Annotated in this window: 188 protein-coding genes and 1 riboswitch (2 of these 189 running past the window's edge); of the genes, 100 read left to right on the plus strand and 88 right to left on the minus strand. The window is 69.1% G+C overall.

The annotated features are described in order from the left end of the window. Together mtrB and mtrA are read right to left on the minus strand one after the other, a co-directional pair. Window positions 1–1,348: the 5' portion of an MtrAB system histidine kinase MtrB gene (gene mtrB / locus ABMQ42_RS04820; RefSeq protein ID WP_349721721.1), read on the minus strand. Its footprint begins 356 nt before the window's first position; only the first 1,348 of its 1,704 coding nucleotides appear in the window; it begins with the start codon at window positions 1,346–1,348; its stop codon lies off the left edge, out of view. A gap of 16 nt (window positions 1,349–1,364) precedes the next feature. Next, window positions 1,365–2,045 carry an MtrAB system response regulator MtrA gene (mtrA, locus tag ABMQ42_RS04825; RefSeq protein ID WP_349721722.1) on the minus strand — a complete coding sequence of 227 codons (681 nt, stop codon included), beginning with the start codon at window positions 2,043–2,045 and terminating at the stop codon, window positions 1,365–1,367. Between the two features lie 170 nt (window positions 2,046–2,215). Here mtrA and ABMQ42_RS04830 point away from each other — a divergent pair, with 170 nt between their 5' ends. The 6 genes from ABMQ42_RS04830 (at window position 2,216) to aqpZ (ending at window position 9,086) form a co-directional block, all read left to right on the plus strand. Further along, window positions 2,216–3,598, plus strand: coding sequence for a DUF7847 domain-containing protein (locus tag ABMQ42_RS04830; protein ID WP_349721723.1), 1,383 nt, complete (start codon window positions 2,216–2,218; stop codon window positions 3,596–3,598). Beyond that, window positions 3,595–4,254 (plus strand): DUF4129 domain-containing protein, encoded by a 660-nt coding sequence (locus tag ABMQ42_RS04835; RefSeq protein WP_349721724.1) that lies wholly within the window; start codon window positions 3,595–3,597, stop codon window positions 4,252–4,254. Before ABMQ42_RS04830 ends, ABMQ42_RS04835 begins: the two co-directional genes overlap by 4 nt. Continuing rightward, complete coding sequence (locus tag ABMQ42_RS04840) at window positions 4,251–5,471, plus strand: DUF4350 domain-containing protein (protein WP_349721725.1); 1,221 nt, start codon at window positions 4,251–4,253, stop codon at window positions 5,469–5,471. The genes ABMQ42_RS04835 and ABMQ42_RS04840 overlap by 4 nt, the downstream gene beginning before the upstream one ends. After that, window positions 5,468–6,532 (plus strand): AAA family ATPase, encoded by a 1,065-nt coding sequence (locus tag ABMQ42_RS04845; protein WP_349721726.1) that lies wholly within the window; start codon window positions 5,468–5,470, stop codon window positions 6,530–6,532. The genes ABMQ42_RS04840 and ABMQ42_RS04845 overlap by 4 nt, the downstream gene beginning before the upstream one ends. A gap of 1 nt (window position 6,533) precedes the next feature. Continuing rightward, on the plus strand, window positions 6,534–7,835 hold the full coding sequence (locus ABMQ42_RS04850) for a DUF58 domain-containing protein (RefSeq protein WP_349721727.1): 1,302 nt from the start codon (window positions 6,534–6,536) through the stop codon (window positions 7,833–7,835). A 492-nt stretch (window positions 7,836–8,327) separates the two neighbouring features. Then, window positions 8,328–9,086 carry an aquaporin Z gene (gene aqpZ, locus ABMQ42_RS04855; RefSeq protein WP_349721728.1) on the plus strand — a complete coding sequence of 253 codons (759 nt, stop codon included), beginning with the start codon at window positions 8,328–8,330 and terminating at the stop codon, window positions 9,084–9,086. A 147-nt stretch (window positions 9,087–9,233) separates the two neighbouring features. Here the strand turns inward: aqpZ and ABMQ42_RS04860 are convergent, their stop codons facing one another. The 4 genes from ABMQ42_RS04860 to ABMQ42_RS04875 form a co-directional block, all read right to left on the minus strand. Further along, window positions 9,234–9,890 carry an SDR family oxidoreductase gene (locus ABMQ42_RS04860; protein ID WP_349721729.1) on the minus strand — a complete coding sequence of 219 codons (657 nt, stop codon included), beginning with the start codon at window positions 9,888–9,890 and terminating at the stop codon, window positions 9,234–9,236. 256 nt (window positions 9,891–10,146) lie between these two features. Then, window positions 10,147–12,408 (minus strand): catalase/peroxidase HPI, encoded by a 2,262-nt coding sequence (gene katG, locus ABMQ42_RS04865; RefSeq protein ID WP_502884616.1) that lies wholly within the window; start codon window positions 12,406–12,408, stop codon window positions 10,147–10,149. 32 nt (window positions 12,409–12,440) lie between these two features. After that, on the minus strand, window positions 12,441–12,881 hold the full coding sequence (locus tag ABMQ42_RS04870) for a Fur family transcriptional regulator (protein ID WP_349721731.1): 441 nt from the start codon (window positions 12,879–12,881) through the stop codon (window positions 12,441–12,443). Window positions 12,882–13,012: 131 nt separating this feature from the next. Continuing rightward, window positions 13,013–14,008 carry a stage II sporulation protein M gene (locus ABMQ42_RS04875; protein ID WP_349721732.1) on the minus strand — a complete coding sequence of 332 codons (996 nt, stop codon included), beginning with the start codon at window positions 14,006–14,008 and terminating at the stop codon, window positions 13,013–13,015. 16 nt (window positions 14,009–14,024) lie between these two features. Between ABMQ42_RS04875 and ABMQ42_RS04880 the strand changes: the two genes are divergently transcribed. The 3 genes from ABMQ42_RS04880 (at window position 14,025) to ABMQ42_RS04890 (ending at window position 18,666) form a co-directional block, all read left to right on the plus strand. Further along, the gene (locus ABMQ42_RS04880; protein WP_349721733.1) at window positions 14,025–14,858 is read left to right on the plus strand and encodes an RDD family protein; all 834 of its coding nucleotides are present in this window, start codon (window positions 14,025–14,027) and stop codon (window positions 14,856–14,858) included. 158 nt (window positions 14,859–15,016) lie between these two features. Then, window positions 15,017–16,399 carry an alpha/beta hydrolase gene (locus ABMQ42_RS04885; RefSeq protein WP_349721734.1) on the plus strand — a complete coding sequence of 461 codons (1,383 nt, stop codon included), beginning with the start codon at window positions 15,017–15,019 and terminating at the stop codon, window positions 16,397–16,399. Then, a complete protein-coding gene (locus ABMQ42_RS04890; RefSeq protein ID WP_349721735.1) occupies window positions 16,396–18,666 on the plus strand; it encodes a phosphatidylglycerol lysyltransferase domain-containing protein in 2,271 nt (756 codons plus the stop codon). Before ABMQ42_RS04885 ends, ABMQ42_RS04890 begins: the two co-directional genes overlap by 4 nt. 172 nt (window positions 18,667–18,838) lie before the next feature. Here ABMQ42_RS04890 and ahcY read toward each other — a convergent pair whose 3' ends face one another. Together ahcY and ABMQ42_RS04900 are read right to left on the minus strand one after the other, a co-directional pair. Next, complete coding sequence (gene ahcY, locus ABMQ42_RS04895; protein ID WP_349721736.1) at window positions 18,839–20,311, minus strand: adenosylhomocysteinase; 1,473 nt, start codon at window positions 20,309–20,311, stop codon at window positions 18,839–18,841. Between the two features lie 87 nt (window positions 20,312–20,398). Then, the gene (locus ABMQ42_RS04900; RefSeq protein ID WP_349721737.1) at window positions 20,399–20,605 is read right to left on the minus strand and encodes a DUF3499 family protein; all 207 of its coding nucleotides are present in this window, start codon (window positions 20,603–20,605) and stop codon (window positions 20,399–20,401) included. Between the two features lie 69 nt (window positions 20,606–20,674). On the opposite strand from ABMQ42_RS04900, the gene ABMQ42_RS04905 reads away from it, so the two are divergent. After that, a complete protein-coding gene (locus ABMQ42_RS04905; protein WP_349722080.1) occupies window positions 20,675–21,097 on the plus strand; it encodes a metallopeptidase family protein in 423 nt (140 codons plus the stop codon). 7 nt (window positions 21,098–21,104) lie between these two features. Here the strand turns inward: ABMQ42_RS04905 and ABMQ42_RS04910 are convergent, their stop codons facing one another. From ABMQ42_RS04910 to ABMQ42_RS04920, 3 genes are all read right to left on the minus strand, one after another. After that, window positions 21,105–22,478, minus strand: a complete 1,374-nt coding sequence (locus ABMQ42_RS04910; protein WP_349721738.1) for a DUF5719 family protein — start codon at window positions 22,476–22,478, stop codon at window positions 21,105–21,107. Next, entirely contained in the window at window positions 22,475–25,414 is a 2,940-nt protein-coding gene (locus ABMQ42_RS04915; protein ID WP_349721739.1) for a glycosyltransferase, read from the minus strand. Before ABMQ42_RS04915 ends, ABMQ42_RS04910 begins: the two co-directional genes overlap by 4 nt. Before the next feature lie 102 nt (window positions 25,415–25,516). Beyond that, the gene (locus ABMQ42_RS04920) at window positions 25,517–25,837 is read right to left on the minus strand and encodes a WhiB family transcriptional regulator (protein ID WP_275277224.1); all 321 of its coding nucleotides are present in this window, start codon (window positions 25,835–25,837) and stop codon (window positions 25,517–25,519) included. A gap of 226 nt (window positions 25,838–26,063) precedes the next feature. Here ABMQ42_RS04920 and ABMQ42_RS04925 point away from each other — a divergent pair, with 226 nt between their 5' ends. Together ABMQ42_RS04925 and ABMQ42_RS04930 are read left to right on the plus strand one after the other, a co-directional pair. Then, window positions 26,064–27,497: an O-antigen ligase family protein gene (locus ABMQ42_RS04925; protein WP_349721740.1), complete on the plus strand. Its 1,434-nt coding sequence runs from the start codon at window positions 26,064–26,066 to the stop codon at window positions 27,495–27,497. After that, a complete protein-coding gene (locus ABMQ42_RS04930) occupies window positions 27,494–28,789 on the plus strand; it encodes an O-antigen ligase family protein (RefSeq protein WP_349721741.1) in 1,296 nt (431 codons plus the stop codon). Before ABMQ42_RS04925 ends, ABMQ42_RS04930 begins: the two co-directional genes overlap by 4 nt. 14 nt (window positions 28,790–28,803) lie before the next feature. Here ABMQ42_RS04930 and ABMQ42_RS04935 read toward each other — a convergent pair whose 3' ends face one another. Further along, window positions 28,804–30,636 (minus strand): DUF4012 domain-containing protein, encoded by a 1,833-nt coding sequence (locus ABMQ42_RS04935; protein ID WP_349721742.1) that lies wholly within the window; start codon window positions 30,634–30,636, stop codon window positions 28,804–28,806. Between the two features lie 160 nt (window positions 30,637–30,796). Here ABMQ42_RS04935 and ABMQ42_RS04940 point away from each other — a divergent pair, with 160 nt between their 5' ends. Next, window positions 30,797–33,169, plus strand: a complete 2,373-nt coding sequence (locus ABMQ42_RS04940) for a CDP-glycerol glycerophosphotransferase family protein (RefSeq protein WP_349722081.1) — start codon at window positions 30,797–30,799, stop codon at window positions 33,167–33,169. Window positions 33,170–33,216: 47 nt separating this feature from the next. On the opposite strand, the gene ABMQ42_RS04945 is transcribed toward ABMQ42_RS04940, so the two are convergent. Both ABMQ42_RS04945 and ABMQ42_RS04950 read right to left on the minus strand, forming a co-directional pair. Continuing rightward, window positions 33,217–34,704, minus strand: coding sequence for a sugar transferase (locus ABMQ42_RS04945; protein WP_349721743.1), 1,488 nt, complete (start codon window positions 34,702–34,704; stop codon window positions 33,217–33,219). A gap of 92 nt (window positions 34,705–34,796) precedes the next feature. Then, window positions 34,797–36,587 carry a DUF4012 domain-containing protein gene (locus tag ABMQ42_RS04950; RefSeq protein WP_349721744.1) on the minus strand — a complete coding sequence of 597 codons (1,791 nt, stop codon included), beginning with the start codon at window positions 36,585–36,587 and terminating at the stop codon, window positions 34,797–34,799. 128 nt (window positions 36,588–36,715) lie between these two features. Here ABMQ42_RS04950 and ABMQ42_RS04955 point away from each other — a divergent pair, with 128 nt between their 5' ends. Next, window positions 36,716–38,818 (plus strand): hypothetical protein, encoded by a 2,103-nt coding sequence (locus ABMQ42_RS04955; protein WP_349721745.1) that lies wholly within the window; start codon window positions 36,716–36,718, stop codon window positions 38,816–38,818. A gap of 16 nt (window positions 38,819–38,834) precedes the next feature. On the opposite strand, the gene ABMQ42_RS04960 is transcribed toward ABMQ42_RS04955, so the two are convergent. Then, a complete protein-coding gene (locus tag ABMQ42_RS04960; RefSeq protein ID WP_349721746.1) occupies window positions 38,835–40,151 on the minus strand; it encodes a UDP-glucose dehydrogenase family protein in 1,317 nt (438 codons plus the stop codon). 92 nt (window positions 40,152–40,243) lie between these two features. Here ABMQ42_RS04960 and ABMQ42_RS04965 point away from each other — a divergent pair, with 92 nt between their 5' ends. Further along, on the plus strand, window positions 40,244–42,580 hold the full coding sequence (locus ABMQ42_RS04965) for a glycosyltransferase (protein ID WP_349721747.1): 2,337 nt from the start codon (window positions 40,244–40,246) through the stop codon (window positions 42,578–42,580). A 23-nt stretch (window positions 42,581–42,603) separates the two neighbouring features. Here ABMQ42_RS04965 and ABMQ42_RS04970 read toward each other — a convergent pair whose 3' ends face one another. Both ABMQ42_RS04970 and ABMQ42_RS04975 read right to left on the minus strand, forming a co-directional pair. Further along, window positions 42,604–44,367: an ABC transporter ATP-binding protein gene (locus ABMQ42_RS04970; RefSeq protein ID WP_349721748.1), complete on the minus strand. Its 1,764-nt coding sequence runs from the start codon at window positions 44,365–44,367 to the stop codon at window positions 42,604–42,606. A gap of 52 nt (window positions 44,368–44,419) precedes the next feature. Beyond that, window positions 44,420–45,274 carry an ABC transporter permease gene (locus tag ABMQ42_RS04975; protein ID WP_349721749.1) on the minus strand — a complete coding sequence of 285 codons (855 nt, stop codon included), beginning with the start codon at window positions 45,272–45,274 and terminating at the stop codon, window positions 44,420–44,422. A 223-nt stretch (window positions 45,275–45,497) separates the two neighbouring features. On the opposite strand from ABMQ42_RS04975, the gene ABMQ42_RS04980 reads away from it, so the two are divergent. After that, window positions 45,498–47,885 (plus strand): glycosyltransferase, encoded by a 2,388-nt coding sequence (locus tag ABMQ42_RS04980; RefSeq protein ID WP_349721750.1) that lies wholly within the window; start codon window positions 45,498–45,500, stop codon window positions 47,883–47,885. On the opposite strand, the gene ABMQ42_RS04985 is transcribed toward ABMQ42_RS04980, so the two are convergent. Next, on the minus strand, window positions 47,872–48,990 hold the full coding sequence (locus ABMQ42_RS04985) for a polysaccharide pyruvyl transferase family protein (RefSeq protein WP_349721751.1): 1,119 nt from the start codon (window positions 48,988–48,990) through the stop codon (window positions 47,872–47,874). The two genes, ABMQ42_RS04980 and ABMQ42_RS04985, sit on opposite strands and share 14 nt — an antisense overlap. On the opposite strand from ABMQ42_RS04985, the gene ABMQ42_RS04990 reads away from it, so the two are divergent. Next, window positions 48,984–50,021 carry a hypothetical protein gene (locus tag ABMQ42_RS04990; RefSeq protein ID WP_349721752.1) on the plus strand — a complete coding sequence of 346 codons (1,038 nt, stop codon included), beginning with the start codon at window positions 48,984–48,986 and terminating at the stop codon, window positions 50,019–50,021. The two genes, ABMQ42_RS04985 and ABMQ42_RS04990, sit on opposite strands and share 7 nt — an antisense overlap. A 153-nt stretch (window positions 50,022–50,174) precedes the next feature. Here the strand turns inward: ABMQ42_RS04990 and ABMQ42_RS04995 are convergent, their stop codons facing one another. From ABMQ42_RS04995 to ABMQ42_RS05005, 3 genes are all read right to left on the minus strand, one after another. After that, on the minus strand, window positions 50,175–50,810 hold the full coding sequence (locus ABMQ42_RS04995; RefSeq protein WP_349721753.1) for a sulfotransferase family 2 domain-containing protein: 636 nt from the start codon (window positions 50,808–50,810) through the stop codon (window positions 50,175–50,177). Window positions 50,811–51,026: 216 nt separating this feature from the next. Then, entirely contained in the window at window positions 51,027–53,648 is a 2,622-nt protein-coding gene (locus ABMQ42_RS05000; protein ID WP_349721754.1) for a glycosyltransferase, read from the minus strand. A gap of 415 nt (window positions 53,649–54,063) precedes the next feature. Then, window positions 54,064–55,743: an alginate lyase family protein gene (locus ABMQ42_RS05005; protein ID WP_349721755.1), complete on the minus strand. Its 1,680-nt coding sequence runs from the start codon at window positions 55,741–55,743 to the stop codon at window positions 54,064–54,066. Between the two features lie 459 nt (window positions 55,744–56,202). On the opposite strand from ABMQ42_RS05005, the gene ABMQ42_RS05010 reads away from it, so the two are divergent. The 3 genes from ABMQ42_RS05010 to ABMQ42_RS05020 are packed head-to-tail and all read left to right on the plus strand — an operon-like array spanning window position 56,203 to window position 59,450. Further along, on the plus strand, window positions 56,203–57,252 hold the full coding sequence (locus tag ABMQ42_RS05010; RefSeq protein ID WP_349721756.1) for a hypothetical protein: 1,050 nt from the start codon (window positions 56,203–56,205) through the stop codon (window positions 57,250–57,252). A 27-nt stretch (window positions 57,253–57,279) separates the two neighbouring features. Then, window positions 57,280–58,386 (plus strand): hypothetical protein, encoded by a 1,107-nt coding sequence (locus tag ABMQ42_RS05015; protein WP_349721757.1) that lies wholly within the window; start codon window positions 57,280–57,282, stop codon window positions 58,384–58,386. Beyond that, window positions 58,383–59,450, plus strand: a complete 1,068-nt coding sequence (locus ABMQ42_RS05020; protein ID WP_349721758.1) for a glycosyltransferase — start codon at window positions 58,383–58,385, stop codon at window positions 59,448–59,450. Before ABMQ42_RS05015 ends, ABMQ42_RS05020 begins: the two co-directional genes overlap by 4 nt. A gap of 16 nt (window positions 59,451–59,466) precedes the next feature. On the opposite strand, the gene ABMQ42_RS05025 is transcribed toward ABMQ42_RS05020, so the two are convergent. Both ABMQ42_RS05025 and ABMQ42_RS05030 read right to left on the minus strand, forming a co-directional pair. Next, entirely contained in the window at window positions 59,467–60,435 is a 969-nt protein-coding gene (locus tag ABMQ42_RS05025; protein ID WP_349721759.1) for a glycosyltransferase family 4 protein, read from the minus strand. After that, window positions 60,432–61,565, minus strand: a complete 1,134-nt coding sequence (locus tag ABMQ42_RS05030) for a glycosyltransferase (RefSeq protein WP_349721760.1) — start codon at window positions 61,563–61,565, stop codon at window positions 60,432–60,434. The genes ABMQ42_RS05025 and ABMQ42_RS05030 overlap by 4 nt, the downstream gene beginning before the upstream one ends. 34 nt (window positions 61,566–61,599) lie before the next feature. Between ABMQ42_RS05030 and ABMQ42_RS05035 the strand changes: the two genes are divergently transcribed. Then, the gene (locus ABMQ42_RS05035) at window positions 61,600–63,084 is read left to right on the plus strand and encodes an SDR family NAD(P)-dependent oxidoreductase (RefSeq protein ID WP_349721761.1); all 1,485 of its coding nucleotides are present in this window, start codon (window positions 61,600–61,602) and stop codon (window positions 63,082–63,084) included. A gap of 68 nt (window positions 63,085–63,152) precedes the next feature. On the opposite strand, the gene ABMQ42_RS05040 is transcribed toward ABMQ42_RS05035, so the two are convergent. Next, a complete protein-coding gene (locus ABMQ42_RS05040; protein WP_349721762.1) occupies window positions 63,153–64,877 on the minus strand; it encodes a CDP-glycerol glycerophosphotransferase family protein in 1,725 nt (574 codons plus the stop codon). Window positions 64,878–65,010: 133 nt separating this feature from the next. Between ABMQ42_RS05040 and ABMQ42_RS05045 the strand changes: the two genes are divergently transcribed. Genes ABMQ42_RS05045 through ABMQ42_RS05060 form a run of 4 tightly spaced genes read left to right on the plus strand, consistent with a single transcriptional unit; the run spans window position 65,011 to window position 70,291 of the window. After that, on the plus strand, window positions 65,011–66,972 hold the full coding sequence (locus tag ABMQ42_RS05045; protein ID WP_349721763.1) for a glycosyltransferase family 2 protein: 1,962 nt from the start codon (window positions 65,011–65,013) through the stop codon (window positions 66,970–66,972). 39 nt (window positions 66,973–67,011) lie between these two features. Further along, the gene (rfbA, locus tag ABMQ42_RS05050) at window positions 67,012–67,884 is read left to right on the plus strand and encodes a glucose-1-phosphate thymidylyltransferase RfbA (RefSeq protein ID WP_349721764.1); all 873 of its coding nucleotides are present in this window, start codon (window positions 67,012–67,014) and stop codon (window positions 67,882–67,884) included. After that, a complete protein-coding gene (gene rfbB / locus ABMQ42_RS05055; protein ID WP_349721765.1) occupies window positions 67,881–68,879 on the plus strand; it encodes a dTDP-glucose 4,6-dehydratase in 999 nt (332 codons plus the stop codon). The genes rfbA and rfbB overlap by 4 nt, the downstream gene beginning before the upstream one ends. A gap of 2 nt (window positions 68,880–68,881) precedes the next feature. Further along, a complete protein-coding gene (locus ABMQ42_RS05060) occupies window positions 68,882–70,291 on the plus strand; it encodes a sugar nucleotide-binding protein (protein ID WP_349721766.1) in 1,410 nt (469 codons plus the stop codon). A gap of 9 nt (window positions 70,292–70,300) precedes the next feature. Here ABMQ42_RS05060 and ABMQ42_RS05065 read toward each other — a convergent pair whose 3' ends face one another. Further along, complete coding sequence (locus ABMQ42_RS05065; protein ID WP_349721767.1) at window positions 70,301–71,041, minus strand: sulfotransferase family 2 domain-containing protein; 741 nt, start codon at window positions 71,039–71,041, stop codon at window positions 70,301–70,303. A 391-nt stretch (window positions 71,042–71,432) separates the two neighbouring features. Between ABMQ42_RS05065 and ABMQ42_RS05070 the strand changes: the two genes are divergently transcribed. Beyond that, window positions 71,433–72,464: a hypothetical protein gene (locus ABMQ42_RS05070; protein ID WP_349721768.1), complete on the plus strand. Its 1,032-nt coding sequence runs from the start codon at window positions 71,433–71,435 to the stop codon at window positions 72,462–72,464. A 9-nt stretch (window positions 72,465–72,473) separates the two neighbouring features. Here ABMQ42_RS05070 and cysC read toward each other — a convergent pair whose 3' ends face one another. Next, window positions 72,474–73,712 (minus strand): adenylyl-sulfate kinase, encoded by a 1,239-nt coding sequence (cysC, locus tag ABMQ42_RS05075; protein WP_349721769.1) that lies wholly within the window; start codon window positions 73,710–73,712, stop codon window positions 72,474–72,476. Next, the gene (locus tag ABMQ42_RS05080) at window positions 73,709–74,704 is read right to left on the minus strand and encodes a sulfite exporter TauE/SafE family protein (RefSeq protein ID WP_349721770.1); all 996 of its coding nucleotides are present in this window, start codon (window positions 74,702–74,704) and stop codon (window positions 73,709–73,711) included. The genes cysC and ABMQ42_RS05080 overlap by 4 nt, the downstream gene beginning before the upstream one ends. A gap of 88 nt (window positions 74,705–74,792) precedes the next feature. Here ABMQ42_RS05080 and ABMQ42_RS05085 point away from each other — a divergent pair, with 88 nt between their 5' ends. From ABMQ42_RS05085 to ABMQ42_RS05100, 4 genes are all read left to right on the plus strand, one after another. Beyond that, the gene (locus ABMQ42_RS05085) at window positions 74,793–75,689 is read left to right on the plus strand and encodes a 3'(2'),5'-bisphosphate nucleotidase CysQ (RefSeq protein WP_349721771.1); all 897 of its coding nucleotides are present in this window, start codon (window positions 74,793–74,795) and stop codon (window positions 75,687–75,689) included. Then, on the plus strand, window positions 75,686–76,588 hold the full coding sequence (gene cysD / locus ABMQ42_RS05090) for a sulfate adenylyltransferase subunit CysD (protein ID WP_349721772.1): 903 nt from the start codon (window positions 75,686–75,688) through the stop codon (window positions 76,586–76,588). The genes ABMQ42_RS05085 and cysD overlap by 4 nt, the downstream gene beginning before the upstream one ends. Then, window positions 76,588–77,856, plus strand: a complete 1,269-nt coding sequence (cysN, locus tag ABMQ42_RS05095; RefSeq protein WP_349721773.1) for a sulfate adenylyltransferase subunit CysN — start codon at window positions 76,588–76,590, stop codon at window positions 77,854–77,856. Before cysD ends, cysN begins: the two co-directional genes overlap by 1 nt. 178 nt (window positions 77,857–78,034) lie before the next feature. Further along, complete coding sequence (locus ABMQ42_RS05100) at window positions 78,035–79,813, plus strand: subtype B tannase (RefSeq protein WP_349721774.1); 1,779 nt, start codon at window positions 78,035–78,037, stop codon at window positions 79,811–79,813. 236 nt (window positions 79,814–80,049) lie between these two features. On the opposite strand, the gene ABMQ42_RS05105 is transcribed toward ABMQ42_RS05100, so the two are convergent. From ABMQ42_RS05105 to purE, 6 genes are all read right to left on the minus strand, one after another. Next, on the minus strand, window positions 80,050–80,829 hold the full coding sequence (locus ABMQ42_RS05105) for an ABC transporter ATP-binding protein (RefSeq protein WP_349721775.1): 780 nt from the start codon (window positions 80,827–80,829) through the stop codon (window positions 80,050–80,052). Then, window positions 80,829–81,704, minus strand: coding sequence for an ABC transporter permease (locus ABMQ42_RS05110; RefSeq protein ID WP_349721776.1), 876 nt, complete (start codon window positions 81,702–81,704; stop codon window positions 80,829–80,831). Before ABMQ42_RS05110 ends, ABMQ42_RS05105 begins: the two co-directional genes overlap by 1 nt. Before the next feature lie 116 nt (window positions 81,705–81,820). Beyond that, window positions 81,821–83,815: an SH3 domain-containing protein gene (locus ABMQ42_RS05115; protein ID WP_349721777.1), complete on the minus strand. Its 1,995-nt coding sequence runs from the start codon at window positions 83,813–83,815 to the stop codon at window positions 81,821–81,823. Between the two features lie 214 nt (window positions 83,816–84,029). Further along, window positions 84,030–85,148 (minus strand): glycosyltransferase, encoded by a 1,119-nt coding sequence (locus ABMQ42_RS05120; RefSeq protein ID WP_349721778.1) that lies wholly within the window; start codon window positions 85,146–85,148, stop codon window positions 84,030–84,032. A 1-nt stretch (window position 85,149) separates the two neighbouring features. Next, complete coding sequence (locus ABMQ42_RS05125; RefSeq protein ID WP_349722082.1) at window positions 85,150–86,529, minus strand: LCP family protein; 1,380 nt, start codon at window positions 86,527–86,529, stop codon at window positions 85,150–85,152. 71 nt (window positions 86,530–86,600) lie between these two features. Next, a complete protein-coding gene (gene purE / locus ABMQ42_RS05130; RefSeq protein WP_349721779.1) occupies window positions 86,601–87,068 on the minus strand; it encodes a 5-(carboxyamino)imidazole ribonucleotide mutase in 468 nt (155 codons plus the stop codon). A gap of 245 nt (window positions 87,069–87,313) precedes the next feature. On the opposite strand from purE, the gene ABMQ42_RS05135 reads away from it, so the two are divergent. Continuing rightward, on the plus strand, window positions 87,314–87,769 hold the full coding sequence (locus tag ABMQ42_RS05135) for a hypothetical protein (RefSeq protein WP_349721780.1): 456 nt from the start codon (window positions 87,314–87,316) through the stop codon (window positions 87,767–87,769). Window positions 87,770–87,775: 6 nt separating this feature from the next. On the opposite strand, the gene ABMQ42_RS05140 is transcribed toward ABMQ42_RS05135, so the two are convergent. The 3 genes from ABMQ42_RS05140 to ABMQ42_RS05150 all read right to left on the minus strand — a co-directional run bounded on the left by ABMQ42_RS05140 (window position 87,776) and on the right by ABMQ42_RS05150 (window position 90,604). Then, window positions 87,776–88,912 carry a 5-(carboxyamino)imidazole ribonucleotide synthase gene (locus ABMQ42_RS05140; RefSeq protein WP_349721781.1) on the minus strand — a complete coding sequence of 379 codons (1,137 nt, stop codon included), beginning with the start codon at window positions 88,910–88,912 and terminating at the stop codon, window positions 87,776–87,778. A 47-nt stretch (window positions 88,913–88,959) separates the two neighbouring features. Next, window positions 88,960–89,496 (minus strand): PH domain-containing protein, encoded by a 537-nt coding sequence (locus tag ABMQ42_RS05145; protein WP_349721782.1) that lies wholly within the window; start codon window positions 89,494–89,496, stop codon window positions 88,960–88,962. Between the two features lie 304 nt (window positions 89,497–89,800). Then, window positions 89,801–90,604: a biotin--[acetyl-CoA-carboxylase] ligase gene (locus tag ABMQ42_RS05150; RefSeq protein WP_349721783.1), complete on the minus strand. Its 804-nt coding sequence runs from the start codon at window positions 90,602–90,604 to the stop codon at window positions 89,801–89,803. Window positions 90,605–90,903: 299 nt separating this feature from the next. Here ABMQ42_RS05150 and ABMQ42_RS05155 point away from each other — a divergent pair, with 299 nt between their 5' ends. Next, a complete protein-coding gene (locus ABMQ42_RS05155; RefSeq protein ID WP_349722083.1) occupies window positions 90,904–92,445 on the plus strand; it encodes an acyl-CoA carboxylase subunit beta in 1,542 nt (513 codons plus the stop codon). Continuing rightward, window positions 92,442–92,672 carry an acyl-CoA carboxylase subunit epsilon gene (locus tag ABMQ42_RS05160; protein WP_349721784.1) on the plus strand — a complete coding sequence of 77 codons (231 nt, stop codon included), beginning with the start codon at window positions 92,442–92,444 and terminating at the stop codon, window positions 92,670–92,672. Before ABMQ42_RS05155 ends, ABMQ42_RS05160 begins: the two co-directional genes overlap by 4 nt. A gap of 238 nt (window positions 92,673–92,910) precedes the next feature. On the opposite strand, the gene ABMQ42_RS05165 is transcribed toward ABMQ42_RS05160, so the two are convergent. Genes ABMQ42_RS05165 through ABMQ42_RS05180 form a run of 4 tightly spaced genes read right to left on the minus strand, consistent with a single transcriptional unit; the run spans window position 92,911 to window position 97,197 of the window. Continuing rightward, window positions 92,911–93,975 (minus strand): hypothetical protein, encoded by a 1,065-nt coding sequence (locus tag ABMQ42_RS05165; RefSeq protein ID WP_349721785.1) that lies wholly within the window; start codon window positions 93,973–93,975, stop codon window positions 92,911–92,913. Next, window positions 93,972–95,219 (minus strand): sensor histidine kinase, encoded by a 1,248-nt coding sequence (locus ABMQ42_RS05170; RefSeq protein ID WP_349721786.1) that lies wholly within the window; start codon window positions 95,217–95,219, stop codon window positions 93,972–93,974. The genes ABMQ42_RS05165 and ABMQ42_RS05170 overlap by 4 nt, the downstream gene beginning before the upstream one ends. Further along, the gene (locus tag ABMQ42_RS05175) at window positions 95,209–95,871 is read right to left on the minus strand and encodes a response regulator (protein ID WP_349721787.1); all 663 of its coding nucleotides are present in this window, start codon (window positions 95,869–95,871) and stop codon (window positions 95,209–95,211) included. The genes ABMQ42_RS05170 and ABMQ42_RS05175 overlap by 11 nt, the downstream gene beginning before the upstream one ends. Before the next feature lie 36 nt (window positions 95,872–95,907). Further along, the gene (locus tag ABMQ42_RS05180; protein ID WP_349721788.1) at window positions 95,908–97,197 is read right to left on the minus strand and encodes a class I SAM-dependent RNA methyltransferase; all 1,290 of its coding nucleotides are present in this window, start codon (window positions 97,195–97,197) and stop codon (window positions 95,908–95,910) included. A 75-nt stretch (window positions 97,198–97,272) separates the two neighbouring features. On the opposite strand from ABMQ42_RS05180, the gene ABMQ42_RS05185 reads away from it, so the two are divergent. The 3 genes from ABMQ42_RS05185 to ABMQ42_RS05195 all read left to right on the plus strand — a co-directional run bounded on the left by ABMQ42_RS05185 (window position 97,273) and on the right by ABMQ42_RS05195 (window position 100,436). Further along, window positions 97,273–97,920: a Maf family protein gene (locus tag ABMQ42_RS05185; RefSeq protein WP_349722084.1), complete on the plus strand. Its 648-nt coding sequence runs from the start codon at window positions 97,273–97,275 to the stop codon at window positions 97,918–97,920. A 78-nt stretch (window positions 97,921–97,998) separates the two neighbouring features. Then, the gene (locus ABMQ42_RS05190) at window positions 97,999–99,765 is read left to right on the plus strand and encodes an acetyl/propionyl/methylcrotonyl-CoA carboxylase subunit alpha (protein ID WP_349721789.1); all 1,767 of its coding nucleotides are present in this window, start codon (window positions 97,999–98,001) and stop codon (window positions 99,763–99,765) included. 101 nt (window positions 99,766–99,866) lie between these two features. Then, a complete protein-coding gene (locus ABMQ42_RS05195) occupies window positions 99,867–100,436 on the plus strand; it encodes a hypothetical protein (protein WP_349721790.1) in 570 nt (189 codons plus the stop codon). A gap of 138 nt (window positions 100,437–100,574) precedes the next feature. Here the strand turns inward: ABMQ42_RS05195 and ABMQ42_RS05200 are convergent, their stop codons facing one another. The 4 genes from ABMQ42_RS05200 to ABMQ42_RS05215 form a co-directional block, all read right to left on the minus strand. After that, window positions 100,575–101,624 (minus strand): COG1361 family protein, encoded by a 1,050-nt coding sequence (locus ABMQ42_RS05200; protein WP_349721791.1) that lies wholly within the window; start codon window positions 101,622–101,624, stop codon window positions 100,575–100,577. A gap of 20 nt (window positions 101,625–101,644) precedes the next feature. Further along, complete coding sequence (locus ABMQ42_RS05205; protein WP_349721792.1) at window positions 101,645–102,253, minus strand: hypothetical protein; 609 nt, start codon at window positions 102,251–102,253, stop codon at window positions 101,645–101,647. Between the two features lie 68 nt (window positions 102,254–102,321). Then, window positions 102,322–106,206, minus strand: coding sequence for an exo-alpha-sialidase (locus tag ABMQ42_RS05210; RefSeq protein ID WP_349721793.1), 3,885 nt, complete (start codon window positions 106,204–106,206; stop codon window positions 102,322–102,324). A gap of 503 nt (window positions 106,207–106,709) precedes the next feature. Continuing rightward, entirely contained in the window at window positions 106,710–108,155 is a 1,446-nt protein-coding gene (locus ABMQ42_RS05215) for an NAD(P)H-quinone dehydrogenase (RefSeq protein ID WP_502884620.1), read from the minus strand. Between the two features lie 135 nt (window positions 108,156–108,290). On the opposite strand from ABMQ42_RS05215, the gene ABMQ42_RS05220 reads away from it, so the two are divergent. The 3 genes from ABMQ42_RS05220 to ABMQ42_RS05230 all read left to right on the plus strand — a co-directional run bounded on the left by ABMQ42_RS05220 (window position 108,291) and on the right by ABMQ42_RS05230 (window position 111,639). Further along, a complete protein-coding gene (locus tag ABMQ42_RS05220; RefSeq protein WP_349721794.1) occupies window positions 108,291–109,115 on the plus strand; it encodes a purine-nucleoside phosphorylase in 825 nt (274 codons plus the stop codon). Next, complete coding sequence (locus ABMQ42_RS05225; RefSeq protein WP_349721795.1) at window positions 109,115–110,800, plus strand: phospho-sugar mutase; 1,686 nt, start codon at window positions 109,115–109,117, stop codon at window positions 110,798–110,800. Before ABMQ42_RS05220 ends, ABMQ42_RS05225 begins: the two co-directional genes overlap by 1 nt. Before the next feature lie 254 nt (window positions 110,801–111,054). Continuing rightward, on the plus strand, window positions 111,055–111,639 hold the full coding sequence (locus ABMQ42_RS05230; protein ID WP_349721796.1) for a GNAT family N-acetyltransferase: 585 nt from the start codon (window positions 111,055–111,057) through the stop codon (window positions 111,637–111,639). 228 nt (window positions 111,640–111,867) lie between these two features. On the opposite strand, the gene ABMQ42_RS05235 is transcribed toward ABMQ42_RS05230, so the two are convergent. After that, complete coding sequence (locus tag ABMQ42_RS05235) at window positions 111,868–113,781, minus strand: BglG family transcription antiterminator (protein WP_349721797.1); 1,914 nt, start codon at window positions 113,779–113,781, stop codon at window positions 111,868–111,870. A gap of 140 nt (window positions 113,782–113,921) precedes the next feature. Between ABMQ42_RS05235 and ABMQ42_RS05240 the strand changes: the two genes are divergently transcribed. The 10 genes from ABMQ42_RS05240 (at window position 113,922) to ABMQ42_RS05285 (ending at window position 124,031) form a co-directional block, all read left to right on the plus strand. Continuing rightward, window positions 113,922–114,257, plus strand: coding sequence for a PTS sugar transporter subunit IIB (locus ABMQ42_RS05240; protein ID WP_349721798.1), 336 nt, complete (start codon window positions 113,922–113,924; stop codon window positions 114,255–114,257). Continuing rightward, entirely contained in the window at window positions 114,254–114,529 is a 276-nt protein-coding gene (locus ABMQ42_RS05245) for an HPr family phosphocarrier protein (RefSeq protein ID WP_349721799.1), read from the plus strand. The genes ABMQ42_RS05240 and ABMQ42_RS05245 overlap by 4 nt, the downstream gene beginning before the upstream one ends. A gap of 2 nt (window positions 114,530–114,531) precedes the next feature. Continuing rightward, entirely contained in the window at window positions 114,532–116,214 is a 1,683-nt protein-coding gene (ptsP, locus tag ABMQ42_RS05250) for a phosphoenolpyruvate--protein phosphotransferase (protein WP_349721800.1), read from the plus strand. Window positions 116,215–116,244: 30 nt separating this feature from the next. After that, window positions 116,245–117,810, plus strand: coding sequence for a PTS mannitol transporter subunit IIBC (locus ABMQ42_RS05255; protein ID WP_349721801.1), 1,566 nt, complete (start codon window positions 116,245–116,247; stop codon window positions 117,808–117,810). 90 nt (window positions 117,811–117,900) lie between these two features. Further along, window positions 117,901–118,341, plus strand: a complete 441-nt coding sequence (locus ABMQ42_RS05260; protein ID WP_349721802.1) for a PTS mannitol transporter subunit IIA — start codon at window positions 117,901–117,903, stop codon at window positions 118,339–118,341. Continuing rightward, window positions 118,338–119,486, plus strand: a complete 1,149-nt coding sequence (locus ABMQ42_RS05265) for a mannitol-1-phosphate 5-dehydrogenase (RefSeq protein WP_349721803.1) — start codon at window positions 118,338–118,340, stop codon at window positions 119,484–119,486. Before ABMQ42_RS05260 ends, ABMQ42_RS05265 begins: the two co-directional genes overlap by 4 nt. A gap of 306 nt (window positions 119,487–119,792) precedes the next feature. Next, window positions 119,793–120,734 (plus strand): DUF559 domain-containing protein, encoded by a 942-nt coding sequence (locus tag ABMQ42_RS05270; RefSeq protein WP_349721804.1) that lies wholly within the window; start codon window positions 119,793–119,795, stop codon window positions 120,732–120,734. Between the two features lie 98 nt (window positions 120,735–120,832). Continuing rightward, a complete protein-coding gene (locus ABMQ42_RS05275; protein ID WP_349721805.1) occupies window positions 120,833–122,134 on the plus strand; it encodes a flavin-containing monooxygenase in 1,302 nt (433 codons plus the stop codon). After that, window positions 122,131–123,081 carry a bile acid:sodium symporter family protein gene (locus ABMQ42_RS05280; RefSeq protein ID WP_349721806.1) on the plus strand — a complete coding sequence of 317 codons (951 nt, stop codon included), beginning with the start codon at window positions 122,131–122,133 and terminating at the stop codon, window positions 123,079–123,081. Before ABMQ42_RS05275 ends, ABMQ42_RS05280 begins: the two co-directional genes overlap by 4 nt. Continuing rightward, entirely contained in the window at window positions 123,078–124,031 is a 954-nt protein-coding gene (locus ABMQ42_RS05285; protein WP_349721807.1) for an SDR family oxidoreductase, read from the plus strand. The genes ABMQ42_RS05280 and ABMQ42_RS05285 overlap by 4 nt, the downstream gene beginning before the upstream one ends. Before the next feature lie 28 nt (window positions 124,032–124,059). Here ABMQ42_RS05285 and ABMQ42_RS05290 read toward each other — a convergent pair whose 3' ends face one another. The 12 genes from ABMQ42_RS05290 to ABMQ42_RS05345 all read right to left on the minus strand — a co-directional run bounded on the left by ABMQ42_RS05290 (window position 124,060) and on the right by ABMQ42_RS05345 (window position 139,306). Beyond that, the gene (locus ABMQ42_RS05290; RefSeq protein ID WP_349721808.1) at window positions 124,060–125,052 is read right to left on the minus strand and encodes an ABC transporter permease; all 993 of its coding nucleotides are present in this window, start codon (window positions 125,050–125,052) and stop codon (window positions 124,060–124,062) included. Further along, a complete protein-coding gene (locus ABMQ42_RS05295; RefSeq protein WP_349721809.1) occupies window positions 125,049–125,984 on the minus strand; it encodes an ABC transporter permease in 936 nt (311 codons plus the stop codon). The genes ABMQ42_RS05290 and ABMQ42_RS05295 overlap by 4 nt, the downstream gene beginning before the upstream one ends. Beyond that, window positions 125,981–127,663: a dipeptide ABC transporter ATP-binding protein gene (locus ABMQ42_RS05300; RefSeq protein ID WP_349721810.1), complete on the minus strand. Its 1,683-nt coding sequence runs from the start codon at window positions 127,661–127,663 to the stop codon at window positions 125,981–125,983. Before ABMQ42_RS05300 ends, ABMQ42_RS05295 begins: the two co-directional genes overlap by 4 nt. Beyond that, complete coding sequence (locus ABMQ42_RS05305; protein ID WP_349721811.1) at window positions 127,660–129,321, minus strand: ABC transporter substrate-binding protein; 1,662 nt, start codon at window positions 129,319–129,321, stop codon at window positions 127,660–127,662. The genes ABMQ42_RS05300 and ABMQ42_RS05305 overlap by 4 nt, the downstream gene beginning before the upstream one ends. Window positions 129,322–129,823: 502 nt before the next feature. Then, entirely contained in the window at window positions 129,824–130,939 is a 1,116-nt protein-coding gene (locus tag ABMQ42_RS05310) for an adenosine deaminase (RefSeq protein WP_349721812.1), read from the minus strand. Window positions 130,940–130,969: 30 nt separating this feature from the next. Beyond that, window positions 130,970–132,253, minus strand: a complete 1,284-nt coding sequence (locus ABMQ42_RS05315) for a thymidine phosphorylase (RefSeq protein ID WP_349721813.1) — start codon at window positions 132,251–132,253, stop codon at window positions 130,970–130,972. Between the two features lie 34 nt (window positions 132,254–132,287). Continuing rightward, window positions 132,288–132,689: a cytidine deaminase gene (locus ABMQ42_RS05320; protein ID WP_349722087.1), complete on the minus strand. Its 402-nt coding sequence runs from the start codon at window positions 132,687–132,689 to the stop codon at window positions 132,288–132,290. A 32-nt stretch (window positions 132,690–132,721) separates the two neighbouring features. After that, window positions 132,722–133,990: an ABC transporter permease gene (locus tag ABMQ42_RS05325; protein ID WP_349721814.1), complete on the minus strand. Its 1,269-nt coding sequence runs from the start codon at window positions 133,988–133,990 to the stop codon at window positions 132,722–132,724. Continuing rightward, a complete protein-coding gene (locus tag ABMQ42_RS05330) occupies window positions 133,987–135,333 on the minus strand; it encodes an ABC transporter permease (protein WP_349721815.1) in 1,347 nt (448 codons plus the stop codon). Before ABMQ42_RS05330 ends, ABMQ42_RS05325 begins: the two co-directional genes overlap by 4 nt. Continuing rightward, window positions 135,330–136,844, minus strand: a complete 1,515-nt coding sequence (locus ABMQ42_RS05335) for an ABC transporter ATP-binding protein (RefSeq protein WP_349721816.1) — start codon at window positions 136,842–136,844, stop codon at window positions 135,330–135,332. The genes ABMQ42_RS05330 and ABMQ42_RS05335 overlap by 4 nt, the downstream gene beginning before the upstream one ends. Before the next feature lie 78 nt (window positions 136,845–136,922). After that, a complete protein-coding gene (locus ABMQ42_RS05340; RefSeq protein WP_349721817.1) occupies window positions 136,923–138,041 on the minus strand; it encodes a BMP family lipoprotein in 1,119 nt (372 codons plus the stop codon). 149 nt (window positions 138,042–138,190) lie between these two features. Continuing rightward, window positions 138,191–139,306 carry a mannose-1-phosphate guanylyltransferase gene (locus ABMQ42_RS05345; RefSeq protein ID WP_349721818.1) on the minus strand — a complete coding sequence of 372 codons (1,116 nt, stop codon included), beginning with the start codon at window positions 139,304–139,306 and terminating at the stop codon, window positions 138,191–138,193. A 211-nt stretch (window positions 139,307–139,517) separates the two neighbouring features. Here ABMQ42_RS05345 and sdhC point away from each other — a divergent pair, with 211 nt between their 5' ends. The 10 genes from sdhC (at window position 139,518) to ABMQ42_RS05395 (ending at window position 148,740) form a co-directional block, all read left to right on the plus strand. Further along, window positions 139,518–139,952, plus strand: a complete 435-nt coding sequence (gene sdhC, locus ABMQ42_RS05350; protein ID WP_349721819.1) for a succinate dehydrogenase, cytochrome b556 subunit — start codon at window positions 139,518–139,520, stop codon at window positions 139,950–139,952. Between the two features lies 1 nt (window position 139,953). Further along, window positions 139,954–140,406, plus strand: coding sequence for a succinate dehydrogenase hydrophobic membrane anchor subunit (locus tag ABMQ42_RS05355; RefSeq protein ID WP_349721820.1), 453 nt, complete (start codon window positions 139,954–139,956; stop codon window positions 140,404–140,406). Between the two features lie 40 nt (window positions 140,407–140,446). After that, window positions 140,447–142,273 (plus strand): succinate dehydrogenase flavoprotein subunit, encoded by a 1,827-nt coding sequence (gene sdhA / locus ABMQ42_RS05360; RefSeq protein ID WP_349721821.1) that lies wholly within the window; start codon window positions 140,447–140,449, stop codon window positions 142,271–142,273. Beyond that, the gene (locus ABMQ42_RS05365; RefSeq protein ID WP_349721822.1) at window positions 142,273–143,040 is read left to right on the plus strand and encodes a succinate dehydrogenase iron-sulfur subunit; all 768 of its coding nucleotides are present in this window, start codon (window positions 142,273–142,275) and stop codon (window positions 143,038–143,040) included. The genes sdhA and ABMQ42_RS05365 overlap by 1 nt, the downstream gene beginning before the upstream one ends. 62 nt (window positions 143,041–143,102) lie before the next feature. Next, window positions 143,103–144,332: a YihY/virulence factor BrkB family protein gene (locus tag ABMQ42_RS05370; protein ID WP_349721823.1), complete on the plus strand. Its 1,230-nt coding sequence runs from the start codon at window positions 143,103–143,105 to the stop codon at window positions 144,330–144,332. Window positions 144,333–144,401: 69 nt separating this feature from the next. After that, window positions 144,402–145,244 (plus strand): exodeoxyribonuclease III, encoded by an 843-nt coding sequence (locus tag ABMQ42_RS05375; protein WP_349722088.1) that lies wholly within the window; start codon window positions 144,402–144,404, stop codon window positions 145,242–145,244. Window positions 145,245–145,477: 233 nt separating this feature from the next. Beyond that, window positions 145,478–146,188, plus strand: a complete 711-nt coding sequence (locus ABMQ42_RS05380; RefSeq protein WP_349721824.1) for a hypothetical protein — start codon at window positions 145,478–145,480, stop codon at window positions 146,186–146,188. 43 nt (window positions 146,189–146,231) lie between these two features. Next, complete coding sequence (trpS, locus tag ABMQ42_RS05385) at window positions 146,232–147,242, plus strand: tryptophan--tRNA ligase (RefSeq protein ID WP_349721825.1); 1,011 nt, start codon at window positions 146,232–146,234, stop codon at window positions 147,240–147,242. 25 nt (window positions 147,243–147,267) lie between these two features. Then, on the plus strand, window positions 147,268–147,822 hold the full coding sequence (locus ABMQ42_RS05390) for a GNAT family N-acetyltransferase (RefSeq protein ID WP_349721826.1): 555 nt from the start codon (window positions 147,268–147,270) through the stop codon (window positions 147,820–147,822). A 57-nt stretch (window positions 147,823–147,879) separates the two neighbouring features. After that, complete coding sequence (locus ABMQ42_RS05395; RefSeq protein ID WP_349721827.1) at window positions 147,880–148,740, plus strand: Fpg/Nei family DNA glycosylase; 861 nt, start codon at window positions 147,880–147,882, stop codon at window positions 148,738–148,740. 169 nt (window positions 148,741–148,909) lie between these two features. On the opposite strand, the gene glpK is transcribed toward ABMQ42_RS05395, so the two are convergent. Together glpK and ABMQ42_RS05405 are read right to left on the minus strand one after the other, a co-directional pair. Then, a complete protein-coding gene (gene glpK / locus ABMQ42_RS05400) occupies window positions 148,910–150,454 on the minus strand; it encodes a glycerol kinase GlpK (RefSeq protein ID WP_349721828.1) in 1,545 nt (514 codons plus the stop codon). 38 nt (window positions 150,455–150,492) lie between these two features. Beyond that, on the minus strand, window positions 150,493–152,280 hold the full coding sequence (locus ABMQ42_RS05405; RefSeq protein ID WP_349721829.1) for a glycerol-3-phosphate dehydrogenase/oxidase: 1,788 nt from the start codon (window positions 152,278–152,280) through the stop codon (window positions 150,493–150,495). A gap of 243 nt (window positions 152,281–152,523) precedes the next feature. Further along, window positions 152,524–152,677, plus strand: a riboswitch (FMN riboswitch). Between the two features lie 60 nt (window positions 152,678–152,737). On the opposite strand from ABMQ42_RS05405, the gene ribD reads away from it, so the two are divergent. The 4 genes from ribD to ribH are packed head-to-tail and all read left to right on the plus strand — an operon-like array spanning window position 152,738 to window position 156,253. Next, window positions 152,738–153,829 carry a bifunctional diaminohydroxyphosphoribosylaminopyrimidine deaminase/5-amino-6-(5-phosphoribosylamino)uracil reductase RibD gene (gene ribD, locus ABMQ42_RS05410; RefSeq protein WP_349721830.1) on the plus strand — a complete coding sequence of 364 codons (1,092 nt, stop codon included), beginning with the start codon at window positions 152,738–152,740 and terminating at the stop codon, window positions 153,827–153,829. Then, on the plus strand, window positions 153,829–154,479 hold the full coding sequence (locus ABMQ42_RS05415; RefSeq protein ID WP_349722089.1) for a riboflavin synthase: 651 nt from the start codon (window positions 153,829–153,831) through the stop codon (window positions 154,477–154,479). Before ribD ends, ABMQ42_RS05415 begins: the two co-directional genes overlap by 1 nt. Next, window positions 154,476–155,774, plus strand: coding sequence for a GTP cyclohydrolase II (gene ribA / locus ABMQ42_RS05420; protein ID WP_349721831.1), 1,299 nt, complete (start codon window positions 154,476–154,478; stop codon window positions 155,772–155,774). The genes ABMQ42_RS05415 and ribA overlap by 4 nt, the downstream gene beginning before the upstream one ends. After that, a complete protein-coding gene (gene ribH, locus ABMQ42_RS05425) occupies window positions 155,771–156,253 on the plus strand; it encodes a 6,7-dimethyl-8-ribityllumazine synthase (RefSeq protein WP_349721832.1) in 483 nt (160 codons plus the stop codon). The genes ribA and ribH overlap by 4 nt, the downstream gene beginning before the upstream one ends. Before the next feature lie 219 nt (window positions 156,254–156,472). On the opposite strand, the gene ABMQ42_RS05430 is transcribed toward ribH, so the two are convergent. Further along, window positions 156,473–156,910, minus strand: coding sequence for a DUF2269 family protein (locus ABMQ42_RS05430; protein ID WP_349721833.1), 438 nt, complete (start codon window positions 156,908–156,910; stop codon window positions 156,473–156,475). 196 nt (window positions 156,911–157,106) lie between these two features. Here ABMQ42_RS05430 and ABMQ42_RS05435 point away from each other — a divergent pair, with 196 nt between their 5' ends. Continuing rightward, entirely contained in the window at window positions 157,107–158,552 is a 1,446-nt protein-coding gene (locus ABMQ42_RS05435) for an MFS transporter (RefSeq protein WP_349721834.1), read from the plus strand. A 359-nt stretch (window positions 158,553–158,911) separates the two neighbouring features. Here ABMQ42_RS05435 and ABMQ42_RS05440 read toward each other — a convergent pair whose 3' ends face one another. The 3 genes from ABMQ42_RS05440 to ABMQ42_RS05450 are packed head-to-tail and all read right to left on the minus strand — an operon-like array spanning window position 158,912 to window position 161,564. Continuing rightward, the gene (locus tag ABMQ42_RS05440) at window positions 158,912–159,739 is read right to left on the minus strand and encodes an ABC transporter permease (RefSeq protein ID WP_349721835.1); all 828 of its coding nucleotides are present in this window, start codon (window positions 159,737–159,739) and stop codon (window positions 158,912–158,914) included. Then, on the minus strand, window positions 159,736–160,626 hold the full coding sequence (locus ABMQ42_RS05445; protein ID WP_349721836.1) for an ABC transporter permease: 891 nt from the start codon (window positions 160,624–160,626) through the stop codon (window positions 159,736–159,738). The genes ABMQ42_RS05440 and ABMQ42_RS05445 overlap by 4 nt, the downstream gene beginning before the upstream one ends. Then, the gene (locus ABMQ42_RS05450; protein WP_349721837.1) at window positions 160,623–161,564 is read right to left on the minus strand and encodes an ABC transporter ATP-binding protein; all 942 of its coding nucleotides are present in this window, start codon (window positions 161,562–161,564) and stop codon (window positions 160,623–160,625) included. The genes ABMQ42_RS05445 and ABMQ42_RS05450 overlap by 4 nt, the downstream gene beginning before the upstream one ends. A gap of 92 nt (window positions 161,565–161,656) precedes the next feature. On the opposite strand from ABMQ42_RS05450, the gene ABMQ42_RS05455 reads away from it, so the two are divergent. Beyond that, complete coding sequence (locus ABMQ42_RS05455; RefSeq protein ID WP_349721838.1) at window positions 161,657–162,763, plus strand: 5-methyltetrahydropteroyltriglutamate--homocysteine S-methyltransferase; 1,107 nt, start codon at window positions 161,657–161,659, stop codon at window positions 162,761–162,763. Here the strand turns inward: ABMQ42_RS05455 and ABMQ42_RS05460 are convergent, their stop codons facing one another. Continuing rightward, window positions 162,764–163,339 (minus strand): TetR/AcrR family transcriptional regulator, encoded by a 576-nt coding sequence (locus tag ABMQ42_RS05460; RefSeq protein ID WP_349721839.1) that lies wholly within the window; start codon window positions 163,337–163,339, stop codon window positions 162,764–162,766. A 110-nt stretch (window positions 163,340–163,449) separates the two neighbouring features. Here ABMQ42_RS05460 and ABMQ42_RS05465 point away from each other — a divergent pair, with 110 nt between their 5' ends. Both ABMQ42_RS05465 and ABMQ42_RS05470 read left to right on the plus strand, forming a co-directional pair. After that, window positions 163,450–164,472, plus strand: a complete 1,023-nt coding sequence (locus ABMQ42_RS05465) for an aldo/keto reductase (RefSeq protein ID WP_349721840.1) — start codon at window positions 163,450–163,452, stop codon at window positions 164,470–164,472. Between the two features lie 115 nt (window positions 164,473–164,587). Beyond that, entirely contained in the window at window positions 164,588–166,255 is a 1,668-nt protein-coding gene (locus ABMQ42_RS05470) for a class I adenylate-forming enzyme family protein (RefSeq protein WP_349721841.1), read from the plus strand. Window positions 166,256–166,510: 255 nt separating this feature from the next. Here the strand turns inward: ABMQ42_RS05470 and ABMQ42_RS05475 are convergent, their stop codons facing one another. From ABMQ42_RS05475 to ABMQ42_RS05490, 4 genes are read right to left on the minus strand one after another with little or no spacing between them, the layout of a single operon-like run. Then, entirely contained in the window at window positions 166,511–167,503 is a 993-nt protein-coding gene (locus ABMQ42_RS05475) for a VOC family protein (protein ID WP_349721842.1), read from the minus strand. Window positions 167,504–167,529: 26 nt separating this feature from the next. Further along, the gene (locus ABMQ42_RS05480; protein ID WP_349721843.1) at window positions 167,530–168,600 is read right to left on the minus strand and encodes a PrpF domain-containing protein; all 1,071 of its coding nucleotides are present in this window, start codon (window positions 168,598–168,600) and stop codon (window positions 167,530–167,532) included. Further along, the gene (locus ABMQ42_RS05485) at window positions 168,590–169,294 is read right to left on the minus strand and encodes a 4-carboxy-4-hydroxy-2-oxoadipate aldolase/oxaloacetate decarboxylase (protein WP_349721844.1); all 705 of its coding nucleotides are present in this window, start codon (window positions 169,292–169,294) and stop codon (window positions 168,590–168,592) included. Before ABMQ42_RS05485 ends, ABMQ42_RS05480 begins: the two co-directional genes overlap by 11 nt. After that, window positions 169,291–170,046, minus strand: coding sequence for a PIG-L deacetylase family protein (locus tag ABMQ42_RS05490; protein WP_349721845.1), 756 nt, complete (start codon window positions 170,044–170,046; stop codon window positions 169,291–169,293). The genes ABMQ42_RS05485 and ABMQ42_RS05490 overlap by 4 nt, the downstream gene beginning before the upstream one ends. A gap of 196 nt (window positions 170,047–170,242) precedes the next feature. Between ABMQ42_RS05490 and ligM the strand changes: the two genes are divergently transcribed. Together ligM and ABMQ42_RS05500 are read left to right on the plus strand one after the other, a co-directional pair. Further along, the gene (gene ligM, locus ABMQ42_RS05495; RefSeq protein ID WP_349721846.1) at window positions 170,243–171,649 is read left to right on the plus strand and encodes a vanillate/3-O-methylgallate O-demethylase; all 1,407 of its coding nucleotides are present in this window, start codon (window positions 170,243–170,245) and stop codon (window positions 171,647–171,649) included. A 15-nt stretch (window positions 171,650–171,664) separates the two neighbouring features. Next, window positions 171,665–173,233, plus strand: coding sequence for an AMP-binding protein (locus tag ABMQ42_RS05500; RefSeq protein WP_349721847.1), 1,569 nt, complete (start codon window positions 171,665–171,667; stop codon window positions 173,231–173,233). 20 nt (window positions 173,234–173,253) lie between these two features. Here the strand turns inward: ABMQ42_RS05500 and ABMQ42_RS05505 are convergent, their stop codons facing one another. The 3 genes from ABMQ42_RS05505 to ABMQ42_RS05515 are packed head-to-tail and all read right to left on the minus strand — an operon-like array spanning window position 173,254 to window position 176,353. Continuing rightward, on the minus strand, window positions 173,254–174,048 hold the full coding sequence (locus ABMQ42_RS05505; protein WP_349721848.1) for an NAD(P)-dependent oxidoreductase: 795 nt from the start codon (window positions 174,046–174,048) through the stop codon (window positions 173,254–173,256). Window positions 174,049–174,060: 12 nt separating this feature from the next. Continuing rightward, window positions 174,061–174,924, minus strand: a complete 864-nt coding sequence (locus ABMQ42_RS05510) for an IclR family transcriptional regulator (RefSeq protein WP_349721849.1) — start codon at window positions 174,922–174,924, stop codon at window positions 174,061–174,063. A 58-nt stretch (window positions 174,925–174,982) separates the two neighbouring features. Next, window positions 174,983–176,353, minus strand: a complete 1,371-nt coding sequence (locus tag ABMQ42_RS05515; protein ID WP_349721850.1) for an aminomethyl transferase family protein — start codon at window positions 176,351–176,353, stop codon at window positions 174,983–174,985. Between the two features lie 279 nt (window positions 176,354–176,632). On the opposite strand from ABMQ42_RS05515, the gene ABMQ42_RS05520 reads away from it, so the two are divergent. The 5 genes from ABMQ42_RS05520 to ABMQ42_RS05540 are packed head-to-tail and all read left to right on the plus strand — an operon-like array spanning window position 176,633 to window position 181,290. After that, window positions 176,633–177,385: an ABC transporter ATP-binding protein gene (locus ABMQ42_RS05520; protein ID WP_349721851.1), complete on the plus strand. Its 753-nt coding sequence runs from the start codon at window positions 176,633–176,635 to the stop codon at window positions 177,383–177,385. Continuing rightward, window positions 177,375–178,082 (plus strand): ABC transporter ATP-binding protein, encoded by a 708-nt coding sequence (locus tag ABMQ42_RS05525; RefSeq protein ID WP_349721852.1) that lies wholly within the window; start codon window positions 177,375–177,377, stop codon window positions 178,080–178,082. The genes ABMQ42_RS05520 and ABMQ42_RS05525 overlap by 11 nt, the downstream gene beginning before the upstream one ends. Window positions 178,083–178,085: 3 nt before the next feature. Then, window positions 178,086–178,967 (plus strand): branched-chain amino acid ABC transporter permease, encoded by an 882-nt coding sequence (locus ABMQ42_RS05530; protein WP_349721853.1) that lies wholly within the window; start codon window positions 178,086–178,088, stop codon window positions 178,965–178,967. Further along, window positions 178,967–180,031, plus strand: a complete 1,065-nt coding sequence (locus ABMQ42_RS05535) for a branched-chain amino acid ABC transporter permease (RefSeq protein ID WP_349721854.1) — start codon at window positions 178,967–178,969, stop codon at window positions 180,029–180,031. The genes ABMQ42_RS05530 and ABMQ42_RS05535 overlap by 1 nt, the downstream gene beginning before the upstream one ends. A gap of 2 nt (window positions 180,032–180,033) precedes the next feature. Next, window positions 180,034–181,290 (plus strand): ABC transporter substrate-binding protein, encoded by a 1,257-nt coding sequence (locus tag ABMQ42_RS05540; RefSeq protein WP_349721855.1) that lies wholly within the window; start codon window positions 180,034–180,036, stop codon window positions 181,288–181,290. A gap of 268 nt (window positions 181,291–181,558) precedes the next feature. Here ABMQ42_RS05540 and ABMQ42_RS05545 read toward each other — a convergent pair whose 3' ends face one another. Then, on the minus strand, window positions 181,559–182,209 hold the full coding sequence (locus ABMQ42_RS05545; protein WP_349721856.1) for a GntR family transcriptional regulator: 651 nt from the start codon (window positions 182,207–182,209) through the stop codon (window positions 181,559–181,561). A gap of 248 nt (window positions 182,210–182,457) precedes the next feature. Here ABMQ42_RS05545 and ABMQ42_RS05550 point away from each other — a divergent pair, with 248 nt between their 5' ends. The 3 genes from ABMQ42_RS05550 to ABMQ42_RS05560 all read left to right on the plus strand — a co-directional run bounded on the left by ABMQ42_RS05550 (window position 182,458) and on the right by ABMQ42_RS05560 (window position 186,300). Continuing rightward, complete coding sequence (locus ABMQ42_RS05550) at window positions 182,458–183,954, plus strand: aldehyde dehydrogenase family protein (RefSeq protein ID WP_349721857.1); 1,497 nt, start codon at window positions 182,458–182,460, stop codon at window positions 183,952–183,954. A gap of 169 nt (window positions 183,955–184,123) precedes the next feature. Continuing rightward, window positions 184,124–184,336 (plus strand): AsnC family protein, encoded by a 213-nt coding sequence (locus ABMQ42_RS05555; protein WP_349721858.1) that lies wholly within the window; start codon window positions 184,124–184,126, stop codon window positions 184,334–184,336. Window positions 184,337–184,389: 53 nt separating this feature from the next. Then, a complete protein-coding gene (locus tag ABMQ42_RS05560) occupies window positions 184,390–186,300 on the plus strand; it encodes an ABC transporter ATP-binding protein (RefSeq protein WP_349721859.1) in 1,911 nt (636 codons plus the stop codon). Window positions 186,301–186,588: 288 nt separating this feature from the next. Here the strand turns inward: ABMQ42_RS05560 and ABMQ42_RS05565 are convergent, their stop codons facing one another. Continuing rightward, entirely contained in the window at window positions 186,589–188,472 is a 1,884-nt protein-coding gene (locus ABMQ42_RS05565) for a phosphoenolpyruvate carboxykinase (GTP) (protein WP_349721860.1), read from the minus strand. Between the two features lie 158 nt (window positions 188,473–188,630). Between ABMQ42_RS05565 and ABMQ42_RS05570 the strand changes: the two genes are divergently transcribed. Further along, window positions 188,631–190,070 carry a helix-turn-helix domain-containing protein gene (locus tag ABMQ42_RS05570; RefSeq protein WP_349721861.1) on the plus strand — a complete coding sequence of 480 codons (1,440 nt, stop codon included), beginning with the start codon at window positions 188,631–188,633 and terminating at the stop codon, window positions 190,068–190,070. Window positions 190,071–190,090: 20 nt separating this feature from the next. On the opposite strand, the gene ABMQ42_RS05575 is transcribed toward ABMQ42_RS05570, so the two are convergent. From ABMQ42_RS05575 to ABMQ42_RS05585, 3 genes are read right to left on the minus strand one after another with little or no spacing between them, the layout of a single operon-like run. Then, window positions 190,091–190,498, minus strand: a complete 408-nt coding sequence (locus tag ABMQ42_RS05575) for a PIN domain-containing protein (protein ID WP_349721862.1) — start codon at window positions 190,496–190,498, stop codon at window positions 190,091–190,093. Beyond that, the gene (locus ABMQ42_RS05580) at window positions 190,495–190,761 is read right to left on the minus strand and encodes a type II toxin-antitoxin system Phd/YefM family antitoxin (RefSeq protein ID WP_349721863.1); all 267 of its coding nucleotides are present in this window, start codon (window positions 190,759–190,761) and stop codon (window positions 190,495–190,497) included. Before ABMQ42_RS05580 ends, ABMQ42_RS05575 begins: the two co-directional genes overlap by 4 nt. A gap of 38 nt (window positions 190,762–190,799) precedes the next feature. Continuing rightward, window positions 190,800–191,867, minus strand: coding sequence for a winged helix DNA-binding domain-containing protein (locus ABMQ42_RS05585; protein WP_349721864.1), 1,068 nt, complete (start codon window positions 191,865–191,867; stop codon window positions 190,800–190,802). Between the two features lie 141 nt (window positions 191,868–192,008). Between ABMQ42_RS05585 and ABMQ42_RS05590 the strand changes: the two genes are divergently transcribed. Continuing rightward, window positions 192,009–192,998, plus strand: coding sequence for an alpha/beta hydrolase (locus ABMQ42_RS05590; RefSeq protein ID WP_349721865.1), 990 nt, complete (start codon window positions 192,009–192,011; stop codon window positions 192,996–192,998). Next, window positions 192,995–194,239 carry a multidrug effflux MFS transporter gene (locus ABMQ42_RS05595; RefSeq protein ID WP_349721866.1) on the plus strand — a complete coding sequence of 415 codons (1,245 nt, stop codon included), beginning with the start codon at window positions 192,995–192,997 and terminating at the stop codon, window positions 194,237–194,239. The genes ABMQ42_RS05590 and ABMQ42_RS05595 overlap by 4 nt, the downstream gene beginning before the upstream one ends. Before the next feature lie 69 nt (window positions 194,240–194,308). Here the strand turns inward: ABMQ42_RS05595 and zapE are convergent, their stop codons facing one another. Together zapE and ABMQ42_RS05605 are read right to left on the minus strand one after the other, a co-directional pair. Then, complete coding sequence (gene zapE, locus ABMQ42_RS05600; RefSeq protein ID WP_349721867.1) at window positions 194,309–195,331, minus strand: cell division protein ZapE; 1,023 nt, start codon at window positions 195,329–195,331, stop codon at window positions 194,309–194,311. 4 nt (window positions 195,332–195,335) lie between these two features. Next, on the minus strand, window positions 195,336–195,932 hold the full coding sequence (locus tag ABMQ42_RS05605; RefSeq protein WP_349721868.1) for a TetR family transcriptional regulator C-terminal domain-containing protein: 597 nt from the start codon (window positions 195,930–195,932) through the stop codon (window positions 195,336–195,338). A 169-nt stretch (window positions 195,933–196,101) separates the two neighbouring features. Here ABMQ42_RS05605 and ABMQ42_RS05610 point away from each other — a divergent pair, with 169 nt between their 5' ends. Further along, the gene (locus tag ABMQ42_RS05610) at window positions 196,102–198,072 is read left to right on the plus strand and encodes a primary-amine oxidase (protein WP_349721869.1); all 1,971 of its coding nucleotides are present in this window, start codon (window positions 196,102–196,104) and stop codon (window positions 198,070–198,072) included. Between the two features lie 218 nt (window positions 198,073–198,290). Then, entirely contained in the window at window positions 198,291–198,905 is a 615-nt protein-coding gene (locus ABMQ42_RS05615) for a TetR/AcrR family transcriptional regulator (RefSeq protein WP_349721870.1), read from the plus strand. Window positions 198,906–198,933: 28 nt separating this feature from the next. On the opposite strand, the gene ABMQ42_RS05620 is transcribed toward ABMQ42_RS05615, so the two are convergent. The 3 genes from ABMQ42_RS05620 to ABMQ42_RS05630 all read right to left on the minus strand — a co-directional run bounded on the left by ABMQ42_RS05620 (window position 198,934) and on the right by ABMQ42_RS05630 (window position 202,142). After that, window positions 198,934–199,920: an alpha/beta hydrolase gene (locus tag ABMQ42_RS05620; protein WP_349721871.1), complete on the minus strand. Its 987-nt coding sequence runs from the start codon at window positions 199,918–199,920 to the stop codon at window positions 198,934–198,936. A 130-nt stretch (window positions 199,921–200,050) separates the two neighbouring features. Further along, entirely contained in the window at window positions 200,051–201,010 is a 960-nt protein-coding gene (locus tag ABMQ42_RS05625; RefSeq protein ID WP_349721872.1) for an aldo/keto reductase, read from the minus strand. 22 nt (window positions 201,011–201,032) lie between these two features. Then, window positions 201,033–202,142 (minus strand): zinc-binding dehydrogenase, encoded by a 1,110-nt coding sequence (locus tag ABMQ42_RS05630; protein WP_349721873.1) that lies wholly within the window; start codon window positions 202,140–202,142, stop codon window positions 201,033–201,035. Between the two features lie 114 nt (window positions 202,143–202,256). Between ABMQ42_RS05630 and ABMQ42_RS05635 the strand changes: the two genes are divergently transcribed. Continuing rightward, complete coding sequence (locus ABMQ42_RS05635; protein ID WP_349721874.1) at window positions 202,257–203,630, plus strand: amidohydrolase; 1,374 nt, start codon at window positions 202,257–202,259, stop codon at window positions 203,628–203,630. Window positions 203,631–203,943: 313 nt separating this feature from the next. Here ABMQ42_RS05635 and ABMQ42_RS05640 read toward each other — a convergent pair whose 3' ends face one another. Further along, window positions 203,944–204,681 (minus strand): SDR family NAD(P)-dependent oxidoreductase, encoded by a 738-nt coding sequence (locus ABMQ42_RS05640; protein WP_349721875.1) that lies wholly within the window; start codon window positions 204,679–204,681, stop codon window positions 203,944–203,946. Window positions 204,682–204,770: 89 nt separating this feature from the next. Between ABMQ42_RS05640 and ABMQ42_RS05645 the strand changes: the two genes are divergently transcribed. Both ABMQ42_RS05645 and ABMQ42_RS05650 read left to right on the plus strand, forming a co-directional pair. After that, entirely contained in the window at window positions 204,771–205,796 is a 1,026-nt protein-coding gene (locus ABMQ42_RS05645) for an aldo/keto reductase (protein WP_349721876.1), read from the plus strand. 136 nt (window positions 205,797–205,932) lie between these two features. Beyond that, a complete protein-coding gene (locus tag ABMQ42_RS05650; protein ID WP_349721877.1) occupies window positions 205,933–206,433 on the plus strand; it encodes a GNAT family N-acetyltransferase in 501 nt (166 codons plus the stop codon). Window positions 206,434–206,577: 144 nt separating this feature from the next. On the opposite strand, the gene ABMQ42_RS05655 is transcribed toward ABMQ42_RS05650, so the two are convergent. Next, window positions 206,578–207,291 carry an alpha/beta fold hydrolase gene (locus ABMQ42_RS05655; protein WP_349721878.1) on the minus strand — a complete coding sequence of 238 codons (714 nt, stop codon included), beginning with the start codon at window positions 207,289–207,291 and terminating at the stop codon, window positions 206,578–206,580. A gap of 126 nt (window positions 207,292–207,417) precedes the next feature. On the opposite strand from ABMQ42_RS05655, the gene ABMQ42_RS05660 reads away from it, so the two are divergent. The 5 genes from ABMQ42_RS05660 (at window position 207,418) to ABMQ42_RS05680 (ending at window position 213,725) form a co-directional block, all read left to right on the plus strand. Continuing rightward, complete coding sequence (locus ABMQ42_RS05660; RefSeq protein WP_349721879.1) at window positions 207,418–208,389, plus strand: methyltransferase family protein; 972 nt, start codon at window positions 207,418–207,420, stop codon at window positions 208,387–208,389. A 161-nt stretch (window positions 208,390–208,550) separates the two neighbouring features. Then, window positions 208,551–210,098 carry an ABC transporter substrate-binding protein gene (locus tag ABMQ42_RS05665; RefSeq protein WP_349721880.1) on the plus strand — a complete coding sequence of 516 codons (1,548 nt, stop codon included), beginning with the start codon at window positions 208,551–208,553 and terminating at the stop codon, window positions 210,096–210,098. A gap of 65 nt (window positions 210,099–210,163) precedes the next feature. Continuing rightward, window positions 210,164–211,105, plus strand: coding sequence for an ABC transporter permease (locus ABMQ42_RS05670; RefSeq protein WP_349721881.1), 942 nt, complete (start codon window positions 210,164–210,166; stop codon window positions 211,103–211,105). Then, the gene (locus tag ABMQ42_RS05675) at window positions 211,102–212,913 is read left to right on the plus strand and encodes a dipeptide/oligopeptide/nickel ABC transporter permease/ATP-binding protein (RefSeq protein WP_349721882.1); all 1,812 of its coding nucleotides are present in this window, start codon (window positions 211,102–211,104) and stop codon (window positions 212,911–212,913) included. The genes ABMQ42_RS05670 and ABMQ42_RS05675 overlap by 4 nt, the downstream gene beginning before the upstream one ends. Beyond that, window positions 212,910–213,725, plus strand: a complete 816-nt coding sequence (locus tag ABMQ42_RS05680) for an ATP-binding cassette domain-containing protein (RefSeq protein ID WP_349721883.1) — start codon at window positions 212,910–212,912, stop codon at window positions 213,723–213,725. Before ABMQ42_RS05675 ends, ABMQ42_RS05680 begins: the two co-directional genes overlap by 4 nt. A 58-nt stretch (window positions 213,726–213,783) precedes the next feature. Here the strand turns inward: ABMQ42_RS05680 and ABMQ42_RS05685 are convergent, their stop codons facing one another. Next, window positions 213,784–215,283, minus strand: coding sequence for an APC family permease (locus tag ABMQ42_RS05685; protein WP_349721884.1), 1,500 nt, complete (start codon window positions 215,281–215,283; stop codon window positions 213,784–213,786). A 180-nt stretch (window positions 215,284–215,463) separates the two neighbouring features. On the opposite strand from ABMQ42_RS05685, the gene ABMQ42_RS05690 reads away from it, so the two are divergent. From ABMQ42_RS05690 to ABMQ42_RS05725, 8 genes are all read left to right on the plus strand, one after another. Further along, window positions 215,464–216,420: an AraC-like ligand-binding domain-containing protein gene (locus tag ABMQ42_RS05690; RefSeq protein WP_349721885.1), complete on the plus strand. Its 957-nt coding sequence runs from the start codon at window positions 215,464–215,466 to the stop codon at window positions 216,418–216,420. A 145-nt stretch (window positions 216,421–216,565) separates the two neighbouring features. Further along, window positions 216,566–217,684 (plus strand): zinc-dependent alcohol dehydrogenase, encoded by a 1,119-nt coding sequence (locus ABMQ42_RS05695; RefSeq protein ID WP_349721886.1) that lies wholly within the window; start codon window positions 216,566–216,568, stop codon window positions 217,682–217,684. 45 nt (window positions 217,685–217,729) lie between these two features. After that, a complete protein-coding gene (locus ABMQ42_RS05700) occupies window positions 217,730–218,533 on the plus strand; it encodes a MoaF C-terminal domain-containing protein (protein WP_349721887.1) in 804 nt (267 codons plus the stop codon). Window positions 218,534–218,545: 12 nt separating this feature from the next. Continuing rightward, window positions 218,546–218,935 (plus strand): nuclear transport factor 2 family protein, encoded by a 390-nt coding sequence (locus ABMQ42_RS05705; RefSeq protein ID WP_349721888.1) that lies wholly within the window; start codon window positions 218,546–218,548, stop codon window positions 218,933–218,935. Window positions 218,936–218,998: 63 nt separating this feature from the next. Continuing rightward, window positions 218,999–220,162, plus strand: coding sequence for an ABC transporter substrate-binding protein (locus ABMQ42_RS05710; protein ID WP_349721889.1), 1,164 nt, complete (start codon window positions 218,999–219,001; stop codon window positions 220,160–220,162). Between the two features lie 51 nt (window positions 220,163–220,213). Beyond that, entirely contained in the window at window positions 220,214–221,074 is an 861-nt protein-coding gene (locus tag ABMQ42_RS05715) for a branched-chain amino acid ABC transporter permease (RefSeq protein WP_349721890.1), read from the plus strand. Then, window positions 221,061–222,833 carry a branched-chain amino acid ABC transporter ATP-binding protein/permease gene (locus ABMQ42_RS05720; RefSeq protein ID WP_349721891.1) on the plus strand — a complete coding sequence of 591 codons (1,773 nt, stop codon included), beginning with the start codon at window positions 221,061–221,063 and terminating at the stop codon, window positions 222,831–222,833. Before ABMQ42_RS05715 ends, ABMQ42_RS05720 begins: the two co-directional genes overlap by 14 nt. Further along, complete coding sequence (locus ABMQ42_RS05725; RefSeq protein ID WP_349721892.1) at window positions 222,833–223,534, plus strand: ABC transporter ATP-binding protein; 702 nt, start codon at window positions 222,833–222,835, stop codon at window positions 223,532–223,534. Before ABMQ42_RS05720 ends, ABMQ42_RS05725 begins: the two co-directional genes overlap by 1 nt. A gap of 49 nt (window positions 223,535–223,583) precedes the next feature. Here ABMQ42_RS05725 and ABMQ42_RS05730 read toward each other — a convergent pair whose 3' ends face one another. Together ABMQ42_RS05730 and ABMQ42_RS05735 are read right to left on the minus strand one after the other, a co-directional pair. Further along, window positions 223,584–224,396, minus strand: a complete 813-nt coding sequence (locus ABMQ42_RS05730) for an SDR family NAD(P)-dependent oxidoreductase (protein WP_349721893.1) — start codon at window positions 224,394–224,396, stop codon at window positions 223,584–223,586. A 14-nt stretch (window positions 224,397–224,410) separates the two neighbouring features. After that, entirely contained in the window at window positions 224,411–225,157 is a 747-nt protein-coding gene (locus ABMQ42_RS05735; RefSeq protein ID WP_349721894.1) for an SDR family NAD(P)-dependent oxidoreductase, read from the minus strand. A 154-nt stretch (window positions 225,158–225,311) separates the two neighbouring features. On the opposite strand from ABMQ42_RS05735, the gene ABMQ42_RS05740 reads away from it, so the two are divergent. Together ABMQ42_RS05740 and ABMQ42_RS05745 are read left to right on the plus strand one after the other, a co-directional pair. Next, window positions 225,312–226,223 (plus strand): molybdenum cofactor biosynthesis F family protein, encoded by a 912-nt coding sequence (locus ABMQ42_RS05740; RefSeq protein WP_349721895.1) that lies wholly within the window; start codon window positions 225,312–225,314, stop codon window positions 226,221–226,223. Window position 226,224: 1 nt separating this feature from the next. After that, entirely contained in the window at window positions 226,225–227,868 is a 1,644-nt protein-coding gene (locus ABMQ42_RS05745) for an amidohydrolase (RefSeq protein ID WP_349721896.1), read from the plus strand. Window positions 227,869–228,197: 329 nt separating this feature from the next. Here ABMQ42_RS05745 and ABMQ42_RS05750 read toward each other — a convergent pair whose 3' ends face one another. Together ABMQ42_RS05750 and ABMQ42_RS05755 are read right to left on the minus strand one after the other, a co-directional pair. Then, entirely contained in the window at window positions 228,198–229,721 is a 1,524-nt protein-coding gene (locus tag ABMQ42_RS05750; protein ID WP_349721897.1) for a GMC family oxidoreductase, read from the minus strand. Window positions 229,722–229,730: 9 nt separating this feature from the next. Further along, window positions 229,731–230,686: the 3' portion of an aldehyde dehydrogenase family protein gene (locus ABMQ42_RS05755; protein WP_349721898.1), read on the minus strand. Its footprint extends 469 nt past the window's final position; only the last 956 of its 1,425 coding nucleotides appear in the window; its start codon lies off the right edge, out of view — the gene reads right to left on this strand; it ends in the stop codon at window positions 229,731–229,733.

Genomic DNA, 230,686 nt, shown 5'->3' on the forward strand with positions numbered 1-230,686 from the left:
CCACCGCCTGCTGATTGCTGTCGACGGTGACCACGATGGGCTTGCCCTCGCCGTGCTCGATCGCGTTGCCGAGTAGATTGCGCACGATGCGGCGGATGCGGCGCGGGTCCATGTCGACCGGGGAATATCCGCCCGGCGCCACCAGCCGCACGTCGCTGCCGTGCTGCTCGGCCAGCTGCTGCATCGAGGCGATGACGTCCTCGGCGAGCCGCGCGAGACTCGTCGGCTCGAGCTCGAGCTGCACCGATCCGGCGTCGTAGCGACTGATCTCGAGCAGGTCGGTCAGCAGCACCTCGAAGCGCTCCACCTGGGCGTGCAGCAGCTCGGCGGCGCGCGCCGTGGTCGGGTCGAACTCCTCGCGGTGGTCGTTGAGCATGTCGGTCGCCAGCCGGATCGTCGTGAGCGGCGTGCGCAGCTCGTGCGAGACGTCCGAGACGAAGCGCTGCTGCACGAGCGAGAGCTCGGCCAGCTGATTGATCTGCGATTGGATGCTGTCGGCCATGGCGTTGAACGATCGCCCGAGCGTCGCCAGCTCGTCCTCGCCGCGCACGCGCAGCCGCACGCCGAGGTCGCCCGCGGCCAGCTGCGCACTGGTGTCGGCTGCGTCGCGGATCGGGATCGTCACCGCGCGCAGCGTGAACCAGGCGATGGCCCCGATGAGTACCACCAGGGCCGACCCGACGATCCACAGTGTCGCCTGCACGAAGCTCAGGGTCGAGGCCGCGTCGTCGAGGTCGTAGGCGAGGTACAGCTCGTACGGCCCGATGTCGGGCACGACGATCTGCTGACCCACCACGATGCCCGGGCGCACGGTGTCGCCCGAGCCGGGCAGTGCGATCGACTGCGCCCACTGCTTGTCGGCCGAGCTGTCGTCGCGCACGTGCTTGCGCAGCTCGGCCGAGATCATGCTCTCGGTCAGTCCGCCGGAGCGGAACCCCGGGGGCGCGAGTTGCGACGGCGTGGCATCCACCCGGATCGCGAGGGTCATGTCGGTCGCCGACTGCTGCGAGAGAGGACCCTGGATGCTGGTGAGCAGGTTCTGCACCTGCACCGGGTCGTCCTGCACCACCGCGTTGTCGAGCGTCGTCTGCGCACTGTCGACCGCACGGCGCGCGTCGGTGAGCGCCTGCGTCTTGCGCGATTCGAACAGGTCGCTCTGGATCGCCAGGGCCATCCACACGCACGCCACGATGATCGTCACCGCGGTCAGCACGAGCGTGATCACGACGGTGCGGAACCGCAGCGAGCGCCGCCACAGCGTGGCAACACGTTCCGCACGTGCCCGCCACCAGGCTCCGTCCCGCCAGGTGACGGGACGGCCGGCGACGCTCACCGAGCCCGTGGGCACGCGCGCACCCCGTGCCTCAGACGACGGCGCCGGCGCGGTAGCCCACGCCGCGCACCGTGGTGACGATCTTCGGGTTGTCGGGGTCGAGCTCGACCTTGGCCCGCAGCCGCTGCACGTGCACGTTGACCAGGCGCGTGTCGGCCTTGTAGTGGTAGCCCCACACCTGCTCGAGCAGCATCTCGCGTGAGAACACCTGCTGCGGCTTGGATGCGAGGGCGACGAGCAGCTCGAACTCCAGGGGCGTCAGGGCGATCGCGGTCTCTCCGCGGCGCACCTCGTGGGCCGCGACATCCACGGCCAGATCCCCGATGCGCAGCATCTCGGACTCGGGCTGCGACCCCGGGCGCAGCCGGGTGCGGATGCGCGCGACGAGCTCCTTGGGGTTGAATGGCTTGACGATGTAGTCGTCGGCGCCCGACTCGAGCCCGCGCACCACGTCGGCGGTGTCGGCGCGGGCGGTGAGCATGATGATCGGCACGCCCGACTCGGCGCGGATGCGCGTGCAGATCTCGATGCCGTCCATGCCGGGCAGCATGAGGTCGAGCAGGATCAGGTCGGGCCGGTGCGCCCGCCACTCCTGGACCGCCGAGGCGCCGTCGGCGCAGAAGAAGGTCTCGAACCCCTCCGTGCGCAAAACGATGCCGATCATCTCCGCGAGTGCGGTGTCGTCGTCGACCACCAGGATCCGAGAAGTCATATGAACGCGTTTCGTCCTTCATCCGACGCGGCCATACCGCGGCACGTACCGGCGGCGCAGTCCCCGTCCGCCTGCACCCAGCGTAGCCGAGCACGCGCGCAGATTGTCCGTGCCCGCGCGGGGGTGTGACACGATGGGTTCTCGGGCCCGTCCCAGCACGAGGAGACTCTGTGACCGCCTATCCCACCTGGACCCCGGCATCGCGCCCGGGGATCATCCCGCTGCAGCCTCTGGGCTTCGGGACGGTGCTGGGCCGATCGTTCAGCGCCCTGCGGCACAACCCGCGCGTGCTGCTCGGGTTCGCGCTGGTCGTCCAGGTGCTGGCCACACTGCTGGTGGTCGCGGTGGTCGCCGGCACCTCGTTCTGGGCGTTCAGCCGCCTGCAGAACATCCCGACGACCTCCCCCGACTACGACACCATCACGGCCGGCTCCATCGCCATCGTCCTCGTCGTCTCGGGCATCGCCGGCCTGGTGGCGGCGGGCCTGCAGACCCTCGTGCAGGCGGTGGTGGTGCAGGATGTCGCGCGCGGCGCCGTCGCCGAGCGCGCGCCGCTGCGCGAACTGTGGCAGAACGTCAAGCCGGTGCTGTGGCGCCTGATCGGGTACACCCTGCTGGTCACCGCCGCCCTCATCCTGGGCATCGCGATCGTGGTCGGGATCGTCATCGGGGTGAGCATGCTCTCACCGGTCGCCGGCATCCTGTTCACCGTGCTCGCGGTGCTGGGGGCGATCCCCCTGCTGCTGTGGCTGTCGACGAAGCTGATGCTCACCGCCCCGGTCATCGTGATCGAGCACGCCACGATCCGCGGCGGCATCGCCCGGTCGTGGCGGCTGAGCCGCCGCCGGTTCTGGCCGATGCTCGGAGTGCTCGTCATCGTCCAGGCGATCTTCAGCGCCGTCTCGTACGCGATCTCGATGCCGTTCAGCCTGCTCGGGAGCCTCGCCGGCGCCGTCATCGCCCCCACCGGCGACGCCGACACGCAGACGGTCATCACTCTGGTGGTCGCCCTCGCGCTGCCCGAGATGGTGTCGCTGGTCATCGGCTCGGTCGCGGCGGTCGTGCAGGCCACGGCCGCATCGCTCCTCTACATCGACGCGCGCATGCGCAAGGAGGGGCTCGACCTCGACCTGCTCGCGTACGTCGAGCAGCGCGACGCCGGCGGCACGGGGCTTCCCGACCCGTATCGCCTCCACGTCGGACGCGAGATGATGCGCGCGCCCGTGGGATACATGCCCGGCGCCTACCCGTCGGCGTATGGCCAGCCGCAGTACGGCCAGCCCGCGTACGGGCAACCGCCGCAGTACGGCCAGCCCGCGTACGGGCAGCCGCCGCAGTACGGCCAGCCCGCGTACGGGCAGCCGGCGTACGGCCAGCCGCAATACGGCCAGCCCGCCGCCTATCCCCCGCCGCCGTACCCGCCTCAGGTCCCTGAGCGAGCGCAGCGAGACGAAGGGCCGGTCCCCCCGTACGCCCCGCCCGCGCCGCCCGCGCAGAACCCGCCCGACCCGACGCAGTGGACCGCGCCCGGAGGGCCCACTCCCCCCGAATGATCCGCTTTCCGTTCGACTCCGACCAGCCGCCGCTGACGCCCGACGGCGATCAGGCGCGCCGGTGGGCCGAGCACGAGCTCAGCGACCCGGCGTACGCCGCCGCGCACCCCACGCCGATCGACCGCATCGCCCGCGGCGTGCAGGAGTTCTTCCAGCGCCTCTTCGACTCCGACGTCGACGCGACGCTCGGCCTCTGGCTGGCCGTCGCCATCGCCGTCGTGCTGCTGGCGCTCATCGTCGCAGCGATCATCTTCTCGGGGCGATCCCGGCTCTCGCGCCGGGCCGCCCCCACCGCGCACGACCTGTTCGGCGACACCGAGACGCGCACCGCCGCGCAGCTGCGACGCGCCGCGGCATCCGCCGCCTCGTCCGGCGATTTCGACGAGGCCGTGATCCTGCGCTTCCGCGCCCTCGCGCTCGGACTCGTCGAGCGCGAGCTGCTCGAGCTCGTGCCCGGCGCGACCGTGCATGCGTTCGCGCGGCGGGCCGGCGCGCTGTTCCCCGATGAGGCGGAGCGGTTGGATGCCGCAGCCTCCGTCTTCGACGACGTGCGGTACCTGCGCCGCGGCGGCACCGCCGACGGCTACGCGCTGGTGGCCGCGGCCGACGACGCCGTGCGCGGCCGGTCGGTGCCGTCACCGGAGCCCGTCCGGTGACCGCGGTCACGACAGCTCCCCCGCCGACCCGCCGCCGACGCGTCGCGGTGTGGGTGTCGATCGGCGTGGTCGTGGTCATCGTCGGCGTCATCGCGACGATCCTGTCGGGTCTCGGCCAGTGGAGCCGCCGCGACGTGCTCGACCCCGAGTCGACCGGCGCCGACGGGGCGCGCGCCCTGGCCCGGGTGCTCGATCAGCACGGCGTCGCCGTGCACGTCGTGCGCGACCGGCACGCCCTCGACGAGGCGCTGGATGCCGCGGGCCGCACCGACCGGCTGCCGGCCATGGCCACGCTCGTGCTCCCCGACAGCCCGCTGCTGTCGGACACGACGTTCCAGCAGATGGCCGACGGGGCCGACGACGTCGTGATCCCCGACCCGCAGGCCCGTTCGGCCCGCGTGCTGTTCGACGCCGAGCTGTCGGGCTACGGCACCGACCAGCCGATCGGTCCGGGGTGCGCGCTGACCGCGGCGCAGCGTGCCGGGTCGATCTCGCCGGGGACCCTGTTCGCTCCCCCGAAGGATCCCGACGTCACCGCCTGCTACACCGTCGACGGCGATGCAGCCCTGCTGCGGGCCACACGCGGGGGCCGCACCGTCACCCTGATCGATGCGACCGAGCTCTTCACAAACGCGACGCTGGCCGACGACGGCAACGCCGCCCTGGGCGTGAACCTGCTCGGCGCGCACTCCGACCTCATCTGGTACGTGCCCTCCGCCGGCGATGCCGACACCGGAGAGGTGCCGCCCGATCTCGGCGCGCTCACGCCGGGATGGGTCTCGCCCGTCATCGTGCTCCTCCTGCTGGTCGGCGTGGCCGCCGCGGTGTGGCGCGGGCGCCGCTTCGGCCCGCTCGTCGCCGAGAACCTGCCGGTGACCGTGCGCGCCGCCGAGACGACCGACGGCCGCGCGCGCCTGTACGCGCGCTCGGGCGACCGCCTGCACGTCGCCGACCGCCTGCGCATCGGCACGCTCAACCGACTCGCCCGACTGCTGGGGCTGGGCCGCTCCACGCCGGCGAACGAGATCTCCGACGCGGTCGCCGACAGGCTCGGGATGCCCCGGGCACAGGTCCGCGGCATCCTCCTCGACGACCGCCCCGACTCCGATCGCGCGCTGCTCGCGCTCAGCGACAGCCTGCGCGAGCTCGAACGCCGGGCGCACCAGGCGGTGCGCCCCGACACGAACCCGCCCACCGATTCCGGGAGGACCCCATGAGCGATTCGACCCCGAGCACGCCCGGCCCCGCGGCGCAGCCCGGCCCCGCGGTGCAGCCCACCCCCGGCGCGCAGCCCGGCCCCGCGGCGCAGCCCGCGCCCGCGGCATCCCCCACCGATGCCGCCCTGCGCGACGACCTCCATGCCGTGCGCGTGCAGGTCGGCCGCGCCGTCATCGGGCAGGACGGCGCCGTGACCGGACTCCTCATCGCCCTGCTCTCGGGCGGGCACGTGCTGCTCGAGGGCGTCCCCGGCGTCGCGAAGACGCTGCTCGTGCGCGCGTTCAGTTGGGCCCTGGGCCTGGACACCAAGCGCGTCCAGTTCACGCCCGACCTGATGCCGGGCGACGTGTCGGGCTCGCTCGTCTACGACGCGCGCACGGCCGAGTTCGAGTTCCGCGAGGGGCCGATCTTCACCAACATCGTGCTCGCCGACGAGATCAACCGCACGCCGCCCAAGACCCAGGCGGCGCTCCTGGAGGCCATGGAAGAGCACCAGGTCACCGCCGACGGTGTGACCCGCGAGCTGCCCGACCCGTTCCTGGTCGCGGCGACCCAGAACCCGATCGAGCACGAGGGCACCTATCCGCTGCCCGAGGCGCAGCTCGACCGGTTCCTGCTCAAGCTCATCGTGACCGTCCCCGAGCGCGACGCCGAGCTGCGGGTGCTGCGCCAGCACGCCGACGGCTTCGACCCGCACACGCTCGCCGGGATCGAACCCGTGGTCGATGCCGAGCGGCTGCGCGCAGCGCGCCGGGCCGCGGCATCCACCGCCGTCACCGACGATGTGCTCGCCTACCTCGTCGATCTCGCCCGTGCGACCCGCCAGAGCCCGTCGGTGCAGCTGGGCGTGAGCCCGCGCGCCGCGACCGCGCTGCTGGCCGCGGCGAAGGCGTGGGCGTGGCTGAGCGGATACCCGGCCGTCACCCCCGACCACATCCAGACGATGCTCGTGCCGACGTGGCGGCACCGCATCCGGCTGCGTCCCGACGCGGCCCTCGAGGGCGTGTCGGTCGACGCGGTGCTCACGTCGGTGCTGCAGCAGACCCGGGTGCCCATCTGACATGTATCTGACCGGCCGCTTCCCCCTCCTCCTCGCCGCGGGCGTGGTGCCCGTGATCGGGCTGTCGATCGCGGGCGTCGACCCGTGGCTGACGCTGGGCGGGTGGCTGGTGCTCTGCGTGCTGGCGGCGGGGGTGGATGCCGCGGTCGCGGCCGATCCGCGTCGGGTGCAGGTCGAGCGGGCCGTTCCCCGGCGCGCGCTGCGCGACAGCCGCGTGCACACGACGCTGACACTGCGCGGCCCGCAGCGCCTGCGCGGGCAGCTGCGCGACGCCTGGCAACCGACGGCCGGGGCGCCGTACGCACGCGCCGCCGTGCACCTCGACCCCGAGGTGCCGCAGCGCATCGACGTCCCGCTGCTGCCGCGGCGGCGCGGCGAGCTCGTCTCGGAGTTCGTCGTGCTGCGCAGCGTCGGCCCGCTGGGGCTTTCCGGACGCCAGGCGCGCCGGAACGTACGCGGCGCGCTCCGCGTGCTGCCGCCGTTCACCGCCCGGCGGCATCTGCCCTCGCGACTCGCGCGCCTGCGCGAGCTCGATGGAGCCACGAGCGTGCTCGTGCGCGGGCAGGGCAGCGAGTTCGACAGCCTGCGGCCCTACGTGCGCGGCGACGACGTGCGCTCGATCGACTGGCGTGCCACCGCGCGCGCGGGCACCACGATGCTGCGCACCTGGCGCCCCGAGCGCGACCGGCACATCGTGATCGTCATCGACACCGGGCGCACCTCCGCCGCGCGCGTCGGCGACGGCGTGCGGCTGGATGCCGAGATGGAGGCCACGCTGCTCCTCTCCGCGCTGGCCGAGCAGGCCGGCGACCACGTGCACCTGATCATGGCCGACCGCGCCGTGCGCGCCCGGGTCAGCGGGGTCGAGGGCGAGCAGCTGCTGCCCGCGCTCGTGGATGCCATGGCGCCCGTCGAGCCGACGCTCATCGACACCGACTGGGATGCCGTGACCGCCCTCGTCCGCTCGCTCGCGGTGCGGCCGTCGCTGGTCGTGCTGCTGACCGCGCAGGACGAGGCCACGGCCGCGCGGGGATTCCTCGGCACGCTGGCCGGGTTCACCGCCCGCGCGCACGTGCTCGTGGGGACGGTCACCGACACCGGGCTCGCCGACCGCGCGCGCACGCGCGGCACCGTGGGCGAGATCTTCCGCGCCGCGGCGGCCGAGCAGACGCTCGCCGATGCCGACCGGGTCATCCAGGCCGTGGTCGCCGCGGGCGCCGACGCGCTCACCGACGGCCCCGAAGAGCTCCCTCCGCGCATCGCGGACCGGTACCTGCAGCTGAAGGCGGCCGGCCGGCTGTGACGCCGGGGCGGCCGCCGCGCGTTCGGTCGTCGCGACTTACCGATCTCTCGCGAGAAAACGGTCATCTGCGACCACCGAGCGACCCGGGTGGATGCCGCGGGCCGCGGCATCCACTCTGTTCGACAGTCACCTTCTGCAACCGCCCCGGCCTGACACTCACAGATACCGACTGCTGAAGCATCGCGGCCCGTTTCAGCAGGCGCTTTCGACCACCGCACCGGTCTGACGCCTGCAGATACCGACTGCTGAACCGACACGGCGCCCGCCGCGGGCGCACCAGTCCACCCGCGCACCAGCCCACCCGCGCGCGCACCAGCCCGCCCACGCCCCACCCCGCCTGCGCCCGACCCCACCAACGCGCGAGCGCACCCACCCACCGCCCGCGCGCCGAAACCCCGCAAACGCGTGTCGCACCGCCGCACGCACCCGCAGCTGCCGATACTCTCGCGACATCGATGTGTCCATCAGCACCATCGAACAAAGGAGACACCCATGTCGGATGCAACACCTGCAGCGCCCCCGCTCGTGACCCGCATGGTCGCCGAGGGCATCGGAACGCTCGTGCTGGTCTTCGGCGGCGTCGGCACCGCGCTGTATGCGGCCGACTTCGCGGTCGGCGGCGAGGGCACGCCGCTCGGCGTCGGACACCTCGGCGTCGCTCTGGCCTTCGGCCTGACCGTGCTCGTCGGCGTGTACGCGTGGGGCCCGATCTCGGGCGGACACTTCAACCCCGCGATCACCCTCGGCATGGCCACCGCCGGACGCTTCGCCTGGAAGGACGTCACCGGCTACATCGTCGCGCAGGTCGTCGGCGGCGCCGTCGGCTCGACGCTGCTCGTGTTGATCGGCCTGTTCGGGCCCGACAAGTGGCTGAGCACGGCGCAGTCGGGCGGATTCGCGAGCAACGGCTTCGGCGAGCACTCCCCCGGCGGATGGGGCCTGGGTGCCGCGATCCTCGTCGAGATCATCCTCACGTGCGTGTTCGTGCTCGTGGTGGCGGGCTCGACCAGCAAGCGCGCTCCCGTCGGCTTCGCGGGGATCGCGATCGGCCTGACGCTGACGCTCATCCACCTGATCTCGATCCCGATCGACAACACCTCGGTAAACCCGGCCCGCTCGATCGCCGCGGCGATCTATGGCGGCGTCGGCCCGCTCGCCCAGCTGTGGGTGTTCATCGTCTTCCCGCTCGTCGGCGGCGTGCTCGCGGGCCTCATCCACCGCGCGCTGTTCCCCGAGCCGAAGGCGGCCTGACCGCAGCAGACCCGGCGGCCTCCGCCGCCTCCTACCCGTGAGAGTGCAGCGGGTGGACGAGGAGTAGGGAACCACCCGCTTCTTCGTCCACCAGCTGCACTCTCACCGTTTCGGGGGTGCGGCTGGGGCGGGGACTGAGTGCCGCGCTCAGCGCTCGGGCGCCTCCGCGACGGCCTCGGCGATCGGCGTCGAGCCCGTGTTGAAGCGGAGCGTCTTGTGCACGCTCGTCGCGTCGGCGAGGACGGCGGCGATGGTGGATGCCACGTCCGCCCGTGGCACGGATCCCGACGTCTCCGCGGACACATCGATCCGACCGGTCGGTTCGTCGAGGGTGAGCGTGCTGGGGGCGACGATCGTCCAGTCCAGCCCGCTGGCGCGCAGGTGCGCGTCGGCGTCGGCCTTCGCCTCGGCATACGCGTGGAACGGATCGCCCTCGGGCACCCCGTGGTCCAGGCGCGCGCCGAAGTACGAGACCATCACGTAGCGCCGCACGTCGGCGGCGGCCGCGGCATCCATCGACCGGATCGCCGCGTCACGGTCGACCGCATACGTGCGCTCAGGGTCGCCACCGCCGGCTCCCGCCGACCAGACGACCGCATCGTTGCCGGCGATGATGTTCGTGAGCTGGTCCTCATCGAGATGCTCGATGTCGGCGACCAGCGGAGCGGCGCCGGTGGCGGCCACCTCGTCCTCGTGTGCGGGATTGCGGATGACGCCGGTCACGGTGTCGCCGCGGGCGACCAGTTCCGGGGCCAGTCGCAGGGCGACCTTGCCGTGGGCGCCGATGATCAGAATGCGTGCCATGGTGCTCCCTTCGTGTGGTCCGAGCCTACGCGGGGCGCATCGCGCCCGCGGCGGCCCGGTATCTGTCGCTCCTGCGCGCCGAGCGCCGCAGAAACGCGCAACGCCGACAGATCTGCGACACGGATGAGACGAGTGGATGCTGCGGCGCGGCACGCCCGCACGGCGAGGGGCCGGTGCTCCCCGCGGCGGGAAGTACCGGCCCTTCGTCTCGCTGCGCTCGCTCAGGCGCCTGAGGCCCTCAGCGGCGCCGAGCGCATCACTCCAGGTCGAAGCGGTCCAGCTCGGTGACCTTGCCCCACGCGGAGACGAAGTCGTTCACGAACTTCTCGCCCGCGTCGTCGGCGGCGTACACCTCGGCGAGCGCGCGCAGCTCGGAGTTCGAGCCGAACACGAGGTCGGCACGGGTGCCGATCCACTTGCGCTCACCGGTGCCGAAGTCGCTGCCCGCGAAGGCGTGCGAGCCCGGGTCGACCGGCTTCCACTCGGTGCCCATGTCGAGCACGTTCACGAAGAAGTCGTTCGTGAGCACGCCCGGGCGGTCGGTGAACACGCCGTACTTCGAGCCGTCCCAGTTGGCGTCCAGCGCCCGCAGGCCGCCGACCAGCACCGTCATCTCGGGAGCGGTCAGCTGCAGCAGGCTTGCCTTGTCGACCAGCAGGAACTCCGCCGGCAGGTCCGCGGCCGAGGCCATCGGGCCGACGTAGTTGCGGAATCCGTCGGCGACCGGCTCGAGGTAGGCGAACGAGTCGACGTCGGTCTGCTCCTGCGTGGCGTCGGTCCGGCCCGGACGGAACGGCACGACGACGTCGAAGCCGGCATCCTTCGCCGCCTTCTCGACGCCCGCGTTGCCGGCGAGCACGATCAGGTCGGCCAGTGAGACCTCCTTGCCGAAGCCCGCCTTGATGCCGCGCAGCACGTCGAGCACCTTGGCGGTGCGCTCGGGGTTGTTGGCCTCCCAGTCCTTCTGCGGGGCCAGCGCGATGCGTGCGCCGTTGGCGCCGCCACGACGGTCGCTGCCACGGAACGATGACGCAGAGGCCCAGGCCGTGGCCACGAGCTCGGACACGGTCAGGCCCGACGCGAGGATCTGCTGCTTCAGCCCCGCGGCGTCGGCCTCGTCGATCAGCTCGGCGGGGGCGGCCGGGGTCGGGTCCTGCCAGATGAGCGCCTCGGTGGGCGCGAGCTTGCCGAGGTAGCGGGTCGACGGACCCAGGTCACGGTGCGTCAGCTTGAACCAGGCACGGGCGAACGCGTCGGCGAAGGCCTCGGGGTCGTCCTTGAACTTCTTCGAGATCGGTCCGTAGATCGGGTCGAAGCGCAGCGACAGGTCGCTGGTGAGCATGCGCGGCTCGCGGCGCTTGGTCGCGTCGTGCGCCATCGGCACCATGTCGGCGCCGCCGCCGTTCTTCGGCCGCCACTGCTTGGCACCGGCCGGGCTCTCCATGAGCTCCCAGTCGTACGCGTACAGGATGTGGAAGAACTCGTTGTCCCAGCGCGTCGGGTGGTAGGTCCAGGTGACCTCGATGCCGCTCGCGGTCTGGTCGTCACCCTTGCCGGTGCCGTAGGAGTTCTTCCAGCCGATGCCCATCTGCTCCATCGGGGCGTCCTCCGGGGCGGGGCCGACGAGGTCGGCGGGGCCGGCACCGTGGGTCTTGCCGAAGGTGTGGCCGCCCGCGATGAGCGCGACGGTCTCCTCGTCGTTCATCGCCATGCGCCCGAAGGTCTCGCGGATGTCGCCGGCGAGCTCGAGCGGGTCGGGGTTGCCGCCCACGCCCTCGGGGTTGACGTAGATGAGGCCCATCTGGGTGGCCGCAAGCGGGTTCTCCAGGTCGCGCTTCTTGCCCGACTCGTAGCGCTCACCGTCGCCGAGCCAGGTGTTCTCCGAGCCCCAGTACACGTCGTCGTCGGGCTCCCACGCGTCCACGCGGCCGCCCGCGAAGCCGAAGGTCTTGAAGCCCATCTGCTCGAGCGCGACGTTGCCCGCGAAGATCATGAGGTCGGCCCACGAGATCTGCTTGCCCCACTTCTTCTTGACGGGCCACAGGATGCGCCGCGGCTTGTCGAGGCCGGCGTTGTCGGGCCAGCTGTTCAGCGGAGCGAACCGCTGCTGCCCGGTGCTGCCGCCGCCACGGCCGTCGGTCACGCGGTAGGTGCCGGCGCTGTGCCAGGCCATGCGGATGACGGCCGGGCCGTAGTTGCCGAAGTCGGCGGGCCACCAGTCCTGGCGGGTGGTCAGCACCTCTTCGATGTCGCGGCGCAGCTCGTCGAGGTCGACGTTCTCGAAGTTGGCACGGTAGTCGAAGTCCTCGTCGAGCGGGTTGGTCTCGGCGGGGTTCTTGGCGAGCACGTGCAGGTTGAGCCGGTTCGGCCACCAGTTGTGGGCGCTGGATCCACCGGCGGGGCTGGCGCCGTGGATGACCGGGCAGGTGGCCTCCTCGGCGGCGACCGCCTTCTCCTCGGCCGTGGGCGTGGGGATGACGCCCTCGGTTTCTTCGGTGACGTTGTCGGTCATGTTCATCCCTTCTTCGATGTCGTTGTGTGGTTGTGGTGTCAGGCGGCGGATGCGGCGCAGTCGGCGCACATCCCCCAGAAGGTGACCTCGGCCTCATGCACGACGAAGCCCGCGGAGTCGGACGGCGTCAGGCACGGCGCCTCGCCGACCACGCAGTCGACGTCGACGACGGCACCGCAGACGGTGCACACGAGGTGGTGGTGGTTGTCGCCGACGCGCAGCTCGAACAGCTGCGGACACCCGGCGGGCTCGATGCGGCGCACGAGGCCCGCGTCGGCGAAGTCGTTGAGCGCGTTGTACACGGACTGCAGGCTGGGGTGCTCGAGCACCGGCGCGACCTGCGCGTACACGGCCTCGGCGCTGGCGTGCGGCCTGGCGCGCAGCGCGTCGAACACGGCCGACCGCGAGTCGGTCACACGCAGGCCCGCAGCGCGGATGGCGGTCGCGGCATCCTGCCCCTCGATCTCGTGCGCGTGCATGACACCCACTCTAGTCTTGATTTGATCAAAACAAAAGTGGATGCCGCGACCCGGCGCATCGGCATCGCGTCGCTCAGACGGTCCGTGGCACCGCGCCGTGGGCCCAAGCCGTCGACCCGAGCCGTCGACCCCTACCCGGCGACGAGCCGCGGGGTCCCCGCCTCCGACTCGGCGAGGTCGCCGGTCTCGCCCGCCCGCGCCGCGCGTCGCCCGATGACGAGCATGTAGAAGAGGAAGACGGCGAGCGCGAGCGCCCCGATCGCGATCTTGATCGACCAGTGCCAGTGCTGCGGGGTGACGAATCCCTCGACCGCGCCCGAGAGAGCGAGGCTGAACACGAGCCCGACTGCGACGGTGACCAGGGACCGGCCGGCCGCGGCCAGCGACTCGCCGCGCGAGCGGCGTCCGGGCGCGACCCACGCCCAGAACACCTGCAGCCCCGCGGCCGCGGCGACGAAGACGCTGGTGAGCTCCAGCATCCCGTGCGGAACGATGAACTGCCAGAGGATGTCGCCGTGGCCCGTCGCGATCATCACCGCACCCGACGAGCCCACGCCGATCGCGTTCTGCATGATCGCGTACAGCGGCCAGATGCCGGTGATGCCGAACATGACGCATTGCAGGGCGATCCAGGCGTTGTTCGTCCAGACGGTGCCGGCGAACACGGCGGCGGGGTTCTCCCGGTAGTAGTCGACGAACGAGTGCTCGGCGTAGTAGTCGAGGTCGGCCTTGCTGCCGAGGGCTGCGAGTGCCTGCGGGTCGCCGATCAGCCACAGCGCGACCAGCGAGCCGATCACGAAGAACGCCCCGGCAACGGCGAGGGTCGTCCACCGCAGGCGGTAGAGGGCCGCCGGCAGGTGCGACCCGAAGAAACGGGGTAGGGCACTGCGGGCGTCCGTTCCGCTGCCGGTCAGCCGCAGCCGCGCCCGCGCGAGGATCGTCGAGACGTGGTCGCCCAGCGCGGTGCGGCCCGACGAGGTCTTGATGTCGGCGAGATCGGCCGACGCCGACCGGTAGCGGGTGACGAGCTCGTCGACCTCGGCGCCGTCGAGGCGCCGAGCGCGGCTGAGCGCGTCCAGGCGCTCCCATTCCGGGCTTCGGGCGGCGGCGAGCGCGTCGAGGTCCATGTGTTTCACTGTAGTCATGGCCGAGCAGATCACGATCGTGCCCGATGAGGTCCTCACCGGCGAGGCGGTCGCGCTCGATGTGCAGCCGCTCGGCTTCTTCCTGCGCGCGCTGGGCGCGATCATCGATGTGCTCGTCGCGATCGTGTTCACCCTGCTGCTGGCGTGGGCACTGGGGTGGATGCTGGGCCAGAACGTCGTGGACACCTCGGCCTCCGGCATCCTGTCCATCGTCATGATCGTGCTCGTCACCGTCGTGCTGCCCACGACCGTCGAGACGCTGACGCACGGGCGCAGCCTCGGCAAGCTGGCCGTCGGCGGGCGCATCGTGCGATTCGACGGCGGGGCCGCCGGCTTTCGCCACGCGTTGATCCGGGCGCTCGTCGGGGTGCTCGAGGTGTGGTTCACGCTCGGCGCCATCGCGCTGCTGGTCGGCGCGTTCACGCCCCGGTCGCAGCGGCTCGGCGATCTGCTGGCCGGAACCTACAGCCAGCGCACGCGCACGCCGGCGCTGCCGCCGAACGCTCCGCTGCTGCCGCCGGTGCTCGGCGAGTGGTCGCAGGTCGCCGACGTCACGCGCCTGCCCGACCGGCTCGCGCGCCGCTGCGCGCAGTTCGTGCGTCAGGCCGACCGCATGGAGCCGGGCTCACGCGTGCGCCAGGCCGCGCTGCTGGGCGCCGAGGTGCGCGCGTACGTCTCACCGCTGCCGCAGGTCGACGCCGAGACGCTCGTGCGGGCCGTGGTCGCGGTGCGGCGCGATCGCGAGTACCGGGCGATCCTGCTCGAAGACGAGCGCGTGGGCACTCTGCTGAAGCGCACGTCGACGGTGCCGCGCGGCTTTCCGGAGCGGTGACTCCTCTCCGTTCACCCCTCGGATCGGACTCCAAGCAACAACATAGGTGTGTCACATCCGACGGGGCTCGCGTGGGAGGAGGATGAATCCCGCCAGACCGAGGCACGACGACGCCCCCGGACGATACCCGGGACACGCCGGTGTCGGCCGAGGGCCCGATGAAGGGGCGTCCGATGGGGTCGTGGTTGTTGCATGTGCCGGTAGAGACGCCGGGGGTCTTCGTTCCCGTCTACGTGCTCGCCGCCCTGACCGGGGTCTACCTCCTGTGGCGCACACCTCGCGCCCGGCGTCACGACAACGCGGCCGTGCCCTCCGCGGGTGACCGGCGCGCCACGCGCGCACAGGCCCCGCACCGCGCAGGTCGGCCGCTGATGTATACGCTCGGCGCCGTCATCCTCGGCGCCGCACTCGGTCTTCTCGCCTGCTGGCTCGTCGATGATGTCTGGAACCTGCTGGGCATCGAACTGACGCCGATCACACGGATGTGGGTGGCCCTCGGCTTTGCGGGCATCACCCTGGCGGTGGTGAATCTGTGGGGAACGCGCTGGTGGCGCACCGTGATCGCCGCGGCCTCCATGCCCGTGTTCGTGCTGATGGCGGCCCTGGGTGTCAACATCGACTTCGGTGCCTTCGCAACGCCGGCTGAAGCGCTCGGGCTGACCGAGTATCCCGTCTTCGTGCCAAGCGCATCCGCGGCATCCCCTGACACCCCCACCGACCTGGCGACGTGGCGCGCCGACGGCACCCTGCCACTGCACGGTCGTGTGGCCGAGGTGACGATCCCGGCGACGACCTCGCACTTCGCCGCACGCAGCGCGCTGCTCTACCTGCCGCCGGCGGCTCTCGTGCGCAACGCGCCCGCGCTGCCGGTGATCATCGCCCTGTCGGGGCAGCCCGGGATGCCGGCAAACATGGTGCAATCGGCGCGCATGCCCCAAGTGCTCGACGCGTACGCTGCGGCGCACCACGGGCTCGCCCCCATCGTGGTGATTCCCGACCAGCTCGGGGCCGCCGCGCACAATCCGATGTGCGTGGACTCACCGCTGGGCGACTCGGCGACGTATCTGAGCGTCGACGTGCCGCAGTGGATCACGACCCATCTGCACGTCGAGCAGCCGGGGCGCGACTGGGCGATCGCGGGCTTCTCGCAGGGCGGCACCTGCTCGATCCAGCTCGGCGCAGCCGACCCCTCCTTGTTCGGCACGATCCTCGACATCTCCGGCGAGACGATTCCCACGATCGGCGCCGATACGGTCCAGGTGGCCTTCGGCGGATCGGAGGCCGCCTACCGGGCGGCATGGCCGGTGAACATCCTGGCCGCACACGCGCCCTACGCCGACACCACCGCGTACTTCGGCGTCGGGCAGAACGACCACGTCTACGCCGCACGCATGCGCATCATCGAGCAGGCCGCGGCCCGCGCCGGCATGCACACGTCGAGCATCGTCTCACCGGGCAGCGCACATGACTGGAACACCGTCCGCTACGTGATGTCGCACGAGCTCCCCCGTGTCTCGGCACGGCTCCTGGGGGACGTATGAGCACCCCGGTCGCCTCCACCGAGACCAGAGCGACGCGCCCGGACACCAGCATCCGCGCCACCGCTCCCCTTCTGCGCGGAGCGGCACGGATGCCGTTCACGCTCGCACTGCTGGCGGTGGTGATCGCCGGCGGTGTCGTCACCGCCGTCGCCGGCGGGCACCACTCGACCCTGCTCGCGCACATCGCGCTGGGGCCATCCGCGCTCGCGCACGGCCTGTGGTGGACTCCCGTGACCTCGGCGCTGTTCACCCGTGACGGCGCGGACCTGATCGTGTCTCTCGTGCTCACCGGAATCCTCGTCGGAGCAGCCGAACACGCCATGGGCACCGCCCGCACAGTGCTCGCTTACCTCGTCACCGCGTTCGTCGGGGCTGCCGCCGGGGCCGGCCTGCAGATGCTCGCGGGGTGGGGCGACGGAGAGTGGATGCTGCGGGTCGCCCGGCTCGGCTCGCTCGACCCCACCCGCCCGGCGTTGGGTGTGGCGGTAGCGGCGAGCGCATTCATGGGAGTGCTCTGGCGTCGACGTGTGCGGGTGATCGTGCTGTTGGTGACGGCGATGTTCATCCTGTATGCGGGTGATCCCTCCGGGCTGTATCGGCTGATGACAGTGGCCACCGGGTTCGCGCTGGGACGGATGCTGCGCCCGCACACACCGGCGCTGAGCTGGGTGCGCAGCTCGCATCATGAGATCCGGGTGCTGGCCGCCTCGGCGGTGGCCATCAGCGCCCTCGGCCCGTGGGCAGCGACGTTCGCTCCCGGCCGCTACGGGCTGCTCTCCCCGATGGCCGCACTCGGCGACGGCGAGTTCGTGCCATCCGTGCGCGGCGCACGCTGCGACGTATGGATCTCGGGCGCAGGCTGCACCCGCGCCCTCGCCGTGCACTCAGCGACCGGGGCGCACCTGTTGACGCTCGTGCTCCCGATCATCGTGCTGCTGCTGATCGCCTGGCAGATGCTGCGCGGGCGCCGCGCGGCACTCTGGGCCGCCGTCGTGGCCAATGTGGCGTTGGCGGCCTGGGCCGCCGTGTTCTATGGCCTGCTCCCCTCGCCGGCATTCCCGGCGACCTCGCCGCGTCTGAGCCTGCATTACTGGCGTACGACGACCTCGCTCATCGCCTCGATCGCCGTGCCCCTGCTGCTCGCACTGGTGCTGATCGCTCTGCGCCGCCATTTCGCCGTCGGTGCGCGCCGTGCCCGTGCGCTGCCCGATCTGGCCTCCCTGCCGGAGGCCCGCGCTCTCCCGGAGGTGCGTGCGCGTGAGCTGACGACGCTCGGCGGCGGTCCGCTCGCCCACATAGCGACGTGGCCCGGCAACCGGTACTGGTTCGACGAGGGTGGGCGCACGGGGATCGCGTACCGCGTGATCGCGCAGATCGCCCTGACCGCAGGCGGCCCGTTCGGCGTAGACGACCCGGGCACGCTCCCCCGCTTCGCGCGCTTCTGCGACGACAACGGCTGGACGCCCGTGTTCTACAGCGCCGAGGCCCGGCTCGAGCCGGCGTTCGCGGCGATCGGATGGCGCACGATCACGGTTGCAGAAGAGGCCGTGATCGACCTCGCCGACTGGTCGCTGGCCGGCAATCGCAACAAGGACGTGCGCACGGCCGTCAATCGCGCTCGTCGCGCCGGACTCCGTGCCGTGTGGACAGACTACCGCTCGCTCGGCCTGAAGGAACGCTCGCAGCTCGCAGAGATCTCCGAGTCGTGGGTCGCGGGCAAGAACCTGCCCGAGATGTCGTTCACCCTCGGCGGCCTCGACGAGCTCGACGACCCCGACGTGAAGCTCATGCTCGCCGTCGCCGAAGACGAGCGCATCGAGGCGGCCACGAGTTGGATGCCGCATCGCCACGACGGGCACCTGATCGGCTGGACACTCGACTTCATGCGTCGACGCCCCGATGCAACCCCCGGGGTGATGGAATTCCTCATTGCATCGGCCGCGGCGCAGGCGCGCGCCGACGGCGCGCGCGAGCTCAGTCTGTCGGGGCTGCCGCTGGCGCATTCGCAGCAGACGCCGGTGCCGTCGGCACTGCAGTCGGCGCTGGATGCCATCGGCCGCATGCTCGAACCTCACTACGGGTTCGCCTCGCTCATGCGCTTCAAGGGCAAGTTCCACCCGCACCTGCGGCGGCTGGTGATGGCCTACCCCGATCCGGCCGTGCTGGGCGCGGTCGGCGTAGCCCTCACGCGCGCATATCTGCCCACGCTGTCGGCCCGTCAGATCATGCAGCTGCTGCGGGCACCGGCATCCGCCGTAGCCCGCTGAGTAACACAGCGCCCCCTCAGCTGCTTTGCCACTGCTGGACGGTTCAGCCGAGTTCTGGGCCAGGGCCTCACGGTTCAGAACTCAGCACATCTGCGCGATTCGGGTGCCGCGCGGCGCCGATTCGCTCCCCCACGACGGGAACTTGCGGAGTTCTGAACGCCCCGGCCCCGCCTCAGTACCGGTAGTGGTCGAGCTTGTACGGCCCCTCGACCGGCACGCCCAGGTACGCCGCCTGCTCGTCGGTGAGCGTGGTCAGCTTCACGCCGAGCGCGTCGAGGTGCAGCCGCGCGACCTTCTCGTCGAGGATCTTCGGCAGCGTGTACACGCCGGTCGGGTACTGGTCGTGCCGCGTGTACAGCTCGATCTGGCCGAGCACCTGGTTGGTGAAGGAGGCGCTCATCACGAACGAGGGGTGTCCGGTGGCGTTGCCGAGGTTCAGCAGCCGGCCTTCGGAGAGGACCAGGATGCTGCGCCCGGTCGGCAGGCGCCACTCGTGCACCTGCGGCTTGATCTCGACCTTGACGGCTCCCGGCAGCGCCTCGAGGGCCGCCATGTCGATCTCGTCGTCGAAGTGGCCGACGTTGCCGACGATGGCGAGGTGCTTGAGCGCCAGCAGGTGGTCGACGGTGACCACGCGGGTGTCTCCCGTGCACGTGATGAGGATGTCGATCTGGTCGGCGACGTCTTCGAGTCGTGCGACCTGGAAGCCGTCCATCGCCGCCTGCAGCGCGCAGATGGGGTCGACCTCGCTGACGATCACACGGGCGCCCTGACCGCGCAGCGCCTCGGCTGCGCCCTTGCCCACGTCGCCGTAGCCGACGACGAAAGCGACCTTGCCGCCGATGAGCACGTCGGTCGCGCGGTTGATGCCGTCGGGCAGCGAGTGGCGGATGCCGTAAGTGTTGTCGAACTTCGACTTCGTGACCGAGTCGTTGACGTTGATCGCGGGGAACAGCAGGGTTCCGGATGCCGCGAGCTCGTACAGCCGGTGCACCCCGGTGGTGGTCTCTTCGGTGGTTCCGAGCAGGCCGTCGGCGATGCGCGTGAACCGCTGCGGGTCGCGCGCCAGGCTGCGACGCAGCAGGTCGAGGATCACCCGGTACTCGGCCGAGTCGGTCTCCGCGGCATCCGGCACCGCCCCCGCCTTCTCGAATTCGACGCCCTTGTGCACGAGCAGGGTCGCATCGCCCCCGTCGTCGAGGATGAGGTTCGGGCCGTCGAAGCCCTCGGCCGACCAGTCGAAGATGCGCTCGGCGGCGGCCCAGTACTCGGGGATCGTCTCGCCCTTCCACGCGAACACCGGCACACCGCGCGGCTCACTGACCGTGCCGTCGGGGCCTACGACGACCGCGGCGGCCGCCTCGTCCTGCGTGGAGAAGATGTTGCAGCTGGCCCAGCGCACCTGCGCGCCGAGGGCCACGAGCGTCTCGATCAGCACCGCGGTCTGCACGGTCATGTGCAGCGAGCCGGCGATGCGGGCGCCCGCGAGGGGCTGTGAGGGTCCGAACTCCTCGCGCAGCGCCATCAGGCCCGGCATCTCGTTCTCGGCGAGCCGCAGCTGGTGACGTCCCGCCTCGGCGAGGGAGAGATCGGCGACCTTGTAGTCGAGGGCGCGCGCGGGTGCGGAGGTGGTGGATGCTGGCATCCAGCCATTCTCCCACGCCACGTATGTGCCCCCTGTGTCAGGGCCGTGAGCGAGCGCAGTAAGACGAAGGTGGGAAGGATGCCGCGGCTACGCCTGCAGCGTCTCGTGCCGCACGACCATCCACCCGCGGGGCACCGACAGCCGCTCGGTGTGGATCGCGCACAGATCGTGCGCGTGCGGGTCGCCCTCGCGCCCGAGCGGGCCGATCGCGGCCATCTGGTCGGTGTAGTCGTACGTCAAGGTCGAGACCGCTTCACGCGAGCAGCCCACCTTTGAACACAGTCTCTGGCGCATGTCCTCTCCACGGTAGCGCCGACACTGCGCCCGCTGCGCCACCGGCGCGCCGCATAGGATGGACGCATGATGCGGCGCCGTCCTCCCCAGGTCGTACGCCCGACCCGCCACGGCCGTCACGGTCGAATGGGGCGCAGTCCGGTGGTCCGCCCGCCGCTGCCGCCGCTCGAGAACCGCTATGAGAAGTTCGATCTCACCGTCGGCACCGCGGCCGAGTTCCTGCGCGACGCGTGGGAAGAGCTGCGCGACGTGCGGTTCGAGATCGCCGATATGCCCGCGGCATCCGACCCCGAAGGGATCCCGCGTTGGCTCGCCGACCGCGAGGGACATCGCATCGTGATGTTCCGCATCCCGATCGAGCGGCTCACCCACGTGCCGGCGGTCGACGATCTGCATCGGCGCATGGAGGTCGAAGCGTGCGTGTTCCGCGCCGCCGCCGAGTACCTCAACCGCGACCCGTGGGATCTCGGGCCAGAACGTTTCCGGTTCTGACCGCCCGTCACCGGTAAACGGTGACGGGGGCGGATGCCGCAGCCGGCGGCGACACCGGGTAGGTGGCCAGCTGCTTGTCGCCCACGAATGCAACCGACGCGTGCACGGCGCGATCGGTGACGATGCGGTACGACGTTCCCTCGGCGAGCGTCAGGGACGCGACCTGTCCGGGCGTCGCCGTCGCCGACAGCGCGTCGCCGCCGCCCACCGGGGTAGCGGTGACCTTGGCGGCCTTGTCTCCGTCGACGAGCAGGTCGAGTCGCGGCGAGGGGCCCTTCGGCACGCTGACCAGCGCGCCGTCGCCGCCCGCCTCGAGCGTCTCGGCCGGTTCCGCCCAGGTGAAGTCGTCTCCCCCGCTGATGCCGGTGGCCTGCCAGACGGCGGCGACCACCGGCGTGTCGGCCGACACGACCACGGCGTATGACCCGACGGCGAGCGGCAGCTGCAGCTCTGCGGGCGTGCCGCCGGTGAGGTCGACCTCCTGCCCCGGGCCGGTGCTGCCGTGCTCGCCGATGACGGTGACCTGCGCCGTGGTGTCGTCTTCGGGAGAGAGCAGGCGCACGACGGTCAGCGGGTTGTCCTGCTGCTCGGTGGTGACGTGCACGCCGGTGATCACCTGGCGTTTCGCGGCCGACGGCAGCGCGGTCGTCTGGTCGACGCCCGTCACGTCGAGCGCGACGCTGTTGCTCGACTGCAGCATTGCCCGCACCGGCGCGCCGGTGGCGGTCACGCGGACCACGGGGGCGTTCTCCCCCACGCCGAGCCCGGCCAGCGGGATGACCCGCTCGGTTCCGGCCGCCACGACGACGTCGTTGCCGCCGGCCGGCTGCGTCTCCCCGCCTTTGCCGTAGAGCGTCAGGTCGACGGTGGCCGGCACCTCGCCGGGGTTGGCGATCGTGATGAGATCGGCGGCGCCCGTGGTCGTCCAGCCGGCGACCAGCCACGAGTCCATCAGAGCGGGGCCGCACGGGCTGGCGACGAAGCCGCCGAGGTCGTCGGCCTTGACGGTGGTGGATGCCGCGGCCGCCGCCTGCGGCGTGTTCCGGCCGCTCGCCGAGGTGATCAGGCGCAGCGGGCCGCCGTCGCCGTCGACGTCGGGCGCCTTCAGCGTGCTCTTCTTCGTGCCGTCGCCCGTCGACACCTGCGATTGGGTCGCCGCGACGGTGATCGACGAGGCGTCGGTGGCGTTGCGCCCGATCGCGAGCAGGGGCCCGGCGCACGTGAGCACGGAGTCGGCGGCGACCGGCGCGACCTTCTGCGAGACGGGAACGACGTTCTGCGGCATCCCGTCGAAGGCGATGCCCCCTGCCACGACGACGCCGGCGCCCGCGGCGATCACGGCGCCCGCGATGAGGCGGGCGGTCACTCCGACGCGCGTCATGGCAGCTCTCCTTCCGCCGCTTCGTCGCCGACGACGACCCGCGTCACGCGCCGGGGCGCGCGGCGCCCGACGACACGCGGCGTCGACCGTGCACGCCGACGTGACGCCGCCGTCGGCACCGCCAGCAGCAGCGCCACGGCGACGGCGACCAGCTGCGCCAGTGCGATACCGCCGCGCAGCGGAGCGACCGACGCGGGCGCGGCGGCGCGCGGCGCGACATCCCCCGTCACCCGCCACAGCGACCCTTTCGAGGTCGTGCCGACGGCATCGAGTCCGTCGCGCTGGTCGAGCGCGGTTCCGGCGGTCAGCACGAGCTCGCGCGCGGTCTCATCGGTGGCGGTCCGCAGCAGCACGAAGCGGATGCCGTCCGCCCGCAGCCGGTCGACGACATCGGTCGAGGTCGGGGTGACGAGGTCGGCCGCCAGCTCGGCGATCTTCGTGTCGGCGGGTGTGGCGGCGGTACGAGTCGCGAGCACCGTCGACGCACCGCCGATCGTCTCGCTCTCACCCCACACGACCGTCGCCGAGACGGCGCCGTCGGCGAGCGGCTGCAGCACGACGGTGCCCGTGTTCGCGTCGCCCCGGCCGACGGCCGCGACGTAGGCGGGCAGGGTCGAGGTCGGCCCCTCCGCGATCGTCGTCGTGCCGCGCAGCTGCGCCGACAGCGACGGCAGCGCGAACACCACGAGGGCGAGCATGACGACGGTGGCGCCGAGGGCGCGCGTGCGCCCGGCCGTCAGTGCGCGATCGGCATCGGGCGAGGCCTGCGGAGCGAAGCCGGTGTCGAGCGTCACGAGCGCGGCGCCGACGACGCCCACCCAGACGAGGCTCAGCGCGCTGCCCGGCCAGATCGCGACGGCGTCGGCATCCGTGACCGAGACCGCGATGCCCACTGCCGCGAACGCGGTGCACAGACCGGCGAGTGCGATGAGCACGAGTGTGGTGCCGGCGACCCATCGCCGGGTGAACAATGCCAGCACGGCGACCACGCCGAGCGGAGCGAGCAGCACGAGCAGCCAGACGGCCGGCACCGTCGCCGCCCACGGCCCGAAGGCGCCGGACTGCAGCAGCGCGGCCCAGCCGCCGGGGTCGGTCGTCGGCGAGCCCGCCGCGAGCAGGGCGCGACCCGCGGCATCCGCCCCCACCTGAGGCCCCGCCCACACGATGCCCGGGTCTGCCAGCAGTGCCCACAGGTTGCCCTCGGCCAGCTGACGGAAGACGACCGGCGCGGCCATCACGAGCGCCGGCACGATGGTCCATGCGACTCGTGCAGCGCCGCGACCGCGATGCACGGTCGAGAGCATGATCAGCAGAATGAGCCAGATCACCACGAGCGCCGGAGCGAGCGAGGGCGCGCACGCGACGACGGCGGCGAAGAGGAGGGATGCTGCGCCCGCGGCCCCCCACGAGCGATGCGCGACCGCACCGGCGTAGAACAGCCAGGGCAGCAGCAGGTGCACGAGCACCGCCGCCGGGCGTCCCTGCACGAGCGCGATGAGGAATGTGGGGGCGAGCGCCCACGCGACGGCTCCCGTGATGCGCAGCACGGGGCGGTCGGTGACGCGGGTGGCGGCGAACCAGCCGCCCAGCACCGCGAGCGGCAGGGCGAAGACCCAGAGCAGCACGAGGGCGCGCGACGGGTCGCCGGGCCACAGGCTGCCGAGCACCGCGATCACGGCCGAGAACGGGTCGGCCGGGCCCACCTCCCCGAGCCCGGTGGGCCACCGGCCGAACGCGGCGTCCGACCAGAGACGCGCCACGGTCGAGCGCAGCGGGGCGAGCGCGCCGCCGCCGAGCGCGGGCCAGACCAGCAGCGACGGGAACATGACGATCGAGACCACGATCGCGCCGAGCACCGCCCACGCGCCGCCACCGGTGAAGAAGCGCAGCTCGCCGCGCTGCGACAGGGCCTCGCGCACGTCTTGATCGGGGTGCAGCGAGTGCCGCAGCTTGTGGCGGGTCATGCGCAGCGGCGCCAGCTGGCTCCAGGGCACGGTGTGCGCGCGACGGATCCGCCCGCGCGCCCGTATGAGGGCACCGAGCCGCACGATGCTCACGCCGGTGGCGCCCCACTCGGGCAGGATGCGTCCGGGCGTCTTGGCGACCAGTTGCAAGGCCGCGCGCCACAGCGCCACGGGGATGAGCGACAGCCAGAGCAACGGCGCCGCCCACGCCTTCGCGTAGGCGAGACGGCGGTGCAGCTGCGCACGGCGGGTCGCGTAGGTGCGGTGGATGCTGCGCTCAGGCGGAAGTCCCGCGAGCCCTGCGACGCCGTCGCCGTACACTGCGACCCGCGCCGACGGCACGACGATCGCGCGGCCGCCGGCTAGGCGGATGCGCACGCCGAGGTCGAGGCCCTCATCGGCGCCGGCCAGCGCCGGGTCGACGCCCTGCACGGTGTTCCAGGCCTCGGTGCGCACGAGCGCGGCCCGCACGTCGACGCCGAGCACGTCTTCGGTCGCGTCGTGCTGCCCCTGGTCGAATTCGTCGTCGGCCAGGCCGATGGTGCGACCGAGCCGCGTCATCGTCACGCCGAGCGAGACGATGCGCTCGCGCTCGTCCCAGCGCACCAGCTTGGGCGCGACCAGACCGACCGAGGGCGCGATCTCGAGCGCATCGCTCAGCTGCGCGAGCGCATCGGGTTCGGGCACGGTGTCTTGCGCGAGCAGCCAGACCGCATCGCCCTGCAGGTCGCGTGCGGCCAGCCCGAGCGCCTCGGCGAAGCTCGTCGCGTGCGGCGCGTCGATGACCGCGTGGGCGTGGGATGCCGCGGCGAACGCGGCCGCATCGGGATCGTCGCCGCACAGCACGATGGTCAACGCCGAGATCGGCTGCGTCTGCGCGGCGAGCGCGGCCAGCGTCCGCTCCAGCCGGTGTGCGGCGGGCACGTGCGCGTCGGGGCGCACGACGAGAAGGGCGTGGACTCGGGCGGGCATGACCTGGCAAGCCTAGGCCGAGCGCCTTCGGATTCCGGCCCCGACTCGCCGCTGACTCAGGTCCCTGAGCGAGCGAAACGAGACGAAGGGCCGGAAGCCGACTCAGCTCGCCTGCCGCTTGAGGCGGCGGCGCTCGCGCTCGCTGAGGCCGCCCCAGATGCCGAAGCGCTCATCGTTCTGCAGCGCGTACTCCAGGCACTGGGCCCGGACTTCGCACGACGTGCAGATGCGCTTGGCATCGCGGGTCGAGCCGCCCTTCTCCGGAAAAAACGCCTCCGGATCGGTCTGCGCGCACAGGGCGTCAGCCTGCCATGCGAGCGGATTGTCCTCTTCGACCGGTTGCCGAACACCCGGCACACCGAGGTCTACCGGGTCGACGAACCAATCTGCGGGAACGCCTGAGCGGTACTGTGCGCCCGTCATCTCGTTCTCCTACCTGCTTTCCCCCCACGCGAAACGCGCTTGCAGATAATTACACCTGTGTGATTCGAGATGGTCAAGTCGCAGATACTAAAGGCTCATCTTCGGGTTGAACCTTCACGACGCGCCGTCGGCGTGTCGCCGTCCGATAACGAATCGCCCCGACGGAATATCGGGCGGCTCTCGCGCCCGGTCACACAGAGGTCGGCACGGTACCCTGAATCCCACCATGGCCGTCCGCTCGAAGCATCCTGTCGCCGCCGCCCCGACGGCGCCCGTCCGCGAGAAGACGAAGCACCTGCTGCTGCGCGCGTGGTGCATCTTCATCCTGTTCCTCGCCCTGTCGGGCGTCGCCTGGATCAACGCCATCGGCTCGGTCGCCACCGGCGTGCTCACCGTCGCCACCGGCGTCGTCTCGGTGATCCTGTGGTTCGTCGTGCGCCCGCCCGTGCAGTGGCGCCGCCTGCCCTGGTTCCCCGTCGCCTACGCGGTCTGGGCGGGGCTGTCGATCGCATGGTCGCAGTGGCCGGGCACGTCGGCCCTCACCTGGGTGCTGATGCTCATCACGGCCCTGCAGGGGCTGTTCGTGGCCGCCGTCCTCACCTGGCGTGAGTTGGTGCGGGCCATCGCGTCTGCGCTCAAATGGTGCCTCGGGCTCTCGCTGCTCTTCGAGTTCATCGTGGCCGCCTTCATCCGCCGACCGGTGCTGCCGGGCTTCGTCATCCCCGACTCCCCCGCCGCCGATCCGATCGTCTACTGGTGCCGCGGCAATCTCTTCAACGACGGGCGCATCCAGGGCATCTACGGCAGCGCGAATCCACTCGCGGCCGTGTGCCTCCTGGCGATCATCGTCTTCGCGATCCGGATCGCTTCGCGCGCCCCGCGACGCACGTTCCTCATCATCTGGATCGTCGTCGCCGGCTTCCTCATGTATCGCGCCTCGTCGGCCACGATCTACCTCGCCACGGTCGGCGTCGCCGTCGTGCTGGCCACCGTCCTGCTCATGCGCACCGCTCAGCGGCCAGGTGCCCGCACCAAGTGGTACGTCATCTTCGCCGTGGTGGGCCTCGGCGGCGCCCTGTCGATCTGGCTGCTGCGCGAACGCATCTTCAGCGCGCTCGGCCGCTCGTCCGACCTCACCGGTCGCGAGAGGATCTGGCAGTCCGTGCTCGCACGCACCGCGCAGCATCCCGTCATCGGCAACGGCTTCGCGACCCCGTGGATCCCCACCGACCCGCACTTCGACGGCTGGATCATCGACCACGGCCAGACCGTCATGCAGGCGCACAACATGTGGATCGACGTCTCCATGCAGCTGGGCATCGTCGGAGTGATTCTGTTCGGCTTGTTGTATCTGGCATATATCTGGCGGGCGTGGTTCTTCGCCGTCGACCGTCCGCGGTGGGATCTGCGCGGCGACCGCCCGTACTCCGCGATCACGCTGCTGCCGACCCTGGTCGGTGCGCTGCTGCTCGTGCAGGGCCTGGCCGAATCCGAGCCGCTGCTGCTGTGGGGCTGGATGTTCGTGGTCATGCTCGCGTTCAAGATCAAGCAGTCGCCGCACGTCGGCATGGGCCGCATCGAGCAGCGCGTGGCCATCGAGCGCGGCGAGCTCGTCCCCGATGCCGACGACCCCCACCTCGACAACAGGTCGCACTGGTGAGGGTTCCTCCACAGCTGCGCTGGCTGCCCGAGCTGCTGCGCTCGGCCGGCATGGCACGGGCATTCACGCTCGTCACGTTCGGCGCGGTCTTCTCGTCGCACGCCGTGCAGTGGATGGCCGGGCAGGTCACGTATGTCGCCATGATCGCGGGTCTGTGCGTGATCGGGCTCGGGATGCTGGTGGCCCGGCGCCGAGAGCTCTCGTTCCTGCGTCTGGTGCCGATCACCCTGATCGTGTTCGTGATCTGGCTGGGCATCAGCGTGTTCTGGAGCTACTCCCCCTCCGACACCGTCTACGGCTGGGTCTCCTTCGTCGGCATCGCGTTCCTCGCCCTCGTGGTCGGGCACGTGCGCGACACCCTGCAGACGGCGCGGGCGCTGGGCGATGTCATGCGCTGGCTGCTGTCGATCTCGCTCGCGCTCGAGGTCATCATCGGCATCCTTCTCCCTGAGCCCCTGCACCTGCTCGGCATCGACGGCAACATCATCGACCTCGGGCCGATCGAGGGCATCTTCGGCTCACGCAACATGCTCGGCTTCGTCGCCGTGCTGGCGCTCATCACGTTCGTGGTGGAGTGGCGCACGGCGTCGGTGCGTCCGGGCGTGGCGGTCTACTCCGTGGCTGTGGGCGGCCTGCTGGCCGCGCTGTCGCGCTCCCCCACCGTTCTGGTGCTGGCGGCGTGCGTGGGCATCGCCACGGCCATTCTGGCGATCGTGCGCCGCATGCAGCCACACAACCGCAACACGTTCCAGTGGAGCCTGGGAGCGGCCGTCGTCGTCGGGCTCGCCGTTGCCTATCTGTTCCGCCATCAGATCATCGCCGCGGCCGGCGAAGACTTCTCGATCCGCGCGAACCTCTGGCGCATGATGTCGATCTTCGTGCGGTTCTACCCGATTCAGGGCTTCGGCTGGTTCGGGCCGTGGCCCTACGAGCAGTATCCGTTCATCACGATCAACTACGCGCTCGACAAGAGCTACTCGACCGGCCTCAACGCCTACGCCGACCTCGTGCTGCAGGTGGGCTGGGTCGGCGCGTTCCTGTTCGTCGCGATGGTCGGGATCGCACTCATCCGCTCATGGTTGGTCGCCGGCGAGCGCCGGTCGATCGTCTACGCGTGGACGCCGCTGATCCTGGTCACGCTCGTGATCAACTCGCTGTTCGAGAGCTTCACGCTGTTCGGGGCCGGGCTCCTGCTGCTGGTCGTCTGTCTCGTGCGCGCCGGCCAGTCACGCTCGTGGCGCGAGCGCATGGAGTCCGTAGCGCGCGACGATCCGGGGTTGCCCGTGGAGTGACGAGCTACGCCCTCTCACTTCGTGTTGACGACTCCGTTGCACGTCTTCGAGATCGTGATCGGGGTGGTGGTGACCGTCGGCGAGGTGTCGACCGAAACCGGGCCGCGCTCCCCCGTGGGGATCGTGCTCGTGTACGACACTGTGCGCGTCTCGTTCTGACCGACGAAGATGCGCATGACCTTACCCTCATGACCGTCTTCGCTGCCGCTGCGGGCACCGTCCCAAGCATCGCCGTACGCGGGGTCCGAACCGGTGATCTTCGATCCCGGCGGCGCGAAGTACATCACGTCGAGCACGAAGTCCTGCCGCGGAATCTCGTACCGCTTGTTGCGGATGCCGAGCTGATAGTTGACCAGCCCCTCGCTCGGGACGCTGTTGGCGAGGGTGATCGAGGTCGTGATGGTTCCGGCATCGACGTCACATGTCACGTTGACCCGCGTCTTCAAGAAGTACTCGAGCTTGCTGTACGCCGAGTCGTTCAGGTAGATGCCCACCTGCGTGGTGGTCTTGTTGTCGGCGGTGATCTTGCCGTCCATACCGAGCTCGGTCGACATCGCTTCTTCAGACTTGTCGGCGAACCATGCCTTGAGCCGGTCTTCCTTGATGGAGAGCTGCAACTGATCGAGCATATCCATGACGTCCCAGTCACCCGACGAGAGCTTCTCGAAGACGCGTGCGGCCACGCTGGAGAAGAAGGCATCCTGCGCGGCGTTGCCCTTGTATCGGGTGTATGCGTCGTACAGGAGCGCCTCGACGACGTTGTCTGAAGTGAGCGTTCGGTTGTCCGCCGTCTTGATCGGGCCGGTGACCTTGAGCATGTGCGAAAGCACGACGGGATCGAGCATGATGACGCCATCGAGGTGCCCCCCGGTGGTCATGTTCCACAGCGAGTCGAAGGCAGCTGCCGTCGTCGGAAAGTTCGGAGTGCGTGTGAAGTTGCCGAATCCTTTGAACGTATCGGCTTCATACAGCGCCTGGGTCTCCTCCGGCGGGAAGATGACCTGGAGGTCGCGGCGGAACGTCCAGGTGCTCGTCTGCTCCTGCAACTTGATGTGGCCGTCGTCAACGCTGACGATCGCCGTCGCCGCGGGAAGGCCACCGGCGGCACGGATCTCGGCGTTGTTCTGGAAGACAAGCATGTAGGTGCGCTTCTCGTCGGCCCCCGCGACAGAGAGGAAGGTAGGGAGGTAATGCTCCACCTGCTCGAGCGCGGGGCCCGCCTCATCCATGATGTCGAAAAGAGAGCCGATCGCGTTGTCTACGACCGGGAGGATATTGGCGCGATCCACACCATCGAGCTTCGCTTTCGCCTCGGCGAAGGTCTTCTTGATCTCGGGCAGGGACTTCGCGGCCTCTTCGATCGGAGCGAGATCGACGCCGCCGCCCGACACCGACATGTCATCGATCTCCAGGGCGCTGAGCATCTTGACGCCCGCGGGGAGTGCGCCCTCGACCACGATGCTCGTCGCCTCCGTCGCCTTGCGCACCGCATCGACGTTCTGCCCCACCAACGGGATGCCGGCGGCGATCTCCCACAGCGGCCCCTGGACAGTGTCCCTCGCGTCACGGGTGAGGGCTGTGATCTTGTCGCCGGCCGCAGTGATCTTGGCCGACTGCCCATTCTTCACGTAGGTCATGATCGACGAGATCTGCGACTTCGCGCCGAGCAGATCGTTCTTCACGGTGATCGCCTGGATCGCGAAGACACCGACGACCACGGCGAACACGCCGAAGACGCCGACGACGACAGATGCGGTGATCCACGGCCAGCGGCGACGAAGCGCCGGGGTCGCGTGATGGCCGGTGCGGCCGACGCGATGGCGTCCGGAGGGGATGGTCTTGGGCACCACCCGAGGATACCGGGGCCACTCTGTGACAGAGCCGAACGGGTGCTATCAGTTCGCATCGTCATCGCGGACGCGGGCACGTCGGCGTTCTCATCGAGTGCTGAGTGTTCTCCTCTAGACTCGTTCTTCGCCCCCGACTCCGAAAGAAGGCCACGTGCGCATGATCACCCTGCGCCGCGTATTGCGAAGAATTGGGTTTCTCCAGCGGTGGCGGTTCGGGCCCTATGCGATGGCTTATGCGGTCTTCGCGCGTCTCACGCGTGTGCGGCCCCACCGCACGGTGTTCCTATCCGACTCGCGGACGGGGTTCACGGGGAACTTCCGCTTCCTGCGCGACGAAATCATCCGCCAGGCACCCGATGCCGAGATCCTCGGCGTGTTCAAACCGAGCCTCAAAGCCATCCGACCGTGGCGTGACGTGTTTCGCCTGCCCTGGCTCGCAGCCACCGCCCAGACCATTGTGCTCGACGACTACTACCCGGTCATCTACTCGTTCCGGATAAGGGACGAGTCACGTCTTCTTCAGGTGTGGCACGCGGCCGGGGCCTTCAAGAGGGTCGGCTACAGTCGGACCGGCCTCCCGGGAGGTCCCACTCCTGGATCGATCAGTCACCGCAATTACACTGATGCCACGGTCAGCAGCGAGAAAGTTCGGCACGACTACGCCGAAGCGTTCGGAATCGACATCGCCAGAGTCCAATCGTTGGGCGTGCCGCGCACCGACATCTTCTTCGACCATGAATTCGTGAATGCCGCATACCAAGACGTGCGAGCGCGCTACGGCATCCCCCCTGAGAAGAGAATCGCGCTGTACGCGCCGACGTTCCGAGGCAATGGCCAGCTCACTGCCACGTTCGACTACGAGAGCGTCGACTGGTGCACGCTCGTCCGCGAACTCGGCGACGACTGGGTCGTCTTGGTGAAGATGCACCCGTTTGTGCGGCCTCTATCGGCCGCGCGGCCGGATGTCGAAGATGTCATCGATGTCACGACCGACCGCGAGATCACACAGCTGCTGATGGCTGCAGATGTCTTGATCACGGACTATTCCTCGACGGTCTTCGAGTACGCGCTGCTCCGGCGCCCGATCGTCTTCTTCTGCCCGGATCTCGAACAGTACACATCAGATCGTGACTTCTACTACCCTTTCCGTGACTACATCACGGGACCGGTGATCGACGATACAGCCGCTCTCGCAACGGCGATTCTCGGTGCCCGCATCGGCGACGACTACGACACCTTCTTGCAGCGCTTCATGGGCGCCTGCGACGGGCATTCGTCCGAGAGGATCACAAGCGAGCTGATCCTGACTCCTCGATCACCAGGTCGCGCCGAGCAGATAGCTCCCGGTGATTCGACACTTGGCCCGACTCGGGCGAGCAGCGCGATGGCTCTGCGACTGCTGGTCGCCCACGCCGCCCGGATCACTCTCCGGATCGCATACGCACCGATGCGCCTTCTCCTGCGACGGCGTCGTAAAGTCGTGATGATCAGCCGCGAGCACACGGCGGTCCCCGACGACTTCGCGGACCTCAGCGCTGCCATCCATCGCGCCGACCCGGCCGTTCAGATCGTGCATCTGGTGCGGATGGTGCCACCCGGTCTCGTCGGCAAGATCGGGTATGCATTCCATATGCTGACTCAGCTTTACCATGTCGCCACGGCGCGCGTTCTCGTCGTCGACACCTATGCGATGGTTGCGAGCCTGCTCCCTCACGGAGGTGGACTCACGGTGGTGCAGATCTGGCACGCACTGGGCGCATTCAAGAAGTTTGGCTTGAGCATCCTCGGGCGCGAGGAAGGACGTGACGCGCGCCTTGCCCGCGCCATGCGCATGCACGAGGGCTACGATATGGTGCTCACCAGCGCGGAGGAGTGCCGACGCCCGTTCGCGGAGGCCTTCGGCACAGACATCGCTAAGACCCGCGTTGCGCCGCTTCCCCGCGTCGACAGGCTGCGTGATCCCGCGCGGAGGGCGCAGGCCCGGGATCGCATCTTCGGGGTGCACCCCCATCTCCGTGAGAGCCGCGTGGCCTTGTTCGCCCCGACCTTCCGCCTTGATGGCACCATCGCTGTGGATGTCAATGCCCTTGCTGAGACGCTCGAGGGACTGGGGATCCATCTGGTGGTGAAGGTCCACCCGCTCATGACGGTGCCGTTCGGACCTGATATCGATACCGCACCGGGATTCACGACCCAACAGCTTCTGCAGATCGCGGATCTGTTCATCACCGACTACTCGTCGGCACTGTACGAAGCAGCCGTCCTCGGAGTACCCAGCTATTTCCTGGCGCCTGACCTCGACGAGTACATAGCGTCGCGAGACTTCTATCTCGACTATCGATCCGAGCTTCCAGGGCCGATCGTTCGCGATCTGCCGGCACTCGCATCGGCGATCAGCGCGTCGCAGAGTACACCTGCGATCGTGGCAGCCTTCGCCGATCGCTGGATCCAGGCGCCGCCGGCTGATTCTACGACGGCGCCCTGTGCAGACGCCATCGCGGGGATTGTGCTGAATGCGATGCGGAACTGACCACCCGTCGGAGTGACGCCGGTCAAAACCTTCTCGACGCTTCTGAATCAGTGCGCCGCGGCGCCGGGCTTCAGCACGGCTTTCACCGTACGGAAGAGAATCAGGATGTCTTGCGTGAACGACCAGTTCTCGATGTAGTACAGGTCCAACCGCAGTGCGTCATCCCACTCCAGCGATGACCTTCCGCTGACCTGCCACAGGCCGCTCATGCCCGGTTTGACGAACAGACGTCGCTGGGCCACATCGTCGTAGAGCGCCACCTCGCCCTCGCGCTGCGGGCGAGGGCCCACCAGGCTCATCTGACCCCACAGCACATTGAACAGCTGCGGCAGCTCGTCGAGCGAGTGGCGGCGGATGACCCGTCCGACTTTCGTGATGCGTGGGTCGTTGGTCACTTTGAACAGCGGTCGCGCGGATTTGCCCTGCAGATCAAGCAGCGAGGACAGCTGGTCGTCGGCACCCGCGACCATCGACCGGAATTTGATCATGCCGAAGGTCTCGCCGCGTCGGCCGACACGCTCCTGCCGGTACAGGATCGGTCCCTTCGAGTCGGTCCGCACAGCCACCGCAACGCCGACCATGACCGGCAGGAACACGATGATCAGCGCCATGGAGGTGACGATGTCGAATATGCGTTTGAGCACGCCGCGGGCGCCCTCGAGCTCGGGGAACGAGACGTGGATGAGCGGCAGACCCGCGACCGGCTGTGCGTGAATCCGCGGGCCGGCGACGTCCGTCAACGCCGGTGCCACGATCCAGTTGATGTCGTTGTCGGCCATCGACCGTCCCAGTCGCTGCAGCGCCTTGGGTTCGAAGTCATCTGACCCTGCGAAGATCAGTGTGTCCGCGCCGAGCTCATCGATGACCCGTTCAGTGTCTTCGTAGCGTCCTTTGATCGGGATGTCGCTCTCGCCCTTGCGCGGAGAACCGGTCTTCGTGACCGCGCCGACGATCGCGTATCCGGTGCCCGAGGTCGACCGGATCGTTCGCACGATGTGAGCAACCTTGGCGGCGTCGCCCAGAACCACGACGTGGTGCACATAACTGCCCTCACGCTGACGTGCGCGCAACCACTGGCGCCATAGCCAACGGGAGAAGACGAGGAGGACGGTTGCGGTCGGCATCGCGATCAGCAGAAGGGCCCGCGAAAAGTCGATGCGAAGGAAGAAGCAGACCACGATGATTCCAGCGAACATGCCGAGTGAGGCACGGACAATACGCTGGTATTCCATGACGCCCTGGCTGACATGGTGCTCATCCCGGCTGTCGACGACGTCCAGCATCACGAGCCACAGCAGCCACACGACGATCAGCGCAACCCAGTAAGGCACCTCGAGCCCGCCTCGCCAGGCGAGACCGTCCGCGGGGTCTGTCAAGAAGATCAGCGCGAAAGCCGCCAAGGTGGCGCCCACCACGATGGCGTCACTGAAGAACAGGCGGTTTGCATAGCGGCGAGGCCAGGGCACCACATCGCGTGTCCGTGTGACGGGAACACGATTGACCACCGATGCGCGCTGTTCCGCGACCGTGCTCATCCCCTGCGCTACCAATATCGCTCCCCCCGGACAAAAGTCACGCCGCCTGTGAATGCACCCCGCGGTATTCTACGACTATTGTCAGGTTCCTGTCAGCCGAGGGCGCAACCGTCATCCACCGTCATCTTCGTGTTGTTGATCATGGGGGTGGACCACACCTCGAGCGGCGTACCGGTGGTGGCGCCGGTGAATGTTGCCGTGACGGTGGCAGTCTCACCGGGTCTGAGAGTCATCTGGAATGGAGCGACGACCCGGCCGAGGTCGACGTTGCCCTGTCGGAAGGGCTTGACGTCGCGGCCGTCGACCTTGACGCTCTTGACCTTCATTCCCGGAGGAGCATAGATGTACACCTGCTTGCTGAAGAACTCCGCTCCATGAAGGTGGCTCTGCACGTACCGCGGCAGCGCGTCGGCCTTCTCTTGCGAGATGTCGAGGAACAGCGTCGTCGTTGCGACGATGGTGTCTGTTCCGCCCGCGCAGGTGCGCGAGACCTTTGCCGAGGTCTTCAGGTAGTAATCGATCTTTGACGCTGAGACATCGCGGTAGTAGACGCCGATCGTTGTCGTCGTGGCGTTGTCGGTCGGCAACTCACCCGACAACCGACCCGAGACGATGGTCTTCTGTATCGTCGGGTCCGCGCTCCAAGCCATGATGTCGCCGTTTTCGACGCTCTCCTGCAGCGCTGTGATCATTGTCTTGAGGTCGAAGTCTGCCGAAGCGATTTTCGAGAACATCGTCGTCGCCACCGCTTCGAAGAACGCGTCGGACTTGACCGCGCCTTCTTTACTGTAGGCGTCCCACCAGGTGTAGGACTGGCTGAGGAGCACCTTCACCGCGTTCTTCGAGTTCATCTTCACCCCACCGATGGTGATGGGGCCGGTGGCACGCAGCATCCGCGCCATCGCGATCGGATCTACCGAGAGAGCGCCGTTGATCTCCTGATTCTTGTCGATGTCTCGTTGCCAGAATGCGATCAGCTGCTGAGCAGCACTCGGCCAATCAGGGCGTGTGACGGCCATGTTCCCGCGCGTGCCATACGTCGATCCGTAGAGGGCCGTCGCCGATGAGGGGATGTCGACGGTGGTGAGCTTCGTGTGAGTGTCGAAATCGGCGCTGCTTGCCTGGGCAGCGATCTTCAGCTGACCCTTGTCTGCGGTGATGAGCGTCTCGGATGCCGAGCTGCCACCGAGCGGCAGCGACTCGGCGTTGTTCTGAAACACGAGAAGATAGTTTTGCTGGCTATGCGTACCGAGCATGCTCGGCATGACAGCGAAAACAGGCGCGGCGACATCCAGCACATCAACGACCTGCTTCACTCCGTCTTCCACGGGACCGATGAGATGGCCGGAGTCGCTGAGCTCCGTCAGATCGGTGTGCAAGGAGGTCACGACTGCGGACTGCGACTCGATGACAGGCAATGCGCGCTGGAGCAACTCCCCCTTGCCGTCAGCCTGCATATCCAGGACGGGTAACGCGACATCATTGGCGAACGTGTCGAGCGTCTCGGCCGCCAGTCTGGTCGCGCGCAGATTGTCTCCCGCAAGAGGGATGGCTTCCGCCAGGCGCCATATCGGGTCACCGGCGACGTTCACTGCCTTCGCGGCGTCGTCCCCCATGGCTTCGATCGCGGTGGACACCTCGCGCCCGTCCTGGATGGCCGACAGCTGGGCCTTTGCCGACTCGAGATCGGCTTTCACCCCGAGGACGCGCACGACCAACCATGCCGCCAGGGCCAGGACGACGACAACGATCGCCAGCAGGACGAGCCGGATGATTGGGAGCCGCCGCCGAGAGCGCCGGTCGCCGGGGTTCGGCAGGAGCGATGCGGAGTCGTCGTCTTCGCGCGCGCGCTCGCGCGCCTTGCGTCGGGTCTCGGAAGGCATGGCCACCATCCTAAGAGACGCAAGCTGAGAATCCTCCCCCGCACCGGCGGTACGCCACCGCGCTTGCCTGCGGTGCACGCTACCGTGGGTAACCGCCCCACATCCCCACGAGAAATGCGAGATTGTTCATGCATCACCGCGGCTTCGGACTGCTGGTCACCGTCTGCATCGCCGCCACGATGATGGCCGGCTGCACTGCGACTCCCACGCCGACCACGACGCCGAAGAGCACATCTTCGCCGACCCCGGCTCAAACTCCAACCAGCACGGCCGATACCGCGGCCCAACGCCAGCCGGTGCGGGTGGCAGCGGCATCGGGAACGATCAGCGATTGGGATGAGGCCGGTGTGCACGCGGTCGGCGAAGTCGGCCCTGCGGTGGGGGCGGCCGCGTCGGGCACGACTTCGGCCATGATCGACGCACCGGTGGTCGCGTCGGGCGGTGTGACGGTGCTCACGACTGATGTGGACGTCAAGGCGGGTTCCTACACCTTCAGCGCGCAGGTGCAACCTTTGACCGAGTCCCTGGCGGCAGGTGCGGTCACCGCGGCGATCGGTGACGTGAATGTCGCCTCCCCTGCTCTGCCTGTGAGCCACTGGACTGAGGTGACCGGATCGATCACTGTGTCATCCGCTTCCAAAGACGGTCAGCTGAAGATCGCATTGACCACTCCCGCCCGCCGTCTGCTCATCGACGACGTCTCACTCACGGACGGAACCGGGAAGGATGTCGTGAAGAACGGGTCGTTCGAGAAGGTGTCTGACACCGAGCTCGTCGACAACTCGTCGTTGATCATGAGTGCGCAATACGCAACGCTCGCCGTGGGCGCGCCGGCCGGCTCTGTGCACTGGACCGCCACACGTCCCGATGGCACAGTCACCGGTGAAGGCACGGTGCAGGCATCCGGATCTCTCACCGCCATCCCGCTCGTCGGCGTTCCTCAGGGCTACTACACGGTCACCGTCAAGGATGCCAAAGACCGCTCGGCGACGACGAGCATCGGGGTGGTCGACACGCCCGCTTATGACGTCCCCCTCGACCCCCGCTTCGGGACGACCATCCATCTCAAGGAAGAGGGTTCCCGTGGGCAGTCTAGGTATGCCGGGCTGCTCGGCGTCGGCACCGTGCGCAGTGACGTTCTCTGGCGGCTGAATGAACTGACCCGCGGCACCTACACGTGGGATAAGCGCTACGAGTCTGAGTTCACACGAGCAGCCGCGAACGGCGTGTTACTCAGTGCCATCGTGAATTACGGCAACGCGATCTACGGAAATGACAAGGTCCCTGCGGGAGCGACCGAGATCGCCGCCTATGGAGAGTATGCGGGCGCTGTGGCCTCACATTACAAGCCGGCCTCGATCGAGATCTTCAACGAGTTCAACCAGGAGCGATTCAACATGAACGCCTGCGGAGTCACGGCGGACTGCTACCTCCCCCTCGTGAAGGCGGTGAGCAAGAACGTGCGCGCCGTCGGCCGAAAGATCGACCTGCTCGCCGGCGCCACCGCGAACTATCCCTCGTCCTGGTTCGAGCGACTGTGGAGCCTCGGCGGCCTCTCGTACGTCGATGGCATGAGCTTCCACCCGTACGAGTCCAACAGCCATCCGGAGACGGTTGCCGCTCTCATCGAAGACGCCCACAAAGTCAGCGCAAAGTACAACGGCGGAGATCCCCTGCCGGTATGGATCACCGAGACAGGAACCTCGTCCAAAACTGGTGGCCGCACCCTTCCCAGCCAGGGACAATTCCTCCTCAAAATCGAGTCCTCGGAGCTTGCCGGCGGTGCCGTCAGCACTATGTGGTACGACCTGAAGAACACAACGTCGAATGCCGCCGATCACGAGGGGAACTTCGGCCTGTACGAATACACACCGCGTGCGAATACCTCGGCATTGGCACCGAAGCCGTCCGGTTTCGACCAGGCGCTGTTGATCGCATCAATCAACGGTCGAGCCGTCGCCGAGACGGCCGACGCCGGTTCAGGGGTGGTTGCACAGTCATTCGGCGATGAGGACAGCCTCGTGTCCGTCGTATGGACATCGAACGGCAAATCCGCCACCGCGACGCTCCCGTCCCAGGACCCTGTCGAGGTCGTCGCGTGGGACGGGACGACGACCGTGGTCCAGCCCGCCGACGGCATTGTCAGTGTCAAGGTATCGGGCGTTCCGGTCATCGTCCGCCCGGCGGCCGCAGACCGTGACCCGGCGACGACCACAGTGCAGAAGCGCTGACCCCGTGGAGGGCGGCTCAGCCGCGCGGCCGCCCCATGCCGTAGTAGGTCCAGCCGGCGTCGCGCCAGGTGCGCACGTCGAGGCAGTTGCGGCCGTCGACGACCGCGCGCGCGTTCACGAGCTCGCCGGCGTGCGCCGGGTCGAGCTCATGACGGTACTCGGGCCATTCGGTGACGACGACGACCACGTCGGCACTGCGCAGCGCCTCATCGAGGTCTTCGGTGTACTGCAGCTGGGGGTGCGCGCGCCGTGCATTCTCGAGCGCTTCGGGATCGGTCACGACGACATCGGCACCAAGCCCGCGCAGGCGCACGGCCACATCGAGGGCCGGCGAGTCGCGAATGTCGTCGCTGTGCGGCTTGAACGCGGCGCCCAGCACGGCAACGCGCTTCTCGAACGCCGAGCCGCCCAGCGCCTCGACGGTCAGCTCGATCGCACGGTCGCGGCGACGCAGGTTGATCGCGTCGACCTCGCGCAAGAAGGCGATCGACTCGCCGCGGCCGAGCTCTTCGGCACGTGCCGAGAACGCCCGGATGTCTTTCGGCAGGCAGCCACCGCCGAAGCCAATACCGGCGCCGAGAAAGCGGCGGCCGATGCGCGCGTCGTATCCGATGGCGTCAGCGAGCTGGGTGACGTCGGCCCCGGTCACCTCGGCAATCTCCGCCATCGCGTTGATGAATGAGATCTTCGTGGCCAAGAAGGCATTCGCCGCAACCTTGACGAGCTCGGCGGTGGCGTAGTCGGTGACGATGAACGGCGTGTCGCTCGCGACCGCCGTGTGGTACACCTCGCGCAAGATCTGGGCGGCTCGCTCACCCTCGGCACCGGCGGGGACCCCGGCCACCAGACGGTCGGGCGCCACCGTGTCTTGCACGGCCCAGCCCTCGCGGAGAAATTCGGGGTTCCACACCAGGGTCGCCCCGGTCGGCGCGACGACCTCGGCCAGGCGGGCTGCCGTGCCGACGGGAACCGTCGACTTCCCGGCGACGATGTCACCCGGACGCAGGTGCGACACCAGCGAGGTGAACGCCGCATCGACATAAGTGAGGTCGGCCCCGTGACCGCCTTGCTGCTGCGGCGTGCCGACACCGACGAAGTGCACCGCTGCCCCCCGCGCAGCCGCCATGTCGCTGCTGAACGTCAGCCGCCCCGAGGCCACACCGTCGGCCAAGATCTCGTTCAACCCCGGCTCGAAGAACGGCGCTTCGCCACGCACAAGGCGGTCGACCTTGGCCTGGTCGACGTCGATCCCGACCACGTCGTGGCCGATCGAAGCCATGGCCGCGGCGTGCACGGCCCCCAGATAACCACAACCGATGACAGAAAGACGCATGGGCTCGAGTTTATCGTCGATCTGTGAGCCCCCTGTGCGGAGTGACACCGTCTTACCGCCGGGAGCACCTGCTCCCCGTAGAATCGTCACCGATGACACCTGTGCCGCTCGTCTCGATCGTGATGCCGGTCTTCAACGACGAGGCGACGGTCGCCGCTGCGATCGAGAGCGCGCTGCACCAGTCACTGCGCGCCGTCGAGGTGATCTGCGTGGACGATGCCTCGACCGACGGCACCGCCGCCATTCTCGCCCGGTTCTGTGAGCGTGATTCCAGAGTGCGGGTGATCACTCACGAGCACACCCGCACCGCGATGCAGGCCCGCCGCACCGGCGTGCTGGCCGCCGCCGCCGCCCACGTGCTGTTCCTCGACGGCGACGATGAGTTGGAGCGGGATGCCGCGCAGCGCGCGCTGGCGACGGCCGATGAGACTGGAGCCGACCTGGTAGCCTTCGGCGTCACGGTCGTCGAGAAGGACGGACGCGTCGGTGGCGCCTATGAGCGCCGGCTGCAGCCTGTGCACGATGCATTGACCGGCACCGCGGTGCTGAGGGGACTTTTCCCCCTGGGCGCGAGGGCGCAGGGACAACTGTGGCGTCATCTCTACAGCACCCGGGTGCTGCGCGATGCTCATGCGTTGCTTCCCGCCGATCTGGCGCTGGCCCGGGTCAATGACCTTCCGTTGATGTTCCTGGTCGCAGCCCTCGCCACGGCGTACGTGTCGATCCCCGACAAGCTGTACCGCTATCACTTCGGCCGCGGTGGCAGCGGGCACCGGGTCGACAGCGTCGAGCGCGCGGTGTTCTACACGTCCGCGATCACGTCCGTCGACAGCATCCACCCCGCCGTGGACGAACTGGCCCGCAGCTGCTCTGACCCGACACTTCTGCGCGATACGTACGCGTCAGTACGCCTGTCGATCATCGGTTACGTCTGCTCGCAGCTGATCGAGAACAGCGACGCGGCCGTTCTCGATGCCGCCCTCGCCCACCTGCACTCGGTAACGCCGGCGCATGACGTCGTGCGGGCGGCGGTGCGCTTCTACCCATCCACGCTGTCGACACTGCGGTTCCACACGCATCGGCAGGCCATCGGCGATCGCGCCGTGCGCAACGTGCTGCTGGCCACGTCGGTGCTGCGCACGGGCGGGGTGTCGGCGGTGATCGCATCGCAGGCGCGCTATCTGCGCGATGCGGGCTTCACCGTGACGGTGGCTGCTCGCAGCACCGGTAGCGACACCGGCCTGCTGCCCGACGGCACGGGATTCGTCGAGCTGACGGCGATCGACCGTGCCGGCAAGCTTGCCCAGTGGTCAAAGATCTGCCATGACCACGCGATCGATGTCGTGATCGACCACCAAGTCCTCTACATGGACGCCTGGCCCGAGTTCGCCCTCGCTGCGCGTGCCGAAGATGCAGCGACGGTCGGTTGGCTGCACAACTTCGTCGGCCGACCGGTGTATGACGGCAACGACCGCCTCACGCTGATCGAGCGCTGCAGCACCACGCTCGCGCAGCTGGTCGTGCTCTCGCCGCTTGATGTCGCCTACTTCAAGCTGCGCGGCCTCGATCACGTCGCACACGTGCCGAATCCCCCGTCCCCGCTCCTGACGCGCTCAGCAGCGCCGGCACCGAAGTCGTCGCCCACCGGCCGCATCGAGCTGGTCTGGTGGGGGCGACTCGAGCAGCGCACCAAACAGGTCTCCGAGCTGATCGAGGTGGGCGTGCAGCTTCGCCATTTGGGTGTCGACTTCCACCTCACCGCGATCGGCCCCGCGTGGGACGGCCTCACTGCCAAGAAGTTCAACGCGCGCGCCCGCAGGCGCGGTGTCGGCGGGCTTGTCGAGGCGGTCGGACCGCGCCACGGCGCACAGTTGCTCGCGGCGATCGATGCCGCCGACGCCTTCGTGTCGACGAGCATCATCGAGGGCTACCAGCTCACGATCGCCGAGGCCCAGTCGCGGGGGCTCCCCGTGTTCATGTACGAGCTGCCGTGGCTCACCCTCGTGCAGAACAACGACGGTGTCGTGTCGGTCGCGCAGGGTGACGCCGCGGGTCTGGCGCAGCAGATCGCCGAAGTGCTGAGCGACCCTCTGCGCTATCGACAGCTTTCAACGGCATCCGTGGACGCTGCACAGCGTGAGCTCTCATACGACTTCTCACGCCTCTACCACGGCGTGGTCACGGACACATTGCCGCCGGAGTCCTCGCCTGAACCGACCCTCGCCGACGCGAAACGACTGCTGGGTCTGCTGGTCTTCTTCGCCGCACGATCGCATCAGGCGGCACGTCGCGTCGACTCAGCCAATGAGTCGGCATGGGGCGCGCGGCTGTGGCACTCGGCTGCGCCCCTCGGCCGCAACGCTCTCAGGCAGCTTCCGGGTCTGCAACCGCTCGCTCACCGCGCAAAGAAGTGGTTGGGCGTGCGGTAACAAGAGCTCGCCTCCTGGCCTCCCTATCCGCCTGCTTCGGCCGACGGTGCCGGGTCACTCGTCGGATCAGTCGAACCTGGCGTCGTCGGCTCCGACGACGGCGTCGGCTCCGGCTCCGGCTCCGACGGTTCAGTCGACGGCGCAGTAGACGGAGCAGTCTCGCTAGGCGCCGGCGTACTGACCGGCTTCGACGTCGTCACCGGTGCTGGTTGCGGCGCGACGGGTATTGTCTGCTGCGGCGGTGCAGAGGGCACCGGCGTCGGAGTGGGCTCCGTCCGCGTCACGGTGATCACCGAGCTCACTCGGTCACCGTTGGCGTTCTCGGCTACGAGCGTGTAAGCCTGTTTACTCGCGTCGCACCCGAAGGCCATGGCATGGTCCTTCATCTCGGTCGGGAGCACCGTCTTCGGCGACAAGTCGGCTTTCTCGGCTGTGACAGAGCCGGCAACGACGGCAACCAGTGCCGCATGATCGACTTTCCAGCTGAGCTTGACCTTGGCTTTCGCGTCGTCTGCCGCGCACTCCACCGTCTTCGCAGCGGCCGCAAAGGATCCGATCACCGGCAGACTCGGGGCAGGTTCATCCGTCGCGACAGAGGCCACGCTGTTCGATCTCTGTGGATCGGGAGATGCAGAGAGGTTGGCTGCCAGCGCCAGGCCGGCGCCAGCCGCAATCGCGAGCACAATGGCGCCACCCGTGATCAGCACGGTCAAGAGCCTTCTCCGGTGCCGCTCACGAGTGCTGGCGATATAGCGCCCGCGCCTCTCAGCGTCTCGCGAACTCGGGCGCCCCGAGCCAGCGTCCTTCACATGTTGCGAAGGTGTCTCGATGGCGATCGGGGTGGTTGCAAGCCCGACTTCACCCAACAAGTCATCCAGCAAAGAGGGCTTCGACTCCGCTTTGGAAACCGGTATGGTTCGCGCCCGTCCTCCCTGCGCAGCAGCCATTGCGGCTGCCGATGCCGCTCTCTGCAACGCCGTGTCCGATGGTTCAGTGGGGGTCTTCGCTCTTGGCTTGGCGCTCGAGGCTGCTCCGACAGCCGCGCTCGACGGATTCTTCGTCCACTTCAGATACTCACCGATGACATCGTCCGCTGGCCCATCCGCGCGGAGCTCACCCTTGTGAATCCACAGAACCCGCTCGCACGTGTCGCGGAGCGATTTCGATGAGTGGCTCACGATCATGACCAGTCCCGCACTATCGCGAAGTTCGCGGAGCCGTTTGTCGCTCTTCTGTTTGAAACGACGGTCACCGACGGCAAGCGCTTCATCGATGAGCAAGATCGAATGCGATTTCGCCGCAGCAATCGCGAATCTCAGTCGAGCGCCCATCCCCGATGAGTAGGTGCGCATGGGATGATTTATGAACTCGTTGAGCTCGGCGAACTCTGCTATCTCATCGACTTGTGCCGCGGCTTCCTCTTGAGAGAAACCCATCGCGAGAAGGCCGATCTTGATGTTGTTCTCACCCGACAGCTCCGGAACGAGCGCGGCGTTGACCCCGAGCAGCACCGGGCGATCAGCCGCCCAGATCGTTCCTTCAGAGGTCGGGATGAGCCCACTCATCGCGCGGAAGAGCGTCGACTTGCCGGAGCCGTTATGGCCGACAACGCCGATCGTCTCCCCCGCTGATGCAGTGAACGTCACCCCACGAAGGGCCGGCACGGTCTGCAAACCGCGACCGCCGCGCAGCGCACCACGGAGACTGGGAAGACCGTCGCGGCCGCTGACGCGTTTACCTGACGCGTACACACGATACGTGACGTGCGCATCGTCGACGACGATCATCGGGCGAGCCTCGCCGGCTCGCCCGCTCTTCACGCCACTCGGCAAGATCAGTTCAGTCGGTGAGGCCATACCTCGCCTCAGCCTTCCAGAAGTAGACAACCCCAATCACAATCGCCAGCAATGCCCACGCGGGCGCGGCGACCATGACAAGTGGCGGCACCGGATGATCAGTCAACATCACACCACGCACCAGCGCGATGAAGTCATACGTGGGAATGAGATGGGCAATAGTCAGAATGGTGGGGTGGTCGGCAAACGCCTCATCCAGCTGAAAGAAGATCGAGCTGGCGTAGAACAACAACCTGTTGATGACGGGAATGAATTGTTGCACGTCTCGAACTCTCACCGACATTCTCGCAACGATCAGCCCCAGACCGAGATTGAACACAGCCATCATCAGAAGGATCGGTATCACGAGCAGCCATGACCATGCGATGGGCACGCCGAAGACCAGCAGGAGTACCGCCAGCAATGCGACGACCGGCACGAACTCGAGTCCGTGTTCGATCACCACCGATAGCGGGAGAAGTAAGCGCGGAAACCCCAAGCTCTGCACGAGTTTCGAGTTTCCCGTGATAGCCCGCGCCCCTCCCGAGAAACAGGAGGTGAAGAACTGGAAGATGAACACGCCGATGAGCAAGTACGGAACCCAGTCGTCCGGACGCGCCGAACTGGACAGCAGCGCGCCAAAGATCGTCCCGTAGATCGCCGCCATGAACACCGGCTTGAGCACAATCCACAGCAATCCGAGTCGGTTCTGAAGCAGTCTCGAGACCAACCGATACTTGGCCAAGGTGAAAGCAAAAGACCGCCGACGCCAGGTGTCGACAAGATACGCTCCGAGCGGAGGTCGATGCCCGACAAGCATGAGACCATCCGTGAACGGCGGAGTGAGCGCGTCTGCCAAGGACTCTCCACTTTCTTCTTCGCGCCCACGCGCGCGTGCGACCGAGATCAACCCGGCTGACGTCGAGATACTATCGCGTCGGCATGAAAGCGCCCTCAGCTTCACACGCCGTTGGTTCGAAACCGCTCATTTCTGGCAGCCGCATAGGATTGTCGGCGACACGCCACGCCCCTGTCGGCGAATGCGGGCGTTGCACTGCCCGACCATCCTCGACGGAGTCCCAATGCACCCGACACCCCGCGTTTCCATCGTGCTCCCCCTGTACAATGACGCGTCGACGGTCGCAGCGACCATAGACAGCTGCCTGGCACAGACACTCCACGAAGTGGAGATCATCTGCATCGACGATGCGTCCACCGATGCCACTGTCGAAGTGGTGGCGGAGTACGCCGAACGCGACCCTCGCGTCCGGCTTCTACGCCAAGCGCACAACTCGTCGGCTTTTCAGGCACGACGCGTCGGCGTTTCAGCTGCTGCCGCGGGGCACATTCTCTTCGTCGATGGTGACGATGAATTAGCTCCCGAAGCCGCTGCGAAATCGCTGGCCATGGCAAACGCACACGCGGCTGATCTGGTGGGTTTCGGTGTCGACGTCATCAGCCTCGACGGCGGCGTCGTCGGCGGCTACCAGTCTCGTCTGGCACCCAAGCACACCGAACTGGCGGGTGCCGACGTGCTCGCCGGCCTCTTTCCGGTCGGGCAGCCTGCGCAAGGACAGCTGTGGCGCTATCTCTTCCGTACCGAACTGCTGCGCAAGGCTTACTCCCTGTTACCTGAAGGCCTGGTCCTCCCGCGGGTGAACGACCTCCCCATCACGTACGTGACGGCCATGCTTGCATCGAGCTTCGTGTCCATGCCCGATCGTCTCTACCGATATCACTACGGTCGTGGCGGAAGCGGACAGTCAGTCGAGACCCTGACACAAGCCCAGTTCTACGCTCGAGCCATTGAGTCCATCGAGAGTGTCCGCCCAGCCGTCAAGGCCGTGGCATACACCAGTGCCGACCCCGGCGCGCTCCTCGAGAACTACGAATCGGTCCGACTTTCAATCATCGGTTACGTGTGCACCTACCTTCTTCAGCACACTCGACACGAGCTCCGAGCGGAAGTGCTCGAGCATCTGCACTCCTGCGCACCGGCGCAAGACATCGTCCTCGCCGCAGTGCGTTTCTACCCCGACGCGCTCAACGCCCTGAAAGCACATAGCGAGCCGATCGACCTCACTGAACGGCCCGTTCGCAGCGTGATGCTCACCACCCGAACGCTCACGACCGGTGGCGTCTCGGGCGTCGTCCTCGCGCAGGCTTCGCTCCTCATGCGCGCGGGGTATCAGGTCACCATCGTGGCCCGCCGCTACGGGAGCGACCCAACCGCGGTCCCCGACGGCGCCACATTCACAGAAATGGTGGGGCATGGCCTGGCCGAACGCCTGGTCGAGTGGGTCGACATCTGTCAACTCCATTCTGTGGATGTGATCATCGATCATCAGGTCCTTTACAGTCAGGACTGGCCCGAGTACGCACTCATCGCGCGGAGCATCGGCGTCGCGACCATCGGCTGGCTCCACAACTTCGCGGCCCGCCCGATCTACGATCTCAACGGGCTGCACGAGCTGATCAAGACGAACGCTCGCTTGCTCGCCACGTTGGTCAGCCTCTCACCTTTGGACGTCGCGTTCTGGAAGCTCTGCGGGGTACCGCAAGCGGTGTACGTACCGAATCCTCCCTCACCTCTCCTTCTTGAGCTCACGGTGGCATCTTCACCGAAGACGCTGCAGAACAGGCGCCTGGAGCTGATCTGGTGGGGGCGCCTCGACGAACACACCAAACGCGTGACCCAGCTGCTTGAAGTGGCCGACAAGCTCCGTGGCGAGGCCGTCGACTTTCACCTCACCATCGTCGGCCCTGACTGGCAGGAGTGGACAGCTCGTCGCTTCAATACGCTGGCACGCAAGCGCGGGCTGGACCACCTCGTTGAGGCTGTCGGGGAGAAGCGCGGCCAGGACCTCGTCGACGCGATCGATGCCGCCGATATCTTTGTGACGACGAGCATCATCGAGGGCTACCAGCTGACCATCGCCGAAGCCCAGTCTCGAGGGCTACCAGTGTTCATGTATGCGCTGCCATGGTTGACGCTCGTCCAAGAGAACGATGGGGTGGTCTCCGTTCCTCAGGGCGATGCTGCCGCTATGGCGACCCGTATCGCAGAGTTTGCGTGCTCTTCGGAACGGTATACCGAGTTGTCACGTGCATCGCTGGAGGCAGCCCGTCGAGAGCTCACCTACGATTTCGGTCGCCTCTACGAGCAAGTCATCACGGGCTCTCTCCCGTCCAAGTACTCGCCCGAACCCACGTTCACAGATGCCCAGCAGTTGCTCCGCCTGGTCCTCTTCTACGCGGAGCAGAATGCGGGCGTTCGCGATGCCGCAAAAGGAGCGGCGACGCGCTCTCGAAGCAGTGGGCGCCGAGGAGCTCACTCGTCGTCGCCAGCACGATCGCTACGCTCTCGGGTCTGGCGCGCAGCAACGCCGCTGGGTCGCACGGTGCTGCAGTTGTTCCCAAACTTGAGGCCCCTCGCCCACCGGGCGAAGACAAGGCTCACGGGACGCTGACAGCGAGGTTTTCTAAGCGGGATGTCGTTCGTCCCATCACCACATCGCGGATCCGCTCGGTCAACGCGCGCAGCTCTCGACGGCTCGCCTCCACTCGATCGTCGAGTATCGGCCGTTCTCTGCCGAGATACGCTGCCCGCTCGGCGAGGGTCGCGTGCTCGCCCGTGAGCGCTCCGATCCCTGCTGCGTCGAGAAGACGCTTGATCTTCTGCGGGTCTGACGCTGTTCCCAGAGGGTAGGCACCCTCGGTCGCCCCCATGATCAGCGCGTGGGCCCGGTCGCTGATCACCGCCAAGGCGCGCGCGTACACCGACCGTACATGGCTTTCAAGATCTGTGTGCCTCGTGCTCGGAGCCACCAGGTATCGTCCGCCCAGCGCCCGCGCCAGTTGTACAGCCCGTGGGGCATCCCGAGACACCTGTGCCACTGTCACGACCTCGGCCACTCGTTGATATGCGAAATACTTGACCGCGTCAATCCAGTCAGCACCAGGCCAGGGCCGGTCGAACCTCAGTGTGACGGCGATGAGTCGGCGCTCACCGTACGGTCTCCACCGTGAAGGAGAGCTTCCCAGTGCGAATGCCCAGTCGGGAGCCACCTCGCCGAACCCAGCAGCATCCCGTGAAACGCTGTCTCTCCACGACATGACAGCCGCCTCGCGCAACAACGGAGAAAAGGACACTGACGCGGCCTGAGCAGGGTTCTTCAGGCCGAGGCCTGTCGCAAGGATCACGCCCCCACCCTTCACAATGCCGGACATCTCGCGCACGCGTTTCGCATTCGGATACGCGCGGCCCCCACGGGGGTTGATCTCCCCCGCGTTGACCACATAGATCGGCTTCTCGACACCCTCGCTCGCGCGAAGCCAGGATGGGCGATTCGAGTAGAGGGCGTCGCGTGCACTAAGCGGCAGACCGGAGACGTAGTCCGAAGACTGCTCCTCTAAGAAAACGTGGAGTCGCACTCCGGCCCCTTGCAATGCTCCAAGAGACGCCGCGCGCAATGCCGAATCGCCGAGATTGTCGTCTTGTCCGGATGGGTGAACGAACACATCCCGCACCGTCAGCCTCCTCAATCTGGTCTCTTTAGTATGGAGGAATGCCACCTGCGAATCGATCAACAAGAGTTAACGGCCCGTTGGTCGTCCAGGAGATCCACCGCCCGCCGGCACCCTTTCTCAGGTACGTCGATCAGGTCGTCGGCACTAATCATCCGGGGATCGAGTACAAATTCTCTCAGGGCGTCCTGACCGATCTGGATGTCGACGTCGTCCACGTCCTCGACGCAAACCTCGATCTACTGCTGGGGACAAGCGGTGAAACACCCTTGCACCGACTCTTGGCAGTGCTCGCGTTGACCAGGAATCTTCGTCGGCACCGCATAGCCCTGGTGAGGACAATCGATGAGACGACCTGTCGCGTCGAGCGACACACGCTGTCCCGCTTGGCGTGTCGACTCCTCGACAAAAGCACCAGCATATTCATCGCCGCTGACACGTCACTGGTGTCGCGCGGCTCGAGCAGGGCGCGGGTGATCCCGCATCCACATTTTCGTGAACGGTTCGATGGGTATCCCCGTGGCGAACAAGTTCGAGGGCGCATGCTCATTATCGCCCCCGGAAGCGAGCTCTCCGATGACGCTATATCTCTCCTTGCCCTTCCCAGTGTCGCCACTGTCCCCGGTCTCACACTGCGATTGGCAGGCACTGCTTCAGGGCCGCTCAGAAAATCGATTCAGTCCGCGATGGCTCGAAGCCGTTCCACTCTGTCTGCCCGATTCGAGCGCATCTCGGATGGAGCAAGCGTGCAAGAGTTCGATGCTGCCGAGTTGGTGCTGCTTCCGAAGGCACGATCATCCGCTGATCTTCAGACGCTCTTCCTTGCACTCTCGCTCGAGCGCCCTGTGCTCACGCCCCGCACCGATCTCACGATGAGTATTGCGAACTCAGTGGGACACGGCTGGCTGTTCCTCAGCGAGGGGCCGCTCACGGCCCAAACAATTGACGGCACGTTCGCCGCGCTTCGCGAATCGGACCGGGCGCGACAGCCCGATCTGACTGGGCGTAGCCTCGCCGCTACTCGCGACGCCTACGCCGCGCTGTTTCGCTCCGCGGCGTCCGCGACCCACCCAAACTGATAGCCGCCGTTAGCCACGCGGAACGGAGGGAGATGGGCGCAAAACGCCTCACTCTCGTGGAGTTCTGCGAATGATCCGAAGCTGAATCGAACCTGGCATATTCAACGCGAATCCGGGTCCGCTGCCTCTCAACTCCCGCACATGTATCGCGAGCTATTTCGCGTACCCGAATGACGTGTAATCGTACTTGTAGAGTTCCTGTAGGCGGCCCACCAGCCGAGGCTCGAGCTCGACCTGCGAACTCATAAGTCCAGAGTTCCGACCGTCCTTCCCGCGTTCCAGCGGGACGCTGAGGCCGAGCTCGAACCGCCGATTCAGATCATTGAACACATTGTCAAGTCCGTCCTCAAGTTTATAGACCTCTGCATTCCGTGTCTGGAATTCGTGCTGAGGCCGAAGGTGGTTGTCAAAATGAAATGGGTCGCTCGCATGGCTGTCGAGCGCTTTCGCCGCCCAGCTCGAAACATACTCCGCCGATGGCGCAACTCCTGCGAAGTTCCGTTTGCGGTGCCTGTACACGAATTCGGAGCGAAACCTCGCCAACGGCTCGCGAACGAGCATGAATACCGCATCAAAGCGATCGATCAAGAAGATTTTCTCAAGAATCTCTGCATGCATGTGTTGCGGCGTGCACGGACGAAAGTAGTTCACCGTCCCCGGCCCCGTCTTGCCATCAAGGTAAAGCGATCTATAGCCGCTCTGACGGAAAGCGTTCTCAACGCTGGTACCACCACATTTCGGCACATGGATGAAGAGAATGTTCCGGCCATTTTTTCGGAAAACAGGCATCGGTCCTCCATAAAACACTTAATCACGCGGCCAAAAGCCACAAACGGATAAATCTTCCACGATTCGTACGTCCCCCGACGAGCACCGTCTCGTCGATTCTCCACGCCTCTACCAACCTGGCCCTTCAGACAACCTAAGTCATTGCACCGCTCAGAATGCCTCCGCGCCAAATAGGATGTATCGTTCACATCACATGCCTATGACTGACAGCGGCTTCTACGACTGTTCCATATGTGTTCCACGTTGCGACTCGACGAGCGCTGCTTCAAGACGCGCCAACCGATCTTGGATTCGCTGTTCCAGCGCCGGCGCAACATTTGTCGTGTCGACCCGGAGTCTTTCTAAAGTCGCATTCATACGACCAAGCCTCTCGTCGATAAGGGCTTGGCCCCTGAGCAACAGTTCCCGCTGGTCGATTGTCACGTTGTATTGATGCCGGGCATAGAAGCTTGATTGCTTCATCGAAGTGGGCAAGATTCTCATGAGCCAGCCTCTCACTCCCGTGCGTGGGACCGAAGGGGCATTCTTACGGTCTCTCGCTGTGCGGGCGCGCGAGTCGCCTAAGAGCTGTCGAACCTTCTTCTCATTCCTGGCCGCGGCCGCCTGCGCACGATCGACCGCACGGCGCTCACGACGTATGAGTCGCTCAGTGAACACGAGGTATTGCCTCATCAGCAAACGAGCATCGGCAATGGTGGGTTCAGGAGACTGCTCCGGAGCCAACTCACCTCGGACGAGGTCCGAATAGAGTCGTGCGAAGTCATGGGACACGGCGGCCCGGGCCGCCGTGAGGGACGCCTCGGAGAGCTCGGCATAGTATGCCCCGTCAGTTGCAAGTGCTGCCAGCGCAAGGGCCGCGGCCCGCCGATCCCCCTGCTCCACGCTCACGATGCCGGAGTTATCGCGCAGCGTCGCGAGCCAAGGCAGGTCGTACATCACCAGAGGCAATCCCAGCGTCTGTGCTTCAACGAGAGTGAGCGGATAGCCTTCAATCGCGCTAGTGCTCACGTAGACGTGAGCGTGAGATATCGCGTCAACAAGCCTCTCGTGGTGCAGTGGGCCGGGCGTCACGACGCTATCTTCGATGCCCCACGCACGAGCGTCCTCACGAAGCTGTGCCGCACGTAGATCGGTGCTGTCGGGTCCGATAATCGTCAGGCGGAACGAGATGTCAAGATCGCGAAGGTGCGCACCAATTTCGATAAGGTCGCGGACCTGCTTCGTCGACTGCTGGAGTCGACCCCACCACACAATTTCGAGAGGACCCGTAGGGGTAGGCCGAGGCCCCAGCTGAGTTGGCAAGCTCTTCAAGAACGGCGAGGCCGGGTTCGGTAAATATGCGACGTTGTCCAGTCCGAGCAATTTCCAATAAGCAACATCGGATTCTGAAAGCACAACCGTCATCGCGAGAGTCGGAAGGTAACGATCAAGGAAACTAGTACGAGTGGAGCCGTCAAGCACCGGACGTAGTGCGAAGTTGTGAAGCCAGCCGATCGTTGGTATTCCATATTCACTTGCTGCGAGAGCGAAGAACGGCCAACGTTCGTTGTAAAGGATGTGATGATCGATAATCACATCGACGTTCTCTGAACGGCAAAGCTCAACAAAGCTTGCCAGTTTTTGCCCTCGTGAATCGCCCAAAATCTGCTTTAGATCGACCCCGGCAGGGAGGTCGAATTCAGTGTCGGGCGACGCATCAACTGCGATGGTGACATTGAATCCCGCATCTACCAGGTACTCCGCCTGCGACACCAACACACCCTGCACGCCGCCTGTTCCAAGGTTGCCCGTGCGCAACAGCACATGACGCGTACTTCGCGATAGCGGAGCGGGTGAGGCGATCGAAGCCAGCATCGGAAGAGCCTTTTCACAAAAGTCCGCGCACGCAGATGCCAGTGCCGCTAGACCAACACGTTCCCGCAACAGGTTCAAGCACACCATACGCAGGTCATCGTCGGCGATATCGCGCACATAGTCAAGTACACGACCGACAACGCTTAACCGCACCGAGTCATATGTTCGAGCAAGCAGCTCCCCTTCCAAATTCGCTACGGCCTCTTGGGCGACTGAAGCGGCGATGGCATCGATCGAGTCGATGGCGGACGCGTTGAAGAGGTAATCGTCGAGATCAGACACTCGATGCCCGCTCGCGCCCCGCTGGAAGAAATACCGATATAGCACCTTCCGAGTCGAAACGTACTTCCGCGCGCGCATCAAAGCCAAGAACGCGATAGGAAGGTCATTGACGCGAACGAGCTTCAACGAGTCCGGGAGCGAACTGTAGGCTGCGACGAGGAGCTCTCGATCGAAGAGATAACGCCACAGTTGGCCCTGCGCGGTCACGCCCACGGGGAACAGCGTCCTGACGATCTCGATGCCACGAAGCTCTTCATGCTTCGGCTGCATACCTGCTTCATGGCGACTGCCGGTCGAGCCGTCTGCCCTGATCACCTGACAGCCGAACCCAACGACGTCCGCCGAGCGGTCATGTGCAAGCGCCAACCCGGTCGCGGCGCACTCCGGCACCAAAAGGTCATCGCCATCAAGGAAGAGAACAAACGGCGCCGTCGAAGCGGCGATGCCCACCCTGCGAGCGTGGAACGCCGTCATGTTCGAGTCAAGTTGAATGAGGCGGATGCGGTCATCAGAGGCTGCGTAGCGCTCGACGATCGCGGCTGTTTCATCGGTCGACGCGTCGTCGACCACGATGACTTCGATCTCCCCGAGCGTTTGCGCCAAGCAACTATCAAGCGCGCTCGCAACGTGTTCTTCGTCGTTGAAAACAGGCACGACGATCGATACCTGCGGCGTGAGGGACGTTGTCGTACTGCTCTGCATCGATCCTTGCTACCTTTCAGAACTCCGCGAATGGTGCGCGGCCACCGGCGTGATCCGGAGCGCTCAACTCCTGCGAACCTCATGTTTGTTGACGAGGGACTTGTGCCGGGGCGCCCCGAGCAGCGGCGCTAAGACACCCCGGGACCTCTCGACGACAGGACCCGTACCCCTCATCAGGCGCAACACGAGTGAACGCTGCTGGCGAACAGCCTCCGAGTACTGGGCACTCGTTCATCGCCAACGCTCATGGCTGATCTGGTCAGACCGAAGCAGCGAACACGAGGATCGCCGATATCGTCTGCCATCCCTGCCATAAGACCGCACCCGATCCAGCATATAGGGGACCCGTTGGGCCCCATCGACACCTGTCCGCGTTTGGAGTCCCTCTGTGCAGGGGTTCGACCGTCGGCGTGCCCTAAAGTCGCCGCTCAGTGGGGTGGCGCTCCGACAGGTTGGTCTCCCCCCAGAGCTCTTCTCCACTCGTCTCCGAAGATGCGCCCGAAGGCGCGAACACGTCTTCCTTTCGGCGGGCACGATGGTGACGCCGTGACCTGGTCCCGATGACTGCCAGCGTGATGACGAAGAATCCCAGACCCATGCCAAGAATGAGAAGCGGCCCGAGGAGGGTCTGTTTCGCGACGGTCGAAGGCTCGATGAACGGAGTGGGTTCAGCTGACGCCGTGTTGGGGGGGGATTGAGACCTCGCCCCTTCGTCATCAGCTGTGAGGGGGTAGCTAGCCAGGTGGTGTGTCAGCGCATCCCACGTCACAAGATTTCCGGCGTGACCGTCGTTTGCACGGTTCTCCGAGATGAATCTCGCCACGGGGTCTTCACGAGACGAGGGGGTGATGTAACCAGGAATCAAAATCGGCGATAATTTCACGCCTTTACGCACGGCATATGCGTTGTAGAACACATCTGCAGCCAACTCGGCAAGGGAAGACCGTCCTGCACGGACGTTAACACCGTCACAGAACCCGGATGGCAGCCCTTGCGTGGCCTGATTCTGCGCGACTTGCACCGTGTAGAGCACGCCGGTGATGATCCGCGTCTGCTGTTCGCCATAGAGATCCTGGCCTTGGATCCACGCGGTCTCGGCGGCGTTGATGATGCCGCTGAGCCCCATCGACGTGTGAGCGAAATCGCGGCAGGTCTCTTCGCTCTGACCATTTTGAAATGTCATGCCTGGATCTGTCTGCGGGCTGGATTGACACGCCGGCACTTTGTCAGCCAACCACAGGCAACTCAGACTTGCCGGTGTTTGATACGCGGCCGCATAGTTTGAGGGAGGTATCGGAAGGTCCCCATCCGTCGAAAGATAGATATAAGACATCACGCGTTCACGCCACATAGTGACCGCTCGATCGTACAGAGCGCGGTCGTCCAAGAAAACAGCAGTGTTCATCAGCCCGTCCGCGGCAGAGAGCTGCCAGTTTCCCCGAGCCTGACCGTAATCGAACGTGGTCAGCGTAGGAATCAAGACTGTGCGGAGCATGACGCTGAACTGATCGACGTCAAGCTCCGCTCCTCCGGGAGTCGGCGAATAGATGTATCGCAGTAACTCCGCCCCACGTATCATCTGCTCGGCTGTCCACGCAGTCATCAGCGGGCCGTTCTTTCCTGTGTTGCCCTTGAAGTGCTCGGCGTAGGCGTTGAGGATTGCTATCGCGCGTCTTGCATAGATGTCATCATCGGTGTACCAGTACATAAGGGCCTGGCCGTATACCGCGCGCGCATCAGCCTGCTCAGCGGAGCATCCCACGTCGGGATTGTTGTACCAGCCACAGACCGTTACGCACCCGGATGGGTCGTGGAGACTACACGCTTCATGCTGCGAGCCAGCGGCGTTTGCAGAATCGAACTCATTGAACGTGGGAGCGCCGCGTGTCACATATGGGGAGTCCCGTAGCTGATTGAAGTTGTCGATCCACGGCTTGTCACCCGCAAGAACATGGGCTTTGGTGGTCTTCAACTCATCAAGATTCACGAAGACACCAGGGTGAACAAAGCCCGCTGAAGAAACAACTGGCGCCACGTCATCAGGGCTGGCATCGGCACGAGCAGGCGTGGACATGAGGATCGGCAGCACGAGCATGAGGGTTGCCCCCAGCACGGCGATGAGAAGACGTGTTCCTGACCTCCGAGGTCGCGTGCCCATGTGCGTGGATCGGGCGTGGGCCATGACTTCTCCTGCTGACATGTCGTTCACGAGAATCGGTCACGACGTCGAGTTCGATGTTGGTCACTGGTTGCGCAGGCGCGCGCTCGTCGGCTTAGAGTCTTCGTCGCGGGGATCTGCGTAAACCGAGTCGAGGTCACCCGCGGGGGAGGTTTGTGGCGTTCGATCACACACCATGTCTGAACACGGACCCCACGACCTTATGTCATCTTGCTGAACGCAGAAACCCAGCCTCACGTCGGAGTCAGATGCCTGGCTCTCATCTGATGCGACCGCTGCGTCCGTGGCACGCTTTATCCGTCGGGATGTGGCGTCTCGCGAGACGGATGGGAGGATGGAACGTCGATCGTCACCCAATCGAAGGCAGTCCCCGCTATGCGCACAGTTGTTGTCGGAACCTCGAACTCGCTCGTTCAGGGCGGTTTGGCGAATGGGCTCAGCGACGGTGGATTGAACATCGTTGCGAACGGGTCGCTCCCCCACAGCCAAACGACGATCTTGCCGTTTCGGCTCGCTGACTCCGAGATCGGCGGGCAACCGTTCGATCACCTTGTCGTCGAGATCACTCCCGACGAACAGCTCGCACTGCGCGGTGGGCTCGCGAACTTCGCGATGACCAGGAACGTCCTCGATTGGATGTTGTGCTGGTGCACGAATCGCGGCATCAGAGTCACGTTCGTGACCATGCCCGAGTTGTGGAGCTACAAACAGGCCGACGATCTGCGCGCCTTCGCGGCGCGGCAGTTCGTAAACACTTACGCCGAAGACCATCGCGTTCAGCTCTTCGACGGGTACGTCTGGCTGGAAGCTTGGGCAAAAGGACTCGGCATCGAGCCCACGAGCTGTTTCGCCACACCGACGAACATGAACGTCGACATCTCGTACGAATTCGGAAAACACATCGCGCAGTCCGTCGATGATCACGTCGCCTTAGCGACCGCGGCGGCACCCGGTCTGGAGTTCGAGTACATCCCGCTTGCAACGATGCCGTCTTGGGCCGACGCCCACACACGCGTGCGATCTGCTGCAGCCGATACGGTCGATCTGCTGCAGCTCGAACGGGGCGCGCAGTTCGAGCTGTTGCTGAAGCGAGGTCTGCTCGTGGGAACAGTTCACAACTTCGCGGCAAGCACGGCAGCACTGCGGATCGCGGGGACCGAATCTCGCACCAAACGCCTCGACGGAAACCCCCGGCAGAGGCTGATGCTCACGGCATGGAGTCTACGCACACCGGTGCCGGTCAATGGACGGACGCTGCTCAAGGCGCTCCCCGTCGAATATCGGCCCGACCTTGAGCCCAACCACGTCACGGTGTGGCGTCCTCTGAACCAGAAGGCGAAGGGAGTTCCCGTCGTCGAACTGGCCGGCATCGTGATGGCCGCCTACCGCAGCAGACGGGCCGCGCGCACCATGGACTCACACTGATCGCTTCGCGAAGGAGGTTTTGAGAGCATGCGAACCGGCGCCGCCAAACACTCCCCACGCGCCCATCGTTCGTCCCCCACCTTCGTCTCGCTCACCGGGCCCGCCGGCAACATCGGCGATGCGCTGATCCGCCGTGGCACACTCGACTGGGCACGTGACACGTCTGACGTACTCGTCGCTTATGTCGGCGAAGCTCCCGACGCGTGGCTCGAACAGCTCGGTGTGCCCGCGGATGCCATCGTGCTCCGGTCGAAGCGCAGCGTGCCGCGCTGGCTGTGGATGCTGGCGACGGCGCCGCGTCATCCCGTCTTGATCTTCGAAGCCGGCGAGATCCCCCTTGATCGTGGTAATGAAGTGCGCGAGCTGGTCTTCCTGGCCGAGACCGCCATCGTCCGCCTCAAGGGCGGGGTGGTCATGCGTCCCCCGCGCGGCATCCGTGCCCCCACCGCGCTCCCCCTCTGGCTGCACAGACAGGCCGCTCGGCTCTCGCAGATCGCGCTGTGGCGAGACGCGGCGAGCGCCGCGGCCATCGGTAGCCCTTCGATCGCGCCCGACATCGGCTTCGTCGCCGGTGTGCGGGCGGGGCGCCCGTGGGCGGACCGCGATGAGCTCATCATCAGCCTGCGCGGCGCGCGACCACTCCCCGACGACGCGTGGGTGCAGGCGGTGCGCGCAACCGCCGCTGCCGGAGGACTGCGCATTCGCACCGTGGTGCAGGTACGCGAAGACGAAGAGCGCGCCCGTGAGCTCGCCGCGCTGCTCGACGGCGAGTTCGAACCATGGGGCGACACCGACGCTCTCGCGCAAGAGGCTCTGCTGCGCGAGCGCTACGACGGCGCACGACTCGTGCTCAGCGACCGCATGCACGTTCTCGTGCTCGCGGCACTCAGCGGTGCGGCCCCCGCCGAACTCGTGCCGCACCCGACACGCAAGATCTCCGACGCCTTCGCGACGATCGGGCTCACCGCGGTCTCGTGCGATGCATCGACGACCGATGCCGAGGGCATGGCCGCCTTTCTGCGCACGCAACTGCGCCGCGGCACCGAGACCGCCGAGTGCGTGCGCGAGGCGGTCGAGCGCCTCACCGCCCTCGAGGCCGACGTGCGCGAGACGATCCGGGCGGCGCGGTCATGAGCGAGCGCATCCTCTTTCTCTCACACAGTCACGCCTTCGGACCGTTCCGCGTCGGCAGTCACCACTACGCGCGCACGCTCGCCGCCCAGGGCGCCGACGTCGTGCACCTGTCGACGCCGATCTCGCTCGCACACCGTGTGACCGGCCGCATCAGCCGCGAGGCCGCGGCCGTCGTGCCGACCAGCGCGCACTGCGACGCCGACGGGGTGACCCACCTCATTCCGCGCACGCTCGCGCCGGCGCCGTACGGGCGCTTCCGCGTCGCTCGCGCGCTCAAGCGCGAAGGGATTGACACCACATTCGACGCCGTGCTCATTGACCAGCCGCTGCTGTGGGACGCGTCGGTGCCCACTCTGGCGCCTCGGCTCGTGTATCGACCGACCGATCTCTACCCCTCCGGCGTGAAGAACACGTTGCAGCGCCGCATCGCGGCATCCGTCGACGGCATCGTCGCGACCTCGAGCGAGGTACTGCACGCCCTCGGTCCGGTGCAGGCCGCGACGCTCGTGATCGAGAACGGCGTGGACGCGACGCGGTTCGCCGCCAACGACGACGACGAACCGCGACCTGACATCTGCGCGTATGTGGGAGCGCTCGACGCCCGATTCGACGACGGACGAGTGGATGCCTGGGCCCGATCTCACCCGCGGGTGCGGTTCACGATCGCCGGCCCCGGGGGCGCTCCGGCAACCCTGCGCGCCCCGAATATCGATGTCATCGGCGCGATGCCGTACGACGAACTCCCCCAGCTGCTGCGCAGTGCGCGCGTCGGACTGCTGCCGCTATCGGACGATCCCGTTAACGCGGGCCGTAGCCCGATGAAGCTCTACGAATACCTGGCCGCGGGGCTCGCCGTCGTCGCCCGCGAGACACCGGTGATCCGCGCCGACGAGGCGAACGGCGTCTTCACCTACACAGGCCCCGACGACGCCGATGCCGCGCTCGAGCGGGCGCTCGCGCATCCCTCCCCCAACGTGCCCGGTGTACGGTGCGCAGCGGCCGAGTCGTGGGACGCGAAGACGCACGCGCTGCGGGAGTTCGTGTTCGGGCTGCCCGGTCACTGAGCGGGGCGGCCCTCGATCAGGCCAGCACCCGCTCAAGCGCGTCGGAGACGATGCGCGCGGTGCGATCCCAGTCGTGCGCGCCCGTCGGCGGCGTGACGCGGCGCAGAGCGCTGGCAGCAGCGATCATTGTCGCGGCCCACTCCGCGGCATCCTTCGCCGACTCCACTGCCCACCCGCGATCGCCCACGACCTCGGCGACGGCCGCGCAGTCGCGCCAGAAGAGTACCGGCACCCCGCACGCAATCGATTCGAGCGCGGGCAGGCCGAAGCCCTCATCGGTCGACGGCATGACCGTCGCGACCGCCCCGCGATACAGCGACGCCAATTGATCGTCATCGACGCCGTGCAGCCACGTCATCCGGTCGGCGATGCGCAACGCCTGTGCGCGCGCCTGTGCGGTGGCGATCTCTCGCTCGGGCAGCACCGCTCGCAGGGTCACACCCGGCGCGAGTGCCAGCGCCCGCAGCACGACCTCGAGGTTCTTGTGGGGGCGGATGTTGCCGACGAACACCAGGTACGGGTCTTCGGCCACGGCCGCCGACCCGTCGGGCTGGAACGCCGCCGAGCAGCCGTTGCCCGCGTTGACCACCTGCACGGCGTCGTCGCGCAGCCACGCACGGATGTCGCGAGCCGACGTCTCAGAGACGGTGAGCACCAGCCCGGCCTTGCGCACCGTGCGTCGCACCGGCCCCGCGTAATACGCGGCGAACTTCGCGCGTCCGGGCCACGGCGAGCGCAACTGGATCAGGTCGTGGATCGTGATGATCTGCCGGGGTGCGCGCACGAGTGCACCGTACCCGGGTGAGTACACGACCGCGTTCTCGTCGAGTCCCGGGAGTGCGCGGAACGCGTCTCGCGGGGAGTGCGGTGACCCGTTGAGGCCGAGCGGGCTCCATACCGGAGTCAGACGCGAAAGCACCTCGCGGGCATAGCGGCCGATGCCGTGCGCGCCGCGGTAGCGGTCGTCGACGTACAGCGGCCTCATACGGGGCCCCCGCGGTGTGCGGTCGAGGGCTTCGTGCCGGTGGACGCCGCAACCCACTCTACGATGCGGTCTGCGAACACGGAGCTGTCGAACTCGCGAGCGCGTGCGATGCATGCCTCAGGCCGAGCCGTCAAGGCCCGATCGACGGCACGGGCGAGCTCGCTCGGCACCCACTCGCGCACCAAAGCGCCTGTGATGCCGTCGACGACGGTCTCGGCGGTGCCACCCAGGGCGCTCGCTACGACGGGCGTTCCCGCAGCCATCGCCTCGACGGGCATGATCCCGAAGTCTTCGACCGCGGGGAACACGAGAGCACTGGTGCGGCGGTACAGCTCCGCCAGCAGCGCCGTGGACGGGTCGTGCACGATGACGACCGGAATATGGCGGTCTTCGGCCAGCGCACGGAGGCGGTCTTCATCAGAGCCACCGCCCGCCAGTACGACCGGGATGTCGGCCGCAGCACCCGCCTCGATCACGAGGTCGAGGCGCTTGTAGGGCACGAACCGTGACACCCCCAGAAGGAACTCCGTCGGTAGTGTCGCCAGAGTCGCTGCCTCCGACCCAGCGAGTTCGGCCGGCGCTGCGGTGAACGCCGACACGTCCACCGGCGGGTGGATCACGGTCGCCTGGCGATCCCACACACGTGCGACTCGCTCGGCGACGAACTCGCTGTTGGCCGCGATCGCAACGGGCTCCGCCGCGCGCCGACGGTCGAGCGGCTTCAACAGTGTGGACACGGTCCGCGCGACAGCAGAACTGCCGCGGCCGTCGAGCTCCGGCGCCCAGATGTATCGCGCAGGGGTATGCGCGTAGACGAGCTTCGGCGCGTGCCGCGCGGCCCCTCCGAAGCGCGCGTGATGTGCGAAAAGATGGCTGCTGCACAGCAGCCATTCGGCGTCGCGGGGCGGTAGATGGCGCCATACGAGCGGCATGACCGGCAACGCTGCCGCTTTGCTGTGCCGGAGCGGCGTGCGTGCGAGCACCGTCTCGTGCACTCCGGCGAATCGACCCTCGCTGTCGTTCCACAGGCAGAACCGCTCAGCGTCGGGGAAGACCTCGGACAGTACCTCGAACACGTTCTCGGAGCCACCGTGACGCGACAGCCACTCGTGGATCAGGATGCCTGGCACCTCGAGATGCTATCAGTGTCAATCTCGACAGCTCTTGAGTCCCCAGCAGCCGCAGGAACAGCTTCGCATAGGATTACGGGGTCGGCCACGCATGTCTCGGCAGCAACAGAAGGAGTACTGCATGTCGCATCCCACACGTACCGTCGCGGTCGTTCTCGCCGGAGGAGTCGGCGTACGGGTAGGGCTGGGGATTCCGAAGCAGCTGATCAAGATCGCGGGGAAGGCGATCGTCGAGCACACCCTCGATGCGCTTGAAGCCAGCCCGCTCATCGACGAGATCATCGTGATGATGAACAGGAGCGCGATCGACCAGCTGGAGCCGCTGCTCGGCAACGATCGATTCCCCAAGCTGACCAAGGTCCTGCCCGGTGGCGCGACCCGTAACGATACGACTCAGCTCGCCATCGCCGAGCTCGAGGGCGATGACACGAAGGTTCTGTTCCACGACGCGGTGCGCCCATTCATCGACGACCGCATCATCGGCGACTGCGTCGAAGCGCTCGACCACTATGACGCCGTCGACACCGCCATCCCCTCGGCTGACACCATCATCCGTGTCGACGACAACGGTCTGATCGCCGACATCCCCGACCGCTCCTATCTGCGCCGCGGCCAGACTCCCCAGGCGTTCCGGCTCGGGGTTATTCGCCGGGCGTACGAGCTCGCCCGAACGGATGTCGATTTCAAAGCCACTGACGACTGTGGTGTGGTGTTCACCTACCTGCCGGACACGCCGATCTTCGTCGTGAACGGCACGGCCGAGAACATGAAGGTCACCGAACCGATCGATGTGCACATCGCGGACAAGATCTTCCAGATGCAGTCGAACAGCCTGTCTCTCGAGAACATCTCGTCGGTTCCCGATCTGACGGGCAAGGTCGTCGCGGTCTTCGGCGGAAGCTACGGGATCGGACAAAGCATCGTTGAGCTCGCGCAGGACGCCGGCGCCCAGGTCAAGGAGTTCAGCCGTTCCACCACCGGAACCGATGTTCGGTCGGCGAAGGCGATCCGAAGAGCTCTGCGCACGGTGCACGACGAACTCGGGCGGATCGACACGGTCATCCTCACTGCAGGCGTACTGAGGATCTCGCCGATCGTCGACGCGCCGAAGCGCGAGATCAAGGAGACAATCGGCATCAATCTCGTCGCGCCCGCGATGCTGTCGCGCGAGGCGTTCCCCTACCTCGAGGAGAGCGGTGGACAGGTTGTGCTGTTCACGTCGAGTTCCTACACACGCGGACGGGCGAACTACAGCACCTACTCGGCGACCAAGGCGGGGGTCGTCAATCTGACGCAGGCGCTCGCCGAGGAATGGGCGGAGTCAGGCGTGCGAATCAACTGCATCAACCCTCAACGCACGCACACCCCGATGCGCACGCACGCTTTCGGGGAGGAGCCCGAAGGCACACTCCTCGATCCCGTGGACGTCGCGCGCGTGGCCCTGAACGTGGCCGCCTCGAATCTCACCGGTCAGATCGTGACAGTGCAGGTCGCCCAGATGGCGGCGGCAAAAGCCTGATCCCGCCGATCACCTCCAAGTGAGGCGGCCGCCATCGGCGAATATTCGCCAGGCGGCCGCCTCGCGTTTCAGCGGCCGCCGTCGACGTAATGTCGGGCCGCGTCGAGGAACGGCCGCGCGCAGTTCTCGCCGGTGGCGTCGCCGAGGTAGTGGCTGCGGACCGCGCGGCGCACCTCGCTGAGCGAGTCTTCTCCGAGCATGTCGTCGAGCGCCGCAGCGAGGCCATGGGTGCTCGAGTCGGCCACATCGAACACGTAGGCAGAACGTGACAGTGGGAACTCTTCCACGAAATCGTCTCCGTGGGACGAAACCGCCGCCATCGCGAACGGCTTCTGCGAGATGAGGAAGTCAGAGACGACGCTGGAGACGTCGGAGACCATCGCGTCACTCGCGTTGAAGCAGTCGAAAATCGACATCTCCGTCTCTGCCACCGGCCCCCATCTATGTGCGCGACCGTGCGCGTTGGCATCTTCCTCGAGAATGCGAGCGATCTCCGCACAGGCCCTGGCGTTCTTCTTGTGTCGAGGCGCATACGGGTGCGGCCGGAAGATCACCGCGCAGCCCCGTGCGAGCAGCTCCTGCACGATCTCGGTCCCTGCGCGCAGAGAGCTATAGTCCGAATCCTCATAGAACCCCGACCAAGTGGGGCTGTACAGAACGACGGGTTCGTCGATCTCGCGGATGGGCTGACGAGCGGGCTCCACTCCGTCGAGCTGCGGACGCCCGACGAGGACGAATTGGTCCCGACGGGTCTCGATGCCATGTGCCTCGAAACGATCGACAGCTGCCTGACCGGCGACGAAGTTCCTGTCGAACTGCCGGAAGACGGGACTCGCGCTGGCGATCTTGTCGCTGTCGCCGTGGTTGAGCTGAATGTGCGTCAGTTCGGGAAAGCGCACCATATGGGAATTGCGGGTCGCCGTGTTGCAGTAGAAGACCGTGGTCAGCGACGGACAGAGGATCGCATCCAGATCCGTGAGGGCCGTGCGGAGGATGATCGGTCGATCAGTGATCTTCGCGAGTTCACGCACGTTGACCGCCGTTCGGGCGAGAACGATGTAGGGCTCACCGATTCGGTCGAGATACGGGAGCCACATACCCGCTTGGTACGCGGTCCCGCCGGGGGCCTGCCAGTGGAACGCGAACTTCGGAGCGAGCTGTTCGACAATGAGTGAGATGTTCTCCTCGAAGCGTGCACGCGCCGTCCGGTAACGAGCTATCTGTGTGATGACCAGGATGAAGAGCACGAGGGCGGCGATGAGGACAAGCGCTACGGGCCACAGGGCGATCTGCAACGGCGAGAGCGCGAGCGCTACGAAAACCGCGATCGTGTTGGCCCAGAAGACTGCGGTTCCGAGCGGCACGGAAGGTAGCGGGATGCTCACACCCGGGACGTTGACTGCCACCGGCGCGCTCGACGTGACGGACTTACGCACACCGCGCTCGGCCAAAACGAAGATTGCAAGGATGAGGAGGACCACTGCTTCCCAGACCTGCGCCCCGACCCGCACATGCACGGCGAGCGATGCCAGCACGACGAGCGCACGAGCATTGGTGTAACCGCCGATAGCAGTTCCTGACATGCCGAGCGTTTTCGCGGTGCGCGCAGAGATCAGCGGAGCGACGACAAGCACCATGGTCACCCATGCGATGACCAACGCCGCCCAGGGGAGGTGCGCCAACGCGAGCGCAGCCACGACGGCAGCGATGGCAAGGGCGTCGCAGACCATCGCGTAGCCGCCGATGATCTTCAACTTCGCCCGTAGCGACGACAGACGAGAGCTCGCAGACATCGAGCCACCTTCCCGGTCTCGGTTCCGTGCAGACTCCCCAGGATATCGCCCGAGCTTTGCCGAACCTGAGCGACCGAGGAATAGGTCTTCGCGTGTTCTGCGAGCCCGTGGATCGCCCCGGTACCCTGTTCAAATGACCGAGTCGACATTGCAGGTGAGCGTCATCGTTCCCGCATACAAGCCTGGTGACGGCATCCATCGCGTGATCGATTCACTCGATGCCCAGACACTGCCACCCGATCAGTTCGAGATCATCATCATCGATGATGGCTCCCCCGACGACACCTTCGGCCGCCTGACCGAGTTCGCACGCACACGACCGAATCTCCGCGTCGAACGGATCGAGAATTCGGGCTGGCCGAGCCGTCCGCGCAACATCGCCACTCACATGGCGCGCGGAGAGTATGTGGTGTACATGGACCATGACGACTCCCTCTTCCCCGACGCGTTGCGTCGCGCCACCGCATACGCCCGTGACGTGAAGGCAGATGTGCTCAACGTCAAAGAGATGAAGACGAGCGACGCGTGGTGGTGCATGCCCGCGTTGGCCGAAGGCAATGCGGCCGACATCCGCGCCGACCACCGCATCGACCGCATGCTCCCGATGGTGCCGCACAAGATGTACCGCCGGGAGTTTCTCCTGGAGAACGACATCACATATCCCGAAGGCCGACGCATGCTCTGGGAGGACATCTACTTCAATGTGGAGGCCTATGCGAAGGCCGAGAAGGTCGCCGTTCTCGCGGATGCTCCGTTCTATGTGTGGCACTCTTCAGCGACCAACAACTCGAAGTCGTACGGACCGCTCGACATGGAGTTCTGGGACCGCATGGATGACCTCATGCGATTCATCGATGCGACGCTGTCTCAGCCCGAACTGGAAAGCGAGCATCGCGAAGCCCTCCTGCATCAGTACCGCGGCCGCGTCGTCGGACGCCTCGGCAAGGCGCTGCAGAACGCGACCGCGAGCGAGACCCGCGCGTCCGTTGCACGCGCCAGGAAGCTGCAGGAGCGGCACATCCCCCCTGAGTGGGATGCGCTCCTCGGCCCCTGGAACTTCGTGCGAGCCGCGGCACTGCGCGCGGATCGCCCCGATCTACTCGCCCATGCACACAGGCTTTACGGGGGGCTCAGCGCATCGGTCGAGACGCAACGTGTCGCGTGGGTCGACGGCGTTCTGGAGATCGACGTCACCGCGCACTGGCGTGGTCAGGCCGGCGATCACCTGACGCTTGAGCGGCGCGGCACCCGGATCGGAATGCCGCTGCCCGAGGAGTTCAGCGAGATCTTGGATTCTCCTTGGATCGACCTGACCGACACGATCCAGAGCTTTTCACTCGATCTGGGGGCGCGGTCCCGAGATGACCATGCCATGTGGCAGCTTCCCCTGACTCAAGAGATCACCCAGGCCGACGTCGGCGATGACGGGGTGCGCGTGACGATCACCGGGCATGCTCGGTTCGACCCAGCAACCCTCGCCGGAGGAGACCGCGCGGACCCCGGTGTGTGGGATGTGCTCTCGGTCTGCCGATGGGCGGGACTGGGCCGTGCAGGGCGCCTCCGAACGAAGGAGCAGCCGCATCCCGCGCTCCTGTCTGGAACCCCGGCAGTCGCATATCGCTCCAACAAGGGCGGGCTCGCGATCGACCTTCGACAGCAGTTGCGCTCCGTCGCCTCAGATGGCGGGGCGACGACCGTGACAGGCGCACCGGATGGTGCGCGCACAGTTCTTGCTCTTCCTCGGGTAGTTGTCACAGGGAAGACGGCCCTCGCCGTCGATGTTCTCCTCTGCGACACCGAGGGTTCTCCGCGTCCTGACCTCGCTCCCATAGCGGCACGGCTCCTCGGAGAAGACGGCGAAGCACGGCTCGAATTGGACGCCCAGCTTCCGGCCGGAAGTCATCAACTCGCATTCCGCACGCCAACAGGCACCGTCAAGAGCCGCTATGTGCTGACCCGGACTACTCAGGGAGTCGAGTTGAGCCTCGCGGCAGCAGCCCCCAAACTGCCCACAGTCGCCAAGGCCAAGCCGAAGCAACCTGCGCCCCGGAAGTCGCTACTGAGGAGGATCGCGCGTCGACTCCTGCGACGATGATCTTCGTGGTGACGGCGCCGTACCTGGCAGAATGAGATTGTGAAGGGCATCATCCTCGCCGGCGGCTCCGGCACGCGCCTGCATCCGATCACCCTCGGTGTGTCCAAACAGCTCGTCCCGGTGTTCGACAAGCCGATGGTCTACTACCCGCTGTCGACGCTCATGCTCGCCGGCATCCGGGACATCCTCATCATCACCACACCGCACGATGCGGCGGCATTCGAGCGGCTTCTCGGCGACGGCTCGCAGTTCGGCGTCTCATTGACATATGCGCAGCAGCCCTCACCCGACGGGCTTGCGCAGGCGTTCACGATCGGTGCCGACTTCATCGGCGATGACAAGGTCGCGCTCGTGCTCGGCGACAACCTGCTCTACGGACCGGGGCTCGGCCGCCAGCTCACGCGCTTCGGCGAGATCGACGGCGGTGCGGTGTTCGCGTACTGGGTGTCCGAGCCGCGGGCCTATGGTGTTGTCGAGTTCGACGATGACGGCCGCGCCATCTCGCTCGAAGAGAAGCCCGCAGAGGCGAAGAGCAACTACGCCGTGCCCGGTCTGTACTTCTACGACAACGACGTCATCGACATCGCCCGCAACCTGAAGCCCAGCCCGCGCGGCGAGTACGAGATCACCGACGTCAATCGCGCCTATCTCGAGCGCGACAAGCTGCAGGTCGAGGTACTCCCCCGCGGCACCGCGTGGCTCGACACGGGCACGTTCGACCAGATGATGGATGCCGGCGACTACGTCCGCACGATGGAACGCCGTACCGGCATGAAGATCGGCTGCCCCGAAGAGATCGCCTGGAGCCAGGGCTTCCTCACCGACGATGAACTGCGCGAGCGCGCAGAGCCGCTGGTGAAGTCGGGCTACGGCTCTTACCTTCTCGACCTTCTCAAGAGAGGACGCGCATGACCCGGCTGCTCGTGACCGGAGGTGCCGGTTTCATCGGCTCGAACTTCGTGCACCACGTGATCGAGAACACCGACCATCACGTCACGGTGCTCGACAAGCTGACCTACGCAGGCAACCGTGCGTCGCTCAACGACCTGCCCGACGACCGCTTCACCTTCGTGCAGGGCGACATCTGCAACGCCGAGCTCGTCGACGGCCTGTTCAGCACCGTCGACGCGGTCGTGCACTATGCCGCCGAGTCGCACAACGACAACTCCCTCGACGATCCCCGCCCCTTCGTCGACACGAACATCGTCGGCACGTACACGCTTCTCGAGGCGGCCCGCCACCACGGCACCCGGTACCATCACATCTCCACCGACGAGGTGTACGGCGACCTCGAGCTCGACGACCCGCAGCGGTTCACCGAGCACACGCCGTACAACCCGTCGTCCCCGTACTCGTCGACCAAGGCCGGGTCAGACCTGCTCGTGCGCGCGTGGGTGCGCTCTTTCGGCGTGCAGGCGACGATCTCGAACTGCTCGAACAACTACGGCCCGTACCAGCACGTCGAGAAGTTCATCCCGCGTCAGATCACGAACGTCATCCGCGGCATCCGCCCCAAGCTCTACGGTGCGGGTCTGAACGTGCGCGACTGGATCCACGCCGACGACCACTCGTCGGCCGTGCTCACGATCCTCGAACGTGGCCGCATCGGCGAGACCTATCTCATCGGCGCCGACGGCGAGAAAGACAACAAGACCGTCGTCGAGCTGATCCTGCGCCTGATGGGCCAGGAGCCCGACGCCTACGACCATGTCAACGACCGCGCCGGCCACGATCTGCGGTACGCCATCGACTCGACCAAGCTGCGGGAAGAACTGGGCTGGACGCCGCGATTCCGCGACTTCGAGGCGGGGCTGTCCGCGACCATCGACTGGTATCTCGCGAACGAGGGCTGGTGGGCACCCGCGAAGGACGCCACCGAGGCCTTCTACGCGAAGAAGGGGCAGTAGGGGTGACCACGGAGTACGGCAAGGCGCTGGCCGCGGCATCCACCCCCATTCCCGGACTCGTCGTGTGGGAACTGCCCGTGCACGGCGACAACCGCGGCTGGTTCAAGGAGAACTGGCAGCGCGAGAAGATGACCGCCGCGGGCCTGCCCGACTTCGGGCCGGTGCAGAACAACATCTCGTTCAACGACGCCGTGGGCACGACACGGGGCATCCACGCCGAGCCGTGGGACAAATGGGTGTCGGTGGCCACCGGGCGCATCTTCGGCGCCTGGGTCGACCTGCGCGAGGGGCCGACGTTCGGCGCCGTGTTCACGTGCGAGATCGATCCATCGCGGGCGATCTTCGTGCCGCGCGGCGTCGGCAACGCCTACCAGACGCTCGAGCCCGACACTGCCTACAGTTACCTCGTGAACGACCACTGGTCGCCCGACGCGCAGTACACGTTCTTGAACCTCGCTGACGAGACCGCGGCGGTCGCCTGGCCGATCCCGCTGGATGAGGCGGAGCTGTCGGCGAAGGATGCCGCGCACCCGCGCCTCGCGGAGGTGAAGCCGGTGCCGCCCCGCAAGACCCTCGTGGTCGGCGCGAACGGCCAGCTGGGCCGCGCGCTGCAGGAACAGTGGAAGGATGCCACGCACGTCGAGTTCGCAGCGCGCGACGACCTCGACCTCACGTCCCCCGATCTGGCGTCGGCGCGGCACTGGCGCGACTACGACACGATCGTCAATGCCGCCGCGTACACCGCGGTCGACGCCGCCGAGACGCCGGAGGGCCGGCGCGATGCGTGGGCGGCGAACGTCACCGCCGTCACCGCGGTCGCACAGATCGCCACGGCGCACGGACTGACGCTCGTGCACATCTCGAGCGACTACGTGTTCGACGGCACCGGCGCGCGCCCCTACACGGAGGAGGACGCGATCTGCCCGCTGGGCGTGTACGGGCAGACGAAGGCCGCGGGCGACGCGATCGTCGCGACGGTGCCGCGGCATTACGTCGTGCGCACATCGTGGGTCATCGGCGAGGGCAAGAACTTCGTGCGCACCATGGCCTCTCTTGCGGAGCGCGGAATCGACCCGAACGTCGTCGACGACCAGACCGGGCGTCTGACCTTCACCGACGATCTGGCCCGCGGCATCCATCACCTGGTCAGCACGGGTGCGCCGTACGGCGTGTACAACCTCACGGGCGCCGGGGCCCCTGCGACGTGGGCCGACATCGCGCGACGCGTGTTCGCGCTGACCGGGCACGATCCGGCTCGGGTCACGGGCGTCTTGAGCGCCGACTACTTCGCGTCGGCGAACGCCCCGGTCGCTCCCCGCCCGGCGAACAGCGTGCTCGATCTGGCGAAGCTCACGGCGACGGGGTTCGCTCCGGGCGACGCCGACGAAGCTCTGCGCGGCTACCTGAGCTGATCGCCCGGTTCAGGGGCGGATGCGGCGGACAACCGATCGCGTGCGGCGCTCGAGGCGGTTCACGGTGCGATGGAACCGATCGCCGTTCGCCAGGGGAACCTTGGATGCCGCGGGCTTGACGCCCGGCTCGTATCCGAATCTCTCGAAGTCATCATGGTAGAAGCCCCGCAGGTGCTGCGTGAGATCGTCGCTGAGTTCGACCTCGGAGCTGGGGAAGCCCACCTCCTTCTCGGAGTGCAGGGCCCGCTCGGCCGCGGTGACGCCCACGTGGAAGCGGGTGTTGAGGTCGTCGAGCATCGCGTCGAAGCCGTCTTCGAGACGGTAGACGACGGCCTCGGGCATCCAGAACTCGCTCTGCGGACGCAGGTGGTTGTCGAGCACGAAGGGGTCCTTCTCATACGCGCGGAATTCCTTGCGCGCCCATGCCGAGACGTCGGCGGCCTTGCGGGACACGGCCTCGTGCTTGCGGTGCAGATACACGTATTCGGAGCGGAACCGTGCGATCGGCTCGCGCACGATCATGAACACGAGCTCGAACCGCTCGACGCGAAGGGTCTGCCGCAGCATCTCGGCATGCATGTGCTGCGGCGAGCACGTCCGCAAGTGATTCAGACTCTTCCGCCCGAGCTTGGGGTCACGGTATTCGACACGGTAGCCGCTGTCGCGGAACGAATACTCCACACTCGATCCACCGCATTTGGGCACGTGGATGAAGAGGATGTTCTTACCGTTCTTTCGGAATACCGGCATGGTTCTCCAGAGATACGTCGACGCAAGTGGGGAGGGCTGGCGTCAGCGGACAGCCGCAGCAGCGAGTCAGATCGTGCATACGGCCTGCGCCCGCTCTCTTCCGACGGTAACCCGCGAAACTATGAGCCGCCATAGCACGCCCGATGACCGACGAATGTCCCGACGGTCGCCGGCACGTCGTTCCCGACAGGTTCATCGGCGATATCGGTAGGGTCCTCCTATGGCCAGTCACACCGACCCGATGCTGTCCGAACTCCTCCCCGTCGGGACGAGACTGGTGCATATCGGTCCACATAAGACCGGCACCACCACGGTGCAGGCCGCCATGCACGCGGCCCGCCAGGAGATGTCTCGCCAGGGAGTGCATGTCGCCGGCCGAACACGTCATTCCATGGCCGCCGTACTCGCCGGCACGGGACAGCCCGCGCCGAACTCAAAGGCGAAGGAGGCACCTCCGCGCACCAAGTGGACCGCCCTCCTCCATGAGATCCGTTCTGCCCGTGAGCCGCGCGTGATCCTGAGCAGCGAGTTCTTCGCGGACGCTCGACCCGATGCCATCCGTCGCGTCGTCGACGAGCTCGATCCGGCACGTGTTCAGATCGCGGTCACGCTGAGGCCGCTCGCGAAGATCATCCCCTCGCAGTGGCAGCAGTACGTGCAAGGAGGCCTGCGCACCGACATGGAGCGGTGGCTGGAGGGCATCTTCAGCGCGCATCCGGAGAAGACCACGCCGTCGTTCTGGTTCCGCCATCGCCACGACCACCTCATCGAGCGGTGGGCCGATATCGTGGGTGCAGAGAACATCACCGCCGTCGTCGTCGACGATCGCGACCATGACGGTGTCCTGCGCACGTTCGAGCGGCTCCTCGGCCTCACCGACGGGCTCCTGGTCGCCGATCGCGATCTGAGCAATCGGTCGATGACGCTGCCCGAGATCGAGGTGGTACGCGCGTTCAACGAGCAGTATTCGAAGACCCAGCTCGGGCGTGCCGTTCATGCCAAGGCGATGAGATTCGGGGCCGCTCTCAACATGAAGCGGCGGACGCCGGAGCCCGAGGAGCAGAAGATCACCGCGCCTCAGTGGGCGATGGATCGTACGCGAGCCGTCGCCGAGGAGATGATCGCGAACATTCGCGCCTCGGGAGTGCACGTCATCGGAGACCTGAGTCTGCTCACGGTGACCTCTACCGGTTGGGACCCGGATCATCGGCCTTCCGTGCAGATCACACCCGAGATCGCGGGCCGAGCGACGATGGGCGTCCTCGAGTCGCTCCTTCCCGAAGGCGCGTCACGAGACGGCAAAGCGCCGTCGAGCGTAGATGCGCTGCTTGACGCGATCCCTGTTCGAGAACTCGCTCAAGCGCTCGTCCGACGGGCGACCACCAAAGCCGGCACCGTGCTGCACCGCGAAGAGACGGAGTGAGGCTCCCGCTCAACGACCCGTGAGACGACTCTCCAACAGCGCACGCACGCGGGCGACGGCATCGTCGATCTCGACGGTCGACGTATCGATGACGAGGTCGGCATCATCGGGCACCTCGTATGGCGAGGAGATCCCGGTGAAGTCGGGGATCTCGCCGACACGCGCTTTCGCGTACAGCCCCTTGCGGTCGCGTGCCTCGCACACCTCCAGCGGAGTGCTGATGTACACCAGCACGAAGACGGCGCCCGCCGTTTCGGCCAGTTCGCGCACGCGCCGGCGCGCACCTGCGAACGGCGCGATGGGGGCGGCGATCGCGATGCCGCCGTGGTGCGCGACGAGGGAGGCCACATAGCCGATGCGCTCGACGTTGGCCTCACGCGAAGCACGATCGAACCCGAGCCCGCGAGAGAGGAACTGGCGCACCTCGTCGCCATCGAGCTGAGTGGTGCGGATTCCGTCGTCTTCGAGCTCGCCGCGCAGCGCCGAAGCGACGGTCGACTTGCCCGAGCCGGAGAGCCCGGTGAACAGGACCACAGCACCGCGGTGTCCCGCACCGGCCAGTGCCCGTTCGACGTCCACCGCCTGTGCCGGCGCATACAGTGCGTCGACGGCGTCGCGGCGCACGCGCGGCAGATCCGCGATGCGGCGGTCCTCGTCGGCCGTGCGGTTCTCGGTGACCAGACGCACCCAGGCCGCTCCGCATCTGCGTACGATGTCATTGAGCGTGACCCCAGCCAATGACAGTGTCGCGCCACGCGGGGACACCGGCCACGGCACCGCGACCGCACGGGTGTTGTGTCCCTCGGCGCGCAGAGAGTCGGCAAGATCGAGGGCAGCACGCGTGAGTCCCGGCGCTCCGACATGGCCCGCCAGCACTGCACCCCGGGAGACCGGTGCGACGACGAGAATCGGCTGCTCGACGCCGTTGAGAGACGCACGCAGACGACCGACATCATCGCGCGTCGGCGGTTCCGCGATGATGATTGCCACCGCATCCCTCATCTGCGCGCCCAGCCGCGCGGGGGCGACGCGAACCGCGGGGTCCCACTGCGGGCCGGGTGTGTGCGCGAACGGCTTGAGCGCCGTGAGAGTACCGGCCTCCACACGTGCGAGCGGGGTGTTCTCGCTGTCGCTCAGCACTGTACCGTCGGGCAGGTCGTCGAGGCCAGGGGTCGGGATGCCGCCACCCAGTGCGAGCTCAAGGATGTCGAGTTCAGGGTCGGTGAGGACGCGCGCAGAGGTGTTCATCGGTTTCCTTCGGCTGGTGGCGATGGATCGTCGTCAGTGAGCTCACCGCCAGGCGGGGCCTGCGATTTCGCCGCCGCCGCATGGATCCGGTGCTCTTCCTCTTTCTTCGCCGTATACCGATTCCGGATGAACACCCACAAGAGGGGCCCGATGACGAGCGCCGCGATCGTGACCCCGAACACCCACTCGGTGGGCACGCCGATGAGCTTGAGCCCGGACGCAAGTAGGAGGACCGCGAGGATACGGCGGATGATACCGCCGGGGGCCCGACTCGAGACACGCGCGCCGAAGAACGCACCGGGGATCGCACCGATCAGCAGCGAGACGGTCAGTCCCAGCGAGAAGTCGCCATAGAGGAGATGACCGAGGGATGCCGCAGCCACCAGCGGTACCGCCTGCACAAGGTCGGTGCCCACGAGCTGCGACGCCTTCAACCCGGGATACATGAGCAGCAGCACGACGATGATGACCGACCCTGCACCGACCGACGTCATGCCCACGAGCAGGCCCGCGACCGCGCCGAGGATGACGGTCGGAACCGGCTTGACGACGACCTCCGGACGTGTCGGCTTCGCGGCTCCTTCACCGAGCGCCGTGTTGCGCTGGACCATGCCGAGCACGGCCCGCACCACCAGCCCGGCCGAAGCCATCAGCAATGCGACTCCCAAGATGATCTTGAGAATCGCATTGAGCGATTCGCCGAAAGGGAGAACCCGTAACAAGATGACGCCTGAGAACGCGGCCGGCACCGATCCCAGGCACAGCCACCCCACGAGCTTGAGGTTCACGGTCTTGCGACGCAGGTGCACGAACGCGCCCGCCGGCTTCATGAACAGGCTCGCGACGACGTCAGAAGACACCGCCATCAGCGGATCCACGCGGAAGAAGAAGATGAGCATAGGCGTCATCAGGGCACCACCGCCCATGCCGGTGAGGCCGACGACGAACCCGACGAGCAGGCCACCGAGGACGAGGCTGAGGTCAATGCTCATCGCAGTGCCGGCGACTCCGAGCACGGCTCGACCAAGGTGCTGACGCAGCGTGATGACATGACGCAATGGTAGCCTCGAGCTGACTTCGTTGACGGGTCGCCCGTCATCTGTGCGAAATAAATCCCAGCAAGTCGATAGGAATACATTGACGAACTCTGCGTCCGCGGCGGACGATCACGCGTTCGCGGCTGAGCTCGCGCGCGGTGCCGGAGCCATACTGCTCGGCCTGCGCGCCGAGGTCGATGCGGCGGGGGATCTCGTCGACACAGCGGCATTCAAGGACCTCGGCGATGCACGAGCTCAAGCCTGGCTCGCCGACGCGCTGGCGGCCGGACGCCCTGACGACTCCGTGCTGTCCGAAGAAGCGGCCGACGATCCCGCGCGTCTCGATGCCGATCGGGTCTGGATCATCGATCCCCTCGACGGCACGCGCGAGTTCGCTGAGAAGACAGACGGCAGGTGGCGCACCGATTTCGCCGTGCATGTCGCGCTCTGGCAACGTGGGCCGGGGCTGACTGCCGGGGCCGTGGCGTTGCCCGCACGCGATCGCGTGTATGCCACCGATTCCACTCCCGAATCGTCCGCGGCGTCCGCGGCCGCCGCCGTGCTCGCGGGCGACCGTCCGCTGCGCATCGCGGCGAGTCGCAGCCGGCCGCCCGCCTTCGTCGCTGCACTCGCCGAGCGCGACGACATCGAGCTCGTTCCTATGGGTTCGGCCGGTGTCAAGGTCGTTTCTGTCGTCGATGGCACCGTCGACGCCTATCTGCACGCCGGCGGACAGTATGAGTGGGATTCCGCAGCTCCCGTGGCCGTCGCCACCGCTGCCGGCCTCGTCTGCACGCGCCTCGACGGCTCGCCCCTCGTCTATAACCGCGCGAACCCGTGGCTGCCCGACCTGTTCGTCAGCCACCCCGCACTGCAGGCACATGTGCACGGCCTACTCACCACCGTCGTCACTCCTGATAAGGAAGGTACCCAGTCGTGAACACCCACGTCTTGAGTCAGCTCCGCAGTCTGGAGGCAGAGAGCATCCACATCTTCCGCGAAGTCGTCGCGGAGATGCAGCATCCCTGCCTGCTGTTCTCGGGCGGCAAGGACTCGATCACCATGCTGCATCTGGCCGAGAAGGCCTTCGCACCGGCGCGCATCCCGTTCCCGATCATGCACGTCGACACGGGGCTGAACTTCCCCGAAGTGATCGCCTGCCGTGACCGCTGGGTCGAGCGCACGGGCGTTCAGCTCGTCGTCGCCTCGGTGCAGGACGCGATCGATCGGGGTCTGGTCACCGAGCCGCCGAACGGCTCGCGCAACCGCATCCAGACTCCGGTGCTGCTCGAGGCCGCGGAGAAGAACGGCTTCGACGCCCTCTTCGGCGGTGGACGTCGTGACGAGGAGAAGGCGCGCGCGAAAGAGCGGGTCTTCTCGTTCCGTGACGATTTCGGCCAGTGGGATCCGAAGAACCAGCGTCCCGAGATCTGGAGCCTGTACAACGGGCGCGTGCACCCAGGCGAGAGCATCCGGGTCTTCCCCCTCTCGAACTGGACCGAGCTCGACATCTGGTCGTACATCGCCGAGGAAGACATCGACATCCCCGAGCTGTACCTCGCCGCCGAGCGCGACGTCGTCGAGCGCGACGGCATGCTGTTCGCGGTGAACGACTTCATCACGCTCAAGGACGGCGAGCAATTGCAGCGTCGGTCGGTGCGCTACCGGACCCTCGGAGACGCCAATCTGACCGCCGCTGTCGAGTCGACGGCATCCACGTTCCCTGCCATCGTCGAAGAGACCGCCTCCGTGCGCATCACCGAGCGCGGTGCCACCCGCGGTGACGACAAGGTCAGCGAGGCCGCAATGGAAGACCGCAAGCGAGAGGGCTACTTTTGATGGAAACCGACCTGTTGCGGTTTGCGACCGCAGGTTCCGTCGACGACGGCAAGAGCACGCTCATCGGGCGCTTGTTGTTCGACTCGAAGACGATCTTCAGCGACCAGCTGGAGTCGGTCGAGCGGGTGTCACAGAGCCGGGGTAGCGACTACACCGATCTCGCGCTGCTCACCGACGGCCTGCGTGCCGAGCGCGAGCAGGGCATCACGATCGACGTCGCCTACCGGTACTTCGCCACCCCGCGGCGCAAGTTCATCATCGCCGACACCCCCGGACACATCCAATACACCCGGAACATGGTCACGGGCGCCTCGACCGCCGATGTCGCACTCATCCTCGTCGATGCGCGCAAGGGTGTCGTCGAGCAGAGCCGCCGCCACATGTTCCTGGCGACGCTCCTGGGCGTGCCGCACATCGTCGTCTGCGTGAACAAGATGGATCTCGTCGAGTACCGCGAGGACGTCTTCGAGCGGATCCGCACCGAGTTCACCGACTTCGCCTCGCGACTGCGAGTACGCGATCTGTCGTTCATCCCGATCTCGGCGCTGAACGGTGACAACGTGGTGGATCGCAGCGAGAACATGCCCTGGTTCGACGGCTCGCCGCTGCTCAGCCACCTCGAGCGACTGCACGTGGCCAGCGACCGCAACCTGACCGACGTGCGCTTTCCGGTGCAATACGTCATCCGCCCCCACCAGCATGAGCACCGCGACTACCGCGGCTATGCCGGGACCGTTGCCAGCGGCGTCATGCGGCCGGGAGACCCGATCGTTGCGTTGCCCTCGGGGCTGGAGACGACGATTGCCGGCATCGACACCGCCGACGGTCCTGTTGATGAGGCGTTTCCGCCGATGTCGGTCACGGTGCGCCTCACCGATGACATCGACATCTCGCGGGGCGACATGCTGGCGCGTCCGAACAACACGCCCGCAGCGCTTCAGGACATCGACGCGCAACTGTGCTGGATGGACGAGTCCGCCACTCTGATGCCGGGTAAGAAGTACGCGATCAAGCACACGACCCGCTGGGCGCGTGCCATGGTCAAGGACCTCAACTACCGCATCGACGTGAACACGCTGCATCGCGACGAGGCCGCCACAGAGCTCGGTCTCAACGAGATCGGACGCGTGCGGTTGCGCGTGACGCAGCCGCTGTTCGTCGACCCGTACCAGCAGAACCGTGACACCGGTTCCTTCATCCTCGTGGATGAGAGCACGAACAAGACCGTTGCCGCGGGCATGATCGGGAGTCTCCCTCACACCGCCTGAACCCATGCAGACGATGCCCCAGCCAACAGGGCTGGGGCATCGTCGTTTCACGCCGACGTCATATGTGACAATTCTCATCATTATTTTGTCAACAATTTTGATTGCGATCCTGGCTCCAACGGGTCTACCGTGGGCACGTCGCGGCCCTCCGCCGCGCTTCCCGATGGAGAGGACATCGATGTCATCACGCAATGTCGCGCGGAAGGCCTCGCGCATCGTTCCTTCACCCCACCGACGCGGAGCACGCGTCGCCGTCGCCCTCGGCACCGCCGCGCTGCTCAGCCTGAGCGCCGTCCCCGCCATGGCGTCGACCGGCGGCCACGCCTCGCCCGATCAGCATGCCCGCAGCACAGGGGGCGCGTTCGACTCGCACCTGCGCTTCGACAACAGCACGTACACGACCCTGACGGTGACCATCGACGGGTCGCCCACCAAGGTGCGGTGGTACAAGGAGGTCTGCTACGTCGCGAACCCGCAGAAGATGGCCGACACCCAGTCGAGCATCTTCGGCACCAGCACGATCGCGAACCCCGACTGCGGTTACCAGAGCATGAACATCTTCGTGCCTGAGAGCGCCTTCCGCGATCAGTCGACCGCGATCTACTTCGGCGTGAACAACGCGGGCTGGATGAGCAGCTACGTCGGGGCGTCGGTCACCGATGGCGCGGACTTCGACAGCACCACAAGCAACGTCGGCGCCGCTCTGAAGGCCGGATATGTCTATGTCGACGTGGGAACCCGCAGCCGCGGTCTCGTCGCCGCAGACGGCAGCTACGCGGGTAAGGCGCCCGATGTCGTCGTGGACGCCAAGGCCGCCATCCGATACCTGCGGCTGAACGATGCCCGCATGCCGGGCAGCGCGGAGCGCATCGTGCTCAACGGCACCAGCGGAGGCGGCGGGCTCGGCGCGATCGTCGGCGCGTCGGGCAACAGCACCGACTACCTGCCCTACCTGAAGGCGGTGGGAGCTGCCGGCGTCACGAAGGCCGGAAAGTCCACGCTGCGCGACGATGTGTTCGCGGTGAACATCTACTGCCCGATCACCGATCTCGGCAATGCCGACATCGCGTACGAATGGCTGTTCACGACCCTCGGCACACGCGCAGCAACCGCCGACCTCGGCAACGACCCGGCACCGGCCGTGTCGGCCGAGCTGGCGTCGCGTTACGCGAGCTATCTGAAAAGCCTGCGTCTGAAGACCGCTGATGGCCGCAACCTCACGGCCGACACGATGATCGCCGCGATCAAGAAGGAGGTCATCCGTTCGGCCGAGACCTATATGAAGGCCGATGCCGCCAACACGATCCCCGACCTCGGCGAGCAGATCACGTACACGACCGGAGGCTTCGGTCAGGCGCCGACGGAGCACACGTACACGAACGACTGGATCGACGTCGACAACGCCCGCAACCGCGTGGTCTCGCTCGACATGGCGAAGTACCTCCAGTTCGTGGTCACGCAGGCGACGCTGAAGACGGTACCCGCCTTCGATGCATGGGGACTCACCGGTGTGGACGCCGGCCGCACCGAGTCCACGCTGTTCGGCACGTCAGCCCAGGAGTACTCGAACTACACCGCGTACAGCTGGGACAACAACTCCGTCGCCGGCGACGGCAGCGGGTTGGATGACACGGGCCTGACCTGGTCGCAGTATGCGAAGCGCGACGGCCTGGCCGCCGAGCAGGTGAGTCTGCTCGACCCGATGAACTACATCGGCACGAAGGCCACGACGAGCGCGAACTGGTACATCCGGGTCGGCACCCGCGACCGCGACACCGCGTTCACGGTCGGGCTGAACCTCGACCGCGCACTGGCGGCCGATCGCAGCGTCGACGACCTGAACTACCAGCTGGCCTGGAACCAGCCGCACGCGGGCAACTACGACGTGCCCGAGGCGATGGCCTGGATCGCGAAGGTGCTGAAGGAGGCAGACAGGCCCTCCGGCCACCGCCACTGATCCTTCACGCGACCGCGGGCCTCTCCGGTTCGACCGTCGGGGCCCGCGGTCGCGTTCTCCGCGCCATGTCGCGCAGCGCGCGCCTTCCTCGCCAGGCGGGAAATAGCCTCGCCAGCTTTGCCGCGGGGCGGTCTCCATCACCCTTCGCCAAACAACCCGCGCCTCAGATCTTCCGCGTGGTCACGGGGCGAATGACCTCGAACCCGACTGCTGATCCGCGCCCGCTGCCGTTCGGATCAGCCCCGCCCCTCAAGGCGGGCGAGCGCTTCGTCAATGGGCCCGTCGAAAATCACCGACCCCTTGCGGATGACGATGCCGCGCGAGCACAACTCCTTGACCTGGCCCGCACTGTGGCTGACGATCATCATCGTGATACCGGAGCCCGCCAACTCCTTGAGTTTGGCGTTGCATTTGGCTCGGAAGGGCGCATCACCGACGGAGAGCACTTCGTCGACAAGCAGTACATCGAGATTCACATGGATCGCGACGCTGAACGCAAGGCGCATGAACATGCCCGATGAGTAGTGCTTGACTTCCTGCTCGATGAAGTCGCCGATCCCGCTGAACTCGACGATCTCGTCGAACCGCTCCTTGGTCTCCTTCTCGCTCATGCCAAGGATCGCCGCGTTCAGGAACACGTTCTCACGCCCGGTCAACTCGGGATTGAACCCGGCCCCGACTTCAATGAGCCCTGCCACCCGGCCGCGAGTGAGTACCTGCCCCTCATCCGGGCGCAGCACGCCCGAGACGAGCTTGAGCGTTGTGGACTTGCCGGAGCCGTTCAATCCCATCACCGCAACGCATTCACCCTCCCCGATCGTGAACGAGATGTCGTTGAGCGCTTGGAACTGCCCGCCGCGGTCTTTCTTGCGCTTGAGCATGTCGATGAAGGCAATCCGAAGTGACTGCGTCGACCGCTTGTTGAACCACTTCGACACGTGGTCAACGATGATGGCCGGGCCGGGTGTGTGCGAACTCGCGGCCGCCACGGTCGCGCTGTGGAAGGAGTCAGTCATCAGAGATCCTGGGCGAAGTTTCGTTCAAGGCGACGGAAGATGAGCTGGCCGACGACCAGCATCACAATGATGATTCCGACCGCCGCCAACACGTAGTAACCGAACGCGGGAGGCCAGCCCAGTGTGTCGTGCTCTCCCACGACTCGCCCCCAATACGCTTCGTGGAACATCTGCACCGCGATAGTCACAGGGTTGGTCATGTAGATGTGGAAGATCCACTCGTGATTGCTCAGCTTGTCGTGGATCATCGGCCACGTGTACAGAATGGGTGATGCCCAGGTGGTGATCGTGCGAATCACCTCAAGGAAGTTCTGCGCGTCGCGGAAGCGGACGTTGATTGCCGACAGGGCCAAGCCGACACCGAAGACGAACAGCAGCACGATGAGCACGCCCGCGAGGGTCAGCCCGATCGACTCGAGCGTCGGGAACCACCCGAACAGGATCGAGACGATCAGGAGCACCACATACTGTGGGAGGAAGTGGATGAAAGCGCCCACCGCTGCTGAGAGCGGAAACAATTCGCGCGGCAGGTAGATCTTACGCACGAGCGCCTTGTTCTCGACGATCGAGCGGGTCGTCGCGGTCATCGTCTCGTTGAACAGGTTCACGATGCACAGACCAGAGAACATGTAGATGGGGAACATCTCCACCTTGCGACTCACGCCCAAGATGCCACCGACGACCAGGAAGTACACCAGGAACTGGACTGTGGGTCGCACATACGACCACAGCCATCCCAGGACGGAGTTCTTGTAGCGCAGCGACGACGTCTTCCCGATCAAAAGCCGAAGCAGATATCGATACTTGAAGACGTCGAGCAGACCCCGACTGGTGCCAGGCGTGGTGTAGGCGCTCTTGTCGATCGTGAGTGTCACGGATAAGTCCTCGTGCCCGCGTTCGTCCGATTTCGGGCCACCCGTAATCCTAGTGGAACGGCGGCTGGGAACCGTCTGCAACGGTAGGGGTGCGGCGGCGTTCCTGCCCGCTGGGGTCAGCGCAAATAGGTGTTTGCCGCCCAGCCTGTGCGCGAACCGTAGGTCACCTGGCTCCACGAGCCGCTGGTCTTCGTCACCGTCACGGTCTTGCCCTTGGGAATGACCGTGAGCACCTTCGCGCTCAGGCTGCCGCTTGCGCGCAGGTTCAGCGCCGCCGTGGTCTTCTTCGTGACCGTAGTGGATGACGATGCCTTCGCCGTCGACAGGTAGTCGTTGTCGACCCAGCCGGTGCGTGAGCCGTAGGTGACCTTGCTCCAGTCCCCCGTCGTCTGGGTCACCGTCACCGTGGCACCACGCGGCAGCACGGTGAGGATCTTCGCCTTGAGGCTGCCGCTCGCCCGCAGGTTCAGCGGCGTCTTCACCGTCGCTTTTGTGGTCTTGGTGGTCGACGTCTTGCCCGAACTCGAACTCGTCGGCACCGACGTCTTGAATCCCGTCAGGTAGGCGTTGGCAACCCAACCCGTCTTCGAGCCGTAGGTGACGTTGCTCCACTGGCCGCTGGTCTTCGTGACGGTGACCTCCTTGCCATTGGGGATCACGGTGACGACCTTCGCCGACAGGCTGGCGCTCGAGCGCAGGTTCAGTGCCGCAGTCGTCTTTGCGGTCTGAGTATGCGTGCTCTCGCCGGACGAGCCCGATGAACTGGATGAGCCGGACGAACTCGACTTCTCGAGTGCCAGATAGTCGCTGTGCGCCCACATCGTGGTGCTGCCGACCTTCAGCCGCCACCAGGCACCGTAGGTGCCGGTGCGCGTGTACTTCTGCCCCTGCGTGAGCGTCTTCGTGCCGGTGCTGCAGTCGGTCGACGGCGCCTTCCGTGCGTTGAGCTTGCTCACCGTCACCACCGCCGTGCCGGATGCCGCCGTCACCTTCGCCGGTGTGGCGCAGCCGGTGGATGCCGCGGCTCCGCCGCTCGACGAGGACGACGACGTGGCCTTCAGGTAGGCGCTGACGACCCACAGCTTCTTGCCGCCGACGGTGATGTGATCCCAGGCGCCGTACTGCCCGGTGATGGTGACCTTCGTGCCCTTCGTCAGGGTCTTCAGGCCGCTGCCGCACAGCGTCGTGGGCGCCGTGCGCGCGTTCAGCTCACTGACGTTCACGGTCGCGGTGCCGGTGCGGGTCGACACGTCGGCGGTCGCGGGGTTGGTGCATGCGGCCACCTGGGCGGGCGCACCGGACGACTTCGATGCGCTCGGGTTGAACCAGGCGACGTAATAGTTGTAGAAGTTGCGGTTGCCGTACGTCGAGCAGCTGTCGCCCGTGCCCCAGCCGGCGGCGAGCGCCGCGACGTTCGGGCGGTACGGCGTGTAGTTGTAGAGGTTCGCGGTGGCCTGGTTCTTGATGTAGACCTTCGAGGTGCCGCACGACGACGAGGGCGCCCACTTGATCGTGTTGTACTGCCCGGAGCGATACGAGAACGAGCTCGGCCACTTCGTGTAGATCTGCATCTGCCGCGCGCCCAGGTACACCTGCGTCGAGAACCCGGCGTACTTCGGGTCGCAGCCCTGCGGCGTGTCGGGGCAGTCGAACCCCAATGCCCGCGCGTACCGCGTGGACCCGGGGTTGTTCATCGTCACCAGCCCCTGCTCCTTCTGGAGCATCACGATCAGCACCTTCGGATTGATGCCGCAGGCCTTGGCGGCGACGTAGATGATGCGGGCGGCGGGCACCGACTTCTCGGCCTTGACGGCGGCGCAGTAGTCGTCTTTGGCGCGCTTCGTGATGTCGCCCTCATAGTCCTTCAGGCAGGTGTAGCCCTTGGTGCAGCTGGACACCTTGCCGTCGAGGAACTTCTGGATCTGCGCCTGCGACATCGAGCCCTCGTTGTAGAACTCGGCGTCGGAGATGATGTACCCGCCGTCGATGATCGAGCCCGGCAAGGCTGCCGCCTCGGCTTTCAGCGCCGGCCCGGTCACCGATAGTAACGCCGCCGCCACAACGGCCGACAGTACCAATGCGAACCCCCGGGTACGCGCGGACAGAGACATTCCTCGCCGTGCAAACATGTGAACATTGTGGCGGATGTGACGGGTGATTACCACCCCGAACTGAAAACAGGTTGCACGACACGCCGATCGGAGCAACCTCCCAAGTGGTACCCAGCGCGCGTTGAGCAGGCAAGGTCTCGACTCGCTCAACGACCGAGACGCACGATGATTGACCATCGAGCGAGGACGCCCGAGTCGAAACGCGCCCGAGGCGTCAGAGGTCGGCGTGCAGCTGCCAGACGCGGTCGGCCGAGACCTGCCATGAGAACGCGCGTCCGCGGTCGCCGGAGAGCACGCCCAGGCGATCCAGATCCCGACCGGTGGCAAGCGCCTGCGCGATGGCGTCGCCGAGGGCCGCGGCATCCGATTCCGCGTCCTCCGGGTCGCCGACAACGGCTCCCCCGTCGACGATGACCTCGCGGTGGTCGGGCGAAGCGACGGCGACCACCGGCACGCTGAGCGTGAGCGCCTCGACGACGCGCCATGGGAAGGCCGCGCGCCTGCTGGGCGCGACCAGCAGCAGGCTCGCATCGAGGATCGCGGCACGATCGGCCGCGTCGATGTCGGCGCGCACGTGCACCCGCGTGCCCGAGATGCCCGCAGCCTCGGCCATGTCGACGATCGCGGGCTCCTGCCCGTCCCCCGCCTCGAGCACGACAAGGGGAAGATCGATGCCGGATGCCGCGACCGCCGCGAACGCGACCGACAGCGCCGAGGAGGGCCGGGTGTCACCGACGAGGGCCACCACCGTCTCGGGGATGCCGAGGGTGCGCCGCCGCCCGATCGCATCGACCGGCACGTTGAAGTCGGAGGCCGCGGCCCCCGCGATCACACGGGTGCGGCCCGAGAACCCCGTCACCTGCTCGAGACGCTGCGCCATCGCGTGCGTGGGCACGACGATCGCATCCGCGTGCTTGCGCGCACGCTTGAGCATGCCCTTGTGCCAGGCGACCGTGGTGCGCGACAGCTCGTCGGGCGCTTCCCACGGCAGCAGGTCCCACAGCGTGACCACCGTCTGGTCGTGGTCGTTGACCCGGTCGTGACGCGCGAGCGGCGCGAGCAGGGTCGGCGAGTGGATGAGCCCCCCGCCCACACCGGCGGTGACGCCGAGCTGCCATGCCGCTGCGAGCTCGCGGCGTCCCATGCCCAGCCGACGCACCTCGGCGAGGCCGTCGAGCTCGAGCTCGCGGCCCGTGGGCACGATCGCCCCGACCGCGCAGCCCGACGGCGCCGTCTGCACCAGCGCGCGGGTGAGCTCACCCGACGCCATCGCGAGATCGGGATCGGTCGCGGTGATCAGCTGGTCGAGCACAACCCGCAGCAGGACGCTCATCTCACCCTTTCGGAGACGGACTCGGGGATGCCGGGTGCAGCGCGTCCTGCACCATCTGATGCACGGCGGCGATGTCGGGCGTGTATTGGTTGACGTCGTTCGCGGGCGTGAGCTCGAGCGTCGTGACCTTGTGCTCCTTCGCCTTGACCGCGAGATCGGCGAACCCCGGCAGCATCCCGGACGGGATGTCTGTCTTGACCAGGTGCTCGCCGGCCTTCATGATCTCCTCGAAACGGCTGAGCACGGTCGCCGGGGTGAACTGCTTGAGGATCGCCTCCTGCAGCTGCCGCTGGCGCTTCATGCGGTCCCAGTCGCTCGTGGTCTTGCGGGACCGCGCGTACCACTCGGCGGTCTTGCCGTCCATGACCTGGGTGCCCTTCTCGATCCAGCCGGTGGCCCACTCATTGACCGACTGCCCCTCGTACTTCGGGCCCCCGCCCTTGGGCAGCCGCTCGGTCACGGTGATCTTGACGCCGCCGAGCGCGTCGACGAGGGCCGCGAAGCCGTTCATGTCGATGAACGCGTAATACGGGATCTCGATGCCCAGCAGGCCCTCCGCAGCATCCTTCGTCGCCTCCACACCGGGAGTCGACCCGTTCTTCTCCGCGTCGGGGTAGATGGCGCTGCCGTCACGGCAGACCTCGAGCTCGGTGTTGAGCTGGTTGATCGCGCCGGTCCAGCCGCACGTCGGGTCGGCATGTCCCTCGTGCAGGTCGGGATAGAACTTGCGCATCGGGCTGTCTTCAGAGAACGGGAAGCCCTCGAGGTCGCGAGGGATGCCGGTGATGATGACCCGGCCGGTCTCGGCGTTCACCGACACCACCGAGATCGAGTCGAACCGCATGGAGTCGCGGTGCGCCGAGCTGTCGGCGCCCAGCAGCAGGATGTTGTAGTAGCCGTCGGAGGGCTGCGCCATCGGCGCGGACGCCTCGAAGATGCTGGCCAGTCCCCCGTGCAGACTGCCGACCTTGCTCGCGCCGGCGGCCGTGGTGAAGCCCGAGACCACCAGCAGCGCGACCGACAACAGCGCGATGCCGAACCGCGCCTTCGGCCCGGTCTTGACCAGGCGCACGAGGCGCAGGGTGTCGATGGTGAGGATGATCCACAGCACGAGGTACGCGATCAGCAGCACCTCGATCAGCAGCAGGGCCGGCGCCTTGATCGTGAACAGGCCGAAGAACGACACGTCGCCGAGCAGCACGGTGAGCAGCGCCGTGCGCCACAACAGCGCGCTGACGATCATGACGATGACGAAGGCCCACATCGTGATCGTCGCGCCCAGGCCGATCTTGCCCAGCCGCCGGTTACCGGCCAGCGCCTGCGCAGAGCCGGGGATGAGGAAGTTCAGCACGACGAGCCACCATCCGCGGCGCGTCATCATCGCCTCGGATCGGGTGTCGGGATGCCGCAGCGGCCGCTCCTCGACGAGGTGTGAACCCTGCGCGATCGCCGTCACAACGACTCCTTCAACCGCCGGTTCTTCTGCTCGACCTGGCCTTCCAGGTCACGGGCGTACGCCTCGACGCGGTCGGCGACCGCGGGGTCGGACGCCCCGAGGATCCGTGCCGCGAGCAGACCCGCGTTCTTCGCGCCGCCGATCGACACCGTCGCGACGGGGATGCCGGCGGGCATCTGCACGATGCTCAGCAACGAGTCGAGTCCGTCGAGCGTTGCCAGCGGTACCGGGACCCCGATGACCGGAAGCGCCGTGACCGACGCGAGCATGCCGGGCAGGTGTGCCGCGCCGCCCGCGCCCGCGATGATGACCTTCAGGCCCCTCGCCCGCGCCTCGCGCCCGTAGGTCAAGAGCTTGTCGGGCGTGCGGTGCGCGGAGACGACCTCGACTTCATGCGCGATGCCGAAGTCGGTGAGGGCCTGGGAGGCGTCGCTCATCACGCGCCAGTCCGAGTCGGAGCCCATGACGACTCCAACCAGGGGCGATGAGGACGAGTGCAGCGGCTGAGTCACCCGTCAAGGCTAGGGCGAGTGGCTGGAAGATCCCCGCAACGGCACGGGATCAACCGCGCTTTGGGGGTTCCTCCCCAGGGGCCGATTTCGTGCGGTTTGCGGAATCTGTCCACAGAATCGGAGAAATGTCGATGCCTGTTGACGCGCACCCCGTAGCGTCGATAGCGGAGAGACCGATTTCGTCGCACACTGGAAGGGTGATCACATTGTCGCTCGACACGCTGGTGTCGCTCGGCAGCCTCGTGGCCGTCGGGCTGGCCCTCTATGCCGCGCTGCGCGGGTTTCGCACCGAATTCCGCACGGAGTTGCGCGCGGAGGTCGGCGCAGTGCGCACGGAGGTCGGCGAACTCCGCACCGAGGTCGGCGAGCTCCGCACCGAGGTCGGCGAACTCCGCACCGGCATGGCACGGACCAACGCGCGCATCGACGGGCTGGCTGCGCGGGTAGACGAGACGAACACGCGCATCGACGGGCTCACATCCCGCGTCGACGGACTCACAAGCCGCATCGACGCTCTGCGCACCGAACTCAAGACCGACATCGCCGAGACGCGCGCAGACCTCAAGACCGACATCGGCCGGCTCGAAGAACGGACCTTCCTCCTGGCCACGGGTCTGCGGCCGAGACTGACACCGTCGACGCCGCCCGAGTAGCCGCCGTCAGTCGGCGAAGAACGCCGCCGCGGCGCGGGCGTCGTACGCGACGTCGTCGAGGTCGTCGCCCACGGCGTTCACGTGCCCGACCTTGCGGCCGGGACGCGGGTCTTTGCCGTAGGTGTGGATCTTGATGTCGGGGTGCTCTGCCATGACCTCGGCGAACCGCGCGTCGATGGTGCCCTCGGCCGGGCCGCCCAGGATGTTCACCATGACCGCCCACGCCTGGCGCGGCGACGGGTCGCCCAGCGGCAGGTCGAGCACCGCGCGCAGGTGCTGCTCGAACTGGCCGGTCACGGCGCCGTCCTGCGACCAGTGCCCGGAATTGTGCGGGCGCATCGCGAGCTCGTTGACCAGCACACGGTCATCGGTCGTCTCGAACATCTCGACCGCCAGCATCCCGGTCACCTCCAGGCCCTCGGCGATGCCGACGCCGACCTGGCCGGCCACTTCGGCCAGCCGCGCGCTGATGTGCGGCGCCGGAGCGATGACCTCGGCGCACACGCCGTCGCGCTGCACGGTCTCGACCACGGGGTAGGCCATGACCTGCCCGGACGGACGGCGGGCGACCTGCTGCGACAGCTCGCGGCGGAAGTCGACGAGCTCTTCGGCGAGCAGTGCCCCGCCGTGCGCGTCTTCGGCGAGGGCGGCGAACCAGTTCTCGGCCTCGGTCGCGGCCGACACGACGCGTACGCCCTTGCCGTCATACCCGCCGCGCGGGGTCTTCACGACCGCGCGGCCTCCGTGGTCGTCGAGGAACGCCTGCAGCTGCGCGACGTCGGACACGGCCGCCCAGTCGGGCTGCGGCATCCCGAGCTCGTCGAGCCGAGCGCGCATGGCGAGTTTGTCCTGCGCGTACTGCAGCGCGTCAGGACCCGGGTGCACCGCGACGCCCGCGTCGACGAGCGCCCGCAGCACGGGCTGCGGCACGTGCTCGTGGTCGAATGTGAGCACGTCGACGCCGCGCGCGAAGTCGAGCACGGTCTGCGCGTCGTGGTAGTCGCCGACGGCGGTCGCGGCGAGCTTCGCAGCCATGCCCTCCTGCTCGGCGAGCACGCTCAGCTCGATGCCGATCTCGACCGCCGGGGCGATCATCATCCGGGCCAGCTGGCCGCCGCCCACCACTCCGACTCGCAGGGTCATCCGCGTCCTTCCGTCGTGCACCATTCTGCCGCACACGGCGGTGCGGGTCAGCCGGGCAGCTGGCCGTCGCGGTGCGCGAGGATCTGGCTCACCTCGACCTGATCGACGAGCACCTCGTGCACCAGGCGCGACCGCGGGATGTTGCGCAGCAGCAGCGGCGCCTCGACGCCGTTGGAGAGGATGAGCGTGCCCGTCCCCCACAGACGCTGCAGGATGCCGCGGCGCAGGGTGATCGTGTACCCACGGGCATGCGCAAGCTCGCGGCGATGGGTGACGATCACGCCGCGGCGTTCGATGAGCCGCTCGGTGGTCAGCAGGTAGACGTGGCTGCGCCACACCGCGAACGGCAGCACGACCAGCAGGAGGACGACGACGGCAGCCGCCGCGAGGAGCATCCAGTTCTCGAACGGCGCCGGCAGATTGTCATAGAAGTAGCCGGTCGCACCCGCGACGGCGATCAGCACGAGCGCCGACCACAGCAACCGGTGCGCGTGCGGCCGGATCCGCGCGATACGCAGCTCGGGCGTCGGTGTGCCCGGGGCCGGCGTCAGCGGCCGGCCGCCGATGCTCGTCGGCTGCGTCATGCTCTCTATTGTGACGGGCACCGCCGACATCGCGCGTATCCGCGCCGCCGCGTGACGTCCCGCGTCGCTCCTCGCCCGACCGTGAGAGTGCACCGGGTGGACGAGAGAGCGGTTGCTTCCCTATCTCTCGGCGACCCGCTGCACTCTCACCGATCGGTCGGCGCCGCCCGGACGCCGAGAGAACAACTGCGCGCCGAGAGAACGGGTATTACCCGCATCCTCGGTCGGCAGATGTTCTCTCGCGGTGAGAGGGCCGGCGGGCGGGAGCGGGCGGGCGAGAGGGCGCGCGGGCGGAGGGCGGGGGTCAGGGGCGGGATGCGGCATCCGGCCGCACGTGCACGACGTCGCCCGCCGACACCGCGATCTCCTCGGCGCCCGAGGCCACGACCAGGCGCCCCTCGTCGTCGAGCCGTTGCGCGCGCCCGAGCAGCACCTCGCCGCTCGGCATGGACACGCGCACGTCCGACCCGAGCGTGAGGCAGAGCGCCTCGACCTCGCCGCGCACGCCGGAGGCGCCGGCGGCGCCGCGGGCGAGCGCGGACAGCTGCTCGTCGAGCGCGACGAGGTAGTCGGCGATGAGCCGGTCCTCATCCACCTCGCGCCCGAGGGCCGCGAACGAGGTCGCCGTGGGCACGGGCAGATCCTCGGCGCGCATCCGCGTGTTGATCCCCGAGCCGATCACGACGGCATCCGGCTCACCGGCGACCACCTCGGCGAGGATGCCGCAGATCTTGCCGCCGTCCACGAGCACGTCATTGGGCCACTTCAGCCCGACGGAGTGCCCGAATCCGCGCAGCTGCGCGCCCACCGCGCGGGTCATCGCGGCGCCGGCCACGAGCGGCACCCACCCGCGCCGCTCGGCCGGGATGCGCGGGACGCGCACAAGCACCGACACCGCCAGCGCCGTGCCCGCGGGGGCCGACCAGCTGCGGTCGAGCCGCCCGCGCCCCGAGCGCTGATCGGCGGTCAGCAGCACCGACAGGTGCGGCCAGCCCACCGGATCCGCCGCGGCGGCGGCCACGGCATCCGCATTCGTCGAACCGGTGGATGCCACGACCCGCAGCCGCGGGGTCACACTGGCGATGCGCGGGTAGTCGTCGGTCTGCATGCTCCGACCCTACGACGGCGTGCGGGATTCCCGCCCGCGCACATCTGTCGCTGTTGCGCACTGCGCGGCCGAAACGTGCGCAGCAGCGACAGATCCTCGCCGCGCGCCGCCCGCACAGCCCCGACAGCACGCCGCCGCGCCGGCCCGCGGCATCCATCGCTCACTCCGCACTGGTGCGAATCGACAGGGGATGCCACGACCCGTTGTGCAGTGTCTCTCACTGTTCGGACGCGGCCGTCGTTAGGGTGGAATGCGTGACGGAACCGGACCTGACCACGACCGCCGGAAAAATCGCCGACATGCGCGCCCGCTTCCAGGAAGCGGTCACCGATGCCGAGGCGAAGGCGCAGACCAAGCAGCACGCCAAAGGCAAGAACACGGCGCGTGAGCGCATCGAGATGCTGGTCGACACCGGCTCGTTCACCGAGATCGACGAGTACGTGCGGCACCGCACGAACACGTTCGGCATGGACAAGGCGCGCCCCTACGGCGACTCGGTCGTCACCGGCGTCGGCACGATCCACGGCCGCACGGTCGCGGTGTACGCGCAGGACTTCTCGACCTTCGGCGGGTCACTGGGCGAGGTGTCGGGCGAGAAGATCATCAAGGTCATGGAGCTGGCGCTGCGCAACGGCATCCCGATCATCGGGATCCTCGATTCGGGCGGCGCCCGCATCCAGGAGGGCGTCGTGGCGCTCGGCAAGTATGGCGAGATCTTCCGGCTGAACACGGCCGCGTCGGGGGTCATCCCGCAGATCTCGATCATCATGGGCCCGGCCGCCGGCGGTGCCGTGTACGGTCCCGCCCTCACCGACTTCGTCATCATGGTCGACAAGACCAGCCAGATGTTCGTGACCGGCCCCGACGTCATCAAGACCGTCACCGGCGAAGACGTCGGCATGGAAGAGCTCGGCGGCGCCTTCACGCACAACACCCGCTCGGGCGTCGCGCACTACCTCGCCGATGACGAGGACGACGCGATCGACTACGCACGGACGATGCTGGGCTTCCTGCCCGACAACAACCTCGCCGAGCTGCCGGTGTACGAGAGCGGCTTCGAGTGGGAGACCACCGACGCCGACCGGTTCCTCAACACGATCATCCCCGACTCCCCCAACCAGCCGTACGACATGCACCAGGTGATCGCGCACGTCGTCGACGACGGCGAGTTCCTCGAGGTGCAGCCGCTGTTCGCCCCGAACATCACGATCGGCTTCGGCCGCGTCGAGGGCCGCTCGGTGGGCATCATCGCCAACCAGCCCAACCAGATGGCGGGCACGCTGAACATCGACGCGGGTGAGAAGGCGAGCCGCTTCGTGCGGTTCTGCGATGCGTTCTCGATCCCGATCGTCACGCTCGTCGACGTGCCGGGATACCTGCCCGGCACCGACCAGGAGTGGACCGGCGTCATCCGCCGCGGCGCGAAGCTGCTGTACGCGTACGCCGAGGCCACCGTGCCGCTGGTCACCGTCATCCTGCGCAAGGCGTACGGCGGAGCGTACATCGTCATGGGCTCGAAGCAGCTCGGCGCCGACGTGAACGTCGCCTGGCCGACCGCCGAGATCGCCGTCATGGGCGGGCAGGGCGCCGTGAACATCCTCTACCGCGGCGAGCTCAAGCGCGCCGAGGAGGCGGGTGAGGATGTCGCAGCCGTGCGCACCCGCCTGGCCAACGAGTACACCTACTCAGTGACCTCGCCGTTCCTGGCCGCCGAGCGCGGCGAGCTCGACAGCATCATCGAGCCCGCCCAGACCCGCGTCTTCATCGCCAAATCGCTCCGCGCGCTGCGGGGCAAGCGCGTGACGCCGGCCGCGAAGAAGCACGGTAACATCCCGCTATGACCTCGGGGGACGTCACAAGCGCACCGCCGCAGATCGACGTGGTGCGGGGAAATCCCACCGACGTGGAACTCGCGGCGCTCATCGCCGTGGTCAGCGAGGCATACGCACGCGAAGAGGAATCGGCCACCGCGTCGGAGTGCGGCTCGCGCAGCGCCTGGGAGATCTCGTCGCGCAGCCTGCGCAAGCCGCTGCGCCGCGAGCTCGGCTGGCGCAGCTTCACGGGCTGAGAGACGCGACTTCGCCGCAGATGCGGCGGTCTTGTCCCCCAAAATACCTACAGACGGGGACCTTGCTTCCCTCGCATACTGGATGTGCTGGAACGCTTCTGCGTTCGGCTGACCTGCTCATCCAGGGTAGATGAGCACAGGTTCGGCCACCGTGGACGGTTTTCGGGTAACTGTCCACACACAGGAGAGGGGCGGGCGGCTTCGCCGCCCCTCTCCTTTCTCTTTGCCCGCGCGCGGCTCAGCCGCGCGCGGGGCGCGCGATCTCGCGCCAGAGGTCCACACTGTCTTCATCGGGGAGCGTCCCCGCCGCGGAGCGCCCCACGACGGTGACCGCGATCTCGGGGTGCGTCGATGACCGGATGTACAGGCGCTGCGACACGGCGTCGTGCACCGCGGCGGCCAGTTCCGCACGGATGCGCTGCAGCTCGGCGTCGCTGAGGCCCTCCAGCCCGCCCTCGTCGAGCACCGACACCGTCGCGCCGCGCCGGCGTGCGGCATCCAACTCCGCCCGCACTCCGTCGTCGAGCAGCCGCGCGCCGCGCAGCTCGTCGCGCAGCTGTCCCTCGGCGATGCGCGCCTCGGTGCGCTCGCGCTCGTCGAGGAGTCCCACCTGCTCGATCGCGCGCGACAGGATCGGGCCGGCCACCGCGAGCGCCCGCTGCACCTGGATGCGCCGCTCGCGCTGCCTGCCCTGCTGCGCCGCGCGCCAGGCCGACGCCGCCCGCTGCAGCTCGGACAGTCGTGCGGCGTCGAGGGCCGCACGGTCCATCGACATCAGCAGCAGCTGTGCGGCCAGAACCCACATCGACGATCCGATGAGGCCGAGCGTCAGCGCGGGCAGCAACCCGAGCCACGCGATCGTCGACACCGCGAGGATGACGATGCCCGCCCACGCGACCCACGGGCGGCGGCGCACCATCGTCACCATCATCAGGAGTCCGATCGCACCCACGTACCAGGTGCCGAACGAGGTGGCCCGCGATTCGAGCGCCAGTGCGGCGGCCGCCGTGTTCGGAATGACCGCCGACGCGAGAAGCACCACGATGCACACCCAGGCGGGCATCCGCGTCGGGCCGCGACGCCCCGCGGTGAGCATGCCGTCGCTCTCCCCGTCGTGAGCGGCCACCGGCCGTCCCTCGACGTAGAGCGAGAGGATGACGACCACCAGATACACCCCGGTCACGGCCACCGCGAGCATCGGGTGGTCGACGACGCCGCCCGCCCACACCAGGCTGCGTGCGGCGAGGTAGACGGCGAACGCCGTGGCGAGTGCGGTGAGGATGCCGCGGACCGTCATCTTCATGCGGTGTCCGCCCACTCCATCATGACTCGGGTGCCGCCCGGGCCCGACGCCACGCGCGCCCGGCCCCCGACCGCCGCCACGCGCGCGTGGATCGACGCGCGGATGCCCAGCCGATCGGCCGGAACGGCGGCAGGATCGAACCCGGCACCCGAGTCGGACACACGCACGGTCACCCGCACCGGATTGCGGTCGCAGTGCACCGATACGCGCAGGCCCGCTCCGTCGGCGTGCTGCACCGCGTTGGTGATCGCCTGCGTCGCCGCGAGCGCGAGGGCGCGGGCCACGACACCGGGCAGCCGCACCCCGTCGAGCTGCGAGCGGTCGACGTGCAGAGCCGCCCCCGTCTCGGCGGCGGAGACCTCGATCTCGTGTGCGATGGTCTCGGCGTCGACGGGGGCCTCCGACCCCATTCCGGCGTCGGACTCGGCGTTGGCCAGGCGGGTCAGCGCTTCGCGGGCCATCCCGACCGCCAGCGTGCGCTCGCGGTCGGTGTGGGCGCGCTCCACGGCGATGAGCGCGGCCAGCACGCTGTCGTGCATGAGCGCTCCGACGGCCACGCGCTCCTGCTCGGTGGCCTCCGCCGCGGCGGCGGCCGCGTACGACGACACCGCCTTCGCACGGGCGTTGTCGACGTTCGTGGCGACCGAGCGCAGCATCCATCCCAGCGCCACCAGGATGCCGCCGAGGATCAGCGCGAACGACACGTCGAGCGCGACCGGGACCGCGTACCGGGCGTCGAAGCCGGCCTGGATCAGGCGCACCACGCCCCACAGCACCGGGATCACCACGGTGCACACGATCTGCCAGGTCAGCGGGAAGGCCAGCACCGAGGCGACCGTGGCGACGTTGAGCAGGAAGAAGATCCACGGCTCGACCTCGGGCTCGCTGGGCACTCCGGCGGCCGCCACCGGCCAGATCACGAGCGCCCCCGTGTAGATGACGACGAAGACCGCGGCCAGCGCCCGCTGGAACCGCCCGACCACGCACGCCAGCAGCATCAGCCCGAGCGGGAGGAAGACGATGAGCTCCATCGCCGGGTGCCACTCGGGACGCTCCGCGGTCGTGTTCAGCGAGGTGATGAGGCCCTGCACGCCGAGCACGGCGCAGCCGACGGCGATGACCAGGGAGAGGATGCGCTCGACGCGGGTGCGGGTGAACGCCCCGACGCGCGCGACACTCTCCGGCGAGCGCGGAACGCGTCGCCACGCCGCATCGATCGCGGCCCTGTCGCTGTCAGCTGTCACCGGCGTCTTCGATGGGGGTCAGGATGCCGTCCTCGACGGCTCGGCGCAGCAGATCGACCTTGGTCGGAGCCGGCCGCCCCACGTCGACGTACTTGACGCGCACCCGGGTGATGTTCTCTTTGGCGGTCGAGTAGGCGATGCCCAGCCGGTCGGCGACGATCTTCAGCGGCAGCCCCGTCGCATACAGGCGCAGCACCTCGCGCTCGCGCGCCGACAGCTGCGCGTCGGCGAAGGCCCGGTCGCCGTCGACGGCGCTGGCCCACTCGACGTTGTTCAGCGGCTCGCCGCTGGCGACCGCCTGCACCGCCACGATGACCTCGTCGATCGGCGACGACTTGCTCACGATCCCGGCGGCGCCGGCGGCGAGCGCCTCACGCACGGCGGCGGGCCGCTCGGCGACGCTGTGGATGATCACGCTCGACCCGTCGCTCACGAGCGCGTGCACGTTCTCGGTGACGGTGGTGCCGTCGCCGAGCGTCAGATCGAGCACGACCACGTCTGCGGGGGCGGCGCCGGTCCGGGTGCGCCACTCAAGGTAGCCGGTCACCGAGCTGCCGGAGAAGACGACATCCATGTCGCCGGCCCGCGCGCACGCGGCCTCCAGGCCCAGGCGGACCGACTCATGGTCGTCGATGAGGGCCACTCGCGTCATGCCATCAGGGTAGCGCGACGCGTGGGGCCCGCCGGCTCAGACGCGGGTCAGCAGCGCGACGGCCTCGACGTGGTGCGAGTTCGGGAAGAGGTCGACCGCGGTCACCGAGGCCGCGGCGTACCCGCCCTCGGCGAAGGTCTTCAGGTCGCGGGCGAGCGCGACCGGGTCGCAGGCGACGTAGACGATGGATGCCGGAGCCAGCGCCATCAGCTCGCGCACGACGTCGCCGCCGGCTCCCGACCGGGGCGGATCGAGCACCACGACGCCGTCGCGCAGTCGCGCCAGGTCGCGTTCCCCCGCCTGCTCGCGGAACTGCGGCAGCCAGCGGTCGACGCGTCCGGTCTCGGCGCGCGCGCCGACCCACTCGGCGAGGTTCTCGCCGGCGTGCTCGGTGGCATGTGCATCGGACTCGACGCTGACGATGCGCGTCGCGCCGGCCTCGCCGAGGGTCGCCGCGAACAGACCGACGCCGCCGTACAGATCGAGGTGCAGGGCCTCGGGGTCGAGCGCCGGAAGCGTCTGGCGCACGAGGTCGGACAGAGCCGCCGCGGCGCTCCGGTGCACCTGCCAGAAGCCGCCGGCGTCGAGCCGGAACTCGCGGGTGCCGACGCGCTCGACGATCGTCTCGCGGGCGGGATTGCGGCGCTTCGCCGGGGCTGGGCGGTGCGCGCGGCGCTTGTCGCGGGGGCCGCCGTTCGCGCGGTCGTCGCGCTTCTCGTGCTTGGGGCGTGCCAGCACGCGCACACGGCCGTCGGCGGGCTCGACGAGGTCGATGCGCCCGGGAGCCTCGGGTGCCACGTCGTCGGCGGCGTGCGCGATCGCCGCGGTGGCCAGCGGCAGGTCGTCGACCTCGATCACGCGGTGGCTGCGCGCCGCATACGGACCGACGCGTCCCTCATCGTCGACGTGCAGGCTGACCCGGGTGCGCCAGCGGGTGCCGTCGTCGCCGTCGATCGTCACCATGCGCACGGGCAGGTCGACGCCGCCCATGCGGTGCAGGGCGTCCTGCAGCACCTCGAGCTTGAGCGCGCGCTGGTGGTCGAGGGCGATGTGTCCGAAGTCGGCGCCGCCGGGGCGGCGCTCGGGATCGACGTCGACGTCGGCCTGACGCCACACGTGCGGGCGACGGTGTGGCGAGGCATCCAGAACCTCGACGGTCTCACCGCGCCAGAACGACTTCTCGCCGGTCTGCGTGAGGCGCACCCGCACCCGCTCGCCCGGGATCGCGTCGGGCACGAACACGACGCGCCCCTCGTGCCGCCCGACGAACACACCGCCATGGGCCGCGGAGGTGATGTCGAGCTCGATGTGATCGCCGGGTTGCATGCTCCGATCGTTTCACACGGGGATGTGGGGATGCCGCGGGCCGTGGCATCCACCCATCACGGCTACCGTGGGGGCATGCGCGTGTGCCTGGCCTCGACCTCTCCCGCCCGCCTCATGCTGATGAGGCAGTCGGGCATCGATCCCGAAACCCTCGCCCCCGAGGTCGACGAAGAGGCGGTGGTCGCCGCGGTCGAGGCGGCGGAGAACCGCGCGCTCGAGCCCGCGGAGTACGTGCTGCTGCTCGCCCGCCGGAAGGCCGCCGACGTCGCCGCGCGCCTCGCCGCGGACGACCCGTCGTTCGACGGCCTGGTGATCGGGGGCGACTCGATGTTCGTGCTCGACGGGCAGATCCTCGGCAAGCCGTACACGCCCGAGGTGGCCACGGCACGCTGGCAGCAGATGCGCGGGCGCACGGGCATCCTGCACTCGGGGCACAGCGTCTACCGGCTGCGGCCCGGTGCCGCCCCGGCCGAAGCCCACGCGTCGGCCGAGGCATCCGTCACCTTCGCGGCCGACGTGACCGACGACGAGATCGCCGCGTACGTCGCGACCGGCGAGCCGCTCCTGGTCGCGGGCGCTTTCACGATCGACAGCCTGGGCGGGCCGTTCATCGACCGCGTGGACGGCGACCCGTCCACGGTCGTCGGGATGTCGCTGTCGACGCTGCGCCGGCTCGTGCGCGAGCTCGGGGTGCGGTGGACGGATACGTGGACGTCCTCGTAGATCGTCCGACATAATTCCACCGTTATCTTGTGTGGTGCACTCAAAAGAGCGGGGAGTGCGCTCGGTAGGCTGAAGTCCATGCCTGAAATCGCCAAGGTGCTCATCGCGAACCGCGGCGAGATCGCCGTACGCATCATCCGAGCCGCACGCGACAGCGGAAAGTCCTCCGTCGCCGTGTACGCCGACCAGGATCGCGACGCCCTGCACGCCAAGCTCGCCGACGAGGCCTACGCCCTCGAAGGAGCCACGAGCGCCGAGACGTATCTGTCGATCGACAAGATCCTCTCCGTCGCGCGCCGTTCGGGCGCCGACGCCGTGCACCCGGGATACGGCTTCCTCGCCGAGAACGCCGACTTCGCGCGCGCCGTCATCGGCGCGGGCCTGGTCTGGATCGGCCCCTCGCCCGACGCCATCGAGGCGCTGGGCGACAAGGTCACCGCGCGCCACGTCGCCGAGAAGGTCGGTGCGCCGCTGGCGCCCGGCACGCAGGGCACCGTCTCGGGTGCCGACGAGGTCGTCGCGTTCGCGCGCGAGTTCGGCCTGCCGATCGCGATCAAGGCCGCCTACGGCGGCGGCGGGCGCGGCCTGAAGGTCGCCCGCGAGCTCGACGAGGTCGCCGAGCTGTTCGAGTCGGCCACCCGCGAGGCGGTCACCGCGTTCGGGCGCGGCGAGTGCTTCGTGGAGAAGTTCCTCGACAAGCCGCGTCACGTCGAGACGCAGTGCCTGGCGGATGCCGAAGGCAACGTCGTCGTCGTCTCCACGCGCGACTGCTCGCTGCAGCGCCGCAACCAGAAGCTCGTCGAAGAGGCCCCGGCCCCGTTCCTCACCGACGCGCAGCGCGACGTGCTCTACACGTCGTCGAAGGCCATCCTGCGCGAGGTCGGCTACGTCGGCGCGGGCACCTGCGAGTTCCTCATCGGCGCCGACGGCACGGTCTCGTTCCTCGAGGTGAACACGCGCCTGCAGGTGGAGCATCCCGTCTCCGAAGAGGTCACCGGGCTCGACCTGGTACGCGAGCAGTTCCGCATCGCCGAGGGCGGCACGCTCGACTACGACGACCCCGAACCGGTCGGCCACTCGTTCGAGTTCCGCATCAACGGCGAGGACCCGGGCCGCGGATTCCTCCCCCAGCCGGGCCCCATCAGGGTCTTCAAGACGTTCGGCGGCCCCGGCGTGCGCCTCGACTCGGGCGTGACCGCGGGCGACGTCGTCGGCGGCGCGTTCGACTCGCTGCTCGCGAAGATCGTCGTCACCGGACGCGACCGCGCCGAGGCCCTCGAGCGCGCTCGCCGCGCGCTCGACGAGTTCGAGGTCGGCGGCCTGCCCACCGTGCTGCCGTTCGACCGCAAGGTCGTGCGCGACCCCGCCTTCACCGCCGAGGACGGCGTCTTCGCCGTGCACACGCGCTGGATCGAGACCGAGTTCGTCAACGACATCGACCCGTGGGACGGCGAGATCGGCGACCCCGAGCCCGTCGAGACGCGCCACACCGTGGTCGTCGAGGTCGGCGGCAAGCGCCTGGAGGTGAGCCTGCCCGACCGCATCGCGGCAGCCCCCATCGCGGCCGGTCGGCCCGCCGTGGCCCCGCCCTCGCGCCGCTCGCACGCCACGGTCGCCAGCGCGGGCGCGGCCGGCGACGCCGTGAAGTCGCCGATGCAGGCCACCGTGGTCAAGGTCGCCGTCGAAGAGGGCCAGCAGGTCGTCAAGGGCGACCTCGTGCTCGTGCTCGAGGCCATGAAGATGGAGCAGCCCATCCAGGCCCACAAGGACGGCGTGATCACCGCGATCAACGCCACCCCCGGCACCACGGTCTCGGCCGGTCATCAGCTGCTGACGATCGCGTAGCGCCACGCGGATCTCGAGGCCGCGGCATCCCCTCCTCTCTTGAGAGGTGGATGCCGCGGCCTCGTCGTCTGCGGAGGGCCGACCGCAGATAGAGTGTGCGCATGACCTGCACCGTCGCACGTTCTCTCGTCGTCGCCGTGGCCGTCGGCGCGTGTATGTCGATCGCGGCATGCGCACCGACTCCGAGCTTCGAGGACGACGTCGCGGCCGCCCGCGCGACACATCCGGTGGCCCAGGCGCCGAGCGCCGCGCCCAGCGTGGCGACCCCCGCACCCGATCCCTCGGGCGACGCGTGGGTCGACTACTTCGACATCGACGACGGCGGGATCGTCGGGGGCGCACGCTCGTCGAACGCAGGATCGTTCGGCCCGCCCGGCCAGACCTACACCGTGTCGAACGCTGACCTGACCGTCCTCGCGGGACACCACACCGTCGAGATCTCGTGCGCCGGCGCGCCGGTTGTCACCGTCACGCTGGCGCCGGTCAGCGACGTCGACGACACGGCCATGGCCTCCGAGCCCGCGTCCACGACCGACATCGACTGCCCGGTCAGCGCCCTGCTGGAGGTCACGCTCGCGAACCCGGGGCTCTTCGTGACGCTCGACAGCCACGGCGAACCGGGCGGATTCCTCGTGCGGATCGACCCGGGCAGCGTGCTCCAAGCCCCCTGACGATCGCGCGGCAGGTCCCGTCCACGGCGCCGGGTGACTCCACACGCCTCGGTTCAGCAGTCGACTTCTGCGCCCCTTCGCCGCGCGAGGGCGCAGATACCGACTGTTGAATGGCAGGAAGAGGGATGCCGCGGCGGCTCAGCCCTGGGCGGACCGCCGCCCCTCCTCGTGCGCGGCGGCGACGAGCCGGCGCACCTGTGCGGCGCGGCGCCGGCGGTTCATCAGCAGCGCCGACACGATGAGCGCGGCACCGACCGCCACGAGCAGCTGCGGCCACGGCACCGCCCACGCCCGGAAGGAAACGGTCACGGGCTCGGCGCCCGGTGCGTCCGGCCCGGTCGGCGTGGCCTGCAGCGTGACCTCGCCGCCGACCGACACGAGCGGCCACACGTCATCGAGCTCGCGAACCACCGTGCGCTCGTCGCCCGGATAGAGCACCGTCGGGGTCGCGGCATCCTCCGTCACGACATGACCGGGCCCGGTGACGACGTCACCGAGAGAGACCGCGACGTCGCCGGTGTTGGCCACGTGCATCCGCACGGTGAGCGATCCCGGGCGCAACGGGTTCCAGGAGTAGTCGTATGCCGTCGTCACCCTCGTCGCCGCGACCGCAGCCGTGACCACGCCGTTCACCCGGGTCATCACCCGGAAGCCGACGCGGCTGACGACACCGACCCGCTCGCCGTCGGCGCCCGTGCGGGTGGAGACGACCGAGGCGGCGATGCCCGCGGGATGGTCGCCGGCGAGCGCGTCGTCGGGCACGGTGACGGTGAACGGGACGACCGCCGACGCGCCGGCGGCGAGGGTGATCGCATCGCGCACGTGGATCCAGGTGCCGGCGTCCGTCGACGGCTGCGATGCGGGAAGCATGTTGAACCGCCCGGTGCCGGTGAGATATCCGTCGGCGGCACTCAGCGCGAAGGTGGCCGTGGTCTTGCCGAGGTTCGAGATCTCGAAATGCTCGGTGACGCGCGTCCCGGGGTCGAGGGCGAGCTCGACCCACGCGCGGCCGTCCGCACCGTGCGCGTCGGCCGGGCGCACCGACCAGGTGACGGTCGTGTCGCCGTCGTCGGCCGCGAGCGCGGCCGACGGGATGAGCAGGGCACCGCTCATCCCGCCGGCCAGTATGAGGAGCACGGCGATCACGCGCGCCCGCAGGTTCCGGGCGTGCCGTCGTGCGCTGCGCATCGTGATCACCGCGCCGCAGCTCACTCGAACAGCGAGAGCGTGATCGTGGACGAGTAGTCGCCCGGCGCCACGTCGGCGGGCGTCTGCAGGGTCAGGCCGGCCGAGGCCGTCCAGCTGCCCTCCGACGCAACCTCGTCGGACGCAGCGGTCGACACGAGCAGCTCCTGGTCGACCAGGCCCGCTCCCCCGTCGAGGACCGTGTCCGCCGGGTCGCCCTCGGCGACCAGGCCCGTCTCGCCGCCGTCGACGAGCACCGGCGACCAGCCGAGGTGGTCGGCACTGATGGCATCCTGCCCGTCGGTGCCGACGAAGTCGGTGGCGGTGCCCAGCACGTACCACGATGCCCCGTCGGGGATCTGCTCGGCGGTCCGGGTGTCGGTGACGGTGACCGCCGGCAGCGTGCCGGTGAACTGTCGCACGAGCGCGGTGGAGCCGTCTTCGGCGAGCGTGGCCGAGGTGCCGGCGACACTCAGGGCGAGCACCCCCGGCGTCTCGACCTGCGGGATGGCGACGTTGACGGTGACGTCGCCGCCGTCCTGCTGGTCGTCGGCGATGGCCGCCGTCGCGACGGAGCCGAGCACGAACACGCCGGCCGCCAGTGCGCAGGCGCGCACGAGATTCTTCTTCATTTCGTTCTCCTGGTTCTGGAAAGAGGGGATGCCGGTGGGGCGGCGACTCGGCCGCCCCACCGCTGCGGTCAGCCGCAGGTGCGGGCGTCGACCGACAGTTCCTTCTGCGCGGTGACGGTGGTGCCGTCGATGTCGGCCGAGGCCGACACGGTCACGGCGCCTGCCGGGATGTCGACGAGCCGGCTGGAGAACGCGTGGTACGCGCTCTTGCCGCTCTTCACGTTCTCCACGGCCTTCGTCCCGTACGCGGTGTCGAAGGTGTAATCGACGACCGCGTCGTTCCCGTTGTCGGCGCGGACCTCGACGTACGCCTTCCCGCCCTTGCAGACGGTCGATGCCGTCGCGTCGATCGCGAGCGTCGCTCCCGTCTGCGCGGGCGTGATGGCACTGGCGGGCAGCGACACGGTCAGCGCACGGCGGTCGGCCGGGGCGGTGACGGTGTCGGCGGCCTGCGTGAAGACGACGTCGTACGCGTCGGCGCCGCCGATCACCTGGTCGCCGTCGACCCACGTCCACCCGTCGGGCAGCGCCACCGTCGAGAGCGCATCGCCCTCGTCGCCGTGCAGGCCGTCGGCCGGCAGCACCGTCAGCAGCACCGTCTTGCGTGCGGCCCGGGCGTCGGGAGTGACGGCCCCGCTGTACGTCGCGCCGTCCTTCAGCGCGCTGTAGTGCAGCGAGTACACGCCCGGCGCGAGCGCGGTCAGCGCATCGGTGTCGGTCGCGTCGTCCACGACGAGGGTGACCTCGTTGCGTCCGCCCTCGACGCCCCCGTTCACGAACATCGGCTCGTTGTCGATGCTGTAGTCGACGTGGTAGCCGTCGTCGGTCGTCACGCCGTCGACGAGGTCGGCCGCCTGCCCGGCGACCATGACGCGGTTGCCCGCGCCGTCGATCGTCGGCTGGTCGGCATAGTAGGCGTCGGCCGCCTCGGTCTGGGCCGCGCTGCGGTAGTAGCGCACCCAGTCGACCGTCATATTCGTGCCGTCCTCGCCCAGGTGGTCGCTCGCGTCGCCCGCCCAGTTGCCGCCCGTCGCCAGATTCAGCTGCAGGTACTGCGGCCGGTTCAGTGAGTCGGCAGCAGCCTGGAAGCGCGCCACCTCGCTGGAGACGAACGCCTGGTTGCCGGCGGCCGTCGTCGCGTCGGTCGGGAAGTACATGATGTTGTACACGACCCCGTCGACGTACCAGGCGAGGTAGTCGGGCGTCCAGTCGATCCCGTACACGTGGTACCCGTCGGCCAGCTTGTCGGCCGTCGTCAGGTTGCCGCCCAGCGCGGTCGGCGCGTACGAGCCGTCGCCGTCCGCATCGCCGCCGGTGTAGTAGAAGTGCGGCGTGCCGTAGGCGACGGAGTTCGAGGTGCCGCTCTTGGCCGTCTCGCCCTCTGCCGCCCGCTGCTCGGTGGGGGCGCCGATCATCTCCATGATGTCGGTCTCACCCGTCGAGGGCCATCCGTACCCCTGCTCCGTGTTGACCCGGCCGTCCAGGGGGAAATCGGCTCCCAGCATCCAGAACGCGGGGAACGCGCCCTTGCCCTGGGGCGCCTTGATCCGCGCCTCGACGCGTCCGTAGAGGAACTCCTCACGCCCCTCGGTGCGCACCGAACCCGAGTTGTACTTCACGGTGCGGGCGTTGGTGCCCCAGCGCGCCGTGTTCTTGTACTGGTCGGCCGCCGGACGATCGGTCGCCGTCAGGTGCAGTGCACCGTCGGACACGTTCACGTTCTCAGCGTCAGACGAGTAGTGCTCCTGCTCGTTGCCGCGCACGTTCCCGAGCTCGTAGCCCCACGAGTTCTGGTCGAGGGCCGAGCCGTCGAACTCGTCGCTCCACACCAGGTCGTAGGACTCCTGCTCGTAGACCGTCAGGTTGTCCATGGCGATCGTCGTGTTCGTCACGTTCTTCTCGGCGTCCTGCGCGGCCCATTTGATGACGCCCACGAGGGTGTTCCAGTTCACCGCGGTGAACGTGAACGTCTTGCGCGTCCATGTGGTCGCATCGGTCAGCTCGGCGGTGGTCAGCTGCGTGGTCGCGGCCTGGTTCTGCGTCCCGTCCGGCTTCTGGCCCTTCGCCGTCAGGAAGACGCTCGAGGGGGTGTGGGCGCCGTCGGCGTCGACCTTCACGTCCGCGGAGACCACGTAGGTCTTGCCGGGCTGGGTGGGCACGGACTGCCAGATGTGGTTGTCGATCGCTCCGGTGTCGATGAGCGCGTAGGTGTTCTCCGTGCCGTCCGACAGGGTCTCGGTCGCCAGGTGCGACGTCTTGCTGGCCCCGAAGAACTCCCAGTCACGCGCCGAGGAGACGAAGTCGTTCGTCTCGAAGCTGCAGTTGGTCACCATGTTCAGGGTCACCGGCGCGTCGGCGGCCGGGTCGCTCTGGTCATCGAGGCAGCTGCGCACGCCGTGGTCGCCGTTCTCACCGGGAACCGTCGAGCCCTTCGTCACGTTGACGTCGAGACTGCCGCGCAGCGAGTAGTCGCCCGCGGTGATCTTGACGTCGGCCGGGATCGCCGAGGTGGTCACGCGCTGCGTGGCCGGGGCGGTGATCTCCAGCGAGACCTTCGCCTGCTCACCGGGAGCGAGCGCGGGCGTGTGCGCGGTGCTCACCGTCCAGCCGTCGGCGACGGTCGCCGTGACGTCGCCCGCCGGAAGCGACCGATCATCGTCGTTGCGGATGGTCACCTCGGCCGTCGCCGTCACGCCCGAGGTCACATCGAGCGTCACCGGCGAGATGTTCGCGCAGAACGGGTTGAGCCAGTCCTCGGTGAACGAGGCGTACCGAAGCTCACCGTTCTCGCCCTCGTAGAAGAGGCCGTAGGTGCCGTCGTCGAGGGCGACCAGGTCGGAGTACGACATGCCGCCGGACGCGAACACGCGCTCGACCGGCCACGTCTTGCCGTCGTCGCACGAATAGCGCACGGTGCCGTTCGTGCGGCTGGTCGTGAAGGCCGCGTTGCTGAACAGCAGCTCCTTGGCCTCGCGGCTGTCGGGGTCGGCGTCGGCGTTCTTGCGGATGATCGAGGCGTTGTTCACCGGGTCGACGAGCGTCGAGTCCACCGTCAGCTCGCTCCAGCTCTCGCCGCCGTCGGTTGAGGTGGCGACATAGCGCGCCTTCGTGCCCGAGTGGATGCGCGAGTTGAGCATGAGCGTGCCGTCGGAGAGCTCGACGACCTTGTTCTCGTCCATGTTCGTGCCCACGGTGCCGCCGCGCTTCCAGGTGGCGCCGTGGTCGTCGGAGTAGAGCGAGAACGCCTTCTGCGTCGCGTCGGAGAAGGCACCGGCGAACTGCAGCACCAGGCGCCCCGCGTACTTCCCGTGCACGATCTGGATGCCGTGACCCGAGCTGGCGAACGCGGCGCGCAGGTCGTCCGTCTTGAACGAGCTCGTGATGAGGCGGTGCTCCCAGGTCTCGCCGTCGTCGGTGGAGACCGACACCTCGGCGCTCAGGACGTTGCGGTCGCTGTCGTCGTCACCGTAGCCGCCGGCCACGAAGCCCGCGTCCTTCGAGTAGACGTGGAAGTTGAAGAGCGTGCCCGTCTGCTTGTCGTACACGTAGGCCGGATCGGAGTAACCCGACTTCGCGTCGTCGGACACCGTGGGGTCATCGACGTGGCCCGCGTGGATGTACGTCTCGGGACCCCACGTCTTGCCGCCGTCGGTGGAACGACGCTGCACGATCGAGTTCGGTCCGGGCGCGTCCTCCCCGGTCGGCCGGCCGTCGTAGGAGACGAGGATGTCACCGTCGTTCAGCTGCACGACGGCGGGGATCCGATAGTTGTAGAACGCTCCCAGCTCCTGGCCCCAGGGGGCCGTCTGGTTGCTCGTGCCGCCCACGCCGACGGCGAGGACCTGCTCGGTGTAGTCGGTTTCGGCGGCGCGTGCGGCGGTCGCGGATAAGGGTGCGATGAACGCGCACGCGACCGCTCCCGCGGTCACGACCCTCAGAATGCGAGACGTCATAGGCTCTCTCTTTCCGGTGCGGTCCGCGGCGACGACGCCGCGGACATTGGGACATCTGATGAACGACATCTGATGTTGTCGGGCACGATACCGGGAGGGAGCAGACGGGCGCAATGGGGTTTGTAAAGATTCCTTCGTATTTCTCCGCACGAGGTCCGCGGAGGCCCGTGGATGCCACGGTCACGGCCTCGCGGCGATCATGAGAGTCTCCTCACGGTGAGGGTCTCGGCCTCTGCCGACGCCCGGTGCAGGCCGCGGCGTCCACTCTCCTGACGCAGGTGGATGCCGGCACCGCAGTGGCCGCTTCAGCAAGCTGCGTCCCTCGGTTCAGCAGTCGATTTCTGCGGCTCTTCGTCGGACGAGGTTGCAGATACCGACTGCTGAACAGAAGGGAGGAGGGGATGCCGCGGTGCCGCGTCACTGCGACCCGTCGGACGTGACGATCACCGGGTGATGTTGCGGCCGCGGCCGCGGCATCCCGTCCCGAACGACCGAGCCGCGGGTCAGGACTCGTCGGGAGAGTTGGTGACGTGCATGGCGTTGGCGACGTCGGTGATCATGCCCGACAGCGACGGGTACACCGCGAACACGCGCGAGAGCTGGTCGACCGACAGGCGCCGCTCGACCGCGATGGCGATCGGATAGATCATCTCCGAGGCGCGCGGGCCGACGATGACGCCGCCGATCACGGTGCCGCTGCCGGTGCGCGCGATGATCTTGACGAAGCCGTCCTTGATGCCCATCATCTTCGCGCGCGGGTTGCCCGACAGCGGCAGCTTGTGCACGATGCCGTTGATCAGCCCTGCCTCGATGTCGGCCTCCTGCCAGCCCACCGTCGCGATCTCGGGGGCGGTGAAGATGTTCGAGGCGATGCGCCGGCGCTCCAGCGGGATCACGACGTCGCCGAGCGCATGGAACACGGCCGTGCGGCCCTGCATGGAGGCGACCGAGGCCAGCGGAACGAAGGTCGTGCAGTCGCCGGCCGCGTAGATGTTGGGCACCGAGGTGCGCGCCACCCGGTTGACCTGAATGTGGCCGGAGTCGGTCATCTGGACACCGGCGTCTTCGAGGCCGATCCCCCGCGTGTTCGGGATCGACCCGACCGCCATCAGGCAGTGACTGCCGGTGACCACACGGCCGTCGGTGAGCGTGACCTCGACGCCGTCGCCGGTGTTGACGACCTTCTCGGCACGCGACTTCGACAGGAGATGCATCCCGCCTCTCTTGAACACCTTCTCGAGGACCGCTGCGGCGTCCTTGTCTTCGCCGGGCAGCACCTGGTCGCGGCTCGAGACCAGCGACACCTCCGCACCGAGGTTCATGTAGGCACCGGCGAACTCCGCACCGGTGACGCCCGAGCCGACCACGATGAGATGCTCGGGAAGTCGCTTCATGTCGTACAGTTGCGTCCAGGTGAGCACGCGCTCGCCGTCGGGCTGGGCGCTCGGCAGCTCGCGGGGGGCGGCGCCCACCGAGACGACGATCGTGTCCGCCTCGACCCGGTCGAAGTCGGTGCCCCCGGGCGCCGTCGAGATGATGATGGCGTTGCGTCCCTCGAGGCGCCCGTGCCCGGAGATGATGCGCACACCCGCCTCGACGAGCGCCGCGCGCATGTCGTCGGACTGCTGGCGCGCCAGCGAGAGGAGGCGATGGTTCACGGCGGCGAGGTTGATCGCGATCTCGGGCTTGAGGGGCTTGCCCTCCTTGCCTTTCGCGAACAGCTGCACCCCGAGATCGGAGGCCTGGGCGATCGAACTCGCCGCGTCGGCCGTGGCGATGAGGCTCTTGGACGGCACGACGTCAGTGATCACCGCGGACCCGCCGACGCCGGCGCGCTCGACGAGCGTCACCTCGGCGCCGAGCCGTGCTGCGGCCAGCGCCGCCTCGTACCCGCCGGGACCACCGCCGAGGACCGCGACGGACTGGGTGCGCTCGAAGCTCAAGACCATGACCTCCATTCTCTCAGTCATCGCGTCTGAGCCGAAACCGGGCGCGCGGGCGCGCGACCTCGCGGAAACCCATGCGACCTCGGCGAAACAGATGCGATCTCGGCAAGTGGGGGTGCCCGGCGCTACCGTGGGGGGATGATCGACAACCCGTTGGACGACCCCGCCGCCGATCCGTTCGAGATCGCCCGCATCGCGGCCGCCGACATCGCCCGGCTCACCGGCGTCGAGCGGCATGACATCGCCCTCACCCTCGGCAGCGGATGGGGCAAGGCGGCCGACCTCGTCGGCGAGACCACCGTCACCGTTCCCGCGACCGAGGTCACCGGCTTCAGCAAGCCGGCGCTCGAAGGGCACCCGGGCACCCTGCGCAGCATCCTGACCCCGTCCGGCAAGCGCGTGCTCGTCATCGGCGCGCGCACGCACTTCTACGAGGGGCACGGCGTGCGTCGGGTGGTGCACTCGGTGCGCACCGCCGCCGCCACGGGCGCGTCGATCATGGTGCTCACCAACGGCGCCGGCGGCGTCAACCGCAGCTACACGCCGGGCGCACCGGTGCTCATCAGCGACCACATCAACCTGACCGCGGCATCCCCCCTCGAAGGGGCCACGTTCGTGGACCTCACCGACCTCTACGCCCAGCGGCTGCGCGACCTCGCCCGCACCATCGACCCGAGCCTGGCCGAGGGCGTGTACTGCCAGTTCCGCGGGCCGCACTACGAGACCCCCGCCGAGGTGCGCATGGCCGGCATCATCGGCGGTGACATCGTCGGCATGTCCACGGCACTCGAGGCGATCGCTGCGCGTGAGGCCGGCATGGAGGTGCTCGGCTTCTCGCTCATCACCAACCTGGCCGCGGGCATCCAGGAGACACCGCTGAGCCATGAAGAGGTGCTGCAGGCCGGCCGCGACGCCGAGCCTGTGATCTCCGGGCTGCTGGCCCGGGTCGTGGAGGCGATCTGATGGACGACGAGGTTCTCCAGCGCGCGCAGGCGTGGCTGGCGCAGGATCCGGACGGGCAGACCCGCGCCGAGCTGCGCGATCTGATCGAGCAGGCGACGAGCGGCGACGCCGACGCGCAGGCCGATCTCGCCGACCGGTTCGACGGCCGGCTCGTGTTCGGCACGGCGGGGCTGCGCGGCCGGCTCGGTGCGGGCTCGAAGCGGATGAACCGGGTGCTCGTGGCGCAGGCGGCCGCCGGGCTCGCCGCGTACCTGAACGAGAAGGGCGGACCGGATGCCCCGCCCGCCGTCGTGATCGGATACGACGGCCGCCGCAACTCGCAGGTGTTCGCCACCGACTCGGCCGAGCTGTTCGCCGGCGCAGGTCTCCGCACGATCCTGCTGCCGCGGCTGCTGCCCACGCCCGTGCTGGCCTTCGCCGTGCGGCACCTCGGCGCCGACGCGGGGGTCATGGTCACGGCATCCCACAACCCTCCCGACGACAACGGGTACAAGGTGTATCTGGGCGGCGAGGACCAGGGATCGCAGATCGTCTCGCCCGCCGACGCCGAGATCGCGGCGCACATCCAGCGCGTCGCCGACGCGCAGACCGTCAGCGAGTTGCCGCGCTCGACCGGCTACGAGACGGCGCCCGAGAGCGTGCTCGACGACTACGTCGCCGCGACGGCGGCGGTCGGTCCCGCGCCGTCGGGCGCCGAGGGCCTGCGCTGGGTGTACACCGCGATGCACGGGGTGGGATGGGAGACCGCGTCGCGCGTCATCGAGGCCGCGGGATACCCGCAGCCGGTGACGGTGTCGGCGCAGATCGAGCCCGATGGCGCGTTCCCGACGGTGTCGTTCCCGAACCCCGAGGAGCCCGGGGCGATGGACCTCGCGTTCCAGGCCGCGCGCGACGCCGACGCCGAGCTCGTGATCGCGAACGACCCCGACGCGGACCGCCTGGCCGTCGGCATCCCCTCGCCCGACAGCGAGGGCGGATGGCGACGCCTCGGCGGCAACGAGGTCGGGCTGCTGCTGGGCTGGCGCGCCGCCCGCGCCGCGGCGGCGGTGGATGCCGCGGCCGGCGCCTCGCTCGCCTGCTCGGTGGTCTCGTCACCCGGCCTGAAGGCCGTCGCCGAGCACTACGGACTCGCCTTCCACGCGACGTTGACCGGGTTCAAGTGGATCTCGCGCTCTCCCGGGCTGCTGTACGGCTTCGAGGAGGCGCTCGGCTACCTCGTCGATCCCGAGGTCGTGCGCGACAAGGACGGCATCTCGGCGGCGGTCGCGATACTGCACCTCGCCGCCGAGGCGCGCGCCGAGGGGAACACGCTCGCCGAGCTGCTCGAGGAGTTCGACGAGACGTTCGGCGCGTTCGCGAGCGATCAGGTGTCGCTGCGCGTCGACGATCTGTCGGTGATCGGCCGGATCATGCAGGGGCTGCGTGCCGATCCGCCGTTCCGGCTGGGGACGGTCGAGGTCGACGGCGTCGACGACTTCGCCGAGGGCCTCGAAGGGCTGCCGCCGACCGACATGCTTCGGCTGCGGCTCGCCGGTGCCGGGCGCGTGCTCGTGCGGCCGTCGGGCACCGAGCCCAAGCTCAAGGCGTACCTGGATGTGCAGGGGGATGCCGCGGAGGATGCGGCATCCCGCCTCGCGGCGCTCCGCGACGCGGTCTCGGCGCTGCTCGACGCGCACGCGCGCTGACGCGTCTCACGCTCCGGGCCGTGCGCCCCGCGCCCCGCGCCGTGCGCCCCGCGCGCCGTGCGCCCCGCGCGCCGTGCGCCCCGCGCGCCGTGGGCTCCGCGCCCTCACGCCGTGTGCCCCGCGCGCTGCCCCTCCGCGAGGTCGCACGGTATTTCGCGAGGTCGCACCGAATCTCGCGAGGTCGCACCGAATCTCGCGAGAACACGTGCGATCTCGCGGATTCTCGTGCGACCTCGGCGCAATAGGATCGGGGCGTGGAATTCGCGCAGAGCGTCACCCTGGAGAATCCGTTCGTCCGCCTCGAGCCGCTCAGCGAGGCCCATATCGGCGACCTGACCGAGGCGGCCGTCGGGCTCGAGACGGCCTGGTACACGAGCGTGCCCGCGCCGTCGGAGGTCGCGGCGGAGATCGCCCAGCGCCTGCGCTGGCGCGACGAGGGACACATGAACCCCTTCGCGGTGCGGCGCCTGGCGACCGGCCGCATCGTCGGCATGACGACCTACTGCAACATCGACCAGCCGAACCGCCACGTCGAGATCGGTCACACCTGGCTCGGCATCGAGACGCAGCGCACCGAGGTCAACACGGCCGCGAAGCTCGCGCTGCTCACCCACGCGTTCGAGCAGTGCGACGCCATCGCCGTGGAGTTCTGCACGCACTGGCACAACCGCCAGTCGCGCGCCGCGATCGAGCGCCTCGGCGCCAAGCTCGACGGGGTGCGCCGCAACGCGCGCATCCTGGCCGACGGCACGCTGCGCGACACCGTGATGTACTCGATCCTCCCCCACGAGTGGCCGGCCGTGCGGCGCGGGCTGCTCGCCAAGCTCGAGCGGTACTGACCCACCAGACGACGGGTCGGGATGCCGCGGCCGCGCTCGCGCGCCCGTTTCCGACGTCCGCGCCCGAGATTCGCAGGCGCGACGGCGAAGAACGATAGCGCGACGGATCGACTGCCGACGAATACCCCCGCGCGAGCAGAACCGCCCACGCGAAGACACCCGCGCGAGCAAGAAGCAGCAGCGCGAGCCGAACACGACAGCGCGAGCGGGCGAGACGGCGGGCCGCGACTACCCGTCGATGACGGCGACGAGCTCGTCGAGGAACGACGAGAAGTCGCCCGCGCGGCGCACGATGCGCGCCACCGACTCATGCTCGCTGAAGACCTCGACGAGCTGCTCGAACACGGTCTGGAACGCCTCGCGGTCGGCCTCCGAGAAGGCGACCATCGCCACGACCTGCACGCGCGAGTCGCCCCACGGGATCGACGGGTCGGCGATGCCCACCGCGATCACGGTGCGCGACGCGGTCATGCCGATCGCGTGCGGCACGGCCAGTGCGTCGGTGAACGCGGTCGATGAGAGCCGCTCGCGCTCCAGAGAACGCGCGACGTAGTCGTCGTCGACCACGCCCAGCGCCACGAGGCGGGCACCGAGCGACCGGATGACCTCTTCCTCGCTGCGCGCCGCCAGCGACGGCGTGAACGCCGCCGGGTCGAAGTAGCGCTCGAGCTCGCGGCGCAGGCGGGCGAGCCGCCGTCCGCGACGGATGCGCGAGGCCGCCGCCTGCACGCGCTCGACGTCGGCGTCGGTGAGGAACGGCTGAATGCGCACCGCGCGCTCGACCGCGGGCGGCGCGTCGACGGTCGTGAGCACCAGGTCGGTGTCGATCGCGGCCCAGTCGGGATCCATGCGCGTCTGCAGGTCGACGACCTCGATCGCCTGACCCAGCGAGCGGTCGACCGACGAGCGCAGCAGCTCGTGCAGCTCGTAGTATCCGGGGCACACGATCGTGGCCGTGAGCAGCTGCTCGGCGCGCCGGCTGCGCTCGAGCCTCCCACCCACGTGCATCGCGATGTACGCGATCTCGTCGTCGGGCAGCGTCATGCCGAGCCGCTCGCCCAGGCCTCCCGCGATCGACACGGCGATGTCGAAGATCATCGGGTACGTCGACTTCAGCGACCGCGCGAGCGGATTGCGCGACCACGCCTCGGCCGCGGCCCGCCGCCGCAGGTTCTGCACGTGCATCGCCAGCCGCCGGATGAAGTCCTCGTGCACGAGGTCGACGAGGAACTCCTCGGCGGCCGCCGTCACCAGGTCGCGCACGGCGTCCTCGACCTCGGGATCCAGCAGGGGCGCGGATGCCACGCCCGGCCCCGGCGTCACGACCCGGGTCAGGATCAGCATGGCCAGGTGCTGCCGGTCGCCGCGCCCGAGGCTCACGCCCAGATGCTCCTGCACGAGCGTGCCGATCAGGTCGGCGATCTCGTCGGCCGCCTCGCCGGACGGTTCGCCCGCCGTGTCGAGCGCCCGCCCGTGCGCGACCCGGTCTGCGGCGATGGCGATGTGCATGAGCACGTCGGCGATGCCGAACTCGTTGATGAAGTAGCCCCGGGCTCCCAGCGCCGAGCGCAGCGCGGTCTCGAACGATCCGTGCACGTCGGCGCCCAGCGAGTCCTCGCCGAGCACGCGCCGCATGCCGTGCGCGTCGAAGGCCGCGGCATCCATCTCCTCGTGCACCAGTCTGCTCATCAGCCGGCGCTGCGCGCTCTCGGCCCCGAACAGCCGCATGCGCGAGCCCGACCGCGAGAGCACCAGGGTCGTCCCGGTCAGCAGCGACCGGACGCGACCGAGGTCCGCCTCGACCGTGCCCTCCGACACGTGCAGGCGGTCGGCGGTCTCGTGCACATCGATGCCGGTCGCATCGTCGAGCAATGCGCGGATCAGCGCGTGCAGCCGGTCGCGCGGAGCCGCGGCATCCATCGTCGGCACCGTCAGAGCCGACGCGGCCTCGGCGCCCGCCCGATAGCCCTGCGGTCCCGACTCGACGGCGGCTCCGCCCGAGACCCGGCCGTTCAGCGCGGTCACGTACGAGCGCACGCTGCGCGGCGTCACCCCGAGGGCGTCGGCGAGCCGACCGGCCGTGACCCAGTCGCCCTGGCGCACCAGCAGTCCGAGCAGGCGATCCTGTCGCGCTCTGGTCATCGTGGCCGCTCCTCACGGCACGGTGGGGGGATGCCGCGATCCCAGTCAATCACGATCGGGCGTCTTTCCGCCCCTGCGGAAACAGAAGTGGTTGTCCCGCGTGGGCGACCTCAGCACAATGGGCGTCAGGAGGATGACCGATGAGGATCACCGTCATGTGCGGGGCCGGCGCGTCGAGCACGTTCGTCGCCCAGCGCCTGCGCGGCGCCATCGCGACGCGGGGCCTCGACCACACCGCGCACGCGGCGGGTCTGTCCTCCTACCCCGACTGCCTCGACGGCACCGACGTGCTGCTGGTCGGCCCGCACCTGGCCGATCGCATGGACGACGTGCGGCGGGATGCCGCGGTCCGCGGCGTGCGCGTCGCGATGCTGCCCGACGACATCTTCGGCGACCGGGACGGCGAGCGCGCCTTCGCTCTCGCCGAGGCCGCCGACGGATCCACCACCACCCACGACGAGAGGACCTCCTCATGAGCCAGGCGACCAAGACCGTGCGGATCGGCTCGGCCCACGGACTGCACGCGCGCCCCGCGAAGCTCTTCGCGCAGGCGGCGAAGAACGCGGGCATCCCGGTGACGATCGCCAAGGGCGATGCGAAGCCGGTGAACGCGGCGAGCATCCTCGGTGTGATCTCGCTGGGGATCGACCAGGGCGACGAGGTCACCCTGACGGCCGACGGCGACGGCGCCGAGGGAATCGTGGACTCCCTCACCGAGCTGCTCGCGACCGACTTCGACGCGGAGTGACCATGGCGACGCTTGCCGGAGTGGGAGTCGGGCTGGGCGTGGCGTCCGGCCCCGTGGCCCGGATGGCGGATCCGCTGCCGGCGCCGGCTGACGAGCCGAGCACGCGGACGCCCGATGAGGAGAAGGAACGTGCTCACGAGGCCCTCGCGGCCGTGGCCCGTGAGCTCGAGGAACGCGGAGAGCATGCCGGGGGGACCGCGCAGGAAGTGCTCGAAGCGCAGGCGATGATGGCGGAGGATCCGTCTCTGGCGGACGACATCGACGACCGCATCGCCGGGGGGAAGACAGCCGAGCGAGCCGTGCACGACGCCTTCGCGTCCTTCCAGCAGACGCTCGCCGAGATGGGGGGCTACCTCGGCGAGCGCGCTGCTGATCTGGGTGACGTGGCGCAGCGCGTGCTCGCTCGGCTGGCGGGGGTCGCCGCCCCCGGTGTGCCCGACCCCGGGCATCCCTTCATCCTCGTCGCACGCGACCTCTCCCCCGCCGACACGGCGCTGCTCGACCTCGACCAGGTTCTCGCCGTCGTCACGAGCGAGGGCGGACCCACGTCGCACACGGCGATCCTCGCGCGCGAGAAGTCGATCGTCGCGGTCGTCGGGGTCGCGCAGGCGGCGTCCCTGGCCGACGGTGAGACGGTGATCGTGGATGCCGCGGCCGGCGCCGTCACGACCGACCCGACGCCCGAGCAGGTCGCGGAGGCGACCGCGCGCGCCGAGGCGCGCCGGGCCGCCGCAGCGGCCCCACTCACGGCGGGCGCACTGGCCGACGGCACCGCGGTGCCGCTGCTGGCCAACCTCGGCAAGCCCGAGGACGCCGCCGCCGCCCGTGAGCTGGGCGCCGAGGGCGTGGGACTGTTCCGCACGGAGTTCCTGTTCCTGAACTCCACCGATGCGCCGACCGTCGCCGATCAGCAGGCCGCGTACGAGACGCTCCTTTCGGGCTTCGCCGGAAGCAAGGTGGTCGTGCGGGTGCTCGACGCCGGCGCCGACAAGCCGCTCGCCTTCCTCAACGACGACACGGAGGAGAACCCGGCGCTCGGGCTGCGGGGCATCCGCGTGCTGCGGGCGCGCGAGCAGATCCTGCGCGACCAGCTCACCGCGCTCGCACAGGCGGACGCCGCGACCACCGAGCGCGGCGAGGGCGCCGACCTGTGGGTCATGGCACCCATGGTCGCCACGGTCGAGGAGACGGAGTACTTCACGTCGCTGGCCCGCGAGCTGGGCATCAAGACGCCGGGCGTCATGGTCGAGGTACCCTCGTGCGCGCTGCTGGCCGACCGCATCCTCGCGGTGGCCGACTTCGCCTCGATCGGCACGAACGACCTGACCCAGTACACCCTGGCCGCCGACCGGCTGCTGGGCTCGGTCGCATCGTTCCAGGACCCGTGGCACCCCGCTGTGCTGCGGCTCGTCAAGGAGGTCGGCGCGGCCGGGCGCGACGCCGGCAAACCGGTGGGCATCTGCGGCGAGGCCGCCGCGGACCCGCTGCTGGCCGTCGTGCTCGTGGGCCTGGGCGCCACGAGCCTGTCGATGGCACCGTCGGCCCTGGCCGACGTCCGCGCGTCGCTGGCCGGTCACGGCCTCGACGACGCGCGCCGCATCGCCGAGGCGGCCCTCGCCGCGAGCGACGCGGCATCCGCCCGCGCGGCCGCCCAGGCCGCGGCATCCCGAACCACGGCGGCATAGCCGCCGTCACCGAGAGAAAGTGACACTGACATGACAACGGCGTCCGTACCCGCGAAGGCGGGCAAGGGAGGGGTCCGCGTCGGCGTTCAACGCTTCGGCACGTTCCTCTCCGGCATGATCATGCCGAACATCCCGGCGCTGATCGCCTGGGGTATCTTCACCGCATTCTTCATCGACGTCGGATGGACGCCGGTGCCGGCGCTGTCCACCCTCGTCGGCCCGATGATCCACTACCTGCTGCCCCTGTTGATCGCCTACACCGGCGGCCACATGGTCTACGGCATGCGCGGCGCCGTGGTCGCCGCGATCTCGACGTTCGGCGTCATCGCCGGGTCGGACTACCTCATCGCGCAGTACAACCTGACCCAGCCGGCCGACAACCAGCTCGGTCAGATCCACATGTTCATCGGCGCGATGATCATGGCCCCGATCGCCGGCTACACGATGAAGTGGCTCGACAAGCTCTGGGAGGGCAAGGTCAAGGCCGGCTTCGAGATGCTCGTCAACATGTTCTCGGCGGGCATCTGGGGCTTCGCCCTGGCCATCCTCGGCTTCTACCCGATCGCGTGGATCGTCAACGGCATCATGAACATCCTCAGCGCCGCGGTGAACTGGCTGGTCAGCGCGCACCTGCTGCCGCTCACGAGCATCCTGATCGAACCCGCGAAGGTGTTCTTCCTGAACAACGCCATCAACCACGGCGTTCTCACTCCGCTGGGACTCGAGCAGGCCGCGGGACCGGCGCACAAGTCGATCCTGTTCCTTCTCGAGGCGAACCCCGGCCCCGGTGTCGGTCTGCTGCTGGCGTTCACGATCTTCGGGATCGGGGCGGCGAAGGCCTCCGCACCCGGTGCCGCGGTCATCCAGTTCATCGGCGGCATCCACGAGGTGTACTTCCCGTTCGCGCTGATGAAGCCGACGCTGATCATCGCGCTCATCCTGGGCGGCATGACCGGTGTGACCACGAACGTGTTGTTCAACACGGGCCTGCGAGCACCCGCGGCACCAGGCAGCATCATCGCGGTGATAGCCCAGACGTTCCAGACCGACTATCTCGGGGTGATCCTGTCGGTCATCCTGTCGGCGGCGGTCACGTTCCTCGTCTCGGCGGTCATCCTGCGGGCGTCGCGCAAGAAGGACCTCGCCGCCGAGGCGGCCGGAACCGACACGTTCAGCGCGGCGATCAGCCAGACCGAGTCGAACAAGGGCAAGTCGTCCGACGCGCTGTCGGGGCTGCGCAGCGAGACCGGCGCGACCGCCGAGGCGGCCGGCGTCGCCGCACCCGCCGCCGAGGCGTCCCGTCCGGTCAACAGCATCGTGTTCGCGTGCGACGCGGGCATGGGGTCATCGGCGATGGGGGCGAGCGTGCTGCGCAACAAGATCAAGAAGGCGGGCATCGAAGGGGTCACCGTGGTCAACAAGGCCATCGCGAACCTCGACGGCTCCGCCGACCTGATCATCACGCAGAACCAGCTCACCGACCGGGCTCGGGAGAAGTCCCCGAACGCGATCCACGTGTCGGTGGACAACTTCATGAACTCGCCGAAGTACGACGAGGTCGTGGACCTGGTGCGCTCGCAGCACCAGGATGAGTAGGAGAAGGCCGCGGACCGCTGCGGGGTCGGGCGGGCGTGAAGCCCCCGGCCCCGCAGCCCTCGGATCGACAGCAGACGAAGGGAACACGACATGGCACACGAGGTCCTCACCGTCGGGCAGGTGCGCATCCACACCGACGGCGCCACACAGGAGCAGGCGATGAAGGAGGCCGCCGACATCCTCGAAGCGGCCGGCGCCGTCACGAGCGCCTACTACGACGCCATGCAGCAGCGCGAGCAGACCGTGTCGACGTACATGGGCAACGAGCTCGCCATCCCGCACGGCACCAACGAGACCAAGGACACCATCCTCGACTCGGCGCTCTCGGTCGTTCGCTACGACGGCGGCGTGGACTGGGGCGGCGAGCCGGTCACGTTCGTCATCGGCATCGCCGGCAAGGGCGGCGAGCACCTGGAGATCCTGTCGCAGATCGCCATCCTGTTCTCCGAGGAGGATGACGTCGAGAAGCTCAAGTCCGCCTCGACGCCCGAAGAGCTCTACGACCTGCTGGCGAGCGTGAACGAATCATGAAGGCAGTCCACTTCGGCGCCGGCAACATCGGGCGCGGCTTCGTCGGGCTGCTGCTGCACGAGGGCGGCTACGAGCTCGTCTTCTCGGACGTGGCCGGCGCCCTGGTCGACGCCATCAACGCCGTCGACTCGTACACGGTGCATGCCGTCGGCGACGGCGGGGGCGACACCGTCGTCACCGGGTTCCGCGCGATCAACTCCGCCGAGCACCCCGACGAGGTCGCCGACGAGGTCGCCGCGGCCGATGTGGTCACCACCGCGGTCGGGCCGACGATCCTCAAGTTCGTGGCGCCGCTCGTGCTGGCAGGCCTGCGGCGGCGGGATGCGGCATCCACCCCCCTTCAGGTGATGGCGTGCGAGAACGCGATCAATGCGACCGACCTGCTGCGCGACGAGATCGTCGCCATCGCCGCGGACGACTGGCCGCTGCTGGCCGATCGGGTCGTGTTCGCGAACACCGCCGTGGACCGGATCGTGCCCGCCCAGCCCGAAGGGGCGGGGGTGGATGTCACGGTCGAGCCGTTCTACGAGTGGGCGATCGAGCGGCCGCCGTTTGGCGAGAACCCGCCGCACCTGCCGGGCGCGCACTTCGTGCCCGACCTCGCGCCGTACATCGAGCGCAAGCTCTTCACCGTCAACACCGGGCACGCGACCACCGCGTACTTCGGCGCGCAGGCCGGGATCGAGAAGATCTCGGACGCGCTGGCCGATGACGCGATCGCCGCGCATGTGGCGACGGCGCTCGAAGAGACCTCGGCGCTGCTCGCCGCCAAGCACGGCCTCGACGCCGGAGAGCTGGCCCAGTACCGCGCGACGATCCTGAACCGGTTCCGCAACCCCTCGCTGCCCGACACCGTGTGGCGCGTCGGGCGGCAGCCGCTGCGCAAACTGTCGCGGCACGAACGGTTCGTGGGGCCGGCGGCCGAGGCCGCCGAGCGCGGGCTTTCGGTCGACGGGCTGGTCGCCGCCATCGGCGCGGCGCTCGCCTTCGACGATGACGAGGACCCGCAGTCGGTCGACCTGCAGCGCATGCTGCACGAGCAGGACGCCGACGCCTTCACGGCCGAGGTGACCGGGCTCGAGGCGTCTCACCCGCTGTACGCGCGCGTGCGCGACACGGTGGCGGCGCGCCAGGCGGCGCTGTAGCGGCTTCGGGGGCCGCGCCGTGGTGGTCTTCGTGGAGTGTCGACGCGCCGGGCCGGCTCCTTTCGGCGCCGGGGCGTTCAGTACTCAGCACATCCCGCGCAGAATCGACCTCTAGAGCGCGATCTGCGCCCTGTGGGCCGCAGAGTTGCGGAGTTCTGAACGCCGCTCTGAACGCCGCTCTGAACGGACTCCCGCGCGACGACCCGCCCGTTCGTCGATTCCTCCCCAGCCGGAGGGCGAGAGCGAGTTGTGCACAGATGTCGGCGGACCGCTCCACGGACATCGCTCGTCCGGTGTCATGGCGTCATGGCGCAGAAAGAGAAGACACCCTTTGAGCTGAGTGAAGAGCTGCTGCCGCTGACGTTCCTCAGCCGAGATGCACTCATCGAAGCCGGGCTGCGCAGCAGAGACATCAGCCACGGCGTCGCAGCGGGTGAGCTCATCCGCCTGCGCAAGGGACGGTACGTGCGCACCGGCCTGCACGCTGACCTTCTGAAAGCGGGCAGGCTCGGCGGCCGCCTCGACTGCCTCTCGCTGCTACGCGCTCTCGGTGTGTTCGTCCACACCCACGACAAGACGCATATACAAGTGGAGGACGGCTCGACCCGACTGCCGACCGCCGGCAAAGAGGTCGTCCGCCACTGGCGCTCATCCTCCTGCGAGCGCCAGAACCTGTGCGCGGACGTGGTTGAGGCGCTCGCCCAGTCGTTCCGATGTCAGGGCCTGCGCGAGGCGATCGCGACACTCGACAGCGCGTGGCACCACGGCATCGTCGACGACGAGAAGATCGATGCCGTCTTCGCGCTGCTCCCCCGCCGCTACCAGCGGCTTCGTGCGCTTCTGGACGAGCGCGCCGAATCCGGTCCGGAGACGCTCATGCGCCTGATGCTGCGCGGCATCCGCTGTCGCTTCGACGTGCAGGTGAAGATCCGCGGTGTCGGACGGGTGGACTTCGTCGTCGACGGGTGGCTCATCATCGAGTGCGACAGCAAGAAGTACCACGAAGGATGGGAGAAGCAGAAGGAAGACCGCGCGCGGGACATGGCCGCGGCAGCGCTCGGCTATACCACCATCCGCCCTCTTGCGGAGGACATCCTGTACCGCTCGGACCACGTGCTCACTCTCCTGAAGGCGGTGATCGCGCACCCGCCGCTTCGGCCATGCGTTCAGAACTCCGCAAGACCCGCGCGCAGGCGCCGCGCTGGCGCCCGTTCGACGTCCGGCCCGCTCAGATCTGCGGAGTTCTGAACAACGAGCGCCGCTCGGTTTCGCATCCGGGTTAACAGCGGATAACATCGACGTCACCGCCTGCGCGCACACCCGAACGCGCCGGGCGGTGAGGAGTCATGTCAACGAAGACGTATGCCATCATCGGCGCCGGCCCGTCGGGCCTCTCCGCCGCCCGTGCCTTCAGCAAGGCCGGACTCAGCTTCGACGGATACGAGGCGTCGCACGACGTCGGCGGCCTGTGGGACATCAGCAATCCCCGGTCGACGATGTACGAGTCGGCACATCTGATCTCGTCGCGCACGACGACCGAGTTCGCCGAGTTCCCGATGGACACCACCGTCGACTACCCCGGCCACCGCGTGCTGCACGAGTACTTCCGCTCGTACGCCGAGCGCTTCGATCTGGCCGCCCACTTCCGCTTCGACACGCGGGTCACCGACCTGAAGCGGCAGGACGACGGACGGTGGATGCTGCGCGCCGAGGGTCCGGCGGGCGAGACATCGACCCTCTACGACGGGGTCGTCATCGCCAACGGCACGCTCGCCGAGCCGAACATCCCGGCCTTCTCCGGCACCTTCTCGGGCGAGATCATGCACACCAGCGCCTACAAGAAGGCCTCCCAGCTCGACGGCAAGCGCGTGCTCATCATCGGCGCGGGCAACTCGGGCTGCGACATCGCCGTCGACGCCGTGCACCACGCCGCCGCGGTCGACATGAGCGTGCGACGCGGCTACTACTTCGTGCCGCGCTATGTGCTCGGCCGCCCCACCGACACCCTCAACCAGGGCCGCCCGCTGCCGGCGCGCATCAAGCAGGCCGTCGACACCCGGCTGCTGCGCGCGTTCACCGGGGATCCCGTCTCGTTCGGATTCCCCCGGCCCGACTACCGGATCTACGAGTCGCACCCCATCGTCAACACGCTCATCCTGGGCCACCTCGGCCAGGGCGATCTGCGCATCCGCGCCGACATCGACCGGTTCGACGGCGACACCGTGCACTTCCGCGACGGGGCGCACGACGACTACGACCTGGTGCTGCTGGCCACCGGCTACCGCCTCGACTACCCGTTCGTCGACCGCGCGGAGCTGAACTGGACCGACTGGTCGCCGAAGCTCTTCCTGAACGTGTTCCCGCCGTCGTTCAACGGCCTGTTCGTGATGGGCATGATCGAGGCGTCGGGCATCGGCTGGCAGGGGCGCTACGAGCAGGCCGAGCTGATCGCCGCGTACCTCTCCGCCGACGCGGCGGCCCAGGCATCCCTCCGCCGTCGTGTAGGCAGCGAGTCGTGGCCCGACCTGACCGGCGGGTACCACTATCTGGGGCTGGAGCGCATGTCGTACTACGTCAACAAGGACGCCTACCGGCGCGCCGTGCGCGCGCACACGAAGGCACTGGCTCGGGGGAAGGCCGCGGCATGACCATCGACGACGCCCACCTGAACTTCACGCCGGGCACCCTCGTCATCCTCGACGTGGTGCTCGCGCTCATCATGTTCGGGATCGCGCTGGACACGGCGCCCTCCGACTTCCGCGTCGTGCTGCGCAAGCCCAAGCCGCTGATCATCGCGATCCTCGCGCAGCTGATCGTGCTGCCGGGGGTCACGTTCCTGCTGACGCTCGTCCTGCCGGTGACCGCCTCGATGGCGCTGGGCATGATCCTGGTGGCGTGCTGCCCGCCGGGCAACATCTCGCAGGTGCTCACCCACCGCTCCGGCGGCAACGTCGCGCTGTCGGTGTCGATGACCGCGGTCTCGAACGTCATCTACATCTTCACGATGCCGATCAGCATCGCCCTGTGGGGCGCCATCCGCCCCGACACCCGCGCGCTCCTGCAGTCGGTGTCGCTGAACGGCTGGGAGATGCTGCTCGAGATCCTGCTGATCATCGGCGTGCCGTTCGCCGTGGGCCTGGCGATCCGCGCGCGCTTCGCCGCGTTCGCGAAGCGCACGCAGCCGTTCGTGCGCTGGTTCAGCCTGCTGGCCCTGGCCGCGTTCATCGTCGGCGCCCTCGCCGGCAACTGGCAGTACTTCGTGGCGTTCATCGGGCTCATCGCCATCGCCGTCGCGATCCACGACGCCGTCGCCCTCGGCATCGGCTGGACGACCGCGACGATCGGGGGCCTGGGCACCCGCGAGCGCAAGGCGATGACGTTCGAGGTGGGCATCCGCAACTCGGGGCTGGGCCTCGGCCTCATCTTCGCGTTCTTCGGCGGCCTCGGCGGCATGGCCATCGTCGCCGGCTGGTGGGGCGTGTGGGACATCGTCGCGGGCCTCGTGCTGGCGGCCCTGTGGGCCCGGCACACCAAGCGCCACACCGGCGATGTGAAGGGCGATGCGACGATTCCGGCCGCGGAGGCCGCGTCATGACCCGGGTGCTGGTCACCGGCGGGTCGGGCTTTCTCGGCTCGCAGGTCGTGAGCGTGCTCGCCGCTCACCCCGAGGTGCAGCTGGTCGTTTCGGGCGATGTGCGGCAGCCGCAGCATCCCGTCGCCGGCGTCGTCTACGACGAGTGCGACGTCACCCGTGCCGACGCGGTGGCGGGCGTGCTGCGCCGCCATGAGATCGACGTGGTGGTGCACCTCGCCGCGATCGTGAATCCGGGTCGGGATGCCGCACTCGAGTACCCCGTCGACGTCGACGGATCGCGGCATGTCATCGACGCATGCGTCTCCACCGGCGTGCGCCGCCTGGTCGTGTCATCGTCGGGCGCGGCCTACGGCTACCACCCCGACAGCCCGGAGTGGATCGACGAATCGCAGCCGGTGCGCGGCAACGACGAGTTCACGTACTCGAAGCACAAGAAGCTCGTCGAGCAGATGCTCGCCGACACGCGCGCGCAGCATCCCGAACTCGAGCAGGTCGTGTTCCGCAGCGGCACGATCCTCGGGCCCACCGTCCGCAACCAGATCACGGCGCTGTGGGACGGCCCGCGCATCCTGCAGGTGCGCGGCTCGGACTCGCCGTTCGTGTTCGTGTGGGTCGACGACATCGCGGCGGCGTTCGCACGGGCGGCGACCGACGGCCCGCCCGGCATCTACAACGTGGCAGGTTCCGGGGCGATGACCGTTCCCGAGATCGCCGCCCGCCTGCGCAAGAGGCTGCTGGTGCTGTCGCCGGGCCTGCTCGCCTTCGCCCTGCGGGTGGGCAGGATGCTGCGCCTCACCGTGCACGGGCCTGAGCGCGTCGGCTTCCTTCAGCACCGGCCCGTGCTGGCCAACCGGGCGCTCGTCGAGGACTTCGGCTACACCCCGGTCAAGACCAGCCGCGAGGCGTTCGAGGCGTACCTCGCGTCGCATCCCGGCGTCGCGCGCGACTAGCGGCGGCTCGGCCGGCCGTTCCGCCGCCTCAGGCGCGCGCCTTCACCCGCGGATCGACGAACCCGTACAGCAGATCGACGATGAAGTTCGCGAGCACGATCAAGAACGCCGAGAACAGGGTGAACCCGATCACGAGCTGCAGGTCGAGCGTGTTGACCCCGTCGATGAGCATCGCGCCCAGCCCCTGCATCGAGAACACCTTCTCGGCGATGACGGTGCCGCCCAGCAGACCTCCGAGGTCGAGCCCGAAGATCGTGACCACGGGGATGATGGCGTTGCGCAGCCCGTGGCGCACGACCACCCGACCCTCGCCCACGCCCTTCGCGCGCACGGTGCGGATGTAGTCCTGCCCCATCGTCTCGATCATCTCGCCGCGGGTCAGCCGCGCGTAGATCGCCGCCGAGATGAACGCGAGCGTGCACCACGGCAGGATCAGATGCAGGAACCACTGCAGCGGGTCCTCGGTCAGCGGCACGTAGCCGCCCGTCGGGAACCACTGCAGCGTGAATCCGAACAGCAGGATCCCCAGCAGCCCGACGAGGTAGCTGGGCGCCGAGACGCCCGCGATCGCGAACGTCATCACGGTGCGGTCGACCCAGGTGTTGCGGCGCAGGGCCGCGACCACTCCCCCGGCCACGCCCATCAGCAGCCACAGCACCGCGGCGCCGACGGCGATCGACGCCGACACCGGGAAGCGCGAGGCGATCAGCTCCGTGACCGACGCGTTCAGCTGGAAGGAGTACCCGAAGCACGGCGCGGCGCACGAGATCGCGGCATCCCCCGTTCCGAAGCTGCGCCCCGCGACGATGCCCCACAGGAAGGCGCCGAGCTGCTGCCACCAGGGCAGGTTGGTGCCCATGAACTCCTTCGCGCGCTCGAGGTTCTCGGGCGTGCACGGCTTGCCGCAGCTCAGCTGCGCGGGGTTCGTGGGCAGCAGGTAGAAGATCGCGAAGGAGACGATCGCCACGACCAGCAGCACGAGGATCATGCCGCCGAGGCGCTGCAGGATGAACCGGGTCACCGGCCGCCTCCCTTCGGGTCGAGGGCGTCGCGCAGCCCGTCGCCGAGCATGTTGAACGCGAGCGTGATGAGGAACAGCGCGGCCCCCGGGAACACGAGGTACATCGGGCTGATCTGCACCCAGGAAACTGCCTCGCCGATCGTGCGGCCCCAGCTGGGCGTGGGCGGCGGCACGCCGACGCCCAGGAACGACAGCGCGGCCTCGAAGCCGATCATCGAGGGCACCATGATGGTCGTGTAGACGATGATCGTCGCCGACACGTTGGGCAGCACCTGGCCGAACGCCACGCGCCAGCCGCTGGCGCCCATGGCGGTGGATGCCGTCACGAAGGCGCGCTCGCGCAGCGACAGCACCTGCCCGCGCACGACGCGCGAGATCGACGGCCAGCCGAAGAACCCGATGACGATGATCATGAACAGCGGCTTGGGGAACGCCGTGGGCACGATGGCGGTCAGCGCGATCATGAACACGAGCACCGGGAAGCCGAACATCACGTCGACGACCCGGCTGAGGATCCTGTCGTACCAGCCGCCGAAGAAGCCCGTCGTCACCCCGACGAGCACGCCGATGAACACCGACAGCACGGTGGCGCTGATGCCCACCAGCAGCGAGATGCGCGCGCCGTAGACGACGATCGAGAACAGGTCGCGGCCGGTGAGCGGCTCGACGCCGAACCAGTGCGTCGCACTGATGCCGCCGCCCCAGCCCACGGGCGCACCCGAGTCGTCGAGCAGGTCGACGTGGTACGTGTACGGGTTCTGCCCGGTGATGGCGGTCAACAACGGCGCGAGAAGCGCCGCGAGCACGAAGACGATGATGACGATCGCGCCGGCGGTCGCCCACCGGTCGCGCAGGACGGAGCGCACGATGTGCCGGAATCCGGTGCGTCGCGACGGGATGCCGGTGCCCTCGATCGTGTTGGCGGTGGTCATGCGCTCACCCCCTCGTCGTCGGCCGCCAGCTGCAGCCAGGCGTCGCGCCGCTCGCGCTGCGCGTCGGGGTCGGCGACGGGTGCCGCGGCGATGAGCCGCTGCGTGTAGGGCTGCTGCGGGTCGGTGAGCAGGGCCCGGGCGGGGCCCGACTCGACGATGCGGCCGTTCTGCAGCACCGCCACGTCATGCGCGACCTCCTGCACGACGGCGAGGTCGTGGCTGATGAACAGGCATGCGAACCCGAAGTCGCGCTGCAGCTGCACGAACAGCTTCAGCACGGTGGCCTGCACCGACACGTCGAGCGCGCTGGTGGGCTCGTCGGCGATGAGCAGCGCCGGGTGCAACGCGACGGCGCGCGCGATCGCCACGCGCTGACGCTGGCCGCCCGACAGCTCGTGCGGGTACCGCTCGGCGAACGCGGCCGGCAGGTTCACGGCATCTAGCAGCTCCGCGACGCGGGCGCGCCGCTCGGTCTGCCCCTGCCGGGTGTGCAGTCGCAGCGGCTCGGAGATCGCCCGCCCCACGGTCTGCCGGGGGTTCAGCGACGACGCCGGGTCCTGGAAGACGTAGCCGATGCCGCGCCGCACGCGCCGCAGTCGGCGGCGGGATGCCGTGGCCAGATCGCTCCCGTCTACCCGCACACTGCCGCCGGCCGGGGCGATCAGCCCCGCCAGTGCGCGGCCGATGGTGGACTTGCCCGATCCCGACTCGCCCACCAGGCCGAACGTGCGGCCGGCGTCGATCGTGAAGCCCACGCCCTGGACGGCGTGCAGCGGAGGGCGTCCCCAGCCCGTCGACGCGTAGTCGATCGACAGGTCGTCGACCTCGACGACGCGGGGGGTGGATGCCTCCTGAGCCGTCACTGCGCCGGCCTGGTCGAGCCGCGGCACGGCCTGCAGCAGTTCGCGCGTGTACGCGGCCCGTGGAGAGGCGAACAGGGTCGCGGCATCCGCCCTCTCCACGACCTCGCCGGCGCGCATCACGATCACGTCGTCGGCCAGGTCGGCGACCACGCCCATGTCGTGGGTGATGAGGAGGACGGCCACCTGACGCTCGGCCGCCATCGTGCGGATGAGCTCGAGGATGCCGGCCTGCACGGTGACGTCGAGTGCCGTGGTCGGCTCGTCGGCCATGAGGATCTCGGGGTCGCAGGAGAGCGCCATCGCGATCATCGCGCGCTGCAGCTGGCCGCCGCTGAGCTCATGCGGATGCGAGCGCGCCACACGGTCGACGTCGCGGATCCCCACCGAGCGCAACAGCTCGCGCACCCGCGCCCGGGCCGATGACCGGTCGGCGCTCGTGTGGGCGCGCAGTGCCTCGACGATCTGCCACTCGATCGTGTAGACCGGGTCGAACGCGTTCATCGGCTCTTGGAAGATCGTGCCGATGCGGCCGCCGCGCACGGCGCGCAGCACGCCGGCGGGAGCGCCGACCAGCTCGCGGTCGCCGAGGCGGATGGTGCCGGACACGCGCGCGTTGGGGGGAAGTAGCCCCAGGACCGACATCGCCGTGACCGACTTGCCCGACCCCGACTCGCCCACGAGCGCGAGGACGCGCCCCGGGTACAGCTCGAAGCCCACCCCGTCGACGACGGTGCGGGCTTCGCTGCGCGGGCCGTCGGCGAACGCGATACGGATCGCGTCCGCCGACAGCACCGGCTGATCGCCGGATGAACTCACTGCTTCAGTGTGACAGTCAGGTAGTTCGGATAGGCGGGGAACGACGCGATGAAGAAGTTCTCGACATCGCTGCCGGCCAGGAACGACTGCTTCGAGTAGGTCAGCGGGACGACCGGGGCGTCCTGCATGATCCGCTTGTCGGCCTGCGCCCACAGCGACTGCGCCTGCGCCGGGTCGGTGGCCGCCGTCGCCTGGTCGATGAGGCCGTCGACCTCGCTGTTCGAGTAACGGGCGAGGTTGTACCCGCCGCCGCCGATCTGGCTCGAGTCGAACAGCGGCTGGATGTTGCCGTTCGCGCTCGGGAAGTCGGGCTGCCACCCGCCGAGGATCAGGTCGTAGTCGGGGTTGTCACCCGTCGCATCGGTGTACATCGTGTTGATGTCGAGCGGCTTGATCGTGACCTTGATGCCCGCGCGCTCGATGCCCTGCTCGAGCGCCTGCGCCTGCGCCTGGCTCGACGAGTCGTTGGCCGCCCACAGCACGAGGTTCAGGTCGTCGGAGTGGCCGGCCTCCTGCAGCAGCTGCTTGGCCTTGGCGACATCGCCGTCGTCGCCCGACGGGTACAGGTCGTACTCCTGGCGCCCGGGGATGCCGGGGGTGATCAGCGTGGTCGCGCGGATCGCCGCCTGGCTGCCGCCCTGCGCGATGATGAACGCCTTCGGGTCGACGGCGTACTCGATCGCCTGGCGCACCTTGAGGTCCTTCAGCGCACCGCGCTGCGTGTTCATGGCGAGGTAGTTGATGGGACCGGCGTCGCTGGTGGCCAGCCGCTCCTTGGCGCTCGGGTTCTTGTTGACCAGGGCCAGCTCGGCGGCACCGAGGTAGGTCGCCAGGAACGACGTCTTCGCGCTGCCCGCGTCGGTGATCAGCGACTGGGTGCTGGTGGAGACGTCCTGGCTCTCCTTGAAGATGATCTTGTCGGGGCCTGCGGTGCGCACCGAGTCGGTGCTCTTGTCCCACTCGGTGTTGCGGACGAGCTCGAGCGCGGTGCCCTGCTTGTTCGACGAGACCTTGTACGGACCGGTGGCCACCGGGTCGTCACCGTAGGTCTTGGGGTCGTCCTTGTCCTTCGGGACCGGGGCGAACGCCGGCATCGAGACGATCCACGGCCAGTCGCCGTACGACGAGTTCAGGTGGAAGACGATGGTCTTGTCATCGGGCGTCTCGATCGAGTCGAGGTCGCCGTCGGTGTAGGGGCCCTTGTAGTCCTCGCCGCCGACCAGCAGCGACTTGTGGTACCCGAGGCCGCCGGACAGCTCGGGCGCGAATGAGCGCTCGATGCCGTACTTGATGTCTTCGCTCGTGATCGGCGTGCCGTCGGCGAACTTCAGGCCGTCCTTGAGCGTGTAGGTCCAGGTCTTGCCGTCGTCGCTGACCGTGCCGGTGTCGGTGGCGAGGTCGGGGACGACCTTGGGGTCTTTGCCCTTCTGGATGTCCCACGTCGTCAGGCGGCGCTCGATGAGACCGAGCGTCGTGATCGCGAGGTTCTGGCTCTTCGCGGGGTCGAGGTTGATCTGGGTCGCCGAGGTGAGGATCGTGAGCGTCCCCCCGGTGCTGCCCGTCTTCTCGGCGCTGCTGCCGCCGCCGCCCGAGCAGGCGGTGAGCGCCAGCGTCGCGGCCGCTGCGAGCGCGATGGCGCCCGTCAGGTGTCGTCTCATGGGGGGTCCTCTTTCTTGGGGCACGGGTTTCGGCGGTGAGTGGGCTGTGGTCCGCCGACCGTTATGTTCCAGCATCCCTCATGGCAAAGGTATTCCCGCACGCGGGTGAAATCTTGCGTCACGGATGCCGCGGCATCCTGCTCCCTGCGTCGCCGCTGCCGCGGCACTCTGTCCCCCTGCGTCGCCGACGCGGGGCGCCTCGCCAGCGCCCGCGCCCCTGCTCTCACAGGCTTCGGAGAGTCACGCCTTCTTCGGAGCCGAACACGCACCCGGCTCCGAAGTTCGCGCGATCCTCCGAAGTCTGTGAGAGGGAGGCAGGGGAAGGACGGGGTGGATGCCGCGCGGCGGCGCGTGCCGGCAAGCACGATGCCCCGCCGCGCGTGCCGGCAAGCATGATGCCGCGCGGCGGCGCGTGCCGGCAAGCACGATGCCGCGCGGCCGCGCGGCGGGTCGCTGCACGCCGAACGGGTCGCTACGTGCGGCGGCGCCGCGCGAAGGGGCCCTACTCCCCGAAGCCGGCGGCGATCAGCTCGATGAGCTCTTCGCGCTCCTCGATCGGCAGGAACGCCGCCGCGGCCGCATTGAGCTGGAACGCCTCGAGATCGCCCAGGTCGTAGTCGAACGTCTCGGCCAGCAGCGCCAGCTCGCGGGTGAGCGAGGTGCGGCTCATCGTGCGGTTGTCGACGTTGACCGTCACGGCGAAGCCCAGCTGGTAGAGCAGGTCGAACGGGTGATCGGCCAGCACGTTGCCCCACGCGGCGATGGCGCCGGTCTGCAGGTTCGAGCTGGGCGACAGCTCGAGCGGGATCTCGCGGTCGCGCACCCACTGCGCGATCTGCCCGAGACGCACCTGCACGTCTTCGCCGTCGACGCCGACCGTCTCGATGTCTTCGGCGATGCGCACGCCGTGGCCCAGGCGCAGCGCACGCCCGTCGATGAGCGCCGAGCGGATCGAGGCGAGCCCGGCCGCCTCCCCCGCGTGCACGGTGGCCGGGAAGAACTCGGCGGCCAGGTGGTCGAACGCCTCGCGCAGCCGCGAGGGCGGGAAGCCGTCTTCGGGGCCCGCGATGTCGAACCCGACCGCCCCGCGGTCACGCCACGACACGGCGAGCTTCGCGATCTCGAGCGACCGGTCGGTGTGGCGCATCGCACTGATGAGCTGCCCGACGCGGATGTCGCGGCCCGCAGCGTGCGCGGCATCCTGCCCCTGCTCGATGCCCTCCTGCACGGCGGCGACCGCGTCGTCGAGGCTCAGCCCCGCGGTCAGGTGCTGCTCGGGAGCCCAGCGCACCTCGGCGTAGACCACGCCGTCTGCGACGAGGTCTTCGACGAACTCGCGGGCGATGCGGGTCAGCCCCTCGCGCGTCTGCATGACGGCGATCGTGAGGTCGAACGTCTTCAGGTACTCGACGAGCGAGCCCGAGTCGCTCTGCCGGGCGAACCAATCGGCGAGCGCGGCGGGCTCGTGCTCGGGCACGTCGATGCCGGCGGCATCCGCCAGCTCGATGATCGTGGCGGGACGCACGCCGCCGTCGAGGTGGTCGTGCAGCGAGACCTTCGGCAGGCTGCGCAGCGAGACGCCGCCGATGCGCGCGTCACCGTTCTGGTCGATGGCCATGGGTGCTCCTTGGAGATTCGGGATGCCGCGTCACGCGGTGATGCGCTCGATGACGATCGGGCGCGGGTCGGCCTTCTCGCCGATGCCGTACGCATTCTCGAGGGCCTCGAGCGCGCGCGGGATGCGCGCGGCGTCGTCGGCACCGAGCGTGAGCAGCGGCTGACCGGCGACAACGCTATCACCCGGCTTGGCGTGCAGCTCGATCCCGGCCGCGTGCACGACGGCGTCCTGCGGGCGGGCGCGCCCGGCGCCCAGCCGCCATGCGGCGATGCCGACGTCCCACGCATCCAGCCGGGTGAGCACGCCCGACGAGGGCGCGACGATCGTGTGCGTCTCGCGCGGGGTCGGCAGCGGCGCGTCGGGGTCGCCGTCCTGTGCGGCGATCATGCGTCGCCAGACGTCCATGGCCCGCCCGTCGGCGAGGGCCGCCTCGACGTCGGCATCGGGCTGCCCCGCGAGCGCGAGCATCTCGCGCGCGAGCGCGACGGTGAGCGCGACGACGTCGGCGGGCCCGCCGCCGGCGAGCACCTCGACCGATTCGCGCACCTCGTTGGCGTTGCCGACGGCCACACCCAGCGGCGTGTCCATGTCGGTGATGAGCGCGGTGGTCGCCACCCCCGAGTCGGTGCCGAGCTCCACCATGGTGCGCGCCAGCTCGCGCGCCTTCTCGAGGTCGTGCATGAATGCGCCCGAGCCGACCTTGACGTCGAGGACGAGCGAGTCGGTGCCCTCGGCGATCTTCTTCGACATGATGCTCGAGGCGATCAGGGGCACCGCCTCGACGGTGCCGGTCACGTCGCGCAGCGCGTACAGGCGCTTGTCGGCGGGCGCCAGGCCCGAACCCGCGGCGCAGATCACCGCGCCGATCCCCTGCAGCTGCGCGCGCATCTCGTCGTTCGACAGCGCCGCGCGCCACCCGGGGATCGACTCGAGCTTGTCGAGCGTGCCGCCGGTGTGGCCGAGGCCGCGGCCCGACAGCTGCGGCACCGCGACGCCGAAGGCTGCGACCAGCGGTGCCAGGGGCAGCGTGATCTTGTCGCCGACGCCACCGGTGGAATGCTTGTCGGCGGTCGGCTTGCCCAGCCCCGCGAAGCTCATCCGCTCGCCGGAGGCGATCATGGCGTCGGTCATCACGCGGATCTCGTCGCGCCCCATGCCGTTCAGCAGCACCGCCATCGCGAACGCCGACATCTGAGCGTCGGTGACGTACTCGCGCGTGTACGCGTCGATCATCCAGCGCAGCGCGTCGGGGTCCAGCCCGGTCTTGTCGCGCTGCGCGCGGATGACGTCGACGGCGTCGAAGGGCTCTGTCATCGTGCTCTCCCCCTGGTCGTGTCGAGACGCTCGCTCAACGACCGACCGTCTCCAGGTCGCGCGGCCCGAACGCGTCGGGCAGCACCTCGTCGATGGTGCGGATGCCCGACACCGTGTCGAGCAGCATGCCCGGAACGGCATGTTCGAACAGCAGCTGCCGGCAGCGCCCGCAGGGCATGATCGTGTCGCCCTCGCCGTTCACGCACACGAACGCGACGAGCTGGCCCCCGCCCGAGATGTGCAGATCGCTGACGAGTCCGCACTCCGCACACAGCGTGACCCCGTACGACGCGTTCTCGACGTTGCAGCCGACGATCACCCGCCCATCGGTCACCAGTGCCGCCGCCCCCACGCGGTAGCGCGAGTACGGCACGTACGCGTGCTCGGATGCCTCGCGGGCCGCCGCATGCAGCGCGTCCCAGTCGATGTCGGTCACGATCTCCTCCACGATGTGCGGGATGCCGCGGCTCATCCCTTGATGTACGGACTGCCGTCGGCCGCGGGCGCCGTGATCTTGCCCGCGAACCCGGCCACCGCCAGGATCGTGACCACGTACGGCAGCATGAGCATGAACTCGCTCGGGATCGGCGTGTTCAGCACCGACAGCAGGTTCTGCAGACTCGTCGCGAAGCCGAACAGCAGGGCGGCCAGCGTCGCCTTGATCGGGTCCCAGCCGCCGAAGATCACCGCCGCCAGGGCGATGAAGCCGAGGCCCGCGGTCATGTCCTTGGTGAACTGCGGCACCGACACCAGCGTGAAGTAGGCACCGCCGATGCCGGCGATCGCGCCGGCCAGCAGCACGTTCCAGAACCGGGTCGGATTCACCTTGATGCCGACCGTGTCGGCGGCCTGCGGGTGCTCGCCGACCGAGCGCAGACGCAGACCCCATCGGGTGCGGTACAGACCCCAGGCGACGATCGCGACGACCACATACATGAGGTACACGATGAACGTCTGGTTGAAGAACACGGGACCGATCACGGGGATGTCGCCCAGCAGCGGGATCTTCCATCGCGGGAAGGTCACCGCATTGTTCAGCGCCGCCTCGTTGGGCGCCAGCAGCGCGCCGTAGAGGAAGCCGGTGAGGCCCGACACCAGCACGTTCAGCACGACGCCGACGATGATCTGGTCCACGAGGTAGCGGATCGCGAAGGCCGCGAGCACGAACGCCACCAGCACGCCGCCGATGATGGCGCCGATGAGTCCCACGAACGGGTTGCGCGTGATGCTCGACAGCAGCACGGCCGTGAACGCGCCCAGCAGCAGCTGGCCCTCGATGGCGATGTTGACCACGCCGCCGCGTTCGCCGATCACACCGGCCAGTGCGCCGTACACGAGCGGCACCGACAGCGACAGCGCTCCGGCGAGGGTGCCCGCGACCGGCACCACGCCGCCGCCCTGCGCGGCCCAGGTGAGGAACGCGAACATCGCGATCACGGCGAAGACGATGGAGACCCACAGCCCGGTGCGGCGGTACGCCACGGCATCCCACCACGTCCATGCGGTGAGCACGGCGAGGATGATCCACGAGATCCACATCGTGGGCGCGGCGGCCACGTGGATGTCGGCGATGGTGAACGACACACGATCGCTGATGCGGAAGATGCTGTCGCCGCTGACGGGCGAGAACACGAACAGAAGTGCCAGCAGTACCGTCACGGCGGTGAGCGTCACCGGCAGCTTGATGTGCCGCGTGCGCACGATCTCGGGTGTGAACGTGGAGGCCGTGATCGTCATGAGGCCACCGCCTTGTCGTTCGCCGCGGCGCGTTTGCGGGCGGCCTTGGCCTTGCCCTTCGCCGACAGGTCGGAGTCATCCTTGGGGAGGAAGAAGATCGTGCGCACCAGCGGCGGCGCAGCGATGAACAGCACGATCATCGACTCGACCACGAGCACGATGTCGACCGGGATGCCCTGTGCGACCTGCATCGTGAACGACCCGGCCTTCAGCGCGCCGAACAGCAGCCCTGCCCAGAACGTGCCCCAGGCGCGCGAGCGCCCGAGCAGGGCCACGGTGATCGCGTCGAAGCCGATGCCCGCGTCGATCGCATCGCCGAAGCCGGTGGGCACCGAGCCGAGGATCTGGTTCATGCCCGCCAGCCCCGCCAAGCCGCCGGCGAACAGCATCGCGTACACGTACATGCGCTGCACGCTGATGCCGGCGGTGCGTGCGGCGTGGGGGTTCTCGCCCACCGCCCGCAGCCGGAAGCCCAGGCTGGAGTGTTCGACGAGCCACCAGGTGATCACCGTGGCGACGATCACGATCGGGAAGCCCCAGTTCAGCAGCGGGAACTGGTCGCCGAACAGCGAGGGGAACTGTGCGGTCTCGGGGGTCGGCGCCGAGATCGGCTGGTTCGTGCCGGGCTTCTGCAGCAGGCCCGGCGTGCGGATCATCCACCGCACGAGGTACAGCGCGACGAAGTTGAGCATGATCGTGAGGATCACCTCGTGCGCGCCGGTGCGCGCCTTCAGCAGACCCGCGATGCCGCCCCAGATCGCGCCGCCGGCGATGCCGGCCACGAGCGTCAGCGGCATGTGGATCCACATGGGCAGGTCGAGGTTGAACGTCACGAGGGCGGCCGTCGCACAGGCGATGAGCATCTGGCCGCGGGCACCGATGTTGAACAGGCCGGAGCGGAACGCGAGCGCGACGCCGAGGCCCGCCGCGATCAGGGGCGCGGCGAAGCCCAGGGTGTTCGTCAGCGGCGTGATGAACGCGGTGAACGACGTGGCGCCCGGGTTGACGATCGACCCTTGGAACAGCGCGTAGTAGCCGCCGGAGACCGACTGCCAGATGGCGGCGAGCATGTCCTGCGGGCGGGCGAAGAAGTAGCCGGCGGTCTTCTGCACGGTCTCGTCGGTCACCGCGATGAGGATGCCGCCGACGATCATCGACGCGACGATCGCCAGGACCGTCGTCACCACCGACCCGCGCAGGATCTCGCGGATCAGCTGGTTCGAGCGGGGCGCCTCGGGGGCCTCCGGAGCGCTTTGGCCGGTGAGGGGGCCGGATGCCGCGGGCAGCTGCTCGGGCGGAATGCCGACCGGTTCGTGACCGGCACCGGGTACACGGTCGCTCATGCGGCGTCCTCCGTCGGGTTCTCGCCGGCCATCATCAGGCCGAGCACGTCGCGCGGGGTGTCGGCGGGGACGATGCCCACGATGCCTCCGCGGTACATCACCGCGATCCGGTCGGCGAGTGCGACGACCTCATCGAGCTCGGTCGACACGACGATCACCGGCACGCCGGCGTCGCGGGTCTGGATGATGCGGTTGTGGATGAACTCGATCGACCCCACGTCGACGCCGCGCGTCGGCTGCGAGGCCAACAGGAGCGAGAGCTCGCGGGTCAGCTCACGGGCGATGACGACCTTCTGCTGGTTGCCGCCCGACAGCGACCCGGCGCGGCTCGACGGACCCTGCGTGCGGATGTCGAACTCCGCGATGCGGTCACGCGCGAACGCGTCGAGCACACGGCGCTTGATGGTGCCGGCCGACTGGAACTGCGGATCCGAGCTGCGATCGAGGATGAGGTTCTCGGCCACCGTGAACGAGCCGACCAGGCCGTCCTCCTGCCGGTCCTCCGGCACGAACCCGACGCCCTCGTCGAGGATCGCGCGCACGCCCTTGCCGACGAGCTCCTCGCCGTTCAGGGTGATCGAGCCCGACACCTTCTCCTGCAGGCCGATGATGGCCTCGGCCAGTTCGGTCTGCCCGTTGCCCTGCACGCCCGCGATGGCCAGCACCTCGCCGGGCCGCACATCGAAGTCGACGCCGTCGACCACGACCGCGCCGTCGGCCGAGAGCACGCGCAGGTCGCGGACCTCCACACCCCCGGTGCCGATCTTCGGCGGGTCCTTCTGCACGGTGAGCTCGACGGCGCGGCCCACCATCATCGAGGCCAGCTCCGTGTTGGTCGCCGTCGGGCTCGCCTCGCCGATCACCTTGCCCAGCCGGACGACCGTGATGCGGTCGGCGACCTCGCGCACCTCGCGCAGCTTGTGCGTGATGAAGACGATCGCGGTTCCCTCGTCGCGCAACTGCCGCATGATCTGCATGAACTCGTCGGTCTCCTGCGGCGTGAGCACGGCGGTCGGCTCGTCGAAGATGAGGATCTTCGCATCGTGCGCGAGGGCCTTCACGATCTCGACGCGCTGCTGCACGCCCACCGGCAGGTCTTCGACCCGTGCGTCGGGATCGATGTGGAAGCCGAACCGATCGGAGACCTCGCGCACCCGGCGCCGGGCGGCGCCGATGTCGAGGATGCCGAAGCCCTTGGTGTCCTCATGACCGAGCATGAGGTTCTCGGCCACCGTGAACACCGGGATCAGCATGAAGTGCTGATGCACCATGCCGATGCCCGCGGCGATCGCGTCGCCGGGGCCGCGGAAGTGCTGCACGACGCCGTCGAGCAGGATCTCCCCCTCGTCGGCCTGATAGAGCCCGTAGAGGACGTTCATGAGTGTCGATTTGCCGGCGCCGTTCTCGCCCAGCAGCGCGTGGATCTCGCCGCTGCGCAGTTCGAGGTCGATGTGGTCGTTGGCCACCAGGCTTCCGAAGCGCTTCGTCACGCCCCGCAGCTCGAGCTTCATAGTGTGCACCTTATCCAGCGAACGGTCGTTGAGCGAGGCCCCGCGCGGGGGCCCCGCTCAACGACCGGATGGGTCTTGCTACTTCGGCGAGTTGGTCGAGGTGACCTCGAGCGTGCCGTCGATGATCTGCTTCTGCAGCTCGGCGAGCTTGTCCGTCAGCCCCGAGGGCAGCTTGCTCTCGAAGTCGTGGAACGGGCTCAGGCCCACGCCCTCGTTCTTCAGGGTGCCGATGTAAGGCGTCACGTCGAAGTCACCGGTGGCCGCCGACATGACGGTGTCGTACACGGCCGAGTCGATGCGCTTCATGATCGAGACCAGCGTGACGTCGGCGACCGACGGGTCGGCAACGGCCAGGTCGGAGTCGACGCCGAGCATCACGGTGTCTTTGCCGGAATCCTTGATGGCCGCGGCCGCGGACTTGTAGATCGGGCCGCCGACCGGGAGGATCACGTCGACGCCCTGGTCGAGGATGCCCTGCGCGGTCTGCTTGGCGGTGTCGTTCGCGGTGAAGCCACCGGTGAACGAGCCCTTCTGCGTGTCGACGTTCCACCCGAATGTGGCGACGTTCGCACTGTTGTCCTCGTTGAACTTCTTGACGCCGTCGATGAAGCCGTCCATGAAGATCGCGACAGACGGGATCTGCAGGCCGCCGAACGTGCCGACCTTGTCGACGCCGTCCTGGTGCGACCACGCGGCCGCGGCGTATCCGCCCAGGTAGGCGGCCTCGACGGTGTTGAAGAGGATCGGCTTGATGTTCGGGGCGTCGGGCTTGCCGTCGCCGTCGGCGTCGGCGCTGTCGTCGATGATCGCGAAGTCGATGTTCGGGTTCGCCTTGGCCGTCTTGATGGTCTCGGCCGAGAGCTTGTAGCCCACCGCGATGATCAGGGTGCAGTTCTGGCCGACCATGCTCTGCATGTTGGGGCCGTAGTCGCTCTCCGAGCTCGACTCGGCCTCGATGGCCTTCACGCCCAGTTCACTGGCGGCCTTGTCGATGCCGTTCTTGGCGGATTCGTTGAACGACTTGTCGTTCCAGCCGCCGTCGTCCGAGACGATGCAGGGCTTGAAACCGGCGACCGCGGTCTTGCCGCCCTCGGTCGGTGTCGTCGCCTCCGGCGCCGCACCGCAGCCGGCGAGCACGAGGGCAAGGCTGGCGGCGACGGTGACGCCGGCGAGCTTGCGAGTAGATGAGATGGTCAACTCGGCCTCCACAGGAATGGACCGCGGACTTCGCGGCACCTAAGAAGTTACCCAGTATGACGTGTGATTTGCAGATCTGCACGACCCGTGGGCCGGAATGGTTACAAAGCCGAAACGAAGGGATGCGGCATCCCGCGCTTTCCGCCCGATCAGAGCACCTCGCCCCGGCCGGAGAGCTTGAGCGCGTCCACCACGCCCTTCACCCGCTGCGCGTTCTCGCTCGTGGTCACCAGCAGCGCGTCGGGCGTGTCGACCACGACGATGTCCTTGACGCCGATGAGCGAGATGATCCGATTCGTCTGGCTCACCACGATTCCGCTGGCGGCATCGGAGAGGATGCGCGCGTTCTCCCCCAGGATCGCCAGGTCGTTCGGGCGGCCGTGCGAGTTGAGCTTGGCGAGGCTGGCGAAGTCGCCGACGTCGTCCCAGTCGAAGTGCCCGGGCACGACGGCGAGCCTGCCGCGGGCGGCGGCGGGTTCGGCGACCGAGTAGTCGATCGCGATCTTCTCGAGCGTCGGCCAGACCCGATCGACCACGGGCCCCCGGGCGTCGCGGTCGTCCCAGGCCTCGGCGAGGTCCATGAGGCCCGCGTACAGCTGCGGGCGGTTCTCGGCGATCTCGCCCAGCAGCACATCGGCACGTGAGATGAACATCCCCGCGTTCCACAGGTACGAGCGGTCGGCGAAGTACTCCTTGGCCGTGTCCAGGTCGGGCTTCTCGACGAAGCGCTCGACCATGGCCGCCTCGGGCGCTCCGTCGACGATGAGCTCCCCGGCCTTCTTGATGTAGCCGAAGCCGATCGAGGGCTCGGTGGGCGGGATGCCGATCGTGCAGATGTAGCCCTCACGCGCCACCTCGATCGCCTGGCGCACCGCCCAGTCGAACAGATGCGGCACGCGGATCACGTGGTCGGCCGCGAACGAGCCGACGACCACGTCGGGCTCGCGCCGCACGAGGATCGCCGCGGCCAGGCCGATCGCGGCCGTCGAATCGCGCGGCTCGGATTCGAGGATCACGTTCTTGTCGGGGATGCCGGGCAGCTCCTTCTCCACGGCCGCCCGGTGGGCGCGGCCGGTGACCACCGCGATGCGGTCGGGGCCGGCGAGCGGCTCGAGGCGGTTCCAGGTGTCCTGCAGCAGGGTGTGCCCGGAACCGGTGAGATCGTGCAGGAACTTCGGCGCGTCGGCGCGCGAGAGCGGCCACAGCCTGCTGCCGATGCCCCCGGCGGGGATGATGGCATGGAAGTCGGAGACGGGCGCTGACATGCGTCCAGGGTATCGGCCGCGGCATCCCGCCACCGCCCTTCGCCTCTCTCACTGAGCGGGATCCGACGGCCCCCGCGGTAAGGCCCGCCTAATCCGCTGAGACCACAGGAGGGGAATAGGATGGGCTCGCGCCCGTTTGTGTGACGCCGAGGTCTTCCGGCCTCGGGGGGCATTGTCCGCCCCTACTCGAGTACGACTCTGGAGGACGGCCGTGTCTGCACCAGCACGCGTGACACCGTCGGTTTCCCAAACCACTTCCCGGACGCCGCGCGGCACGCTGTACCGCGGTCATGAGGGCATGTGGTCTTGGGTGCTGCACCGCATCACGGGCATCGGGATCTTCTTCTTCCTGCTTGTCCACATCCTCGACACGGCACTGATCCGTGTGGCGCCGGAGGCGTACGACGCCGTGATCGGCACCTACAAGAACCCGATCATGGGCGTCGGCGAGATCATCCTGGTCGCCGCGATCGCGTACCACGCGTTCAACGGCCTGCGCGTGATCGTCGTCGACTTCTCCAAGTGGGGCGCGAAGTACCAGCGCCAGCTGTGGTGGGGCGTCATCGGCCTGTGGGTGGTGCTGATGCTCGGCTTCATCCCGCGCCAGTTCATGGTCATCATGGCCGAGATCACCGGGGGCAACTGACATGACCGCCGACACCATCGCCGCACCCCGCACTCCGGCCGCCCCGCCCCACCGCAAGGGCCTCAACCTCGAGAAGTGGGGCTGGCTGTTCATGCGCGCCTCGGGCGTGCTGCTTGTCGTGCTCATCTTCGGGCACCTCATCGTCAACCTCGTCCTGGGCGAGGGCGTGCGTCAGATCGACTTCGCCTTCGTCGTCGGCAAGTACGCCACGCCGTTCTGGCAGTGGTGGGACGTCATCATGCTCTGGCTGGCGCTCATCCACGGCAGCAACGGCATGCGCACGATCGTCAACGACTACGTCACCCACAACGGCACGCGCCGCGTGCTGGTCTGGGCGCTCGGAATCGTCGCCGCGCTGCTCATCCTGCTCGGCACCCTCGTCGTCTTCACCTTCGACCCCTGCCTCGGCGTGACCCCCGACAGCTCGCTGTGGCAGATGTGCCAGGCGCGATAGAGACGCTACGCAGAGACCCAGACACGGAGGCATCCCACACGTGAGCACCCAGACATCGGGCGACGTCGTCAAGGACGGCGTGCACTACCACCAGTTCGACATCGTGATCGTCGGCGCCGGCGGCGCCGGCATGCGCGCCGCGATCGAGGCCGGCCCCGGCGCGAACACGGCCGTCATCTCGAAGCTCTACCCCACCCGCTCGCACACCGGTGCGGCGCAGGGCGGCATGGCCGCGGCGCTGTCCAACGTCGAGGAGGACAACTGGGAGTGGCACACCTACGACACCGTCAAGGGCGGTGACTATCTCGTCGACCAGGATGCGGCCGAGATCCTCGCGAAGGAGGCCATCGACGCGGTCATCGACCTCGAGAACATGGGGCTGCCGTTCAACCGCACCCCCGAGGGCAAGATCGACCAGCGCCGGTTCGGCGGTCACACCCGCGATCACGGCAAGGCCGCGGTCCGCCGCGCCTGCTACGCGGCCGACCGCACCGGCCACATGATCCTGCAGACGCTGTATCAGAACTGCGTGAAGCTGGGCATCAACTTCTTCAACGAGTTCTATGTGCTCGACCTGGTCACCGTGCCCGACGCCGACGGCAACCCGCAGATCGCCGGAGTCGTCGCATACGAGCTGGCCACCGGCGAGCTGCACGTGTTCCAGTCGAAGGCCGTCATCTTCGCCACCGGCGGGTTCGGCAAGATCTTCAAGACGACGTCGAACGCGCACACCCTCACCGGTGACGGCGTCGGCATCATCTGGCGCCGCAAGCTGCCGCTGGAAGACATGGAGTTCTTCCAGTTCCACCCGACCGGGCTGTACGGCCTGGGCATCCTGCTCACCGAGGGCGCCCGCGGTGAGGGCGCGATCCTGCGCAACGCCTCGGGCGAGCGCTTCATGGAGCGCTACGCCCCCACCATCAAGGACCTCGCGCCCCGCGACATCGTGGCGCGGTCGATGGTGCAGGAGGTCCTCGACGGGCGCGGCGCGGGTCCCCACAAGGACTACGTCTACCTCGACTGCACGCACCTGGGCGCCGAGGTCCTCGAGACCAAGCTGCCCGACATCACCGAGTTCGCACGCACCTACCTGGGCGTCGACCCGGTCGTCGAGCCGGTGCCCGTCATGCCGACCGCGCACTACGCGATGGGCGGCATCCCGACCAACAACAACGCCGAGGTGCTGCGCACCAACACCGACGTCGTGCCGGGGCTCTACGCGGCCGGCGAGTGCGCGTGCGTGTCGGTGCACGGCTCGAACCGCCTGGGCACCAACTCGCTGCTCGACATCAACGTGTTCGGCAAGCGCGCCGGCAACAACGCGGTCGAGTACGTGCAGACCGCCGAGTTCGTCGACCTGCCCGACGACCCTGCGAAGGAGGTCCGCGAGCTCATCGAGGGCCTGCGCAACAGCAGCGGCACCGAGCGTGTCGCGACCCTGCGCAAGACGCTGCAGAACGACATGGACCTGAAGGCCCAGGTGTTCCGCACCGACGACTCGCTGGGCGAGGTCCTGGGCACGATCGAAGAGCTGCGTGAGCGCTACAAGAACGTGCACGTCGACGACAAGGGCCGCCGGTACAACACCGACCTGCTCGAGGCCGTCGAGCTGGGCTTCCTGCTCGACATCGCCGAGGTCGTCGTCTACGCCGCCCGCAACCGCAAGGAGAGCCGCGGCGGCCACATGCGCGACGACTACCCGACGCGTGACGACGAGAACTACATGCAGCACACGATGGCGTACCTGACCGGCGACCCGCACTCCTCGGATGCCACCGATCACATCAAGCTCGATTGGAAACCCGTCGTCTTCACGAAGAACGAAAAGGGCGAGCTGCGGTACCCGCCGTTGGAGAGGAAGTACTGATGTCCACTGTCGTCGACTCCGACCAGCCTGCCCCGGCGGGCGAGGCGCCGATCCAGTCGTTCCTGGTCACGTTCATCATCCGCAGGTACGACCCCGAGGTCGACGCCGAGCCCCGCTGGGTCGACTACGACGTCGAGATGTACCCGACCGAGCGCGTCCTCGACGCCCTGCACAAGATCAAGTGGGATCAGGACGGGTCCCTGACCTTCCGCCGCTCGTGCGCGCACGGCGTGTGCGGCTCCGACGCCATGCGCATCAACGGGCGCAACCGGCTGGCCTGCAAGACGCTGATCAAGGACCTCGACATCTCGAAGCCGATCTACGTCGAGGCGATCAAGGGCCTGCCGCTGGAGAAGGACCTCGTCGTCGACATGGACCCGTTCCTCGACGCGTACAAGGCCGTGCAGCCCTTCCTCGTCTCGCACTCGCACCCGGAGAAGGGCAAGGAGCGCCTGCAGTCCGCCGAGGACCGCGAACGCTTCGACGACACCACCAAGTGCATCCTGTGCGCGGCGTGCACCTCGTCGTGCCCGGTCTTCTGGACCGACGGTCAGTACTTCGGCCCGGCGGCGATCGTGAACGCGCACCGCTTCATCTTCGATTCGCGCGACGACAACGCCGACGTGCGCCTGGACATCCTCAACGACAAGGAAGGCGTGTGGCGCTGCCGCACGACCTTCAACTGCACCGAGGCGTGCCCGCGCGGCATCCAGGTCACCCGCGCCATCGCCGAGGTGAAGCAGGCCATCCTGCGCGGCGGCCGGTAGGTCTCGACCTTTCTCGCGAGCGCTCGTCGGCACGCCGGCGGGCGCTCGCTAGTCTGTGTGCTGTGAGTCAGACGCGTGCGCGGGCGACGGCGGAGGACGCCCGTGCCCGGGCGATCCCGCAGACGGGCACGCCCGACGACGAGACGCTGCGCGAGCGGTGGGATGCCGCGGCCACCTCCCTGCGCGACAGATTCGACGAGCCCATCAACCGGGCCACCGCGCTGACCCGGCGCACGCTCGCCTGGTTTCCGATCCGCGTGTGGCGCCACTTCCTGCGCAGCAACGGGTTCCTCCTGGCGGCGAGCATCAGCTATCAGTCGCTGTTCGCGATCTTCGCGGTGGTGTACGTCGCGTTCGCCGGGATCGGCATCTGGCTGGGAGCGAGCTCTCCCGCGTTCGACCAGATGGTGCGGCTGATCAACAGCTACATCCCGGGGCTGATCAGTGACCAGGCCGGGGCCCTCATCACCCCCGACGACGTGCGCGCGGTGACCCGCAACGCGAGCAGCGTCCTCGCGATCACCGGTGCGATCGCGCTGGTCGTCGCGATGTGGACCGCCGTCGGCTTCGTCACGTTCACGCGGCGCGCCGTACGTGAGATCTTCGGCCTGCCGTTCGACACCCGCAACTACATCTTCCTGAAAGCACGCGACTTCCTCGCCGGCGCCGCATTCGGCCTCGCGCTCATCATCGGCGCGGTGGTCGGCTGGATCGCCAGCGGTGCGCTGGACACGATGCTGACCCTGATCGGCCTCGACGAGCGCTCGCTCTGGTTCCAGGTGTCGCTGAAACTCCTGTCGGGGGTGGTCGGGTTCGTCATCACCTCGGTGGCACTGGCGGCGCTGTTCCGGTTCCTCACCGGCACCTCACTGCCCTGGCGCCGCATCTGGCCGGGGGCGATCCTGGGCGGCGCCGCGATCGCGGTGCTCCAGCTCGGTGTCGGTCTGCTCTTCTCCTACACGCCGTCGAACCCTCTGCTGGCGACGTTCTCCGTCATGATCGCGTTGCTGCTGTGGTTCCGTCTCATCGGGATCGTGATCCTCGTGGCCGCCTCGTGGATCGCCGTGTCGGCCACCGATCGCGAGATCCCGCTGGCGACGCCGAGCGAGGCGGAGAAGGCCCTCGCCGAGCACGAGGCGCTGCTGCTGGCGGCGCACGTGCGGCTGCGCGACGCCAAGACCGCCCGGCGGACCGCACCCTGGTGGCGACACAGGCGGGCCGACCGCGATGTGCGGCACGCCGAAGAGGAACTCGCCGAGATCGAGGCATCCACTCCCCCGTCCACGCCGTGAGACGACCGCCATGCCGCGGCGGTGTCGCCGGTCGCGGTTAGGGTGGAACGCGTGCCCGCTCCCTCCCGCATTCCCGACACCCTCCGTATCGCCTCGATCAATGTGAACGGCATCCGAGCCGCCGTGCGCAACGGCATGCACGCCTGGCTCGATGAGGCCGACGTCGACATCATGGCGCTGCAGGAGGTCCGCGCCACCGCCGATCAGCTGCGCGAGGCGCTTCCCGGCTGGGAGCTCATCAACGACGAGGCCCTCGCCAAAGGCCGCGCGGGCGTCGCGATCGCGTCCCGTGTGCCGGTGACCGAGACCCGCCGCGGGCTCGACGGCGACGACGTCGATGCGGCGGGCCGCTGGCTCGAGGTCGAGACCGACCTGGGCGGCGTGCCGCTGACGATCGTCAGCGCCTACGTGCACAGCGGCGAGGTGGGTACGCCCAAGCAGGAGGCGAAGTGGGCGTTCCTCGATGCGATGGAACAGCGGATGCCGCGGCTCGCCGCCGATGGCTCGCTCGCCCTGATCACGGGCGACCTCAACGTCGGCCACCGCGAGCTCGACATCCGCAACTGGAAGGGCAACGTGAAGCGCGCGGGATTCCTGCCGCGCGAGCGCGCGTACTTCGACCGCATCTTCGGCGCCGCAGGCGAAGAGGTGACCGGCGTCGACGGATCGACCGGCACGGGCCTCGGCTGGGTCGACGTGGGGCGCCGGTTCCACGGCGAGGTCGACGGTCCGTACACCTGGTGGTCAAGTCGTGGCAAGGCGTTCGACAACGACACCGGCTGGCGCATCGACTATCACGTGGCGACGCCGGCCCTCTCCGAACGCGTGCGCGGGTACTGGATCGGCCGGGCTCCCTCGTGGGACACCCGGTGGAGCGACCACGCGCCGGTGGTCGTCGACTACGCGCTCTGAACGCGGCCGCGGCCGGTGAGTCACCGCACCTGCGGGGTGCGAACGACAGGTCGGACGCATCGCGGGAACGCCGATTCCTCCACAGCCTGGGGACAACCGACGCCTCATCCACAGATTCGACGGTGAGCACCCCCTCCACAGGCCTGTGAAACGCTAGCGTCGGTCGCGCCGGCGAAGTCCCTCGTCGCACGCCGACCGCGGCAGGCGGTCTGGAGAGGAGTACCGTGACCCTCATGTCCGACCCCATCGCGCCCACTCTGGAGGCGATAGCGCGCGGCCTCGATCAGACGACGGAGCAGCTGCAGACGACCCGCGATCGGCTCAACGAGCACATGCACGCGGCGGGGCTGTACTACACCGGAATGGACAAGCAGGTCGACGGGCTGCGCGACACGATCCGGTCGCAGCACCTGCTGGTGTCGGCCGACATCGCCGCGGCGAGGCGCGACATCACCACCATGGACGAACACGTCGCGCTGCTCACGGCGATGGCGACCGCGAACGCGAACCGTCTCGACGGGCACGACAAGCGGTTCGACGCGATCGAGACCAGGTTCGACGGCATCGAGATACGTCTCGACGCGCACGACAAACGATTCGACGCGATCGACATCAGGTTCGACGGCATCGAGATGCGTCTCGACGCCCACGACAAGCGGTTCGACAGGCTCGATGCGCGCCTCGACGGCATCGACGCACGGGTCGGGGCCCTGACCGACACATTTCTGCAGTTCCGCGACGACGTCGACAAGCGCTTCGCGGACGTCGACAAGCGGTTCGCAGACGTCGACAAGCGATTCGCAGACGTCGACAAGCGATTCGACGCGATCGAGAAGCGCCTGGACGCCCACGACAAGCGGTTCGACGCGATCGACGAGCGGCTCGACACGCTGACCGACGTGGTCCTGCAGATCCGCGACGCCGTGCTGCCGGGCCAGGGCTGACGCGGGCGCGGGGGCCGCGGCATCCCACCCATAGACTTGTCAGGTGAACAAGCCCCGTCTCTACTCAGGAATGCAGCCCTCCGCCGACTCGCTTCAGGCCGGCAACTACATCGGGGCGCTTCTGCAGTGGCGGAACCTGCAGCAGACCTATGACGCGTTCTTCTCGGTCGTCGACCTGCACGCGTTGACGCAGCCGAACAACCCGGCCGAGCTGCGCGAGAAGACGCGGCGCACCGCGGCGCAGTACATCGCCGCGGGGATCGAGCCGTCGAAGTCGACGCTGTACGTGCAGTCGCATGTGCCGGCCCACGCCGAGCTCGCCTGGATCCTCTCGACGCTCACCGGCTTCGGCGAGGCGAGCCGCATGACGCAGTTCAAGGACAAATCACAGCGGTACGGCCAGGACGGCACGACGGTCGGCCTCTTCACCTACCCGGTGCTGATGGCCGCCGACATCCTGCTCTACCAGACCGACATCGTGCCGGTCGGCGAAGACCAGAAGCAGCACGTCGAGCTGACCCGCGATCTCGCCGAACGGTTCAACGCGCGCTACGGCACTGCGTTCGAGGTGCCCGTGCCGGTCATCCAGAAAGACACCGCACGCATCTACGACCTGCAGAACCCGACCGCGAAGATGTCGAAGTCGGCGGCGACCGACGCCGGTGTGCTCTGGCTGCTGGACGAGCCGAGCAAGACGGCCAAGAAGATCATGCGGGCCGTCACCGACTCCGAGGGCGTCGTCCGCTACGACCGCGAGAACAAGCCCGGCGTCTCGAACCTGCTCGTGATCTACGCGGCCCTGACCGGCACGCAGATCCCGGCGATCGAGGACGAGTACGCGGGCCGCGGCTACGGCGACTTCAAGAAGGGCCTCGCCGAGGTCGTGGTGAACGAGTTCGGCCCGGTACGCGAGCGCGCGCTGGAGCTGCTCGCCGACCCGGCCGAGCTCGACCGCGTCCTGGGCGCCAACGCACAGCGCGCCGCCGAGGTCGCGAACCGCACGCTCGCCGACGTGTACGAGAAGGTGGGGCTGCTGCGCCGCGTCGTGCTCTGACGCGTCGCGCCGGTAGCCTTCTGTGATGCAACCGGTCACCCTGCGCACGCCGCGGCTCGAGCTCTCCCTGCCGACCTCCGACGATGCCGAGGCGATCACCGCAGCCGCGGCCGACCCCGAGGTGCCCCGCTGGACGACCCTGCCTTCGCCGTACACCCTCGACCACGCGCACGACTTCATCGCCCGTGCCGCGACCTGGACCGAAGAGGGCACGCAGCTGAACTGGGCCATCCGCTGCGACGGCGCGTGGGTCGGGATGATCGGCCTCGCGCACCTCGACCACGGCGGCGACGCGGAGATCGGGTACTGGATGGCCGCGGACGCCCGCGGCCGGGGATTCTTGACCGAGGCGGCCCGCGCCGTGATCGACTACGCCTTCGACGAGCTGGAACTCGCGCGCATCGAGTGGCGCGCGGTCGTCGGCAACATCCCCTCGGCGCGCGCCGCGCGCACACTCGGATTCCGCTACGAGGGGATGCTGCGCCAGGCGCTCTCCGATCCGCGCGGCCGTCACGACGGCTGGATCGCCGGTCTTCTGCGCGATGACGACCGCGCTTCCGTGGACTGGCCGGTGCTCTGAGCGGGGCTCTGAGCGGGGCTCTGAGCGCACGTCGGCGCCCCGTGGCAGGATGGGCGCATGCCCGAGATGCCGGAGGTGCAGGGACTCGTCGCGTTCCTCGATGAGCGGGTGACGGGGCTTAAGATCACCCGCACCTCGGTCGCGGCGATCGCCGCGTTGAAGACGTACGACCCTCCGATCGAGGCGCTGCGCGGAGCATCCATCACCGGTGTGACACGCCACGGGAAGTTCATCGACGTGTCGACGGATGCCGCGCACCTGGTGTTCCACCTGGCGAAGGCCGGCTGGCTGCGCTGGTACGACGCGCTGCCCTCGACGATCATCAAGCCCGGGCGCACGCCGATCGCCCTGCGCGTCGCGCTGTCCGACGGCTCGGGGTTCGATCTCACCGAGGCCGGCACCAAGAAGTCGCTGGCGGTGTACGTCGTGCGCGGGCCGGCCGACGTGCCCGGCATCGCGCGGCTCGGCCCCGATCCCCTCGACCCTGCGTTCACGCGTGACGCGTTCGCGGCGCTGCTGACCGGCCGGCGCACGCAGATCAAGGGACTGCTGCGCGATCAGGCGGTGATCGCGGGCATCGGCAACGCGTACTCCGACGAGATCCTGCACGTGGCGAAGATGTCGCCCTACGCGCTGGCGGCGCATCTCGACGACGAGGCGATCGACCGGCTGTACGCGGCCATGATCGAGACGCTGCGGGATGCCGTGGCCGCCGCATCCGGCAAGCCGCCGGCCGACCTCAAAGACGCGAAGCGCCGCGGCATGCGCGTGCACGGACGGCGGGGCGAAGCGTGCCCGGTCTGCGGCGACACCGTGCGCAGTGTCTTCTTCGCCGACAACAGCCTGGAGTACTGCCCCACCTGCCAGACCGGAGGCAAGCTGCTGGCCGACCGGCGCCTCTCGCGCCTACTCAAGTGATTTCGCCGAGGTCGCACGCATCTCGCCGAGGTCGCACGCATTGCGGCACCGGCACCATGCGACCCCGCGAGATCCGGTGCGACCTCGCGAGATCCGGTGCGACCTCGCGAGAATCGGTGCGACCTCGCGAGATCGCGCACGGACCGCGGTATCCTGGCCCGCCGGCAGCTCAGGCGTCGTGCGTGTCCATGAGCGTGCGGGCGTCGTCGTCGACCCAGTCCAGTGACTTGGTGACGGCCTTGCGCCACAGCCGGTAGCGGCGCTCGCGCTCGTCCTCATCCATGACGGGGTCGAAGCGGCGGCCTTCCTGCCACAGCGCCCGCAGTTCGTCGAACCCACTCCAGACCCCGGTCGCCAGGCCCGCTGCGTACGCGGCGCCCAGGGCTGTCGTCTCGACCACCTTCGGCCGCACCACCGGGATGCCCAGGATGTCGGCCTGGAACTGCATCAGCAGGTCGTCGCGCGTCATCCCGCCGTCCACCCGCAGGTCGGGCAGCGCCCGCCCGGTGTCGGCGACCACCGCATCGATCACATCGCGGGTCTGGAACGCCGTCGACTCCAGCGCGGCACGTGCGATGTGCGCCTTGTTGACGTAGCGGGTCAGCCCCACGAGCGCCCCGCGCGCGTCCGGCCGCCAGTACGGCGCGAACAGCCCCGAGAACGCCGGCACGAAGTACGCACCGCCGTTGTCGGCGACGGTCGCCGCCAGCGTCTCGACGTCTTCGGACCGCGCGATGATCCCCAGGTTGTCGCGCAGCCACTGCACGAGCGACCCGGTCACGGCGATCGACCCCTCGACCGCGAAGCGCGCCGGATCGTCGCCGCACCGGTACGCGACCGTCGTGATCAGGCCGTGCTCGCTGCGCACGATCTGCTCGCCGGTGTTCACGATGAGGAAGTTGCCGGTCCCGTAGGTGTTCTTCGACTCGCCCGCATCGAATGCCGCCTGACCGAAGGTCGCGGCCTGCTGGTCGCCGAGGATGCCGGCGATCGGGATGCCGCGGGCCACGGTAGGCAGCACCACCTCGCCGATGACCTGCGATGAGGAGCGGATCTCGGGCAGCATGGCACGGGGGATGTCCCACTCGGCCAGCAGCTCGTCCGACCAGTCGAGCGTGCGCAGATCCATCAGCAGCGTGCGGGACGCGTTCGTGACGTCGGTGACGTGGATGCCGCCGTTGCCACCGCCGGTGAGGTTCCAGATCACCCAGGTGTCGGGCGTGCCGAACAGTACATCGCCCGCCTCGGCCGCCTGCCGCGCGCCGGGGATGTGCCGCAGCATCCACGCGATCTTCGACGCCGAGAAGTAGGTCGCCAGCGGCAGTCCGGTCGCCTCGGCGAACCGCTGCGTGCCCGCCGGGTGCGCAGCCGCCAGCTCGTCGACGCGCTCCTGCGTGCGGGTGTCCTGCCAGACGATCGCATTGCCGATCGGCCGGCCGGTGCGACGGTCCCACAGGATCGCGGTCTCGCGCTGGTTCGTGATGCCGATGCCCGCGACATCCCGCGCCGAAAGGCGTGCGCGCGCCAGTGCGTGCGCGACGACCCACTGCGTGTTGGTCCAGATCTCGACCGGGTCGTGCTCGACCCAGCCCGCACGCGGGAAGATCTGCTCGTGCTCGCGCTGCGCCGAGGCGACGATCTGCCCGCCGGCGTCGAAGACGATGGCTCTCGTCGAGGTGGTGCCCTGGTCGATCGCCAGCACATGTGCGGCCACGGTGCCTCCTTGCAGTGGGTGGATGCTGTCGTGCCACGCTACCGCGCCGGCGCCGCCGTCCCGCCCCGGCAAGGATCCGCGGCGTGCACGGCGGCCACCGCACGATGCACCTCGGCGGCGGTCTCGGCCGCGGTCCACCCCAGCGTGTGGACGACGGCCGTGGCGACGGCCGCCGCGGTGTCGGGCGTCGCGCGGCCGGTGAAGGCGAGGTCCGTCCGCCGCATCAGCAGGTCATCGAGGTGGTGCACGGCCTCGGCACGGGCGAGATGCCGCATCTCCCCCGTGCTGAACTCCGGCGCCGAGGGCAGCGGCGCGTCGTCGGGGTCGGCGGCGACGGCGGCCGCGACATCCACCGCCACCGTGCCGTAGCGCGCCAGAAGCGTGCCCATGCGCGCGGCGCCCAGCCCCGGATCGTTGTCGGCGATCCACTGCTGGCGCGCGCGCTCGGTCGTGGGGTAGCCGCGCCCGCCGCCGATCGCGACACCGCGTGTGGTGCGGCGTCGCGGCCAGGCCAGGGCGGTCAGCACCCGGTCGGTGAGATGCTCGGCCGAGGCGCGGAACGTCGTCCACTTGCCGCCCACGAGGCTGAACATCACGACGTCGCCCGGCAGGCGCACCGACTCGATGCGGTAGTCGCGCGAGACGAATCCCGGCGCGAGGTCGCCGTGCCCCGGCAGGGGGCGCACGCCGGCGTAGCGGTAGACGATCTGCTCGCGCGAGACGGCGATGCCCGGCAGCACGTCGCCGATCAGGTCGAGGAAGTAGTCGACCTCCGCCTCGGTGCACACGATCGGCTCGGTCATGTCGTGCTCGAGGTCGGTGGTGCCCACCAGCACACGCCCGCGCAGCGGGTAGATCAGCACGATGCGCCCGTCGCTGTGCTCGAAGAACAGCTCGCGCCCGCCGGTGGCGGCCAGCAGCTCGGGATGGTCGAGCACGATGTGCGAGCCCTTCGTGCCGCACATGTAGCGCGTCGGCTCGTGCAGCGCCGCGTTGGTCAGGTCGGTCCACGGGCCGGTCGCGTTGACGACGACGGATGCCGCGAAGCGCACCTCACGGTCACCGCCTGTCTCGCGGAGCACGACGCGTCCGTCGTCCACGCCGACCGCGGACGTGTAGTTCGCCGCGCGGGCGCGCGCGGCGCTCTCTGTCGCGCGGTCGCCGGGGCCCGCGGCATCCACCCCCGCCGCACGATCGCCGGCCGCGGCATCCATCCCCGCCGCGACGCCGTCGCGGAGAAGGTCCAGGGCGAGGCGCTCGGGGTCGCGCAGCGAGGCGTCCCAGTACGTCGCCGTGTATTTCACGTCGGGGTTCAGCTCCGGCAGCGCACGCAGCGAGGCGCGCCGGCCGTGGAATGTGTGCCGCGGCACGCGCCCGCCACTGCGTGAGAACGAGTCGTAGATCTCGAGGCCGATCTTGATGAGGGCGGCTCCCCGCTCGTGCGGGCGCCCCTGGCCGTGCCGCAGAAAGCGCAGAGGCGCCGCGAGCACACCGGAGAAGGTCGAGAAGATCGGGATCGTCGTCTGCAGCGGCACGACGTAGTGCGGAGCGGTGCGCAGCAGCATGTTGCGCTCTGTGACGGCCTCGTGCACGAGGCGGAACTCACCGTTCTCGAGATAGCGGATGCCGCCGTGGATCATGTGGCTGGATGCCGCCGAGGCCCCGCTCGCGAAGTCGCCGCGCTCGACGAGCGCGACGTCGACGCCCTGCATCGCGAGGTCGCGGAACGTCGCGATGCCGTTCACGCCGCCGCCGATGACGAGCACGTCGGCGTACGGGCGAGCGGCGAGCGCGGCCAGACCGTCACGTGCGAGTGCGGCGTGCATGCGATCCCCTTCCCCGCCTCCAGGCTATGCGACGCATCCGACGTCCGGCGCCGCCGCGCCGCCGCGCCGCTCTCCCTCGCCCCCTCGCCGAACTCATATGAGTCCGTCCCATGCACGTCGAACTGCCGGCCGGTTTCATGTGCGTTGGACGGATTCATGTGAATCTGCCGTTTCGGGGGCGGGGCGAGACGGGGAGGCCGGGAATGCGACGGGATGCTGTGCGTTGGGTAGACTCGGAGCATCAACGTGCTCCGGGGTCGGTGAGAATCCGAACCGGCGGTGACAGTCCGCGAGACGCACAGCCCGTACGGGCCGCGTGTCTGATCCGGTGGAATTCCGGAACCGACGGTGATGCGATGGCAGGTCCGTCGCTAGTCCGGATGGGAGGCAGCACGCGCGCCGCGCTTTTCGCGCCGAGCCAGGGCACGCCTCCGGAGCCAGACAGCGAGGAGAGCGGATGCCGGTGACTCGGCCCGAGAGGGACGCGATGCGTCGCGCCTTCGCCCTCGCCCGCCGCGGCCCGCGCGGGATCAACCCGCAGGTGGGGGCCGTGATCCTCTCCCCCGCCGGCGAGATCATCGCCGAGGGCTGGCACCGCGGCGCCGGCACCCCGCACGCCGAGGTCGATGCCCTCTCGCAGCTGTCCGCCGATCAGGTGCGCGGCACCACCGTCGTGGTCACGCTCGAACCCTGCAACCACACCGGCCGCACCGGCCCATGCGCCCTCGCGCTCATCGAGGCCGGCGTCGCGCGCGTGGTGTTCAGCGCCGAAGACCCCGGCGTGCACTCGGGCGGCGGGGCCGCTCGGCTGCGCGCGGCGGGGGTGGATGTCGCTGCCGGCGTGCTCGCCGAAGAAGGCGTCGCGCTCATCGACGACTGGCTCGTCTCGGTGCGGCTGGGCCGCCCCTTCATCACCGTGAAGTGGGCGCAGAGCCTCGACGGCCGTGCCGCCGCGTCGGACGGCACGAGCCAGTGGATCACCGGGCCCGCCGCCCGCGCCGATGTGCACGAGCGGCGCGCGGACGCCGACGCGATCCTCGTCGGCACCGGCACCGTGCTGGCCGACGACCCCGCGCTCACCGCACGCCGCCCCGACGGCACGCTCTACGAGCACCAGCCGGTGCCGGTCGTGCTCGGCACGCGGGCGGTGCCGGAGGATGCCGCGATCCGGCGGCATCCCCATTCGCCGCTCTTCCACGACACGCTCGACGGCGCCATCGCCGAACTGCGCGAGCGCGGCATCCAGCGCCTGTTCGTCGAGGGCGGGCCGACCGTCGCCTCCGCCGTCATACAGGCGGGGCTGGCCGACGAAGTGCTCGCCTACATCGCGCCCGTGCTCATCGGCGGCGACCGTCTGGCCCTCACCGACATCGGCGTGGCCACCCTCGCCGACGCGCCGCGCCTGCGCATCGCCTCCGTCGAGAAGCTCGGCGACGACCTGCTGGTCATCGCGCGGCCGACGACGGGGCGTTCCGACGCCTCGGCGCCGCCTGCCGCCCGAGCACCGTACGACGAAGGCCGCTCAACGACCGACACGAAGGGATCGTGATGTTCACCGGAATCATCGAGGAGATCGGCGAGATCACCGCCGTCGAGGCGTCGGGTGACGGCATCCGTCTCACCGTCCACGCACCCACGGCCGTCTCCGACGCCGGGCACGGCGACTCCATCGCCGTGTCGGGCGTGTGCCTGACCGTGGTCGACCGCGGTGACGACTGGTTCACCGCCGATGTCATGAAGCAGACCCTCGACATGTCGACGCTCGACGGCGTCACCGCCGGGGGCCGGGTCAACATCGAGCGGGCCCTCGCCGCGCACGCCCGCCTGGGCGGACACATCGTGCAGGGGCACATCGACGGCACCGGCGAGGTCCTCGAGGTGCGCCCCGGCGACCAATGGCGCGTGCTGCGCATCGCGCTGCCGGCCGAGCTCGCCGACCTCGTCGTCGACAAAGGCTCGATCGCCGTCGACGGCGTTTCGCTGACGGTCAGCGCGGCCTCCCCCGCCGACGCCGCGCAGGCGTGGTTCGAGGTGTCGCTCATCCCCGAGACCCTCGTCGCCACGACCCTCGGCGAACGCGCGCCGGGCGAGCGCGTGAACCTCGAGACCGACATCCTCGCGCGCCATGTGCGACGTCTTCTGGCCTTCACCGGCACGGCCGGTGCGGCATCCACTTCCGAAGAAGGGAGGCTCGCATGAGCCTGTCCACCATCCCCGAGGCGCTGGAGAGCCTGCGCACCGGCCGCCCGGTGCTCGTCGCGGACGATGAGAACCGCGAGAACGAGGGCGACATCATCCTGTCGGCGCAGCTCGCCACACCCGAGTGGCTCGCCTGGACGATCCGCTACTCGAGCGGCTACCTGTGCGCACCGATGCCCGTCGAATGGGCCGAGCGCCTCGATCTGCCGCCGATGGTGGCCAACAACGAGGATTCACGCGGGACCGCGTACACGGTGAGCGTGGATGCCGCGGACCGGATCTCTACCGGGATCAGCGCCGCCGACCGCTCGCACACCCTGAACGTGCTGGCGAACCCCGACTCGAAGCCGTCGTCGGTGATCCGGCCCGGGCACGTCCTGCCCCTGCGCGCCGTCGACGGCGGCGTGCGCGAGCGCAGCGGCCACACCGAGGCCGCCGTCGAGCTGATGAAGCTCGCGGGTCTGGCGCCGGTCGGGGCGATCGGCGAGGTCGTCGCCGACGACGGCAGCATGATGCGCCTGCCGGGGCTGATCGAGATGGGCGAGCGCGAGGGCGTGCCGGTCATCACGATCGAGCAGCTCATCGCCTACCTCGACGAGCACCAGCCCCGCACCGAGCAGGTCGCCCATCGCCGCCGCGTGAGCCTGCGCGCCGAGGCGAACGTGCCCACCTCGCACGGGACGTTCCGCTTCCTCGCGTACAAGGACCGCACCACCGGCACCGACCACCTCGCCGTGGTCTCGGGCGACCTGGGCGCGATGGAGGCACCGCTCGTGCGCGTGCACTCCGAGTGCCTGACCGGCGAGGCCTTCGGATCACTGAAGTGCGAGTGCGGGCCGCAGCTGCAGGCGGCGCTCGACGCCATCGACGCCTCCGGCGGCGTGGTCGTCTACATGCGCGGGCACGAGGGCCGCGGCATCGGCCTGATCAACAAGCTGCGCGCCTACAGCCTGCAGGAGGGCGGTCTCGACACCGTCGACGCGAACCTGGCCCTCGGCTTTCCCGCCGATGCGCGCGACTACGCGGCGGCGGCCGGCATCCTCGCCGAGCTGGGCGTGCAGAAGGTGCGCCTGCTGACCAACAACACCGACAAGGTCGACCAGCTGCGTGCGCTCGGACTCGACATCGTCGAGCAGGTGCCGCTGCTGGTGGGCGTGGGGCCGAACAACCACCAGTACCTGCAGACCAAGCGGGACAAGATGGGCCACATCATCGACGCGGACGAGCTCGAGGAGGCCCTGCACGAGATGCAGGGCGCCGACGGCGACGGACAGCAAGAAGGAGCCACAGCGTGAGCGGAACCGGAGCGCCCCGCGAGGGTCAGCAGATCGACGGGCGCGGCGTGAACGTCGTCGTGATCGCCGGGACCTGGCATGAGACCATCACCGATGGCCTCATCGCCGGCGCGCAGCGCACGCTCGAGGCTGCCGGCGCCGCGCACACGCTCGTGCGCGTGCCGGGCTCGTTCGAACTCGCGCCGGCCGCCCAGGCCGCCTTCGCGGGCGGTGCCGATGCGGTCGTGGCGCTCGGTGTCATCATCCGCGGCGGCACCCCGCACTTCGAGTACGTGTCGCACGCGACGACCGACGGCCTGAACCGGGTGGCACTGGATGCCGGCAAGCCGGTCGGCTTCGGAGTGCTGACCCTCGACGACGAGCAGCAGGGCCTGGACCGTGCGGGGCTCGAGGACTCGCAGGAGGACAAGGGCGCCGAGGCCGCCGATGCGGCCGTGCGCATGGTCGCTGTGCTGAAGGAACTGCGCGCGCGCCGCTGAGTCGCGCGGGCCGCGGCGCCGCGCGGGCCGAGGTCGCACGGGATCTCGCGAGATCGCACCAGATCTCACGAGGTCGCACCGGCCCGCGGCATCCACCCCACGCGACCTCGCGAGAATACGTGCGACCTCGCCGAATCCCGTGCGACCTCGCGAAAACACGTGCGACCTCGCGAGGTCGCACGTGTTTTCGCGAGGTCGCACTCAGTGTGGCGGGGTGGGCTACGGCTTCCAGATCATGAGAAGCACGACGACCACCAGCAGCAGCGCCGAGATGCCGTTGCTCGCGGCGATCGCGCCGTAGCCGGCGGGCTTCGCCGCCTTCTCACCGCCGGAGGCCTCGGCCGCCTTGTTCATCTGCGGCACGACGAAGAACACGTTCAGCAGGAACGCGATCGCGTACAGGATGATCGACCACAGGATCCACGGCGTGGTCATGCTGAGGTTGTACTGCTCGGGCGCCAGCGACATCGCGCCGAAGCCGAAGATGAACGTCAGCAGCGACAGCCACGAGAAGACGGCAGTGGAACGGGCGAGGGTGTGCACCTGCCCGGCGTTGCCCGAGCGCAGCGCGCGCAGGCCGGTCATCGGAAGGATCGCCATCGGGCCGACGATGAAGACGGCGGTGCCGACGTGGAGGATGGTCATGACGGTGTCCATACCTCGAGCTTACGTCATACTGAAGGTCGGTCGTACCCGTCTCGCGGCACGTTAGGATGGAATCGACGCCGGCGAATCCGCCGGCGTTTCCGGTGATCCAGCGTCGGCCCGCCCGACGCGTCACCCCTGCGTCGGACGTCCCCCACCGGCACGTCCCACAAGGACCTCGCTCTTTATCTGTATAGGTCCTTTCTGCATGTCTGCTTCCGTCGCGACGACGGCACCGGCCAACCCGCGCTCGCGCGTGGTCCTGGCCAGCCTGGTCGGCACCACCATCGAGTTCTACGACTTCTACGCGTACGCCACCGCTGCCGTCCTCGTCTTCCCCATCCTGTTCTTTCCCACCGGCGACGACACCACCGCTCTGCTCGCCTCGTTCGGCGTCTTCGGCGCGGCGATGGTCGCCCGTCCGATCGGCGCCATGGTCTTCGGCCACTTCGGCGACCGATTCGGACGCAAGGCCACGCTCGTGGCATCCCTTCTCACGATGGGTATCGCCACCTTCCTCATCGGCTGTCTGCCCACCTACCAGTCGATCGGCTGGTGGGCCGCCCTCCTGCTGCTCCTGCTGCGACTCGCGCAGGGCTTCGCCCTCGGCGGTGAGTGGTCGGGCGCGGCGCTGGTCGCCACCGAGAACGCCCCCAAGGGCAAGCGCGCCTGGTACGGCACCTTCCCGCAGATGGGTGCGCCGCTCGGCTTCATCATCGCGAACACGATCTTCCTGATCATCAACGTCGCACTCCCCCACCCCGACGGCGCGCTGCAGCGTTCGGAGGCGTTCCTGTCGTGGGGCTGGCGCGTGCCGTTCTGGTTCTCGGCCGTCATGGTCATCATCGGCCTGTGGGTGCGGCTCAAGCTCGTCGAGTCGGAGTCGTTCACGAAGGCCGAGAAGAGGGGCGCGATCCGCAAGTTCCCGCTCGGTGAGACGCTGCGCCGGCACTGGAAGCAGCTCATCCTCGGCACGTTCATCATGCTGGCGACCTACGTGCTGTTCTATCTGATGACGAACTTCACGCTGTCGTACGGCACCAAGGCGACGCTTGAGGGGGCGAAGGCCGCCGCCGAGACCGCGGGGACCGCCTTCGACGCCGCGAGCTACGTGCCCGGCCTCGGCTTCGGGTACATCGATTTCGTGCTCATGCAGATCATCGGCGTGGTCTTCTTCGGCATCTTCACGCTGCTCGCCGGGCCCGTCGCCGACGCGGTCGGCCGCCGCAAGCTGCTGCTGTGGATCACCGGCGGCATCATCGTGTTCGGCCTCGTGTTCAACGTGTTCCTGCTACCGCAGGCCGATCCGAAGTTCACGGGAGCCCTCGTGCAGGCGTTCCTCATCTTCGGCTTCGCCCTGATGGGCGCCACATTCGGTCCGATGGGCGCTCTGCTGCCGGAACTGTTGCCGACCAACGTGCGCTACACCGGTTCGGCCGTCGCCTACAACGTGTCGTCGATCCTCGGCGCCGCGCTCGCGCCGATCATCGCGGTCGCCCTGTGGGCCGCCGCCGGTGGATCGCCGTGGCTCGTGGGCGTCTACCTCAGCGGCGCCGGAGTGCTCACGCTGATCGCCCTGCTCCTGTCGCGCGAGACGAAGGACGTCGACTACGACGACGCCGAGCTCGGGCTCGGCGAGACCGCTTCGCTCTGAGAGCTTCTTTCGAGGGGGATGCCGCGGGCCGCGGCATCCCCCCTTCGTCTTCCCTGCTTCATCCCGGCTGCCTGCGCCCTCGCCCGAGGCGAGGAGATCTGCCGGAGCGAGGAGCATTCCGCCCGATTCGGTACTCGCCTCTGCCAGTCCCCTCGCCCCAGGCGAGGGGCGCCCGTCCCGCACGGTGCGCTGAGACGCGCACCATGGCGCGACCTCGCGAGAAAGGGCGCGACCTCGCGAGAAAGGGTGCGACCTCGCGAAAAAGGGTGCGACCTCGCGAAAAAGGGTGCGACCTCGCGAAAACCCGTGCGATCTCGCGAACGGGCGGGCAGTGGATGCCGCGGGCCGCGGCATCCACCTCAGTCCAGGAACAGGGCGCGCAGGCGCTTGGTCGTGAAGACGAGGCCGACCGCGATCATCACCACGTAGTACAAGATGTGCCAGAGCATCGCGCCGGTGATCACACCGGTCGTCAGGCCCCGGATGAGCTCGACCCCGTGCCAGAGCGGGAAGGCCATGATGACCGACTGGATCCACTGCGGGTAGATGTCGATCGGGTACAGCGTCGCCGAGAAGAGGAACATCGGCAGCAGCACGATGTTGATCCAGTCCATGTGCTGGAACGTCTTCATGTAGCTGGTGACGGCCATGCCCAGGCTCGCGAACCCGAACGCCACGAGCAGCACCGCCGGCAGCGCGAGGATCGCCGTGGGCGCCAGGTTGAGCCCGAACGCCTGCATGATGATCATGAACCCGCAGGCATAGAGCAGCCCGCGAAGCAGCGCGTACAGGATCTCGCCCAGCGCCACATCGAGCGGGCCCAGCGACGTCGCGAGCATGCCCTCATAGAGCTTGCCGTAGTTCAGTTTGAAGAAGACGTTCCACGTCGAGTCGTAGATCGCGCCGTTCATCGCCGACACCGCCAGCAGCGCCGGCGCGATGAACGCCGCGTACGGCACCGAGACTCCCGCGGCCACCTGCACGTCGCCGACCAGCCCGCCCAGACCGATGCCCATCGACGCGAGGTAGAACACGGGCTCGAAGAACCCGGAGAGGATCACGACCCAGCTCGACGAGCGCGCCGCGATCAGCCCGCGCTGCACGACCGCCCACGGGTTGCCCGACCACAGCGCCCGCACGCCGCCGCGGCGCCGGGTGGTGTCGACCTCGTCGATGACCGCGGTCATTTCGCGAGCCTCCGGGTGAAGATGCGGCCGGCCATCAGGTAGCCGCCGACCGTGAGCACGAGCAGATACGCCAGGTGCACGGCGAGCATCCCGCCGTTCACGGGCACGCCGAAACTCGCCATGCGCCCCAGTTCGGTCGCGTGCCACAGGGGTGAGATCCATCCGATCCACTGCAGCCAGATCGGCAGGTTCGTGAGCGGGAAGAACGTTCCTGAGAACAGGAACATCGGCATGAACACGAACCGCTGCACCAGCGCGAATTGGCCCGTGTCTTCTTCGAGCGACGCGGCGTACGCCAGCAGCGGCATCCCGAATGCCCATCCGGCCAGCAGTCCGACGAACACCGACAGCCACGCGGTCGCCGGGGCGGGTACGGTCACCACCGGCAGCACCGCACCGAAACCCCAGATGAACAGGTAGTACGCGGCCGCGGCGAAGAACATGCGGGCGGATGCCGCGAACACGACGCCGTTCGCGATCTGCGGCGATCTCAGCGGCGAGGCGTTGAAGCCGTAGAAGTACCTGCGCCACTTGAAACCGGCCATGACCGGATACGTGAACTCTTCGCTGGCGACGGCGATCGTCGCGGTCATCAGCAGCGAAGGCGCGACGAACACCAGGTACGAGACATGCCCGCCGCCGGCGGTCGGGATCTCCTGCTGGATGAGGGCCGCCAGGCCGATCGCCAGGCCGAACAGGTAGACCAGCGGCTGCCCGAGCGCGCCGACGACGATCGTCCAGCCGTAGGCGCGCATGGCGCGCAGCATGTGCTCGGCCGCGTACCACGAGCCGTACCGACGGGGCTTGCGGCCGCCGGCGAGCGCCTCGGCGCGCAGCTCGTCGAGCGAGGGGTGGGCAGTCTCCGGCCCGGGGCGCACGTCCGTCATTCGATCAGCGACCTTCCGGTCAGCCGCAGGAAGACGTCCTCGAGGCTCGACCGGCGCACAAGGCTCGTGATCGGCTCGAGCCCGGCGGCGACCACCCGGTCGAGCGCCGCTTCGCCGTCGGACGCGTAGATGAGGATGCGGTCGGGCAGCACCTCGACGCGGTTGCCGATGCCCGCCAACTGCGGAGCCACCTGCTCGTTGCGACTCGACCCGAACCGCAGCTCGAGCACCTCGCGACTGGAGTGCTCGCGGATCAGCGACGACGGGGTGCCCTGCGCCATGATGCGGCCCTTGTCGACCACGATGAGGCGGTCGCACAGCTGCTCGGCCTCGTCCATGTAGTGCGTGGTGAGCACGAGGGTCGTGCCCCGCTCCTTGAGGCGGAACAGACGGTCCCACAGGATGTGCCGCGCCTGCGGGTCGAGCCCGGTCGTCGGCTCGTCGAGCAGCAGGATGCGCGGGTCGTTGATGAGCCCGCGCGCGATCGTGAGGCGCCGCTTCATGCCGCCGGAGAGCTGGTCGACCTTGCTCTTGGCCTTGTCTTCGAGCTGGGCGAAGGCCAGCAGCTCCTCCGCCTTGCGCGCGCATTCACGCCCGGGCATGCCGAAGTAGCGCCCGTACACGTAGAGGTTCTCGCGGGCGTTGAGCTCGCCGTCGAGGTTGTCGTCCTGCGGAACGACGCCCAGCCGCGAGCGGATCTCGGGGCCGTAGCGATTCGGGTCGAGCCCGAGGATCTCGAGGTCGCCCGACGTGCGCGTCGACACGGCCCCGACCATCTTCATGGTCGTCGACTTGCCGGCGCCGTTGGGGCCCAGGAGGCCGAACGACTCCCCCGGCGCGACCTCGAAGCTGAGGTCGTCGACGGCCCGGAAATCGGGCTTTCCCTTGACCTTGTAGGTCTTCACGAGGTTCGCGGCTCGGATCACATCGGCGGGCACCGGACCACTCTAACCGCGGCATCCGACACCCGGAATGACTCACTATGACGGAAGGGATGCCGCGCGCGAGCGCCCCAGGTTAGCATCGGCCGGTGAGCATTCCCCCGTATCGCGCCGACATCGTCGGCAGCTTCCTCCGTCCCGCCGCCCTCAAAGACGCCCGCGCCCGCCACACCGACGGATCCCTCGACGACGAGGGGCTCCGCCAGGTCGAGGACGAGCTGATCGCCGACCTCGTGCAGAAGGAGCACGACAACGGCCTGAAGGTCGCCACCGACGGCGAGTTCCGCCGCTCGTGGTGGCACTTCGACTTCTTCGGTGGCCTCGACGGCGTCGACATCGTCGCGCTCGACCACGGCATCCAGTTCCAGGGTGTGCAGACCAAGACCCGCGGTGTCGCCGTCGACGGCCCGATCCGGTTCAGCCCGCAGCATCCCTTCCTCGATCACTTCCGGTCGATCAAGGAGCTCGCCGCACGCACGGGCGCGACCCCCAAGTTCACGATCCCCTCGCCGACCGTGCTCGACTTCCGCCTCGAGCCCGACCACATCGGCGGCGGCTACGACGGGCGCGACGCGATCGTCGACGACCTCGTGCGGGCCTACCGCGACGCCATCGCCGCGTTCTACGACGCCGGCGCCCGGTACCTGCAGCTCGACGACACCGCCTGGGCGTACCTGTGCAGCCAGGTCGAGCTCGACAAGGCCGCCGCGCGCGGCATCGACACCGACGGCATCGCCGAGCGCTACGCCGATATCCTGAGCCGCGTGCTCGCCGACAAGCCCGACGACCTGGTCGTGACGACCCACGTGTGCCGCGGCAACTTCCGCTCGACGTGGATCTCGTCGGGCGGCTACGAGCCGGTCGCCGAGCAGCTGCTGGGCGCCGTGCCGTACGACGGGTACTTCCTCGAGTACGACAGCGACCGCGCCGGCGGTTTCGAGCCCCTCCGTTACCTACCGAAGGGCGACAAGACCGTCGTGCTGGGCCTGGTGACCACGAAGTCGGGCGAGCTGGAGAACCCCGACGACATCAAGCGCCGCATCGATGAGGCGACGGCCTTCGCGCCGCTCGAGCAGCTGGCCCTGAGCCCGCAGTGCGGCTTCGCCTCGACCGAAGAGGGCAACGAGCTCTCCGAAGACCAGCAGTGGGCGAAGATCCGCTCGGTCGTCGACATCGCCGCCGACGTCTGGGGCTGATCAGGCGTTCATGTCGGCCGCTGCGGGAGGGGTGGATGCTGCGCGGTAGCGCAGCCCGTCCAGCAGCAGCGCGACCATCTGCCGTGCGCGGTCTTCCGCACCGGGCGTGCAGAGGTTGGCGACCGTGCCGAGCAGATCGATCGCCGCAACGCCGCCGGGGATGACCCCGGCGGCTTCGGCGTTCTGCAGCAGCGTCTGCAGCACCGGGCCCAGCCGCTCTTCGAAGTAGGTCGCCAGCGGGCTGTAGGCGGGGTCACCGGAATGCAGCGCCGCGGCCAGCCCCTGCTTGGTCGCCACGAAGTCGATGTACCGATCGAGCCACAGCTCAAGCGCCCGATCGGGTTCGTGCGTGGCCGACAGCCGCGGCCCCTCTTGGGCGCACGCGTCGATCTCGCGGCGGAACACGGCCGAAATCAGGTCGGACCGCAGGGGGAAGTGCCGGTACAGCGTAGCCGTGCCCACGCCTGCCCGCGCGGCGATCGCGCGCACCCCGACGTCGACGCCGGTGCGAGCGAACTCCTCTTTGGCGGCGGCCAGAAGCGCATCGATGTTCCGCTGTGCGTCGGCGCGCGGCATCCATCCCCCTTGCTAAGTGGAACACTGTCCCATATAGTCGTCCATACCGGGACGTTGTCCCGGATAATCCCATGCTACGGCATCCCCGCGATGCCAGAGGAGGACGCGACATGCAGTACCGAGCACTCGGCCGCACCGGCATCACCGTGAGCAACTTCAGTCTCGGCGCCATGATGTTCGGCGCCCAGGGCAACCCCGACCATGACGAGGCGACCCGCATCATCCACCGCGCACTCGACGCCGGCATCAATGTCATCGACACCGCCGACATGTACTCGCACGGCGAGTCGGAGGAGATCGTGGGCGCCGCCCTACGTAGCCGGCGCGACGACGTGGTGCTGGCGACCAAGTTCAGCAATCCGATGGGTGACGATCCGAATCGCGCAGGCGCCTCACGCCGCTGGATCATCACCGCGGTGGAGGACTCGCTGCGCCGGCTGCAGACCGACCACATCGACCTCTACCAGTTGCATCGGCCCGACCCCGACACCGACATCGAGGAGACCCTCTCCGCCCTGTCGGATCTGATCCACAGCGGCAAGGTGCGCGCCATCGGCTCGTCGACGATGCCGGCGTCGCAGATTGTCGAAGCGCAGTGGGTCTCTGAGCGGTGCGGACTCGAGCGGCTGCGCACCGAGCAGCCGACCTACTCGCTGCTGACCCGCGGCATCGAGAACGAGGTGCTCCCGGTCGCGCAGCGCTATGGGATGGGGATCATGGTGTGGAGCCCGCTGGCCGGCGGCATGCTCACCGGCCGGGTGCGTCGCGGGCGGCCCACCGACCTGCGCCGCGCGGCGATGTTCCGCTACCTGGGCGACGAGCGCGCCATCGACGCGGTGGAGGCGCTGATCCCCGTCGCGGAAGAGGCCGGCCTGCCGCTCACGCACCTGGCACTCGCGTTCGTCACCGCGCATCCGGGTGTCAGCTCGGCGATCATCGGACCGCGCACGATGGCGCAGCTCGATGATCTGCTGGCCGCCGCCGACGTCACCCTCGACGACGCGACCCTCGACCGGATCGACGAGATCGTGCCGCCGGGCGTGGACGTCAACCACCTCGACATGGCCTACCGCACGCCCCCGATCCTGCACGCCGAGCTGCGCCGACGCGCGGTCGAGGAGCGCGCCGCTTGAGAGCGAGCCGCAGGCCGGCCGACACGCGCGCGGTGGGCCGGCCCGCGGCATCCATCCCGCCACTGGCCGGGGCTAAGCTGACGTCGTCCTCACAGAGATGTCAGGGAGTGATCAGATGACCGGCAACACCGAGTACGACCCGAGCGAGCTGCAGCGGGTTTTCGAGAGCACTTTCACCTGGGCCGCGGCCTTCGCGCGCAACACGCACCGGTACGCCCGCCGCCCCGCTCTCACCGATCCGCCGACCGGCCGCTCATGGACCTACGCCGAGCTCGGCCAGGTCACGGGGCGTCTCGTCGAGGGCCTGCGCGCACAGGGCGTGGGCGTGGGCGACATCATCTGCTACGAGCTGAAGAACACACCCGAGTTCGCCTTCCTGTACATCGCCGCGCAGGGGCTGCGGGCGGTGAGCTCGCCGATGAACTTCCGTCTCGCGCCGGCCGAGACCGCGCACATCCTCGACACCGTGAAACCCACGGTGTACATCTATGACGGAGAGGATGCCGCCGCCACCGCCACGGCGTTGGAGATCGCCGCGCACCGGCCGCGCATCGTCGCGGCCGTCGGCGGCGAGATCATCGAGGGCGCGATCTCTTTCGACGACCTGTTCGCGGCGGACGCGGCACCGTTCCACGCGCCCGACGGCGCCAGCACCTGGGACGAGACCAGCCGCCTCTACACGAGCGGCACCACGGGCATGCCCAAAGCTGTGCCGCTGACGAGCCTCAACGAGATGCTCACAGCGCACGACGTGACCATGCACTTCCCGCTCGGGCCGACCGACAAGACCATGAACATGTCGCCCTGGTTCCACCGCGGCGGCAACTACTGCGCGGGGCCCAACACGGCGTTCTTCGTCGGGGCCGAGGTCGTGACGCTCCCCCAGTTCGATGCCGAGGTCGTGCTCGACGCGGTCGAGGAATACCGCCTGACGTACGTCATCGGCGCGCCCACGAATCTCGAGCGCCTCGCCGACGCGCAGGAAGCCCGGCCCCGCGACCTGTCGAGCCTGCGCGGCATCGTGACGATGGGCGCCCCGCTCAGCCACGACGCGGCGCTGCGCTACCAGCGCGTGCTCACGCCCCGCATCGCCAACGGCTACGGCACGACCGAGGCGTTCTGGAACACCTACCTGCGGCCCGACGACCTTCCCGGGGCGGCCGGCGCCGCGGGGCGCGCGTGCCTGGACGACGACGTCGCGGTGGTCCGCGTGCAGGACGAGCGGGTCTCCGAACCCGACGAGCACGCCGCGAAGGACGGCACCGAGGTCGGCGAGGTCATCATGCGCTCCACGAAGTCGGGGTACGCGTACCTCGGCAACCCCGAGGAGCAGAGGGCGAAGTTCCGGGGCGGCTGGGTGTACCCCGGCGACCTTGCCACCTGGGACGAGGACGAGATCGTCACCATCGTCGGCCGCAAGGACGACATGATCATCTCCGGCGGCGAGAACGTGCACCCCGTGCAGGTCGAAGAGGTGCTCGCCGGGCACGAGGGCGTCGCCGACTCGATCGTCGTGGGTCTCCCCGACGCGCAGTGGGGCGAGCTCGTGGTGGCGTACGTGCAGCCGAGGGACGGACAGCTGGGGGATGCCGCGGCCGCCGCCGCGGAGCTCGACGCGTTCCTGCGCGCCAGCGTGCATCTCGCCGACTACAAGCGGCCGAGGCGCTATGCGTTCGTCACCGAGCTGCCCTACACGGCGACCGGCAAGAAGCAGCACTTCAAGCTCAAGGCTCAGGCATCCGCCGACGCCGAGGCCGGGCGGTTCGTGACGCCCGGGCGGTGAGCGGCCGCTCCGCGCGCGAGTCGGGCCCGCGGGCGCGGATGCGGGCGCTGAGATGGCGCTGATGCGCGCGCGGAGTTGGCGCGGACCCGCGCCCACAGATCTGTCGCTGATGCGCGCGCTCGGGCGGGAGAACGTGCACGAGCGACAGATCTGCTGAGGTGGGGCGTGCGACCTCGCGAAAAGGCGTGCGACCTCGCGGAGCGCGCGGAGCGCGGAGCGGAGCGGAGAGAGCGAACGGAGCGGAACCAGCGGGGGTCAGTGGCCCTCGAGGGCGCGGCGGTCGATCTCCTCCTGGTTCTCGACGAACGGGGTGCCATGGGTGTGGAAGGTCGCGACGGTCTTCATGCCCCACGCCTGGCCCTTCGCGCGCTCGGCCTGGCTCCACTCGACGACGGGCCAGTCGGGGTCGAGCAGCAGACGCGCCTGCGCGTTGGCGAACTCGATGCGGTTGCCGCCCGGCTCCCACACGTACAGGAAGAACGTCTGGTTGATCGCGTGCTTGTACGGCCCGTACTCGATGTAGATGCCGTTCTCGAGGCAGATGTCGGCGGCCTTGAGGATGTCCTCGCGGTTGTCGGGCGCGAACGCGAAGTGGTGGAACCTGCCGCGCTCCCCCGTCCAGTCCTCGGAGTACACGACGTCGTACGACTTCTGGTGGAACCGGAACCAGCGCGCCGAGAAGTGCCCGTCGTCCATCCGCACGCGCTCCGACTCGCGCGCCATCATGACGTCCTGCCAGAAGTCGCCGGCGGCGTGCGCATCGGCGGCGAGGTAGTTGATGTGGTCCATCCGCCGGGTGTTGATGCCCCTACCGGGGAACGCCGCGGCCTGGTTCTTCAGCGCCGGGCGGTCTTCGTCGTCGGGCACGTAGTGCTCGGTGTCGTAGTAGATCGCCAGCAGGTGCCCGTCGGGGTCCTCGAACTCGTACGACCGGCCGACGCCGACCTCGGGGTCGCGCCAGCCGTGCCCGAGGCCCGACTTCTCGATCGCCGAGACCCGGCGGGCCAGCGCGTCTTCGCTCGTCGCGCGCACGAGCGTGCGCCCGACGCCGTTCGTGTCGGACGCCGTCAGCTTCAGCGTGTAGCGCTGGTACTCGTCCCAGCACCGGAGGTACGCGGAGTCGCCGACCCGCTCCACCTCGCGCATCGCGCAGATGTCGCGGAAGAAGTGCAGACTCTCCTCGAACTTGGGGGTGAACAGCTCGATCGCGCCGAGGTGCGCGAGATCGAAGTTCTCCTGATGTGCCATGGCGGGGTCCTCCTTGACGTGGGCGGTCACAGACGCGGGCGCGCGAAGACGCGCCCGTCGAAGAGCTTGCGGGCGGTGCGCAGAGAGGTGGATGCCGCGCGCCAGACTCCATCGACATCCTGCCCCACCTCGACCCGGGCCGTGAAGGCGCCGGCGGGATGCTCGAGCACGGTGTCGTCGCCGTCGCCGAGGCGGGCGAGAGCCGAGCCGACGGCGCCGGGAATGCGGATGCCGGCGGCCACCGACGCGGCCATGAGCACCCCGATCGCGGTGTGCACGCGATGCGGGATGAACGCGCGGGTCGTGATCGCGCCGCCGTCGCGCGGCGGCGAGAGCAGGAGCATCTTCGGCACCGACTGGTCGGCGACCTCGCCCAGGCCGAACAGGGGTCCGGCGGCCAGCCGCACGCGTTCGACCTCCGCGCGCAGCGCCGCGTTCTCCTCCAGATCGGCGGGCGTCTCGGTGCCGGTGACGCCGAAGTCCGCGGCATCCATCAACACCACCGGCATGCCGTTGTCGACCAGCGTCACCCGGTGCCCGGCCACCGTGTCGGCGACGTCGCCGGTGGGCAGCAGCGGGCCGGAGCCGGCCAGTCGCAGGTCGATGGGGCATGCCGTTCCGGGCACCCCGTCGATCTGCGCATCGCCGTCGTAGTCGGGACGACCGCCCACGACCGCGAAGGATGCCGTGGCCACATCTCCGGTGTTGATCAGCCGGATCCGCACCGTGGCGCGATCGCCCGACACCGTGATCAGCCCGCGCTCCAGCGCGAACGGCCCGACCGCGGCCAGCAGGTTTCCGCACGTCTGCCGGTCGCTGACCTGCGGCGCGTCGACGGCCACCTGCAGGAACAGATAGTCCAGGTCGATGCCCTCTTCGGCCGAGCGCGACACGACGGCGACCTTGCTGGTCAGCGGGTGCGCCCCGCCGATCCCGTCGATCTGGGCCGGGTCGGGGCTGCCCATGATGCGCAGCATGAGCGGGTCGCGCTCCGCGGGGTCGGCGGGCACGTCATCGGCGAGGAAGAACGCGCCCTTCGAGGTGCCGCCGCGCATCAGCATGCACGGCAGGCCGTCGCGGACCGGGTCAGCGGGCATCGTATTCCTGTTGCGTCATATAGACGATGCCGAGCTCGGCGACGCTCGGGCGCAGTCCCTTGCGATCCAAGCTCAGCTGGCCGCCCGCGTAGGCGGCGCGGTCGGCCTCCTCCTTCGCGAAGCGCGCGTCGGCGGCCGCCAGCGCCTCGTCGGCCTCGCCGCGCGGCACGCATAGCACGCCGTCGTCGTCGGCGACCACGATGTCACCGGGGCGGATGACCACCCCGCCCACCACGACGGGCACGTTCACCGATCCGGGAGTGTTCTTCACCGTGCCCTGCGCGTTCACCGCCGCCGCCCACACCGGAAAGCCCAGGGCCCGCAGCTCGGACGTGTCGCGCACCCCGGTCGTCGTGACCAGGCCCCGCACGCCGCGCGCGTGCAGCGCGGTCGCGAACAGCTCGCCGAACGCGCCGTCGGTCGACGGCGACGTCGTCGCCACAACCAGCAGGTCGCCGGCGCGGCACTGCTCGACAGCGACGTGGATCATCAGGTTGTCACCGGGGTGGCTGAGCACCGTGACCGCGGAGCCCGCGACCCGCACGTCCCGCTGGACGGGCCGCAGCGCCGGGCCGACGAGGCCGGTGCGCCCCATCGCCTCGTGCACGGTCGCGACCCCGTGGACCGCGAGGGCGTCGACGGTCGCGGCATCCGCCCGCTCGATGTCGGTGACGACCACAGGCCCCGCGCTCATGCCAGAACCCCGGTCACCTGCGGGTAATAGCGCACGTACGCCTCGCCCATCGTCTCGTGCGGCAGGCCGAGGTTCGGGCCCGCGTTGCGCTTGACCTGCACCCCGCGGCGCACCGCGAGATCGGTGTAGTACGACCACATGTGCTTCTGCGCCGGCAGGCACTCCATCGCCGCGCGCTTGCGGGGAAAGGCCTCGGTGATGTCCAGCAGCACGTCCGGGCGGAAGTCGCACTGCTCGGGCTGGTGCGGCTCGAAGAAGAACACCGGCGGAGCGCCGATGATGTCGTCCTGGGACGGGTACGATCCGTCGGCGTTCGCCACCCCGATCGCCTGCGCCAGCACGCGCGCCTGCAGCGCCATGCGCGCCGCGGCCGGGTGGTCGCCGTTGTACGGGTCGACGAGTGTATGCGTGAGCACGACCGTCGGCTGCACGCGCCGGTACACGTCCACGAGCTGCGCGACCGCCTCGTCGCTCTCGCGCAGCGGGTAGTCGCCCTGGTCGAGGAACTCGATGTCGGCACCGAGGGCGGATGCCGCGGCCTCCGCCTCCGCGCGACGCACGGCCTTGATCTCGTCCAGCGGCTTGCCGGCCAGCCACTGGCTCGCCGACTCGCCGCGCTCGCCGTACGACAGGCACACCACCGTCGCCCGCTCTCCGCGCAGGGCCGCCGCGGCGATCGCGCCGCCCGCCCGCCACACGAAGTCGCCCGCATGGGCACTGACCACCAGAAGGGAAGGGACGCTCTCAGCCATGAGACTCCTCGATGTGCGCGGCGCGGTGCCGTGTGGACCTGTCCCTCCCAGACAAGCACAACGGACGACATTGGTCAAGAAATTGTCTACAATTTTGGCGAAGCCAACTTCACTATGGACATAGGCATCACTCCTTCGTAGGATCGGCACTGGCCCGCGATGGCGCCGGGTCAGGCCCGAGGTCGAAGGAGACACGATGGCAGACAACCTGCAGCAGCTGCTCGACGAGAACGGCGACGTCGTCGAGATGCTCCGCAACTCGCAGCTGGGCACTTACATCTACCCGGTGGTGCCCGCCGAGTTCACGAACTGGCGACGCGAGCAGAAGGCATGGCGGGAGACGGCCGTGCTCTACGACCAGACCCACCACATGGTGAACTTCTTCGTCTCCGGCCCCGACGCGTTGCGCCTGCTCAGCGATACGGGGATCAACTCGTTCGCGAACTTCCCCGTCGACACGGCCAAGCAGTTCGTGCCGGTCTCGTCGACCGGCGGGGTCATCGGCGACGGCATCCTCTTCCACGAAGCCGACGACGAATACGTCTATGTCGGACGCAACCCCGTCGCCAACTGGCTGCAGTTCCACGCCGAGACCGGCGACTACGACCTGGAGTTCCGCTACGACGACCGCTCGCCGTCACGCCCCTACGGGCAGGCCGTGCATCGCGACTACTGCCGCTTCCAGATCCAGGGACCGGCGGCGTGGCAGATCATCGAGAAGCTCGCCGGCGGCCCCGTCGAGCAGGTGAAGTTCTTCCGCATGGGACACATGAGCATCGCCGGCCACCCCGTTCGCACCCTGCGCCACGGCATGGCGGGCGCCCCGGGTCTCGAACTGTGGGGACCCTACGCCGAGCACGGGGCCATCCGCGACGCGATCCTGGACGCCGGCGCCGAGTTCGGCATCGAGCCGTGCGGCGCACGTGCGTACTCGTCGAACACGCTCGAGTCGGGGTGGATCCCCTCGCCGCTGCCGGCGATCTACACCGGCGGCGACATCGAGCGCCGCTTCCGCGAGTGGCTGCCGGCGAACGGCTACGAGGCGATCAACGCCCTGGCGGGATCCTTCGTCTCGGACGACATCGAGGACTACTACCTCAACCCGTGGGACCTCGGCTACGGCTCGTTCGTGAAGTTCGACCACGACTTCATCGGACGCGACGCGCTCGCCGCGCTCGACCCCGAGCAGCAGCGCAAGAAGGTCACGCTCGCCTGGAACGACGAGGACCTCACGAAGATCCTCGCCTCGGTCATCGATCGCACCGGCCCCGGCTACCAGTTCTTCGACATCCCGAACGCGAACTACGGGTCGAGCAACTACGACGCCGTGATCGACGCGGCCGGCGACACCGTGGGACTCTCGCTGTTCACCGGCGTGACCGCGAACGAGAGACGCGGCCTCTCACTGGCCACCGTCGCACGCGACGTGCCCCTCGGCGCCGAGGTGCGCGTGGTGTGGGGCGAGCCCGACGGCGGCACGCGCAAGACCACGGTCGAACCGCACGAGCAGATCGCCGTCCGCGCCGTCGTCAGCCCCGCCCCCTACGCCGAGACCGCCCGCACCGAGTACCACGGCGGGTGGCGCACGGGCGGTACCGCGTAGGTCCAGGGCCCGCCGATGCGCGCACACTACGCCGACCTCTGGCGTGCGGTGGCCGCCGCCGTGCCCGACCGCGAGGCGATCCGGTCGATCGACGGCGGCAGCTGGACCTACGAGCGTCTCGCGCACGACGCAGGCGCCCTCGCCGCCGGGCTCGCCGACCGGGGCCTGCGCCCCGGCGATCGCCTCGCGCTGCTGCTGCACAACCGGCCGGAGTTCCTCATCGCGGTGTTCGCGTGCCTCTCCGCCGGCATCGTGCCCGTTCCGCTGAACTACCGGCTGCGCGCGCACGAGGTGGCGGCGCTCCTCGACGATGCGGGTGCCCGCGTGCTGCTGGCTCCCACCTCGCTGACCGAGACGGCACGGGATGCCGCGGCCGCCGCCGGGGCGACGGTGGTGTGGATCCCCGATGCGGGCGTCGCCGAGCCCTCGTGGGCCGGTGCGACGGCCGTCGCCGCCGCCCTGCCGCACCCGCCCGACGACGCGGAGCTGTGGCTGTACACGGGAGGGACGACCGGCCGCCCCAAGGCGGTGCGCTGGGACGAGCAGGAACTGTTCGAGGCGCAGATGGCCCCCACCTACTCGGTGATCGGCGCCGACTGGCCGCGCACGATCGACGAGGCGGTGCGCATCGCCGCCGACCCGTCGCACCCGCCCGTGATCACGCTGCCGCTCGCGCCGCTTCTGCACGGCACCGCGCTGACGACCTCGATGAACACGCTCACGCTGGGCGGCACGGTGCTGGTCACCTCGTCTCCCCGCTTCGACCCCGATGCTGCCGTCGCGTTCGCGGCCGCGGCATCCGCCACCCGGATCGTCGTGGCCGGCGACGGGGTCGCCGTGCCGCTCGTGGAGGCCGCGGAGCGGCACGGCATCCGGCTGCCGGCCGTGCGGACCGTGATCAGCTCGGGGATGCGCTTCAGTCCGGAGACGAAGCGGGGCCTGCACGCACTCGGCGACATGACGATCATCGACATGCTCGCCTCGACCGAGGGCGGCGTGTACGCGGCGACCACGACGACCGGGGCGGGCGACCTGCCTGGCCGACCGCGGCTGTTCCCCTCGGCGGTCGTGCTCGACGCCGGCCGGCACGAGGTCCAGGATCACCCGGGAGCGCTCGGTATCCTCGCCCAGCGCGGCGCCCTTCCGCTGGGCTACCACGGCGACCCCGAGAAGACGGCGGCCACGTTCCCGGTCATCGACGGCGTACGCCATGTGATGCCGGGCGACTGGGTGCGCGTGGAGGACGACCGGCACATCGAGTTCCTCGGGCGCGGCAGCGGCGTCATCAACACGGGCGGCGAGAAGGTCTACCCGCTCGAGGTCGAGGAGGCGCTTCTCGAGCATCCCGCCGTCGCCGACGCCGTCGTGCTGGGGGTGCCCGATCCGCGGTTCGGCGAGGCCGTCGCCGCGGTCGTGGAACGGGCCGGCGAGGTCACCGCCGACGAGCTGCGCGCCTTCGTCGACGAGCGGCTGGCCGGCTACAAGCGACCGCGACGGATCCTCTTCCGCGCCTCGCTCGATCGCACGCCCACCGGCAAGGTCGACATGGCCGCGCTGCGGGACGAGGTCGCGCGCGGCGCATGACCCGGCGGGCGCCGCCCGGTTCAGCGAGGGGATGCCGCGGCATCCCCCTCGTCATCGATGATGCGCTCGAACCACGACAGCGTCGCCCTCGTCATGTCGGCGGGGTCGCCGTCGCCCTCCAGCATCGCCAGCGCATCGGCCACCTCGTCGCGCCGGCGGTGCGCGTGGCGATACGTGCCGTCGATGAGCCGGTCGATGAGGGCGTCGCCGTCGGGTCCCAGCTCGCCGGCGATCTGCGCCCGCAGCCAGTCCTCGGCGCCCACCGCGCGGGCCGCCGTCGTGCCCTCCACGACGAGGGCCGCCAACCCCTTCATGAAGACGCTGCGCAGCAGCTTCAGCCGGGCCGCCTCGCCGACGGCGGCATGCATCGGCACGATCGGCACGTCGAGCGGTCGCAGGCGGTCGGCCAGCGTCTCGGCACCGGGCCCGCTGGCCAGCAGCGGGGTGCGGATGCCGGCGCGCGGCACGGGCGCCAGGACCGCGACATCCGCCATCGCGACCCCCTGGGTCACGGCGAGCGCCCCGATCTCCTGTTTGACCCGCGGCGACGCGGTGTTCAGGTCGGCGTAGACGGCGGCCGTGCCCACCGCGGGCAGTGCCGCGGCCGCGATGTCGGCGGAGGCGTGCGCGCCGACCAGGCTCAGCACGACCTCGGCACCGTCGGCGGCCTCGGCGGCGGTCCGCGCCCGGTCGATGCCGGGCAGGGTGAGATGTGCGGACTGGTCGTAGCCGCGCACCCGCACGCCGGCGTCGATCAGCCCGCGGGCGTAGATGCGGCCGGCCTCCCCGAGGCCCAGAACGGCGATGGTCGACATGACGTGATCACCCTAGGCCACGACGGGATCGTGCTCGTCGCGCCCGGCGAAGTAGTCCAGCGACGCCCGTGATCCGCTCATCAGCGGGCCGCCGCGGTGATGCTCGGCGCCCTGGTCCGGCAGGTACGCGTCCTGCAGCGCCCGAGAGATGCCGGCGGCGGCCACGGTCAGCAGCTCGACGATCGGCTGCACCGGCGCGGCATCGTTGCGGACCACCACGCCCAGGGCCGCATGCACGGCGTCGTGCGGTCCGCGCACCGGCACCGCGATGCCGCGGGAGTCGTCGTGGATGTGCCCCGGCAGATCGGCGAATCCCTGCGCGCGCACGTGGCGCAGCCGCTCGCGCAGGGCCGCGCCGTCGCGGAGGGTGCGCTCCGTGAACCGCGGCCAGCCGGCGGCGATGACCTCGTCGACGACGGCCTCGTCGGCATGCGCGAGCAGCACGAGGCCGCTCGACGAGACCGGCAGCGGCGTGCGGCCCCCGATGAGCGTGGCGTTCACGACGGCGTCGGGGGTCGACATCCTCTCGATGAACAGCACGTCGCGTCCGCTGCGCACCGCCAGCTGGGTGTGCTGGCGGATGCGCGCGTGCAGGCCGCTCATCCACGGGCGGGCGAGCTCTCGCAGCCCGAGCGCGCTCGGCGTGCGGGCTGCGAACTCCCAGAGGCGCACGCCGAGCCGGTACGACCGGTCGGGCATGCGCTCGAGCAGTCCCTCCGCCTCCAGCTGCGCCACGAGCCGGTGCGCGGTCGAGGGCGCCATCCCCGCGATCTCGGCGATGCGCGCCAGCGTCAGATAGGGATGGAACGCGTCGAATGCGTCGAGCACGCGCAGGTGCTTGCGCAGTGCCGATTCGCCGCCGGATGCCCGAGCCATGCCGCCCTCCTGACCGCAAGGCTAACCCGTCCCGAACACCCCCGGACCGTTCCGCCGCTCACCGGTTCGCGCGGTACACCGTGCGCGCGTACTCGTGGTACGGCGCGGGCGCCACGGTCGCGCGGATGCGCACCTGCCGGTGGTGCTGATCGGCCTGCGGCTTGTGCGAGATCGGATCCTCACCCCAGACCACTTCCACCACCGTGCCGTCGGGGATGCCGGCATCCAGCGTCGCCAGCGACATGTACAGCTGGTCGAAGGCGACGTAGCCGGCATCCGTCGAAATCCCGACCCGTTCGCCGTCGAGGACGACCTCGTCCATCTGGAACAGCCCGTACCGCGCCTTGGGGAACTCGAGGAACTTCGCCGGGATCCCCGGCTCGAGCTGCGAGCGCACGACGGCGGCGACGTCGTCGGAGTCCCAGATCAGCGTGACCTTGTGCCGCCGCTGGTCTTCGGCGTGCTTCTCGAGGGCGGCGCGGCCGTGGAAGTCGTGGTCGAAGCGCACCGACTTGCCCAGGCCGATGTCGTAGGGGGTCATGTAGTAGTCGTGGACGTCTTCGGAGTACAACGATCCGCCGATCGAGCCCGCCCGGGCGGCGGGCAGCCACTCGCGGTACTCGGCGAAGTCGTCGTCGAAGATCGCGGGGAACGGCGTGGGCACCCAGCCCGACTCCAGCGGCGAGGCCGAGTACGCCTTGGCACCCACCCGGCGGATGTCGTAGGCGGCCCCCGCGTCCATCAGCGCCTCGAGGACGGTGTCGCCGTCCTCCCACGGCCCGTAGAACTCGAACCCCGGCTGGCCGGCCATGCCGTGCCGCAGCGCCTTGACCGGACGGCCGGCGATCTCGACGTCGCCGATGTGGAAGAACCGGATGTCGGGGGCGGGACCGCCGAAGACCTTCTCCATCACCTCGTCGGCGCGCGGCCCCTGCAGCTCGTACCGATAGAACGTGGGCGGACCGGAGCGCATGTTCGAGTTGCCCTCGAGCCGGTGGTGCACGTCCTTGCCCGCCGCCTCGGCCTTCTCGGCGGTGAACCGCACCCAGTCGATGAGCAGGTGATGGCCGATGAGCACGAGGCCCTCGGCGCCGTCGTGGTTGTAGAAGAGGATGCCGTCGCCGATGAGGTGGCCGCTCTCGTTGACGGAGATGAGCTGCTTTGCCACGCCCGCACGGAACGTGCCGAAGGTGTTCGGCGAGATCGTCGAGAGCATCGGGATGAGATCGGCGCCGTGCAGGAACAGCTGCGTCATGTGGTGCGACTGGTCCATCAGCGCGACGGTGGTGTTCCACGCGCGCTGCTCGTCGCGCCAGTTCGTGAACTCGGGCGCGACCGGGAACGTGAACGCCGGCCAGTCCTGGTCGCGCAGCAGCGGCACGGCACCGCCCGCGCGCTCGATCGCCTGGGCGAGTGATTCGGTTGTCATCATCGACCTCCATCGTCGGTATCGCAGGCAGATTAGGCGCGGGCGGATGCCGCGGATCGAGGTCTTCCGTTCAACGGAATGCCCCGGTGCGGCATCCCGATCCCTTCGGTGGAATGGGTCGCACGCAACGGTTGGATAAAGACACGCCAGGATGAATCCAAAATCGTTGACAATCTGAGCGCGAATCCGTAGCGTCCCTATCCAAGGACGCGTGTGCGTCTGCGACGAAGCGACGAATCGGAAAGGCGGGCGATGGGAACTCGACTGACCCTGGGGGACGTGTCCCTGCACTTCGGCGGCGTCTCCGTGCTCGACAAGGTCGGTTTCGACGTGGAGCCCGGGCAGATCTTCGGACTGGTCGGCCCCAACGGCGCCGGCAAGACCTCGCTGTTCAACTGCATCAGCGGGCACTACCGCCCCAGCGGCGGGTCGATCACGATCGACGGCGATGAGGTGCGCGGCTCCCGACCCGCGACCCTGGCCCGGCACGGGCTCGCCCGGACGTTCCAGCATCCCGCCCTGCAGCTGAATCAGACCGTGCTGCAGAACGTCATGCTCGGCGCGCACAGCAGGCTGCCCGGCGGTCCGCTCGAATGGGCGCTGCACCTGCCGCACACCGCCCGCGCCGAGCGCGAGCTGCGCGACGAGGCGCGCGAGCTGCTCGAGCGCAACGGACTGGGCTGGGCGGCCGACGTGCGCGCCGACGAGCTCTCGCACGGCCTGCACAAGGGCATCGAGCTGTGCCGCGCGCTGCTCATGCGCCCGACCCTGCTGCTGCTCGACGAGCCGGCGGCGGGCCTGCCGCACTCCGAGGTCGAGCAGCTCATCGCAACGGTGCGCCGCATCCGCGACGAGGACGACATCACCGTCGTCATCGTCGAGCACCACATGGGGCTGATCGCCGCCCTCACCGACCGCGTCGTCGTGCTTGACCACGGGCGCAAGCTCATGGAGGGCACTGCCGCGCAGGCGCAGTCCGATCCGCGGGTCATCGAGGCCTACATCGGGAAGGATGCCGCGGATGCTGCTTGAGCTCGAAGACGTGCGGGCCTTCTACGGGCCGGTCCAGGTGCTGGACGGGGTGTCGCTCACGGTCCCCGAGGGCGGTGCCGTCGGCATCCTCGGCGCGAACGGCGCCGGCAAGACCACGACACTGCGCTCGATCAGCGGCACCGTGCGAGCGACCGGGAAGATCACGTTCGAGGGGCGCAGCATCCGGGGTCTGAAGCCCGAGAAGGTCGCGAGCCTGGGCATCGCACACGTACCCGAGGGCCGCGGCACGCTCGGCGACCTCACCGTGCGCGAGAACCTGCGGGTGGGCGCCTATCTGCGCAAGGACCACAAGGCGGTCGCCCGCGACATCGACTACTGCCTCGACCTGTTCCCGCAGCTGCAGGACCGCATCCGCTCCAACGCCTCGGCGCTGTCGGGCGGCGAGCAGCAGATGCTCGCGGTGGGCCGCGCGATCATGGCCGCCCCCCGCCTCATGCTGCTCGACGAGGCATCGCTGGGGCTCGCCCCGGGAACGGCGAAGACCGTGTACGAGGCGATCGGGCGGCTGCGCCGCGAGTCGGGCATCGCCATGGTCGTCGTCGAGCAGAACGCCAACCTCGCCTTCACCCTCGTCGACTCGGCGACCGTGCTCGAGACGGGGCGCAACGCCCTGTCGGGCAGCACCGCCGAGCTCAAGGGCATGGACGAGATCCGACGCGCATACCTGGGAGGCTGATCCGTGGGGACGTTCATCCAACTCGTCGTCGACGGACTGTCGACCGGCTCCATCTACGCCGCGCTGGCCCTGGCCATCGTGCTGGTGAACCAGGCCACCGGCCTCGTCAACTTCGCGCAGGGCGGCATGGCGGTGCTCTCCGCCTACATCGCCTGGTGGCTCACGGGCCTCGGCGTGCCGCTGATCCTCGCGATCCTCATCACGGTCGTGGTGTCGTTCGTGCTGGGCGCCGTGATCGAGCGCTACCTCATGCGCCGCTTCGAGCGGGGCGACCCCGACACCGCCGTCGTGGTCACGATCGGCCTGCTCACTCTGATCACCGGGCTGTGCGGCTGGCTGTGGACGTACAACAACCAGCAGTTCGCATCGCTGTTCTCGCTGAACACGATCCAGTTCGCGGGCGCCAGCATCAGCGTGCGCTCGCTCGGCACGATCGTCGTGATCGTCGTGATGATGGTGCTGCTGCAGGCACTGTTCCTCGGTACGAAGCTCGGTCTCGCCCTGCGCGCGGTGGCCGTGAACCCGCAGTCGGCCTCATTCTCGGGCCTGCCGGTCGGGCGCCTGCTGATGGTCGGCTGGGGCCTGGCCGCGGTGCTCGGCGCCGTCGCCGGAGCCCTTGTCGCCCCGCAGCTGAGCCTGACGCCCGGGATGATGGACACGGCGCTGGTCTACGCGCTGGCCGCTGTGATCCTGGGTGGCATCTCCAGTCCGATCGGGGTGGTCGTCGCCGCGTGGCTGATCGGCGTGCTCGAGAACCTCGCGGCCGTGTACGTGCCGTTCATCGGCTACGACCTCAAGGTCGCCGTGCCGTTCCTCCTCATCTTCGTCGTGCTCATCGTGCGACCCCAGGGCCTGTTCGGCCGGAAGTCGGTGGTGCGCGTCTGATGTCCGAGACCTCGTTCTTCCGCCGCACATGGGTGCGCTGGGTCGCGATCGCCGTGGTGGTCATCGCGCTCATCGTGCTGCCGCTGATCCTGCCCGAGTTCGCCAACCAGACGATCGCCCGCATCGGGGTGTTCGCCGTGGCCGTCCTGGGACTGAACGTCGTGATGGGCTACACCGGCCAGGTCTCGCTCGGCCAGATCTTCTTCGTCGGGCTCGGCGCCTACATCACCGCCTACGGGGTCACACACGACTGGAACATCATCGTCGTGTTCATCCTCGCGTTCGTCGGCCCCGCCGTCGTCGGTCTGCTGATCGCGCTGGCCGCCGCGCGGCTCGGGGGCCTCGCCATCGCGATGGTCACCATCGCACTGCCGATCGTCGGCGTGCCGCTGGCCAAGCGCCTGGGCGATGTCACCGGCGGCTCGCAGGGTCTGTCGGCGCAGTTCTCCGACGCGCCCGACTGGAGCGGCCTGTACGACGATCAGTGGCAGCTGTACATCGTCATCCTCGTCACCGCCATCGTGTTCCTGCTCACCCGCAACCTCGTGCACGGCCGGTACGGGCGCGCCTTCGCCATCGTGAAGGGCAATGAGGCCGTGGCATCCTCCATGGGGATCTCCCCCTACTGGTACAAGGTCATCGCCTTCACCGTGGCATCGCTCATCGGCGGCGTCGCCGGCTTCCTCTACATGGTGGTCATCCAGTACACCTCCCCCGAGACGCTGAGCTTCGCCCACTCGATCTCGCTCCTGGCGGCGATGGTCATCGGCGGAGCCGCGAGCATCGTCGGGTCGCTTCTGGGCGGCGCCTACTACGTGCTGGTGCCGCAGCTGACGAACATCGTCGACCCGAACTCGACGGCGCTGCTGCAGGGCGCGATCCTGCTCATCGTGCTGTTCGTGCTGCCGGGCGGGCTCGTCTCGCTCCCCCGTGTGCTCACGCGCCTGGCCCGCCGCCGCAGCGGCGACGACCACGGGCGCACCCCGCAGACCACTCCGATCGCGGAACCGGACCCGGCCGCCGCGACGGAGGGAATCCCAACAGAGAGGCAAGGTCACGCATGAACATGCGCAGAACAACCCGGAAGGCCGCGGGCATCGTCGCCATGGCCTCCGTTCTCGCGCTCGCCCTCGCGGGTTGCTCCCGTGGCGGCAGCAGCGACAACGGAGACGGCGGGGCCGCGGCATCCAGCCCCGGCATCACCGACACGACGATCACCCTGGGCATCACCACACCGCTGAGCGGCGCGACCGCCGGCCCCGGCACCTGCACCGTCGCCGGCATCACCGCGTACTTCGGCGCGAAGAATGCGGACGGCGGCGTGAAGTTCGGCGACGGCAAGACGCGCAAGGTCGAGATCAAGGCGCTCGACGACGCGTACGACCCGCAGAAGGCCAAGGCGAACTACGACCAGCTCAAGGGCAGCGTCTTCGCCATGACGGCGGGCCTGGGCACGCCGACGAACCTCGCGTGGCGTGAGGCCGCCATCGCCGACAAGGTGCCGCAGGTGCTCGTGATGACCGGCGACCCGACGTTCAGCGACAAGAGCCAGAGCCCCTGGCAGCTCGGCTTCGTTCCCACGTACATGAACGAGGGCGAGGCGTTCGGCAAGATGCTGGCCGCGTCGGGCTCTGACCACAAGGTCGTCATCCTGTCGCAGAACGACGACTACGGCGAGGGCTACGTCTCGGGCTTCAAGGCCGGCATCGAGGGCGCCTCGAACATCACGGTCGTCAAGGAGCTGACCTACGAGGCCACCGACACCTCGGTGGACGCGCAGATCACCGAGCTCGCCTCCACGAAGGCCGACGTGATCTTCAACGCCATGTCGATCACGCCGCTCGCGATCGCGGCCCTGCAGAAGGCGCAGCAGCTGAACTGGAAGCCCAGCTGGTTCCTGCCCTCGAACACGTCGAGCCCCTCGGCGATCCTCGAGCCGGGCAAGGCCGACGCCTACCCGGGCGTGTACTCGGTGTCGTTCGCGCAGTCGGCGTCGTCACCGACGTTCGCCACGACCGACGAGGGCGCGCAGTTCCTGTCCGACCTGAAGGAGTACGCGGACTACAAGGACACCCCGGCGTTCCCGCACTGCGTGTGGAGCTACCAGGTGGGTGCGGTGCTCGATCAGGCCTTCCAGAAGATGACGTCGCCCACCCGCGACGACTTCATGACGGCACTGCGGTCGATCTCCGACTTCACGGCGCCGTTCATGCTCGACGGCACCTCGGTCGACACGACGACCGGCGACCAGCCGGCGGTCTCGAGCGTGGTCATCCAGAAGTTCAACGGCAAGGGCTACGACACGGTCGACAAGATCGGCTGAGCTCGGTGTCCGGGGGCCCGGTCCGGCGCGTCGCGCGGGCCGGGCCCTCTGCGTGCGGCGAGCGCGGCGTTCTGCGAGCGCAGCGTTCTGCGCGCGCGGCGTTCTGCGGGCGCCCCTGCCCCACCCCGGGCAAATTCACATGAAACTGTCCCGTGCACATCAAACCTCCGGCGGAATGATGTGCGTTCGACAGACTCATGTGAATTTGTCATAGGAGACGGGGCGGGCCGCGGGGGACGGACCGGCGGCGCGGACAACCCGGGCGCGGTCAGTCCATCGAGCGGAGCAGGTCGGCGATGCCGGCCAGATGCGCGCGCGTGGCCTTCTCGGCGGCCTGCGGGTCGTGCGCGAGGATCGCGTCGATGATCGCGATGTGCTCGGGGGCGGATGTCGCGGCCCGGCCCGGCACGAACGCCAGGCGGAACTGGTGACGGGCCGACTGGGCCCGCAGCCGCTCGAGCAGCTGCGTCGCGGTCGCGTGGTCGCTGATCTCGCGCAGGCGGTGGTCGAGCTCCTGGTTCACCCGCGAGTACTCGACGAGGTCGCCCGAGGCGGCCGCCGTCTCGATGCGGTCGCGCAGCGTGCGCAGCGCCTTCTCGTCCTTCGCCGTGGCCTTCTCGGCGGCCTTGCGCGCGACGAGGGACTCGAGCTCCATGCGCACCTCGACGATCTCGACCGCCTCGTCGACCGTGATCGCCCGCACGCGTGCGCCGCGGTTGGGCAGGCGCTCGACAAGACCCTCGTTGGTGAGGTTCAGCAGGGCGGTGCGCACCGACGCCCGCGATGCCCCGTACCGCTCGCTGAGGTCGGCCTCGATGAGGCGCTGATGGGGCGCGAACTCGGCGCTCTGGATGGCCTCGCGCAACCGCTGCGTGAGGTCGGGCCCGACTGCCTGCTCCGTCGCGATCGTCGTGGACACTCCGCCTCCCTGGTGGACGCCGCGGTCGCGGCATCCCGTTTCAGGCCGTCATCCGGCCCTTCTCGCACAATACCTCCCACGGCCGGTTGGCGACGAGATTCGTGATGATTTTGTCGGCAGTCTTGCATCCAACCGCAGTCTTGCATCCCACCGCCGGGTGGGGCACGCTGAAGCCATCGGTGCCATCATGCACCGCGGCGCACCCCGCCACCCCGAGCGCGGGACGCCGTTGAGTTCGGAGGCGAAGGATGTCTCAGACCACGACGTCCGCCACGGTGCGGACAGGACTCTACATCGGCGGGCAGGAGCGATTCACCGACGCGGTGCTGTCGGTCGCCGACCCCGGCAAGCCGGGGGTGATCGTCGGCGAGGCCGCATCCGCCTCGCCGGGCGACATCGCCGATGCCGTGGCCGCGGCGAAGGGCGCATACCCGGCGTGGGCAGCGCTGGGCGCGTCGGGCCGGGCGGCTGCGATGGCCGAGGCGATCGCAGGCGTCGCCGACGATCGCGACGCGGATGCCGCGATCCTGTCGCAGGAGAACGGCAAGATCCGCCTCGAGGCCTGGGTGGACGCCCTCGTCTTCGAGCTGCGCTGGAACCTCGCCCTGCAGGTGGCCGACCAGGTCGAGGCCACGACCACGCTGCCGGCCATCCCGGGTGCGATCCCGGTGAACACCGAGGTCGCCCACCAGCCGCTGGGCGTGGTGTCGATCATCGTCCCGTTCAACTGGCCGATCGCCATCCTCGGAGCGTCGCTCCCCTACGCGCTCCTGGCCGGGAACACGGTGATCGTGAAGGCGCCGCCGACCACGCCGCTGGCCATCACCCGCGTCGTGCAGCGCGTCGCCGAGAAGCTGCCCGCGGGGGTGCTGAACGTCGTGAGCGGCACGGACGAGAACATGTCGGGGCTCATCCAGAACCCCGACGTCGCGAAGGTCTCGTTCACCGGCAGCGTCAACGGCGGCAAGCGCATGATGCAGATGGGCGCGACCACCCTCACCCGTGTGACGCTCGAACTGGGCGGCAACGACCCGGCCGTGTTCCTTGACGACGCGATCGTGGATGACGAGCACCTCGACCGGCTGTACGCGGCCGTGTTCGACACCACCGGGCAGATCTGCATGAACGCGAAGCGCGTGTTCGTGCACCGCTCGCGCCTCGACGAGGTCGTCGCGGGGCTCTCCGCGCGCCTCGAGAAGGCGGTTCTCGGATACGGGCTCGACGAGGGCACGACCATGGGGCCGCTGAACTCCGCGGCGCAGAAGGCGTTCGTGGACGAGATCATCCAGGAGGCGAAGGATGCCGGCGCCGACGTGCGCGAGTTCGGCACCCTCCCGGCGGGCGACCTGGCCGGCGGCAACTTCGTGCGCCCGGCCCTCGTCGTCGACCCCGACCTGTCGCTGCGCGTCGTGACGCAGGAGCAGTTCGGCCCCGTCGTCCCGATCATCCCGTTCGACGACGAAGACGAGGCGGTGCGCCTGGCCAACGACACCTGGGCGGGGCTGTGCGGCTCGGTCTGGACGGCGTCGACCGAGGCCGCGCACCGCGTCGGCTCGCAGCTGGTGTGCGGATACGTCTGGGTCAACGACCACGGCGCCACCCGCCTCGACCTGCGCGCACCGTTCGGCGGCATGAAGGGATCGGGCTTCGGCCGCGAGCAGGGCATCGAGGGGGTGCGTGACTTCCAGGACACGCGCTCGATCGCCTTCCTCGACGCCGACGCCCTCGCCGCGATGGGGCACTGAGCCGCGGCATCCCCTCTCCGCGCCCCGCGCAAAACGGTGAGAGTACAACTGACGGACGAAAGAGCGGTTATTTCCCTACCTTTCGTCCGTCAGTTGTTCTCTCACCGAGAAACAGCACGCACGTCAACCCAGGTTGACACGCGTCAGACTGTCAACTAAGGTTGACGTCATGAGCGACCAGAACCCCACGGCGCTGGGCACCGACGACGGCGGCGAGCCGCTGTCTGCGTTGCGCAAGCTGCAGGCCGCACGCGCCGAGATCGCGCGCTTCGAGGCCGAGCAGGTGCGGCGCGCCCGCGCGCAGGGGTACTCATGGGTCGCCATCGCCGACGCCCTGGGCGTGACACGTCAGGCCGTCCATAAGAAATACGGACGAAGATGATAAGCGGCACTCGCCCGCTTCCGTCGCGCCCTCACCCCGAGGAGACACCCCGCATGTCGACATCCGCCCCCGCACGCCGCTCGCCGTTCCGTCGTTCCAAGGACGACGGCCCGCGCGCGAGCCTGCGTCAGCTGCTGCCCTACATCTTCGAGCATCGCGGCGTGATCACCGTCGTGATCATCCTCAGCATCCTGGGCGCGGCCGCCAGCCTCGGCCAGCCGCTCGTGGTCGGCCAGGTGATCGCGCGCGTGCAGGCCGGCGATGCGCTGGGGACGCTGGTGTGGATGCTGGTGGCCTTGGTCGTCGTCTCGTCGATCCTGTCCGGCTACCAGCACTATCTGCTGCAGCGCACCGGCACTGCGGTCGTCTACTCGAGCCGCCGTCGGCTGATCGCCCGCATCCTGCACCTGCCGATCAGCGAGTTCGATGCGCGGCGCACCGGCGACCTCGTCTCGCGCGTCGGCACCGACACGACCCTGCTGTACGCGGTGCTGACCCAGGGACTGGCGGATGCCGTCGGCAACGCCCTCATCTTCGTCGGCGCGATGATCGCCATGGCGATCATCGACCCGCTGCTGCTCGCGCTGATCCTCGTCGTGATCGGCGCCTCGGTCGCCGTGGTCGGCGGCCTGTCGGGCCAGATCCGCAAGCACACCCGCGTGCAGCAGGAGAAGGTGGGCGAGCTGTCGTCGGGCGTCGAGCGCGCCGTTGGGTCGATCCGCACGATCCGCGCGTCGGGAGCCGCCGAGCGCGAAGAGGAGTCGATCACCGCGGTGGCCTCCCAGACGTACGACGTCGGGGTCCGGGTCGCCAAGGCGTCCGCGCTCGTCGTGCCGATCGCCGGCATCGCCCTGCAGGTGTCACTGCTGGTCGTGCTGGGCGTGGGCGGGTTCCGCGTCGCACACGGCGACATCACTATCGCGTCGCTCGTGACGTTCGTGATGTTCCTGTTCATCCTCATCCAGCCGCTGGGCACCTTCTTCGGCGCGATCATGTCGGTCAACCAGGCGCTGGGCGCCCTCGGCCGCATCCAGGAGGTGCTCGACCTTCCCACCGAGACCGCTGACGACGCCGAGATCGCGGCCCGGGTCGCGGCACCTGCGCTGAGCGAGCGTCAGCGGGCCGCGGCATCCACCCCCGCCATCGAGTTCCGCGATGTCCACTTCGCCTACCCTGCCGCCGTCGTCGAGTCGCGGCGCAAGAAGGAGTCGGAGGCGCTCGCGCTTCTCGAGTCGGCGCGCGTCGACACGTCGGGCCTCGACGAGGCCGATGAGACGCCCGACGGCGAGGTGCTGCACGGGGTGTCGTTCTCGGTGCCGCGCGGCGCGCGCGTGGCCCTCGTCGGGCCGTCAGGTGCCGGCAAGTCGACGACCCTCGCGCTCATCGAGCGCTTCTACGATCCGACGGCCGGGGCGATCCTGCTGGGCGGACAGGACGTGCGCACGCTCGAGCGCACCGCGCTGCGTGCGCAGCTCGGCTACGTCGAGCAGGACGCCCCGACCCTCGCGGGCACGATCGCCGACAACCTGCGCCTGGCCTCGCCCGAGGCGTCCGACGACGAGTGCCGGCGCGTGCTCGAGGCCGTCAACCTCGGCGAGGTGCTCGGCCGCAGCGCGCTGGGCGTCGACGCGCCGGTCGGCGAGGCGGGCGTCATGCTCTCGGGCGGCGAGCGCCAGCGCCTCGCGATCGCGCGGGCGCTGCTGGCGGCTCCCCCGATCCTGCTCCTGGACGAGTCGACCTCGTCGCTCGACGGCCTGAACGAGCAGCGCATGCGCGAGGCGATCGACGCCGTCGCGACCGGCCGCACGCTCATCGTGATCGCGCACCGCCTGTCGACGGTCGTCGACTCCGACCACATCGTCGTGATGGACCACGGCCGTGTCATCGGCGAGGGCACGCACTCCGAGCTCGTCGAGTCGACGCCGCTCTACCGCGATCTGGCCAAGCACCAGCTGCTCGTGTAGCGGGTCGGCGCCGGGCCCGGCACCGCGAGAACACACCTCTGCACGGTTCTCGAGCGTCGCGGCGTGCACGGACGTGTTCTCGCGTGACGAAGAGCGGCCGGACACGGCAGCAGACGGCGCGCGTGGACGTCGGAACGGGATGCCGCGGCATCCCCCATCCCCGCAGACGCAGAACCGGCGGGCCGCGGAAGAGGTCGCGGCCCGCCGGATCAGACGGGATGCTCAGGGCACCGGCGCAAGCGCCGGGCCCGCAGCTCAGGGCACCGGCGCAAGCGCCGGGCCCGCGGCTCAGGCCTGTTCGGCCTGCTTGAGGCGGTAGCGCAGCGCCGACAGCTCTGCCTGCAGCGGCGCGGGGACGCGTCCGCCGAAGGTCGCGTAGAACTCCTCGGTGAGGTCGGCCTCCTGCGTCCAGGTGGCGGGGTCGACGGCGAACAGCTCGGCGAGGTCCTCGTCGCTGACGTCGAGCCCGTCGAGGTCGAGGTCCGACACCTGGGGCAGACGGCCGATCGGGCTCTCGACGGCCGAGACCTCGCCGTCGACGCGGCGGGCGATCCACTCGATGACACGCGAGTTGTCGCCGAAGCCCGGCCACAGGAAGCGCCCGTCGGCACCCTTGCGGAACCAGTTGACCTGGAAGATGCGCGGCGCCTTGTCGAAGCGCATCTTCTGGCCGACCTTGAGCCAGTGGCCGAAGTAGTCGGCCATGTTGTATCCGCAGAAGGGCAGCATCGCGAACGGGTCGCGGCGCAGCTCGCCGACCGTGCCCTCGGCGGCGGCGGTGCGCTCGCTCGAGATGTTCGATCCGAGGAAGACCCCGTGCGTCCAGTCGGTGGCCTCGACCACGAGCGGCACGTTGGTCGCACGGCGTCCGCCGAACAGGATCGCGTCCAGCGGCACCGCCTCTTCCCAGTCGTCCGCGATCTGCGGGCACTGCGCGGCGCTGACCGTGAAGCGCGAGTTCGGGTGCGCGGCCGGCTTGCCCGACTGCGGCGTCCAGTGGTTGCCCTCCCAGTCGGTCAGCCCCTCGGGGATCTCGTCGGTCAGGCCCTCCCACCACACATCGCCGTCGGGGCGCAGCGCGACGTTCGTGAAGATCGTGTTGCCCCACAGCGTCTCGACCGCGGTGACGTTGGTCGACTCGCCGGTCCCCGGCGCGACGCCGAAGAAGCCCGCCTCGGGGTTGATGGCCCACAGGCGCCCGTCCTCACCCGGACGCAGCCAGGCGATGTCGTCGCCGAGGGTCTCGACCCGCCAGCCGGGGATCGTGGGACGCAGCATGGCGAGGTTCGTCTTGCCGCAGGCCGACGGGAACGCGGCCGCCAGGTGGTACTTCTTGCCCTCGGGCGAGATCACGCGGATGAGCAGCATGTGCTCGGCGAGCCATCCCTCGTCGCGACCGATGACCGACGCGATGCGCAGCGCGAAGCACTTCTTGGCGAGGATCGCGTTGCCGCCGTAGCCCGAGCCGTACGAGTAGACCTCGAGCGTGTCGGGGAAGTGGACGATGTACTTCTCGTCACTGCACGGCCAGACGACGTCCTTCTCGCCGGGAGCGAGCGGCGCCCCGACCGAGTGCACCGTCTTCACCCACGGGGAACCCTCGGCGATCAGCCGGGTGACGCTCTCGCCGACCCGGGTCATGATGCCGATGGATGCCACGGCGTAGGCGCTGTCGGTGACCTGGACGCCGATGTGCGACAGGGGCCCGCCGACCGCGCCCATCGAGAACGGGATGACGTACATCGTGCGACCGCGCATCGAGCCCTCGAACACGCCGTTCAGCGTGGCGCGCATCTCGTCGGGATCGGCCCAGTTGTTCGTGGGGCCGGCGTCGATCTCCTTCGCCGAGCAGATGAAGGTGCGCGCCTCGGTGCGGGCGACGTCCTTCGGGTCGGAGCGGGCCAGGTACGAGCCCGGACGCCACTCGGGATTGAGCTTGATGATCTTGCCCTCGTCGACCATCTCGCGCAGGATCGCGTCGTTCTCGGCGCGGGAGCCGTCGATCCAGTGGATGCGGTCGGGCTGGGTGAGCGCGGCGATCTCATCGACCCACTCAATCAGGGCCTGCATGCCGGGGCCCTCGACGTCAGGGCGTGCGCCGAACTCGCGCAGTTCGCGAAGCGGACGGACGCCGACCGGCGTCGTGCGGGTGAAGGACTCGGCAAGTGCCATGGCTGCTCCCTATCGGTCTGTCATGGGCTCGTCGCGCGAACCTCGGTGTCGTCGCGCGGCGATCAGATCGTCTCTGTCATCCACTCTCACAAGACTCTTCCCACTCTTTCCGCCGAAACCACTGCAAAGAATCACACTTCTTTCGATATGATCAAGGAATGGCTTCGACCGTCGAACTCGCGACCCTGGGTCACCGCATCCGCCACCACCGCCTCAAGACCGGACTCACGCTCGACGAGCTGGGCGCCCAGGTCGGCGTGGCCGGCAGCCACCTCAGCCTCATCGAGAACGGGAAGCGCGAGCCCAAGCTCTCTCTGCTGCAGCAGATCGCGAAGGTCACCGGCACCGATGTCACCGACCTGCTCTCAGCCGAGCCGCCGAACCGCCGCGCGGCGCTGGAGATCGAGCTCGACCGTGCGCAGTCGACGACGGTGTTCCAACGGCTCGGCATTCCGCCGGTCAAGGCCAGCAAGGGCGTGAGCGACGAGACGCTCGAGTCCATCCTCGGGCTGCACCGCGAGCTGCAGCGTCGCGAGCGCGAGGCGATCGCGACCCCCGAAGAGGCCCGGCGCGCCAACACCGAGCTGCGGCTGCGCATGCGCGCCCGCAACAACTACCTGCCCGACATCGAGAAGCTCGCCGAGAAGCAGCTGAAGGCCGCCGGGCACGGCACCGGCGCCCTGACCCACCGCACGGTGAGCATCATGGCCGAGCAGCTCGGCTTCGAGCTCATCTACGTCAACGATCTGCCGCACTCGGCGCGCTCGGTGACCGACCTCGAGAACGGGCGGATCTACCTGCCCCCGGCATCCATCCCCGGCGGCCACGGCCTGCGCTCGATGGCGCTGCAGGCGATGGCGCACCGGCTGCTCGGGCACAAACCGCCCTCCGACTACGCCGACTTCCTGCGGCAGCGGCTCGAGATCAATTACTACGCGGCGTGCGCGCTCATGCCCGAGACGGCCGCGGTGGCGTTCCTGCAGCAGGCGAAGAAAGATCGCAACCTCGCCGTCGAGGACTTCCGCGACGCGTTCGGCGTCACGCATGAGGCAGCCGGGATGCGGATGACGAACCTGCTGACCCAGCATCTCGGCATCCCGTTGCACTTCCTCCGCGTGGACGGGTCGGGCGCCATCTCGCGCGTGTACGAAAACGACGAGCTGCCCCTGCCGGCGGACGTCACCGGTGCCGTCGAGGGCCAGGTCGTCTGCCGCAAGTTCTCGGCGCGATCGGCGTTCGCCGAGCAGAACCGCACCACCGAGCACTACCAGTACACCGACACGCCGGCCGGCACCTTCTGGTGCGCGACGCAGACCGGGGCGACCGCCGAGGGCGAGTTCTCCATCACGGTGGGCGTGCCGTTCGACGACGCGAAGTGGTTCCGCGGTCGCGAGACGCCGCAGCGCGCGACCTCGACGTGCCCCGACGAGTCGTGCTGCCATCGCCCCGACCCCACACTCACCGAGCGGTGGGAGGGCAAAGCCTGGCCGAGCGCCCGCGTGCACATGCAGATGTTCTCGCCGCTGCCGAGCGGAGCCTTCCCCGGCGTCGACGACGGCGAGGTCTACGCGTTCCTCGACCGGCACGCCGGCGAGTAGGGGCGGCGGCCCGCGTACTCTCAGCGCTCGAGCAGTTCGACGATCCCCTCCAGACCACGCAGATCTGCGGCATTTCTCGTGATGAGCGGAAGTCTGTGCGCGGCCGCCGTCGCCGCGATCATGCGGTCGAAGACGTGCGCCTTCGGTGAGCCGCCTCGTGCCGAGACGCGGTCGAGGATGGCGGCGTAGGCGGCTTCGCACCCGTCATCGAACGGGATGCCGGCACCCAACGTGCGGCGGAGCACATCGGAGGCCGCCTGACGTCGGCGGAAGCGCGGCAGATCATTCACCGTGTGCAGTCCCACCGTGATCTCAACCCAGGACAGGCTGCTCACGCGGGTGTCCTCGATGTCATCGAGCTCGGGCGGGACCTCGTCGGGCGTGACCAGCGCGATCAGGACCGAGGTGTCGAGCAGCGCCGAAGTCATGCTGTCGGCGCGAACGGGTCGTCGAACTGCTCGCCGACGGCGCGACGCAGGGCGGCCAGGTCATCTCCCCACTCGCCGTCCGCGACGATGCTGCGCGTCGCCGCAGCGAGCGCGGCGCCGCTGACAGGGGCGCGGCGCACGAGCGGCACCAGGCGGGCGACCTCGCGCCGGTAGCGAGTGATGACGAACTCGTCACCGCCGGCGACCGCGTCAAGCGCGGGATTCGGATCATGCCGCAACTCCGCGATGCTGATCACCTTCATCTCTTGATTCTACCATTTCTGACAAATGTGACACCTTTTCACCCCGCGATGAAGCGGGCGTAGCGATCGAGCGCCGCCGTGAGGGTGGATGCCGCGGGCCCGCGCCCGTCGAACAGCTCGGCGACCGGTGCCTCGAGGTGCCGGCCCACCGCGCGCGAATGACTCCACGTCCCCACGACCTCGCCGTCTGCCAGGATCACCGGGCGCACCATGCCGTTGCCGCCCGCCATCACGGTGCGCAGCACGTCGTCGGGGCCGGCCGCCGACCGGTCGGCGTACGAGATCACGTACTCCTCATAGGTGGGCAGCGCGAGCACCAGCGCGGCGCCGGATGACCGCCGCGGCTGCTCGATCGCCGCGAACAGCCCCTCCTCGATCTCGTGCACGCGCGGGTCGGCGCACGCGACGGCCTGGCGCGCCACGGTCACCGGCAGACCCGCCCACCACGCGAAGTCATCGGCCCGGGCCGGACCGTGCCCGACGAGATAGCGGACGAACAGCTCGGTGACGGGGTCTGCGGGGGCCGGGACATCCGGCACCCACTCCTCCGCCAGCATGAGGTACTGCTCGCGCGTGAGCCCTGTCTCGCGATGCACGACCGGCCCCTGCACCAGCACGCCCCGCACCGACAGCGCGTACAACACCTGCAGTCCGCGCCCGCCGCCCGGGTCGAGGCCGGCTGCCGCGAGCAGATCGAACGCCTCGACACGCGTGAGGCGCCCGCCGCCGGCGAGCGCGGCGCGCAGCAGAGTCTCGGCACGTCCGATCTCGGAGTCGCCGAGCCCGATCGTGCGCCGCACCGTTCCGGCCTGCCGCCATTGCCGCTCGCCCGTCGCAGCGAGCACCCCGCGCAGGTCGGCTGACGGGATCAGGTGCAGCGTGCCCCGCATGGTCCACGAGCGCACGAGCGTGCCGTCGTCGAAGGCCGCGTCGATGTCGCGCACCGTGGTCTCGCCTCGGGTGCGGGATGCCAGGGCCCAGCGCCCACCCCAGAAGTCCTGCGCCTGCACCGCGAGCATGTGGGCCGCGGCATCCGCCACCGTCGCCGCCGGCGCCGTCAGGCGATGCGAACGGAGTCGATGGGCACGCAGCCGCTGCAGGTCCATGGGTTCATTGTGCTCGGAGGCTCCGACATTGCGGGGTGCCGATGCGTTTCGACTCGCCCTCGGCTCGCTCACCGACCGACACTTTCGTCTACACTGGTGGAAAATCCGTCTCACGGCATCTGCGTCCAAGGAAGGACCCTCATGACCACTCCCGTCGCCGTCGGCGCCCCGCAGCACGCTCCCGTCCCGTTCGACCCCGAGATCCAGGCCGCGCTCGACGCCATGCCGCAGATGCCGCCGCTGACCCGCGAGACGCTGCGCGGTGGGCCGGCGATGCCCTTCCCCGGCAACGACGAGATCATCGGGGACCGGGCGATCGACTGGCAGGACCGGGTCATCCCCGGACCGGCGGGCGCCTCCGACATCGAGGTCACGATCTACCGCCCGCGCGGCACCGAGGACCGGGCGCTGCCTGCCGTCTACAACATCCACGGCGGCGGCATGATCGTCGGCCACCGTTCGTGGGAGGCCGGCCGCGTCATCGACATCGTCGCCGAGCTCGGCGTCGTCGGTGTCAACGTCGAGTACCGCCTCGCACCCGAGAACCCCTTCCCCGCCGGCGCCGAGGACTGCTACGCGGGCTTCGTGTGGCTCACCGAGAACGCCGACGAGCTGGGCGTCGACCCCGAGCGGATCGTCGTGATGGGCGGCTCGGCCGGCGGCGGGTTCAGCGCCGCGGTCGCGCTCATGGCGCGGGATCGCAAGGGGCCGCAGATGGCCGGGCAACTGCTGCTGTGCCCGATGATCGACAACACCAACAGCACCGTCTCGAGCCTGCAGTACGACGGCATCGGCACCTGGCAGCGCGACGCGAACCTGCTCGCGTGGTCGTGCGTGCTCGGCGACGACCTCGCCTTCTCGACCGACGCACCCGCCTACTGTGCGCCGTCGCGGGCGGCCGACCTGTCGAACCTGCCCCCGGCGTTCATCGAGGTGGGGTCGGCCGAGATGTTCCGCGACGAGGACGTCGAGTACGCCTCGCGCATCTGGGCCGTGGGCGGCCAGGCCGAGCTGCACGTCTGGTCGGGCGGCTCGCACGGCTTCGACATGTACATGCCCGGCAGCGCGCTGGCGCAGGCGGCCCTGGCCACGCGCTCGTCGTGGCTGCGGCGCATCCTCGACGTCTCGTGACCGCGGCGGAGGCGCCGCCGGTGCGCATGTCGGTGCTGCGCGCGATGCTGGTGCTCGGCGTGCTGGAGGCGTTCGGTCCGCTGTCGATGGACGTCTACATGCCGCAGCTCCCGCATCTGGCCCGCAGCTTCGACGCGCCGGATGCCCTCGCGCAGTGGACGATGTCGGCGTGCATGATCGGGCTCGGTCTCGGGCAGCTGATCGCCGGCCCGCTGAGCGACCGGTTCGGCCGGCGCCGTCCCCTCGTCATCGGCGTCGCCGCGTTCGCCGTGCTGTCGGCGGCGTGCGCCGTGGCCCCGTCGATCGACATCCTGCTGATCGCGCGGTTCCTTCAGGGGATCGCGGGGTCGGCCGGGCTCGTGATCTCGATGGCCGTCGCCCGCGACATGTTCCGCGGCGTCGAGCTGTCGCGCATGCTGTCGATGCTGGGGCTCGTCTCCGGCTCCGCACCCGTCATCGCCCCGCTCATCGGCGGGCAGCTCGCGCTGTTCATGGACTGGCGCGGGGTGTTTTGGGTGCTCACCGGCGTCGGCACGGCACTCATCGCCCTGGTCGTCTTCGGGCTGCCCGAGACCCTCTCCCCCGCTGGCCGCCACGGCGGCGGCTTCGCCGCGCTGCGCACGCACGTGGGCGCCGTCCTGCGCGACCGCCTGTTCGTCGCGGTGCTCGTGGTCTCGGCCACCGCCGGCGTCGGCTTCTTCGCGTACCTGTCGATGTCGAGCTTCGTGCTCGAGCAGGAGTTCGGCCTCACCCCGCAGCTGTTCAGCTTCGTGTTCGCCGCGAACGCCGTCGCGAACATCGTCGGCGGGCAGTGCAGCCGCCTCATCGTCGCCCGGATGACCCCGCAGCGCGTCTACCTGCTGGGCGCGACCGCGACCGCGGCATCCACCGTCGCCCTCCTCGCACTGGCACTCGCGGGCGCGCGTCTCGGCTTCATCGTGGCGGCGCTCGTGCTCTTCATGTTCTGCGTGGGCCTGTCGGGACCGAACGGCACGACGCTCGCCCTCACCCACCACGGCGCGCGCGCCGGCACGGCCGCGGCGGTCATGGGGATGTCGTCGTTCGTCGTCGGCCCGATCGTCGCGCCGATCATCTCGTCGTGGGGCACGACGGCCGTCATCATGGCGGCGGCCATGACCGCGGCATCCCTCGTCGGCGTCGTCGTCGCCTGGGTCGCGGTGCGTCCGGCAGCGCGCGGCATCGGACCGGGTACGGCCCCGATCGCCGTCGTCGAGGCCTGAGGCGGGATGCCGCGGGCCGGCCCCGGCCAGGCGCCCTTCGGCTCCCGGAGGCGCGGCACCCGCCGCGGCTCAGTCGTGCGCGGCGCGAGCGGCGTCCGGCGCGGGAGAGGTCTGCAGGAGCCGGAGACGGCTGACCATCCGGATCGCGTCGGGCCGGCCGCCGGCGGCCGCGAGGAACCCCTGCAGATCGACGGCCGAGGAGAAGTCGACGCGCACGTCGGCATCGACGAGCACGTCGACGAGATTCAGGAAGCGCTGCTGCGCCTGGGGGTCGACGGCGTCGAACGACGGGATCCCGGTGATCGTCCAGCGTGGGAACTCCCGCGTCCACCGCAGGAACTCGACGGTCGCGGTCACCGCCTCGCACAGCTGCGCGAACGTGGCGACCAGTTCGCCGTCGTCGGCCGCGACCACCGCGAACGTCCGTCCGGCGACCGTGAGCGTCGCCTCGCGCTCGTCCGGCGGGCCACCGGGCCGCACACGGGTCCAGCTGCCGGCGGCGAACCCGCGGTCATGGCGCTCCACGAGGGCGCGGTAGTCGGTCGGGCCGTCGAGCTTCCAGACGTCCATGTTCTCGGTGACCAGCGCGATGCCCGGCTCGAAGACGTGGTGCCAGTTCGGGTCGGGGAGGAGGTCCTCCGGCGCATGGTTCGAGGTCGCGAAGACGGTGAGCCCGCGGTCGAACACGTGCGCGAGCACCCGGTTCAGAAGCCGGGCGTCGCCGGAGTCGGGCACGTGCAGCTCATCGAACAGGAGGAACACCGCGTCGTCGATGAGGTCATCGATCGCGCGCTCGACGGCGTCGGGTTCGCCGAGATGGCGGTAGATGCGGCGGTTCAGCGCGTCGAAGAAGCCGTGGAAGTGCACGCGCGTCTTCCGCTCGGTCGGAAGGGCGGCATAGAAGGCGTCCGCCAGCCAGGACTTCCCCCGACCGGGGGCCCCGTGCACGTACAGACCTCGTGCGCCCGGGCGCTCGCCCAGCTCGGCGATCCGGTGGAGAAGGGCGCGCTGCCCCGGATCCAGGTCGAATCCGTCGCGTGCGGCCGCCCGTTCGACCGCGCGGACGATCCGCTTCCGCCCCGGCGTCGGCACGCCCTCAGCGCCCCACAGCCCAGGCCGCCAGCAGTCGCTCGATCAGCTCGGTGCGACGACGGGTCTTCCCCGAGTCGGACGCCTGCACCTCGCGCAGCTGCAGGGCGTCGCACACCGCGAGCAGCGCATCGGCGAGCGCCTGCACGGGCGTGGCCGCGACGAGGTCGCCGTCGGACACCGCCTCGTCGAGATGCCGGGCCAGGCCCGCGCCCCACTCGCGCTCGACGCGGCGGGTGAGCTCGCGGAAGCTCTCGTGCGCGGGCAGCAGCCCCCAGAAGCTCACGACCACGGTCGCCTCGTTGCGGGTCTGCGCGTCGTGCGGGACGATCTCGCCGATCATCGCGTGCACGGCGGCAAGTCCCCGATGCCCGTCGACCGCCGCGCGGATGCGCGCGTCGCTCTCCCCGTAGACCCGCTCGAACGCGGCGCGCACGACGTCGTCGAGGCCGTCGAAGTGGTGCCAGAGGGCACCGGCGGCGATCCCGGCCTCCTCCGCGATCGCGCGGCTGGTGGCCGCGGCGACCCCGCCGCGCGCGACGATGCGCAGGTACGCGTCGACGATGAGCGCACGGCGCTCGGTGGGATCGACGCGTTTGGGCACCCTCCGATCATGCCGCACCCGCGGCATCCCTTCGACGACGGCCTGCCGACCGGCGATGGATGCCCGCTCGCGCCGAGGGCAGAGTGGCCTCGGCGCCCGACCCGGAGTATTATTGAGCAATCGCTCAAACTTCCGTGCGCGCCCGCGCACGCTCCGGAGAGGATCCGCAATGACGCATTCCGAGCACAGCCCCGCACCGCAGCATCCCCTCGATCCGCTCACCGGCGCCGAGATCGATCGCGCCCGCGAGATCCTCGTGGCGGCGGGCCTTCTGGGCGAGACCTGGCGCGTGCCGATGCTGCTGCCCGACGAGCCGACCAAGGCCGAGCTGGCGGCGTGGGCTCCGGGAGATGAGATCGACCGGCGGGTGGACGTGACGCTGATGGATGCCGCGACCGGCCGCGTCGTCGAGGCCGTCGTCTCGGTCACTCGCGGCGAGGTCGTCTCCACGCGCGAGCACGACGCATCCGAGGCGCCCTACGGCCAGCCGCAGTATCTGTTCGAGGAGTACGAGCGCGCCGAGGGGATCGTCAAGGCCTCCCCCGAATGGCAGGCCGCCATGCGCCGGCGCGGCCTCGAGGACCGCATCGAGCTCGCGTTCTGCTCGCCGCTCGCGCCGGGGTTCGTGGGCCGGGCGAACGAGGTCGGGCGGCGCGTCATCCGCTCTCTGACGTTCCTGCGCGACAGCGAGGACGACATCCCGTGGGCGCACCCGGTCGAGGGACTGATCGTGCACATCGACCTCGTCAAGAACGAGGTCATCGGCATCGAGGACGAGGGCGACGTGCCCGTCCCCACCGGCAGCGGGCAGTACACCGGCGACGCGGTGGGGCCGGTGCGCACCACGCTGAAGCCGATCGAGATCACACAGCCCGAGGGGCCGAGCTTCCACGTCGACGGCTCGCACGTGCAGTGGGAGAACTGGTCGCTGCGCGTGGGCTTCAACGCCCGCGAGGGACTCGTGCTGCACGACGTGCGCTTCGACGACCGGCCGGTGCTCGCACGCGCGAGCGTGCCCGAGATGGTGGTGCCCTACGGCGACACCAGCAACACCCGGTTCTGGATCAGCTACTTCGACGCCGGCGAGTACCTGCTGGGGAAGAACGCGAACCACCTCGAGCTCGGCTGCGACTGCCTGGGCGTCATCCGCTACTTCGACGGCTACGTCGCCGACGACCACGGCCACGCCGTGCAGATCCCGAACGTGGTGTGCATGCACGAGGAGGACTACGGCATCCTCTGGAAGCACACCGAGCAGGGACCGGTCGGCGCCGAGGTGCGCCGCTCGCGACGCCTGGTGGTCTCGTACTTCTCGACCGTCGGCAACTACGACTACGGCTTCTACTGGTACTTCTACCTGGACGGGTCGATCCAGGTCGAGGCGAAGGCCACCGGCATCGTGTTCGTCGGCGCCGGCGAACCGGGCAGCGCGAACCCGCACGCGAACGAGATCGCCCCGGGCGTGTTCGCCCCCGTGCACCAGCACCTGTTCTGCGCGCGGCTGGACGTCGCGATCGACGGCGAAGACAACCGTCTCGTCGAGATCGACGCGGCGCGCATCCCGATGGGCGAGGAGAACCCGTTCGGCAACGCCTTCACCTGGACCGCCACGACGCTCGCCACCGAGCAGCAGGCGCAGCGCGAGGCCGACGCCTCGGTCGCGCGCGTGTGGGAGGTGCAGTCGGCCTCGAAGACCAATTACACCGGCGCGCCGACCGCGTACCACCTGATCCCGCAGCCCACGGCGCTGCTGATGGCCGACCCCGCCTCGTCGGTGGCCGCCCGCGCGACCTTCGCGACCAAGCACGTGTGGGCGACGGCCTATGAGCCCGGACAGCTCTGGCCCGGCGGCCGCTACCCGAACGCCCACCAGGGCGGCGCGGGACTGCCCGCCTATTCGGCGGGCGACCGGTCCATCGACGGAACGGACTTCGTGCTGTGGCACACGTTCGGGCTCACGCACATCCCGCGCACCGAGGACTGGCCGATCATGCCCGTCGACTACGCCGGATTCTGGTTCAAGCCCTACGGCTTCCTCGACCGCAACCCCGCGATGGACGTGCCCGAGTCGAGCCAGGCCCATGCGTCCGGCGACGCCTCGTGCTGCGGCGGCGGAGCCGGCTGCCACTGCGGGCACTGAGCCGGTGCGGGATGCCGCGGGCCGCGGCATCCCGCACCATCCCACCTTCCTCGCACCCCGTCCGACCGCGAGGAGCGCGGAGGCCGGCGGCGCAGCCTCTCCGCGTGTAGGAAATAGAATGGGAGGGTTCCCGCGGCGCGGCGCGACAGGACCCCTCTCCGCGGCGACGCGGTCATACACTGGGAAACCACCGCGCACGAACGGAGCCGTCCACCGCCATGCCCAAAGCCATCGACCACGATCAGCGCCGCCGCGACATCATCGACGTGACCTGGAAGCTGATCGTCAAGGGAGGGCTGGAGGCCGCGACCATGCGCGAGATCGCCTCGGAGGCGGGCTTCGCCAACGGCGCCCTCAAGCACTACTTCCCCGGCAAAGACGACATCATCAAGGGCGCGTACCAGCTGTCGATGGATCGCATCGTCGAGCGGCTCACCGAGTCGACGAAGGGCCTGACCGGCATCGATGCGTTCCGCGCGATCGTCACGGCGACGATGCCGCTGGACGACGAGTCGCGCGAGTCGGCGCGTGTGCTGCTCGCGTTCTGGGAGCGCGGACTGTCGTCCACCGACATCCGCGACGCCTACCAGGGGCACCTCGCCGGGTGGCGATCCGACTCGCTGAGCCTGATCGCCCAGTGCCGCGCGCAGGGGCTCATCCACACCGACGCGAGCGACGAAGAGATCGTGCGCGAGATGATCTACATGAACGTCGGGGCCACCGTGCTCAGCGCCATCGCGCCCGGCTTCGCCGACCGTGCCAGCATCGAGGCGATGATCGACGGCTTCTTCGAGCGGCTGGGTGCGCCGGCCGCGGCCGCGTCCGAGAGCTGATGCCTCCCGGGCCCGGCCGCGCACCGGGCTAACCGAGGATCCGCCGCAGCCAGCTCAGCCGCGCATCGTTCGCGGCGCGGCTGACGATCGCCTCGGGCGAGAACCCGCTGAACCCGTGGTGCGCGCCCGCCCACACGTGCAGCTCGGCCTGGCCGCCGGCGGCCCAGATGCGCGACGCGTAGTCCACGGCCTCGACGCGGAAGATCTCGGCCGCGCCCACCTCGATGAACGCCGGGGGCAGGTCGGCGAGATCCTCGGCGCGCGCCGGCGCGGCCGACCAGTGCACACGGTCGGTGCCGGCATCCTCCCCCAGCAGCGCGGTCCACGCGGTGTCGTTGTTGTTGCGGTCCCAGACGCCGATGAGGTCGTACTGCCGGGTGGACACCGACGTGTTGCGGTCGTCGATCATCGGGGCGTCCAGCAGCTGGCCGACGAGCTGCGGGCCCTTGCGGTCGCGCGCGAGCAGTGCGACGGCCGCCGACAGCCCCCCGCCGGCGGACGAGCCCATCACGAGGATCCGCTCAGGGTCGACGCCCAGCTCGGCCGCATGCGCGGCGAACCAGACCAGGCCCGCGTAGCAGTCCTCGACGCCGGCGGGCCAGGGATCCTCAGGGGCGAGCCGGTACTCGACCGAAACACCGACCGCGCCGAACTCGAGCACGAGAGGCACGAGAGCGCCCGCGGCCATGAAGCGGTTGCCCAGCACCATGCCGCCGCCGTGGATCGCATACAGGCCCGGGGCGCCCTCGGTCTGCTCCTTCGGGCGCACGATCGTCAGGCGCACCTCGGGGTCGCCCTCCGACGGCCCGGGGATCGACACCTCTTCGACCACGACCGGCGCGTCGCCCACCATCGGAGCGAGATCGGCGCCGATGATCCGGTCGACGTGCTCGCGGCTGGGCACGATCGTGTCGGCGCGCAGCGGCACCGGCTCGAACAACTGCCGCATCATCTCCATGCCCGCCAGCAGCGCGGGGTCGTACGGCACCGGCGGCGCCTTCACATACTCGGTCATTCCTTCTCCACTCTGAGAACGCGGGCACGCCCGCGGGTGCGCATCGTCGCGCAGGGGCGGGCCGTGCGGCCCGGAAGATCAAGATGAGGGATGCCGGTGCCCGGCCGAGACGGCGGGCACCGGCATCCCCTCACGGTCCTTCGGGGTCGACGACGCCCTTGTCGGCCCAGAACGGATCGACCGCCGCGCGGAGCTCGGCGGTGCCGATGCGCTCGACGAGCTCGAACGCGGCGAGGTTGTCTTCGAGCTGGCTCAGCTTGGTGGCGCCGAACAGGGTCGTCACGTTCGCCGGATGCGTGAGCGTGAAGGCGATCGCGAGTCGTGCGGGCGTGGTGCCGAGCCGCTCGGCCGTCGCGACGTACTCGGGCAGACTCTCGAGCAGCGTCGCGCGCACGTCGCCCGGGTCACGGCCCACCTCACGGGTGAGGTCGGTGCGCCCGGCGAGGTAGCCGCCCTCGAGGCAGTCGGAGGCCTCGAACACGAACCCGTCGGCGAACAGCCGCGCGAACGGCTCGCCGTCGGGGATCGACCGGCGTGCGACCGAGTACTTCAGCTGCGCGAACGCCGGGGGGACGAGGCCCTCGTCGGCCGCGATGCGACGCAGCTCGGCGATGTTGCCGGCCGACCAGTTGTTCACGCCCCAGGCGCGGGTCAGGCCCGTGTCGACGAGCTCCTGCATCGCGGTGGCGATCTGGCGCATGGTCAGGTCGTCGCGGTGGATGTCGCCGAGCACGACGAGGTCGGCGTGGTCGGTTCCCACGCGGAACAGCGCGCGCTCGAGCTGCGGCGCGAAGCCGCCGTCGTAGGCGTCGGTCCACACCTTCTCGGACAGCAGCCAGCTCTCGCGGGGTGCGCCCACGCCGCGGATGATCGCCGAGAACAGCACGTCGGTGATGGCCGGGGGCTGCATGCCCGGGAACCCGTATACGCCCACGTCGAACAGGTTCACCCCGTGCTCGATCGCGGTGCCCAGCAGCGTGACGGCGTCTTCGAAGTCCATACGGTCGTAGGTGTGCCACGAGCCCAGGGCGAGGGCCGGCACGTCGAAGCCGGCGTCGCCCAGTGCGCGGCGCGGGACGGTCGCGGTCATGATGTCTCCTCTCTGCGTGCCGTCAGCCCAGACGCGGGTCGACGACGGCCTTCAGTTCGGTCTGCTCGTGCATGTGCACGATGCACTCGGACGCCTCGGTGAGCCCGACCGGCGCACTGAACAGCGCGTCCCAGTCGTAACGGTCGGCGAAGGCGCGGAAGAACTCGATGGCGTGGAAGTAGTCCGACACGTCGCCGTTGATCGAGCCCACGACGGTCAGCTCCTTGCCCATGATCCCCGAGAGCGGGAACGGCTCGCCGACCGGGCCGGTGCTGCCGATCACGACGAAGGTGCCGCGGGCGGCGGCCATGCCGATGGCCTCGGGGCCGACGCTGGGGGCGCCCGCGACGTCGATGACGACGTTCGCGCCGGCGCCGCCGGTGAGCTCCATCACCTGCTGCACGATGCCCTCGCTGCCCGCGGAGATGTCGACCGTGTGGTCGGCGCCGAACTGCTTCGCGATCTCGAGGCGCTGGTCGGGACCGCCGACGGTGATGACCTTCGAGGCACCGGAGATCTTCGCGACCGCGGTGGCGAATACGCCGAGCGCGCCCGCGCCCTGCACGACGACGGTGTCGCCGACGCGGATGCCGCCGGCGCGGTCGAAGCCGCGCAGCACGGTCTTGGCCGCGCATCCCGCCATGGCGGCCCAGGCGTCCTTGACCTCGTCGGGCAGGATCAGCTTCTGCGCGCCGGGGGTGACGTAGGCGTACTCCGACAGCCCGGCCGTGGCGTACGGGGGCACATCGCTGCGCTGCATGAAGCCGTAGCCGCGGCGCTGGCAGAACACCGGCTCGCGCAGCACGGTGCAGCCGTAGCACTGGCCGCAGACCGACTCGGACCAGCCGATGCGCTGGCCGACCTCGAGCGCGCGTCCGGTGGCGTCATGGGCTCCCGGGCCCACCGCGATCACCTCGCCGACCATCTCGTGCCCGAGCACCATCGGCAGTATGCCGGGGAAGCTCATCTTGCCCTCCCAGATCTCGATGTCGGTGCCGCACAGCGTCGAGCACACCAGCCGCACCAGTGCGGCACCGGGCTCGATCGTCTCGGGCAGCGGCAGATCCTGCAGCTCGAGCGGTGCGCCGTGCTCGACGAGGACGGCGGCTCGTGTGGAGGTGGGAAGCGTCATCGCAATTCCTTTTCTTCCGGTCTCTTCCGGTGCGGAGGAGTTGTCACTCCTTCGCGGCGTGTGGTTTAGTCTACATACGTTGACACAACGTGACACAAGCGAGAAGAGGAACGCGTGATCAATGACGACACCCGCGCGGATCTGGTGCTGCGAGGCGGCAGCATCCACGTCCTCGATGCCGCCGACACACGCGCCCAGGCGATCGCCGTCGCCGGCGGCCGCATCGTTGCGGTGGGCGCGGACGCAGACATCGAGAAGCGCGTCGGGCCCGACACGATCGTGGTCGAGCTCGACGGCCGCGCCGTGCTCCCCGGCATCAACGATTCCCACCTGCACGCCTCCTGGCTGGGTGGAATGTGGCCCGACACGCTGTTCGGCCCCGGCGGCCCCCGCGAGGGCGCACTGGTGTCCACCGACGCCGAGCGTCGCGAGGCGCTGCTGAAGGCCGGAGACCTGATCGCCTCGCTGGGCATCACGAGCTACACCGAGCCGGGCATCGGCCCCGGGGAGGACGAGGGGCCCACCGGCAGCTTCGGCCGCCCGGTGCTCGCGCTGTACCGCGCACTCGACGCCGAAGGGCTGCTGCGCGCCCGCGTCAATCTGCTGCTCGTGTTCGGGCTCATCGACGGACCCGCGCGCACGCAGGACATCCTCGACGGCATCCGCGACGCCGACACCGCCGTGCGCGACCCCGAGCGCTTCCGCATCGCCGGCGTGAAGATCTTCGGCGACGGCATCCCGCCCATGCGCAACGCCTACATCCACGGCCAGTACGAGGACGGCTCCCACGGCGCACTGCTGCTCGACGGCGCTGACGACGACGAGCGCGAGACGCAGCTGCGCAGCGCGATCAGCGCCGCCCATGAGGCGGGACTCCAGGTGGCCGTGCACGCCACCGGGGATCGCACCATCGACGTGGTGGTGGATGCCGTGCGGCAGGCCGTCGCGCAGCATCCCGCCGATCTGCGGCACTATGTCGTGCACGCCGATCTGCTGCCCGCGGCGACCGCGCCGCTGATGGCCGACGCCGGCATGGGAGCGACCATCCAGGCGGGCATCGCCGCCGTCACGTCGGAGTGGGCGGCGGCGGCCACCGGCGGCCCGGCGCCCGCGCCGGCCTGGCCGGCCCGCGAGCTGCTCGACGCCGGCGTGCCGTTCACGCTGAGTTCGGACGCCCCCGTGCTCCCACCCGACTGGCGCATCGAGATCGCTGCGGCCGACCGCCTGCTCGGGCCCGCCGCCGACCCCCGCGCGCGCCTGCACGAGCTGCTGCGCCGCTACACCGCGGTGCCCGCCTGGCAGGACCACGCCGAGGACTGGAAGGGCACCCTCGAGGTCGGCAAGGTCGCCGACCTGGTCGTGCTCTCCGACGACCCCGACGCCGTCGGTGCCCAGGGCCTGCCCGGGCTGCACATCGAGCTGACGTATCTGGGCGGGGAGGTCGTGTACGACGCGGCCGCCGAGCCCGTCGCGACCGGCGAGGGCTGAGGCCGGGTTCCCGGGTCACTGGGTGAGGAGCGCGGGGCCGGTGTGTGTTCGCGCGCACACCGGCCCTTCGTCTCGCCGCGCTCGCTCAGGGACCTGAGAGCTCGCAGGCGGAAGGCCCTCGCCTCGGGCGAGGAGATCTGCCGGCGCGAGGACCGGATGGCGCGAAAAGGCCCTCGGCTCAGCAGATCCCCTCGCCTCGGGCGAGGGGATCTTCCGGCGCGCGCCGCGGGCAGCGAGCGCCGACGCCACACGCACAGACAGCAAGGGGGTGGATGCCGCGGGTCGCGGCATCCACCCCCTCACGAAGGCGCGATCAGGCCAGCAGCTGACCGCCGTCGACGGGCAGGCTGACGCCCGTGATGTCGGCCGCACCGTCGGACGCCAGGAACACCGCGGCCGCGGCGACCTGCGCCGGGTCGGCCATCTGCTTCAGCGGGATGCGCGCCAGCCACGCCTCGCGCATGGGCGAGCCCTCGGGCATCCCCATCTTCATCATCGGCGTGTCGACGGGGCCGGGGGCGACCGCATTGACGCGAATGCCGTGCGCGGCCAGCTCGATGGCGGCCCAGCGGGTCTGCGCATCGACGGCGGCCTTGCTCGTCTCATAGGCGCCCATGCCGGGGGTGGGCTGGCGTCCGCCGATCGACGAGATGTTGACGATCGCCCCGTGCGTGCCGGCATCGACCATGTGCTTCGCGACGGCCTGCGTCATCGCGAACGTGCCGAGGATGTTCACGCGGATCGTCGTCTCGTAGTCGGCGACCGGCAGGCTCAGCACGTCGCCGTGCAGGTGCAGGATGCCGGCGTTGTTGACGAGCACGTCGATCGGGCCGTGCGCGGCCACGACGTCGGTCACCGCGCCGGCGACCGCCTGCGCGTCGGTGAGGTCGGCCCCGACGACGGCGGCGCCGAGCTCGGCACCCGCGGCATCGAGCTTCTCCCCCGGCAGATCGACGAGGACGACGCGGTCCCCTGCGGACTGGAACGCCTCGGCGAGGAAGCGGCCGATGCCGCCTGCCCCGCCCGTGATCAGGACCGTGCGTGTGCTCACCTGTGACTCCTTCGGCTGGGTGGATCGGGATTGCCCCGTCTGGATATTATACGGTTGTAGAAAAACAATCGCACACCCGTGGAGGCATCGTGGCCGACAACACCGTTCCCACCCGCACGCTCGGCCCGGCGGGCCCCGAGGTGCCCGTGCTCGCGCTCGGATCGTGGAACATCTGGGACCGTATGGAGCGCGACGACGCCGTCGCCCTCGTCCACCGAGCCAAAGACGCCGGCGCGGCGTTCTTCGACGTCGGCAACTACAACATGGGCCCGCACGCGGAGGGCGCGCGCACCGACATCCTGTTCGGCGAGATCGTGCGGGATGCCGGGCTCGAGCGCTCCGACTACCTCGTCTGCGGCAAGCTCTGGCTCTGGGACTACCCGAACACCGGCTTCGCCGACTGGATGCGCACCTCGCTCGATCGCATCGGCATCGAGGCCGTCGACACCGTCGTCGTGGGCGACCACATGGCGCCGGTCGACATCCGCCGGGTCGTGCGCGACATCCACGCCGAGATCGAGGCCGGCCGTTTCACGAGCTGGGGCATCAACAACTGGCCGCACGAAGAGGCGCTGCTGGCGCTCGAGTTCGCGCGGGACGAGGGGCTCACTCCCCCGAGCTTCGCGCAGCTGAAGTACTCGCTCGTGCGCCGATCGATGGCCGAGGGTCCGTTCTACGGCGGGCTGTTCGCCGACGGCCGCCTGGGGCTGCAGGCCTCGGATGTCTTCGAGGGCGGCATCCTCGTCGGCAAGACCGCGCCCGAGCGCAAGATCGGCGCCGATGTGGGCGGCATCCGCGACGAGATCGTGGCGGCGTGGCCGACCGTGCAGAAGATCGCCGAGGGGCTGGATGCCACGCCCGCCCAGCTCGGCATCGCCTACTGCCTCGCGAACCCGGCGACCGCGAACGTGCTGTTCGGATGCCGCTCGATCGCGCAGTTCGACGACGCCCTGGGCGCGCTCGCGCTGCTCGAGCGGGTGGGGGCGGAGAAGATCCGGGATGCCGCGGCCGACCTCTGGCTGGATTGCGACGTCAACCCCGACGGCACGTGGTTCCCGCCCGGAGGCATCGCCGGGGGCGCGGCGCCGGCGCCCGCGCCCGATCCCGCGAGCTGACGCGCCCACGGACCGACGACGTCAAGCGGGGACCGTTCGCCTCTGACATGCTGGGAGGCATGTTCCGTCCGTGAGTCGACGTGCCGGCGAGAGTCCGGTGCGCTCAGTCATGCCCTCACGCGAAGAACGGAACACCATGTACACGAACGATCTGCGCATCATCGCGCTTCCCGCACCCGGCCCTTCGGCCGCAGCATCCATCGCCATCCGCGCCCTGTCACCCGCCGACCGCGACCGGCTCGCGGACATCTATCTGTCGGCCTATCCCCCGCAGGTCGGCGCCGCCGACCTCGCCGAGGCACGGTCGGAGATGGATGCCACTTTCACGGGCGACCACGGCGTGCTCCGTGATGATGCGAGTGGAGTCGCGCTCGACGACCGCGGGGTGATCATCGGCGCGATCCTCGTCACCACGCACTCGATCTGGGACGAGGGCCTGCCAGGCCCCTTCATCATCGACCTGTTCGTGGAGCCCGGGCGGCAGGGCCAGGGCGTCGGGCGAGCGCTCGTACAGCGGGCGATCGGCGCCTGCAGCGCGGCCGGAGACCTCACGCTCTCGCTGCGCGTCGGCGACGGGACGTCCCCTGCCGCGCATGCCCTGTACGCGTCTCTGGGGTTCGTCGCGCCGGCGGGCTGAGAGCCCCGCCGTCCGACAGCAGGTGCGACCTCGCGAGATGCCGTGCGATCTCGCGAGATGCGGTGCGACCTCGCGAGATGCCGTGCGACCTCGCGAGATGCCGTGCGACCTCGCGAGATGCCGTGCGACCTCGCGGGGCGGGAGCTATGGCGCGGTGACGAACCCGACCGCGGCCGCGCGGAACTCGGGCGAGGCGAGCGCGCCGAGGTGGTCGCCCGGCACACGCACGAGCGTCGAACCCGGCACGGCCGCGACCAGCGCGTCGACCCCCTGAGCCATCGGGTCGTCGGACCCCGAGACGAACAGCGTCGGGCAGGTCGGGGCATCCACCCCCGCGTCGAACGGCTCGGCATGCAGGGCGTCGATCAGGCCCACGACACTGGGCGCGTCGACGCCCGGCGCGTGCAGCATCGAGGCGAACATCCCGATCATCGGGTCGGCGGGGGCGGCCCCCTGCGCGGTGGCCTCCAGCGCGTCGACGTCGATCATGCCGAAGGGGTCCATGGGGCTCAGGCCCCCGAGCACGAGGCGGCGCACGCGTCCGCTGCCGGCGAGCGCCCAGGCGAGCCGGGCACCCAGCGAGTACGCGATGACGTCGGCGGTCTCCAGGCCCGCATCGGCGACGGCGTCGGCCAGAGCGGCGGCGATGTCGCTCGTGGTCGCTGCGCCCCGCACCAGCGACGGGCCGTCACCGTGGCCGGGCAGGTCCACGACGATCGCCCCGCGCCCGGCATCAGCCAGCGCATCGACGAGGCCGGTGTCCTCCCAGTCGGCACGACCGTTCGACGCGAGCCCGTGGACGAGAAGCACCGGGGAGTCGCCCGGGAGGTTCCTGACAGTGAGGAGGGTGTTGGTCATGGGTCCATCATTGCGGGTTGTGATTTTTTTTTCCACACTTGTAGAGTTGTGCATCCAGACTCGAGACGGCAAGCCCCGACTCGACGTGGAGAACAACGTCGTGACATCCACCACAGGAGAACCGCAATGACCGCCGATCCCACCCGCATCCTCGACATCGCCACCGGCTACATGGCGTCCAAGCAGCTGTTCAACGCCGCGCGCATCGGGCTGTTCCGCGCGATCGCCGACGGCGCGCACACCCCCGCCGACATAGCCGCCGCGACCGAGCACCCCGAGCGCCAGGTGCGCATCCTGCTCGACGGCGCCGCCGCCGCAGGCCTGCTCACGCGCACCGACGGCCGCTACGAGCTCGCCGCCGACGCCGCCGACTACCTCACCGGCGGCGAGCGCGACCTGACCGCGTTCCTGAACTTCCTCGAGCTCGGCAGCTTCGAGGCGTTCGGCCACTACCGCCACACCGTCGACGCCGACGAGGGCGGCACCCTCGAGTTCGACGAGGCCGGCTGGGGCATGTTCATGGCCGGCGTCATGCAGTACAACGGGCTGCACGCGCACTGGTTCGGCGAGAAGTTCGCCACCTCGGGCCCGACCAGCGTGCTTGACTTCGGCGGCTTCACGGCCGGCTGGTCGATCGCACTCGCCACGCGCAACCCCGAGCTGACCGCGCGCCTGGTGTACCCGGCCGAGTCGGGCCCCATGCTCACCCCCGAGATCGAGGCGGCCGGCCTCGCCGACCGCATCACGGTCGAGGCCGGCGAGACGACCACCGCCGTTCCCGGGGGCGAGCACGACCTGATCCTCGCGATCCACGTCATCCACCGCTTCAGCGACGAAGAGAACCGCCAGATCGTCAAGAACCTGCGCGCCTCGGCCGCTGAGGGCGGCACCCTCGCGGTCTTCGACTTCTTCCTCGACTTGCTCGCCGAGCAGCGCGTGCTCGACGCGCGCCACGCCGCCGAGTACTTCAACTTCGACGGCACGGTGGTCTGGCCCGAAGAGGTCGTGAAGGCCTGGCTGGTCGACGCGGGCTGGGAGTTCGAGGGCTACGTCGACGTGCCGGGCAGCCCCCGGATCCTGCTCGCGCGCGCGGTCTGAGACAAGGATCGTGCGCTCCTGCAACACGGTTGTCACAACCCGGAGACGATTGGGAAATCCGTGTTGCGTAGTTTGTCAACATCTGTAGAATCACAGAACCACGGGTCACCGCAGACACGTTGCGGTCGCTCGGTTCACCATCCTTCACGGAAAGAAGTGAGATGAAGAAGAAGACCATCTGGGGGATCGCAGCAATGGTCGCTGCGGCCGCCCTCGCGCTGACCGGTTGCACCGGCGGCGGCGGAAACGCGGGCACCACCGGCGACGGCGACGGATCGGCGCCCACCACGCTCAGCATCGGCACCGTCTTCGACAAGACCGGGTGGGAGATCGGCCAGAGCGGCGCCGGCTTCAACGCCCCGTTCTTCTCGGCCGTCTACGACTCGCTCGTTCTCATCGACGAGAACAGCAAGCCGTACGGACAGCTCGCGACGAGCATCGACACCTCCGACGACGAGCTCACCTACACCTTCCACCTGCAGGACGGCGTGACCTTCAGCGACGGCGAGAAGTTCGACGCCGATGCGGCGATCGCCAACTTCGACTACCTGCGCAAGTCGGCCTACACCGCTCCCGCCTACGTCAACGTCGCCAAGACCACGAAGGTCGACGACGCGACCGTCGAGGTCACCATGACCAAGCCCGACCCCGGGTTCCTTTTCAACCTGGGCCTGGGCAACAGCTACATGGTCTCGCCGAAGGTGCTCTCCGACGCCAAGTACACGCAGGAGACCTCACCCGAGGGCGGGTCGGGCGCGTACACGTTCGACGCCTCGAAGTCGACGGCCGGACAGGACTACTACTTCACGAAGAACCCCGACGCCTGGCAGGCGGACAAGTTCCCGTGGGAGTCGGTCGAGATCCACGTCATCGCCGACAGCACCGCCATGTCGAACGCCATGTCAACGGGCGTCATCAATGTCGAGTTCGCCTCGTGGAGCGACCAGCTCAAGGCCGACGCGGATGCCAACAACTGGACCATCACCGACGTGATGAGCGGCTGGTCGGGCCTCATGCTCGCCGACCGCACCGGAGACAAGTTCACGCCACTGGGCAACCTCAAGGTGCGTCAGGCCCTGAACATGGCCTTCGACCGCGACGCCATCACCAAGGCGGCCAACGACCCGAACGGCGTGGCCACCAACCAGGTGTTCTCGACGATCGACCCCGAGCTCGACAAGCTGTACCCGTATGACGTGGCCAAGGCCAAGCAGCTGCTGACCGAGGCGGGCTATCCGGACGGCTTCACGCTGACGCTGCCGACGATGTCGCTGTTCGCCTCGACGGCGGCCACCGTCAAGCAGTCGCTCGAGCAGATCGGCATCAAGGTCGAGGTGCAGAACCTCGACCCGGCCACGTACAACCAGCAGGTGTTCGCGGGCAACTTCCCCGTCTACATGGCGTTCCTGCAGCTGTACGGCAACCCGACCAAGACGATCGCCGACTTCTTCACCCCCGGCATGTCGAACCCGTTCGACTCGGCGAAGGACATCCCCGAGCTGCAGAGCCTGTTCACCGACCTGCACACCGCCGGCGCCGACGTCGACGCGATCGCGCAGAAGTTCAACTCCTACGCGACCGAGAACGCCTGGTTCGTGGTGTGGAACCACGGCGCGTCGTACTACGTGACCGTGCCCGGCATCACCATCCGTCCGGTCCAGGGCCTGTACGTGCCCAACCTGGAGCAGTTCCTGCCCGCCGGCAGCTGACCCAGGCCGGACCCCACGGGGAGGGGCGCGACCCGCCCCTCCCCGTACGAACAGATCGGACAGCAATGATCGTCTTCGTCACCCGACGAGTCCTGAGCGCGATCGTGCTCGTGCTCGCGATGGCCATCGGCGCCTTCTTCATGGCCCACGCGGCCATCCCCGACCCCACCGCCACCCTCATCGGCAAGACCGCCACCCCCGACCAGATCGCGGCGCTGCGCGAGCGCATCGGGCTCGACCAGCCGCTGATGACGCAGTTCTGGAACTGGTTCACCGGCCTCCTGCACGGCGACTTCGGCCTCTCCTGGCGGACCAACACCCCGATCCTCACCGACCTCGGCATCCGCATCCCGGTGACCATGTCGGTCGTCGTCTTCGGCCTCCTCCTGTGCGCGGTGTTCGGCACGATCCTCGGCATCTCCGCGGGCCTGCGCCCCGGCAGCCTCGTCGACCGGATCACCAAGGCCGGCTCGGTCGTCCTCTTCGCCGTTCCCGGCTACTGGATCGCCGTCATCCTCATCATCGTGTTCGCGGTGCACCTGCGCTGGTTCCCCGCGCTCGGCTACGTGCGCCCCGACGTCTCGGTCACGCGCTGGCTGTCGTCGATCACCCTGCCCGCCATCTCACTGGCCCTCGGCGGCATCGTCATGATCGCCGAGCAGCTGCGCAACGCGATCGTCACCGCGGGCTCCAGCGACTTCGTGCGCACCCTGCGCAGCCGGGGGCTGGGCACCTTCCGCATCGCTATGCACCTGCTGCGCAACGCCGCCCCCGCCGCCGTCACCGTGCTCGCCCTGATGTTCGTGAGCCTGCTGGGCGGCGTCATCGTGCTCGAGACGGTCTTCAACCTGCCGGGTCTCGGCATCGCGACCCAGCAGGCGTCACAGGTCGGCGACATCCCGATGCTGCTGGCGATCACCGTCACGACGGTCGTGTTCGTGGTCGTCGTCAACTTCCTGCTCGACCTCGTGCTGGGCTGGATCAACCCGAAGGCGAGGATCCGATGAGCACCGGAGTCATCTACAGCAAGGCGAACGCCGGGCGCCCGAAGAAGAAGATCACCTCGCGCAGCGTCGCGCGTCGCTTCTTCACCCACCCCGGGGGCCTGATCCCGACGATCATCGTCCTGATCGTCATCGTGGCGACGTACTGCGCGCCCCTCATCCAGATGCACGATCCCGCGTTCATCGACTACAACCTCGTCAACGCGATGCCGAGCTGGCAGCACATCCTCGGCGGTGACGCGATCGGCCGCGACATCTGGTCACGCCTGATCTGGGGCGGTCAGGAGGCCTTCCTCGGCGCACTGATCGTGATGGTCGTCGGCATCGGCATCGGCGTGCCCGCCGGACTGTTCGGCGGCTACTTCGGCGGCATGACCGACAGCGGGCTCAGCTGGGTCAGTGACGCCCTCATGTCGGTCCCCGGCATGATCGTCCTGCTGATCGTCGCGGGCGGCACCAACGGCAACATGCTGATCCTGATGGCGGTCATGGGCGTGTTCATGGCGCCCGGCTACTACCGCCTCACCCGCGCGGCCACGATCGTCGTGCGCAACGAGCCGTACGTCGACGCCGCGAGAGTGTCGGGCGCGAGCCACTCGCGCATCGTCGGCTCGCACATCCTGCGCGTGATCGCAGCGCCCATCATCATCCAGACCGCGCTGACCGCCGGCGTCGCCCTGGGCATGCAGGCCGGCCTGCAGTTCATCGGCATCGGCGACACGCTCGCCCCCAGCTGGGGCGGCATGATGAGCGACGGCATGAAGAGCATCCTCACCAACCCGTGGCTCATGGTGCCGCCGGCGTTCGTGCTGGGCATCGTCATCGCATCGTTCGCGATCATGGGCTCGACCCTCGGCCAGATCACCGGCACGCGCAGCGAGAAGACGCGCCGGGTGACCCGCGCCGAGCGCACCGCGGTGCGCAGGCTCGCCCAGACCACGTCCCTGGCCGCACCCGAGAAGGACGTCGCCGTCCGCGTGCGCGGCCTGAAGGTCACCTACGCGCTGGCCAAGCACGAGACCGAGGTGCTGCACGGCGTCGACTTCGAGGTGCACGCCGGCAAGGTGCTCGGCATCGTCGGCGAGTCCGGCTCGGGCAAGTCGCAGTCGGTGTTCGCGCTGCTCGACCTGCTCCCCGGCAACGCGATCCCCGAGGCCGAGGGCATCTGGATCGACGGGGTGAACGTGCTCACGCTCGCCCCCGCCCAGCGGCGCGCCCTGCTCGGCCGCGAGATCGCCTACATCCCGCAGGAGCCCATCACCAACCTCGACCCGATGTTCACCATCGGCAGGCAGCTGACCGAGCCGATGCGGGCGGTCCTGAAGATGGGCAGGCGCGAGGCGCACGACTACGCGGTGCAGCTGCTGCAGCGTGTGGGCATCAACGACCCGAAGCGCGTGATGAGGCTGCACCCGCACGAGGTCTCGGGCGGCATGGCCCAGCGCGTGCTCATCGCCGGCGCCCTCTCGGGCCGCCCGAAGCTGCTGGTGGCCGACGAGCCCACCACGGCCCTGGACGTCACGGTGCAGGCCGAGGTCCTCGAGCTGCTGCGCGAGCTGCAGGCGGAGGAGAACATGGCGCTGATCATCGTCACGCACAACTTCGGCGTGGTCGCCGACATCTGCGACGACGTCACCGTCATGAAGGACGGCGTGGTCATCGAGTCCGGCACGGTGCGCGAGATCTTCTCGTCGCCCGCCGACCCGTACACCCGAGAACTCATCGACGCGTCGCTGGACGGCGCCGAGAGCCGGATGGAACTGGACGCACAGCTGGATGCGCGCCCCGAACTCGAAGGAGCACCCGCATGACCGCGGCATCCACCCCCCTCCTGCAGGTGCGCGACGTCGACGTGCGCTACGGAAAGTTCCAGGCGCTGAAGAAGGTCTCGCTCGACATCGCCCCCGGCGAGTGCATGGGTCTGGTCGGCGAATCGGGATCGGGCAAGTCGACGCTCGGCAAGGCCATCCTGGGCCTCGCCGACGTCGCCGACGGCACCATCACCTTCGACGGCACCGACATCACGCACGTCGGCGGGCGCGCGCGCCGGGCGCTGGCCAAGAGCATCCAGGTCGTCTTCCAGGACCCGTACGGTTCCCTGGACCCGGCCATGACCGTCGGCCAGATCCTCGCCGAGCCGCTGCGCGTGGCCGGGGTCTCGTCGTCCGAGGCGAAGAGCACGATCGTCGAGATGCTCGGCCGGGTGCGCCTGCCCGCCGACAGCGTCGACCGGTACCCGAGCGAGTTCTCGGGCGGGCAGCGGCAGCGCATCGCCATCGCGCGGGCGCTCGTGCGCCGGCCGCGGCTGATCATCTGCGACGAGCCGGTCTCGGCGCTCGACCTGACCACGCAGGCAGCGATCATCGACCTGTTCATCGACCTGCAGCGCGAGACCGGAGTCGCCTACCTCTTCGTCTCACACGACCTGGGCGTCGTGCGGCGCATCTGCCACCGCGTGGCCGTGATGTACAAGGGCGAGATCCTCGAGGAGGGCCCGGGCGCCGTCATCACCACGACGCCCGAGCACCCCTACAGCCAGCGGCTGCTGAAGGCCTCGCCGGTCGCCGACCCCGACGCGCAGGCGCTGCGCCGCGAGGAGTGGCTGAAGGTCCGCGCCGCCTGAACGATGACGAGTGGATGCCGCGGCCGCAGTGCTCCCGGGCCGCGGCATCCATCGTCCGTCACCCCAGGTGCGTGGCCTCGGGCTGCTCGACGCCGTGGCCGATCTGCCGGTAGACCTCCGGCTTCGCGCGCCGCAGCCAGAGCCCCCAGAAGACGGCGGCGATCGCGGGCACGAGCAGCACCGCCGGCAGCACGAACGTCGTCGCGTTCGACTCGGTCTGGCCCAGCAGCACATTCCAGTTCAGAAGGATGAGCACCCACACCGTGCCCAGCGCCAGGATCGCGATGATCGGGGCGACCAGGCGACCGCCCACGCCGACGTCGCGCGGATCGCGGCGGAAGTAGCCGATCACCGCGATGGAGACGAGCACCATCAGCAGCACCAGGCCGAAGGCGCCGAGGTTCGTCAACCATGTGAACAGCGTCAGCACGGCGAACGGGCCGTTGGCGGGGTCCCACCCACTCTCGCCGATCGCGAAGCAGATCACGACGATGACCGCGGCGATGCTCTGCGCGATCGATCCGGCCCACGGGGCCCCGCTGCGCACGCGCACGGTGCCGAGCACCGCCGGCAGCACCCCCTCGCGGCCCAGCGAGAACGAGTAGCGCGCCACCGCGTTGTGGAAGCTGACGAGCGCCGCGAACAGGCTCGTGATGAACAGCACCGACATGATGTCGACCCAGATCACCCCGAGGTGCGCGCCGACGAAGTCGAAGAACATCGGCGGGCCGGCCTCTTCGGCGCTGATGCCGTTCGGGTCGGCGATTTTCTCGGGGCCGACCGCCAGGGTGAGCGCCCACGACGAGATCGCGTAGAAGACGCCGATCACGCTCACCGCCAGGAAGGTGGCGCGCGGGATGGTGCGCTTGGGGTCCTTCGACTCCTCGCCGTAGATCGCCGCCGACTCGAAGCCCATGAAGGCGGCGATGCCGAACGCGAGGGCTGCGCCCACCCCGGGGACGAACAGCGCGCCGGGGGTCATCGGCGCCGCCGTGAATCCTTCGGCGGGGTTCGCGAACGAGACGACGTCGAAGACGATCACCACGAGGAACTCGAGGGCGACCAGTACTCCCAGCACCTTCGCGGAGAGGTCGACGCGGTTCACGCCCATGACGCCGACCACGACGATGCCGACGAGCACCCACAACCACCAGGGGCTCGCCCAGCCGGTCTTCTGCTCGATGAACGACGAGACCTGGAAGCCGAACATGCCCCAGATGCCGATCTGCATCGCGTTATACGCGATGAGGGCGAGCACCGACGATCCGATGCCGACCGGCCGGCCGGCGCCCTGGGCGACATAGGAGTAGAACGCGCCGGCGTTGGTGATGAAGCGGCTCATCGCAGCGTAGCCGATGGCGAAGACGCCGAGGACGACGGCCAGCAGGATGTAGCCGAAGGGGATGCCGGTGACATGGGTCACCGACAGCGAGCTCGTGACGCCGCCGGCGACGACCGTCAGCGGCGCCGACGCCGCGACGATCATGAACGCCACGGCGAACACGCCCAGCCGGCGATGCGCGTCGGTGCGCGTCGTCGAGGTGGTGGGTGCGGACATGGAGGGACTCCTTCGTTCAGAGCGGGCTCGGGAGGCCCGATCTGCTCATCCTCCCCATCGCCGCGCGCCGCCACATGGCCAGGGCTGCACGGTTCTTGTCCGGCCCCGCAGAACGAGGGGCTGGGCCTTGCCGGATGGATCGTATACAATGCAAACATCCTTTGAGACCGCGAGGTGATGATGCCTGTGTCTGCCACCCTGTTCCCGGCGACGGTCGCGACGACCGTGACGCGTGAGATCAGCGACTTCCGTGCCGCCGTGAGCGATTCCTTCGTCCCGCTGCAGGTGAGCAGCTCGCATCCCGACCACTTCCGCAGCCTCATGCGCGCCGCCAGCGTCGACGAGGTGCACGTCACCGATCTGCGGGCGACGCCGCACGTCGTCGAGCGCACCCCCGAGCTGATCTCGCGCGGGGACCGTGACTTCTTCAAGGTCAGCCTGATGCTCAGCGGCACCGGCCTGCTCGTGCAGGACGGCCGCGAGGCCGTGCTGAATCCCGGAGACCTCGCCGTCTACGACACGAGCCGCCCGTACTCGCTCGTGTTCGACGACGACTTCCGCACCATGATCGTCATGTTCCCGCGGCACCTGCTGACGCTGCCACCCGATCTCGTCGGCGAGCTGACGGCGGTGCGCATCGCCGGCGACGAGGGGCTGGGAGCGGTGGTCGTGCCGTATCTGAGCCAGCTGGCCGTCAACCTCGATCAGCTGGCGGGCTCGACCGGCGCGCGGCTCGCGCACAGCGCGCTCGACCTGGTCACGACGGTCTTCACGCGCGAGCTCGGCCTCGACGAGGCCGGCGCCGACCCGCACCGCGCACTCATGCAGCGGATCCGGGCCCACATCGACCGCAACCTGGCGTCGACCGACCTGTCTCCGGCATCCATCGCCGCCGCGCACTTCATCTCCACCCGGCACCTGCACGGACTGTTCCAGGAACAGGGCGCGACCGTCTCCACGTGGATCCGCACGCGCCGCCTCGAGCAGTGCCGCCGCGACCTCATCGACCCGGTGTACGCCGACCGCCCGGTCGCCGCCGTCGCCGCGCGCTGGGGGTTCGTGGACGCCGCGCACTTCAGCCGCGCCTTCAAGGCGGCCTACGACATCTCCCCCAGCGAGTACCGCGCCGCGCACTGAGCGAGCGGCCTCCTTGCCCCGCAGGGCACGGCGGTTGACTCTCGGCGCGCGATGCCGCCACAAGCGTTGAAACTCCGGGGGGCTCCGCGAAACATGGGCCTTCGGGACGCCGCACTGACGCGGTGTCCGGCAAAGGAGCATCGTCGTGGTGACCGCACTGCCCGAAACCGCCCGCCAGGTCGTCTTCCCCGCGCGTGACGAGATCAGCGTCCTGACCGCCGCCGTACCGGCGCCCGGGCCCGACGATGTGCTCGTGCGCGTCGCGCTCGTCGGCATCTGCGCCACCGATCTGCACCTGCTGGCCGGGCACATCGGCGACCCCTTCCCGCTCGTGCCGGGCCACGAGTTCGTCGGCGAGGTGGCCGCCCTCGGCGAGCGCGCGGCGGCGGACCGCGGCCTTGCCGTCGGCGACCGCGTCGCCGTCGAGATGCTGCTGCCGTGCCGCTCGTGCGCCCGCTGCCGCGAGGGCCGCTACAACCTCTGCGAGCGCGACGACATGGCGACGGGCCTGCCCCGCGGCCGGCAATACGGCGTGAACATCCCGCGCACGGTCGAGCCCGGCCTGTGGGGCGGCTACGCCGAGTACCTGCACGTGCCCGCCGAGGCGATCGTCCACCGACTGCCGGCCGACCTGCCGTTCGAGCGGGCCGTGCTGGTCGAGCCGCTCGCCGTCGCTCACCGGGCGGTCGCCCGCGGCCGGGTCGCACCCGGCGACCGCGTCGTGGTGATCGGACCGGGGCCGGTCGGCATCCTCACCACGGCAGCGGCGCGCGCGGCCGGCGCCGGCCGCGTCGTCATGGTCGGCACACGCGACGAGCGCTTGGCCCTCGCCACCCGCTTCGGCGCCGATGCGGTCGTCAACAGCCGCACGAGCGACGACCTCGCCCAGGCCGTGCGCGCGGCTCTGGGCGGCGCCGACGCCGACGTCGTCATCGAGATCGCCGGGGTCGCCGCCGCGCAGAATGACGCGGTGCGCCTCGTCCGCCGCGGCGGACGCGTCGTACTCGCCGGCGCCTGTGGAGCCGCCGTGCCGGTGACGTTCCTCGCCGACGAGGAGCTGCTCACCCGCGAGCCCGACCTCCTGCCCAGTTTCCTGTCGGCCGGCGGATTCGAACCCGCCATCGCGCTGCTGACCCGCGACACGTTCCCGTTCGAACAGCTCGTCACCCACCGCTTCGGCCTCGACGACGTCGAGACGGCGTTCGAGACGATCCGCGGGCGCCGCGACGGCGTGCTCAAGGCCGTGCTCGACCCGAGCGCCTGACCGCACCGGCCGGCCCCCGGCATCCACCCATCGAAGGAGACACCGATGACCGATTCACCCACCGATCCCGCGCTCGACGAGTGGCGCACCTACGACGACTTCTCGGCCGGGATCGACACGTACCGGCTGCCGAACTCGTCGCTGGCGGGCACCGCCCTGACGATCACGCTCGACGACGGGTCCGTCGTCACGCTCTCGTTCGGGGAGGATGCCGTCACCTGGTCGGCGACCGGATCGATCACCGCCCCCGAGGACACCGTCGACCCGTACGACGCGGTGGCCGTGCGTGACGATGTCCTCTTCGTCAATCTGCCGCGCACCAGCAGCGACCGCGAGGCGCTGACCCTCGTGTACTCCACCACCACCCATCGCGCACTGGCCGTCGTCTCGCACATCGACGAGCACGAGGTCGAGGGCACCCCCCGGGTGTCGCAGCGCTTCTTCGCGGGGGTCACCGACCAGGGCGAGCCCACCGGAGAGGTGCCCGGCCCGAGCCGCGACCTCATCGGCAAGCGCAACGTCTACCGCTACAGCCCGCACCACCTCTACGAGCACGTCTACATCTCCAGCCAGCGCTACGCGTGGCAGTGCCTCGAGGGCGTGCAGCGCGGCCACGGCGACATGGACCTGTCGACGGTCTGGAAGTTCGCCGACGGCCTGTACCTGTTCTGCTTCCGCGAGTTCCGCATCGCCGTCGCGAGCGTCTGGCTGCACGACCTCGGCTACCAGCTGATGACCACGGGCGTCTTCCTCGGCCTGAACGGCGAGGGGCAGAGCGAGCACTCCCGCGGCGGCGGCCACATCTACCCGCTGGGCTCGGTCGCGTACCCCGACGCCCAGCCCGTCTGAGAGGAACCCCCGTTGAGCAACGCAGACATCATCCGGGCCCACTACGCGGCCTCCGACCGCGGCGACCTCGAGGGCATGCTCGCCCCGTTCGCCGACGACATCCGGTGGACCGAGGCGGCCGGCTTCCCCTACGCGGGCACCTACGTGGGCCCGCAGGCGGTCGCCGAGAACGTGTTCGGGCGCATTCAGGACGAGTGGGACGACTACACGGTCGCGATCGATGAGGTGCTGGATGCCGGCGACAGCGTCGTGGGCGTGGGCACCTACTCGGGCACCTACAAGAAGACGGGTCGCTTCTTCGCGGCGCGCGTCGCCCACGTGTGGCGACTCGAGAACGGGCGGGTCACCGCCTTCGAGCAGTTCTGCGACACCGAACTCGTCGCGCGCGCACTGCGCGACTGAGCCGGGCACTCCGGCACCACGATGCACCACGGCGGTGCGTCGTTTGAGAGAGGCAGGCAACACATGGACAAGAGGAAATTCCTCGCCGCGGCGGCCCTGGCCGTCGCCGGCGCACTGACGCTCGGCGGCTGCGCGGGCACCGGCGGCTCGGACGGCGACATCGTCGTCGGGTCGGTGAACACGAAGAGCGGCGCGGCCACCTTCCCCGAGGCGTCGCAGGCGGCGCAAGCCGTCTTCGACGCGTTCAATGCGGCGGGCGGGCTGGACGGCCGCAAGATCAGCTACAAGGCGCTCGACGACAAGGGCGACCCGGCCACCGCCACGGCCGACGCGCGCGAGCTCGTCGCCAGCGACGAGGCCGTGGCGCTCGTGGGCGGCGCGAGCCTGATCGAATGCGAGCTGAACGCGAAGTACTACGCACAGGAGGGGATCCTGTCGATCCCCGGCATCGGCGTCGACACCGGCTGCTTCGACAGTGACAACATCTCCCCCGCCAATGTCGGCCCGTTCAACGACATGACGCTGACGCTGCTGTACGGCTCGGAAGAGCTGCACCTGGATGACATCTGCGTCCTGCTCGAGATCGCCGGCTCGACACGGCCGACCTATCAGGCCGCGATCGACCGCTGGACGCAGATCACGGGCAAGAAGCCGCTGTACATCGACGACACCGTGCCCTACGGCGCCAGCGACTACACGCCGTACATCGTCAAGGCGCGCGACAAGGGATGCAAGGCGCTCGCGATCAACCCCGTCGAACCCGACGCCATCGGGCAGGTCAAGGCCGCGAACGCACAGGGCTGGGACGACGTGACCTGGCTGTACCTGACCAGCGTCTACAGCGAGAACTTCGCGAAGGCCATCGACAACGCGGGCGCCGGCATCTACGTGCCTGCGGAGTTCTACCCGTTCACCGAGGACAACGACATCAACAAGGAGTGGCGTGACCTTATGAACAAGAACGACATCCCGCTCACGGCGTTCAGCCAGGGCGGATTCCTCGCGGCGAAGCACTTCATCACCGTGCTCAAGACGATGAAGGGCGACATCACCCGCGAGACCGTCACCAAGGCGCTCAAGGACATGACGCCGATCGAGAACAAGATGATCGGCACCGACTACCACTTCGGCGTGGACAACACCGCCGGCTGGCCGATCGTGCTCAAGAGCGGCACCAACGCCTGGGAGAAGGTCGCCGACGACTGGCTGCGGATCCCTGAGAACTGATCCCTCGGGCGGCCCGGCTGCGGCCGGGCCGCCCCTTCCCAAGGAGCACCCATGATCCAAGGAGCCCTCGCGGGCCTCGCCGCCGGCGGCCTGTACGCCGTGCTCGGCGTGTGCCTCACGCTCATGTCGCGCCTCGTGCGCGTCGTCAACTTCTCGCAAGCCGCCACCGGCATGTTCGGCGCCTTCTGCGCGGTGTGGCTGGTCACCCACGCCGGACTCCCCATCTGGCTCGGATCCGTCATCGGCGTGCTGATCGGGGGCCTGCTCTCGGCGGCGATCGGCTGGATCGCGGCCACCTGGCTCAGCGAAGCCGACACCACGACCCGGTCGGCCATGACGGTCGGGCCGCTGCTGCTGCTCATCTCGCTGTCGTTCATCCTCTTCGGCAACAAGCCGCAGCCGTTCGCTCCGATCATCGCGGGTCCGGCCTTCAGCGTCGGCGGCGTCGTGATCAGCCAGGTGACGATCGCCACCGTCGGGCTGGCGGTCGTCGTCGCGATCGGCGTGCACTTCCTGCTCGCACGCACCAGGATCGGCACGCGGCTGCGCGCCCTGTCGGAGCGCCCCACGACCGCGGAGCTGATCGGCATCCGCTCGCGCCCGCTGTCGATCGCCGTCTGGTTCGCGACGGGCCTGGTCAGCGCGATCGTGATCATCATCATCGCGCCATCCCAGTCCAACGACGCGACCAGCCTGTCGATGCTCATCGTCCCGGCCGCGGCATCCGCTCTCCTGGGCGGCTTCCGGCGCCTGGACCTCACCGTGATCGGGGGTCTCGTGCTCGGGATGCTGTCGGGCCTGGTCGCTCAGATCGGCCAGGTCTCCGCGGTCCGCAATTTCCTGCCGTTCCTGTTCATCGTCGTGCTGCTGCTGTGGTCGCAGCGCAAGGAGGTGTGGGATGCCGCTCGCTGAGAACCGCTGGGTCCGGGCCGGCTGGCCGCTGCTCGTCGGCGTGGCCGCGATCGTCGTCGGCTACGCGCTGAGCGTCGGCCTGAACGGGTATTTCGTCTTCCTCGCGGTCAGTGCCGTCACCGCCGCCATCGCCATCCTCGGACTGGGCGTGGTGACGGGATCGGCGGGCATGATCGCGCTGTGCCAGCTGACCTTCGCCGCGATCGGCGCATGGGTCGTCGCCGGGCTGAACATCATCCATGCCCCCGGCGGCTTCATCGTCTGGCTCGTGATCGGAGCGGCCGCCGCCGGCGTCGCCGGTGTGCTCGTCGGCCTGCCGGCACTGCGGCTGCGCGGCGTCAACCTCGCCGTGGTGACCCTCGGGTTCGCCGCGGCCGCCGACGTGACGCTCGTGCAGATCCAGTTCCCCGGCTCGGCGGACGGCATCGGCATCGACCGGCCCGGGGCCTTCCAGAACGACCGCTCGTACTTCTTCTTCAGCATCATCGTGCTCGTCGTGTGCGCGCTGGCGGTGTTCTACCTCCAGCGCAGCCGCATCGGCTCGAGCTGGAAGAGCGTGGCCTTCTCCGAGCGCGGCACGGCCGCGGCCGGGCAGAGCGTGCAGTCGGCCAAGCTCACCGCCTTCGCGGTGTCGGCCGCCCTCGGCGGCGTGTCCGGCGGCCTGCTGGCGGGTCAGGTGGGCCTGCCCCTGGCGTCGAGCTTCAGCCCGCTGCAGTCGCTGGCCCTGTACGTGCTGGCGATCATGAGCGGCGCCCATCTCATCGACATGGCGGTGTTCGGCGGCATCCTCTGGGTGCTCGTTCCCGAGCTGCTGAAGAGATGGGGTGTGCCGCAGGACTGGGGATTCGTCATCTTCGGCGTGCTCGGCGTGCAGGCCCTCACCAGCGGAACGAACCTCGGCCAGGGCATCCGGAACCTGATCTGGCGCCGACAGGGCCGCCGGCATGCGACCGCGCACCCTGCCGAGACGATCCCGGAGAGCGCCCTCGAGGGCATCGCCGATCCGGTGACCACGACCACCGTCGCCACCGCGAAGGGCGCGCCGACCGGGCCGGCCGTGCTCACCGTGGAAGGGCTGACCGTGCAGTTCGGCGCGCTGAAGGCGCTCGACGACGTGTCGGTCGAGGTGCCGGCCGGGTCGATCATGGGCCTCATCGGCCCCAACGGCGCCGGAAAGTCGACGTTCGTCGACGCGATCAGCGGGTTCCTGCGCGGGCACGGCGGGCGCGTGCTGCTCGACGGTCACGACCTCGCCGGCCTCTCACCGACCCGGCGGGCGCGCCTCGGCCTGCGCCGCACGTTCCAGCAGGACCGCGTGCCGCCGGCTCTCACGATCGACGCGTACGCGCGCTTCGTCGCGCGGCGCCGGCTCGACGCCGAAGACGTCGAGAGCACCCTCGCGTTCTTCGGCTGCCCGCCCGCGCACACCCGTCTCTCGAGCGTGGACGTGGGCACACGGCGGCTGGTCGAGGTGGCGGCGAACGTGCTGGCGCGCCCGCGCGTGCTGCTGCTCGACGAGCCAGCGGCCGGTCTCTCGCACGAAGAGCACCTGGCCCTGGCCACGCGCATCCGCGAGCTGCCCGAGCGCTTCGGCATCTCGGTCGTCATCATCGAGCACGACCTCGACCTGGTGCGTTCGGTGTGCCCGCGGCTCACGGTGCTCGATTTCGGTCGGGTACTCGCCTCCGGCCCGCAGGAGGACGTGCTCGCCGACCCCGCGGTGATGAAGGCCTACATGGGCGAGACGGAGATGCTGTGATGGAAGAGAGCCTGATCCTCGACGACGTGACCGTCAGCCGGGGCGCGGGGCCGGTCATCTCGCACGTGAGCCTGCGGGTGGCCCCGGGCGAGGTCGTGGCGCTGGTCGGACCCAACGGCGCCGGCAAGACGAGCCTCATCGAGTCGGTGTCGGGGGTGATCGCGCACTCCGGCGGCGACATCCGCATCGGCGAGACCTCGATCGGCAGGCTGTCGCGGGTCGCGCGGGCGCGGCGCGGCATCGTGCACATCGAGCAGGGCAGGGCGGTGTTCCCGTCGCTCACGGTGCGTGAGAACCTGTCGCTGACGGCCCGCACCGATGCCGAGGCCAAGGCCGCGCTCGACCACTTCCCCGAGTTGGAGAAGCGCTGGGACTCCCCCACCGCCCTGCTCTCGGGCGGTGAGCAGCAGATGGTGGTGCTGGCGCGTGCGTTCGCCGCCCGGCCGAAGTTCCTGCTCATCGACGAGATGAGCCTGGGGCTGGCGCCGGTCGTGTTCACCCGGCTGCTGCCGATCGTCTCGACGCTGGCCGAGTCGGGCGTCGGCGTGCTGCTCGTCGAGCAGTTCACGAACCTCGCCCTGGGCCTTGCCCGCGAGGCGCTCGTGGTCGCCGGCGGGCGCGTGACGTACCAGGGCACGGCGCAGCAGCTGCGCGACGACCCGACGATCCTGCACGAGGCATATCTGGGCCGCGCCGCGTAACGGACGAGGGTGGATGCCGCAGCCGGCGGCCCGCGGCATCCACCCGTCTCTACATCCCGGCGTGGTCGAACGCCAGCGTCGGCACGTCGACGATGTGCGCGCCGCCGTCGGTGAGCAGCACCGCGCCGGTGATGTACGAGGACTCCCCCGAGCCGAGGAAGCGCACGACCGACGCGATCTCGGACGGATGCGCGGGCCGGCCGAGCGGCACATCCGCCGTGACGGCGCCGTACGCCTCTTCGCGCGAGTCGAGGCCCGCCTGCTCGGCGAACTCGTCCATCTCCTCATCGGCCATGGGGGTCTGCACCCATCCGGGGCACACCGCGTTCACGCGCACCCCCGAGCGCCCGTAGTCGCGCGCGAGGGTGCGGGTCAGTCCGATCAGGGCGTGTTTGCCGACCGTGTAGCCGGCCACCGAGGGCCCGGCGAACAGGCCCGCCAGCGACGACACGATCACGATCTGGCCCTTCGACTCGACCAGCGCCGGCAGCGCCTCGCGCGCCATCGTGAACGCGGTGGTCAGGTTCGCGCGCAGCGCGCTCTCCCACGCGTCGTCGTCCGTCTCGCCGACCGGCGCGAACCCGTGCCCGCCGGCGTTGGCCACCAGCACATCGAGCCGCCCGAAGCGCGCGAGGGTCTGCTCGACCGCCGCGCGCGCCGCCGTCGTGTCGGCGGCATCGGCGACGATCGCGGTCGCACCGATCGCGGCGGCCACCGCGTCGAGGGGCTCGCGGCGGCGCCCCACGACCACGACATGCGCCCCCTCGGCCGCGTATCGCTCGGCGACCGCAGCGCCGATGCCAGTGCCGCCGCCGGTGATGAGCACGACGCGCCCGGCGCCGTTGTTCCCTGGGAACGTCATCTGGACTCCTCGTCTCAGGCCGGAAACGCCGACCGCGCGCTGTATCCGAAATCGCTCACGAGCCCGGTGCCGTTGACCGGCCGCGAGACCGGCGAGCACAGGAAGGCGACCTGCGCGGCGACCTGCTCGGCCGTCTGCACGGGGAAGTCCTGGCCCGCGAACCCCTCGGCGAGCCCCAGGTCGCCGCGGCTCATCGGGGTGTCGACGACCGACGGACACACCGCGTTCACGCGGATGCCCGCGTCCGCCCACTCCACCGAGGCGGCACGCGCGAGCTGCAGCAGCGCCGCCTTCGACGCGCAGTAGGGCGCCATGCCGGGAGCGGCCACGAACGCCGAGTCGCTGGCGATGACGACGACGGATGCCGCATCCGACCGCTTCAGCTGCGGAACCGCCGCACGCAGCACGAGGAACGCGCCGCGCGCGTTGACGTCGAAGACCGCGTCCCAGTCGGCGACGGGCGTCTGCGCGAGGGGCGTGCCGACGGGTCCGGAGACTCCCGCGCACAGGACCACGAGATCCAGACCGCCCAGCAGTTCGCCCGCGGCCGCGACCGCGGCATCCACCTGCCGTTCATCGGTCACGTCGGCGGCCAGCGCGTGCGCGCCCAGAGCGGCCGCGGCATCCCGCACCGCCTCCTTGTCGCGATCGACCAGCACCACACGCGCGCCCTCGGCGACCAGTGCCGCGGCCACCGCACGCCCGATGCCGCCGGCGGCACCGGTGACCAGCGCGGCGCGTGAGCCGATGCGCAGATCCATGTCGTTCCTCCTCGATCGCCCTGCCATCATCGCCGCAGGCCCGCCCCGCGCGAACGTTCTCTGCGCTGTCGAAACAGCCGCCCGCGCGCTGCGTCAACATCCGGAGGAACACGCGGGCGAGGATGGAGACGGACCCGCGAGCGAAGGAGCACACGTGACCGAAACGAACCTCTCCGACACCAGCACCTGGCTGCCGTTGGACGGACTGGCGCCCGGATTCGACGCCAACAAGGCACCCCTCTCGCACGCGCTGGACGGCCGCACGTTCACGGTCGTCGATGACCGAGGCACGCGCATCGCGCACACGTTCGGCGAGGGCAGCGTGTCATGGGTGTACGAGCCGGGGGCGTCCGACCCGACAACACCTGCGGCACAGACCGACGCGTGCGAGGTGTTCGAGGTCGACGACGACCTCTTCTACGCGCAGTTCCACCACGACTACCTGCCGCACGAGGCGGTCTCGCTCTTCCTCGACCTGCGCAGCGGGCACGCGCTCGCGGTCATCAGCGACATCGGCGCGGCGGCACCCGGGCGCACGGCCGTGCAGCAGATCTTCGCGCCGGGGCGCATCGAAGAGCTCGACCAGACGGGCGCCGCCCCCGCCCCCACGACCGAGCTCATCGGCCGCCGCGCGCTGTGGGTGTACTCGAGCGAGCATGCCTACGAGCACGTCTACCTCTCGCCGCACTGGTACACCTGGCAGTGCCTGGCCGGCCCCGAGCAGGGCCTGGCCGACACCGATGAGCAGACGACCTGGCGGCTGCGCCCGGGCATCTGCGTGTTCGCGTGGCGCGAGAAGGTCATCCCCTGCGCGTCGGTGACCGTCGCCGACCACCGCGACCAGCGCGCACTGCGCTCGCACGGCGTGCTGTTCGGCGTCGACGAGGCCGGCACCGGCCAGACCCACTTCACGTTCGGCGCGCACGGTCGGCTGCTCTCGAACACCGTGCATCCGGATGTCTACGACCCCGCGCTGCGGGGAGAGGCGGGGTGGGATGCCGCGGCCGCCGCGCCGGCTGCGGCCGGCGCCGCTGGGCTCGCGCACGCACCCGAGGAGGACCGCTGACATGGCCGCCGACCTCATCCTGACCGGCGGCGTGGTCCGCACCGTCGACGCCGATCGGCCCATGGCTGAGGCCCTCGCGATCGGGCGCGGGCGCATCCTCGCCGTTGGCACCGCCGCCGAGGTGCTCGCGCACCGCGGCCCCGGCACCGAGGTCCGCGACCTTGCCGGTGCCGCCGTCTACCCCGGCTTCGTCGACGTGCACAACCACCACGCGATGGCCGGGCGCACCGACCTGTTCGAGCTGGCCCTGCCGCCCGCGCTCGGCCTCGACGAGATCCTCGACCGTGTGCGCGCACAGGCGCAGACCCTGCCCGCCGATGCCTGGATCATCGGCGGGGCCGTCGCCTCGACGCTGCTGCCGACGCTCGGCTCGACCGCGATCCGGCAGCGGCTCGACGAGGCCGCGGGCGGACGCCCCGTGATGATCGTCGAGGACTCCCGGCACAACCGCTGGGCGTCCACGCGTGCGCTCGAGCTCGCGGGCATCACCGCCGGGTCGGTGCCGGCCGGCGGAGTGACGGTGCTCGACCCGGTCGACGGCACGCCGACCGGCGTACTGCTGGAGGCCGCGGGCATCCCGGTGCAGGAGGCCTATGACCGCAGCGGAGGGCTGGATGCCGCGCAGCACCGCGCCGCGTCGCGCCGCGGCGTCGAGATCGCGAACTCGTACGGGATCACCGCCTTCCAGGACGCGGGCGTCTCGGTCGACATCCTGACGGCGCTCGCCGACCTCGACACCGCCGGCGAGCTGAACGGCTGGGTCGTCTCGTCGCTGCTGATCAACGACGAGATCTTCGGGTTCGCCCCGCTCGGCCGCGAGCTGCTCGCGCGCGGCGAGGAGTTCCGCACCGCACACCACCGGCCCGACTTCGTCAAGATCTTCCTCGACGGGGTGCCGCCGGCACGCACGGCGTCGTTCCTCGAGCCGTATCTGCCCGACGACGCGCACGGCGCGCACTTCCACGGCACGACGACGATGGGGCCCGACGAGCTCTACGGCTGGCTGCGTCTGGTGGCCGAAGAGGGTCGCGGTGCGAAGATCCACTGCACGGGCGACGGCTCGGCGCACCTCGTGCTCGACACCGTCGAGCGGCTGCGCGACGAGGGCTTCGCCGATGCGCGCTTCCACATCGCGCACGGGCAGTTCCTCGCCCTGTCCGACATCCCGCGGCTCGCGCGGCTGCGCGTGACGGCCGACATCTCGCCGTTCATCTGGTTCCCCGGAGTGATCCCGCAGGCCCTGGCCGACGTGCTCGGCGACGAACGCGTCAGCCATCTGCAGCCCAACCGCGCGCTCATCGACGCCGGCGCGCTCGTCGCCGGAGGATCGGACTGGCCCGTCTCGGAGTCGCCGAACCCCCTCGAGGGCATGCAGGGCCTGGTGACCCGCGCCGACCCGCTGCGCCGGGCGCCCGGAGTGCTCGCGCCCGAGCAGGCGATCACCGCCGAAGAGGCGCTGCAGGTGTTCACGCTCAACGCGGCGACGGCCATGGGGCTGGACGCCGAGACCGGATCGCTCGTCGCCGGCAAGTCCGCCGACTTCGTCATCCTCGACCGCGACGTGATCGCCGGCCCCGCCGACGCGATCATCGACGGCGTTGTGCGGGAGACCTGGTTCGCAGGCCGGCAGGTCTACGCGGCCTGACGTGCGATGCGGGATGCCGCGGCTGCGCCTCCGGCGCGGGCCCGCGGCATCCCGCACCATCTGTTCGGCAGTCACCTTCTGCAACCCCGCGTCGCGAACACCCGCAGAAACCGACTGCCGAACATCAGAGGCCGCGCCGCGTGAGAGGCCGCGGCGCGTGAGAGGCCGCGCCGCATGAAAGCCCGCGGCGCGTGAGGGGCCGCGCCGCGTCATCCACCCCGCCTCGGCACCCCACCCTGTCCGCCCGTCCACCAACTGTTCGGCAGTCGATATCTGCAACCCCGCCGCGCGAAGACCCGCAGATATCGACTGCCGAACAACGGCCGGGGTCAGGCGCCGAGCTCCTCCAGCAGGAAGCGCGCGCCCTGCTCGCCGATCAGCACCGCGGGCGCGTTCGTGTTGCCGGTCGTGATGCGCGGCATCACCGACGCGTCGACGACCCGCAGCCCCGACACCCCGCGCACGCGCAGGCGCGGGTCGACGACGGCGTCGTCGCCGGATCCCATCCGGCACGTGCCGACCTGGTGGTGGTATGTCACGACGGTGCGGCGGACGTAGTCCTCAACCTCGTCGTCACCCACCGACGGGCCCGGGTACACCTCGACGGCGCCCCACTCGTCGGCCAGCGCGGGCTGCGCGCCGATACGCCGACACTGCTGCACCGAGGCGACGAGGGATGCCACGTCCGCGGCGTCTTCGAGCGCCGCGAGGTCGATCGACACGGGGTCGTCGAGCCCCGGCCCGGAAAGCCGCAGCCGCCCGCGCGAGGCCGGCCGCACGATGCCCGCCATGAGCGAGAAGCCGTCGTCGCCGACCGGCTCGAGGTCTTCGCCGTACATCGGCACCGAGAAGTGGATCGGCTGCGTGTCGGGTTCGTCGAGCTCGGGCTTCGACCGCCAGAACGCGTGCGTCTGCGTGACCGACACCCCCGAGACCGGCGCCCCGACCGGCCGAACCGTCGTGCGGAAGATCACCGGCGACAGCAGGTGGTCGTGCAGGTTCTCGCCGACCGCCGGCGCGTCGCGCACGACGTCGATGCCGAGCGCCGACAGCTCGGCCGCCGGGCCGATGCCCGACCGCAGCAGGATCGCCGGCGAATCCAGCGCACCCGCGCACAGCACGACCTGGTCGGCGCGCAGCTCGCGCATCTCGCCGTCCTGCCGGTACCGCACGCCCACCGCGCGTCCGTCTTCGATGATGACGGAGTGCACGTGGCATCCCGTGCGCAGATCGATGCGCGAACGCACGGGCTTGAGGTACGCGGTCCACGTGTTGACGCGATGTCCGTCGACGAGCGTGACCTGCTCCTGCGAGACGCCGTCCTGCGACGCCCCGTTGTAGTCGAGGTTGTGCTCCAGCCCCTCCTGCACCGCGGCATCCAGAATCGACCGCTGAATAGGCACGAGCGGGTAGTCGTCGGTGACGGGCAGGATGCCGTCGGCACCGTGCAGTTCGGATGCCCCGCGTCCGAACGCCTCGATGTCACGGTAGACGGGCAGTACGGCATCCCACGACCACTCGGGTCCGGCGACCTGCGCCCACCCGTCGTAATCGCTGCGTGCGCCACGCACCCAGATCATCGCGTTGAGGGCGTGCGAACCGCCGAGCACCTTGCCGCGGGGCAGGTGCAGCCGGCGCCCGGCGGCGTGCTCCTGCGGGACGGTGCGGTAGTCCCAGTCGTCGGGCGAGTGCCAGAGCTCGCCGGCACGGCTCGGGTCGTCGATGGCGGGGTTGGTGTCTTCTCCCCCGGCCTCGAGCAGTGTCACATGCGCGCCGGCATCGGCGAGACGGCGGGCCATGACGCAGCCCGCCGATCCGCCGCCGACGACGATCACCGATGCATTGGTCGTCATCGCGGTGCCTCAGCCGTTGATGACCTGCGGAACGGAGACGCCCTTGAGGCCGGCGACGCCGAACTCCTGGCCGTAGCCCGAGCCCTTCACGCCGCCGAACGGAACGTCGGGGTGCAGGCCACCGTGCGAGTTGATCCACACGGTGCCCGACTGGATGCGCGCGGCGACCTTGCGCGCCGCGTCGCGGTCGCCCCAGACCGAGCCCCCCAGGCCCGCGTCGAGACCGTTGGCCCGTGCGACCGCGTCGTCGACGTCCGTGTAGCGGATGATCGGCAGCACCGGCCCGAACTGCTCCTCGTCGACGAGCGCTGTGCCGTCGCTCACGTCGGCGACAAGCGTGATCGGGTAGAACAGCTCGCCCAGCTCGGTCGCGGGCGCGCCGCCGGTGACGACGCGGCCGCCGTGGGCCTTCGCGTCTTCGACGAGCCGGTTGACGATGTCGAACTGCTGCTTGTTCTGCAGCGGGCCGAGCACGTTGTCTTCGCTGAGGCCGTTGCCCATCGGCGTGGCCGCGGCGATCTGCGCGAGCTGGTCGACGACCTCGTCGTAGATCGAGTCGTGCACATACAGGCGCTTGAGCGCGGCGCAGGTCTGGCCGGTGTTGATGAATGCGCCCCAGAAGAGGTCCTGTGCGATCGCGGCCGGGTCGGCGCCGGGCAGCACGATGCCGGCGTCGTTGCCGCCGAGCTCGAGGGTCAGGCGGGCGAGGTTGCCGGCCGAGCTCTCGATGATCTTGCGGCCAGTGGCGGTCGAGCCGGTGAACATCACCTTGTCGACATCGGGGTGGGCGGCCAGCCGTGCGCCGACCTCACGGTCGCCCGAGACGGCGATCAGCACGTCGGCGGGCAGCACCTCGTTCATCACGGAGACCAGTGCCAACACGCTCAGTGGGGTGTACTCGCTGGGCTTGACGACGACGGTGTCACCCATCCGCAGCGCCGGGCCGATCTGCCAGATCGCGATCA

Origin of the sequence: Microbacterium sp. KR10-403 (genome assembly GCF_040196215.1) — a bacterium.
GTDB lineage: Bacteria > Actinomycetota > Actinomycetes > Actinomycetales > Microbacteriaceae > Microbacterium.

What these genes read in the sequence shown, in the direction of transcription:
- ABMQ42_RS05125 (WP_349722082.1), bottom strand. Translation starts at nt 86,529, where the DNA reads ATGATGACGCGCCGCGGATGGTGGCTCGTCGTGCTGAACTTCCTCATC.
- ribD (WP_349721830.1), top strand. Translation starts at nt 152,738, where the DNA reads ATGCCGGTGACTCGGCCCGAGAGGGACGCGATGCGTCGCGCCTTCGCC.
- ABMQ42_RS05100 (WP_349721774.1), top strand. Translation starts at nt 78,035, where the DNA reads ATGTCATCACGCAATGTCGCGCGGAAGGCCTCGCGCATCGTTCCTTCA.
- ABMQ42_RS05690 (WP_349721885.1), top strand. Translation starts at nt 215,464, where the DNA reads ATGCCTGTGTCTGCCACCCTGTTCCCGGCGACGGTCGCGACGACCGTG.
- ABMQ42_RS05220 (WP_349721794.1), top strand. Translation starts at nt 108,291, where the DNA reads ATGATCGACAACCCGTTGGACGACCCCGCCGCCGATCCGTTCGAGATC.
- ABMQ42_RS05070 (WP_349721768.1), top strand. Translation starts at nt 71,433, where the DNA reads ATGGCCGCCGTACTCGCCGGCACGGGACAGCCCGCGCCGAACTCAAAG.
- ABMQ42_RS05715 (WP_349721890.1), top strand. Translation starts at nt 220,214, where the DNA reads ATGATCCAAGGAGCCCTCGCGGGCCTCGCCGCCGGCGGCCTGTACGCC.
- ABMQ42_RS05580 (WP_349721863.1), bottom strand. Translation starts at nt 190,761, where the DNA reads ATGAAGGTGATCAGCATCGCGGAGTTGCGGCATGATCCGAATCCCGCG.
- ABMQ42_RS05160 (WP_349721784.1), top strand. Translation starts at nt 92,442, where the DNA reads ATGACCTCGGGGGACGTCACAAGCGCACCGCCGCAGATCGACGTGGTG.
- ABMQ42_RS05630 (WP_349721873.1), bottom strand. Translation starts at nt 202,142, where the DNA reads ATGACGCTTCCCACCTCCACACGAGCCGCCGTCCTCGTCGAGCACGGC.
- ABMQ42_RS04995 (WP_349721753.1), bottom strand. Translation starts at nt 50,810, where the DNA reads ATGCCTGTTTTCCGAAAAAATGGCCGGAACATTCTCTTCATCCATGTG.
- ABMQ42_RS05015 (WP_349721757.1), top strand. Translation starts at nt 57,280, where the DNA reads ATGCGAACCGGCGCCGCCAAACACTCCCCACGCGCCCATCGTTCGTCC.
- ABMQ42_RS05680 (WP_349721883.1), top strand. Translation starts at nt 212,910, where the DNA reads ATGACCGCGGCATCCACCCCCCTCCTGCAGGTGCGCGACGTCGACGTG.
- ptsP (WP_349721800.1), top strand. Translation starts at nt 114,532, where the DNA reads ATGGCGACGCTTGCCGGAGTGGGAGTCGGGCTGGGCGTGGCGTCCGGC.
- ABMQ42_RS05720 (WP_349721891.1), top strand. Translation starts at nt 221,061, where the DNA reads ATGCCGCTCGCTGAGAACCGCTGGGTCCGGGCCGGCTGGCCGCTGCTC.
- ABMQ42_RS05505 (WP_349721848.1), bottom strand. Translation starts at nt 174,048, where the DNA reads ATGTCGACCATCGCCGTTCTGGGCCTCGGGGAGGCCGGCCGCATCTAC.
- ABMQ42_RS05745 (WP_349721896.1), top strand. Translation starts at nt 226,225, where the DNA reads ATGGCCGCCGACCTCATCCTGACCGGCGGCGTGGTCCGCACCGTCGAC.
- ABMQ42_RS05025 (WP_349721759.1), bottom strand. Translation starts at nt 60,435, where the DNA reads ATGAGGCCGCTGTACGTCGACGACCGCTACCGCGGCGCGCACGGCATC.
- ABMQ42_RS05535 (WP_349721854.1), top strand. Translation starts at nt 178,967, where the DNA reads ATGTCCGAGACCTCGTTCTTCCGCCGCACATGGGTGCGCTGGGTCGCG.
- ABMQ42_RS05330 (WP_349721815.1), bottom strand. Translation starts at nt 135,333, where the DNA reads ATGAGCGACCGTGTACCCGGTGCCGGTCACGAACCGGTCGGCATTCCG.
- ABMQ42_RS04945 (WP_349721743.1), bottom strand. Translation starts at nt 34,704, where the DNA reads ATGAGCACGGTCGCGGAACAGCGCGCATCGGTGGTCAATCGTGTTCCC.
- ABMQ42_RS04980 (WP_349721750.1), top strand. Translation starts at nt 45,498, where the DNA reads ATGCACCCGACACCCCGCGTTTCCATCGTGCTCCCCCTGTACAATGAC.
- mtrA (WP_349721722.1), bottom strand. Translation starts at nt 2,045, where the DNA reads ATGACTTCTCGGATCCTGGTGGTCGACGACGACACCGCACTCGCGGAG.
- ABMQ42_RS05730 (WP_349721893.1), bottom strand. Translation starts at nt 224,396, where the DNA reads ATGACGTTCCCAGGGAACAACGGCGCCGGGCGCGTCGTGCTCATCACC.
- ABMQ42_RS04940 (WP_349722081.1), top strand. Translation starts at nt 30,797, where the DNA reads ATGATCACCCTGCGCCGCGTATTGCGAAGAATTGGGTTTCTCCAGCGG.
- ABMQ42_RS05010 (WP_349721756.1), top strand. Translation starts at nt 56,203, where the DNA reads ATGCGCACAGTTGTTGTCGGAACCTCGAACTCGCTCGTTCAGGGCGGT.
- ABMQ42_RS05155 (WP_349722083.1), top strand. Translation starts at nt 90,904, where the DNA reads ATGCGCGCCCGCTTCCAGGAAGCGGTCACCGATGCCGAGGCGAAGGCG.
- cysN (WP_349721773.1), top strand. Translation starts at nt 76,588, where the DNA reads ATGGAAACCGACCTGTTGCGGTTTGCGACCGCAGGTTCCGTCGACGAC.
- ABMQ42_RS05365 (WP_349721822.1), top strand. Translation starts at nt 142,273, where the DNA reads ATGTCCACTGTCGTCGACTCCGACCAGCCTGCCCCGGCGGGCGAGGCG.
- ABMQ42_RS05445 (WP_349721836.1), bottom strand. Translation starts at nt 160,626, where the DNA reads ATGACGGACGTGCGCCCCGGGCCGGAGACTGCCCACCCCTCGCTCGAC.
- ABMQ42_RS05590 (WP_349721865.1), top strand. Translation starts at nt 192,009, where the DNA reads ATGACCACTCCCGTCGCCGTCGGCGCCCCGCAGCACGCTCCCGTCCCG.
- ABMQ42_RS05045 (WP_349721763.1), top strand. Translation starts at nt 65,011, where the DNA reads ATGACCGAGTCGACATTGCAGGTGAGCGTCATCGTTCCCGCATACAAG.
- ABMQ42_RS05105 (WP_349721775.1), bottom strand. Translation starts at nt 80,829, where the DNA reads ATGACTGACTCCTTCCACAGCGCGACCGTGGCGGCCGCGAGTTCGCAC.
- ABMQ42_RS04920 (WP_275277224.1), bottom strand. Translation starts at nt 25,837, where the DNA reads ATGACGGGCGCACAGTACCGCTCAGGCGTTCCCGCAGATTGGTTCGTC.
- ABMQ42_RS04990 (WP_349721752.1), top strand. Translation starts at nt 48,984, where the DNA reads ATGCCACCTGCGAATCGATCAACAAGAGTTAACGGCCCGTTGGTCGTC.
- ABMQ42_RS04885 (WP_349721734.1), top strand. Translation starts at nt 15,017, where the DNA reads ATGAAGGGGCGTCCGATGGGGTCGTGGTTGTTGCATGTGCCGGTAGAG.
- ABMQ42_RS04960 (WP_349721746.1), bottom strand. Translation starts at nt 40,151, where the DNA reads ATGCGTCTTTCTGTCATCGGTTGTGGTTATCTGGGGGCCGTGCACGCC.
- ABMQ42_RS04955 (WP_349721745.1), top strand. Translation starts at nt 36,716, where the DNA reads ATGCATCACCGCGGCTTCGGACTGCTGGTCACCGTCTGCATCGCCGCC.
- ABMQ42_RS05470 (WP_349721841.1), top strand. Translation starts at nt 164,588, where the DNA reads ATGACCGGCAACACCGAGTACGACCCGAGCGAGCTGCAGCGGGTTTTC.
- ABMQ42_RS05565 (WP_349721860.1), bottom strand. Translation starts at nt 188,472, where the DNA reads ATGGCACTTGCCGAGTCCTTCACCCGCACGACGCCGGTCGGCGTCCGT.
- ABMQ42_RS05460 (WP_349721839.1), bottom strand. Translation starts at nt 163,339, where the DNA reads ATGCCGCGCGCCGACGCACAGCGGAACATCGATGCGCTTCTGGCCGCC.
- katG (WP_502884616.1), bottom strand. Translation starts at nt 12,408, where the DNA reads ATGAACATGACCGACAACGTCACCGAAGAAACCGAGGGCGTCATCCCC.
- ABMQ42_RS05195 (WP_349721790.1), top strand. Translation starts at nt 99,867, where the DNA reads ATGACCTGCACCGTCGCACGTTCTCTCGTCGTCGCCGTGGCCGTCGGC.
- ABMQ42_RS05310 (WP_349721812.1), bottom strand. Translation starts at nt 130,939, where the DNA reads ATGGCCATCGACCAGAACGGTGACGCGCGCATCGGCGGCGTCTCGCTG.
- rfbB (WP_349721765.1), top strand. Translation starts at nt 67,881, where the DNA reads ATGACCCGGCTGCTCGTGACCGGAGGTGCCGGTTTCATCGGCTCGAAC.
- ABMQ42_RS04890 (WP_349721735.1), top strand. Translation starts at nt 16,396, where the DNA reads ATGAGCACCCCGGTCGCCTCCACCGAGACCAGAGCGACGCGCCCGGAC.
- ABMQ42_RS05585 (WP_349721864.1), bottom strand. Translation starts at nt 191,867, where the DNA reads ATGGACCTGCAGCGGCTGCGTGCCCATCGACTCCGTTCGCATCGCCTG.
- ABMQ42_RS05080 (WP_349721770.1), bottom strand. Translation starts at nt 74,704, where the DNA reads ATGAGCATTGACCTCAGCCTCGTCCTCGGTGGCCTGCTCGTCGGGTTC.
- ABMQ42_RS05570 (WP_349721861.1), top strand. Translation starts at nt 188,631, where the DNA reads ATGGCTTCGACCGTCGAACTCGCGACCCTGGGTCACCGCATCCGCCAC.
- ABMQ42_RS04925 (WP_349721740.1), top strand. Translation starts at nt 26,064, where the DNA reads ATGGCCGTCCGCTCGAAGCATCCTGTCGCCGCCGCCCCGACGGCGCCC.
- ABMQ42_RS05065 (WP_349721767.1), bottom strand. Translation starts at nt 71,041, where the DNA reads ATGCCGGTATTCCGAAAGAACGGTAAGAACATCCTCTTCATCCACGTG.
- ABMQ42_RS05285 (WP_349721807.1), top strand. Translation starts at nt 123,078, where the DNA reads ATGACCCGGGTGCTGGTCACCGGCGGGTCGGGCTTTCTCGGCTCGCAG.
- ABMQ42_RS05240 (WP_349721798.1), top strand. Translation starts at nt 113,922, where the DNA reads ATGAGGATCACCGTCATGTGCGGGGCCGGCGCGTCGAGCACGTTCGTC.
- ABMQ42_RS05355 (WP_349721820.1), top strand. Translation starts at nt 139,954, where the DNA reads ATGACCGCCGACACCATCGCCGCACCCCGCACTCCGGCCGCCCCGCCC.
- ABMQ42_RS05265 (WP_349721803.1), top strand. Translation starts at nt 118,338, where the DNA reads ATGAAGGCAGTCCACTTCGGCGCCGGCAACATCGGGCGCGGCTTCGTC.
- ABMQ42_RS05245 (WP_349721799.1), top strand. Translation starts at nt 114,254, where the DNA reads ATGAGCCAGGCGACCAAGACCGTGCGGATCGGCTCGGCCCACGGACTG.
- ABMQ42_RS05000 (WP_349721754.1), bottom strand. Translation starts at nt 53,648, where the DNA reads ATGCAGAGCAGTACGACAACGTCCCTCACGCCGCAGGTATCGATCGTC.
- ABMQ42_RS05440 (WP_349721835.1), bottom strand. Translation starts at nt 159,739, where the DNA reads ATGACCGCGGTCATCGACGAGGTCGACACCACCCGGCGCCGCGGCGGC.
- ABMQ42_RS05750 (WP_349721897.1), bottom strand. Translation starts at nt 229,721, where the DNA reads ATGACGACCAATGCATCGGTGATCGTCGTCGGCGGCGGATCGGCGGGC.
- ABMQ42_RS05145 (WP_349721782.1), bottom strand. Translation starts at nt 89,496, where the DNA reads ATGACGCAGCCGACGAGCATCGGCGGCCGGCCGCTGACGCCGGCCCCG.
- ABMQ42_RS04850 (WP_349721727.1), top strand. Translation starts at nt 6,534, where the DNA reads ATGTATCTGACCGGCCGCTTCCCCCTCCTCCTCGCCGCGGGCGTGGTG.
- ABMQ42_RS05210 (WP_349721793.1), bottom strand. Translation starts at nt 106,206, where the DNA reads ATGACGTCTCGCATTCTGAGGGTCGTGACCGCGGGAGCGGTCGCGTGC.
- ABMQ42_RS05710 (WP_349721889.1), top strand. Translation starts at nt 218,999, where the DNA reads ATGGACAAGAGGAAATTCCTCGCCGCGGCGGCCCTGGCCGTCGCCGGC.
- ABMQ42_RS05525 (WP_349721852.1), top strand. Translation starts at nt 177,375, where the DNA reads ATGCTGCTTGAGCTCGAAGACGTGCGGGCCTTCTACGGGCCGGTCCAG.
- ABMQ42_RS05625 (WP_349721872.1), bottom strand. Translation starts at nt 201,010, where the DNA reads ATGACCGCGACCGTCCCGCGCCGCGCACTGGGCGACGCCGGCTTCGAC.
- ABMQ42_RS05665 (WP_349721880.1), top strand. Translation starts at nt 208,551, where the DNA reads ATGAAGAAGAAGACCATCTGGGGGATCGCAGCAATGGTCGCTGCGGCC.
- ABMQ42_RS04875 (WP_349721732.1), bottom strand. Translation starts at nt 14,008, where the DNA reads ATGGACCTCGACGCGCTCGCCGCCGCCCGAAGCCCGGAATGGGAGCGC.
- ABMQ42_RS05685 (WP_349721884.1), bottom strand. Translation starts at nt 215,283, where the DNA reads ATGTCCGCACCCACCACCTCGACGACGCGCACCGACGCGCATCGCCGG.
- ABMQ42_RS05555 (WP_349721858.1), top strand. Translation starts at nt 184,124, where the DNA reads ATGAGCGACCAGAACCCCACGGCGCTGGGCACCGACGACGGCGGCGAG.
- ABMQ42_RS04845 (WP_349721726.1), top strand. Translation starts at nt 5,468, where the DNA reads ATGAGCGATTCGACCCCGAGCACGCCCGGCCCCGCGGCGCAGCCCGGC.
- ABMQ42_RS05725 (WP_349721892.1), top strand. Translation starts at nt 222,833, where the DNA reads ATGGAAGAGAGCCTGATCCTCGACGACGTGACCGTCAGCCGGGGCGCG.
- ABMQ42_RS05185 (WP_349722084.1), top strand. Translation starts at nt 97,273, where the DNA reads ATGCGCGTGTGCCTGGCCTCGACCTCTCCCGCCCGCCTCATGCTGATG.
- ABMQ42_RS05660 (WP_349721879.1), top strand. Translation starts at nt 207,418, where the DNA reads ATGACCGCCGATCCCACCCGCATCCTCGACATCGCCACCGGCTACATG.
- ABMQ42_RS05040 (WP_349721762.1), bottom strand. Translation starts at nt 64,877, where the DNA reads ATGTCTGCGAGCTCTCGTCTGTCGTCGCTACGGGCGAAGTTGAAGATC.
- ABMQ42_RS05610 (WP_349721869.1), top strand. Translation starts at nt 196,102, where the DNA reads ATGACGCATTCCGAGCACAGCCCCGCACCGCAGCATCCCCTCGATCCG.
- ABMQ42_RS05485 (WP_349721844.1), bottom strand. Translation starts at nt 169,294, where the DNA reads ATGAGCGCGGGGCCTGTGGTCGTCACCGACATCGAGCGGGCGGATGCC.
- ABMQ42_RS05490 (WP_349721845.1), bottom strand. Translation starts at nt 170,046, where the DNA reads ATGGCTGAGAGCGTCCCTTCCCTTCTGGTGGTCAGTGCCCATGCGGGC.
- ABMQ42_RS05515 (WP_349721850.1), bottom strand. Translation starts at nt 176,353, where the DNA reads ATGACAACCGAATCACTCGCCCAGGCGATCGAGCGCGCGGGCGGTGCC.
- ABMQ42_RS05215 (WP_502884620.1), bottom strand. Translation starts at nt 108,155, where the DNA reads ATGGTCTTGAGCTTCGAGCGCACCCAGTCCGTCGCGGTCCTCGGCGGT.
- ABMQ42_RS05655 (WP_349721878.1), bottom strand. Translation starts at nt 207,291, where the DNA reads ATGACCAACACCCTCCTCACTGTCAGGAACCTCCCGGGCGACTCCCCG.
- ABMQ42_RS04970 (WP_349721748.1), bottom strand. Translation starts at nt 44,367, where the DNA reads ATGATCGTCGTCGACGATGCGCACGTCACGTATCGTGTGTACGCGTCA.
- ABMQ42_RS05735 (WP_349721894.1), bottom strand. Translation starts at nt 225,157, where the DNA reads ATGGATCTGCGCATCGGCTCACGCGCCGCGCTGGTCACCGGTGCCGCC.
- ABMQ42_RS05140 (WP_349721781.1), bottom strand. Translation starts at nt 88,912, where the DNA reads ATGACCCTGCGAGTCGGAGTGGTGGGCGGCGGCCAGCTGGCCCGGATG.
- ABMQ42_RS05405 (WP_349721829.1), bottom strand. Translation starts at nt 152,280, where the DNA reads ATGCACGCCGCACTCGCACGTGACGGTCTGGCCGCGCTCGCCGCTCGC.
- ABMQ42_RS05615 (WP_349721870.1), top strand. Translation starts at nt 198,291, where the DNA reads ATGCCCAAAGCCATCGACCACGATCAGCGCCGCCGCGACATCATCGAC.
- ABMQ42_RS05280 (WP_349721806.1), top strand. Translation starts at nt 122,131, where the DNA reads ATGACCATCGACGACGCCCACCTGAACTTCACGCCGGGCACCCTCGTC.
- ABMQ42_RS05480 (WP_349721843.1), bottom strand. Translation starts at nt 168,600, where the DNA reads ATGCCCGCTGACCCGGTCCGCGACGGCCTGCCGTGCATGCTGATGCGC.
- ABMQ42_RS05175 (WP_349721787.1), bottom strand. Translation starts at nt 95,871, where the DNA reads ATGACGCGAGTGGCCCTCATCGACGACCATGAGTCGGTCCGCCTGGGC.
- ABMQ42_RS05235 (WP_349721797.1), bottom strand. Translation starts at nt 113,781, where the DNA reads ATGACCAGAGCGCGACAGGATCGCCTGCTCGGACTGCTGGTGCGCCAG.
- ABMQ42_RS05335 (WP_349721816.1), bottom strand. Translation starts at nt 136,844, where the DNA reads ATGAAGCTCGAGCTGCGGGGCGTGACGAAGCGCTTCGGAAGCCTGGTG.
- ABMQ42_RS05435 (WP_349721834.1), top strand. Translation starts at nt 157,107, where the DNA reads ATGTCTGCTTCCGTCGCGACGACGGCACCGGCCAACCCGCGCTCGCGC.
- ABMQ42_RS04835 (WP_349721724.1), top strand. Translation starts at nt 3,595, where the DNA reads ATGATCCGCTTTCCGTTCGACTCCGACCAGCCGCCGCTGACGCCCGAC.
- ABMQ42_RS05225 (WP_349721795.1), top strand. Translation starts at nt 109,115, where the DNA reads ATGGACGACGAGGTTCTCCAGCGCGCGCAGGCGTGGCTGGCGCAGGAT.
- ABMQ42_RS05205 (WP_349721792.1), bottom strand. Translation starts at nt 102,253, where the DNA reads ATGAAGAAGAATCTCGTGCGCGCCTGCGCACTGGCGGCCGGCGTGTTC.
- ABMQ42_RS04880 (WP_349721733.1), top strand. Translation starts at nt 14,025, where the DNA reads ATGGCCGAGCAGATCACGATCGTGCCCGATGAGGTCCTCACCGGCGAG.
- purE (WP_349721779.1), bottom strand. Translation starts at nt 87,068, where the DNA reads ATGGGCTCCGACTCGGACTGGCGCGTGATGAGCGACGCCTCCCAGGCC.
- ABMQ42_RS05295 (WP_349721809.1), bottom strand. Translation starts at nt 125,984, where the DNA reads ATGACCACCGCCAACACGATCGAGGGCACCGGCATCCCGTCGCGACGC.
- ABMQ42_RS05575 (WP_349721862.1), bottom strand. Translation starts at nt 190,498, where the DNA reads ATGACTTCGGCGCTGCTCGACACCTCGGTCCTGATCGCGCTGGTCACG.
- ABMQ42_RS05200 (WP_349721791.1), bottom strand. Translation starts at nt 101,624, where the DNA reads ATGCGCAGCGCACGACGGCACGCCCGGAACCTGCGGGCGCGCGTGATC.
- ABMQ42_RS05430 (WP_349721833.1), bottom strand. Translation starts at nt 156,910, where the DNA reads ATGGACACCGTCATGACCATCCTCCACGTCGGCACCGCCGTCTTCATC.
- ABMQ42_RS05325 (WP_349721814.1), bottom strand. Translation starts at nt 133,990, where the DNA reads ATGACGATCACGGCCTCCACGTTCACACCCGAGATCGTGCGCACGCGG.
- ABMQ42_RS05115 (WP_349721777.1), bottom strand. Translation starts at nt 83,815, where the DNA reads ATGTCTCTGTCCGCGCGTACCCGGGGGTTCGCATTGGTACTGTCGGCC.
- cysC (WP_349721769.1), bottom strand. Translation starts at nt 73,712, where the DNA reads ATGAACACCTCTGCGCGCGTCCTCACCGACCCTGAACTCGACATCCTT.
- ABMQ42_RS05415 (WP_349722089.1), top strand. Translation starts at nt 153,829, where the DNA reads ATGTTCACCGGAATCATCGAGGAGATCGGCGAGATCACCGCCGTCGAG.
- ABMQ42_RS05620 (WP_349721871.1), bottom strand. Translation starts at nt 199,920, where the DNA reads ATGACCGAGTATGTGAAGGCGCCGCCGGTGCCGTACGACCCCGCGCTG.
- ABMQ42_RS05315 (WP_349721813.1), bottom strand. Translation starts at nt 132,253, where the DNA reads ATGACAGAGCCCTTCGACGCCGTCGACGTCATCCGCGCGCAGCGCGAC.
- ABMQ42_RS05020 (WP_349721758.1), top strand. Translation starts at nt 58,383, where the DNA reads ATGAGCGAGCGCATCCTCTTTCTCTCACACAGTCACGCCTTCGGACCG.
- ABMQ42_RS05395 (WP_349721827.1), top strand. Translation starts at nt 147,880, where the DNA reads ATGCCCGAGATGCCGGAGGTGCAGGGACTCGTCGCGTTCCTCGATGAG.
- ABMQ42_RS05560 (WP_349721859.1), top strand. Translation starts at nt 184,390, where the DNA reads ATGTCGACATCCGCCCCCGCACGCCGCTCGCCGTTCCGTCGTTCCAAG.
- ABMQ42_RS05005 (WP_349721755.1), bottom strand. Translation starts at nt 55,743, where the DNA reads ATGCTCGTGCTGCCGATCCTCATGTCCACGCCTGCTCGTGCCGATGCC.
- ABMQ42_RS05120 (WP_349721778.1), bottom strand. Translation starts at nt 85,148, where the DNA reads ATGAGCGTCCTGCTGCGGGTTGTGCTCGACCAGCTGATCACCGCGACC.
- ABMQ42_RS05675 (WP_349721882.1), top strand. Translation starts at nt 211,102, where the DNA reads ATGAGCACCGGAGTCATCTACAGCAAGGCGAACGCCGGGCGCCCGAAG.
- ABMQ42_RS04860 (WP_349721729.1), bottom strand. Translation starts at nt 9,890, where the DNA reads ATGGCACGCATTCTGATCATCGGCGCCCACGGCAAGGTCGCCCTGCGA.
- ABMQ42_RS05255 (WP_349721801.1), top strand. Translation starts at nt 116,245, where the DNA reads ATGACAACGGCGTCCGTACCCGCGAAGGCGGGCAAGGGAGGGGTCCGC.
- ABMQ42_RS05305 (WP_349721811.1), bottom strand. Translation starts at nt 129,321, where the DNA reads ATGAGACGACACCTGACGGGCGCCATCGCGCTCGCAGCGGCCGCGACG.
- ribA (WP_349721831.1), top strand. Translation starts at nt 154,476, where the DNA reads ATGAGCCTGTCCACCATCCCCGAGGCGCTGGAGAGCCTGCGCACCGGC.
- ABMQ42_RS05670 (WP_349721881.1), top strand. Translation starts at nt 210,164, where the DNA reads ATGATCGTCTTCGTCACCCGACGAGTCCTGAGCGCGATCGTGCTCGTG.
- ABMQ42_RS05650 (WP_349721877.1), top strand. Translation starts at nt 205,933, where the DNA reads ATGTACACGAACGATCTGCGCATCATCGCGCTTCCCGCACCCGGCCCT.
- ABMQ42_RS05500 (WP_349721847.1), top strand. Translation starts at nt 171,665, where the DNA reads ATGCGCGCACACTACGCCGACCTCTGGCGTGCGGTGGCCGCCGCCGTG.
- ABMQ42_RS04910 (WP_349721738.1), bottom strand. Translation starts at nt 22,478, where the DNA reads ATGACGCGCGTCGGAGTGACCGCCCGCCTCATCGCGGGCGCCGTGATC.
- ABMQ42_RS05260 (WP_349721802.1), top strand. Translation starts at nt 117,901, where the DNA reads ATGGCACACGAGGTCCTCACCGTCGGGCAGGTGCGCATCCACACCGAC.
- ABMQ42_RS04900 (WP_349721737.1), bottom strand. Translation starts at nt 20,605, where the DNA reads ATGCGCCAGAGACTGTGTTCAAAGGTGGGCTGCTCGCGTGAAGCGGTC.
- ABMQ42_RS05190 (WP_349721789.1), top strand. Translation starts at nt 97,999, where the DNA reads ATGCCTGAAATCGCCAAGGTGCTCATCGCGAACCGCGGCGAGATCGCC.
- ahcY (WP_349721736.1), bottom strand. Translation starts at nt 20,311, where the DNA reads ATGCCAGCATCCACCACCTCCGCACCCGCGCGCGCCCTCGACTACAAG.
- ABMQ42_RS05540 (WP_349721855.1), top strand. Translation starts at nt 180,034, where the DNA reads ATGCGCAGAACAACCCGGAAGGCCGCGGGCATCGTCGCCATGGCCTCC.
- ABMQ42_RS05380 (WP_349721824.1), top strand. Translation starts at nt 145,478, where the DNA reads ATGTCCGACCCCATCGCGCCCACTCTGGAGGCGATAGCGCGCGGCCTC.
- ABMQ42_RS04965 (WP_349721747.1), top strand. Translation starts at nt 40,244, where the DNA reads ATGACACCTGTGCCGCTCGTCTCGATCGTGATGCCGGTCTTCAACGAC.
- ABMQ42_RS05475 (WP_349721842.1), bottom strand. Translation starts at nt 167,503, where the DNA reads ATGGCACATCAGGAGAACTTCGATCTCGCGCACCTCGGCGCGATCGAG.
- ABMQ42_RS04950 (WP_349721744.1), bottom strand. Translation starts at nt 36,587, where the DNA reads ATGCCTTCCGAGACCCGACGCAAGGCGCGCGAGCGCGCGCGCGAAGAC.
- ABMQ42_RS04870 (WP_349721731.1), bottom strand. Translation starts at nt 12,881, where the DNA reads ATGCACGCGCACGAGATCGAGGGGCAGGATGCCGCGACCGCCATCCGC.
- ABMQ42_RS05345 (WP_349721818.1), bottom strand. Translation starts at nt 139,306, where the DNA reads ATGTCAGCGCCCGTCTCCGACTTCCATGCCATCATCCCCGCCGGGGGC.
- ABMQ42_RS05465 (WP_349721840.1), top strand. Translation starts at nt 163,450, where the DNA reads ATGCAGTACCGAGCACTCGGCCGCACCGGCATCACCGTGAGCAACTTC.
- ABMQ42_RS05275 (WP_349721805.1), top strand. Translation starts at nt 120,833, where the DNA reads ATGTCAACGAAGACGTATGCCATCATCGGCGCCGGCCCGTCGGGCCTC.
- ligM (WP_349721846.1), top strand. Translation starts at nt 170,243, where the DNA reads ATGGCAGACAACCTGCAGCAGCTGCTCGACGAGAACGGCGACGTCGTC.
- ABMQ42_RS05700 (WP_349721887.1), top strand. Translation starts at nt 217,730, where the DNA reads ATGACCGATTCACCCACCGATCCCGCGCTCGACGAGTGGCGCACCTAC.
- ABMQ42_RS04915 (WP_349721739.1), bottom strand. Translation starts at nt 25,414, where the DNA reads ATGCCCGCCCGAGTCCACGCCCTTCTCGTCGTGCGCCCCGACGCGCAC.
- ABMQ42_RS04905 (WP_349722080.1), top strand. Translation starts at nt 20,675, where the DNA reads ATGCGGCGCCGTCCTCCCCAGGTCGTACGCCCGACCCGCCACGGCCGT.
- ABMQ42_RS05390 (WP_349721826.1), top strand. Translation starts at nt 147,268, where the DNA reads ATGCAACCGGTCACCCTGCGCACGCCGCGGCTCGAGCTCTCCCTGCCG.
- ABMQ42_RS05180 (WP_349721788.1), bottom strand. Translation starts at nt 97,197, where the DNA reads ATGCAACCCGGCGATCACATCGAGCTCGACATCACCTCCGCGGCCCAT.
- aqpZ (WP_349721728.1), top strand. Translation starts at nt 8,328, where the DNA reads ATGTCGGATGCAACACCTGCAGCGCCCCCGCTCGTGACCCGCATGGTC.
- ABMQ42_RS05165 (WP_349721785.1), bottom strand. Translation starts at nt 93,975, where the DNA reads ATGAAGATGACGGTCCGCGGCATCCTCACCGCACTCGCCACGGCGTTC.
- ABMQ42_RS05150 (WP_349721783.1), bottom strand. Translation starts at nt 90,604, where the DNA reads ATGCAGACCGACGACTACCCGCGCATCGCCAGTGTGACCCCGCGGCTG.
- ABMQ42_RS05550 (WP_349721857.1), top strand. Translation starts at nt 182,458, where the DNA reads ATGTCTCAGACCACGACGTCCGCCACGGTGCGGACAGGACTCTACATC.
- ABMQ42_RS05510 (WP_349721849.1), bottom strand. Translation starts at nt 174,924, where the DNA reads ATGGCTCGGGCATCCGGCGGCGAATCGGCACTGCGCAAGCACCTGCGC.
- ABMQ42_RS05270 (WP_349721804.1), top strand. Translation starts at nt 119,793, where the DNA reads ATGGCGCAGAAAGAGAAGACACCCTTTGAGCTGAGTGAAGAGCTGCTG.